This is a genomic window from Salinibacterium sp. NG253 (genome assembly GCF_015864945.1).
Lineage (GTDB): Bacteria > Actinomycetota > Actinomycetes > Actinomycetales > Microbacteriaceae > Rhodoglobus.
Genome location: NZ_JADYWF010000001.1, coordinates 1 through 226,962 on the forward strand (window position 1 = coordinate 1; position 226,962 = coordinate 226,962).

At 60.2% G+C, this 226,962-nt stretch carries 227 protein-coding genes, 2 tRNA genes, 1 rRNA gene and 1 riboswitch (1 of these 231 only partly in view); of the genes, 132 read left to right on the forward strand and 98 right to left on the reverse strand.

Translation table 11 applies throughout. The features are described 5' to 3' along the window. Positions 1-285: 285 nt before the first annotated feature. The 17 genes from rrf (at position 286) to der (ending at position 16,537) form a co-directional block, all read left to right on the forward strand. A 5S ribosomal RNA gene (gene rrf, locus I6E52_RS00005) occupies positions 286-404 on the forward strand. Between the two features lie 43 nt (positions 405-447). Next, positions 448-1,905: a primosomal protein gene (locus I6E52_RS14240; protein WP_231601702.1), complete on the forward strand. Its 1,458-nt coding sequence runs from the start codon at positions 448-450 to the stop codon at positions 1,903-1,905. Continuing rightward, positions 1,838-2,893 (forward strand): HAD-IIA family hydrolase, encoded by a 1,056-nt coding sequence (locus tag I6E52_RS00015; RefSeq protein WP_197156797.1) that lies wholly within the window; start codon positions 1,838-1,840, stop codon positions 2,891-2,893. The genes I6E52_RS14240 and I6E52_RS00015 overlap by 68 nt, the downstream gene beginning before the upstream one ends. Before the next feature lie 2 nt (positions 2,894-2,895). Next, positions 2,896-3,048 (forward strand): hypothetical protein, encoded by a 153-nt coding sequence (locus I6E52_RS00020; RefSeq protein WP_197125323.1) that lies wholly within the window; start codon positions 2,896-2,898, stop codon positions 3,046-3,048. Further along, complete coding sequence (locus tag I6E52_RS00025; protein WP_197154073.1) at positions 3,041-3,835, forward strand: TlyA family RNA methyltransferase; 795 nt, start codon at positions 3,041-3,043, stop codon at positions 3,833-3,835. The genes I6E52_RS00020 and I6E52_RS00025 overlap by 8 nt, the downstream gene beginning before the upstream one ends. Positions 3,836-3,890: 55 nt before the next feature. Beyond that, positions 3,891-4,835, forward strand: a complete 945-nt coding sequence (locus tag I6E52_RS00030; protein WP_197125102.1) for an NAD kinase — start codon at positions 3,891-3,893, stop codon at positions 4,833-4,835. Beyond that, positions 4,832-6,544 (forward strand): DNA repair protein RecN, encoded by a 1,713-nt coding sequence (gene recN, locus I6E52_RS00035; RefSeq protein ID WP_197154074.1) that lies wholly within the window; start codon positions 4,832-4,834, stop codon positions 6,542-6,544. Before I6E52_RS00030 ends, recN begins: the two co-directional genes overlap by 4 nt. A gap of 143 nt (positions 6,545-6,687) precedes the next feature. Next, positions 6,688-8,388: a CTP synthase gene (locus I6E52_RS00040; protein WP_197154075.1), complete on the forward strand. Its 1,701-nt coding sequence runs from the start codon at positions 6,688-6,690 to the stop codon at positions 8,386-8,388. Next, the gene (locus I6E52_RS00045) at positions 8,378-9,010 is read left to right on the forward strand and encodes an NUDIX hydrolase (RefSeq protein WP_231601704.1); all 633 of its coding nucleotides are present in this window, start codon (positions 8,378-8,380) and stop codon (positions 9,008-9,010) included. The genes I6E52_RS00040 and I6E52_RS00045 overlap by 11 nt, the downstream gene beginning before the upstream one ends. Before the next feature lie 23 nt (positions 9,011-9,033). After that, positions 9,034-9,969, forward strand: coding sequence for a site-specific tyrosine recombinase XerD (locus tag I6E52_RS00050; protein ID WP_197154076.1), 936 nt, complete (start codon positions 9,034-9,036; stop codon positions 9,967-9,969). Positions 9,970-10,129: 160 nt separating this feature from the next. Then, positions 10,130-11,017: a ParA family protein gene (locus tag I6E52_RS00055; protein WP_197135326.1), complete on the forward strand. Its 888-nt coding sequence runs from the start codon at positions 10,130-10,132 to the stop codon at positions 11,015-11,017. Further along, positions 11,001-11,843: a ScpA family protein gene (locus I6E52_RS00060; RefSeq protein ID WP_197154077.1), complete on the forward strand. Its 843-nt coding sequence runs from the start codon at positions 11,001-11,003 to the stop codon at positions 11,841-11,843. Before I6E52_RS00055 ends, I6E52_RS00060 begins: the two co-directional genes overlap by 17 nt. Then, on the forward strand, positions 11,833-12,492 hold the full coding sequence (locus I6E52_RS00065; protein ID WP_231601705.1) for an SMC-Scp complex subunit ScpB: 660 nt from the start codon (positions 11,833-11,835) through the stop codon (positions 12,490-12,492). The genes I6E52_RS00060 and I6E52_RS00065 overlap by 11 nt, the downstream gene beginning before the upstream one ends. Continuing rightward, entirely contained in the window at positions 12,479-13,252 is a 774-nt protein-coding gene (locus tag I6E52_RS00070; protein ID WP_197125089.1) for a pseudouridine synthase, read from the forward strand. The genes I6E52_RS00065 and I6E52_RS00070 overlap by 14 nt, the downstream gene beginning before the upstream one ends. After that, positions 13,249-14,331: a prephenate dehydrogenase gene (locus tag I6E52_RS00075; RefSeq protein WP_197154078.1), complete on the forward strand. Its 1,083-nt coding sequence runs from the start codon at positions 13,249-13,251 to the stop codon at positions 14,329-14,331. Before I6E52_RS00070 ends, I6E52_RS00075 begins: the two co-directional genes overlap by 4 nt. Further along, positions 14,328-15,002, forward strand: coding sequence for a (d)CMP kinase (cmk, locus tag I6E52_RS00080; RefSeq protein WP_197105409.1), 675 nt, complete (start codon positions 14,328-14,330; stop codon positions 15,000-15,002). The genes I6E52_RS00075 and cmk overlap by 4 nt, the downstream gene beginning before the upstream one ends. Positions 15,003-15,016: 14 nt before the next feature. Then, complete coding sequence (der, locus tag I6E52_RS00085) at positions 15,017-16,537, forward strand: ribosome biogenesis GTPase Der (RefSeq protein ID WP_197125087.1); 1,521 nt, start codon at positions 15,017-15,019, stop codon at positions 16,535-16,537. A 124-nt stretch (positions 16,538-16,661) separates the two neighbouring features. Here the strand turns inward: der and I6E52_RS00090 are convergent, their stop codons facing one another. Beyond that, positions 16,662-18,167 carry a DHA2 family efflux MFS transporter permease subunit gene (locus I6E52_RS00090; protein ID WP_197154080.1) on the reverse strand — a complete coding sequence of 502 codons (1,506 nt, stop codon included), beginning with the start codon at positions 18,165-18,167 and terminating at the stop codon, positions 16,662-16,664. A 232-nt stretch (positions 18,168-18,399) separates the two neighbouring features. Continuing rightward, a riboswitch (TPP riboswitch) is annotated at positions 18,400-18,491 on the forward strand. Between I6E52_RS00090 and thiM the strand changes: the two genes are divergently transcribed. From thiM to I6E52_RS00120, 6 genes are all read left to right on the forward strand, one after another. After that, positions 18,483-19,292 (forward strand): hydroxyethylthiazole kinase, encoded by an 810-nt coding sequence (gene thiM / locus I6E52_RS00095; protein WP_197154082.1) that lies wholly within the window; start codon positions 18,483-18,485, stop codon positions 19,290-19,292. (Overlaps the previous riboswitch by 9 nt.) 38 nt (positions 19,293-19,330) lie before the next feature. After that, a complete protein-coding gene (gene thiE, locus I6E52_RS00100) occupies positions 19,331-19,984 on the forward strand; it encodes a thiamine phosphate synthase (RefSeq protein WP_307842286.1) in 654 nt (217 codons plus the stop codon). Then, complete coding sequence (locus tag I6E52_RS00105) at positions 19,981-21,468, forward strand: bifunctional hydroxymethylpyrimidine kinase/phosphomethylpyrimidine kinase (protein WP_197154086.1); 1,488 nt, start codon at positions 19,981-19,983, stop codon at positions 21,466-21,468. Before thiE ends, I6E52_RS00105 begins: the two co-directional genes overlap by 4 nt. A 77-nt stretch (positions 21,469-21,545) precedes the next feature. Next, positions 21,546-21,619, forward strand: a tRNA-Pro gene (locus I6E52_RS00110). Positions 21,620-21,716: 97 nt separating this feature from the next. Further along, positions 21,717-22,325, forward strand: coding sequence for a hypothetical protein (locus tag I6E52_RS00115; RefSeq protein WP_197154088.1), 609 nt, complete (start codon positions 21,717-21,719; stop codon positions 22,323-22,325). 4 nt (positions 22,326-22,329) lie between these two features. Beyond that, on the forward strand, positions 22,330-22,761 hold the full coding sequence (locus tag I6E52_RS00120; protein ID WP_197154090.1) for a hypothetical protein: 432 nt from the start codon (positions 22,330-22,332) through the stop codon (positions 22,759-22,761). 244 nt (positions 22,762-23,005) lie between these two features. Here the strand turns inward: I6E52_RS00120 and I6E52_RS00125 are convergent, their stop codons facing one another. The 4 genes from I6E52_RS00125 to I6E52_RS00140 all read right to left on the reverse strand — a co-directional run bounded on the left by I6E52_RS00125 (position 23,006) and on the right by I6E52_RS00140 (position 28,524). Then, positions 23,006-23,971, reverse strand: a complete 966-nt coding sequence (locus I6E52_RS00125; protein WP_197156806.1) for an NAD(P)-dependent oxidoreductase — start codon at positions 23,969-23,971, stop codon at positions 23,006-23,008. Further along, positions 23,968-26,754, reverse strand: coding sequence for an alpha/beta fold hydrolase (locus I6E52_RS00130; protein WP_197154092.1), 2,787 nt, complete (start codon positions 26,752-26,754; stop codon positions 23,968-23,970). The genes I6E52_RS00125 and I6E52_RS00130 overlap by 4 nt, the downstream gene beginning before the upstream one ends. After that, on the reverse strand, positions 26,748-27,770 hold the full coding sequence (locus I6E52_RS00135) for a 3-oxoacyl-ACP synthase III (RefSeq protein ID WP_197154093.1): 1,023 nt from the start codon (positions 27,768-27,770) through the stop codon (positions 26,748-26,750). The genes I6E52_RS00130 and I6E52_RS00135 overlap by 7 nt, the downstream gene beginning before the upstream one ends. 136 nt (positions 27,771-27,906) lie before the next feature. Beyond that, positions 27,907-28,524 (reverse strand): hypothetical protein, encoded by a 618-nt coding sequence (locus I6E52_RS00140; RefSeq protein WP_197154094.1) that lies wholly within the window; start codon positions 28,522-28,524, stop codon positions 27,907-27,909. A 77-nt stretch (positions 28,525-28,601) separates the two neighbouring features. Between I6E52_RS00140 and I6E52_RS14245 the strand changes: the two genes are divergently transcribed. Beyond that, positions 28,602-29,657 carry a LuxR C-terminal-related transcriptional regulator gene (locus tag I6E52_RS14245; protein WP_231601707.1) on the forward strand — a complete coding sequence of 352 codons (1,056 nt, stop codon included), beginning with the start codon at positions 28,602-28,604 and terminating at the stop codon, positions 29,655-29,657. Positions 29,658-30,113: 456 nt separating this feature from the next. On the opposite strand, the gene I6E52_RS00150 is transcribed toward I6E52_RS14245, so the two are convergent. Together I6E52_RS00150 and I6E52_RS00155 are read right to left on the reverse strand one after the other, a co-directional pair. Continuing rightward, a complete protein-coding gene (locus I6E52_RS00150) occupies positions 30,114-33,539 on the reverse strand; it encodes a DEAD/DEAH box helicase (RefSeq protein ID WP_197154095.1) in 3,426 nt (1,141 codons plus the stop codon). Positions 33,540-33,610: 71 nt separating this feature from the next. Further along, positions 33,611-34,543, reverse strand: coding sequence for a hypothetical protein (locus I6E52_RS00155; protein ID WP_197154096.1), 933 nt, complete (start codon positions 34,541-34,543; stop codon positions 33,611-33,613). A gap of 208 nt (positions 34,544-34,751) precedes the next feature. Here I6E52_RS00155 and I6E52_RS00160 point away from each other — a divergent pair, with 208 nt between their 5' ends. Continuing rightward, the gene (locus I6E52_RS00160; protein ID WP_197154097.1) at positions 34,752-35,726 is read left to right on the forward strand and encodes a DUF2971 domain-containing protein; all 975 of its coding nucleotides are present in this window, start codon (positions 34,752-34,754) and stop codon (positions 35,724-35,726) included. 144 nt (positions 35,727-35,870) lie between these two features. Here the strand turns inward: I6E52_RS00160 and I6E52_RS00165 are convergent, their stop codons facing one another. Beyond that, the gene (locus I6E52_RS00165; RefSeq protein ID WP_197154098.1) at positions 35,871-36,815 is read right to left on the reverse strand and encodes a DUF368 domain-containing protein; all 945 of its coding nucleotides are present in this window, start codon (positions 36,813-36,815) and stop codon (positions 35,871-35,873) included. A 202-nt stretch (positions 36,816-37,017) separates the two neighbouring features. Between I6E52_RS00165 and I6E52_RS00170 the strand changes: the two genes are divergently transcribed. Continuing rightward, the gene (locus tag I6E52_RS00170; protein WP_307842288.1) at positions 37,018-38,463 is read left to right on the forward strand and encodes a threonine/serine exporter family protein; all 1,446 of its coding nucleotides are present in this window, start codon (positions 37,018-37,020) and stop codon (positions 38,461-38,463) included. A 221-nt stretch (positions 38,464-38,684) separates the two neighbouring features. Beyond that, positions 38,685-39,785, forward strand: coding sequence for a YcjF family protein (locus I6E52_RS00175; protein WP_197154100.1), 1,101 nt, complete (start codon positions 38,685-38,687; stop codon positions 39,783-39,785). Positions 39,786-39,789: 4 nt separating this feature from the next. Here I6E52_RS00175 and I6E52_RS00180 read toward each other — a convergent pair whose 3' ends face one another. Further along, entirely contained in the window at positions 39,790-40,644 is an 855-nt protein-coding gene (locus I6E52_RS00180) for a carbohydrate kinase family protein (RefSeq protein ID WP_197154102.1), read from the reverse strand. 27 nt (positions 40,645-40,671) lie between these two features. Next, entirely contained in the window at positions 40,672-40,887 is a 216-nt protein-coding gene (locus tag I6E52_RS00185; protein ID WP_197154104.1) for a hypothetical protein, read from the reverse strand. Positions 40,888-41,044: 157 nt separating this feature from the next. Between I6E52_RS00185 and I6E52_RS00190 the strand changes: the two genes are divergently transcribed. From I6E52_RS00190 to I6E52_RS00210, 5 genes are all read left to right on the forward strand, one after another. After that, positions 41,045-41,845: an SDR family oxidoreductase gene (locus tag I6E52_RS00190; RefSeq protein WP_197154106.1), complete on the forward strand. Its 801-nt coding sequence runs from the start codon at positions 41,045-41,047 to the stop codon at positions 41,843-41,845. 221 nt (positions 41,846-42,066) lie between these two features. Next, entirely contained in the window at positions 42,067-42,531 is a 465-nt protein-coding gene (locus I6E52_RS00195; RefSeq protein WP_307842290.1) for a thioredoxin domain-containing protein, read from the forward strand. A 69-nt stretch (positions 42,532-42,600) separates the two neighbouring features. Beyond that, positions 42,601-43,167: a DUF4395 domain-containing protein gene (locus tag I6E52_RS00200; protein ID WP_197154110.1), complete on the forward strand. Its 567-nt coding sequence runs from the start codon at positions 42,601-42,603 to the stop codon at positions 43,165-43,167. A gap of 67 nt (positions 43,168-43,234) precedes the next feature. Then, the gene (locus I6E52_RS00205; protein WP_197154111.1) at positions 43,235-43,696 is read left to right on the forward strand and encodes a hypothetical protein; all 462 of its coding nucleotides are present in this window, start codon (positions 43,235-43,237) and stop codon (positions 43,694-43,696) included. Positions 43,697-43,732: 36 nt separating this feature from the next. Then, complete coding sequence (locus I6E52_RS00210) at positions 43,733-44,248, forward strand: hypothetical protein (RefSeq protein ID WP_197154112.1); 516 nt, start codon at positions 43,733-43,735, stop codon at positions 44,246-44,248. 3 nt (positions 44,249-44,251) lie between these two features. Here I6E52_RS00210 and I6E52_RS00215 read toward each other — a convergent pair whose 3' ends face one another. Further along, complete coding sequence (locus I6E52_RS00215; RefSeq protein ID WP_197154113.1) at positions 44,252-44,650, reverse strand: type II toxin-antitoxin system VapC family toxin; 399 nt, start codon at positions 44,648-44,650, stop codon at positions 44,252-44,254. Positions 44,651-44,753: 103 nt separating this feature from the next. On the opposite strand from I6E52_RS00215, the gene I6E52_RS00220 reads away from it, so the two are divergent. From I6E52_RS00220 to I6E52_RS00235, 4 genes are all read left to right on the forward strand, one after another. Next, the gene (locus I6E52_RS00220) at positions 44,754-45,320 is read left to right on the forward strand and encodes a metalloregulator ArsR/SmtB family transcription factor (protein WP_197154114.1); all 567 of its coding nucleotides are present in this window, start codon (positions 44,754-44,756) and stop codon (positions 45,318-45,320) included. Between the two features lie 10 nt (positions 45,321-45,330). After that, positions 45,331-46,668, forward strand: a complete 1,338-nt coding sequence (locus I6E52_RS00225; protein WP_197154115.1) for an MFS transporter — start codon at positions 45,331-45,333, stop codon at positions 46,666-46,668. 126 nt (positions 46,669-46,794) lie between these two features. Further along, complete coding sequence (locus I6E52_RS00230; protein WP_197154116.1) at positions 46,795-47,058, forward strand: hypothetical protein; 264 nt, start codon at positions 46,795-46,797, stop codon at positions 47,056-47,058. Positions 47,059-47,060: 2 nt separating this feature from the next. After that, complete coding sequence (locus I6E52_RS00235; RefSeq protein ID WP_231601709.1) at positions 47,061-48,053, forward strand: FHA domain-containing protein; 993 nt, start codon at positions 47,061-47,063, stop codon at positions 48,051-48,053. A gap of 27 nt (positions 48,054-48,080) precedes the next feature. Here I6E52_RS00235 and I6E52_RS00240 read toward each other — a convergent pair whose 3' ends face one another. Further along, positions 48,081-48,806, reverse strand: coding sequence for a tyrosine-protein phosphatase (locus I6E52_RS00240; protein WP_197154117.1), 726 nt, complete (start codon positions 48,804-48,806; stop codon positions 48,081-48,083). Between the two features lie 164 nt (positions 48,807-48,970). Here I6E52_RS00240 and I6E52_RS00245 point away from each other — a divergent pair, with 164 nt between their 5' ends. The 3 genes from I6E52_RS00245 (at position 48,971) to I6E52_RS00255 (ending at position 51,318) form a co-directional block, all read left to right on the forward strand. Beyond that, positions 48,971-49,597 (forward strand): carbonic anhydrase, encoded by a 627-nt coding sequence (locus tag I6E52_RS00245; RefSeq protein WP_307842292.1) that lies wholly within the window; start codon positions 48,971-48,973, stop codon positions 49,595-49,597. Positions 49,598-49,652: 55 nt separating this feature from the next. Beyond that, positions 49,653-50,354, forward strand: coding sequence for a spermidine synthase (locus tag I6E52_RS00250; protein ID WP_197154119.1), 702 nt, complete (start codon positions 49,653-49,655; stop codon positions 50,352-50,354). Positions 50,355-50,517: 163 nt separating this feature from the next. Then, the gene (locus tag I6E52_RS00255; protein ID WP_197154121.1) at positions 50,518-51,318 is read left to right on the forward strand and encodes an SDR family oxidoreductase; all 801 of its coding nucleotides are present in this window, start codon (positions 50,518-50,520) and stop codon (positions 51,316-51,318) included. A 118-nt stretch (positions 51,319-51,436) separates the two neighbouring features. Here the strand turns inward: I6E52_RS00255 and I6E52_RS00260 are convergent, their stop codons facing one another. Both I6E52_RS00260 and I6E52_RS00265 read right to left on the reverse strand, forming a co-directional pair. After that, positions 51,437-51,598 (reverse strand): hypothetical protein, encoded by a 162-nt coding sequence (locus I6E52_RS00260; RefSeq protein WP_197125027.1) that lies wholly within the window; start codon positions 51,596-51,598, stop codon positions 51,437-51,439. Positions 51,599-51,670: 72 nt separating this feature from the next. Further along, a complete protein-coding gene (locus I6E52_RS00265) occupies positions 51,671-51,844 on the reverse strand; it encodes a CsbD family protein (RefSeq protein ID WP_197135381.1) in 174 nt (57 codons plus the stop codon). A 171-nt stretch (positions 51,845-52,015) separates the two neighbouring features. Here I6E52_RS00265 and I6E52_RS00270 point away from each other — a divergent pair, with 171 nt between their 5' ends. Further along, entirely contained in the window at positions 52,016-52,696 is a 681-nt protein-coding gene (locus tag I6E52_RS00270) for a response regulator transcription factor (RefSeq protein ID WP_197154123.1), read from the forward strand. Further along, positions 52,693-53,841, forward strand: a complete 1,149-nt coding sequence (locus I6E52_RS00275) for an aromatic acid exporter family protein (RefSeq protein ID WP_231601710.1) — start codon at positions 52,693-52,695, stop codon at positions 53,839-53,841. Before I6E52_RS00270 ends, I6E52_RS00275 begins: the two co-directional genes overlap by 4 nt. 29 nt (positions 53,842-53,870) lie before the next feature. Here I6E52_RS00275 and I6E52_RS00280 read toward each other — a convergent pair whose 3' ends face one another. Beyond that, a complete protein-coding gene (locus I6E52_RS00280) occupies positions 53,871-54,680 on the reverse strand; it encodes a DUF1206 domain-containing protein (RefSeq protein WP_197154125.1) in 810 nt (269 codons plus the stop codon). 79 nt (positions 54,681-54,759) lie between these two features. Between I6E52_RS00280 and I6E52_RS00285 the strand changes: the two genes are divergently transcribed. Beyond that, positions 54,760-55,284 (forward strand): DUF427 domain-containing protein, encoded by a 525-nt coding sequence (locus tag I6E52_RS00285; RefSeq protein WP_197154127.1) that lies wholly within the window; start codon positions 54,760-54,762, stop codon positions 55,282-55,284. Between the two features lie 35 nt (positions 55,285-55,319). Here I6E52_RS00285 and I6E52_RS00290 read toward each other — a convergent pair whose 3' ends face one another. Beyond that, positions 55,320-55,961, reverse strand: a complete 642-nt coding sequence (locus tag I6E52_RS00290; protein ID WP_197154130.1) for a TetR/AcrR family transcriptional regulator — start codon at positions 55,959-55,961, stop codon at positions 55,320-55,322. A gap of 106 nt (positions 55,962-56,067) precedes the next feature. On the opposite strand from I6E52_RS00290, the gene I6E52_RS00295 reads away from it, so the two are divergent. Further along, positions 56,068-56,853, forward strand: a complete 786-nt coding sequence (locus tag I6E52_RS00295; RefSeq protein WP_197154132.1) for an SDR family NAD(P)-dependent oxidoreductase — start codon at positions 56,068-56,070, stop codon at positions 56,851-56,853. 136 nt (positions 56,854-56,989) lie between these two features. Here I6E52_RS00295 and I6E52_RS00300 read toward each other — a convergent pair whose 3' ends face one another. Then, positions 56,990-58,123, reverse strand: coding sequence for a hypothetical protein (locus tag I6E52_RS00300; RefSeq protein WP_197154134.1), 1,134 nt, complete (start codon positions 58,121-58,123; stop codon positions 56,990-56,992). Between the two features lie 77 nt (positions 58,124-58,200). After that, positions 58,201-59,466 (reverse strand): cellulase family glycosylhydrolase, encoded by a 1,266-nt coding sequence (locus I6E52_RS00305; RefSeq protein ID WP_197154136.1) that lies wholly within the window; start codon positions 59,464-59,466, stop codon positions 58,201-58,203. Positions 59,467-59,706: 240 nt separating this feature from the next. Between I6E52_RS00305 and I6E52_RS00310 the strand changes: the two genes are divergently transcribed. The 3 genes from I6E52_RS00310 to I6E52_RS00320 are packed head-to-tail and all read left to right on the forward strand — an operon-like array spanning position 59,707 to position 62,477. Beyond that, a complete protein-coding gene (locus tag I6E52_RS00310; protein WP_197154139.1) occupies positions 59,707-60,918 on the forward strand; it encodes an SHOCT domain-containing protein in 1,212 nt (403 codons plus the stop codon). A 6-nt stretch (positions 60,919-60,924) separates the two neighbouring features. Then, entirely contained in the window at positions 60,925-62,148 is a 1,224-nt protein-coding gene (locus I6E52_RS00315) for a TFIIB-type zinc ribbon-containing protein (protein ID WP_231601712.1), read from the forward strand. Continuing rightward, on the forward strand, positions 62,148-62,477 hold the full coding sequence (locus I6E52_RS00320) for a hypothetical protein (RefSeq protein ID WP_197154141.1): 330 nt from the start codon (positions 62,148-62,150) through the stop codon (positions 62,475-62,477). The genes I6E52_RS00315 and I6E52_RS00320 overlap by 1 nt, the downstream gene beginning before the upstream one ends. A gap of 41 nt (positions 62,478-62,518) precedes the next feature. On the opposite strand, the gene I6E52_RS00325 is transcribed toward I6E52_RS00320, so the two are convergent. Continuing rightward, complete coding sequence (locus I6E52_RS00325) at positions 62,519-63,001, reverse strand: RimK/LysX family protein (protein WP_197154143.1); 483 nt, start codon at positions 62,999-63,001, stop codon at positions 62,519-62,521. 24 nt (positions 63,002-63,025) lie between these two features. Between I6E52_RS00325 and rimK the strand changes: the two genes are divergently transcribed. From rimK to I6E52_RS00340, 3 genes are read left to right on the forward strand one after another with little or no spacing between them, the layout of a single operon-like run. Further along, positions 63,026-64,216, forward strand: a complete 1,191-nt coding sequence (gene rimK, locus I6E52_RS00330; RefSeq protein ID WP_197154145.1) for a 30S ribosomal protein S6--L-glutamate ligase — start codon at positions 63,026-63,028, stop codon at positions 64,214-64,216. A 2-nt stretch (positions 64,217-64,218) separates the two neighbouring features. After that, the gene (locus I6E52_RS00335; protein WP_197154147.1) at positions 64,219-64,698 is read left to right on the forward strand and encodes an ASCH domain-containing protein; all 480 of its coding nucleotides are present in this window, start codon (positions 64,219-64,221) and stop codon (positions 64,696-64,698) included. Then, complete coding sequence (locus I6E52_RS00340) at positions 64,695-65,546, forward strand: M23 family metallopeptidase (protein WP_197154149.1); 852 nt, start codon at positions 64,695-64,697, stop codon at positions 65,544-65,546. The genes I6E52_RS00335 and I6E52_RS00340 overlap by 4 nt, the downstream gene beginning before the upstream one ends. Here the strand turns inward: I6E52_RS00340 and I6E52_RS00345 are convergent. Next, positions 65,543-66,649, reverse strand: coding sequence for an ABC transporter permease (locus I6E52_RS00345; protein ID WP_197154151.1), 1,107 nt, complete (start codon positions 66,647-66,649; stop codon positions 65,543-65,545). The two genes, I6E52_RS00340 and I6E52_RS00345, sit on opposite strands and share 4 nt — an antisense overlap. Next, a complete protein-coding gene (locus tag I6E52_RS00350; RefSeq protein ID WP_197154152.1) occupies positions 66,649-67,530 on the reverse strand; it encodes an ABC transporter ATP-binding protein in 882 nt (293 codons plus the stop codon). The genes I6E52_RS00345 and I6E52_RS00350 overlap by 1 nt, the downstream gene beginning before the upstream one ends. A 132-nt stretch (positions 67,531-67,662) precedes the next feature. Here I6E52_RS00350 and I6E52_RS00355 point away from each other — a divergent pair, with 132 nt between their 5' ends. Further along, positions 67,663-68,349, forward strand: a complete 687-nt coding sequence (locus I6E52_RS00355) for a bifunctional 2-polyprenyl-6-hydroxyphenol methylase/3-demethylubiquinol 3-O-methyltransferase UbiG (protein WP_197154153.1) — start codon at positions 67,663-67,665, stop codon at positions 68,347-68,349. A gap of 6 nt (positions 68,350-68,355) precedes the next feature. Here I6E52_RS00355 and I6E52_RS00360 read toward each other — a convergent pair whose 3' ends face one another. The 5 genes from I6E52_RS00360 to I6E52_RS00380 all read right to left on the reverse strand — a co-directional run bounded on the left by I6E52_RS00360 (position 68,356) and on the right by I6E52_RS00380 (position 72,521). Beyond that, positions 68,356-69,294 (reverse strand): alpha/beta fold hydrolase, encoded by a 939-nt coding sequence (locus I6E52_RS00360; protein ID WP_231601713.1) that lies wholly within the window; start codon positions 69,292-69,294, stop codon positions 68,356-68,358. 74 nt (positions 69,295-69,368) lie between these two features. Continuing rightward, on the reverse strand, positions 69,369-69,737 hold the full coding sequence (locus tag I6E52_RS00365; RefSeq protein WP_197154155.1) for a rhodanese-like domain-containing protein: 369 nt from the start codon (positions 69,735-69,737) through the stop codon (positions 69,369-69,371). A 24-nt stretch (positions 69,738-69,761) separates the two neighbouring features. Next, complete coding sequence (locus I6E52_RS00370; protein WP_231601714.1) at positions 69,762-70,310, reverse strand: DUF4395 domain-containing protein; 549 nt, start codon at positions 70,308-70,310, stop codon at positions 69,762-69,764. A gap of 3 nt (positions 70,311-70,313) precedes the next feature. Further along, a complete protein-coding gene (locus tag I6E52_RS00375; protein ID WP_197154156.1) occupies positions 70,314-71,102 on the reverse strand; it encodes a sulfite exporter TauE/SafE family protein in 789 nt (262 codons plus the stop codon). Between the two features lie 9 nt (positions 71,103-71,111). Further along, positions 71,112-72,521 carry a rhodanese-like domain-containing protein gene (locus I6E52_RS00380; protein ID WP_197154157.1) on the reverse strand — a complete coding sequence of 470 codons (1,410 nt, stop codon included), beginning with the start codon at positions 72,519-72,521 and terminating at the stop codon, positions 71,112-71,114. A gap of 514 nt (positions 72,522-73,035) precedes the next feature. Here I6E52_RS00380 and I6E52_RS00385 point away from each other — a divergent pair. Further along, the gene (locus tag I6E52_RS00385) at positions 73,036-73,326 is read left to right on the forward strand and encodes a metal-sensitive transcriptional regulator (protein WP_197154159.1); all 291 of its coding nucleotides are present in this window, start codon (positions 73,036-73,038) and stop codon (positions 73,324-73,326) included. A gap of 29 nt (positions 73,327-73,355) precedes the next feature. Here the strand turns inward: I6E52_RS00385 and I6E52_RS00390 are convergent, their stop codons facing one another. After that, positions 73,356-74,996 carry a serine hydrolase gene (locus I6E52_RS00390; RefSeq protein ID WP_197154161.1) on the reverse strand — a complete coding sequence of 547 codons (1,641 nt, stop codon included), beginning with the start codon at positions 74,994-74,996 and terminating at the stop codon, positions 73,356-73,358. A 38-nt stretch (positions 74,997-75,034) separates the two neighbouring features. Then, entirely contained in the window at positions 75,035-75,727 is a 693-nt protein-coding gene (locus I6E52_RS00395; protein WP_197154164.1) for a DUF1294 domain-containing protein, read from the reverse strand. Between the two features lie 235 nt (positions 75,728-75,962). On the opposite strand from I6E52_RS00395, the gene I6E52_RS00400 reads away from it, so the two are divergent. Together I6E52_RS00400 and I6E52_RS00405 are read left to right on the forward strand one after the other, a co-directional pair. Continuing rightward, a complete protein-coding gene (locus I6E52_RS00400; protein WP_197156821.1) occupies positions 75,963-78,329 on the forward strand; it encodes a phosphoketolase in 2,367 nt (788 codons plus the stop codon). 197 nt (positions 78,330-78,526) lie between these two features. Continuing rightward, complete coding sequence (locus I6E52_RS00405; protein ID WP_197154166.1) at positions 78,527-79,039, forward strand: hypothetical protein; 513 nt, start codon at positions 78,527-78,529, stop codon at positions 79,037-79,039. 86 nt (positions 79,040-79,125) lie between these two features. On the opposite strand, the gene I6E52_RS00410 is transcribed toward I6E52_RS00405, so the two are convergent. Then, entirely contained in the window at positions 79,126-80,385 is a 1,260-nt protein-coding gene (locus I6E52_RS00410; protein ID WP_231601716.1) for a cation:proton antiporter, read from the reverse strand. After that, positions 80,378-81,205: an alpha/beta hydrolase gene (locus I6E52_RS00415; RefSeq protein ID WP_197154168.1), complete on the reverse strand. Its 828-nt coding sequence runs from the start codon at positions 81,203-81,205 to the stop codon at positions 80,378-80,380. The genes I6E52_RS00410 and I6E52_RS00415 overlap by 8 nt, the downstream gene beginning before the upstream one ends. Before the next feature lie 133 nt (positions 81,206-81,338). Between I6E52_RS00415 and I6E52_RS00420 the strand changes: the two genes are divergently transcribed. Then, positions 81,339-82,388, forward strand: coding sequence for an LLM class flavin-dependent oxidoreductase (locus I6E52_RS00420; protein WP_197154170.1), 1,050 nt, complete (start codon positions 81,339-81,341; stop codon positions 82,386-82,388). Positions 82,389-82,401: 13 nt separating this feature from the next. Here the strand turns inward: I6E52_RS00420 and I6E52_RS00425 are convergent, their stop codons facing one another. Then, positions 82,402-83,460 (reverse strand): NYN domain-containing protein, encoded by a 1,059-nt coding sequence (locus I6E52_RS00425; protein ID WP_197154172.1) that lies wholly within the window; start codon positions 83,458-83,460, stop codon positions 82,402-82,404. Positions 83,461-83,605: 145 nt separating this feature from the next. On the opposite strand from I6E52_RS00425, the gene I6E52_RS00430 reads away from it, so the two are divergent. Then, positions 83,606-84,130 (forward strand): hypothetical protein, encoded by a 525-nt coding sequence (locus I6E52_RS00430; RefSeq protein ID WP_197154174.1) that lies wholly within the window; start codon positions 83,606-83,608, stop codon positions 84,128-84,130. A 7-nt stretch (positions 84,131-84,137) separates the two neighbouring features. Here I6E52_RS00430 and I6E52_RS00435 read toward each other — a convergent pair whose 3' ends face one another. Continuing rightward, positions 84,138-84,740: a flavin reductase family protein gene (locus tag I6E52_RS00435; RefSeq protein ID WP_197154176.1), complete on the reverse strand. Its 603-nt coding sequence runs from the start codon at positions 84,738-84,740 to the stop codon at positions 84,138-84,140. A 144-nt stretch (positions 84,741-84,884) separates the two neighbouring features. Here I6E52_RS00435 and I6E52_RS00440 point away from each other — a divergent pair, with 144 nt between their 5' ends. Further along, positions 84,885-86,249, forward strand: coding sequence for an LLM class flavin-dependent oxidoreductase (locus tag I6E52_RS00440; RefSeq protein WP_197154178.1), 1,365 nt, complete (start codon positions 84,885-84,887; stop codon positions 86,247-86,249). Positions 86,250-86,287: 38 nt separating this feature from the next. Here the strand turns inward: I6E52_RS00440 and I6E52_RS00445 are convergent, their stop codons facing one another. Further along, entirely contained in the window at positions 86,288-86,773 is a 486-nt protein-coding gene (locus I6E52_RS00445) for a GNAT family N-acetyltransferase (RefSeq protein ID WP_197137924.1), read from the reverse strand. A 246-nt stretch (positions 86,774-87,019) separates the two neighbouring features. Here I6E52_RS00445 and I6E52_RS00450 point away from each other — a divergent pair, with 246 nt between their 5' ends. After that, positions 87,020-87,490, forward strand: a complete 471-nt coding sequence (locus I6E52_RS00450) for a hypothetical protein (protein ID WP_231601717.1) — start codon at positions 87,020-87,022, stop codon at positions 87,488-87,490. Between the two features lie 76 nt (positions 87,491-87,566). Here the strand turns inward: I6E52_RS00450 and I6E52_RS00455 are convergent, their stop codons facing one another. Then, positions 87,567-87,923: a sulfur reduction protein DsrE gene (locus I6E52_RS00455; protein ID WP_197135410.1), complete on the reverse strand. Its 357-nt coding sequence runs from the start codon at positions 87,921-87,923 to the stop codon at positions 87,567-87,569. 82 nt (positions 87,924-88,005) lie between these two features. On the opposite strand from I6E52_RS00455, the gene I6E52_RS00460 reads away from it, so the two are divergent. From I6E52_RS00460 to I6E52_RS00500, 9 genes are all read left to right on the forward strand, one after another. Continuing rightward, the gene (locus I6E52_RS00460; protein WP_197154180.1) at positions 88,006-88,569 is read left to right on the forward strand and encodes a TetR/AcrR family transcriptional regulator; all 564 of its coding nucleotides are present in this window, start codon (positions 88,006-88,008) and stop codon (positions 88,567-88,569) included. Between the two features lie 51 nt (positions 88,570-88,620). Next, on the forward strand, positions 88,621-89,712 hold the full coding sequence (locus I6E52_RS00465; RefSeq protein ID WP_197154182.1) for an Rv2578c family radical SAM protein: 1,092 nt from the start codon (positions 88,621-88,623) through the stop codon (positions 89,710-89,712). 172 nt (positions 89,713-89,884) lie between these two features. Next, positions 89,885-90,151, forward strand: a complete 267-nt coding sequence (locus tag I6E52_RS00470) for a Rho termination factor N-terminal domain-containing protein (protein WP_197154184.1) — start codon at positions 89,885-89,887, stop codon at positions 90,149-90,151. Positions 90,152-90,225: 74 nt separating this feature from the next. Further along, positions 90,226-91,011, forward strand: a complete 786-nt coding sequence (locus tag I6E52_RS00475; protein ID WP_197154186.1) for a thioesterase family protein — start codon at positions 90,226-90,228, stop codon at positions 91,009-91,011. An 81-nt stretch (positions 91,012-91,092) separates the two neighbouring features. Beyond that, a complete protein-coding gene (locus tag I6E52_RS00480) occupies positions 91,093-91,488 on the forward strand; it encodes a metalloregulator ArsR/SmtB family transcription factor (protein WP_197154188.1) in 396 nt (131 codons plus the stop codon). Positions 91,489-91,503: 15 nt separating this feature from the next. Continuing rightward, the gene (locus I6E52_RS00485) at positions 91,504-91,989 is read left to right on the forward strand and encodes an SRPBCC domain-containing protein (protein WP_197154190.1); all 486 of its coding nucleotides are present in this window, start codon (positions 91,504-91,506) and stop codon (positions 91,987-91,989) included. A gap of 12 nt (positions 91,990-92,001) precedes the next feature. Continuing rightward, positions 92,002-92,292, forward strand: coding sequence for a DUF4287 domain-containing protein (locus I6E52_RS00490; protein WP_197154192.1), 291 nt, complete (start codon positions 92,002-92,004; stop codon positions 92,290-92,292). Between the two features lie 129 nt (positions 92,293-92,421). After that, on the forward strand, positions 92,422-93,183 hold the full coding sequence (locus I6E52_RS00495) for a thioredoxin domain-containing protein (protein WP_197154194.1): 762 nt from the start codon (positions 92,422-92,424) through the stop codon (positions 93,181-93,183). A 2-nt stretch (positions 93,184-93,185) separates the two neighbouring features. Continuing rightward, on the forward strand, positions 93,186-94,076 hold the full coding sequence (locus I6E52_RS00500; RefSeq protein WP_197154196.1) for a cytochrome c biogenesis CcdA family protein: 891 nt from the start codon (positions 93,186-93,188) through the stop codon (positions 94,074-94,076). On the opposite strand, the gene I6E52_RS00505 is transcribed toward I6E52_RS00500, so the two are convergent. Continuing rightward, positions 94,073-94,480: an RNA-binding S4 domain-containing protein gene (locus I6E52_RS00505; protein ID WP_197154198.1), complete on the reverse strand. Its 408-nt coding sequence runs from the start codon at positions 94,478-94,480 to the stop codon at positions 94,073-94,075. The genes I6E52_RS00500 and I6E52_RS00505 overlap by 4 nt on opposite strands. Further along, a complete protein-coding gene (locus I6E52_RS00510) occupies positions 94,480-94,923 on the reverse strand; it encodes a hypothetical protein (protein ID WP_197154199.1) in 444 nt (147 codons plus the stop codon). Before I6E52_RS00510 ends, I6E52_RS00505 begins: the two co-directional genes overlap by 1 nt. An 83-nt stretch (positions 94,924-95,006) precedes the next feature. On the opposite strand from I6E52_RS00510, the gene I6E52_RS00515 reads away from it, so the two are divergent. The 4 genes from I6E52_RS00515 to I6E52_RS00530 all read left to right on the forward strand — a co-directional run bounded on the left by I6E52_RS00515 (position 95,007) and on the right by I6E52_RS00530 (position 97,618). Next, positions 95,007-95,591 (forward strand): CDP-alcohol phosphatidyltransferase family protein, encoded by a 585-nt coding sequence (locus I6E52_RS00515; RefSeq protein ID WP_197154200.1) that lies wholly within the window; start codon positions 95,007-95,009, stop codon positions 95,589-95,591. A 44-nt stretch (positions 95,592-95,635) separates the two neighbouring features. Then, positions 95,636-96,145, forward strand: coding sequence for an FHA domain-containing protein (locus I6E52_RS00520; RefSeq protein WP_197124945.1), 510 nt, complete (start codon positions 95,636-95,638; stop codon positions 96,143-96,145). Further along, positions 96,145-96,843 (forward strand): MerR family transcriptional regulator, encoded by a 699-nt coding sequence (locus tag I6E52_RS00525; RefSeq protein ID WP_197124943.1) that lies wholly within the window; start codon positions 96,145-96,147, stop codon positions 96,841-96,843. The genes I6E52_RS00520 and I6E52_RS00525 overlap by 1 nt, the downstream gene beginning before the upstream one ends. Before the next feature lie 226 nt (positions 96,844-97,069). Next, entirely contained in the window at positions 97,070-97,618 is a 549-nt protein-coding gene (locus tag I6E52_RS00530; RefSeq protein WP_197124941.1) for a MerR family transcriptional regulator, read from the forward strand. 185 nt (positions 97,619-97,803) lie between these two features. Here the strand turns inward: I6E52_RS00530 and I6E52_RS00535 are convergent, their stop codons facing one another. Continuing rightward, positions 97,804-98,607 carry a ParA family protein gene (locus tag I6E52_RS00535; RefSeq protein ID WP_197124939.1) on the reverse strand — a complete coding sequence of 268 codons (804 nt, stop codon included), beginning with the start codon at positions 98,605-98,607 and terminating at the stop codon, positions 97,804-97,806. A 121-nt stretch (positions 98,608-98,728) separates the two neighbouring features. Here I6E52_RS00535 and I6E52_RS00540 point away from each other — a divergent pair, with 121 nt between their 5' ends. The 3 genes from I6E52_RS00540 (at position 98,729) to I6E52_RS00550 (ending at position 104,063) form a co-directional block, all read left to right on the forward strand. After that, positions 98,729-102,133: a pyruvate carboxylase gene (locus I6E52_RS00540; RefSeq protein WP_197154201.1), complete on the forward strand. Its 3,405-nt coding sequence runs from the start codon at positions 98,729-98,731 to the stop codon at positions 102,131-102,133. Between the two features lie 108 nt (positions 102,134-102,241). Continuing rightward, the gene (locus I6E52_RS00545; RefSeq protein ID WP_197154202.1) at positions 102,242-103,567 is read left to right on the forward strand and encodes a MinD/ParA family protein; all 1,326 of its coding nucleotides are present in this window, start codon (positions 102,242-102,244) and stop codon (positions 103,565-103,567) included. Positions 103,568-103,571: 4 nt separating this feature from the next. Then, on the forward strand, positions 103,572-104,063 hold the full coding sequence (locus tag I6E52_RS00550; RefSeq protein WP_197124932.1) for a peptide deformylase: 492 nt from the start codon (positions 103,572-103,574) through the stop codon (positions 104,061-104,063). A 138-nt stretch (positions 104,064-104,201) separates the two neighbouring features. Here I6E52_RS00550 and I6E52_RS00555 read toward each other — a convergent pair whose 3' ends face one another. After that, the gene (locus I6E52_RS00555) at positions 104,202-106,025 is read right to left on the reverse strand and encodes a long-chain fatty acid--CoA ligase (RefSeq protein WP_197154203.1); all 1,824 of its coding nucleotides are present in this window, start codon (positions 106,023-106,025) and stop codon (positions 104,202-104,204) included. A 161-nt stretch (positions 106,026-106,186) separates the two neighbouring features. Between I6E52_RS00555 and I6E52_RS00560 the strand changes: the two genes are divergently transcribed. Together I6E52_RS00560 and I6E52_RS00565 are read left to right on the forward strand one after the other, a co-directional pair. Continuing rightward, positions 106,187-106,870, forward strand: coding sequence for a 1-acyl-sn-glycerol-3-phosphate acyltransferase (locus I6E52_RS00560; protein WP_197105512.1), 684 nt, complete (start codon positions 106,187-106,189; stop codon positions 106,868-106,870). A 140-nt stretch (positions 106,871-107,010) separates the two neighbouring features. Next, the gene (locus I6E52_RS00565; RefSeq protein ID WP_307842297.1) at positions 107,011-108,381 is read left to right on the forward strand and encodes a class II 3-deoxy-7-phosphoheptulonate synthase; all 1,371 of its coding nucleotides are present in this window, start codon (positions 107,011-107,013) and stop codon (positions 108,379-108,381) included. 115 nt (positions 108,382-108,496) lie between these two features. Here the strand turns inward: I6E52_RS00565 and pknB are convergent, their stop codons facing one another. Together pknB and I6E52_RS00575 are read right to left on the reverse strand one after the other, a co-directional pair. Continuing rightward, complete coding sequence (pknB, locus tag I6E52_RS00570; protein ID WP_197154204.1) at positions 108,497-110,470, reverse strand: Stk1 family PASTA domain-containing Ser/Thr kinase; 1,974 nt, start codon at positions 110,468-110,470, stop codon at positions 108,497-108,499. A 58-nt stretch (positions 110,471-110,528) separates the two neighbouring features. Continuing rightward, the gene (locus I6E52_RS00575; RefSeq protein WP_231601718.1) at positions 110,529-111,998 is read right to left on the reverse strand and encodes a LysM peptidoglycan-binding domain-containing protein; all 1,470 of its coding nucleotides are present in this window, start codon (positions 111,996-111,998) and stop codon (positions 110,529-110,531) included. Between the two features lie 204 nt (positions 111,999-112,202). Here I6E52_RS00575 and I6E52_RS00580 point away from each other — a divergent pair, with 204 nt between their 5' ends. Continuing rightward, a complete protein-coding gene (locus tag I6E52_RS00580; RefSeq protein ID WP_197124927.1) occupies positions 112,203-112,544 on the forward strand; it encodes an Rv2175c family DNA-binding protein in 342 nt (113 codons plus the stop codon). An 86-nt stretch (positions 112,545-112,630) separates the two neighbouring features. Here the strand turns inward: I6E52_RS00580 and I6E52_RS00585 are convergent, their stop codons facing one another. After that, positions 112,631-113,749: a polyprenyl synthetase family protein gene (locus I6E52_RS00585; RefSeq protein WP_197154205.1), complete on the reverse strand. Its 1,119-nt coding sequence runs from the start codon at positions 113,747-113,749 to the stop codon at positions 112,631-112,633. Positions 113,750-113,822: 73 nt separating this feature from the next. Between I6E52_RS00585 and I6E52_RS00590 the strand changes: the two genes are divergently transcribed. From I6E52_RS00590 to dnaE, 19 genes are all read left to right on the forward strand, one after another. After that, a complete protein-coding gene (locus tag I6E52_RS00590) occupies positions 113,823-114,206 on the forward strand; it encodes a DUF3040 domain-containing protein (RefSeq protein ID WP_197154207.1) in 384 nt (127 codons plus the stop codon). 244 nt (positions 114,207-114,450) lie between these two features. Continuing rightward, a complete protein-coding gene (gene mraZ / locus I6E52_RS00595) occupies positions 114,451-114,882 on the forward strand; it encodes a division/cell wall cluster transcriptional repressor MraZ (protein ID WP_129071303.1) in 432 nt (143 codons plus the stop codon). 98 nt (positions 114,883-114,980) lie between these two features. Then, entirely contained in the window at positions 114,981-115,934 is a 954-nt protein-coding gene (gene rsmH, locus I6E52_RS00600; RefSeq protein ID WP_197154209.1) for a 16S rRNA (cytosine(1402)-N(4))-methyltransferase RsmH, read from the forward strand. Beyond that, positions 115,931-116,554 (forward strand): hypothetical protein, encoded by a 624-nt coding sequence (locus I6E52_RS00605; protein ID WP_197154211.1) that lies wholly within the window; start codon positions 115,931-115,933, stop codon positions 116,552-116,554. Before rsmH ends, I6E52_RS00605 begins: the two co-directional genes overlap by 4 nt. 28 nt (positions 116,555-116,582) lie before the next feature. Then, positions 116,583-118,316 carry a penicillin-binding protein 2 gene (locus tag I6E52_RS00610; protein WP_197154213.1) on the forward strand — a complete coding sequence of 578 codons (1,734 nt, stop codon included), beginning with the start codon at positions 116,583-116,585 and terminating at the stop codon, positions 118,314-118,316. A 38-nt stretch (positions 118,317-118,354) separates the two neighbouring features. After that, positions 118,355-119,758 carry a UDP-N-acetylmuramoyl-tripeptide--D-alanyl-D-alanine ligase gene (gene murF / locus I6E52_RS00615; protein ID WP_197154215.1) on the forward strand — a complete coding sequence of 468 codons (1,404 nt, stop codon included), beginning with the start codon at positions 118,355-118,357 and terminating at the stop codon, positions 119,756-119,758. Next, positions 119,755-120,852: a phospho-N-acetylmuramoyl-pentapeptide-transferase gene (gene mraY / locus I6E52_RS00620; RefSeq protein WP_197154217.1), complete on the forward strand. Its 1,098-nt coding sequence runs from the start codon at positions 119,755-119,757 to the stop codon at positions 120,850-120,852. The genes murF and mraY overlap by 4 nt, the downstream gene beginning before the upstream one ends. 2 nt (positions 120,853-120,854) lie before the next feature. After that, positions 120,855-122,381, forward strand: a complete 1,527-nt coding sequence (gene murD, locus I6E52_RS00625; RefSeq protein WP_197154218.1) for a UDP-N-acetylmuramoyl-L-alanine--D-glutamate ligase — start codon at positions 120,855-120,857, stop codon at positions 122,379-122,381. After that, positions 122,338-123,732 (forward strand): putative lipid II flippase FtsW, encoded by a 1,395-nt coding sequence (ftsW, locus tag I6E52_RS00630; RefSeq protein WP_197154219.1) that lies wholly within the window; start codon positions 122,338-122,340, stop codon positions 123,730-123,732. Before murD ends, ftsW begins: the two co-directional genes overlap by 44 nt. Beyond that, positions 123,729-124,823, forward strand: a complete 1,095-nt coding sequence (locus I6E52_RS00635) for a glycosyltransferase (protein ID WP_197154220.1) — start codon at positions 123,729-123,731, stop codon at positions 124,821-124,823. The genes ftsW and I6E52_RS00635 overlap by 4 nt, the downstream gene beginning before the upstream one ends. Continuing rightward, positions 124,820-126,265 carry a UDP-N-acetylmuramate--L-alanine ligase gene (murC, locus tag I6E52_RS00640; protein WP_197154221.1) on the forward strand — a complete coding sequence of 482 codons (1,446 nt, stop codon included), beginning with the start codon at positions 124,820-124,822 and terminating at the stop codon, positions 126,263-126,265. The genes I6E52_RS00635 and murC overlap by 4 nt, the downstream gene beginning before the upstream one ends. Continuing rightward, the gene (locus tag I6E52_RS00645) at positions 126,252-127,253 is read left to right on the forward strand and encodes an FtsQ-type POTRA domain-containing protein (RefSeq protein ID WP_307842300.1); all 1,002 of its coding nucleotides are present in this window, start codon (positions 126,252-126,254) and stop codon (positions 127,251-127,253) included. Before murC ends, I6E52_RS00645 begins: the two co-directional genes overlap by 14 nt. Before the next feature lie 177 nt (positions 127,254-127,430). Further along, the gene (gene ftsZ, locus I6E52_RS00650) at positions 127,431-128,588 is read left to right on the forward strand and encodes a cell division protein FtsZ (RefSeq protein WP_197124901.1); all 1,158 of its coding nucleotides are present in this window, start codon (positions 127,431-127,433) and stop codon (positions 128,586-128,588) included. A gap of 5 nt (positions 128,589-128,593) precedes the next feature. Next, entirely contained in the window at positions 128,594-129,280 is a 687-nt protein-coding gene (locus tag I6E52_RS00655) for a YggS family pyridoxal phosphate-dependent enzyme (RefSeq protein ID WP_197154223.1), read from the forward strand. Positions 129,281-129,316: 36 nt separating this feature from the next. Then, positions 129,317-129,778 carry a cell division protein SepF gene (locus tag I6E52_RS00660; protein WP_197124897.1) on the forward strand — a complete coding sequence of 154 codons (462 nt, stop codon included), beginning with the start codon at positions 129,317-129,319 and terminating at the stop codon, positions 129,776-129,778. Positions 129,779-129,822: 44 nt separating this feature from the next. Then, complete coding sequence (locus tag I6E52_RS00665; protein ID WP_197124895.1) at positions 129,823-130,116, forward strand: YggT family protein; 294 nt, start codon at positions 129,823-129,825, stop codon at positions 130,114-130,116. 126 nt (positions 130,117-130,242) lie between these two features. Beyond that, positions 130,243-131,058, forward strand: a complete 816-nt coding sequence (locus I6E52_RS00670; RefSeq protein WP_197154225.1) for a DivIVA domain-containing protein — start codon at positions 130,243-130,245, stop codon at positions 131,056-131,058. A 141-nt stretch (positions 131,059-131,199) separates the two neighbouring features. Then, entirely contained in the window at positions 131,200-132,120 is a 921-nt protein-coding gene (locus I6E52_RS00675; RefSeq protein WP_197154226.1) for an RluA family pseudouridine synthase, read from the forward strand. A 67-nt stretch (positions 132,121-132,187) separates the two neighbouring features. Next, a complete protein-coding gene (gene dnaE / locus I6E52_RS00680) occupies positions 132,188-135,706 on the forward strand; it encodes a DNA polymerase III subunit alpha (protein WP_197124891.1) in 3,519 nt (1,172 codons plus the stop codon). A 16-nt stretch (positions 135,707-135,722) separates the two neighbouring features. Here dnaE and I6E52_RS00685 read toward each other — a convergent pair whose 3' ends face one another. Continuing rightward, a complete protein-coding gene (locus I6E52_RS00685) occupies positions 135,723-136,235 on the reverse strand; it encodes a flavin reductase family protein (protein WP_197154227.1) in 513 nt (170 codons plus the stop codon). Between the two features lie 67 nt (positions 136,236-136,302). On the opposite strand from I6E52_RS00685, the gene hisD reads away from it, so the two are divergent. Genes hisD through I6E52_RS00700 form a run of 3 tightly spaced genes read left to right on the forward strand, consistent with a single transcriptional unit; the run spans position 136,303 to position 139,186 of the window. Continuing rightward, positions 136,303-137,616 (forward strand): histidinol dehydrogenase, encoded by a 1,314-nt coding sequence (hisD, locus tag I6E52_RS00690; protein ID WP_197154228.1) that lies wholly within the window; start codon positions 136,303-136,305, stop codon positions 137,614-137,616. Positions 137,617-137,636: 20 nt separating this feature from the next. Continuing rightward, positions 137,637-138,095 (forward strand): transcriptional regulator NrdR, encoded by a 459-nt coding sequence (nrdR, locus tag I6E52_RS00695; protein ID WP_197124677.1) that lies wholly within the window; start codon positions 137,637-137,639, stop codon positions 138,093-138,095. 56 nt (positions 138,096-138,151) lie between these two features. Continuing rightward, entirely contained in the window at positions 138,152-139,186 is a 1,035-nt protein-coding gene (locus I6E52_RS00700; protein WP_197154229.1) for a quinone-dependent dihydroorotate dehydrogenase, read from the forward strand. Between the two features lie 32 nt (positions 139,187-139,218). Here the strand turns inward: I6E52_RS00700 and I6E52_RS00705 are convergent, their stop codons facing one another. Beyond that, positions 139,219-139,800 carry a DUF3043 domain-containing protein gene (locus I6E52_RS00705; RefSeq protein ID WP_197124886.1) on the reverse strand — a complete coding sequence of 194 codons (582 nt, stop codon included), beginning with the start codon at positions 139,798-139,800 and terminating at the stop codon, positions 139,219-139,221. Positions 139,801-139,838: 38 nt separating this feature from the next. On the opposite strand from I6E52_RS00705, the gene I6E52_RS00710 reads away from it, so the two are divergent. The 6 genes from I6E52_RS00710 to I6E52_RS00735 all read left to right on the forward strand — a co-directional run bounded on the left by I6E52_RS00710 (position 139,839) and on the right by I6E52_RS00735 (position 145,159). Further along, the gene (locus I6E52_RS00710) at positions 139,839-141,257 is read left to right on the forward strand and encodes a dipeptidase (protein ID WP_197154230.1); all 1,419 of its coding nucleotides are present in this window, start codon (positions 139,839-139,841) and stop codon (positions 141,255-141,257) included. A gap of 9 nt (positions 141,258-141,266) precedes the next feature. Then, positions 141,267-141,623: an iron-sulfur cluster assembly accessory protein gene (locus I6E52_RS00715; protein WP_197135452.1), complete on the forward strand. Its 357-nt coding sequence runs from the start codon at positions 141,267-141,269 to the stop codon at positions 141,621-141,623. Positions 141,624-141,739: 116 nt separating this feature from the next. Next, complete coding sequence (gene coxB / locus I6E52_RS00720; protein WP_307842301.1) at positions 141,740-142,618, forward strand: cytochrome c oxidase subunit II; 879 nt, start codon at positions 141,740-141,742, stop codon at positions 142,616-142,618. A gap of 5 nt (positions 142,619-142,623) precedes the next feature. After that, positions 142,624-144,303, forward strand: a complete 1,680-nt coding sequence (ctaD, locus tag I6E52_RS00725) for a cytochrome c oxidase subunit I (protein WP_197124880.1) — start codon at positions 142,624-142,626, stop codon at positions 144,301-144,303. Positions 144,304-144,306: 3 nt separating this feature from the next. Then, on the forward strand, positions 144,307-144,729 hold the full coding sequence (locus I6E52_RS00730; protein ID WP_197154231.1) for a cytochrome c oxidase subunit 4: 423 nt from the start codon (positions 144,307-144,309) through the stop codon (positions 144,727-144,729). Then, positions 144,698-145,159, forward strand: a complete 462-nt coding sequence (locus tag I6E52_RS00735) for a GNAT family N-acetyltransferase (protein WP_231601721.1) — start codon at positions 144,698-144,700, stop codon at positions 145,157-145,159. The genes I6E52_RS00730 and I6E52_RS00735 overlap by 32 nt, the downstream gene beginning before the upstream one ends. Positions 145,160-145,219: 60 nt before the next feature. On the opposite strand, the gene I6E52_RS00740 is transcribed toward I6E52_RS00735, so the two are convergent. From I6E52_RS00740 to I6E52_RS00765, 6 genes are all read right to left on the reverse strand, one after another. Then, positions 145,220-145,924, reverse strand: coding sequence for a metal-dependent transcriptional regulator (locus I6E52_RS00740; RefSeq protein ID WP_197154232.1), 705 nt, complete (start codon positions 145,922-145,924; stop codon positions 145,220-145,222). Further along, positions 145,921-147,201, reverse strand: a complete 1,281-nt coding sequence (locus I6E52_RS00745; RefSeq protein ID WP_197154234.1) for an Nramp family divalent metal transporter — start codon at positions 147,199-147,201, stop codon at positions 145,921-145,923. The genes I6E52_RS00740 and I6E52_RS00745 overlap by 4 nt, the downstream gene beginning before the upstream one ends. A gap of 194 nt (positions 147,202-147,395) precedes the next feature. Further along, positions 147,396-149,012 carry a ubiquinol-cytochrome c reductase cytochrome b subunit gene (locus I6E52_RS00750; RefSeq protein ID WP_197154236.1) on the reverse strand — a complete coding sequence of 539 codons (1,617 nt, stop codon included), beginning with the start codon at positions 149,010-149,012 and terminating at the stop codon, positions 147,396-147,398. Beyond that, a complete protein-coding gene (locus I6E52_RS00755; protein ID WP_197124870.1) occupies positions 149,009-150,085 on the reverse strand; it encodes a ubiquinol-cytochrome c reductase iron-sulfur subunit in 1,077 nt (358 codons plus the stop codon). The genes I6E52_RS00750 and I6E52_RS00755 overlap by 4 nt, the downstream gene beginning before the upstream one ends. A 39-nt stretch (positions 150,086-150,124) precedes the next feature. Next, positions 150,125-150,937 (reverse strand): c-type cytochrome, encoded by an 813-nt coding sequence (locus tag I6E52_RS00760; protein ID WP_197124661.1) that lies wholly within the window; start codon positions 150,935-150,937, stop codon positions 150,125-150,127. 16 nt (positions 150,938-150,953) lie between these two features. Next, positions 150,954-151,589 (reverse strand): heme-copper oxidase subunit III, encoded by a 636-nt coding sequence (locus I6E52_RS00765; protein ID WP_197124659.1) that lies wholly within the window; start codon positions 151,587-151,589, stop codon positions 150,954-150,956. A 78-nt stretch (positions 151,590-151,667) separates the two neighbouring features. Here I6E52_RS00765 and trpD point away from each other — a divergent pair, with 78 nt between their 5' ends. After that, on the forward strand, positions 151,668-152,723 hold the full coding sequence (trpD, locus tag I6E52_RS00770) for an anthranilate phosphoribosyltransferase (RefSeq protein ID WP_197154237.1): 1,056 nt from the start codon (positions 151,668-151,670) through the stop codon (positions 152,721-152,723). Here the strand turns inward: trpD and glpK are convergent. The 12 genes from glpK to I6E52_RS00830 all read right to left on the reverse strand — a co-directional run bounded on the left by glpK (position 152,720) and on the right by I6E52_RS00830 (position 163,021). Beyond that, complete coding sequence (glpK, locus tag I6E52_RS00775; protein ID WP_197154238.1) at positions 152,720-154,228, reverse strand: glycerol kinase GlpK; 1,509 nt, start codon at positions 154,226-154,228, stop codon at positions 152,720-152,722. The two genes, trpD and glpK, sit on opposite strands and share 4 nt — an antisense overlap. A 92-nt stretch (positions 154,229-154,320) precedes the next feature. Next, the gene (locus I6E52_RS00780; RefSeq protein WP_197135460.1) at positions 154,321-154,692 is read right to left on the reverse strand and encodes a YchJ family protein; all 372 of its coding nucleotides are present in this window, start codon (positions 154,690-154,692) and stop codon (positions 154,321-154,323) included. A 130-nt stretch (positions 154,693-154,822) separates the two neighbouring features. Next, on the reverse strand, positions 154,823-155,269 hold the full coding sequence (locus tag I6E52_RS00785) for a pyridoxamine 5'-phosphate oxidase family protein (protein ID WP_197154239.1): 447 nt from the start codon (positions 155,267-155,269) through the stop codon (positions 154,823-154,825). After that, positions 155,259-156,332, reverse strand: a complete 1,074-nt coding sequence (locus tag I6E52_RS00790; protein WP_197154240.1) for a 2,3-butanediol dehydrogenase — start codon at positions 156,330-156,332, stop codon at positions 155,259-155,261. Before I6E52_RS00790 ends, I6E52_RS00785 begins: the two co-directional genes overlap by 11 nt. Before the next feature lie 66 nt (positions 156,333-156,398). Then, on the reverse strand, positions 156,399-157,820 hold the full coding sequence (locus I6E52_RS00795) for an NAD(P)(+) transhydrogenase (Re/Si-specific) subunit beta (protein WP_197154241.1): 1,422 nt from the start codon (positions 157,818-157,820) through the stop codon (positions 156,399-156,401). Next, positions 157,817-158,140: an NAD(P) transhydrogenase subunit alpha gene (locus I6E52_RS00800; protein ID WP_231595187.1), complete on the reverse strand. Its 324-nt coding sequence runs from the start codon at positions 158,138-158,140 to the stop codon at positions 157,817-157,819. Before I6E52_RS00800 ends, I6E52_RS00795 begins: the two co-directional genes overlap by 4 nt. Next, a complete protein-coding gene (locus I6E52_RS00805; RefSeq protein ID WP_197154242.1) occupies positions 158,140-159,336 on the reverse strand; it encodes an NAD(P)(+) transhydrogenase (Re/Si-specific) subunit alpha in 1,197 nt (398 codons plus the stop codon). The genes I6E52_RS00800 and I6E52_RS00805 overlap by 1 nt, the downstream gene beginning before the upstream one ends. Before the next feature lie 107 nt (positions 159,337-159,443). Beyond that, a complete protein-coding gene (locus I6E52_RS00810; protein ID WP_197154245.1) occupies positions 159,444-160,184 on the reverse strand; it encodes a GAF and ANTAR domain-containing protein in 741 nt (246 codons plus the stop codon). Between the two features lie 29 nt (positions 160,185-160,213). Then, entirely contained in the window at positions 160,214-160,921 is a 708-nt protein-coding gene (locus tag I6E52_RS00815; RefSeq protein ID WP_197154247.1) for a GAF and ANTAR domain-containing protein, read from the reverse strand. A gap of 89 nt (positions 160,922-161,010) precedes the next feature. Continuing rightward, entirely contained in the window at positions 161,011-161,646 is a 636-nt protein-coding gene (locus I6E52_RS00820; protein WP_197154249.1) for a DUF305 domain-containing protein, read from the reverse strand. Beyond that, positions 161,643-162,566: a YHYH protein gene (locus I6E52_RS00825; RefSeq protein WP_231601722.1), complete on the reverse strand. Its 924-nt coding sequence runs from the start codon at positions 162,564-162,566 to the stop codon at positions 161,643-161,645. Before I6E52_RS00825 ends, I6E52_RS00820 begins: the two co-directional genes overlap by 4 nt. 53 nt (positions 162,567-162,619) lie before the next feature. Then, entirely contained in the window at positions 162,620-163,021 is a 402-nt protein-coding gene (locus I6E52_RS00830) for a DUF805 domain-containing protein (protein WP_197154251.1), read from the reverse strand. Positions 163,022-163,245: 224 nt separating this feature from the next. Here I6E52_RS00830 and I6E52_RS00835 point away from each other — a divergent pair, with 224 nt between their 5' ends. Continuing rightward, the gene (locus I6E52_RS00835) at positions 163,246-163,650 is read left to right on the forward strand and encodes a VOC family protein (protein WP_197154253.1); all 405 of its coding nucleotides are present in this window, start codon (positions 163,246-163,248) and stop codon (positions 163,648-163,650) included. 36 nt (positions 163,651-163,686) lie between these two features. Here the strand turns inward: I6E52_RS00835 and I6E52_RS00840 are convergent, their stop codons facing one another. Then, entirely contained in the window at positions 163,687-166,077 is a 2,391-nt protein-coding gene (locus tag I6E52_RS00840; protein ID WP_197154255.1) for an excinuclease ABC subunit UvrA, read from the reverse strand. 547 nt (positions 166,078-166,624) lie between these two features. On the opposite strand from I6E52_RS00840, the gene I6E52_RS00845 reads away from it, so the two are divergent. Then, entirely contained in the window at positions 166,625-167,533 is a 909-nt protein-coding gene (locus tag I6E52_RS00845; RefSeq protein ID WP_197154257.1) for an ATP-binding cassette domain-containing protein, read from the forward strand. Beyond that, the gene (locus I6E52_RS00850) at positions 167,530-169,281 is read left to right on the forward strand and encodes a hypothetical protein (RefSeq protein WP_197154259.1); all 1,752 of its coding nucleotides are present in this window, start codon (positions 167,530-167,532) and stop codon (positions 169,279-169,281) included. Before I6E52_RS00845 ends, I6E52_RS00850 begins: the two co-directional genes overlap by 4 nt. A gap of 9 nt (positions 169,282-169,290) precedes the next feature. Here I6E52_RS00850 and I6E52_RS00855 read toward each other — a convergent pair whose 3' ends face one another. The 4 genes from I6E52_RS00855 to I6E52_RS00870 form a co-directional block, all read right to left on the reverse strand. After that, a complete protein-coding gene (locus I6E52_RS00855) occupies positions 169,291-169,944 on the reverse strand; it encodes a DUF305 domain-containing protein (protein WP_197154261.1) in 654 nt (217 codons plus the stop codon). Beyond that, entirely contained in the window at positions 169,941-170,528 is a 588-nt protein-coding gene (locus I6E52_RS00860; RefSeq protein ID WP_197154263.1) for a DUF3105 domain-containing protein, read from the reverse strand. The genes I6E52_RS00855 and I6E52_RS00860 overlap by 4 nt, the downstream gene beginning before the upstream one ends. A gap of 258 nt (positions 170,529-170,786) precedes the next feature. Continuing rightward, the gene (locus I6E52_RS00865) at positions 170,787-171,086 is read right to left on the reverse strand and encodes a transcriptional regulator (protein WP_197154265.1); all 300 of its coding nucleotides are present in this window, start codon (positions 171,084-171,086) and stop codon (positions 170,787-170,789) included. Continuing rightward, positions 171,086-171,886 carry a hypothetical protein gene (locus tag I6E52_RS00870; RefSeq protein WP_197154266.1) on the reverse strand — a complete coding sequence of 267 codons (801 nt, stop codon included), beginning with the start codon at positions 171,884-171,886 and terminating at the stop codon, positions 171,086-171,088. The genes I6E52_RS00865 and I6E52_RS00870 overlap by 1 nt, the downstream gene beginning before the upstream one ends. A 217-nt stretch (positions 171,887-172,103) precedes the next feature. Between I6E52_RS00870 and I6E52_RS00875 the strand changes: the two genes are divergently transcribed. Together I6E52_RS00875 and I6E52_RS00880 are read left to right on the forward strand one after the other, a co-directional pair. Then, complete coding sequence (locus I6E52_RS00875; RefSeq protein ID WP_197154267.1) at positions 172,104-173,087, forward strand: hypothetical protein; 984 nt, start codon at positions 172,104-172,106, stop codon at positions 173,085-173,087. Next, a complete protein-coding gene (locus I6E52_RS00880; protein WP_307842303.1) occupies positions 173,084-173,410 on the forward strand; it encodes a GntR family transcriptional regulator in 327 nt (108 codons plus the stop codon). Before I6E52_RS00875 ends, I6E52_RS00880 begins: the two co-directional genes overlap by 4 nt. A 29-nt stretch (positions 173,411-173,439) precedes the next feature. Here I6E52_RS00880 and I6E52_RS00885 read toward each other — a convergent pair whose 3' ends face one another. Beyond that, on the reverse strand, positions 173,440-174,429 hold the full coding sequence (locus tag I6E52_RS00885; protein WP_197154268.1) for a YHYH protein: 990 nt from the start codon (positions 174,427-174,429) through the stop codon (positions 173,440-173,442). Between the two features lie 225 nt (positions 174,430-174,654). Between I6E52_RS00885 and I6E52_RS00890 the strand changes: the two genes are divergently transcribed. From I6E52_RS00890 to I6E52_RS00920, 7 genes are all read left to right on the forward strand, one after another. Continuing rightward, positions 174,655-177,717: a lamin tail domain-containing protein gene (locus I6E52_RS00890; protein ID WP_197154269.1), complete on the forward strand. Its 3,063-nt coding sequence runs from the start codon at positions 174,655-174,657 to the stop codon at positions 177,715-177,717. A 186-nt stretch (positions 177,718-177,903) separates the two neighbouring features. Next, the gene (locus tag I6E52_RS00895; RefSeq protein ID WP_197154270.1) at positions 177,904-178,119 is read left to right on the forward strand and encodes a hypothetical protein; all 216 of its coding nucleotides are present in this window, start codon (positions 177,904-177,906) and stop codon (positions 178,117-178,119) included. A 229-nt stretch (positions 178,120-178,348) separates the two neighbouring features. Then, on the forward strand, positions 178,349-178,540 hold the full coding sequence (locus tag I6E52_RS00900; protein WP_197154271.1) for a hypothetical protein: 192 nt from the start codon (positions 178,349-178,351) through the stop codon (positions 178,538-178,540). Between the two features lie 52 nt (positions 178,541-178,592). Next, a complete protein-coding gene (locus tag I6E52_RS00905; protein ID WP_197154273.1) occupies positions 178,593-179,984 on the forward strand; it encodes an NAD-dependent succinate-semialdehyde dehydrogenase in 1,392 nt (463 codons plus the stop codon). Positions 179,985-180,092: 108 nt separating this feature from the next. Continuing rightward, positions 180,093-181,091, forward strand: coding sequence for a zinc-dependent alcohol dehydrogenase family protein (locus I6E52_RS00910; RefSeq protein WP_307842304.1), 999 nt, complete (start codon positions 180,093-180,095; stop codon positions 181,089-181,091). 114 nt (positions 181,092-181,205) lie between these two features. Next, on the forward strand, positions 181,206-181,988 hold the full coding sequence (locus I6E52_RS00915; protein WP_197154275.1) for an SDR family oxidoreductase: 783 nt from the start codon (positions 181,206-181,208) through the stop codon (positions 181,986-181,988). A gap of 142 nt (positions 181,989-182,130) precedes the next feature. Then, positions 182,131-182,790, forward strand: coding sequence for a hypothetical protein (locus tag I6E52_RS00920; RefSeq protein ID WP_197154277.1), 660 nt, complete (start codon positions 182,131-182,133; stop codon positions 182,788-182,790). A 138-nt stretch (positions 182,791-182,928) separates the two neighbouring features. On the opposite strand, the gene I6E52_RS00925 is transcribed toward I6E52_RS00920, so the two are convergent. Genes I6E52_RS00925 through I6E52_RS00940 form a run of 4 tightly spaced genes read right to left on the reverse strand, consistent with a single transcriptional unit; the run spans position 182,929 to position 185,171 of the window. Then, a complete protein-coding gene (locus I6E52_RS00925) occupies positions 182,929-183,411 on the reverse strand; it encodes a hypothetical protein (protein WP_197154279.1) in 483 nt (160 codons plus the stop codon). Positions 183,412-183,446: 35 nt separating this feature from the next. Next, positions 183,447-183,932, reverse strand: a complete 486-nt coding sequence (locus I6E52_RS00930; RefSeq protein WP_197154280.1) for a heme-binding protein — start codon at positions 183,930-183,932, stop codon at positions 183,447-183,449. After that, positions 183,932-184,384, reverse strand: coding sequence for an NUDIX hydrolase (locus I6E52_RS00935; protein ID WP_197154281.1), 453 nt, complete (start codon positions 184,382-184,384; stop codon positions 183,932-183,934). Before I6E52_RS00935 ends, I6E52_RS00930 begins: the two co-directional genes overlap by 1 nt. A 10-nt stretch (positions 184,385-184,394) precedes the next feature. Continuing rightward, the gene (locus I6E52_RS00940) at positions 184,395-185,171 is read right to left on the reverse strand and encodes an SDR family oxidoreductase (RefSeq protein ID WP_197124812.1); all 777 of its coding nucleotides are present in this window, start codon (positions 185,169-185,171) and stop codon (positions 184,395-184,397) included. A gap of 102 nt (positions 185,172-185,273) precedes the next feature. Here I6E52_RS00940 and I6E52_RS00945 point away from each other — a divergent pair, with 102 nt between their 5' ends. The 4 genes from I6E52_RS00945 to I6E52_RS00960 all read left to right on the forward strand — a co-directional run bounded on the left by I6E52_RS00945 (position 185,274) and on the right by I6E52_RS00960 (position 187,976). Continuing rightward, on the forward strand, positions 185,274-185,798 hold the full coding sequence (locus tag I6E52_RS00945) for an NfeD family protein (RefSeq protein WP_231601723.1): 525 nt from the start codon (positions 185,274-185,276) through the stop codon (positions 185,796-185,798). Beyond that, positions 185,795-186,709, forward strand: a complete 915-nt coding sequence (locus I6E52_RS00950) for an SPFH domain-containing protein (protein WP_197105581.1) — start codon at positions 185,795-185,797, stop codon at positions 186,707-186,709. Before I6E52_RS00945 ends, I6E52_RS00950 begins: the two co-directional genes overlap by 4 nt. Continuing rightward, complete coding sequence (locus tag I6E52_RS00955; protein WP_197154282.1) at positions 186,684-187,466, forward strand: glycerophosphodiester phosphodiesterase family protein; 783 nt, start codon at positions 186,684-186,686, stop codon at positions 187,464-187,466. The genes I6E52_RS00950 and I6E52_RS00955 overlap by 26 nt, the downstream gene beginning before the upstream one ends. Before the next feature lie 144 nt (positions 187,467-187,610). Further along, positions 187,611-187,976 carry an RNA polymerase-binding protein RbpA gene (locus tag I6E52_RS00960; protein ID WP_197105583.1) on the forward strand — a complete coding sequence of 122 codons (366 nt, stop codon included), beginning with the start codon at positions 187,611-187,613 and terminating at the stop codon, positions 187,974-187,976. Here the strand turns inward: I6E52_RS00960 and I6E52_RS00965 are convergent, their stop codons facing one another. The 11 genes from I6E52_RS00965 to I6E52_RS01015 all read right to left on the reverse strand — a co-directional run bounded on the left by I6E52_RS00965 (position 187,977) and on the right by I6E52_RS01015 (position 199,236). Further along, entirely contained in the window at positions 187,977-188,702 is a 726-nt protein-coding gene (locus tag I6E52_RS00965; protein WP_197154283.1) for a polyprenol monophosphomannose synthase, read from the reverse strand. It lies immediately after the preceding gene. Beyond that, positions 188,695-190,260 carry an apolipoprotein N-acyltransferase gene (gene lnt, locus I6E52_RS00970; protein ID WP_197154284.1) on the reverse strand — a complete coding sequence of 522 codons (1,566 nt, stop codon included), beginning with the start codon at positions 190,258-190,260 and terminating at the stop codon, positions 188,695-188,697. Before lnt ends, I6E52_RS00965 begins: the two co-directional genes overlap by 8 nt. A 13-nt stretch (positions 190,261-190,273) precedes the next feature. Continuing rightward, on the reverse strand, positions 190,274-192,706 hold the full coding sequence (locus tag I6E52_RS00975) for an RNA helicase (protein ID WP_197154285.1): 2,433 nt from the start codon (positions 192,704-192,706) through the stop codon (positions 190,274-190,276). Between the two features lie 25 nt (positions 192,707-192,731). Beyond that, positions 192,732-193,490 carry a twin-arginine translocase subunit TatC gene (gene tatC / locus I6E52_RS00980; RefSeq protein ID WP_197124803.1) on the reverse strand — a complete coding sequence of 253 codons (759 nt, stop codon included), beginning with the start codon at positions 193,488-193,490 and terminating at the stop codon, positions 192,732-192,734. Positions 193,491-193,540: 50 nt separating this feature from the next. Beyond that, complete coding sequence (gene tatA / locus I6E52_RS00985; protein ID WP_197124801.1) at positions 193,541-193,756, reverse strand: Sec-independent protein translocase subunit TatA; 216 nt, start codon at positions 193,754-193,756, stop codon at positions 193,541-193,543. 450 nt (positions 193,757-194,206) lie between these two features. Beyond that, positions 194,207-194,554, reverse strand: a complete 348-nt coding sequence (locus tag I6E52_RS00990; protein ID WP_197154286.1) for a hypothetical protein — start codon at positions 194,552-194,554, stop codon at positions 194,207-194,209. Next, positions 194,554-195,546 carry a YafY family protein gene (locus tag I6E52_RS00995; RefSeq protein ID WP_197154288.1) on the reverse strand — a complete coding sequence of 331 codons (993 nt, stop codon included), beginning with the start codon at positions 195,544-195,546 and terminating at the stop codon, positions 194,554-194,556. Before I6E52_RS00995 ends, I6E52_RS00990 begins: the two co-directional genes overlap by 1 nt. Next, the gene (locus I6E52_RS01000) at positions 195,539-196,522 is read right to left on the reverse strand and encodes a YafY family protein (RefSeq protein ID WP_197154290.1); all 984 of its coding nucleotides are present in this window, start codon (positions 196,520-196,522) and stop codon (positions 195,539-195,541) included. The genes I6E52_RS00995 and I6E52_RS01000 overlap by 8 nt, the downstream gene beginning before the upstream one ends. A gap of 47 nt (positions 196,523-196,569) precedes the next feature. After that, positions 196,570-197,559, reverse strand: coding sequence for an FKBP-type peptidyl-prolyl cis-trans isomerase (locus tag I6E52_RS01005; protein WP_231601832.1), 990 nt, complete (start codon positions 197,557-197,559; stop codon positions 196,570-196,572). Positions 197,560-197,581: 22 nt separating this feature from the next. Then, the gene (locus I6E52_RS01010) at positions 197,582-198,568 is read right to left on the reverse strand and encodes a tRNA (adenine-N1)-methyltransferase (RefSeq protein ID WP_197154291.1); all 987 of its coding nucleotides are present in this window, start codon (positions 198,566-198,568) and stop codon (positions 197,582-197,584) included. After that, the gene (locus I6E52_RS01015) at positions 198,565-199,236 is read right to left on the reverse strand and encodes an HAD family phosphatase (protein WP_307842306.1); all 672 of its coding nucleotides are present in this window, start codon (positions 199,234-199,236) and stop codon (positions 198,565-198,567) included. Before I6E52_RS01015 ends, I6E52_RS01010 begins: the two co-directional genes overlap by 4 nt. A 64-nt stretch (positions 199,237-199,300) precedes the next feature. On the opposite strand from I6E52_RS01015, the gene I6E52_RS01020 reads away from it, so the two are divergent. Next, a complete protein-coding gene (locus tag I6E52_RS01020; protein ID WP_197105594.1) occupies positions 199,301-200,236 on the forward strand; it encodes a proteasome assembly chaperone family protein in 936 nt (311 codons plus the stop codon). Positions 200,237-200,331: 95 nt separating this feature from the next. Here I6E52_RS01020 and I6E52_RS01025 read toward each other — a convergent pair whose 3' ends face one another. Both I6E52_RS01025 and I6E52_RS01030 read right to left on the reverse strand, forming a co-directional pair. Next, complete coding sequence (locus tag I6E52_RS01025; protein WP_197154292.1) at positions 200,332-201,183, reverse strand: undecaprenyl-diphosphate phosphatase; 852 nt, start codon at positions 201,181-201,183, stop codon at positions 200,332-200,334. Between the two features lie 24 nt (positions 201,184-201,207). After that, a complete protein-coding gene (locus I6E52_RS01030) occupies positions 201,208-202,539 on the reverse strand; it encodes a M20/M25/M40 family metallo-hydrolase (protein WP_197154293.1) in 1,332 nt (443 codons plus the stop codon). Positions 202,540-202,691: 152 nt separating this feature from the next. Here I6E52_RS01030 and I6E52_RS01035 point away from each other — a divergent pair. Beyond that, a tRNA-Leu gene (locus tag I6E52_RS01035) sits at positions 202,692-202,775 on the forward strand. A 145-nt stretch (positions 202,776-202,920) separates the two neighbouring features. Here I6E52_RS01035 and I6E52_RS01040 read toward each other — a convergent pair. After that, positions 202,921-204,681 (reverse strand): pyruvate dehydrogenase, encoded by a 1,761-nt coding sequence (locus I6E52_RS01040; protein WP_197154294.1) that lies wholly within the window; start codon positions 204,679-204,681, stop codon positions 202,921-202,923. Between the two features lie 175 nt (positions 204,682-204,856). Here I6E52_RS01040 and I6E52_RS01045 point away from each other — a divergent pair, with 175 nt between their 5' ends. The 3 genes from I6E52_RS01045 (at position 204,857) to I6E52_RS01055 (ending at position 208,908) form a co-directional block, all read left to right on the forward strand. After that, on the forward strand, positions 204,857-205,423 hold the full coding sequence (locus I6E52_RS01045; protein WP_197154295.1) for a PadR family transcriptional regulator: 567 nt from the start codon (positions 204,857-204,859) through the stop codon (positions 205,421-205,423). Between the two features lie 37 nt (positions 205,424-205,460). Then, on the forward strand, positions 205,461-207,161 hold the full coding sequence (locus I6E52_RS01050; protein WP_197154296.1) for an AarF/ABC1/UbiB kinase family protein: 1,701 nt from the start codon (positions 205,461-205,463) through the stop codon (positions 207,159-207,161). Positions 207,162-207,444: 283 nt separating this feature from the next. Beyond that, positions 207,445-208,908 carry a SulP family inorganic anion transporter gene (locus tag I6E52_RS01055; RefSeq protein WP_197154298.1) on the forward strand — a complete coding sequence of 488 codons (1,464 nt, stop codon included), beginning with the start codon at positions 207,445-207,447 and terminating at the stop codon, positions 208,906-208,908. An 80-nt stretch (positions 208,909-208,988) separates the two neighbouring features. Here I6E52_RS01055 and I6E52_RS01060 read toward each other — a convergent pair whose 3' ends face one another. The 3 genes from I6E52_RS01060 to I6E52_RS01070 form a co-directional block, all read right to left on the reverse strand. Further along, a complete protein-coding gene (locus I6E52_RS01060; protein WP_197156847.1) occupies positions 208,989-209,705 on the reverse strand; it encodes an endonuclease/exonuclease/phosphatase family protein in 717 nt (238 codons plus the stop codon). A 38-nt stretch (positions 209,706-209,743) separates the two neighbouring features. Further along, a complete protein-coding gene (locus I6E52_RS01065) occupies positions 209,744-211,012 on the reverse strand; it encodes an APC family permease (RefSeq protein ID WP_197154300.1) in 1,269 nt (422 codons plus the stop codon). Between the two features lie 101 nt (positions 211,013-211,113). Continuing rightward, positions 211,114-212,052: a DnaJ domain-containing protein gene (locus I6E52_RS01070; RefSeq protein WP_197154302.1), complete on the reverse strand. Its 939-nt coding sequence runs from the start codon at positions 212,050-212,052 to the stop codon at positions 211,114-211,116. A 122-nt stretch (positions 212,053-212,174) separates the two neighbouring features. Here I6E52_RS01070 and I6E52_RS01075 point away from each other — a divergent pair, with 122 nt between their 5' ends. Further along, the gene (locus tag I6E52_RS01075; RefSeq protein ID WP_197154305.1) at positions 212,175-212,660 is read left to right on the forward strand and encodes a glutathione peroxidase; all 486 of its coding nucleotides are present in this window, start codon (positions 212,175-212,177) and stop codon (positions 212,658-212,660) included. An 11-nt stretch (positions 212,661-212,671) separates the two neighbouring features. After that, a complete protein-coding gene (locus I6E52_RS01080; protein ID WP_197154307.1) occupies positions 212,672-212,956 on the forward strand; it encodes a GNAT family N-acetyltransferase in 285 nt (94 codons plus the stop codon). A gap of 116 nt (positions 212,957-213,072) precedes the next feature. On the opposite strand, the gene I6E52_RS01085 is transcribed toward I6E52_RS01080, so the two are convergent. Together I6E52_RS01085 and I6E52_RS01090 are read right to left on the reverse strand one after the other, a co-directional pair. Then, positions 213,073-214,644, reverse strand: a complete 1,572-nt coding sequence (locus I6E52_RS01085) for a transporter (protein WP_197154309.1) — start codon at positions 214,642-214,644, stop codon at positions 213,073-213,075. Continuing rightward, positions 214,626-215,399 carry an ABC transporter ATP-binding protein gene (locus tag I6E52_RS01090; protein ID WP_197154311.1) on the reverse strand — a complete coding sequence of 258 codons (774 nt, stop codon included), beginning with the start codon at positions 215,397-215,399 and terminating at the stop codon, positions 214,626-214,628. Before I6E52_RS01090 ends, I6E52_RS01085 begins: the two co-directional genes overlap by 19 nt. 126 nt (positions 215,400-215,525) lie before the next feature. On the opposite strand from I6E52_RS01090, the gene I6E52_RS01095 reads away from it, so the two are divergent. Beyond that, positions 215,526-216,047 (forward strand): RNase H family protein, encoded by a 522-nt coding sequence (locus tag I6E52_RS01095; RefSeq protein ID WP_197154313.1) that lies wholly within the window; start codon positions 215,526-215,528, stop codon positions 216,045-216,047. 101 nt (positions 216,048-216,148) lie between these two features. Here the strand turns inward: I6E52_RS01095 and I6E52_RS01100 are convergent, their stop codons facing one another. From I6E52_RS01100 to I6E52_RS01120, 5 genes are all read right to left on the reverse strand, one after another. After that, positions 216,149-217,447: a M18 family aminopeptidase gene (locus tag I6E52_RS01100; protein ID WP_197154315.1), complete on the reverse strand. Its 1,299-nt coding sequence runs from the start codon at positions 217,445-217,447 to the stop codon at positions 216,149-216,151. A 57-nt stretch (positions 217,448-217,504) separates the two neighbouring features. Continuing rightward, positions 217,505-218,824 carry a GNAT family N-acetyltransferase gene (locus I6E52_RS01105; protein WP_197154317.1) on the reverse strand — a complete coding sequence of 440 codons (1,320 nt, stop codon included), beginning with the start codon at positions 218,822-218,824 and terminating at the stop codon, positions 217,505-217,507. Between the two features lie 21 nt (positions 218,825-218,845). Further along, positions 218,846-219,595 (reverse strand): DarT ssDNA thymidine ADP-ribosyltransferase family protein, encoded by a 750-nt coding sequence (locus tag I6E52_RS01110; RefSeq protein WP_197124759.1) that lies wholly within the window; start codon positions 219,593-219,595, stop codon positions 218,846-218,848. A gap of 51 nt (positions 219,596-219,646) precedes the next feature. Beyond that, positions 219,647-220,810, reverse strand: a complete 1,164-nt coding sequence (locus I6E52_RS01115; protein ID WP_231601725.1) for a GAF domain-containing protein — start codon at positions 220,808-220,810, stop codon at positions 219,647-219,649. A 123-nt stretch (positions 220,811-220,933) separates the two neighbouring features. Next, the gene (locus I6E52_RS01120; RefSeq protein ID WP_197125257.1) at positions 220,934-221,296 is read right to left on the reverse strand and encodes a DUF5997 family protein; all 363 of its coding nucleotides are present in this window, start codon (positions 221,294-221,296) and stop codon (positions 220,934-220,936) included. 37 nt (positions 221,297-221,333) lie between these two features. Here I6E52_RS01120 and I6E52_RS01125 point away from each other — a divergent pair, with 37 nt between their 5' ends. Further along, entirely contained in the window at positions 221,334-222,059 is a 726-nt protein-coding gene (locus I6E52_RS01125; RefSeq protein WP_197154319.1) for a LysR substrate-binding domain-containing protein, read from the forward strand. Between the two features lie 17 nt (positions 222,060-222,076). Here the strand turns inward: I6E52_RS01125 and I6E52_RS01130 are convergent, their stop codons facing one another. From I6E52_RS01130 to I6E52_RS01140, 3 genes are all read right to left on the reverse strand, one after another. Next, the gene (locus I6E52_RS01130) at positions 222,077-222,763 is read right to left on the reverse strand and encodes a GDSL-type esterase/lipase family protein (RefSeq protein ID WP_231601837.1); all 687 of its coding nucleotides are present in this window, start codon (positions 222,761-222,763) and stop codon (positions 222,077-222,079) included. A gap of 177 nt (positions 222,764-222,940) precedes the next feature. Further along, positions 222,941-223,786: an ABC transporter permease gene (locus tag I6E52_RS01135; RefSeq protein WP_197154324.1), complete on the reverse strand. Its 846-nt coding sequence runs from the start codon at positions 223,784-223,786 to the stop codon at positions 222,941-222,943. After that, positions 223,783-224,793: an ATP-binding cassette domain-containing protein gene (locus I6E52_RS01140; RefSeq protein WP_197154326.1), complete on the reverse strand. Its 1,011-nt coding sequence runs from the start codon at positions 224,791-224,793 to the stop codon at positions 223,783-223,785. Before I6E52_RS01140 ends, I6E52_RS01135 begins: the two co-directional genes overlap by 4 nt. Positions 224,794-224,871: 78 nt before the next feature. Between I6E52_RS01140 and I6E52_RS01145 the strand changes: the two genes are divergently transcribed. Further along, complete coding sequence (locus I6E52_RS01145) at positions 224,872-225,657, forward strand: hypothetical protein (RefSeq protein ID WP_231601726.1); 786 nt, start codon at positions 224,872-224,874, stop codon at positions 225,655-225,657. Then, positions 225,654-226,962: the 5' portion of a DNA polymerase Y family protein gene (locus I6E52_RS01150; RefSeq protein WP_197154329.1), read on the forward strand. 305 nt of this gene lie beyond the right edge of the window; 1,309 of the gene's 1,614 nt are visible here — the first part of the coding sequence; it begins with the start codon at positions 225,654-225,656; the stop codon falls past the right edge of the window. The genes I6E52_RS01145 and I6E52_RS01150 overlap by 4 nt, the downstream gene beginning before the upstream one ends.

Consider the following 226,962-nt stretch of genomic DNA (forward strand, 5'->3'; position numbering starts at 1 on the left):
GAGAGACTCGCAGCTAGACTACTGCGTTGATAGGCTGGATGTGGAAGCAGGGACTAAAGACCTGTGGAGCTGACCAGTACTAATAAGTCGATAAATTGATAACACCCCACCTCACTGGGCAACCCTCGGGTTGTCGAATGGTGACTGAGAAGAATTCTCGCGTCCACTTTGTGGTTCCCGATTTACGGTCGGGAACTGCGCCCAGCTAACACAGCTAGGCACATGTCCTTCGGGGCAGTGTCAGAGCATGTTTCTGGCCCAGACTGATACATAAATCAATAGTGTTTCGGCGGCCATAGCGAGAGGGAAACGCCCGGTTACATTCCGAACCCGGAAGCTAAGACTCTCTGCGCCGATGGTACTGCAAGGGGGACCTNCACTGTGTTTGATAGACACAGCTGGTGGCTATTTTGCGTTAAGTCCCCACCCCAAAATCAGGAGCAACGAATGAGCGATTCCTCAGAAAATGACGGCCGGCACGACAGCCGACCCCACGGAAACCGCTCTGGCGCGCCCCGATCTGGTGGACGTCCCACTGGTGGGCGTCCAGGTGAGGGACGACCAAGCGATGGAAGGCCACGCCGCGACAACGCCGCAGGTGGACCAGCCCGCGGTAAGCCGGCATCCGGCTCGGACCGTCCGTGGCGCAACAAACCCGAAGGCGATGACCGCCGTCCACGCCGCGATGGCGATAGTGCCGGTGCTGACCGTCGTCCGCGACGCGACGCTGATGGCAGCGATCGTGCGCCGCGTCGAGATTCCTCCGCTGGCGACGACCGTCGCCCCCGCCGTGATGCCGCTGGAGACCGTGATGGTCGCCCGCAGCGCTCCGGTGACCGCGACTCACGACCTCCTCGTTCAGGCGACCGCGATAGTCGCCCCCCACGCTCCGGCGATCGTCCCGATAGGGGAGAGCGGCCGGCACGCCCGTTCCGTTCCGATGGCTCAGGGCGCCCCGAGCGCGGCGGCCGTCCGGACCGTGGATCCGATCGCCGCGGTGGCCCCGACGAGAAACGGCTGTGGACCAAGGGCGGTGCGCCAGCGCGCGGAGACCGCGACGCTAGCGAACGTGAGCCTGAAGAGGATCGCGATCCTTTCGGCATCCGCTCGGTTCGTGCGTACCACCAGGCTCCCGAGATTCCGGAGGGCGTAACGCCCAAAATGCTTGACCGGGTTGCCTCAAACGAGTTGAAGACTCTCAGCAAGGAGAATGCAGAAGGCGTTGCCCTGCACTTGGTGATGGTGTCGCGCCTCATCGAGGAAGATCCTGAACTTGCCCACCAGCACGCCATTTCGGCTGCTCGTCGTGCAGGCCGCATTGGAGTCGTTCGCGAAACTCTCGCCATTACGGCGTATGCGACCGCTGACTACGCTTTGGCGTTGCGCGAATTGCGCACCTACCGTCGTATCACTGGTCGTGACGATCAGCTGCCCATGATGGTCGACAGCGAACGTGGACTCGAGCGCCCTGAGCGGGCCCTCGAACTCGGGCGTTCAGTGAAGCGCAGCACGCTGTCTTCAGCCGTTCAAGTTGAGTTGGCTATTGCGATGTCTGGCGCGCGCCTCGACCTCGGTCACGCGGAAGAAGCGCTCGTGGAGTTGCAGATTCCGCAGCTCGACCCCGACAAGGCGTTCTCGTACAGCCCGGCGTTGTTCGGTGCCTACGGAACCGTGCTCGAAGAGCTCGGTCGCGACGATGAGGCGGCCATCTGGTTCTCTCGCGCCGATGTTGCAGAAGCAGCACTCGGCGATGACGAAGACGACATGATCGAAGTCGTTGAAGAAGAGCTTGAATTCGACGCGTCAGATGACGGTGTAGTAGAAATTGAGGATGCCGATGGGCCTCTGGAAGTCGCTGACGAAGCGGACAGAAACGACGACGAGCCGGGCGAGCGTGTCAGCTAAGACACCCCTCACGGGCGTCGCACTCGTGCTCGCGGACCTCGATGGAGTGATCTATCGCGGACCGGATGCGATTCCGTATGCCGTCGAGAGCATGAACGCGATTGATGGCCCTCAAGTTGCTTACATTACGAACAATGCGTCGCGCACCGATGCATCCGTTGCTGAGCACTTGAGCGAACTCGGGCTGACGGTGGAACCGCGTGACGTGGTGACCTCGCCGCAAGCGGCCATGGGGTTGTTGCGCGATATCGTTCCTGCCGGTTCGACCATCATGGTTGTTGGCGGCGACGGCCTGACGAACGAGCTTGAAAAGTCAGGTTTCGTGGTCACCCGCTCGGCTGATGATTCGCCAGCGGCCGTCGTGCAGGGCTTCGCTCCGCACGTGGGCTGGAAGGATCTCGCAGAAGCCTCGTTCGCGCTCAAGGGCGGAGACTCCGGAATCCCTTGGATCGCCACTAACACTGACTGGACCATTCCCCAGGCTCGCGGCACAGCTCCCGGCAACGGCACTCTCGTGTCAGCTGTACATTCCGCCGTTGGGCGTTTGCCGATCGTCGCTGGCAAGCCAGAAGTGGCCATCTTCGAGGAGGCCTTTGCTCGTTACGAGTCACGCGAAGCGTTGATGATTGGCGACCGCCTCGACACTGACATTCTCGGGGCTAACCGGGCCGGCATCCCGTCGCTTCTCGTTCTGACAGGCATTGACCAAGCAAAGCAAGTGCTGGCGTGTATCCCGGATGAGCGACCGACGATGATCGTTGATGATCTGCGTGGGCTGCATGAGCCCTATCCGGAAACGGAAGTTACCCAAGAAGGCGCCGCCGTCGTGACGACGGTGGGAACGGCGACAGTGCGCCTCGAAGGGCAGCGACTGACCGTGACTGCGGCCGGAACATCCATCGACCGATTGCGCGCTGGCGCCGCAGCAATTTGGAGCTCGGGGAGCGCCATTTACGCCCTCGAAGTGCCAGCGGAGCTATATTCATGAGCATGAGCGATGAATCACCCGTCGACGGACTGATGTCACGATTGAGCCTGATCGAAGACCAGCCGCTCGAAACTCGTGCCGCTGCCTTCACCCAGATTCACGACGAACTGCAGCAGCAGCTCGAGGGCAAGGACGCGTTTTCGCGCAATGGCTAACGTGCGGCTCGACGCAGCTCTCGCTGCTCGCGGTCTGGCGCGTTCTCGCACCCACGCCGCCAAACTGATTGCCGACGGTCTCGTCACGGTGTCAGGAATCGCGATTCCGAAAGCATCGACTCCGGTGAATGACGACCACGTCATCGAGGTCGCTGAGACCGACCATTACGTAAGTCGGGCCGCCCACAAACTTGTGGCGGGTCTCGACGCCTTCGGCATCGACGCGACTGACAAGCTCGCGCTCGATGTTGGCGCGTCGACCGGCGGCTTCACCCAAGTCTTGCTCGAACGAGGTGCTCGTGAAGTTATCGCGCTCGACGTCGGCCACGGGCAACTCGTCGACCTGATCCGGTCGGATACCCGAGTGCGCGTGATCGAGCGAGAGAATGCCCGCTATCTCACCGCTGAATCTCTGGCGGAGTTGAGCGGGACATCCGAGACTCCCACTCTTGTGGTCTCTGATCTGTCGTTCATTTCGCTTCGCACCGTGCTGCCTGCTTTTTACGCGGCGGTGGGGGAGAGCGCTGACTACGTGCTGCTGGTAAAGCCACAGTTCGAGGTTGGTCGCACGAACATTCGCGAAGGAATCGTGCACGGCGCGGCCCTGCGCGACGAAGCTATCACGGGCGTGTTGTGGGCAGCGTGGGATCTAGGACTCGGCACGGCCGGTGTCATCTCCTCACCAATAGCCGGTAACGCAGGAAACCGTGAGTATCTTGTCTGGTTGAGCGCACGGTCAGGCAGCAATCCGACAGAATGGTTAACGCAGGTTTCTGCGATCGCCTAGAGCCATCCGCTTGGTGGCGTCGAATCACACAATCACTACGAATGAGAGGGGCACGGTGCAGTCCGAGAACTCTCATGCTTCTAATCGCCACATCCTAGTTATCGCTCACACCGGCCGCGCGGAGTCCCTTACTGCCGCCATCTCGGTGTGCCGTCAACTCATCAGCGCGGGAATCGTTCCGGTGTTGGCTCCCGATAGCTACGAAACGATTTTGCAGGCTGAACCTGATCTCGCGCCAGTCTCGCGACTCGGCAACGAGGTTGAAACCGGAGAGCTCGAGCTGGTGATCGTCCTGGGTGGCGATGGAACCATTCTCCGCGCCGCGGAACTCACGCGAGGCTGCAGCGCGCCACTACTGGGCGTCAACTTGGGTCACGTCGGTTTCTTGGCCGAAAGCGAACGCGAAGAACTCACATCCACTGTCGAACGCGCGCTTGCCCGCGACTACCTCGTCGAAGAGCGCATGACGCTGTCGGTGCGGGTGAAGGTTGATTCCGAGGTCGTCTACGAAACTTGGGCGTTGAACGAAGCGACCGTCGAAAAGGCGAGTCGCGAGCGCATGCTTGAAGTGGTCATCGAAGTCGACGGCCGACCGCTGTCATCCTTCGGTTGCGACGGCGTTGTCATGTCCACGCCGACCGGATCCACCGCCTATGCGTTCTCCGCCGGTGGCCCGGTGGTCTGGCCGAGCCTCGACGCTCTCTTGCTCGTTCCGCTGAGCGCTCACGCGCTGTTTGCGCGCCCCATCGTTGTCGGGCCAGACTCGGCCCTCGCCGTTGAGGTACTCGATCGCAATATGGGTATTGGTGTGTTGTGGTGCGACGGCCGACGCGCTTTCGATCTTCCGCGCGGTGCCCGTGTGATCGTGCGACGTTCACCGGTGCCGGTGCGACTAGCCAGACTGTCGCAAGGACCGTTCACCGATCGCCTTGTCAAGAAATTCAATTTGCCGGTCAACGGATGGCGTGGGCCAGCATCGGAGGGGGGAACCGACTCGTGATCGAAGAGATCTCCATTCGCGACCTCGGCGTTATTGCTTCAGCACGACTTCCGCTGAGCCCCGGGTTTACCGCGCTCACGGGCGAGACGGGCGCCGGAAAGACGATGGTCGTTACCGCCCTGGGGCTGCTGCTCGGCGAGCGGGCCGATGCCGCTGCGATCCGTGCCGATAGCGATCAAGCCTCCGTGGAGGGACGTTGGGTCATTGACCCCATGTCTGCGGTCGCTGAGCGCGTGCGCGACGCCGGCGGCGACCTCGACGACGGAGAGCTTCTTCTGGTGCGCACTGTTGCGCGTGAAGGGCGCAGTCGTGCTGTGGTTGGCGGTCGCAGTGCTCCGGTCGGTGTGCTCACCGAGCTAGGCGACCAGCTCGTGGTTGTGCACGGCCAGTCTGAACAGATCCGCCTCAAGTCATCGACGGCCCAACGCAACGCGCTCGATCGCTATGCGGGAGCCGAACTTGCGACCGTGCTCGGGCAGTATCAAACTGTGTTCCGTCGCTGGCAAGCGGCCCAGGGTGAGCTCGATGTACTCGTTGCGGAAAGCGATCTTCGCAGTCGCGAGGCCGACGAACTCCGCGTCGCGATCGATGAGATTGAAGCCGCTGACGTACGCCGTGGCGAAGACGTCGAACTGACAGAACGAGCCGATCGTCTGGCGAACCTCGAAGGCCTGAGACTTGCCGCTGAGGGCGCCCACGCGGTGCTGTCGGCGGATGCCGTGGAGGAAGGCTCCGATGTGGTGGCCTTGCTCGCCAGCGCCCAGCGAGGGCTTGAGCGGGTCGCCGAGCATGACGCGCAACTTGCCGCAATCGCTGAGGCGTTAGCGGCAGCATCCATCACGCTGGGAGAAATTTCCACTGATCTTTCTGGCTACCTCGCCGGGCTGGATTCCGATGGCAGCCGCGAACTCGAACAGGTCGAAGAACGTCGCGGCCAGCTTGCCGCTCTCGTGCGCAAGCATGGCGTGAGCCTCGACGATGTCGTCGATGTGCTCGACACCGGCAGCCAACGCTTGCTGGAACTCGATAACGACTCCACGCGCATTGATGAGCTACGGGCTCAAGTCGAAGCAGATCAGTCAGAACTGATCGAGCTCGCAGCTAAGGTCAGCGACGTGCGGTCTCGCAGTGCTGCGAGACTTGCTGCCGCTGTCACCGACGAGCTCACCCACCTCGCTATGGCCAACGCTGAAATCGTTGTCACGGTCGAAGACCGCAGCGACTATTCGTTGAGTGGCAAAGACGAAGTCGCGATCCTGTTGCAGCCGCACCCCGGCGCTCCGCCGCGTCCGCTTGGCAAGGGTGCCTCTGGAGGAGAGCTCTCGCGGGTGATGCTCGCGATCGAAGTCGTCATTGCGGGCAACGACCCGGTTCCGACCTTTATTTTTGATGAAGTGGATGCCGGTGTCGGCGGTGCCGCTGCGATCGAAATCGGCAAGCGGCTTGCTCTTCTGAGCCGCACCGCCCAAGTGATTGTTGTCACGCACCTGGCGCAAGTGGCCGCGTTTGCCGACAACCACCTCAGCGTCATCAAGGGCGACGACGGATCGGTCACGGCCTCCAGTGTTCACAAGTTGGAGGGGGAGGCGCGCATCGCAGAAATGGCGCGACTGCTCTCGGGATTGCCCGACTCCGAGTCTGGCCTTGCTCACGCCCGCGAACTGATTCAGACCGCGCACGACCTCGAAAACGCTGCTCTCGGGCGCTGACGTTCGGACACACGTTCGGACACAGTTTCGCGCACACTTTCAGCCTCACTTCCGGCCTCGCTGCCGGCCTTAGCTGTTAAGCCGATAACGAAACACCGCTGCGCGGCGACAAAACTGCTCAACGAGGCATAGGATGGAACCCCGTGGTGGACAATAAAAACGCGGTCGTAACAAAGCACATCTTCGTCACCGGAGGAGTCGTCTCTTCTCTCGGTAAAGGCCTCACGGCGGCGAGTCTCGGAAACCTGCTGACAGCACGCGGGCTCCGGGTCGTCATGCAGAAGCTGGATCCCTATCTGAACGTGGATCCCGGCACCATGAACCCCTTCCAGCATGGTGAAGTTTTTGTCACCGATGACGGTGCCGAAACTGACCTCGACATCGGGCACTACGAGCGTTTTCTCGACATCAAGCTCAATCAGGCAGCCAATGTCACTACCGGACAGATCTACTCCGAAGTGATTGCCAAAGAGCGTCGCGGCGAATACCTCGGCGACACCGTGCAGGTCATCCCGCACATCACCGACGAAATCAAGCGCCGCATGCGACTTCAAGCCGCCGGCCCCTTCGACGGCGAGAACCCCCAGCCCGATGTCATCATCACCGAAATCGGTGGAACCGTTGGCGACATCGAGAGCCTGCCGTTCATCGAGTCGGCTCGCCAGGTTCGCCACGAACTCGGCCGCAAGAACGTCTTCTTCGTTCACGTCTCGCTCGTGCCGTTCATGGCTGCCTCGGGCGAACAGAAAACCAAGCCCACCCAGCACTCCGTTGCTGCACTGCGCTCGATCGGCATCCAGCCCGATGCTCTCGTGCTGCGAAGCGACCGCCCCGTCTCCGAGTCCAACAAGCGCAAGATCGCGCTCATGTGTGACGTTGAAGAGGACGCCGTCGTCAACGCTACCGACGCTTCCAGCATCTACGACATCCCCGAAATGCTGCACAGCCAGGGCCTCGACGCCTACATCATCAACCAGCTCGGGCTCGAAGCGAAGTCAGTGAACTGGGATGGCTGGAGCGAACTGCTCGAAGCCGTGCACAACCCCAAAAACGAGGTCTCGATCGGCCTCGTGGGCAAGTACATCGACCTGCCCGATGCGTACCTCTCGGTCACCGAGGCACTGCGCGCCGGTGGGTTCGCCAACAGCGCCAAGGTAAACATCCGTTGGGTTCCCTCTGACGAGTGCGAAACTCCCGAAGGTGCGGCCAAACAGCTTTCCGATCTCGACGGAATCATCGTTCCCGGTGGGTTCGGTGTTCGCGGTATCGAAGGCAAGCTCGGCGCGCTGAAGTTCGTTCGTGAGAACGGCATCCCCGCCCTCGGCATTTGCCTTGGCCTGCAGTGCATGGTCATCGAATACGCTCGCGATATGGCGGGCCTCGAGGGTGCATCCTCAACGGAATTCGATGCCGACAGCAAGTATCCGGTCATCGCAACAATGGCCGAGCAAGTCGACATCATTGCGGGCGGAGACATGGGCGGCACGATGCGTCTCGGTCTCTACAACGCCAACCTCGAGCCCGGCTCCATCGTTGAAGAAATCTACGGAGCGCCGACGGCCGCCGAGCGTCACCGTCACCGCTACGAAGTCAACAACGAATACCGCCAGCAGATCGCGGATGCCGGACTCAAGTTCTCCGGAATCTCGCCCGACCGCACCCTCGTCGAATTCGTCGAGTTGCCGCGCGAAGTTCACCCCTACTACGTGGGAACGCAGGCTCACCCCGAGCTGCTCTCGCGCCCCAATCGTGCTCACCCGCTGTTCCGCGGACTGGTCGCTGCTGCAATTGAGCGCCAAAAGTCCAGCCGCCTCTTTGAGGTGACTGAGCAGGATGATGCATAACGAACTCAGCGACGACCGCGTCGCACCGGAGCTGCTGAGCACCGAAACGGTGTTCGCTGGCCACGTGTGGAACGTCGACCGCGAGCGATTTCAGCTCGACGGCTCTGCGATCACCCGCGAATTTGTGAACCACACCGGCGCCGTTGCGGTGCTGGCGATGGATGAGCGCGACCGAGTGCTCCTGATCAAGCAGTACCGGCATCCGGTGCGGTTGCGTGATTGGGAGCTACCGGCTGGCTTGCTCGATGTCGTGAATGAGTCGCCGCTGTTGGCGGCTCAGCGCGAATTGGCCGAAGAAACTGACCTGCAAGCCGAGTCGTGGCATGTGCTCAGCGAAATGCTGACTTCGCCCGGCGGAAGCAACGAAGCCGTGCGCATTTACTTGGCCCGTGGCGTGAGCGCGACCGGGGAAGTATTTGACCGCTATGCGGAAGAAGCCGGTATTGAGCTGCGCTGGGTTCCGCTGGAGGATGCCGTTGAGGCGGTTCTCGAGCGGCGCGTGCAGAACTCGATCCTGTGCATCGGACTCTTGGCGGCGCAGCTCGGACGCGACCGTGGCTGGAATACGCTCGGCGAACCCGACGCACCGTGGCCACGGCATCCGCGAAACTACGCTGAATAGCCTCTCGCGGTAGGTTGAGCGACATGACCGAGCCGGCGCGTCCCGTTGCGAAGAGCGCGATTGCGATCGCCGCAGAGCGCTATCTGCGGCACCTGGCAATTGAGCGCGGTCTTTCGGCGAATACTCTCGCCGCGTATCGCCGCGATCTTGACGGCTACTTGTCATTTCTTGGCACGTGCGGTCTCAGCACACCCGCCGCAGTGACAGCGGATGACGTGACCGCATTTGCGCACAGCTTGCGAGTGAATGCCGAGCGTCCGCTCGCGGCCTCCTCGGTCGCGCGGATGCTCTCGACAGTGCGCGGGCTGCACACGTTTTTCGTCGACGAATCGCTCGCGGTGGAGGACGTCGCGCATACCGTCGCGATTCCGAAGCAAGCGATGCGATTGCCGAAGGCGATCACGATCGACCAGATGGCTGCCGTTCTGGCATCTTTCCCGGGCGATGAGGTCATTTCGCTTCGCAACACTGCGCTGCTTGAGCTCCTCTATGCCACCGGTGCCCGCGTTTCTGAGGTGACGGCACTCAACGTCGACGACATGATCGACGGCGACATTGTGCGCCTGCTCGGCAAGGGCAACAAACAACGCATCGTTCCCGTCGGCAGTTTTGCGCAGTCGGCTATCGAGAAGTACCTCGTGCGCGCTCGTCCCGTGCTCTCGGCGAAAGGCGCGGCGACCCCGGCACTGTTTCTAGGGGCGCGTGGGGCTCGGCTGTCTCGTCAAAACGTGTGGCTGATCATCCAAGCCGCTGCCGAGCGTGCAGAACTCGGGATCGATATCTCGCCGCACACCTTTCGGCACTCCTTTGCGACGCACCTTCTTTCGGGCGGTGCCGACGTTCGCGTGGTGCAGGAACTGCTGGGACACTCATCGGTGGCGACGACCCAGATTTACACCTTGGTCACCGCGGACACGCTGCGCGATATGTACACGACGGCGCATCCGCGCGCTCGCTAAGGCGCAGTGGGGGAGCACTGGAGTGCTGCTGCTCGCTGATCTAGGGGCCTGCTGACCCGCGTGTCGCGCTGCCAAACCTTCAACCTTTGGTAGAGGCGACCCTGCCGTGTCCGCGCGTGGGAGCGCAGGCTGCGAGGTAAGCGCGACGTAAACTTTTGTCATGACGACACAGCGCGAGAACGATTCGACGCTGGCGGGGTTGGATGTTCAGGCAATGGGCCCAACCGGCCGGCCGCTTACGGTTTTTCCAGAACCCCCACCCCTCACGGGCCACGGCCCGGCACGCATCATTTCGCTGTGCAACCAAAAGGGTGGCGTCGGCAAAACGACCACCACGATCAACCTCGGTGCATCGTTTGCTGAATATGGCCGCCGCGTGTTGGCCATCGACTTCGACCCGCAGGGTGCGCTCTCGGCGGGCCTTGGCGTTCCCACGCACGATGTGCCCACGATCTACGACCTGCTGCTCGGCACGATCAAGAACCCGGCAGAAGCGATTGTGCACACCAACGTTCCCGGCCTTGACGTCATCCCAGCCAACATCGACCTCTCGGCCGCTGAAGTGCACCTCGTCAACGAGGTCGCTCGCGAAACTATTCTGGCGCGCGTACTGCGCAAGGTCAGCGACCAGTACGACGTGATCCTCATCGACTGCCAGCCCTCGCTCGGCCTGCTCACTGTGAACGCGTTGACGGCGGCCCACGGCGTGCTCATTCCGCTCGAGTGCGAATTCTTCGCACTGCGCGGTGTTGCCCTGCTCGTGGAGACAATCGAGAAGGTTCAGGATCGCCTGAACCCCGCGATCAAACTCGACGGCATCCTCGCGACAATGTTTGACGCGCGCACGCTGCACTCGCGTGAAGTACTCGAACGCGTTGTTGAGAACTTTGGAGACGACGTTCTCGAGACCGTTATCGGTCGGACCGTGAAGTTCCCGGATGCCAGCGTGGCCGGTGCCCCGATCACCACCTTCGCCCCCGACCACTCTGCGGCGCACTCCTACCGCCAGGTGGCGCGAGAGCTGATCGCCCGTGGCGCCGTCGCCTAGCGACGTGGACGAGACCGAGGCATCCGCACCAGGATTCTCGGTCTCTCTCAGCAACTTCAACGGGCCATTCGACCTGCTGCTGTCGCTCATTACCAAGCATGAGCTCGATATCACCGAGGTGTCGCTGTCGCGCATCACGGATGAGTTCATTGCCTACTTGCGCGACTTCGAGTCCGCAAATGGATCAGATGACATCGACGAACTCGATCAGGCCAGCGAATTTTTAGTCGTTGCTGCCACGCTGCTCGACCTCAAGGTAGCCGGGCTCCTTCCGCAGGGTGAGCTCGTGGATGCCGAAGATGTCGCGCTGCTCGAAGCACGCGACCTGCTCTTTGCGCGTCTGCTGCAATACCGCGCGTTCAAACAGGCCAGCGATTGGTTTGGGTCGCACTTCGAGGCGGAAGCGACGCGCACCGTGCGATCGGTGCGCTTGGAAGAGAAATACCGCACTCAAACTCCCGAACTCGTGTGGACGCTCAGCCTCGACGATTTCGCTGCACTCGCGACCCTCGCGTTCACACCGCGAGAGATTCCGAGCGTAGGGCTCGACCATTTGCACGCACCGCTCATCAGCATCCGCGAACAAGCTGCGCATGTAGTCGCGCTGTTGCGGGCAGGGGAGCCGAAGACGTTCCGCCAATTGATCGCCGGCGCCGAGTTGAAGGGCGTTGTTGTGGCGCGCTTCTTGGCTGTGCTTGAGCTGTATCGCGGCGGCAATGTCGCCTTTGAACAGATCGAACCCTTAGGCGAACTGACCGTGCGCTGGACCGCAGAACACTGGTCAGACGATAGCCTCGCTAATCTGGGAGCAGATTATGGAAACTGATACCGAGCAAATCGCGACCGCGCAAGCTGAAATCGCGCAAGCCGACACCGAGCAGCCGCAGACCGAGCCGACCGCAGAAGAACTCGCGGCCGGCCCCGTTGTCGACCTCGCCCGCGGGCTTGAGGCGATCTTCATGGTTGCCGACCAGCCGCAGAGCCTCGTGAGCCTCGCAACGGCCCTGAACGCACCCGTGGCGGCGATCCGTAAGACGATCACTGCGCTGTGCGCCGATTTCGACGGTGAAGGCGAAGGCCCGCGACGCGGTTTTGAACTCCGCGAAGTCGGTGGCGGTTGGCGAATTTATGTGCGCGAAGACTACGACTCTGCCGTGCGCGACTTCGTTTATACGCAAAACCCATCGCGGTTGAGCCAGGCCGCGCTGGAGACGCTTGCGGTGATTGCGTACAAGCAACCGATCAGTCGGGGAGCCATTGCTGCCGTGCGTGCGGTGAATGTTGACTCAGTAGTGCGTACGCTACTGAGTCGAGGACTTATTACGGAAGCGTTTACCGACAACGAGACGGGCGCCATCCACTACGAAACAACGGAGCTCATGCTCGTGCAGTTGGGGATCAACTCCATTGCCGAGCTGCCTCCCATCTCGCCACTTTTATCTGATGGTACGGACGGTTTTGATGAACAACGCTAATGGCTCAGGCCCCAGCAATCCCGAGGGCGAACGCCTTCAAAAAGTAATGGCCGCCGCCGGTGTGGCATCGCGTCGTGTTTCGGAAGACCTGATCTACCAAGGCCGCGTCGCGGTCAATGGCAAGGTTGTTGAAGAAGCTGGCCGTCGCGTGAAGCCGACGGACCGCGTCACGGTGGATGGAAGCGCGATTCAGCTCGACACCACCAAGCGCTATGTCATGCTCAACAAGCCCGTCGGCGTGGTGAGCTCGATGTCCGACGAAAGCGGTCGCCCCGACCTGCTGCAGTACACCGGCAACTACGACGAACGACTCTTCAACGTCGGCCGTCTCGACGTGCAGACCTCTGGTTTGCTCGTGCTCACTAACGATGGCGAACTCGCCCACGTGCTTGCCCACCCGTCCTTCGGCGTGATGAAGACCTACATCGCCAAGGTCGAAGGCACCGTGACCGCTCAAACAATCTCGCAGCTCATGAAGGGCATCGAGCTGGAGGACGGCCCGATTGCCGTCGACAAGGCGCGATCGCTCGGCCGAGCATCCAACGACCAAACAATGGTGGAGCTCACCCTGCACTCGGGCCGCAACCGCATTGTGCGCCGGATGATGGAAGAAGTTGGCCACCCGGTGATCGAACTCGTTCGTCGCCAGTTTGGCCCGCTGAACCTCGGAAGCCTTGGGCTGGGAAAGACTCGCAACCTCACGAAGGTGGAGTTGGGTGCAGTACTGACGATTGCCCGCGAGGCCGAGGAACAGTCGTGAACCTAGGCCGCATCACCGGGCAAGTACGCATCGTGGGTGCGGGGTTGCTCGGTGCCAGCATTGGTCACGGACTGCGGGCCAAGGGCGTCGATGTGATTTTGCACGATGCGTCGCGCTCGAACGCAACTCTCGCGATCGACTATGGCGCTGGCCGTGCGCCGCACGCTGACGATAAGCCGACGCTTGTGATTGTGGCGGTTCCGCCGGATGTCACGGCCGAGGTTGTCGCTCGCGAACTCATCGCCTGGCCGCGTGCCACGGTGACGGATGTCGCGAGCGTGAAGGTGGGCGTGCTCGAGGAACTCATTGCGCTGGGTGCCGATCTTGATCGCTACGTTGGCTCGCATCCTCTCGCCGGACGCGAACGCGGCGGCGCCATTGCGGCCCGCGCGGACCTGTTCATCGGTCGACCGTGGGTCATCGGCAGGGGAGAACCCTTCCGTCGTCGCGCGGTCGAAGATGTTGTCATCGAGCTGGGTGCTATTCCCGTCGCGATGTCAGCCTCCGATCACGACAACGCGGTGGCCCTGATTTCGCACGTTCCCCAGGTGGTGGCGAGTTTGCTCGCGCACCGGTTGGAGGGAGCATCCGACGCTGCTGTGGCTCTTGCTGGCCAAGGATTGCGCGACACGACCCGCGTTGCCTCGAGTGCCCCTGAGCTGTGGGTGCAGATTTTGGGTGCTAACTCGGGCCCCGTTGCGGAGATTTTGCGCGAGATGCAGACCGAACTCGGTGTGGCGATTGAGGCGCTCGAGACTCCGGATGCTCCGGGCGCCCGCCGTGCTCTCGCCGAAGTTCTGGCCGGCGGCAACGCGGGAGTCGCGCGTATTCCCGGCAAGCACGGAACGAGCAAGCACTTCAGTCAACTCGTCGTCATGGTCGATGACAAGCCAGGTGAGCTCGCCCGACTGCTCACCGAAATCGGCGAGGCCGACGTGAACATGGAAGACTTGCGCCTTGAGCATTCACCGGGTGCCCAATTCGGTTTGGCCGAAATCTCGGTGCTGCCCGAAAAGGAAGCCGTATTGATAAGCGAGCTCGAAGCTCGTGGTTGGAAGATTGCAGAGACTTTCGCGTGAATAAGAACCCGTCGTTTGTTGTGGTGGCCGTTGATGGCCCGGCCGGCAGTGGAAAGTCGAGTGTGTCGAAAGCGACCGCTCGCGAACTCGGCTTCGACTACCTCGACACCGGAGCTGCCTACCGCGGTTTTGCGTTGCACTGCCTCGAGCGTGGCGTCGACACCCTGGGGCCCGGCGACGTCATCGAGACGCTCCCACGTTTCGAGTACTCCATCGGGATTGACCCTGACAACTACTTTGTGAAGGTCGACTCGGAGATCGTGACCGACGACATCCGCGAACCCCGCATCACGGGCGTTGTCTCGAACATCGCGCGCGTGCCCGAAGTGCGGCAGTACATGGTCGATCTGTTCCGCAGCATCATCGCGGGGAGCGAAAAACCCGGAATTGTGGTCGAAGGACGCGACATCACAACCGTGGTTGCACCGGACGCTCAGGCTCGAATTCTGCTCACAGCCAGTGAAGAAGCTAGGATGGGAAGACGTGCGGCCGAACTCTCCGGAGAATCGAGCACGACAACCGCGCAACAACTCAGTTATCGAGATGCGCAGGACTCCAAAGTCGTGGACTTCATGAACGCCGCCGATGGAGTCATCACCATTGATTCCACCAATCTTGACTTCGATCAAACCGTGACGGCCGTCGCGAGTTTTGTTCGCTCCAGCATGTAAACAAAGGACTACCCATGGCCGATCATTCGCCCGCCGAAGACGACTTTCCCGAACTGAACCCAGATCTGGTTGAGCGTCTTTCGGGAATGAACGAAGAAGAGGCTGCTCAGCGCACGTCTGCGCTCCGCGCCGGCCTGAGCGACTACGACCTCGAAGACGACGACCTCGCGGTCCTCGACTCCGCATCCGATGACCCGGATGCCATCTACTACCTGCCTGCCCTGCCGGTTCTCGCGATCGTTGGTCGCCCGAACGTCGGCAAGTCAGCTCTCGTGAACCGCATCATCGGTCGTCGTGAAGCTGTTGTGGAGGACACCCCCGGTGTTACCCGCGACCGCGTCAACTACAAGGCCGAGTGGAACAACCGTCACTTCACCATCGTCGACACCGGCGGCTGGGAGCCCGACGCTAAGGGCATCGACGCCTCTGTTGCTGCTCAGGCTGAGATCGCAATCGACCTCGCCGACGCTGTGCTCTTTGTGGTGGATGCCACGGTTGGCCCCACCTCCACCGACGAGCACGTCGTGCGCATGCTTCGCGCCACCAAGAAGCCCGTGATTTTGGTCGCCAACAAGGTTGACGACATCCACCAGGAATCGGATGCCGCAGCCCTCTGGAGCCTCGGCCTCGGTCAGCCGTGGCCGTCCTCCGCCGTTCACGGCCGTGGTGTTGCTGACCTGCTCGACCACGTGCTCACGGTTCTGCCGGAAATTTCGACGGTCGCCAAGGAAGAAGTGGGTGGCCCGCGCCGCGTTGCTATCCTCGGTCGCCCGAACGTTGGCAAGTCGAGCTTGCTCAATAAGACTGCTGGCGAAGAGCGCGTTGTTGTCAACGACCTCGCCGGCACGACTCGCGACCCGGTTGACGAGCAGATTGAGCTCGGCGGCAAGTTCTGGCGCTTCGTTGACACGGCCGGCATCCGTCGTCGTGTTGCTTTGGCGCAAGGCGCTGACTTCTATGCAACGCTGCGCACCAGCGCTGCACTGGAAAAGGCTGAAGTTGCCGTTGTCATCTTCGATGTCAGCCAGCCGCTCAGCGTTCAAGACCTCAAGATTGTTGACCTCGTGCTCGAATCGGGCCGTGCGCTCGTTCTGGCCTTCAACAAGTGGGACCTTCTCGACGACGAACGTCGCGACCTGCTGGAGCGAGAAATCGACAAGGACCTCGCGCACGTCGCTTGGGCTCCTCGCGTGAACATCTCGGCTAAGACCGGTCGTCACATGGAGAAGCTGGTTCCGGCTCTCGAGCTGGCGTTGGCGTCGTGGGATACCCGCATTCCGACCGGTAAGTTCAACGCGCTACTGGCCGAACTTACGCAGGAGCACCCTCACCCGCTTCGTGGTGGCAAGCAGCCGCGCATCCTCTTTGGTACGCAGGCATCGAGCCGCCCGCCAACGTTCGTGCTCTTCACGACCGGATTCTTGGACCCGCAGTACCGTCGATTCATTACGCGTCGACTGCGCGAGATCTTCGGCTTCGATGGCAGCCCCATCCAGGTCAACATGCGGGTGCGTGAGAAGCGCAAGCGCAAGTAGGTTCGGTTTAACGACTAAACGGCGAGTCATTCTCTTAGGAGGGTGACTCGCCGTTTGGCGTGGTGCGTTTGCCGAATGGCGCGGTGTGAACGGATGCCGGTGGGCGCCCGTTCACACTCCAGCGTTAGTGAGCGACCGGTGCGGCGTCGGCGTCAACGTCGGCATCGTTGCGCTTCACGAAGAACGTGGCGACGACCGCGAAGAGTGAGATGACGCCACCGGCCATAAACGCGAGGCGCACGCCCCCGGCGAGAGCTTCGGTGTCGGGTGCTCCTTCGGCAGCAAGAGCCACGGACTGCACCGTGAGCAGCGCGATGAACAGCGCCGTACCCGCGGCGCCAGCGAGTTGCTGCACGGTGCCGATGGTGGCGCTGCCGTGCGAGTACAGGTGCGGCTTGAGGGTTCCGAGTGCTGAGGTGAACAGCGGAGTGAACATGAAGGCCAGACCGATGCTCATGGGCACGTGGATGGCAACAACCATCAGGGCTGAACTGTTCTCGGAGAGCATCGTGAAGCTCCACAGTGACGCGCTCACGACGATTGCGCCGGGGATCATGAGGGGGCGCGGTCCGACCTTGTCGTAGAGACGACCCACAATCGGCCCGAGAAGGCCCATGATGAGGCTGCCGGGCAGCACGAGGAGTCCGCTCTGGATGGGTTCGAGGCCGAGGACATCCTGCGTGAACATGGGCAGCAGGATGATGGTGCCGAAGAGGGCCGCCATCATGACCATCATGAGGCCGATCGAAATCGCGAAGCCGGATGCTGCGAAGGTGCGGAGGTCGAGTAGTGCGCTGTCTGTCTTCTGCAGCTTCAGCTGGCGCAGGATGAACAGCGCGAGGCTGACGGCTCCCGCAATGATCGGGATGGCGGGGGCGACGAGTACTTCACCGCTGGCCGATTCACCCAGGCTCGAGAGGCCGTAGATCAGGCCGGCGAAGGCGACGGCCGAGAGGATGACCGAGAGCACGTCAATCGAGACCTTGCGGGGCTCGGTGACGTTGCGCACTTTGGTGATGCCGAGCATGAGCGCAGTGACCGAGATGGGGATCATGACGATGAACACCCAGCGCCAGTCGAAGACCGCGAGGACAAGGCCAGCGACGGTCGGGCCAACGGCCGGAGCCATCGACATGACGATTGAGACATTACCCATCGTCTTACCGCGGGTAGCCGGGGGTACGAGAGTCATGACGGTGGTCATGAGCAGCGGCAGCATAATCGCGGTACCGGAGGCTTGGATGACGCGTCCCAGGATGAGGATGAAGAACGTCGGCGCAATAGCTCCCAATAGAGTGCCGGCAGTGAAGAGGGACATCGCGGCGATGAAGATGCTGCGGGTCGTGAAGCGTTGGATGAGGAATCCGGTAATTGGAATCACTACCGCCATCGTGAGCATGAAGGACGTTGACAACCACTGAGCGGTGCTCGGCTCAATGTTGAGGTCTTCCATGATGCGGGGGATAGCTACGACGAGGGATGTTTCGTTGAGGAAGACTACGAATGTTGCCGCGAGCATGAGCGCAATGACGAGACGGTTGCGGCCGCTGTTGTCGACCTCGCCCGCTGACAGGCTCGCCCCGGGGGGAGCGAGGGGAATGCTGCCGGTAATCGGCGCGGTGCTAGTCATGAAAATCCTGTCGTGTGTGAAGCGGTAGGACGAAGCAGCAGCCGGGATAACTATGGGCGCACAAATCAGTCGTCGTCTTTATTGTTGCTCAGTGCAACGACATCCGACAGCAAAATAATCCCAATTGGTCTGCGCCCGCGGTAAACAGTGCTGAATGGGGCAGAAGTGGGCCACTTGGTGGGCGCAGTACCACCGCCCGAGCATCCGTGTGACCCGCTATCGTGGAGGCACAACTTGTGACACGGGGTGCCCTGCGGGGCTGAGAACACACCCGTCGAACCTGATCTAGTTAGAACTAGCGAAGGGATGTCGTGCATGTCGCGTACGCCACCAAACTTTTTGACCGCCACTCAAGATGCGCTCGAGGCGGTGAGATCGACGTCGCCTCTCGTGCAGTGCATCACCAATAGCGTGGTGGTGGGCTTCACTGCCAATGCGTTGCTTGCTGTGGGAGCTGCGCCGGCCATGGTGGATATTCCGGAAGAAGCCGGCATGTTCGCCGGGGTGGCATCCGGGGTATTGATCAACCTCGGTACCTGTCGCGAAGAGCAGCGCGCTGCGGCGCTCGAAGCGGCACCGGCCGCCAATGCTGCCGGAACGCCCTGGGTGCTCGACCCGGTCGCCATAGGGGCTCTGCCGGTGCGCACACCACTCGCGTATCGCCTGCGTGACCTCGGGCCCTCCATCGTGCGGGGCAACGCCTCAGAGATTCTGGCGCTCGCCGAATTGGGTACGGGAGGTCGAGGCGTCGACAGCACGAGCAGTGTGGATGCCGCGCTCACCGCCTCCCAGATGCTTGCGCGGGTGACCGGCGGCGCTGTCGCGGTATCGGGAGCGACGGACGTGGTGACCGATGGCGTGAGTGTCGTGAGGCTCACGAACGGGCATCCGGTGCTGACCAAGGTGACGGGCGGTGGTTGTGCTCTCGGCGCGATCATGGCGGCGTTTGCAGCAGTGACTCCGGATGCGCTGACCGCGGCTGTTGCGGCGACGAGCGTGTACACGGTCGCGGCCGATCTCGCGGCGGAGCGTTCGACACTGCCGGGAAGCTTTGCGGTCGCCCTGTTGGATGCCCTGAGCGAAGTCACCGTCGACGATATTGCAGGGCGGGCGGTCATCGCATGAGCGGCTTCCGAGAGAGTTTCGACCTTTCCACTTACTTAGTGACGGATTCGGCTCAAGCGAAAGCTGCCGGGCACGACCTCGTAGACCTCGTGTACGAGGCTGTGGCCGGGGGAGTGACGATCGTGCAGCTGCGCGAGAAGGACATGCCCGCGCGGGAGTTCCTCGATCTTGTGCTGCGCGTATCCACGGCGGTTGCCCGCAAGGTGCCCGTGCTCGTCAATGACCGCGTCGATGTCTATCTCGCTGCGCGCGAGATGGGTGCTCGGGTTGCTGGGGTGCATGTGGGGCAGGGCGACCTGCCCGTAGCGTCGGTGCGCGCGCTCGTTGGCGCTGAGGCGATTGTGGGTCTGAGCGCGTCGACCGACGACCAACTGTACGAAGCCAGTGTGAGGTCGGCGGGTGTCGACTATGTCGGCATCGGGGCCCTGCACCCCACAACGACAAAGAAGGATGCTCCGGATGCTCTCGGGCACGATCGCATGGCCGACCTCATAGCGGCGAGTAAGCGACCGACCGTGGCAATCGGTGGGGTGGGAGTGAATGACCTCGCGCTGCTGCGTGCCGGTGGCGCTGATGGTGCGGCCGTGGTGTCTGCGATCTGTGGTGCTGCTGATCCGCGAGAGGCGGCTCGGGCGCTCGCCGCAGCGTGGGCTGGCGTAGTAGCTGCTGACGAAGAGGGAGAAGACGCATGAGCGGGGTGCCTCGCGTTCTGAGTATTGCTGGCAGCGATCCTTCGGGTGGTGCGGGTATCCAGGCCGACCTGAAGTCGATCGCAGCCAATGGTGGCTACGGGATGGCGGCGATCACCGCCCTGACCGCTCAGAACACGCAGGGGGTGCGCGGAGTGCACGTGCCGCCTGCTTCGTTCTTGCGGGAGCAACTGGATGCGGTGAGCGACGATGTGGCAATCAATGCCGTGAAGATTGGCATGCTCGGCACCGTCGAGGTCGTCGGTGTCGTGCGGGCGTGGCTTGAGGCTGTGCGGCCTCCGTTGGTCGTGCTCGACCCGGTGATGGTCGCTACGAGTGGAGACCGACTGCTGGATGCCGAAGCCGAGCAAGCGCTGCGCGACCTGGTGCGGCTGTGTGACCTTGTTACGCCCAATATCCCCGAGCTCGCGATCATCGCCGCAGAACCCGCCGCTGAGTCGTGGCCTGAGGTGCTGGAGCAGGCGGCGCGAGTCTCTGCCTCCTACGGGGTGCGCGTACTGGCCAAGGGCGGGCACTTGAGCGGAGCCGAGGCTCCGGATGCGCTGGTGGATGCTCGTTCCGGGAACGCTGGCGTCGTGACTGAGTTTGACGGCATCCGTATAGAGACCAGCAACACCCACGGAACGGGCTGTTCGCTATCGAGTGCGCTCGCGACCCGGATTGCGGCCGGCGGTGAGTGGGCTGCCGCTGTGGGGGAGTCGAAGCGGTGGTTGAGCGAGAGCATCCGTGCCGGTGCGTCGTTGCAGGTGGGCGGCGGGCGTGGTCCGATTAGTCACTTTGCCGGGCTCTGGGAGCGTGGAGGCGTAGAGCCGGCGCTGACTGCCGCTGAGGTGCGCGAGCAGTGGTGGGCGCAGATCGCCTCGGTGCGGGCTGAGATCGACGGAGGTGACTTCGTGCGGGCACTGGGGGACGGTTCTCTCGACCGGGGCGACTTCGTCTGGTACCTGGCTCAGGATGCGCTCTACCTGCGCGATTATGCGCGGGCGCTCGCCGAAGCTGCCCGGCTGGCACCCACGGCGGCGGAGCAAGCGTTCTGGGCATCAAGTGCCGAGGGGTGCATCGTGACGGAGCTGCAGCTGCACGAGTCGTGGTCGGTGGCCGGTGAGTTGTTCGCGGCTTCGCCCAGTGCGATAACGACGGAGTACCTGAATCATCTGCTGGCGACGGCAGCCCGCGGTGACTACGCGGTCCTTGCCGCAGCCCTGTTGCCGTGCTTCTGGGTTTACCACGACGTCGGGTCGCGACTGCACCCACTGGCGCACGCTGAGCATCCCTACGCCGACTGGCTGACCACGTATGCCGATGACGCATTCACGGATGCCACAGAGCAGGCCATCACGATAGTGACGGCGCTCGCCGCAGACGCGACCCCTCCGGTTCGGGATGCAATGCTCACCGCTTTCGTGGCCTCCACGGAGCATGAACGCGAGTTCTTCGCCGCCGCGCACGGGGTTAGCTCGAGTTGATTTTGCGGTCGTCCCGCATTTGACCCCCAATGTGAACACGAGCCCTCAAATTCCGCGTTAGGATAGTGGAGTTGTCGCGGGCTGTAGCGCAGCTTGGTAGCGCACCTGACTGGGGGTCAGGGGGTCGCAGGTTCAAATCCTGTCAGCCCGACAATATGGAAAAAGGATCGCCCTTCGGGACGGTCCTTTTTTCGCATTCACAAGGTGAAGAGGTGAGTTCTTCTCCACATCACCGCTACGATTCCCTCATGTCAACTAACACGCCCGAGTGGTTCGGTTCAGCAGCGCGCAACACCGCGTATCAGCCGATCGTGCAAGTGTTCTTCATGCTCGTGTATTTGATCTGGTGGATCTTCGCTGCTCCCGTTGTCGGGACGCTCATTTTCGTCGTGGGGGTCGCCTATGCCGCGGTCGTCGTGTTTCTCTCAGTCCGCAACATCCGGCACGCCGCCAACTTTCCCAATGTGCCCACCTCTGAAGGTGCGCTTATCGGAAAGCGCATGGGAATCCTTTCGGGAATCTCTTATGGCACGCTGTGGATCGTAGCGATCGTGCTCGCGTTGCTCGGTGAGTGGCGTCTAGTGTTTCCCGCTGTGGCGCTCATCATCGGAGCCCATTTCTTCCCGTTAGCGTTCATCTTCCGACGTCGCATCGATTTTCTTCTCGCGCCAATCGCGGTCGTGTTCGCAGTGATCGGGTTTCTGGTTGCTGCGCGCCCAGAGATTTCGTGGGGCTTTGTATATGCGATCTCCGGAATCGGCGGCGCGGTCGCCACGGCGGCATACGCCGTGTACTTGCTCTTCACTTACCGCAACCTCTGTCGCGAAGCAGGCGTCACGCGAGAGAAACTAAGTTGAAGTTTTGCGACTAAGCACTGTTGCTCCAGACCTCACGGCGGAGATCTCCACGCTTGGCGACGTTTCGCTCCGTGATGTATCTCGTGCCGCCGCTACTTGGGTTCTGAGCCAAGTCGATATTGACGATGTTCGTCTCGCCGAAGCGACTACCGCACTCGGGGAGCGGCACGTGAACGATCACATCCGAGAGCAACTGTGGGAACTTGTTCAAGAGCTAGATGAGCTCGTCTGGAATCTTGAAGAAGCAGAATCGGGGGAGGAAGCGACTCAGGGCTACATAAGGGCGTTTGCGCGAGCCCGAGCAGCTAACGCTCTCTGGTACGCCCTCGCAAGCCCTGTGTCGTCCGAAACGGTCGCTGAGTGCTTGTACGAAGCTCAGGCAGTCACTGGCGACGTGGACGGTTTGCGAGCGGTCATCCTTCAGCCCAAGGGATGATCGCGGCACCGTTACCGGTGCCCGACCGCCCATCAGCGGTTCGGGCGCTTCCGTTTGCAGAAGCACCCGCGCCGCTGAGCGAGTTTCAGTCCTTGCGCTTGCCGGCGGCCTTGTCTTTTTTGTCAGCGCGCTTCTCTTTGAGAGACTTGCTGGCTACAGTCTTGCCGGATGATTTCTTGGGTGATTTATCGGCCATGACGTTGTCCTCCTGTGAGCCGAGTGGCTCGTGCCCCGAGCGTACCCGCTAACGCTCGTGACGGGCGAGTCGGCGTAGGCCTTCGTCAATACTCACGGCGGGCGACCAGTCCAGAGCCTCGCGGATGTCGCGCTGATCGAACCAGTGCGCTGTCGAAAGCTGTTCGGCAAGAAAGCGCGTCATGGGCGGCTCGTCCGCACCGGGGCGCACTGCCCACACTCGTTCGACGAGAGAGCCAGCGGTGCGTCCAACGGCGGCCGGGATACTCCAGCGCGGCGGCTGAACTCCCGAAGCGAGGCAGATGCCCGCCAAGATGTCAGCAACCGGGCGAGGTTCACCATTAGTCAGAACGTAGGCCTTGCCGTGGGCGATGTCGGCGCGGTGCAGGGCGGCCACGATTCCGGATGCGGCGTTGTCGACGTAGGTCGTGTCGATGAGGGCGGTGCCGCCATTGAGTAGCGGCAAGCGTCCACGGCGAGCTCGGTCGACGATGCGGCCAACGAGCTGGGTGTCACCAGGACCCCAGACGAGGTGCGGGCGAATGGCGACCACGTGCATCCGGTCGGAATCGCTGGCGAGAGCGAGCAGTTCCGCTTGCGCTTTGGTGCGTGCGTATTCACTGCGCGCATGTTCGGGTGACGCGGGTTCGGCGCCGACGCCGGCCAACGCGGAGCCGGAGTGCGCTACCGAGGGCGATGACACCTGCACGAAGCGAGAAACGCCTGCTGCTTCGGCCGCGGCGAGCACGAGCTGGGTTCCCTCGACGTTGACCGCGTGAAAGGCGTGCGGGTCGCCGGCGAGCGATACCTTCGCGGCGAGGTGGATGACGCCTTCGACGCCTTCCATCGCAGTCGCGACGTCATCCGCATCGGTAATCGAGCCGAGGAAGTCGGTAACCCCGTCGACGCCAGACGGACGACGTTGCAGCGTGCGCACGTCGTGCCCCGCGGCGACTGCCTCTGCGGCAACCGCGCGTCCGAGAAATCCGGATGCCCCTGTGATGAGCACGATCATGGTGCGGTCGGCTTTCCGCCAGCCAGCAGTCGCTCGGCCCACTCGGACAACCGTGTGCGGTCGATTTTGGAGTTGTGGCGGATGTCGGTCGGAAGCTGAGGCACAGCAAGCACAGCTACGAGCGGAAGGGTCGTGCTCGCGCGAATGGCCGCCGTCAGTTCGGGATCCGCGAGGCCAGGCTTGCGGGTCGGCGAGATCGTTTCCACCACCGCGACGGCTTGGCGCAGCTTGTGCGGGCCGACGCCCACAACAGCAGCACGGCGCACGGCGGCCACGCCCTCGACATCCTGCTCGGCACCGACCGGTGCGATCGGGCCCGTAGCCGTCACGATCACGTGAGGAAGGCGGCCTTCGACCCAGAGGCGGCCGAGCTCATCGAGGTGACCAACGTCGCCCGTGCGGTGCCAGCGAGCGGAGGGCGCATCGGGCGCGGTCGTCGCGTCCGCAGGGTCCGCAGCGTTCGCGGCATCCGTGTCGATAGCAGTCTCGCGCGCAGCGGCGCGATCGGTGAGCCACAGTCGATCGTAGTGATCCTTGAGGTGCGGCGCCGAGACGATGATCTCGCCAAGAATTCCGGGCTCAGTGCTCGGTGTTCCAGTCGCGGCGCCGTCGGAATCGAGTGCGCTGATGCGAATGAGGTTCTCGCCGATTGGCTTGCCCACGCACACGCCGGTATGAGTGCCACCGGCGGCAGCGCGGATGCCGTCGAGCGTGATGTCCGTCACCAAGAGGCATTCGGTCATGCCGTACGGAGAGTGCGGTGTTGCGTTCGGCATGATGGTTGCTGCCGAGGCGAGCAGTTCTGCGCCGATCGGTGCCCCAGTAGAGAGGAAGGTATGCACGCGCTCGAGTTCGCTGCGGTCGTGCGCGGTGAGATCTCCCGAGGTTGCCACGACATTGAGGATCGAGGCGGGGGAGAGGAACACCATGCTGCCCCCGGATGCTTCCACCGCGGCCGCGACTGCGCGGGCGGTGAGGGTGCGGGGAGACGAGACATCCATCGCAGGCGTCACTGATCGCGTGCCGAGTGCCGGACCCAGCAGGGCAAACGGCGCGAACCCGGTTACGAGTCCGGTGTCGGCGGTGACTTCGAAGTGGCGCGCAAGCACGTCCCGCAGAGCAGATAGCTGGCCGTGGCGGTAGACGACGCCCTTGGCTGGGCCGGTTGAGCCCGAGGTGAAGAGGATCGCTGCGTCATCCTCAGCCCGCGGTTCGGCGGGGAGGGAAGTGTTGGCGCCGAGCGTGATCAGGTCGCGCAGGCTGTACGAGACGCCGAGTGCTGCGGCGGAAACCTTGGGCAGTTGCGCGGTGGAGATGCGCACTCCGGGCCAGCCGAGCGTGCGGGCGGCGGTGAGGCCGGGCGCTTCGCCGATGATGAAGTCGGGCCACGATCCGCGCACGGCACGGGTGAGTCCCTTGACGCCGAGGCCGGCATCCGCGACGACGATGATGGCGCCGATCCGCAGGCAGGCGTAGACCACGGCGGTGAGTGTCGGCCCGGGCGGGACGAGCAACGAGACTCGCTGACCCTTCTTCACACCGATTGCGGTGAGGCCGGCGGCGATCTGACTCACGCGGTCCGAGAGCTGTCGCCAGCTGACCTGCTGAGGACCGCGTTGCCCACGCGTCGACATGTCGATCACGGCGGTGGTGGTGTCATCGGCGCGTTCATCGAGGTTGCGCCAGAGCGGGACGAAGCTCGAGTCGTCTGAATCGGTGGATGCGGATGCTGCAGCGATCGCTTCCCGCGGCGACGGCGAGGCCGACCCGGGGTCCGCGAGACTCGCAGCGTTGTCGCCGAGCCAGGTCAGCACCGAGTCGGCGTAGGGAACGTCTTCGGCAACGAGGTGGCCGGCACCCTCAAAACGGTGGACGTTCGCGTGCGGAAGTCGCCCGATGAGGTCGTCGAGGTAGTAGTCGCTGAAGATCGGATCGCGCGGACCCCACAGCATGAGCGCCGGCAGGTCGAGCTCGGCAACGGCGGTCGCGATGCGGTCGAGCTCGCTGTAGCTTTCGTGATCAGCATCCACGGGGATGTCGGCAACGAAGCCGCCGATCCCGCCGCGACGTGCTGACGTGCGGTACGGCGCGCGGTAGGCATCCTTCACCGCCGGGTCGAGCGGCTCAGACGTGAGCGCGAGCGTGGTCTCTAAGAACGCGGTGGTGCGCACGGTGGATGCCGCCAGCATTCCGCGGGCGCGCGCCAGCCGCAGCGGTGCGGGGATTGGCTTGCCGGTCTCGTGATGCACCGCCGTGTTCAACAGCATGACTCCCGAGAGCTGCGCCGGATGATCGACAGCCCAGCCGAGCGAGACGACGCCGCCCCAGTCGTGACCAAGCGAGATCACAGGCCCGTCAAGAGAGAGTGCATCGGTGAACGCGGTCAGATCAGCGACCCGCTGAGCGAGTGGACGATGGATGCCGGTGCGTTCCGAGAAGCCCATGTCGAGTTGGTCGACGGCGATGATCCGCCACGCGGGCGCCGCAGCCCCAGACGCGTCACCAGCCGCAGCCGCAGCGGCGGCGCCAGCCTCGGCAGCCTGCACCGATTGCGTCAGCAGTTCGCGCCAGTAGTACGACCAGGTCGGGTTGCCGTGGACGGCCAAGATAGTGCCGGCAATGGGCAAGCCGAGGCGAGCCAACTCGTCGCCGTTGTCGAGGTAGTGCCATTCGCGGGTGAGTCCCGCATCCAGACCACTTCCGGGCACAGAAGCGATGCGGCTGAAGCGCGGGTCGAGCCCGGGCAGGTTGTGCGGCGGGCGGGAAGCGGCTTCAGTCACCATGCGAGCTCCATCATTGCGGTATTGAGGCCAGAGCCGACGCCCATCAGGAGTACGCGGTCGCCTTTCTTGAGCGATCCTTGCGCTTCATCAAGCGTGATGGGAATCGACGCGGGGCCGACGTTGCCGTACTGCGGGAAAGTAGTGGGCACGCGATCGCGGTCGAGCTTTGCGGCCTTGACGATGGCGTTGGTGTGCACCGACGACACCTGGTGGGTGACGTAGAGATCCATTGCGGACCAATCCCATTCGGTGGATGCTTCCTTCCACGCCGAAACGACGAGGTCGAGGCCACCTTTAAGGAGTGCTTTCGCGTCGGTGAACATACCGTCGACGCTGCCGACACAGAGTTCGTGGAACTGGGTTGCCGCGCGGGTGACTCCACCGAGAATCGGATGACCGGCCGGGTGCTCGTCGGTGCGTCCGAGTACGGCAGCAGCAGCGCCGGAACCGAGGGTGAGCGACGCGAATTCGCTCATGAAGCCGTCACGATCGGAATCCTGTTTCAGCAGGCGGTCGATGGTGTTGGTTTGGATGTCGTCGGCGTCTTCGCCATTGACGATGATCGCGTAGCGAATCTGGCCCGACTCGATCATGTTCGCGGCAAGGTTCATCCCGCTGACAAAACCGAGACACGCGTTCGCGACGTCGAAGTTGATGGCCGAGCTGGGCAGGCCGAGGCCGTGGTGCAACCGCACCGCCACCGAGGGTTCAAGGTGCTTTCGGCTGACCGACGTATTAATGAGGAGGCCGACTTCAGAGGCATCCACACCGGCTTCGGCTAGCGCGCGTTGGCCTGCCGCGACAGTGGCGTCGTCGGATGTTTCACCGGCAGCCCAGTTGCGACGCTCGAGCACGCCGGCCACCCGTTGCAGGAGTCTGCTGGGCAGCGCGAGGCGCGAGAACGCCGGGGCGAGGCGCGCCTCAAGGTCTTCTGATGTGGTTACCCGGCTGGGTAGTGTGCTCGCGACCGACAACAGGGAAACATTGTTGAAGCGCGTGTTGGCATTTCCGGCCACGGAACCTCCGTCGAGCGAGCCCCGCGGGCTCAGTAAGCAAGAGGCCTAGTTTACGCCAGTTGGCTGAGCCTTGCCTTCCCGCAGTGCGAGTGGCGCGGGCCCATGTCGCGAGACAGTGGGCGGATGAGGGCGCGAACTAGAACTTGTTCTGCAGTTCGCAGACGACATCTGCTTCGATGGGGGTGCCGTCTTCGAAGGCGCCGGCAAAGCGAACTTCGACGATGTCGCGGCTTCCATCGGGCGTTCGCTCGCTGATCTCTGTCAGCGTCGAGATGGTGCCGTTGGCGTTGTTGCCGACTCCGGCGGCAGCCTCTTGGTCACGGAAGCGGAAGCTCTCCTCGTTGAGCGCGATGTAGTTCATCAGCATGTCTTCGTGGGCGTCGACGTTGTCGATGCCGATGATGGTGACAATGTCGCCGTCATTGAGGTCTCCGACGTCTTCGGTGCCGAACCCGCGGCTGATCTCGCAGTCGCCAGTGAAGTCCGGAAACTCGACGCCGTTGATGCGCAGCGTGGCGTTGCCGACATCGTCGGTGCTGAAGCCGGCGGTAGCGGGCTCGTCTGTCGTTCCCTCGTCACCTGTGGTCTCATCCGTAGTCGTAGCTTCTTCTGTCGTCGCAGAGTCTGCGAGCTCGTCAGCGGCGGGGGAGCAGGCCGCGAGCGTGGCGCTGACAGCGAGAACGATCGCGGCGACCCGTGCAGTGCGCGCCCAGAGAACGGATGAGGGCATGGGGGCTGAGTGCGCAGTGTTCATGGGGTCAAGGTTCCTCGCCGTCAGAGTGGTTGTGCAATACGTCTTTCGGCGTAGCCGCGCGGGTAGGGTGTTGGAGCATGGGACTCAGCGATTCTGACGCGCAAGCGGTCTTGCGAGTTGCCAGCCGGCTCACACAGCATCCGCCCCTCGAATTTGCGGATGTGCTGGACGCTGTGCGCGAGGTCATCGACTGCGACAGCGCATCCTTCAATGACATGGTGCTCGCCACCCGCGACTTTCGGTACGTCATGTCGCCCGCCAGCGAGGTTGCGACAGCCACCCGGCTGAAGCCGCAGTACGACAAGTACTTTCACCAGCATCCGCTGAACGCCGCCGCAAATTCTGCGCTCGGGCTCGGTGCTATCCGTTTCTGTGATGTTGAGGGCGGCGCGGATGTCACCGACACCGACCTGTACCGCCATTTCTACGGCCCGTTCGGTGTGCGCTTTCAGTTGGTGACGCAACTGCCGTCGCCGCCGGATGTCGTGGTCGCTTATGCCCTGAACCGTAGCGAGCGTATGGGGGAGTTCAGCGATCGCGACGTTGCCGTCATGAACGCCCTGAGCGGTCATCTCGCTATGCACCACCGTTCGTCGCTTGACGCTGAGCGTTCCCGCCTCGTGGATGCGGAGATGGATCGCTACGCCTGGGCGGTCGTTTCGGTGCGCTCGGATGGCGTGGTGGAGGCGTCGTCGTCGACGGTGTTGGATGCCGGAGCCCGGGTCCCGGACAGCCTCGCGTCAATCATCGCCGACACCGCGCAAGCGCCCGGCAACGATTCTCGTCACGATGTGCTCATCGGCACGCACCGGTGGCACTGCATTGTGCATCCGGTGCGGCTCGGCCCCACGGTGCTGCTGTTGCGCCGGCAACAGGATGTCGCAGCGGACACGAACGCGCTCTTGGTGGCAGGCCTCACCCCTCGTCAGGCCGAAGTGCTGCTCACCCTCGCGCGCACCGGAGGTTCGAACAACGAGCTCGCGCGCGAACTCGGCATGTCGGAGTCGACCGTGAAGAAGCACCTCGAAGGGGTCTTTCGCGTGCTGCAGGTGACGAGTCGTGCTGCGGCGGTGCTGCGGTTGCGCGAGCTGGCGGAGCCAGGCCCCGCTATCGGTCGTGATGCAAGGCGCTAACGACAGGGTTACGTTCGCTTTCGTCAGGTGCCTGCCGAAGGGCTTGTTTGAGGCACCTGCTCACGATTCTTTGGAATAGAGGTGCGCTCAACCTACTCTCGAGGTTTCCGCGGTTAAATCTTCCTTCAGTACACCGCGACCGCCAAGGAAGCTCGAATTTCAATTGCTCGCTCGCCGTCATTCCAAAAATTTGCGCAACAGGCCGCCTTCCTGTGATCGCCGCATAGCGTTCAAGGGGATAGAAGGTGAGTCCACCGCGTGGGCGTACTGGCGCATCACTCTCACGGAGCCCGCATCGTAGTTATCCGACTCTCTGGGAGCGAGGCGAGTTGCACGGAATACGGCGAATTGAGGAGCGTGCGCCTTTTCACGGCAGATTCGTTGCTGTGTCTTTCTGCCTGTGTGGATGCGGCGCGAAATTAGCTCAAGATCTCACAGTTTTTAGCTCGATACAGTCTAGAACAGGCTAGGGTTTTCTACCGATTCGTCGGAGGACAAGGTCACGAACAATATAGATTCGTCATCCGGTCTGAACGACACATCGATGTTGAGCCCCGTGTCGAGAATCGACTGAATGTCAGCGTGATCACTAGGTGCGATTGTCGCAATTAGGTCATCCCCTAGATAGACGCCTAGCGGGGCTGGATCTGTATCGTCGTCTATGGGACGAAGCGCAAACGTTGGGTCGCCTTCGTATGCTGTGTGAGAGGTTCTAGAAGTGCTCGCTGTGGTAACGCCAGTTTCGAGCAAGGCCCGCAGGAGACTTCGCCCACGAGTACGAGTGAATTCAACGAGGTCGAGCAGTTCTGATGAAGAGGCTCGGAACCGGTCGCGCCACGTACTTATGGTCATCTGAGAAAGCCAAGTTCGCATGTCGTCGGTTGAATTGACGTCTTCCGGCATCATGGTCTCCATAAGGTGACATAGCCGTCGTGACCTGATGCCCGACGTCATGAGCTGCAGCGAACGTGAGTTTCTGACGCCGTACCGGATGAATCCAGAGAGCTCGGAGCAGAGCCTTTGCTCGTATCCGATATTGTCCAGATGCCAGTTCACTAGGTCGGTCACCGCGCCTACAGTCCAAGCGAGGTAGTGCTCGAACTGCTGGGTGACTGCAGCAACCATTTGCTCGATGCGCCAAGCCGCCGGAGAAGCAGCGCTTAGGTGGGCCTCGGCTAGATCCGACAACGATGCTCCCGACATCCAGTCTTGAAGCAATCTATCGGGCTCGACACGAATGTTGGCACCTTGAGACGTCGCCCGAAATTCCCATTTTGGTGCTTCGCGCAGCCCTAATAGCTCTTCAAGAACGGGGCCTAGCAATTGAAGCGCAAAATCAGGCGAATCGATATATTGAAGGTCGTCCTCGACAATTTTATTAGCGATCTCTTCCGCAACGGAATCAATGAATCGACTTGAGCCGATGGAGGTTCCTGTCCGCGGCCACCTAAGCCGTGCTTCTTGAGAGACAGACAAGTATGTGCTTCGTGTCGCCGCAGCGATAGCTAGATAGTCGGTGCGTGCCTCTGCGGACTGCGATGCGAGCAATGTCGTGTCAACAATTTTGGACACATCCAATTCAGCCTCGTCTCCCGAGCCCTCCTCATCGATTGCCAACATTAGCCACACGAAACTTACAAAATCTGCCGCTGCGCCCTGAGCATGGAAGAGAGCATCTGCATTCTCTCGGAGCTTTCGTTCGAGCTCGGCAACCGACATGAGCGCGTCTGCTGTAAGAAGCGATGACATGACCGCTAGGTCATCCGAATCCGGGTTCAGATCGGCAAAGTCCTGTTCCGATGCTTCGGCTGCTCTAACGAGAACAATCCAACCTTCGGTCTCTCTGCCAGCACGTCCAGCACGTCCCATCGCGTTGACCAAGCGAGCACCCTGCAGTCGCGTGTCTTCCGGCTGGCCGGGGTAGCCTTGGTCGTATAAGACCACAGTCCGAACCGGGAGGTTGACGCCATCCGTGAGCGTAGAAGTGCAAGTGAGATAAGGCAGCAAATCGTCTCGGGCAGCCTTTTCGATCGCTTCAAGCACTTCTATTGGTAAGCCGGCGTGATGGAAACCAACGCCGTGCCTGAGGTTGTCTACAAGGGGATGCTCAGAGCCGAGTTGTTGCCTTACGAAGTCCACAAGCGGTATTAGCTTGGAACTCTCACCACGCGGCTCAGCCAATGCCGTTGCGAGCGACTGAGCCTGAGCCTTCGTTGATGCGACCACAAGAACGGACCCCGCATGACCCAGCTCGGCAATCATTTCAGCGGCAATCTTGTACTGCTTGGTCGACCGAGTAGAGTCCAAGTTCATTTCCGAAGAACGGGCTGTTTCGTTTTTCGACTTTCGAACGAGACGCCACCCCGTATCTCCCTGTGTTGTGAGCGAACTGGTTCTACCGTTGGCGGTGCGAACTCGCACGACCCCACGAAGCTCAGTTGTGTGTCGGTATCTCCAAACCGGACCCGCGCCCGACTCAACAATGGTTGAATTCCAATTCGCCCTCGTGTTGAATACAGCGTGTAGGCGGCGCGGACCGCGCCAATCGGACTCATGGATTAGTGCATCGCCACCAGGACTTAGCCACTGCGCAATCGCTCCGGAATTACCCATCGCTGCTGAGATCAAAACGATCCGGTGATCGCTCTCTCGGGTAAGCGAGTCCAACGTAGCAATCACAGATTCGAGCGCGAATCCGCGACCTTTCTCTTTGAGAAGCTGCGCCTCGTCAAAAATAAACATCCCGAATTTTTCGACCACAGAGATCGAATCGTGACGCAACATATGGCTTAGTCGCTCCGGAGTCATTACTTCTACGTCCGCTGGTTCGGACTCTGCATCGAATACGAGGTGGAAGTCAGACATAACGGGGTAGTCAGGCTGTTCGGCACCCGCTTCCTTTTGAAGAACCCTGATTCGACTGGCCATCGCTTGCCGAACTTCGCGCCCCAGACTTCTAGTGGGGGCAACATAACAGATGCTTCGTTCTGATCGTTCTAAATACTCAACTGCCAATAATTGCGCGATGAGGGTTTTACCTCCGCTAGTCGGAACCGAGAGGATCATTCGTCTGACGTCGCGATCGAACGGAGATAAGGTCCCGGTAAGCAGTTCTCGTTGTGGCTCCCACAGCGTGGTAACCGCTGGTTTGCCGGTGGTGAACGCTTCGCGAACCAACGAACTAACGGTCGCAGGTATTACTTCCGCATTCCACAAGGAACCAGCAAACGCTGCATCGGAGAAGCTCAGCAGGTGAGCCGCAACCCACCTAGAGTTCAGGTCTTCGGGGCCGACTTCATCTTGAACGACAGAAAGAAAGCGCGCATTCGCGCGATTGCGGCGGACTTCGCTGCCTCGCACGAGAAACATCAAGAGATCCTCCGCGCCCAACACAAGCAAATGGTTCGGGCCGAAAGCTGTCGAGGAGAGATTGTCCAGTCCTGATTCTTTCGCAAGGGAGCTAAACGAACGCCGCCATTTCGCGAGTAGACGGAAAAGAACCCTTGTGTTCAGGCCGAGGAAAGCGACACCTATTTCCATGCTGAAAGTACTCAGACGCTCGGCGAGTGGCGCGTCTGAATCGATAGCGTTTTGCATGCGGCCTGCAATTGCAGCTGCGTTCGGGTCTCGCCCACCTCGCCGATAGCCGATTGCCGCTGCGAACGCGAAGGATAAACGCTCGTCTTGAGTTCGTGAAGTGTCCACTAAAGCGAGATCGAAAATGTGTGCACTCACCAAAAACGCTTGACGTTGCCGGGCTAGAGAGTACCGCTCTCTCGCCCCGTTGACCGAGGCAATTCCATGCAAATACCACGCCGTTTGGATTAGGTCTGAAGGAAGTTCCGTGCGGTGCAGAAGAAGGCCGAGTTCTGCATCTGCCATTAAGTCTTGAAGTTCGCCCGGCGTGGGCAGCCCAGATCTGCCGCCAAGCGCGCCTCTCAGAAGGGCTAAGTCTAGAGACCGCTCCACACGATCTCCTTCACGCGATTCACAAAACCCGGGAAATCAGGCACCGCGACAACGATCGACTCAGTTTGAGAAGCCTCGGTAAATTCTGGGAATGACCGGTTTATCGAACCAAAAGTGCGCTTACTCGTCGGCGCGTGATGATCAGAGGTGCCAATAGCCACGCCGACGCCTGCGCGTTCGCTCCGGTCAAACCAGAGGTCCACGATGCTCCCATAAAGATCGCCCATTGCGCCACTTTGAGCTGTTGTTTCGGGGCCTGCGAGCTTGGCGAGATACTCGCTCCCGCGACTTGCGAGTTGCTTGCTTGCGCGTCTTATCGTCTTCGAAACCTTGTTCGCCGCGTCGTGTTTTTTGATCTCCCAGAGTCGAAACACGAGGACGCCACTGGGGTTCTGATACACGACGAGTCCGTCGCCGCCAGGTTCAAGCGCATCTGCCTTTACGCTGTGAGCACGTACTAAGCTCCGACCGTCTCTCGTCGTAAGTCTTTCGGCCACGACGAGATTCCAGATTATTTCGGCAACATGACCCTGCAGATGATCAACGTTGGGAGGCTTACTGGGATGCCCGAACGCTATTGCGGCGTAGGTTTCGACGGTTTCGAGCGAGGTGCCTGTTTCGGGGGCACCTCCATCCCGTCGCCGACGCCAGCGATCAAGCACCGTGGAGTTGCCGCAAGCAATGATCATTGCTTTATCAGCCAGCAGCTGGGCCGCAGATTCGCGATCTGTGCCCGAAAGGTTGAGACCGCCGACGACGTAATCAACTGTCGATGCGCCCGGACTGTTCACGAGCGCAAGCAGCGGACTCAGGCTCGTCGGAATGCTCACCGTTGCATCATCTCTCTTTTTGTTCATTACAGCAGGCTCTTTGACAACCGTACCGAAATTATTCAGGCTGATTCCTTGTTTTCTCACCCTCACACGGATGTGGATTGGCAGTCGTTTGGTCGGGAGGAGTGGGTCTGAGGCGCTCTCCGAGACCTGTCGGGAATGGGTGGAAGGGTTGTTAAATTTCAATCAGCGCCGCAGATGGTATGTCGATCGCGTGGGAACTTGGGCGGAGGCTGTGACTCGGAAAGTGTTCTGAGGCGGCCGGATCGACTGGCACGTTAAAGTTATGCTCATGACGAGTTCGAGCAACGATGCGTTCGCCAGTGTGGGTGGTTTTCAGCCCTATATCAAGATCGGGGGCAACTGGATTGAGTATCCGGACCATAACTGGCACGCGGGTGCGGCGTGGCACTACACCTCGGTAGCGGGGTGCTACGGGATACTGGCAAACCACGAGTTGTGGGCATCGTCAGCATCGATGATGAACGACCCCGAGGAGATCAATTATGGTGTCCAGAAGGTCGCGGAGGTTTATGTTTCGTGGCGCTTGAAGAATCCGAGCGACACGCCTGCACACGAATTTTTGCAAAGCGCCATCGACGGGCTTGGCCGATCGATGAAGCGGGCCTTTCCGTTTATCCTTAGTGCCTCTACGTCGCCCCACCTGCTGAACCAATGGGCCAACTACGGCGACGGATCAGGGTGTTGTATTGGACTCGACGGCAAGACCATGTTGCACGTGGTCGGCAGAGATGGCCCCGCGGATAAAGGAGAGCACCTGCCTGCTTGGCTAACCGTTATCTACGACTACTCAGCGCAGGAAGCACACATCACCAGATTGTTCGATCAGCTCGTCGAATCGCAAGGCCAGATTGCGAGCGCCTTACAAGCTGACCAATTCGCGCAGGAACTCTTATTTCAGAACTTGGCGATGCTCGTAGCTTCGCTTAAGCACCCGGCCTACGCTGCGGAGAAGGAGGTCCGGTTTGTCGTAACTAGAAAGCCTGATGACACTCTCGCGTTCAGGCCGAGCCAGCGCGGAATTGTCCCATATCAAAGGCTCGGTGGGACGATCAATTTATCCAATGGAAAGATTGGTCTGCCGGACGACCCTTCGAAGCCACTTCGATTACCGATTCAGGCTATCTATGTTGGCCCGCCGCAAGGGGAATCTGAGATTCGCCGCATTCGGTCAATGAGCGATTTTGCGGCCGCCCAAGGCTACGAGGTCGATGTCCTCGGCGCTGGTATTCCGTATCTTCCCTGAAAGTGATTATCTGGAGCCCGCAGTTGGATGCGCATTATGGGGCATACAGAATCTCGCGGTGAGGTATTGAATCTACGGACGACCAAAATCTGAACGGACATCACCTGTCCCAGAAAGTTGCACGGACTAGGAGTCAACCTTGGATCAGCGCGGCTCGGGATCAGCGACGATCTCGGGCGAGAGCATCCGCCGCTTCGTGAGGGCAGCTTCTGCAGCGATGATGCCCAGCACGACCGCGGCACCGATGGCGATGAGTAGCACTACGAATCCGAAGTCGGATTCGGGTGCCAGTACTTCGCCCGACTCGGTTTGCCAGGGCCAGAGGGCGCGCAGCGAGCCGAGCATGAGGCCGGTCATGATGACGAGGGTGACGCGGCGGCGGTTCTTGAGTAGCCACTGCAGGCCCGAGACGAAGAGGCCCAGGCCGACGATGGCACCGATGGCGAAGGCTCCGAGGTAGCCAAAGTTGCGGTCGTTGACCGCAGCGAGAGTCGGCGCATACATGCCGAGGATCAGCAGAAGGTAGGAGCCCGAAACTCCGGGCAGCACGAGGGCGCACACCGCGAGGGCCGCAGCGAGCGAGACGATGATGAGCGTGGGGTCCGCATCCCCGCCACGCGGCAAGCCCGTGAGCGCAACAGCGATACCAGCGGCCAGGAGGCCGATCAGAACCTCGGGGAACGTCCAGCGCCCACCAACCATGCGGGCGGGCACAATGAGGGACGCGGCAATGAGTCCGGCAGAGACTGCGCGGGTGCCGGTGGGGTATTGCTCGATCAGGGGAGCGAGCAGCGCAGCGCCGATCACGATGGCGGCGAGCATCCCGATACCAATGGGCAATACGACGTTCCAGCGCACCGAACGGAAGTGGGCGCCAGCGCGAGAGAAGCCGCGACCACGGATGCCGTCGGCGATCGTGAGCGCCACTCCCCGGGCGAGGTGCCCGGCGCCATCGATGAGCGTGTCGTAGACGCCGACGAGGAGGCCGATGGTGCCGCCGCTGACGCCGGGAACGATCTCAGCGAAGCCGATCAGCATGCCGCGGAAGGCATCGCCGACAGTGCGGATGACGGGGTGAACTCGGGTCATCGCTTACTCGTTTTCTTCTCAGCGGCTAGTGGTTCGTGCCGTAGTTGTTGGGGGAGCCCGCCCTGAGCTGAAACGCAGGGTGCGGCATCCGGAGTGGTGGATTTTTTCACCATCGTGCAGAGTAGTCGATTTAGTTGAGGTGGCGGTGGATATTGGTCCCGTCGCGGACCGATTCCCATGTTGCAGCCCGTAGCCTAGAGGGGTGACTACGGGCAACAATCGACTTCGCGCATTCCAGCAACGGATCAGTCGATCCCTCATCACTATGGCCGGGGGAGCCCTGCGCTCCAACAATGCGCCCACGCAACTCTTGTCGTTGCCGGGGAGCGAACATCAGCTGTCTCAGCGTCACGCGCGCTCGGTCATCGACCTGTGTTTGCGCGCGGGCGAAGCGATGCTCGCGACCGGAGCATCCGCCGCTGACGTTGTGGCGACCGTGCTGCGCATCAGCACCGCCTATGGCGTTACCGGGATGCACGTCGACATCACCTTCACGTCGCTCACCGTTTCGATACACCGCGGGATGAACGAAGACCCCATGTCGATCATGCGCATCGTCAAAGTGCGCACCATTGACTACACGCGGCTACAGAACGTGTACTGGCTCATCGATGTGATCACTGGGCCCGACGGCCCTGGGGATGTGGATGAGACCCGCGAGGAACTGGGCGCAATCCTCACCACACCGCATCCCTACCGACGCTGGGTCGTCACCGCCGGCAAGGGCATACTCGCGGCAGGTGTTGTTGTGATCTTCGGTGCCAGCTTCGTGCTGGTTCTTGTGGCTGCAATATCCGCCGCCCTCTCGGATGTACTAACGCGTCGTCTTGAACGTTTGTCGGTCCCCGCTTTCTTCGCCCAGATGGCCGCTGCCGGCGTCATCAGCGTCATTGCGGTGTTCATGTTTTGGCTGCGGTCAATCGGGATCGATATTCCCGGATCGAACAGCCCGACCGTGATTGTGATCTCCGGAATCATCATGCTGCTTTCCGGTGTCGGCCTCACATCGGCGGCGAGTGACGCGATCGGCGGCTATTACGTCACGGCGACGGCTCGCGGCATGGAAGTCATCATGATGACGCTCGGCCTTGCTGTCGGTATCTCGATCGTGCTCAGCATCTCGTTGCGCCTAGGAATCCCTGTGGCGATCGGTGACACGCTGGGGGACAGCCGCAGTGTTGTCTCGGGAATGGTCGGCTCGGCCATCATCGCCGTCGGCTTCGCCCTTGCCTCTTATGTGCGGATGCGGTTGCTCCCGATCATGGCGATGGGTGCCGCCCTCGTGTACGCCGTCTACTGGTTCGTGCTGCCCTTGGCGTCGTCGCCCGGGCTTGCTCCTGCTATTGCCGGAACAGCGGCCGGCGTCGTGAGCTACCTTCTCTACCGCTGGCTCAAAGTGCCAGAAGGCGCCACCAACATGGTGGGCATCATCGCGCTGTTGCCTGGTCTTGCTTTGTACCGCGGTATTTACGCGCTCATGGACTCCGAATTCGGCGTCACCGAAGCGCTTCCCTCGATGGTGATGGCACTCGCGACCGGCCTCGGCTTGGCGGCCGGAACAACCATCGGCGGATTCGTTGCTCGCCGTACCTTCGGGTTCGACCGCGCGGCAATGGCGGCGCTGAAGCGCTCGCGTACGCCTCGCTAGTTCTTGGCATTCTGGGCGAGCGCCTCGCGTCGCGAGCTTTGGCCTCGCGATCACTCTTGACGCGAGGCGATAACGATTGGTGTGCGCCCAATCGACGTTTTCGGGACCGCCTCAGGGGTGCCTCGTCAACGTTTTCGCCGCGCCTCGCTATTCGCGACTGGCCGACACCGGTACAGTTTGAGCGTTGCTAGAGTTCGGATTCGGAGCGAGGAATGGGTGCTATGCGAGATCAAGATGACCTTCAGGCTGCTATCGAGGGTGAAGTGCCCGTAGAGCGCGCGAATATTGCGCTTTTTGGCGCAACTGGCGCCGGCAAATCAACACTGTTGAATGCAATTTTCGGGGCAGAAATTGCACAAACAGGAATCGGAGCGCCAGTCACTAACGAAACCGAGATGTTCGTCAACGATGCTGGCACTCTCGCAATTTTCGACGGCGCGGGTGTTGAGCTGGGAGGCAGAAACCCGGTCCGCGACATAACCCAGCGACTGTTCCGGAACAGGCAAGGTGAGTCGGATGCTGTAATCCATGTCGCCTGGTATTGCGTGAACAGTCAGACTGGTCGACTCGAAAAAGGCCAACGCGATGTCATCACCAAAGTGGCTGCGCTCGGCATCCCGGTAGTCCTAGTCCTGACCAAAGCTAACGTGCGCAACGGAGTTGTAGAACCTAAGACTGCTTCCCTCGCGGATGAGATTAGCAAGATGACGCTTCCGATCGTCGGCGGCCGCCCGGTAATTACTTCATCCGTGGACGACGAATTCAACGGAGTCGGGCGGTTCGGACTCGAGACCCTCCTGGACGAGACCTATCGTGTAGTTCCTGAGGCGCAGAAGATTTCTGTCGCCGGGGCACAGAAAATCGATCTGACGATTAAAGCTCGCTATGCAAGATCTTGGATCGCGGGTGCTGTTGCATTCGCGGGTGGCGTCGGAGCAACCCCCATCCCGCTCGCAGATGCTGCACTGCTCGTCCCGGCTCAAGCCGCGCTCATGGCGCGAATCGCTGCGATCTACGACATCCCACAAGCGAAAGCAGCGAAATTGGTGGGTTCTACGACAGTTCTCGCTGCGGGCGCTGGAAAAATGGCGGCCGCAAGTCTGCTCAAACTTATTCCCGGAGTCGGCTCAGTAATCTCCGCGGGTGTCGCCGCCACTCTTACCGGTGTACTCGGCGAGAGTTGGCGGGTCACGACAGAGCGGGTCTTCACGGGAAAGTTCGATTTGGACGACGCGGACCAGCTGACGAAGATTGCTGAAATGTTTGCAAGCAACATGAAAAGCGGTGCCAAAGCGGAGGCAGCGCCAGCTGCCACTGACTGAGGGACTACCCAAGCGCGTTCTCAACGCACGGATGAAGGTGCTTCGACTCGAGCGCGACTACCGCCTGCGAGGCTGCCGTAGCGAGTGCCCCATCCGTGTCGGAGCCCGACAGCGTTGCGTGCAGAAAGCCTGCGAAGAATGCGTCACCGGCACCGTTTGTGTCGCGGATTTCGGCAGGTACGGCATCCACTCGGTGGAGTCCATCGGCGTCGAGCGCCATAGCTCCCTCGGCACCTAGTGTGCACACGACCACCGTCGCTCCCGCGTTCACCCGATCGCGCATGAAAGGCAGCGGGTCCGGCATCCCATCGGCGTTCATGAATAGGTGCGACGCTGCCTGAACGAACGGTTCGTGAAAATCTGACCGGCCGTCGTAATCGTGGAGATCGGTCCAGATAGGGATACCCGATGCCACAGCCTCAGGGAGAAGCGCTCGAGAGGTCTCCGATAGGTCCATAACAAGCGCCTCCGCACCTTCGGCCAGCGCGCGAAACTGCGCGACATCTGGCTCGACGAAGGCGGGGGTCGACAGGTAGAGCGACACTCGCTCACCGGCCCGCGTCATCAGATTCAGATGGCGTTCACTGGCGCCCGGAACGGGGACGCACTGCAGCTCAATCCCCGCCGATTCCAACACCGCGCGTAGCCGGATAGACGCCGCATCATCACCCGCCGCAGTAAGGCAGCTGACCCTTCGGCCCAACCCGGCTAGGTGCAGAGCCTTACCGGCGGAGGTGCCGCCGACAGTCTCGAAATCTTCTAACGCGAACTGCATGTGCGGGCGAGGTTCGGGCAAGTGATCGAGATAGACGATGCTGTTCCACGACACGGGGCCAGAAATGAGGATGCGGTTCGGCATGGTCACACAGTACTGGCGCGAGCAGTGTTAGGTCGTGTGGCAGGTGATCGCGCACCAGTAGCAGCCGTTGACTTTCGGGTACTGGCTCTTCGCGGCAGTCACGGCCTCACTGCACGAGGCGAACTCGCCGAGATCGGTGCGATTCTCGACGCTAGGCAGGCAGCCCCGAGTCGAAGCTAAATCATGAACTTCGTGGTCGCCGGAGTTGGGCTGGGCGTTTTTATTTACGGTGAAGTAAGGCATGAGCTCCTCTTTTGCGTTGCACGTCATTGTGTGAGGAACAGAATACTGAGCTATTCGGAGAGTGGCCAGATGTTTATGGTACCGTTCGGTACAGAACGAGAGTTTGTTTCCGGGTCGCCCTCGCGACCCCGTCCCCACAATAGGAAGGATCCCCACAATGGATCTCAACAACCGTCGCGGAATCATCACCGGAGCTGGCCAAGGAATTGGTCAGGCTATCGCCCTCGAATTTGCTGCCAAGGGTGCACACCTGCTGCTCGTTGGCCGCAAGGAAGCCACCCTGCAGGAGACTGCCGACCTCGTAAAGAACGCCGGTGGAACATCCGAAATTCTGGTTCAGGACCTCGGGCAAGCGGATGGCGCGCGGAACGTCGCTGACGCCGTGAAGTCGTGGGACACCATTGACCTTCTCGTGAACAACGCCGGCAACGTGCGTGCTGGACGACTCGAAGAGTCCACCGCAGCAGAAGCCACCGCGATGATCGACCTCAACCTCACCGCACCCGTGCTGCTCACGCAGGCACTGTTGCCGCAGCTTCGCGCCAGTGGGGCAGTCAGCGGCAGCCTCATTCTGAATATCTCGAGCGAGATCGCCCTCGTCGCGATGCCGTTCTACGCCGTCTATGCGGCCACCAAGTCTGGTCTGGCCGCGTTCGGTGAAGCGATGCGTCGCGAACTCCACGGCACTGGCGTGCACGTTGCCACGGTTTACCCCGGTGCCACGGACACCGACATGATGAGCAGCCAGAACGCTGATTGGGAGCGCCGCCCCGTTTCTGACGTCGTCGCTCAGGTCATGACCGGACTTGCATCAGACGAGCACGAGATCAACGCATCGGCACCCGATGGCCGCGGAATGCAGGAGCTCAACGCATCCAACCCCCTCGCCGTCGACGCCGCTATGGCGCCCGGGCTTGCCGACATGGAAGCCGCTGTGAAGGACCACAACAGCATCTAGTGCTGCTCGACTGATCAGGCTCGCAAGACTCCCAGAGACCGCAAGACACGCCTGATCAGCGCAGCTCGTTCCCAAGGCCGCCAGATTTCTGGCGGCCTTTGGAATATCCGGAGCTTGCTTCGACTTGTTCTCTGGGTAACCAACCGCCTCCGTGAGACGTCGTGTCAGTAACTTCGCGTCACACAACGGTGACGGTCCAAAACTCGCAATAACCTCGAAAGGTGAACGCCTTGGAAACCTTGACTGTGCTTATGGGCCTCGTGGCACTCGCCACTGTGCTGGGCTTGGTCTGGCGTGCCCGAACCGGACGCATCAAGCACACTCGAACTGACGTCTCGACCGCCACATCCGAAGATAATCGCATCACGATTCCCGGTGCCGCACCGTTCGGCAGCCGCGTGACTCTGGTCCAGTTCTCCACCGAAGCCTGCGCGATCTGCCCCACCGTTCGCACACAGTTGAGCGCCCTCGCCGACGAATTCGATGATGGAACCGGCTCTGTCGTTCACGTCGACGTGGATGTCACCTCGCGCCCCGAAATCGCCAACCAGTTCAATCTGTTGCAGTCTCCGACCACGTTCATCCTCGATGGCAACGGTGTGCTGCAGGCCCGCATCGGCGGAGCCCCCAAAATCAACGACGTCCGTGCCGAACTGCACCGGATGCTCAGCCCCGCGCTGGTCTAAAAACCAGTCACCGCACCCGTCCACCCCGAGACAGCGCTCCCACGCGGAGCACCACAGATAGCGACTCCCATGATTTCGAATGACACCCGCGCCACCGAGCAGGCCCGGCTCTCCGGCTCCAAAGCAGCTCTCGCAGCAAAGCCCGGCCAGGCCGGAATCGACCCGCGTGGTCCTCGCTTCGGCGCCGGCATCACCGCCGTACTTCTCCTCACCGTCATCGGGCTTGGATTGGATGCCGCGGCAGCCGTACCCGCCACACTCGCCGAACGCGCGACCCAGCCAGCCTTCCTTCTCCTCACCGCCATTGCAGTGCTCTTCGCGTGGGGCGCGTTCGCTGGCATCCAGCGTCACCCCTACGGACTGTTCTTCAAGGCCGTGATTCGCCCGCGTCTCAGCGCGCCGAGTCACCTCGAAGACCCCCGCCCGCCCACGTTCTCGCAGGGCGTCGGCCTCGCGGTGACCGTCCTTGGCATCGTTCTGCACCTGCTCGCGGTGCCCTACGCCCTCGTCATCTTTGCGGCCTTCGCGTTCATCGCCGCGTTCCTGAACTCGGTCTTTGACTACTGCCTCGGATGCCAGCTCTACGTGCTGCTCGTGCGTGCCGGGCTGGTTGGCCGCGCTCGCTCCGCTGCCTAAGTTCTTGGGCGGCGGCGCGCAACTGCGAGCCCGGGAAACGTCAGGCAGTTCGGGATACGTTGGATGCATGCAACGCACGAGCCTGACCCTCCGCCTAGTCATCCCCGCAATCTGGCTGGGGCTGATCACCGCCATCTCCTTCGTGGAGACGCCGCTGAAATTTCAGGCACCGGGAATCACGCTTGAGCTCGGCCTCGGCATCGGTCGCCTCGTCTTCTTCGCCATGAACACCACGGCGCTGGTGTTGGTCGCGATCCTGACGCTCGCGATGATTCGACCGCGCGCATCACGACTGCAGTGGGGGCTACTCGTTGGCCTGTGGGTAGTGCTGCTCACTCAGATCCTGATCATCCGTCCGCCGCTCAATGCGCGAACGGATGCCGTCATCGCTGGCGTAGACACCGGCGGCTCGCTCTGGCACTACTTCTACATCGCAGCCGACGGCACGATCTTCGTGCTCCTCATCGTCTTCGTGGTCGTGACGGCTCGAAAGCTGATTCCGGCGATCGCGTCCCAAAAAATCGGATAGCTAACTCGCCGAAAGTGAGCGATATACACTCAGCGCATGAAGCTTCGTTCGGGTGCTGTGTGTGTCCTCGTTTTCAGCACCGCAGTCGCAGTCGCTGGCTGCGCTGGACCGTCCGATGATGGCCCTCTGCGGTTTGGTGCTGATGAGGATCGCGTGTGTGCGCCGGTCGACCAGTACCCGCACATCGCGCTCGGGACACAATTCGACCTAGACGGTGACGATCCGATCACCATCACTTCGGTCGACGCCATTGACCCTCTCGCTGTAACGCTCGTCAGTGTGAGCGTCATGCCCGTGGATTCCCCGTCACTCCGCTTGCTGCTGGACCACTACCCGCCAGTTGAGCAATTTCCCGATAACTGGCCGGATGCGGTGCCCGCCATCGGCTATACCGTCACGCCAGGAGACATTGTTGATCTTGTTGCCGAAGTGAAATCGACAAACCAGTCGGCTGGTTCGCTCGAGGGGCTGATGTTTCATTACACCGTGCTGGGCCGAGAGTATATGGCCCGAACGCATCTCGGTCTCGATCTGACAGCGGGCTTGTGCTGACCTTTACGTGGCGATGTCTTCCCACGACGCGAGCGTGACGACGCCGTCGATGCGCTGACGGAAGTCGGCATCCACCGTGACAAAGGCATCAGCTTGAAGTTGCGCGACCGCGACGTACTCGGCATCGTTTGTGTCGGGCCAATCGAGACTCGCGGCAATCTTCCACGCCGTCGCGCGGGATACGCGGTCGCCGAGAAGACGGATGCGCATGGTGGTGATGCGATTCAGTATTTCTAGGGCATCATCCTGACTCAGTTCTCCCGCGCGCGTTTGGGAGTAGAGAATCGACAGCGCCTGCGATCGCAAGACATTCGGTGCGACGAGCTGATGCTCTGCGGAGACAATGATCTTCTCGCGCGCGAGCCGGATCGCGGTGGGAGCGTCGATTGCATAGCGGGTCATGTGAATATTGTGCTGTCGACCGCTAGCAAAGTACAGGGGCGAAGGCGTGAATCGTATCGTGGAGGTCTTGACAGAAGTGTAAAGATTCGTTGATACTAATAGCGTGACCAACACCGGAGCCGAAACGGATGACACCGACGCAATCATCGCTGCGGTGAATCCTGCCAAGCAGAATCCCGCTCAAGGGAATCGCGAAGGCACCGCCGACCTCCGAGCGCTCGCCAATCCGGTGCGTCTCACCATGCTCACGCTGCTGCGCGATCGTGAGTGGACAATGGCAGAACTCGCCACCGAGTTGGGCCTTCGCAAGGGAAGCATCAGCTACCACTTGCGTGTGCTGGAGCGCGCCGGAATCGTGCGCCAATCTGGTGAGCGAAACGTTCGCGGTGGGCACCAGCAACTCTGGGCGCTGAGCGCCGCATCAATGGCGGGCAGCCCAGAGTCAACAACTCCCCGCTCGCGGTCCGCAGTGCTTCGTGCGTTAGCGTCGCAGATGGAAGCAAGTGCATCCCAGCGATTGCTCGTGTGCCCGGCGCGACTGGATGCTGCAGGAAAAGAGAAAGCGATCGTTCTTTTGGAAGCTGCGCTGGCATCCATCCGCGAACTCGAGACCGAGGCGGGAGACGTCGTCACTCTTGGTGCCTTCACCTTCGGTTCAGCCGCCGAATGACAATCTGATCGTGGCCACCGAATCTCAGCTTGGGCGACCATTCTGGGTTTTCTGGAGTGCACTCACTGCGACGAACATTGGCGACGGTATCCGGCTCGTTGCCTTGCCGTTGTTGGCGACACAGCTCACTCAGAACCCCACGCTCATTGCGTTGGTGACTGTCTTCACCTATTTGCCGGCGTTGATGTTTGGGCAGATTGCCGGTGTTGTCGTTGACCGGGTGCGCAAGCGTCGGCTGATCGCCGGTTCGCAGATTGTTCGCGCGGCGGTGTTGACGTGGGTGGCGTTCGCAATTGCCCTCGGGAATCTCGACATCAGTATGTTGTGTGCGGCGGCGTTTCTTTATGGCGTGGCAGAGGCCGTCTCTGATCCCGCCGCCCACGCAATGCTTCCGGGACTCGTTCCTGCCGCAGGGCTGAGCCGCGCGAACTCTGACCTGCAGTCGGGGCAAATTATCGGTGAAATGTTCGTCGGGCGAGCGCTCGGCGGTATCCTCTTCGCGGTGGCGCAACCACTACCTGTCGTGGCTAACGTGCTGCTGCTCGCAGTCGCGGCAGTCGGGATGATGTCGCTCCGAGATCGAGAGAGCGAGACCCACAGCGATCAGGCGGCGCACGCAGGGGAGCACCCGTTGCATCGCGCAGCGGAGCGGACCGATTACCGCGGCGGCGACCGCGCGGCAGGCAGCATCCGTAAGTTCGTTCATGAACTAGCTGACGGCATCCGCGTCGTGACTCACTCCCGACTGCTTGGTGCCATGTCACTGCTGCTGGCGGTGTGGGCGGGCGTATCCGGCGCATTCTGGGGCGTCGCCGCCATTTACGCCCTTCGAGATCTCGATTCTGGCGAAGTCGGATTCGGGATCATGCTGGCATTGTCAGCGGTCGGATCTTTGGCGGGCGCTCGACTCGCGGTCCAGGTGATCCGAATACTGGGGGCACCGAGTGCGGCGCTCACCGCAGTGCTCGTGAGCAGTGCCTCGATCATCGCCCTCACCTGGACGCGCGAACTCTGGCTCGCCTCTGTGCTGCTCGCATTCAACGGTGCCGCCGTAACGCTCTGGAACGTAATGACCATCACCATAAGACAAGCCACCGTGGAGCCGCGCCTACTCGGTCGTGTCAGCAGTACCTACCTCGTACTTGCACGTCTCGCCTTGCCCATCGGTGCCGGACTCGCAGGACTCATTGCTGCTGCGGCCGGTGCGCCCGCAGTCTTCCTTGTCTTCGGCGGCTTTCTTTTAGCAGTCTCTGCCGTGCTCCTTCCGATGTTGTGGACGGTGTTTGGCCAGGTGTGGCCGCGTGGCCAAGCGTCTGCGATGCACTCGGTACGCTGGCCTTCCCAGTGAGAATGCCGTGACCTGGGCCGCAGCTCTTCCGCCGTCTGAGGCACGCGATTATCGTGGCATTACAGTGGGCGGCTACCGAACACGATGGTTGCCCGATTCCTCAACGCGAGCGAAAAGGACGAAACCATGTCTGATCTCAACAGCCCAGCAGCCGCCGAAAACGGTTCAGGCCCCGACGCCCACAACATCCAAGACTGGACAGATCTTGGCAAAGAAATGTGGTCGTATCTCACCGGTCGCAGTGCTGTCATTGACTACAACTTCATCGACATGACGGTCGAAGTTCCCCGCGATGTTGGTCAGGATGCGCCGCGCGCCACCTGGAAACTCAACGGCACCTTGCGAGTGACCACCAGCGAGGGATCCGGCTCCGAACCGACCACCCCGTAACGATGAGTACCTCAACGACGAGTACGCCAACGAGGCTCGACATCGATCTAGCGTTCTCCCTCATCGAACCGATACTTGACGATGCGGATGACGCGTCATTAGGCAGCGGTGAGTCTGGAGCCACGCCGCTCGAGACCGAGAAGATGACGGGCACTATCAGTGCCAGCGGCATGGACATCGAAGTATTTTCGAGCAAGCCAGAGCTGTTCCTTCAGGCGCGAACGGTGAAGCTCAAAGACGTGCGTAGCGTGGCCAAAGTCTTGGCGGACCGCGGGCTAACCGTCGCGCTCTCAGGGCCGCTCGGTCTCATCGCTCGTGTCGGGGCGATCAAGCCTTCCGTCGCGCAACGAGTGCTCACTGGCTCTCCGCACATTTCGCTGGGGAGTCGCGCTGCGATTGCTCCGCTGCTGCGGCGCCGTGATGCGGGCGCGGCGACGGCATCCGAAATGCAGTTTCCGCCAAGCACGCTGCTGCCGCTGGTGCCGACGTTCGATCGGTTTGTTCGCAAACAGATCACCACAACGCACTACACGGCGGGTGCGGGGCGACCTCGACTGTTCTTCGTTGTGGGCTCCGAAAACTGGAACGGCCAGATGCCGCGAGAGTTCGAGCTGCGATCAGAAGTCACCACTATTGGATCGTCTTCTGCCGCGGACCTGCAGCTTCCCGGCCTCGAGCCAATCCACGCCGAAATCCGCCACGATGATGACGATGAGTACGTGCTCCACGCCATCGGTGCCGTCGGTGGCGGTTCGCGCCCGCTCACAGGGCAGGATCCCGGCGCACGCACGCTCAGAACGGGCGCGCGAATGGAAATGGGCGAGTGGCGCCTCGGGTTCTTCCGCGAAGAATACGCCGACCACGGTCGGCCGTTTGGCGGCCGCATCGGAGGCGAAATGGGGCACCAGAAACCGCAACCCGGTCGGCATCGAAATGCGCCGGCATCCGCACCGGCCACACAGCCCGAGGGGCCGGAAGTTCCGGAGACGCCCTAAAGGCCGACAGTTCGCTTCTTGCGTGGGCTACTGCTCGATGAGCAGTCTGCGTAGGGTTGAGCGCGTCGCAATTGAGACGTCGAGGAGGTCGAAGACCTCATGAGCACGCGTGGCGGTGTCATGCACGAGTGGCAGTTTGTCGAACATCCATTCGTCGACTTCTTCGGGCGTCTGCACGACTTGGGGATCTTCGTCGGGAGTCACCTGCGCAACGACAGCCATCGCGTGTACGGAGGCGGCGTAATCGGCGACGACCGCGTCGGGTTCAACCCCAGCGTTGCCGAGGAGTAGAGCGCTGATCATGCCGGTGCGATCGCGACCGGCGCTGCAATGCACGAGCGTTCCGGGGGTGGCAGCGGCGATTGCCTCGAGCGCGCCCCGCACTAGTTGGGGTTGCAACCGCCAGTTGTGCTGCCAGTATTCGGGGGAGTCAAGAATGGCGGCGCAGGTCTCCCAGAACTCGGGATCATCTTGATCCTCGGTCGGGGCGTTGACGATGGAGATGCCAGTGAGCACGTCATCCGCAATGTCGTGATCGCCCTGGCCTGCACCTACTTCATGCTCGCAGCGGAGATCGACGACGGATGCCAAACCCCACAAGCGAGCATCGTTCCACCCGGCCGCGGTTAGACGTTCCCGGCGCGGCCCTCGCGCGATTCGGCCTGAAATAGTCGCCCCGGTGCTCGACAGCGCTGTCGGAAACCCTCCCAAGTCTCGGGCATTGATATAGCCATCCCATTCAAGTGTTGTCATTTCCTCAGCATAGGGATGAGCCGCAGCGCAGGCCAGAGTGGCGCCACGGATCACGGCGAATTCAGATGTTCGCGCGCCTCCGCAGAGAGCTGGCAGTGAGGCGTGGCTCTGCCGTTCAGCGAAACAATCGGCCGTTACCCGGGATCGGTGATTATGCTCGCGACGTGTCAACGACATCCGTCACACGCCCCGAACCCACGAAGGAGCGCACCATGTCAGTGCTCGACGAAGTCCTCTCCGCCAACGCTACCTATGCCGAAAACTTTGGCGACAAATCCGAACTCGCTTTGCCGCCGGCTCGTGGCTTCGCGATCCTTACCTGCATGGATGCGCGCCTCGACCCCGCACAATACGCCGGCTTGAGTGAGGGCGACGCGCACGTCATCCGCAATGCGGGAGGACGCGCATCCGACGACGCCATCCGGTCGCTCGTGATTTCGTACAAACTCCTTGGCACGAAAGAGTGGTTTGTGATTCACCACACCAACTGTGGGATGCAGTTCTTTACCGATGACGTCATGCGGGGGCTCCTAGCCAACAGCCTTGAGACCGCTGCTCTGGGCGATGCCGGATTTGAAGACGTGGGCACCGGTCCAGGCTCGGCTGAAGCCAAATATATTGACTGGCTCACCATCGCTGACCAGGCCGAGAGCGTGCTCGAAGACGTCACTCGAATCAAGGCTCACCCGCTGGTTCCGAGCCGCATTCCCGTCTACGGCTACATCTACGATGTCGCTACCGGGCAGCTCATCGAAGTGCCAGAGGCAACCGCGGCAGGTGCTGCAGCCTAGAGCTACCCGCACCCGCGCGGTGTCAGCGACGGTTGTCGACACGTAGGCTCAACCCATGGCTATCTCCCGCTTCGAAGAGCTCGACTTTCAAGAGACCCCGATGGGGGAGCTCAACCTGCGACGCCGACGCGAGCCAACGCTCGATGTTGACGTATACGAGGTAAAGCTGGGCGATGAGTACCTCATGTCAAGCCTCTTCACTGTTGCCGAAATCGCGCTTTCCGATCTCGGGCTTGCGGCGGCTAGCGGGAATGCACTGCGCGTCGTCAACGGCGGGCTCGGCCTTGGCTACACGGCCGTTGCCGCTCTCGCCGACCCGCGCGTGGCTTCGCTCGAAGTGATCGATGCTCTGCCCGCCGTGATTGATTGGCACAATCGTGGCTTGCTGCCGGTATCTGCCGAACTCACGGGTGATAGCCGCACCACTCTCACCCACGCCGACTTCTTCGCCGTCATGCGCGCCGAGCCGACGGTGCCCTACGACGTGATTCTTCTGGATGTCGACCACTCACCCCGGCACCAGCTCGACCCCAGCCACGCCGACCTCTACACCGTCGAAGGTCTTCGTCGTGTGCGAGCCCATCTCACCGTCGGTGGCGTCTTCGCATTGTGGTCGGATGACCCTTCCGATGCCGAATTCATGGAGCGCCTCGGTCTGGTCTTCGAGAGCCCGATCGCGCACGCGGTCGACTTCGATAATGCGCTCACCGGTGGGGTGTCATCCAACACGGTGTATGTCGCGATTCGTGGCGAGTAGAGCCCTCCCCACACATCGCGCAACTGCGCTTTGCTGTGTGAAACCTCGATATAGAACCGTTCGGTAGCAAAGCGCAGTTTGCCGTGCTAGCGTCCCGTACAGAACGAGAGATTGTTCCCGGGGCTCTACTGGGCTCCGTCCCCAGAACAGGAAGGATCCCCACATGGACCTCACGAACCGCCACGGAATCATCACCGGAGCAGGCCAAGGAATCGGGCAAGCCCTCGCCCTCGATTTCGCCGCTAAGGGCGCACACCTGCTGCTCGTCGGCCGCACAGAAGAGACGCTGCAGAAGACCGCAGAACTTGTCAAAGAAGTCGGCGGAACATCCGAAATCCTCGTCCAAGATCTGGGCCAAGCGGATGCCGCAGCCAACGTAGCCGAGGCCGTGAAGTCGTGGGACACCCTCGACCTTCTCGTCAACAACGCCGGTAACGTGCGCGCTGGGCGACTCGAGGATGCCACCGCAGCCGAGGCCACCGCGATGATCGACCTCAACCTGACCGCACCAGTGCTACTCACGCAAGCACTCTTGCCGCGCCTGCGCACCAGCGGCGCCGCACGCGGAAGCCTCATCGTCAACATCTCCAGCGAGATCGCTCTTGTTGCGATGCCGTTCTACGCCGTCTACGCCGCAACCAAGTCGGGCCTCGCAGCATTCGGAGAAGCGATGCGCCGCGAGCTTCACGGTACGGGAGTGCACGTCTCGACCGTCTACCCGGGCGCCACAGACACCGAAATGATGAGCAGCCAGAACGCTGACTGGAAGCGCGGACCCGTCTCTGGTGTTGTCGATCGCGTGATCTCGGGTCTCAGCAATAACGAGTACGAAATCAACGCAACGCACGAGCGTGCTCGCAGCATGCAGGAACTCAACCACTCCGATCCGCTCGCTGTCGATGCCGCTATGGCCGATGGCCTCGCGGACATGGAAGCGGCCGTCAAAGACCACAACAGCATCTAGCGGATCGCGCCTCGGTAGCGCCCTGAACGCAGGCGCGCCAGACGTCGCCTAGACAACACGAAAGCCCACGACTGCATCCTTGGAGTCGTGGGCTTTCGCGTGCGGAACGCGAGGCTGTTTAGGCCTTGCGTCCAGAAATGGTGCGGAACAGGAACGCGATCACTGCAAGCACAGCCAGAACGACTCCCACCCAGAGGAGGAAGTTGAGCGACTGCACGAGGCCACCCGTGAGCAGCAGGGCGATGGCGATAACGGCGACGATGATGAGGAGAGTGTTCATAAGGGGATACCTTTCGAAAGGAGTTGAGGGGGAGTAAGCGAGTTGCAGCGGGTAAGCGAGTAGCGGCGAGTGTTACTCGGAGACAGCATCCTTCACGTTCTCGCCAGCCTTCTTGAGGCTGGCCTTCGCCTGATCGGCGTTGCCCTCAGCTTCGAGTTTTTCATTGTTGGTTGCCTTGCCCGCAGCTTCTTTAGCCTTGCCGGTGAGGTCTTCTGCAGCGTTTTCGATCTTGTCTGAAGCGCTCATTGTGGAGCTCCTATTTTCTCGGGGGAGTGGGTTGGCGTGGGGTGCCTGTCTGCACTGGCGGAGGGCGACGGGCACCCCACAAGCTGACAATAATCTGGGCACTCGGTGTGAGGCTTCACCCCTAGGGGTGAACTTTCCCCATTTGTTTTCGCGACAACCTATCGTTGAGCCATGAACGCCGTACGAATTGCTTTAGTCAACGATTATGAGGTCGTCGCGCGAGGCGTCGTCGGGATGCTGCGCTCCTACCAGAATCGAATTCAGGTGGTCGAGCTTGACCTCAACAAACAAGTCGACGAATCGGTTGACATCGCGCTGTACGACACGTTCGCTGGAACACAAGGAGATCGTGTAGCCGTGAAGGCTCTCGCGGCCAACCCTGCCGTCAGCGCCGTCGTGGTGTATTCGTGGAACCTTGATCCGACCCACATCGCAGCGGTGCTCACCAACGGGGCCGCTGGCTACATCTCCAAAGGCTTGCCGGCATCCATGTTCGTCGCTGCTCTTGAGGCGATTAATCGGGGCGGCGACCGGATTCATATCGGGGGTAAGAGCACTCCAACCGTGATGGCAGGTGACTGGCCCGGGCGCGAAGAAGGGCTCACCGAGCGTGAAGCCGAGGTCTTGGCGCTCATCACCCAAGGGCTGAGTAACGCCGAAATCGCTGAACGAACGCATCTTTCGATCAACTCCATCAAGACCTACATTCGCAGTTGCTACCGAAGCATCGGCGCCACAAGCCGCACCAACGCGGTGCTGTGGGGAATCGAACACGGGTTTCGCCCCGATCGAGTTCGAGTCGACCATCCGGAACCTGCCCCTGGTGGCAGCGAACTCGCGCCGCAAGCATGAAACGACCCGTCGTACCCGCGCCCTCGCTAGAGCCCGTCAAGAAAACTGCTGGCCGGATGCGGTCAGATCTCACCCGGTCGCGCATGCTGCAGGCCGCAAAAACTGCGGTCGCGGTCGCCATCGCCTGGAAACTTGCGCCCTATCTTCCGGGCGTCGCCGATAACTATCCGTATTACGCTCCCCTCGGCGCTATCGTCGCGATGTATCCCACGCTCATGGGCTCGATGAAGAATGCGGCGCAAACGATCGGCAGTCTTGCGGTGGCCATCGTGCTGGCGGGCGCCGTGATTATCTTCAGCTCACCGAGCGTCATCACGACGTCTCTTGCTGTCGGCGTCGGTGCTCTCATCGCGGCGACAGGCTGGTTTGGCGCCAACCGGGAGTACATCCCCGTGACAGTGCTTTTCGTGCTCATTATTGGCGGGCCGGATGCCGATTCCTACTCAATTGGCTACCTCGAGCAAGCCACCCTCGGAATCGTCGTCGGGCTCCTGGTCAACCTGCTGATCTTTCCGGCACTCACCCACAACGCCGTCGATCAACAGCTGGCAAACTTTCGCGCAGTGCTTTCTAGCCACCTCGCAGAGATCGCAGAAGCTCTCGCTGAAAGCTGGCCGCCCGAAAAAGACGGCTGGGCTTCGGGCAAAGACTCGCTTATGGCCGTATCTGGCCAGGTGCGTGAGGCGGTGCTGCTCGCCGACGAAAGCCGGAAAGCCAACCCACGAGCACGTCGCTATCGTCGCGACCTGAAAGCAGATTACGACGATCTTGCGGCTCTCGAAAATGTGACTTTTCATGTGCGGGACATCACGGATGTGCTCACCGGGGCCGTGTGGGGTATCCCCATCAAGGTGCAGTTGAGGCCCGAGTTACGGCCTGCCCTCAGCGCTGCACTCGCTGCTGTCGCCACCGCCCTCAGCAGTTGGGACTCCGTGGAGGAACGTCACGAGGCGCACGACCGCGCTACGGAGGCTCTTGCAGCGCTAACCGCGGAACTGGACGCTAATAAAGACACCGCAAATGCGACGACAATGGGTGCATCAGCCGCGATCTCCATGGATATCGCGCGCATCCTCGCGGCTCTGAATACCCGTCTGGAGCAGGCTGAACAGCTGGATGAGGCAGCGTCGAACGAAGCGAGCTAGCGCCGCCAGCTTTCAGCCTCAGCCTCGCGCTACAACCGGGCGAAGCGAGCCCGGATGAAGCAATACGCGCCATAGGCAATGAGCCCGATGGCGATCACGATCAGCACCACCACTCCGAAAGGCAGCTCGGTGAGGCTCGTGAGCGCAGCATCCAATCCTGACGACTTTTCGGGGTCGTGAGTGAACGCAGCAGCGATGACAAGGATGCCCACAACCCCAATCGCAATACCCTTAGCGATATAGCCAGCAAAGCCGAGTCCGAGAACTGCGGTGCGCAGAGTGCCTCCGGGCACAGAGATGTCCTCCGTAAACTTTTGGGTCGCGCCCTTGTAGATGAAGAAGCCGCCAACGCCCATGACCGCGAGGCCCGCAACGACGAGTACCGCGATGCCGATGGGGTTCCCCATGAGCTCGCCCGTCAGACTGCTCGTGCTGCTCGATGAGTCTGATGAGCCCCCGAGGGCGAACGTCAAAGCCGTAGAGCCCAGCGCAAAGTATGTGATGCCCTTGGCTGCTTCCGCGCCGCGACGAGCCCATTTGCGTTTCGAATCCTGAGGCTGCATGAGGAATGCCGAGATCAGCAACCACAGACCGAGGGCGAACATACCGATGACGACGGCCCAGAGCAGAAATACACCGCCCGGAGTCGAGGCCAACTGCCGGAATGCTCCGGACTGGTCAGCATCGGTTTGGCCGCCACCCGTCGCGATGCCGATCGCGAGTGCTCCAATGAGGAGGTGCACGAGTCCGTTAACGGCAAAACCAAGGCGGGCGAGAACTTGCAGTGCGGTGCTGTTTTTCGCGCTGCGCGCGGCATCTGAAGCTGAGGCATCATTCATGACGGCCAGTGTAAATGAAAGACGTGACGAGTTTTGAACCTCGCAGCCTCATCCCAGCAGGCGAATGCAGGATAGGTTCATGACCCCCGTACCTGCACCTCGCCGCCTTTCGCGCCCGACTCCCATCACGCCGAAAGCGGGCCAAGAGTCAGTGTGGGATTACCCGCGACCTCCGCGAGTGGAGCACATGCCTCAGCGCGTTGTCGTGCGGCTCGACGGGCACGTGATTGTGGACACGACGGATGCCGTACGAGTACTGGAGACGAGTCATCCGCCCGTCTACTACGTACCGATCGCGGCCTTTCCGGAAGGTGTGCTTGTGCCCGTTCGTGGCACTAGCTTCTGCGAGTTCAAGGGCGAAGCGCACTACTTTGACGTGGTTGCCGGGGGAGTTGTGGCCGAACGTGCGGGGTGGGTTTACCCAGAGCCCACGCACGGGTTCGAGCAGCTTGCTACGCGTGTCGCGCTCTACCCTGGCCAGATGGACTCGTGCGAGATCGACGGCGAGCTAGTGACCTCTCAGGAGGGAGATTTCTACGGCGGCTGGATCACCAAGAACCTCGTTGGGCCGTTCAAAGGCGCGCCGGGCACGATGGGCTGGTAGCTGCAGAATCTGTTGCTGGGGCGAGAGCGGCGTGGCTAACTAGCTCTCGGGGCCGGTGCGAGATCTAGCCCGCTGGTCAGTTGCCTGAACGCGTCCAACGCGTGCGAAGCGAGCACGCTGGGATCCTTCAGGGTGCGATCGGTTTCAGCGCTGGCTTCGAGCGCTATGCGCAGAGCGCTCGTGGCCGCTGCGGCGAGCAAGCGCAGAGTCAACGGGGTTGTCTCCGTCGGCATTGCGGGGGCAAGGACCGACCGGAGTTGCACCTCTGAATCGGAGTTCACGCGGTGCCACACGTGTTGCAAAGCGGCGTCGCTGGTGGCGGCGTGAAGCAGACCAAGTGTCCAGCGAAGCCCCTCGATTTCCTCGGCATTGCGAGGGGTGAGTACGGCGGAGATCGTGTGTTCGAGGGCGGCGAGCACATTTTCGTCAGGGGCGGCTGCGGCGACGAGCGCGTGCCATTGGTCCGCGCCGATCGTCAGAAGAGGAGCTACGGCATCTTCCTTGCTGCTGAAATACCGGTAAAAAGTGCGAACGGCAACACCGGATTGCTGGGCGATTTCTTCGGCGGTCACTGCGGCCGCGCCGCGGTCGGAGAAGAGTCGCGCGGCTGTGCGAGCTATCTCAAGCTGAGTGTCGCGCTTGCGACGCTCCGTAAGGCTGAGAGGTTCTGCATTCATATAGAGGAGCGTACGCGCTGAATGGTGAACTGCATCAACTGTCACTATGGCACATTGTGCCACTTTGCCGTACCGTGGGGCCAACACCCACCTAGAAAGGCACCCAATGAACAGGTTCTCCGGACGTCGCGCCATTGTCACCGGCGCAGGCTCAGGCATCGGCCAAGCCACCGTGCTTCGACTCCTCGCCGAGGGCGGCGACGTCGTTGCCGCCGACGTGAGCGAAGCAGGATTGGCAGACACGGTCAGCAAAGCGGGCGAAGCTGGAGCGCGCCTTTCCACGGTCGTGGTCAACATCGCCGACGAGGACTCCGTGAAATCCGCTGTCGCAACTGCTCTAGGCACGCTGGGCGGACTTGATGTTCTCGTCAACGCTGCTGGCATCCTGCGCTCGTCGCACACCCACTCGACGTCCCTTGAACTCTTTCAGCAGGTACTCAACGTCAACTTGGTCGGTACGTTCCTCATGATTCGCGAGGCCATTCCCGCGCTGCTCGAGGGCAACGGATCCGCGGTCGTAAACTTCAGCTCGACCTCGGCAGCTTTTGGGCACCCCTACATGTCCGCGTACGCCGCGAGCAAGGGCGGAGTTCAGTCGATGACGCACGCGCTTGCCGCTGAGTACGCGAAGCAGGGAATCCGGTTCACTGCCGTTCAGCCCGGCTCGATCTCATCAGGAATGACCGAAGGTGTCGGCGAGAGCAAGCAGAGCATGGGGCCTGGTATTCCTGAAGACGCCGACTACTCGCTGTTCATGAAGATGAGCCCAGCGATCAAGGAAGGGTACGCGGGGCCCGAAGCAGTTGCGGGAGTCGTCGCCATGCTCGCTAGTGAAGATGGCGCATTTGTGACCGGCACCGAGATTCGTATCGACGGCGGCGCCCACCAGTAACTATCGAAGGGGCGTGCACCGGCGCATCCGCTGGGATGGACTGGTGAGCCTAACGCGCTCACTGCGCGCCACACACGCCAAAGGGCGCTGCAGCCGAGGGTAAACCTCCGCTGCAGCGCCCTTCAACTTTCGAGACTTAGAGCGGCCCGCGGAATGTTGCGGCGACGGGCGAGTCGTCGGGGAGGTCATCGCTTCGAACTGCTTTGACCGTGCCACCTGTACGCAAGACGCGCGCGGCGATTTCGTCAACGAGGCCGTACGTGCTCGGGCCAGGCTCGCTGGCGAATACAATTTGGCCGTATTCGTCGATGCTGCCCTCGTCGGTCGAAGCCAAATCGAACAAAAGCGTGTCGACGAGTCCTGCGGCGGCGGCGTGAGAAACATCGCTCAATTGCGAACTAGCGAGTCCATTGCTCTGTTTGTTGCCGAACGTCGTACACCACGACGCGAGCTCGTCGGTGTGTCTTTCGGCCAGAAGTGCACGACCGCGATCCTCGAGATCGTCGATCGACAGCGAACTGGGATTCGCATCGATGGCGGATGAGAGAAGTCCGCGATAGGTGGAAATTTCACGATACGCGGGCTGTAAGTCTGATGATGCGGCGAGTACCAAAGGCAACCCCGAGTTGCCAATGACGGAGAGCACCGCCTCCTGAATCAGCGAGCAGTAGCGACGAAGTTCTACCTTCGACCCCAAGGCGCCATCCGCTCGAGGAGTGTCTGCCTTGCCGTGATTGTCGGCGGTTTCCAACGTTCTACCGAGGTCTTCAGGGAGGTCAGGCAACGCGATTTCGTCGCTCGAATCATCGGCGTTGAGGGAAAGAAGCCTCACACTGCCCAGCGTTACGGCCAGCACATAGCCAGAGTGACCGAACGTGGTGGCGCGCAGCAGCGGGCCAAGATCGAATCGATCACCAACGGCAACGAGCGTGGGCAGTTCATTGCGCAGGCGGAACGACTGAGTGATCTCTGGCGAGACAAAAACTGCGACTGAACGCGCAGAAGACGCCCAAAATTCGGTGTCGTGATCCAGCGCTCCCAGCGACTGGCCGATCGCGTCCAACTCAGCTTTCTCTACGCCAAGCACGCCGAGCTCTGCCAGCGCTTCTGTGGCTGCCGAGCGGAGAGCGAGTCGCGCCGCCTCCGTGTCGCGGCCGATAGGTGGCCCGCCATCGGTCGATCCTGGCGAGACATACAGCGAAACGCTGGCGATGTTTCGCTGCTGCGAAAGTGCTACTAGGTCTTCATGAGAGGGGATGTCGATGCTCATGAGGTCACGATACTCAGAACGACTGGGAGCGCAATCAGGTCAGTGCGGTTAACTAACAGAGAGCGTGCGCGAAACGGTTACTCTTCACCCGGAATCAGCGCGGCATGATCAGTGGCAACCGAGCATGCATCACTCGGACAGTAGACAGTGAAGCCGTCGAAGTCCGGGTACGGGGTCCCGTCTTCTTGATCGGATGCCAGCATCCAAAACAGTGCCCCGTCGACGCCCGTATCGCGTACGGTCGCCAACCACGATGCGTAGGTGTCGGCGCGCGATGACTCGTCCATCACGCCGAACTCGCCAAGAAACACCGGCTTGCCGATGTCTGCGGCCGCTTCTGCGTGTTTCTCGATCCACCCGGTGCCCCACGCCGTCGAGGTCTGCCAATGGTCGGGGTAGAGGTGCATTGACATGATGTCAATACTGCGCAGCGACGCCAGCGCCACAGTGTCGACGCCGTTGGAGCAGTTCTCGCCGAAGCCCGCCCCATATCCGGAAGCGCCGAACTCTTGCGTGAGCGTCCAGGTGTCTTCATCTCCACAGAAAAAGCCTTCATCACCGACGCCGAGCAGATGAATGCGGTCGATTGATTTCACGTGACGGCTCATCTCATCCACCCACTCGGTGATGGTCGTGGTGTCACACTCACCATCGGCAAAAGTGCCCGAGCCGGTGCAGCTGGGCTCGTTCGCAAGCTCCCAAGCGAGGATCGTGGGGTCGTCTTTGTACTGGATGCCCGTAATCGTGTTCGTGCGGTTCAAGAGCGTTGATACCCAATCCTTGTACCAGTCGCGAATGCGCTCGTCCGTATAGAAATCAGCGTGCTCGTCGAGGCCAGCCCACTGAACGTACTGATCCATGCCGCCGTAGGCATTCCAGTTGTTCGTGAACGGAATCACGAGTTTGATGTCGCGCGCGGCTGCTTCGGCGACTACAAAATCGAGTTTCTCCAGACCAGTCGCGCCGGTGTTCACGACGGGGGCGCCGGTCGCGTCATCCCACACTTGGTACCAGACGCCTTCAAAGTCGTCCGGTGCGACTCCCGAGCCGTTGGTGTCTCCGTAGTCTTGAAAACCCCACGTGCGGATGACGGTGAGACCGGCTTCCTCGGCATCGTCAAGCAACGCGACCACGGTGCTCTCTGACTTGTGCCCGAGATAGTAATTGTTGGCACCGGCGAACTCGAACGGTTCGCCTTGGAGCACCAGCTCAGTGCCGTTTGCACGCACAAAGGTGGCTGCGAACGCGGAGTACTGAACCGCGGCAATGATGCCGAAGACGGCCGCGATCACTAGCGCGGCCGCGAGCACTGCGGCGATCACTCGCGTGCGGAGTCGAATCACCGGCACGCGACCGCGACCGTGTGCGCTAAAACAGAAGCGAAAGAGAGCATGGGGAGATGGTAGTCGCCATTGACGGTGGCAGAACCAATTGCGAGAACACAAGACAGCGGATGCCCACACCCGCTACCATGCTGAGAGATTGTCGCTCGCCGATGTTTTTCGTCCTCGCGCAACACACTGCTCCGACGAACAGTTCGCAATCGGCGGTCGATCCGCACTACGAGTCGACGGGATACACGGATGGGTTTCATAAAAGCTTTCGCAGGGGCTATCGGCGGAACATTCGCTGACCAGTGGAAAGATTTCCTCACTCCGCCTGCTCACTTGGCTCCGACCGCAGCAATCTTTCCCGCGGTGGCACAGGGCACGAATGCTGGTCGTGGTTCGAACACCAAGGGCTCCGAGCACATCATCACGAATGGCAGCCGAATAGTCGTGCCTGAGGGCTATGGACTGGTTACCTTCCAAGACGGACAACTCACCGGCTTCGTGGGTGAGCCTGGCGGATTCATTTTCACGTCAGAGGATCAGAACGCTGAGTCGTTCTTTGCCGGCGACGGCATCATCAGCTCCACTGTCAAGACCTCCTGGGAGCGCTTTAAATTCGGCGGTCAGCCGGGGTCGCAGCAGCTTGCCTTCTATGTCAACCTCAAGGAGATCCCGAACAATAAGTTCGGCACGCAGTCGGAGATCTATTGGGATGACGCCTATCTCAATGCCCAGGTTGGCGCGATCACCCGCGGCAGTTACACCATCAAGATCGTCGATCCCATTCTTCTGGTGAAAAACTTTGTTCCGCTCACCTACCTTGGTCAGTCGCCGAAGGTATTCGACTTCTCGGACCTCGACAATGATGCTGCCAGCCAACTCTTTAACGAAGTTGTGGGATCGCTCGCTGCAGCTTTCTCGTATTACACGAACGATCCCAGCAAGGGAAACCGCATGGCGCGCATTCAGGGCGACGCGATCGGATTCGCGCAGTCGTTAAGCGCAGCCGTCGACGACGCTTACCAGTGGACGAGCGATCGCGGCCTCACCATTGAGAAGGTCGCGCTCCAATCGATCGAATACGACGAAGACACCCGCGCTCTGCTTAGTGACGTCAAGAAGGCGGATGCTCTCAGCGGCGCCCGCGGAAACTCGTTCATGCAACAGGCAGCAGCCCGAGGCTTCGAAGCGGCAGGGTCGAACGAGGGAAGTGGTGGGGGAGGCGCAGGGATGGCCTTCCTCGGTATGGGGATGAACGCAACCGGCGGCGCTGCCGCTGGCTTCCAGCAACCCAACGCCGCTCCACCTCAGCAAGCAGCTCCCGCAGCCGCGCCGGCAGCTCCGGCAGCTCCGGCAGCGGAGGATCCCATGGCCAAGCTTCAGCAGTTCAAGACCATGCTCGACCAGGGACTCATTACTGAAGCCGATTACGAAGCCGCTAAAGCTAAAGTTCTCGGGCTGTAGTCCGCCATGCCGATGGATGCTGTCGAACCCGATACTCCGCCGCCGGCCGCCACCGACGACGCACCTCGCGTCATCAACACCGACGATGGTGCAAAGGATGGACTCGCAAAGTGTGCTCGGTGTGGTGCCACCGAGATCTCGCTCAACGTAGCCACGGGCAACTTGCGGTGTGGATTTTGCCGTTTCGAATGGTCTACTGACAATGCCATCGAGGCATTCAACCTCAACGGTGACATCTCCGCGCTAGCCGGACTCCTCGTCGGTTCGGGTTCGAGTGACATTGTGCCCTCCACCGAAGAGATTCTGACCTTCAAGTGCAGCGCGTGCGGTGCAGAAGTGGTGATCGATACCAACACGAGCACGCAAGCTCGCTGCCACTGGTGCCGCAACACTCTCTCCATGAACCAACAGGTGCCCAACGGCGCCGTTCCGGACATGATTCTGCCCTTCAAGGTCGAGAAGTCGACGGCTGTAGAGAAGATCGCCCACTTCGTAGGTAAGCGGAAGTTCTTCGCGCATCCGACCTTTAGAGCGGAGTTCAACGCCGAGAACGTGATGGGCGTCTATTTGCCGTACATGGTCGTGGATATCAATGCTCACGCCAAGTTGAGCGGGCAAGGCGAACATCAAACACGTTCGTACACCGTCAAGGTGGGAGATTCAACGCAGCAACGCTATGACGCAGATCTCTACAATGTGGCGCGTGAATTCGACATTCACGTAAACGATTTGACCGTGGAGTCTTCCAGCGATCGTCTCGACCAAAACACGGCCGTGAACTCAAACAACATCATCAATACGATTATGCCGTTCGATGTCGAGAACTCTGTTCGGTACGACTCCAACTATCTTGCTGGATTCACCTCAGAACGTCGCGACAGCAATCTCGATCAGCTCGCGCCCCTCGCGCACACGCAGGCGGAGGACATCACTCGGCATCGGGTCAACGACACGTTGAAGTTTTACGACCGGGGCGTTCGCTGGGCTGCTGAGGAAGTGGATGTGCGTGGCCAGCGCTGGGTTTCGGCCTACTTGCCCGTATGGCTTTATAGCTATCAGCAGCGCAAGTCGAACGGTAAGACATTTCTGCACTACGTCGCGGTGAACGCACGCACGGGAGAGACCATGGGAAGCATTCCGTTGCACCAGAGTAAGTTGTTGCTTGTCTCGGGCATCGTGCAACTCGTCGGTACCGTAATTGGCCTCGTACTTGTGGCGGTGGGAATCTGATGCTGAACCTCACACTGTTGGCTGTTGAAAGCGGTCAGATACTCGCTGCAGGATCCTCGGATGATGACTCAGGAGGGCTTGGTCTTGTTTTCTTGCTCTCGGGGTTCGTCTTCTACTCCGCAATCTATTTTCGCTACCGCAACACAGATAAGCGACACGGCCACGAGTCTGAGACGGAGGCGACGATGGTAAATATGCAGGAACATGACGAGTTCGTGAAAGCTCGAAAGGGCCTGAGCAACCGTCGGATGTCCGGTGCAAATAACACGGCCGTGCGTGGCGCGAGCAACAAATTCTCTGCCGGGATTATGAGCAAGTTCAAGCTGTAACGCTCGTGCCAGGGCTGAGGAGCCAGCGGGCAGTGGAGCTTTTAGCCCTGCCCCTGGTTGCGACGCCGAGTGACCCGGGGCGGGCGACCGCCGAGAAATGACTTACCCGAGTCAACGAGAAACTCTTGGCTGAGTGCTTCGCGGCCCACGAGCATCCGGAAGCCCATTTCGTCACGATTGGTGAGCGTTGTTTCGGCGGTGACGGTGTGCCCGCACAGCACGACGTCGATCAACACGACAATGCGATCCTCGCGGTGGCCCGATGAACTGCGCACGGTGCGGCGGTCATGAATGGCGCATTCGACAACAGCATCATCTTTATTGGACCGCTGCCAGGGGCGCACCCGAAAGCGCACCCACTCGCTGCCATCGGGGCGCACGAATTCTTCGATATCGTCGGCATGAAGCGCAGAACTCTGCGCGCCAGTATCGAGTTTGGCTTTTATCCACGGCACGCCGAGATCGGGCAAGGAAACCCACTCACGCCAGCCTGCGATCGTGTTTGAATGGGTGGGCTCTATCACCCCCTTATCTTGACAGGTCGTCCGATGAAACTCGCCATCCTCTCCCGTGCGCCGCAGGCTTATTCCACAGTGCGACTTCGTGCGGCCGCTGAGCAACGTGGCCACACGGTGAAGGTTCTCAACACTTTGCGCTTCGCGATCGACCTCACGGGTAACGAACCTGACCTGCAATACCGCGGCAAGTTGCTGTCGGACTACGACGCCATCCTGCCTCGCATCGGCAACTCCATCACCTACTTCGGCACCGCTGTGGTTCGCCAGTTCGAGCAGATGGATGTCTACACGCCGAACACCTCGAGCGGCATCACGAACTCGCGCGACAAGCTGCGTGCTACCCAGATTCTTTCTCGCCACGACATCGCAATGCCGGCTACCACCTTTGTGCACAACCGGGCGGATGTAGAGATGGCCATCGAGCGGGTCGGCGGTGCGCCCGTCGTCATCAAGCTGCTCGAAGGCACGCAGGGTATTGGCGTGATCCTGGCTCCGGACACTCAGGTTGCCAAGGCGATCATCGAGACCCTGCACTCGACGAAGCAGAACGTGCTGATTCAGAGCTTCATCTCTGAAAGTAAGGGCCGCGACATCCGCGCTCTCGTTGTCGGTGATCGCGTTGTTGCCGCTATGCGCCGGGTGGCGGTGGGCGATGAGTTCCGGTCGAACGTGCACCGCGGCGGCAACGTCGAAGCTGTTGAGCTCACTCCCGAGTACCACCGGGCCGCCGTCAAAGCCGCGCAAATCATGGGCTTGCGGGTTGCCGGCGTCGACATGCTCGAGGGCAAAGATGGCCCGCTCGTGATGGAGGTCAATTCGTCGCCCGGGCTCGAAGGCATTGAACGCGCAACTGGGTTGGATGTCGCGGGCGCGATCATTGACTACATCGCCAACCAGGTGGCATTCCCCGAGATCGATGTTCGCCAGCGTCTCAGCGTGTCAACCGGGTATGGCGTCGCTGAAATCGTTGTGGGCAGCGACGCGGATTTTGTGGGCAAGCAGCTCGGCGAATCGGGTCTCGGTGAGAAAGACATCACCGTGCTCACCCTGCACCGTGGTTCTAACGTGGTGCCGAACCCCCGCCGCAGCACTGTGCTTGAGGCGAATGATCGCCTGCTCTGCTTTGGCAAGCTCGAAGAGATGCGCGCGATGATCCCGGCACGTCGCCGCCGTCGCGCGAAGGTGCGCAAGCTTCCGCCGCAGCCTGTCACCGAAGACTAGACGTGGGCGAGATCGACAACCTGCCCGTTTCTGAGTTCGGCTTTCCCGGCCCGCTGCGCGATACCTTGGTTGCCGCCATCCTTGCGGGTAAGAAAACCTCGACGTCATCGACTCTTGTGGAGTACGGCATTGAGGGCGATCCTCTGCCGGTGGCTGGTGAGCGCTACGTGGTCGTCGACTCTCGGGACGCTCCGGTTGCCATTGTCAAAATTGTTACCGTCGAACAGTCTCGGCTCGTTGACGTGAGTTGGGAGCACGCTCGCAACGAGGGCGAAGGCTATTCGTCGCTTGCGGAGTGGCGTGCTGGCCACGAACGTTACTGGCACGGTGATGACATGCGCGCGTTCCTCGGCGATCCCGAGTTCAAGGTAAATGACGACACGATTGTGGTGCTCGAACGATTCGAAGTTATTCGACGTCTTGCCACCGAGGGTTCAGGCCTGTCCCCTCAAGCAACCGCCCCGATGAAAGCAGAGCTATGAAACGCGTGATCAGCGCTCTTTACCGTGCGCGGGGAGTGCTGCTTTTTGTGTCAGTTATTGCGATCTTTGCGGGCACAATTGGTGCCCAGGTGATCCCGTTTGTCCCGGTAAAAACGGTGCTTTCGGTGGTGCCGTTGGTGGGGATTCTAGGGATGTTGCTGGTTCTCGCCGTGGTCATTCCCGGGGTGAAGCTCTTGCCCACGTGGGAGCCACGGACAGTGACGTCACCGGTGACCGGCCGGTGGATGGCGTTGAACAGTCCCGCAACACGCGTGCCAAGTCATGGGGTTCGCGCGTACGGCCAGACGCACGCTGTCGATCTTGTCTTTGACCCCGCAGATCGAGTGAGGCCCGAGTTCGGCACCGGGATCGTCTTGCGGTATCCGACGGAATATCCCGCATTTGGCGAGCCGGTACGCGCCATGATCGACGGCGTCGTGGTGCGTGTTGCCGACTCGCAGCGAGACCACCGCGCTCGTGCATCTCTGCTCGGTTTCGGCTACATGATGGTTGAAGGCACCCTCAGGGAGCTGGGCGGCCCGCGTTTCATCGTGGGAAACACCATCATCATTCGTGGTGACGACGGGGTGTTCGCCCTTGTTGCCCACCTGAAGCAGCGATCAGCGATCGTGCGAGTTGGCGACAGAGTCACCGCGGGGCAGCCCATCGGCGCCTGCGGCAATTCAGGCAACTCCAGCGAGCCCCACGTGCATGCTCAGTTGATGGATCGCGCCTCTGTCTGGACCGGGCACGGAATGCCGATGGTTTTCGGTTCCGTAATCATCGGTGACGAAATCGAAGAACGCGACGCGATGCCGGCAGACAACGAGCACATCACCGTTCGTTAGCCCTTGATGGCCTGAGACCAGCTCACCCGGCTGCCCACCTTCAACAGTGAGTTGTTGTAGATGCGCGAGCCGAGAAGCACAGCAAGTGCCGCAGTGACGATGAGCAATGCGAGGGAAATGAGGGGCTCCCACCAGGCAGCGGTTCCGAGGAAGAGGCGCATCGGCATCCCGACCGGGGCAGAGAACGGCACGTACGACATGATCGTCAGGGCGACGGGGTTGTCGTGCAGGAAGATGATTGCGAAGTAGGGCAGCATGATCAGCATCGTTACGGGGGTCATCGTTGTTCCCAAGTCTTCTTGACGAGACACCATCGCTCCGACGGCGGCGAAGAGGGCTGCAAGCAGGATGAAACCGATGATGAAGAACCCGACAAACCAGAGCAGCGGAGCGCTGAGGACAGTCAAGAGTTCAGCTTGGCCGGTGACCGAAAGGCCCACTACGGCCAACACCGCGATCGCGACGATTTGAGCGAAGGCCAGCAGCGAGTTGCCGATCACTTTGCCCGCCATGAGCGCCGAAACGGGCACCGCTGACATCAGAATCTCCACGATGCGTGTTTGCTTTTCTTCCACGACGCTCTGCGCGATCATCGGGCCGAACGTCATGCCCGAGGCGAAGAATACGATTCCGAAAGCAAAAGCAGCGAGATAGCTCAGAAGATAGCTGGTATCGCTGGGGTCGAGCAAAATCAGCTCGGGGCTCAGGCTGAGTCCCTGCATCAACGACGAGGGTGCTTCGCTCTCGGCGATGACGGTGACGGGAACGGCGGCGCCCTCTTCTGACGGCACCACCGCGGCATCTACTGTTCCGTCGGTGACGAGGGCTTCAGCATCTGCACGGGTGTCGACGACCGTCAGTTCGAGCCCGGGCACATTCGAGAGTTCTGACGACACCGAGCTAACGACCGCCACTGGTGTAGTGGAAACATTTTTTGACATGATGCCGCCGGCGATGACCCCGCCCAGCACGAGCAACAAAAGGATGCCGGTGGTGATGAGAAAGCTCTTAGAGCGCAGCCGTGTAGTAATTTCTCGTTCAGCGACGAGCACGACTGACTGGGTGAAGCTGGGGGCGCGGCGAGCAGCGGTAGTGGTGTTCATTAGATGACCTCTCGAAAAATTTGGGCGAGGGAGGCGCGCTGGGGCGAAAACGACGTGACATCACCGTCAGCCATCGCTCGTCGCAGCACTCGCTGCGCTGCGGCGGGCTCAGCGGCATCGAAAGTAGCGTGGCCACCGCCAAACTCGACCACGGTGATGTCGGGTTCGCCGCGGAGCCAGCCGAGGTCGCTGCTACACACGATGGAGTAGCGCGGTGCCGAGTGTTGGGTGCGCAGTTCTTCGCGCTCACCGGAGGCACGAATGCGGCCATCCGCAATGATGACGAGGTCATCGCACAGCCGTTCAACAATTTCGAGCTGGTGAGAGGAGAACAACACCGATGCTCCGGATGCGGCCCGCTGCTTGAGCGCCTCGACCACGGTATCGACGGCGAGGGGATCCAACCCCGAGAACGGTTCGTCGAGAACGAGCACTTCGGGATCATGCACGAGAGACGCGGCGATCTGAGCGCGTTGCTGATTGCCGAGCGAGAGGCTCTCCAACGTGGAATCGCGACGCTCACCCAAACCGAGTTCCTCGAGCAGGCTGTCAGCGTTGCGGCCAGCCGCGGCCTGCGTGAAGCCATGGAGCCGAGCGAAGTAGACGAGTTGCTCGCGCACTTTCATTTTTGGGTAGAGCCCACGTTCCTCGGGCATGTAGCCGAAACGACGCCGTTGTTCGGCGTCGAGAGGGGCGCCGTCGAGTTGAATTTCGCCGGCATCCGAACTGAGAACGCCCAAAAGAATGCGCATCGTTGTTGTCTTTCCGGCACCATTGCCGCCGACGAAACCGGTCATGCGGCTGTCACGCACCGAAAAGGTCACCCCGTCAAGCGCTGTGCGCGCCCCAAAGCTTTTGGTGATGTTGTCGAGTTGGAGCACGAATACCGCCTTTATCCACAGAAAAACTATCTACCGACAACGCTAGCCACTCGCAGGGCTGAGAGGCGCTCCCTCGCGGCGCTTTATCGCACCGAGTTGCCTGATCTCAGCGACACCGCGCAGACTGATGTCATGGGACACTCTCAGCATGATGCTCAGCCTGCCAACGACAAGAGCAGGGTCGCTCCGCGCGAGTTCTGGGAGGATCGCTATGGAGACAGCGACCACATTTGGTCGGGGCGCGTGAACAGCGTTCTCGCCTCGATAGCGCCCACCCTTGGGGCGGCGAGCTCGTCCACTTCTCGTCGCTCACTTGATCTTGGGTGTGGTGAGGGAGGAGACGTCCTGTGGCTTGCTCAGAACGGGTGGAGCGCAACGGGAATCGATATCTCCACGCGCGCAATCGAGCGAGCTCGTGAAGCAGCCCTAAAATTATCCATCCCCTCGGACGCAGCGACATTTATTGCCGCGGACCTTTCCGAGCTGGAGACTGCTGAGCTCTATGACCTCGTGACCGCGAGCTTTCTCCACTCACCGGTCGAGCTCGCGCGTGGTCCTATCTTGCAGGCTGCGGCGTCGCGTGTGGCACCCGGTGGTCATCTCTTGATCACTTCGCACGCGTCGCCGCCGCGCGGTGACGATCATGGTCATCCGGTACACCTCGATTTTCCGACTCCCGAAGCGGAAGTCGAGATGCTTGCGCTGGACCCCGACGAATGGGACATACTTCTGTGCGAAGAGCGGCCCCGAGAGGTGACCAATCACGCGGGCGAGCCAGCGACTACCAGTGACGCTGTCGTTCTGGTGCGGCGCCATTAGCCTGCGCTAGGCAGCCAGTTGTCGTGACTGAGGAGTCGACGTTCGCACTCCTACAGTTTCTATGTGCGCAAAGTGGCCGACATTCGCCAGCGCCTGCTGGGTGGCATGAGGGAGGACTTTCGCAAACCAGGCATCGTCAGTGGCGCTTACGAACGCGTCTTTTTTGCCACGAACTAGCGTGACGCGGCACTCGATGCTCGCCCAGTCTCGCTCGTCGTAACGGGCCGCTGCCTCAGCACCCTGAACAAACGAGCGCGCACGGAGCTCTGCGGCGAGTGAATCGAATACTGAACTGTCGAGCTCGCGTCGGTTCGCAAAAAGGGGAGCGCTGAGCGGTGCCAGGAGTCTCATTCGGTGCAACGCACGCACCACCACTCGACCGACAGGACCGAGCGCGGAAAGTAACCGCATCGCACCGAGCATCCCTGCCAACAGCGGCAGAACGCTGAAACGTCGAACCGGATGCCGCAGCACCGCCAGCGCACCAGGTCCGGTTGCCGAGATGGCGGTCACGCTCGACGTGCGCTCCGGATACCGAGCTGCCAGCGTGAGCGCAAGGTGCCCTCCCAGAGAGTGGCCGAAGACGTTCCACCTCGCAAAGCCGAGGGTTCTCGTGACGTGGGCCACTGCATCCACCATGTCTTCGACCGTGGTTCCAGGGCGGACGCTGCCGCTCTCACCCCAGCCGGGAAGATCGATCGCAACCACATTCTGCAACGGTTTATGCGCGCTGTGAGCGTCGCGGATCAGGGGTAGCCAGGTTGTCCACGAACCTGCGGCACCGTGCAAAAGCACTGTGGCCGTATCCGAGCTCGCGGCAGCGTTCGGGTCAACGTGCACCACGACATCGCCCAGACCGGTGGGCACAACGACGCGGGAAAACCCCGCAGTGGCGCGGTCAAACCGGTTGTCGGCGCTGTAGTGCGTGCTGGAGGCGGGTGTCATATTCACCTCAGTGGTTCGGAGCCGCAGCATCCGTCGATTGCCCGAATGTGCGGCCGCGAACGAACGGTGGTGGGTTACTGCACAACCTCGATCTGGGTGGAGGCTTCTGCCTCACCGATGGAGCCGAGGTCGATGATGTTCTCGAAGCCAGCTTCTTCCATCAGGGCGACAGCTTGACCGGAACGGTTGCCCGACTTGCAGTAGACGGCGTACTCAGCGTTGGGGTCAAGTGTGGGAAGAGCCGCAGCAAACTCGCCACCATTGAGGTCGAGCAGTGTGGCGCCCTCAAGGTGCCCAGCGTCGTATTCCGCGGGGGTGCGAACGTCGATGAGAATGGTGTCGGCGGTGAGCTCGATCTCCGGAGAGGCGTCGCCGGTCGAGCATCCAGCGATCGATGCGAGTACGACGAGAGAACCAGCGAGAGCGGCGAGGGGACGGAACATTTTTTCTCCTTGTGAAACGGGTGGTTATTCGGAAACCCGGCATGAGTCGCCTGGGCAGTATTGGGGTGGGGTTTTTGTGAGCAAGCGCTGAAGTGAGCATCCAACGCAGATGCCGAAGGCGGCTTCTAAGAAAAGCATGGTGAGGCACAGTCCGCACAACAGCAGTGTGGCTTCGAGCGGCGCACCAAGCACGCCCATTCCGGCGCACGAGAGTAGGGCGAGGCCGTAGCCAAGCCACCAGGCGAACTCCTTCTGGCGGGCACCGACCCAATTGGGCTGGTGTCGTCGAACGAGCAGACGGCCTAGAGCCAGTGTCGGTGACCAACGATCACCGATCGTGACACGCACGAGCATATCCATCATAAAAAAGACGCCGAACGGGCGAAGCGGAACGGCTGAATGCTGGATGACAGCAAGAGTGATCGAGACTGCTCCGGCAAGAAAGAGAATGCTTGCAGCGACGCGCACGGCGCGCTCGTTCACCACCGGAATGTCATAGCCCTCGACGAGGGAACCCACGGTGGGAGCGTGTGCCGGGGTCGACGTTGTCGTTGCTGGTGTGATCGTCGGCAACGGTCACGCTCCTGTCACGAGGGGTAGCAATTGCGGGATTTCTTGCACAAGCACGAAGGCGCCGATAGCGAGAACGAAGATTCCGAATCCTTTGCGCAGGGCGGTTTCGGGAATTCGACCAGCGAGAGCGGCGCCCACAAACGAGCCCGCAACGGCGATCCCGGTGAATGCGAGGATGGTTGGCCACGGAAGGTCAACGGTAAAGAGGTGGGCGACAAGCCCTGCCGACGACTGCATCGCAATAATCAGTAGCGAGGTGCCCACGGCGACCGCCACCGGAAGCCCGCCGAGAAGCGTGAGCGCGGGAACAATGAGGAAGCCGCCCCCAGCGCCCACGAGCCCGGCGGCAATTCCGACGAAGAAGCCGTCCCGAACAATGCGGAGGACGGGAAGCTTTGCTGGCTCGTGAACTGATCCCGCCGGCACCTTCTTGCGCCCGCGGATCATGGCAGTTGCGGTGGCGACCATCATGGCGGCGAAGAGCACCATCAGGACTGTTCCGGGGATGTAGCCGCCGACAATACCTCCGGCGAAAGCGCCAGCCATTCCCGCGGCACCGAAAATCAATCCGGTTCGCCAGCGAACGCGCCCTTCTCGGGCATGATGGAAAACGCTGACGGCGCTCGTGACGCCCACGATAAATAGCGAAGCCGAGATCCCCTGCTGTGGCTCAAAGCCGGCAACGTAGGTGAGGATCGGCACGGTGAGGATCGAGCCGCCCCCGCCGAGCATGCCGAGGGAAACTCCCACGAGCACGGCAAGGGCCAGCGCGATAATCAGGTTTGGTTCCATGAGGGCGCGTTAGACCGCGGGAACGGCACCGGGAGTTGCGAGCCAGCCAAGGTACGAGCCATCCAGTTCGGCTACGTCGTAGCCAGCGCGGCGCAGGGCACTCGCGGCCACGCTGTTGCGCACTCCGCTTTGGCAATACGTCACGATGGTTCCTTCGCGGGGGAGCTGGTCGAGCGACCACATGACGCGGCCACCGCTCAGTTGTTCTGACCCGGGGATGTGGCCCTCAGCGAACTCGGTTTTGTTGCGTACGTCGAGCAGAAGCACGCGCTCAACGTCATCGAGCGTGGCGGGATCGACAAGCTCGGGCACAACAAGATTGAGCCCATCGAGGGTCGTCACGAAGCCTGACACGGTGTCGATGCCCACGCGCACGAGGTGATCGCGCAGTTCTTGTGCGTGTTCAAGGTCGTCGGCAAGCAGGATGACGGGCCGCGACTCAGTGTCGGGGTTGTAGACCCAAGCGCCGTAGCTTGCTGCTTTCTCGGGCCCAGGGACGTTGAGGGATCGCGGCACAGTGCCACGGTGAACTTCGCTGTTGTTGCGAGTGTCGATAAGGATGGCGCTGTCGGCATCGAGCGCTGTCGCAACTTCCTCGGTCGTGTACTCGCGCAGCGGGGTAACGGTGCCCATGACGTTCGGGCCCTGTCGGTTCTGCACCTTCATGCGGCCAAAGTAGGCGTGAGCATCCGGTTGACCGTTGAGCAGCTCGTCGATGAAACCTTGCTCGTCGTTGTTCTCCACATAGTGGCTCCACCACGCGAACGCGCGTTCGTACCCGACAGTGGTTGTCGGAATGGCGCCGAGAGCTTTGCCGCAGGCGCTGCCGGCACCGTGGGCAGGCAAAACCTGCACATAGTCGGGAAGGGTGAGGAAGCGGTCTCGCAGGCTCGCGAAGATGTCTTTCGCTCCGCCGAAACGGGTGTCAACGCCGCCGGCAGCTTCATCGAGAAGGTCGGGGCGGCCGAGGTCTCCGACGAAGACAAAGTCTCCGCTGAGCATGAAACCGGGAGCGTCAGCTTGCGCACCATCGGTGACCAAGAAGGAAAGGTGTTCAGGCGTGTGCCCGGGAGTGTGAACAGCCTTCAGCGTGATGTTGCCGAGGGTAATGATGTGGCCATCTTTCATACGTACAGCACCGTCGAAGGCGCTTCCGTAGGTCCAGTCGGGGCCACCCTCGTCAGACACCAGAATCTCCGCACCGGTGCGAGCGGCAAGCTCGCGGGTGCCGGAAAGGTAGTCGGCGTGAATGTGGGTTTCGGTGACGGCCGTGATGGTCATCCCGTTCTTGGCGGCGATCTCAAGATAAACGTCGAGGTCGCGGCGGGGGTCAACAACGATCGCTTCGCCTTTGGCTTGGCAACCGATGAAGTAGCTAGCCTGAGCGAGGTCGGTGTCATAGATGCGTTCGAGAAGCATGTTTACTCCAGTGAGTGTTCGCTATGTCCGGGGGAGGGGAGACGCTAACGACGGTGCGTGGTTAGCGGTGGCTGCGGGTGAGCAGTAGTTGCTCGTTAGCAGTGGCAACGGTCGCGTTCAGCGACGTTGGCGAGGGCATCCTCGATATGTTCTCCGCAGCCAGCCCAGGTGGGCTTACCGCAGTTCTGGCAAGTGACTTGTGCACACATGTGATCTCCTAACGACCGAAGAGGCGGGCAAAAAAGCCGCCCTGATTTGATTTCGCGGCGTCAATCTCCGACTGCGAGTGCTTGCCGTTGCACCAGTTGGATGCGGGCACGCTGCGCTTGACGGTCTGGATGTGTTCTCCGCATCCGGCCCACGTAGTTTTGCCGCATACGCGACACGTGACTGCTCTGCACATAACTCTGCTTTCGTTGATTGGCTTTTCGTAAAATACCCTAGGGGGTATGCTGACAACTATACCCCACGGGGTATCTCAACTGTCAACTCACTCGAGAGAAACGAGACGAACATGGTTTTGCCTGCATCAGAACCCGTGTCAGCCGCAGACGCTGACGCTCAAAAGAAGATTGTTAACCGCCTACGACGCGCTCAAGGACAATTGGGCGCCTTGATTGCCACGGTGGAAACAGGGGCCGGCTGCCGCGACGTCGTGCACCAGCTGGCTGCAGTCTCGAAAGCTCTCGACCGCGCAGGGTTCCTCGTGATCTCCGAAGCGATGAAGGAATGCCTCATTAACCCGGATGCCGAAGGCTCGCCTCAGTCAGACGAGATCGAGAAGCTCTTTCTTTCGCTCGCGTAGCGGATGCGCACGTACGAGGCCACTGAGGGCTAGCGGCGCCACTCTCCGAGTCCGTGAGCGTTAAAGAACTCCAGCGTCACCCCGGTGACGGCCCCGCCTGACCGCGCGAAGGTCGCCGAAGAGAGGGAGCCGTGGGGCGCGTTTTCGCCCGTGGGGACGAAGGCAAAGGTGTCAGAGTCCCAAGTTTCGAGCGTAAGAATGTAGTTTTCGCGCGGGCCGAGGGCAGCCTGTAACGAACCATCGACTTCAGTCACGACGAGGTCGCCAAAGTAGTCATTGCGGTAGGTGCCTTCATAATCGCTGAGGTAAAGGGAAGCCCCAGCGGTGTCGGGCTTGGTCTCTGCGACAAGATCTCCTGCCGGGGCGTTGAGTCCAGAAAGTGCACCGTAGTAGTCGCCGAGCCAATCGCGCTGAATCTCGCCGTACTGAACTAGATCGAGAAACTGCGCGTTGAGGGCTTCCGCGGTGCCGATGGGGCCCGCATTGGTCAGAGTCACGATCCCCAGATCGAGACTGGGCACGAGTTGGTAGTTCGTGCCAGCGCCGAGAACGAAGCCGCCAGAATGACTCAGTGTTGTACGGCCACCGGCCTGGCTGCCCACGTTGAACCCGAAGCCGTAGCTTGCGGTGCGCTGATCGGGGGCGGAGGCTTGCGCGCTGATGCTCTGCGCCGTGATCGCTGGCACGAGCGATTCGGGCATGACGAACGGCTGGCCGTCATGTTCACCACCGGCCAGGATCATCGTCATCCACTGGGACAGGTCGCCGACGGTCGATGAGACGCCTCCCGCGGGGGACTGCGGGTCGGGATTACGTTCGAAGAGCGGCTGAAATTCGCCATCGACAAGGGTGTGGAGTGTTGCCCGATTGGGCTGCGCCACAAAATCCGCATAGCTCGAGCTTGTGGCAGTCATTCCCAACGGTTCGTAAACGAGTTCACGGATGGCGTCGTTCCAGTCCATGCCAAGCGCTGCAGCGGTCGCTTCCGCTCCTACCGTGATGCCGTAGTTCGAATAGTGGTAGCTACTGCGGAAATCGTCGAGGGGCTGATACCGAAGGTGGTCGAGGATGTAGTCGCGCTCGTAGCCGACATCTTCCAGGTCATCGCCAGCCCCGGTCGCGAGCCCGGTGCGGTGGCTGAAGTAGTCGCCAATCGTTGCGTTCTGCGTGACGTACGAGTCCGCAAGAGAGAAATCAGACAGCAGCGTGCGCACGGGAGTGTCCCACTCCACTGCGTCTTGGGTAATGGCGCGGGCGACGACCGTGGCAGAGAGGGATTTCGAAACTGACGCTATTTGGAACACCGTGTCGGCCTCCACCCGGTCAGTGGTTCCTGCTTCGCGCACTCCAAAACCGTCGGCATAGATCATCTCGCCGTTGTGTACGACAGCGATCGCGAGACCGGGGGTTCCGGTCTCATTCATCGCGATTGCGGCCAACTCAGGAAGCTGTTCGACCGCAGCGTCGACCGTTCGCACCACGGCCACGTCGCTGCTGCCCGCACTCAGCGCGATGACATCAGAGGCTGGGGAGTCGCCCTCAATGACCTCAAGACGACCGGATGCCGCTGCCGTGCATCCAGAAACGGCAACAGAGACAGCAAGCAGCGCCACCATCGCGGGCGCTGTGCGGGAGCGACGGACAGTGCGGAACGTGGCGGAAGATTCCATGGCTCCAGCCTAGAACGCGGGCGATGAACTCGGCAGGTCTAGGTAGAAGTGACGTCGAGAATGAGACGCACAAGGTTGAGCATCGGTTCCCGGAGCGCTGTTGTCAGAATCGCAAACACCAGAATGTTGAGCACAACAGTGCCCCAGAATGCTTGGCGGAAGAGCGGTTTGTGGGTTTTGTGGCGCAGTCGCTGTTGCGCAAGAATCGCGCCCGGCCAGCCGCCGAACAACCCGAGACCGAGAAGGGCACTTTCGGTCACTCGCCACTGTTTTGTTTGCGCAGCCTTCTTGTCGCTGGCATAGAGGGCATACGTGATGATGCTCATCACGAGATATAACGCTGCAAATAGCCACGGGAGGGCACCGATGGTGGTGAGAATACCGATCGCGACGATGAAGGTAGCCAGCACGACATAGCTCATGGTGCCGGGCTTGCGTCGTTTCGTGCGCAGCGGTCGACCTGAGGCGGAGAGGTAACGAATTGTGCGAGCCCGAACCTTACCTTCGTTCGTGTGCTCGACCACGAAACTCACCCGTTCACCGGGAGTCGGGCGGGTGTCACGGCGTGGGAAGGCAGAGATGTGGGCAAAGACGCTTTCGCCGTTGCGGTTGCCGTTGCTGTTGCCAGCGCCGTTAGTGCCGCGTGGGTCGTCAACGGTGATGAACCCGAAGCCACGTTCGTCGTTCCATGACGCCAACGCACCCTGCTGTCGTGCGCTTCGCGAACCCATGTATCGAGGGTAACTGCCCGAGCCGCTGTGCGCGGTATCGGCGTACCCTCAGGCTCGCTGTATTTGGCCCACAGAGCTGTGCTCTGCTCCTAAACTGGCGGGGCGCCCTCAGCGAGAATGGGGTCGCGATCGAACGGATGACCTCAACCACATCATCGTGAAGAGAAGAGAGAATCTCGTGCCTGTTCAAGAGCCCGTCGCCCGCCAGCCATGGTGTGGCCCTCGTACCGCCGAAGTGCAACCCCACACGCTCGATCAGCTCGACGCGTGGTGGCGCGCAGCCAACTACCTCGCTGTCGGCCAGATCTATCTCCTCGACAATCCGCTGCTGCGTGAACCTCTCCGCCGCGAGCACACCAAGCCTCGACTCTTGGGGCACTGGGGCACGACGCCCGGCCTGAACTTTGTGTGGGCCCATCTGAATCGCATCATTCAGGAACGCGACACCGACACCATTTTCGTGGCTGGGCCGGGTCACGGAGGTCCTGCCGTTGTCGCGAGTGCGTACCTCGATGGCACTTACAGCGAGACGTACGGCGATATAGATAAGAGTGCGGATGGCATCCGCAAGTTGTTCAGACAGTTTTCGTTCCCGGGTGGCATTCCAAGCCACGCGGCTCCTGAAACTCCGGGCTCCATCCACGAGGGTGGCGAGCTGGGCTATGCCCTGTCGCACGCCTACGGCGCCGTCTTCGACAACCCCAACCTGCTTGTTGCCGCGGTCGTCGGCGATGGTGAAGCTGAAACGGGGCCGCTCGCGACGAGCTGGCATTCGAACAAGTTCATTGACCCGGAGCGGGATGGCGTGGTCTTGCCAATCCTGCACCTCAATGGCTACAAAATTGCGAACCCGACAGTGCTGGCCCGCATTCCCGAAGACGAACTGTGTGATCTGATGCGCGGGTACGGGCACACGCCCTACGTCGTCTCTGGTGGGTTCGACGGCGAAGATCCTCGTGCTGTGCATGAGCGCATGGCGGCGACGCTTGACGACATCGTCGATCACATCGCACGGATCAAGGCGGATGCCGCAGCAGGAACGCTCGAGGGGCGCCCGGCCTGGCCGATGCTCATTCTGCGCACGCCCAAGGGCTGGACGGGTCCGAAAGTGGTCGACGGCCACCCGGTTGAAAACAACTGGCGTTCGCACCAGGTGCCGCTCGCGAGCGTGCGCGACACCGAGGAACATCTGCAGCAGCTTGAGGAATGGATGGCCTCATACCGCCCAGAGGAACTCTTCGACGAGAGCGGGGCACCACGCGAATTAACGATCGCACTTGCTCCTTCGGGAGATCGCCGTATGAGCGCCAACCCCGTTGCTAACGGTGGACTGCTCCGTGCACCGCTGCGCCTCCCTGACTTTCGGGAGTACGCCGTCGACGTACCGAATCCGGGCGAAACCACGAGCTCGGCGACGGGCGCTCTGGGGGAGTGGCTGCGCGATGTGATTCGCGACAACCCCGAGAACTTCCGTATCTTTGGGGCCGATGTCACGGCATCCAATCGTCTGAGTGCTGTCTTCGACACCACCGATAAACAGTGGGATGCCGAATACCTCCCCATCGATTCCGACAACCACCTCGCGCGGGCGGGGCGCGTCATGGAGATGCTCAGCGAGCACCAGTGTCAGGGCTGGCTCGAGGGCTACCTACTCACGGGTCGGCACGGCATGTTTAACTCCTACGAGGCGTTCATCCATATCGTCGATTCGATGTTCAATCAGCACGCCAAGTGGCTCGAGGGTGCAAACGCGATTCCGTGGCGTCGCCCGGTGGCGTCGCTCAACTATCTGCTGAGCTCGCATGTCTGGCGTCAAGATCACAACGGCGCTTCGCATCAGGACCCCGGCTTTCTTGACCTGGTCATGAACAAGAAGCCTGATGTCGTGCGGGCCTACCTCCCGTGCGACGCCAACACGTTGATCGCCACCTACGACCACTGCTTGCGATCCGTCAACAAGATCAACGTCGTCATCGCTGGCAAGCACCCCGAGAACAACTGGCTCGACATGCCCGCGGCGATTGAACACTGCACGCGGGGAATCGGGCTGTTCGAGTGGGCTGGCACCGAAGTTGTCGGCCAAGAACCGGATGTCGTCCTCGCCTGTGCCGGCGACGTTCCGACCCTAGAAACGTTGGCGGCCGCGCAAATCTTGCGTGAGCGGATCCCCGAGCTGCGCGTGCGGGTCGTCAACGTCATCGACTTGATGCGCCTGCACAGCGAATCGGAGCATCCGCACGGTCTCAGCGATGCCGAGTATGACGCAATTTTCACGACAGACAAGCCCGTGATTTTTGCCCACCACGGTTATCCGTGGCTGATTCACCGCCTCACCTATAAGCGCACGGGGCACGCAAACCTGCATGTGCGCGGGTACAAAGACGAGGGCACGACGACGACACCGTTCGACATGGTGATGCTCAACGACCTCGACCGCTATCACTTGGTCATCGACGTGCTTGAGCGGGTTCCGGGCCTCACCTCGCGGCATGCGGCCTTCTGGCAGGAACTGCATGACACCCGACTGCACGCGCGTCAATACACGCGAGAACACGGCGAGGATATGCCCGAAGTGGCCGACTGGAAGTGGAACCGGTCGTGACGCGCTCAGCGCAGTGCTGACAGTCGTATTTGGACGCGATTGTTGACGCTGACGGCCAGCAAAAAAGTACCTCCCCTGGGGTGATGGTGCACGACGTATTTTGTGCTTAGAATGAGCGTGACATCGCGTTGATGCCCGGCAATCGTGCCCCTTCGGGAGTTCTTCCCTAGGCCGTCAGAAAGATCAGATCAACCGGTATGAACATCACCGAAATCGCTATTAACGCACTCGGATTCGCGGGCACCGTTTTCTCCTTCCTGATGTGGGTTCCTCAGGCCCGTATCACCTGGCAGAGCCGCAACGACGCCGTGCGTCTTGCCGGTATTTCGGAGACCACGCAGTGGCTGTTGGTCTTTGGCTACACCGTCTGGGGCGCTTACGGTCTGATGAGTTCGTCGTTCTGGGTTGCCGCTCCCAGCGCTGTCGCGATCCCACTTGCCGCCGCCACGATCGTGGTCATTCGCCGTGGTCGCCGCTTGCCCGATGAGGGGCGTTCATTCCCGATTTTCTCGAGCACGGATGCCGATCCGCTCGTTACCATCAGCGACGGCCTAGTGGCGCTCACCGAGTCCATTCCGATCATTCACGCCCACGCCGAGCCTCCCGTCGAAGCGGCCGTTGTCGCGCACGACACGTCGGATGTTCTGGGCGAGCCATTGCCACACTCTGCGGGCTACACGGCGACAGGCACGATCCCGATTCTCGCTTAGCGAGGCGGCGCTCATTTAACAGGGTGGCGCTCACCTAGAGCGTTGGCGATGTCGCGTCGGCTTCAGCGAGTCGGCCGTCGCGACGCTTAGGCCTCTTCGGCGATGTGTGGTTCGCCAGGTAGGTCTTGGGCATCATCCCCGGTGCTGCTCGCGTGCAGCTGGGCGGCGTCTCCGCGCAACGCCATCGCGATAACCGGGAAGATCAGCACGGATAGTAGACCGGCTCCGACGAGAGCAGCGGCGATACCAGAGTCGATGTATTCGCTATCGACGCCGATTGCGGTGACGGCGACGATGATGGGCAACCCTGTGGCGCCGAGAAGGCCTAGCGCGGCGCGTTCGCGGGTGCTCGCGCCTTTCCGTGCGGCGAACATCGAGGGCACGCCGCGCACGACAAGCAGAAGCACGAGGAACACGGGCACGAGAGCCGCCACGCTCAAGTCGGAGGTGAGGGCGCTGAGTTCGAACGACACTCCCGTGTTGATGTAAAAGATCGGAACAAGGAATCCGAAGGCGATGGCATCCAACTTGGAGTCGACCATCGCGCGGTCGCGTTCGGGAGCTTGGCGCATCATGACCTGCCAGAGCAAACCGGCGACGAATGCACCGAGGAGCATATCTAGGTCGAGAACGATGCTCAGCACGACCAGTGCCGCAACGATGAAGATAACCAGTCGGATCGCGAACTGACCTGAGGTGTGCAGGGTTGCTGTCACGAGGCGGTGGAGCGAGTTGTGTTCGATGCGAGCCGCGAGGAACAGCAGCGTCATCGCAATCAGGATGAATATACCCAACACGATCGTGGAGACTCCGAGTGAGCTGGCTCCGAGAAAAATGGAGATGGCAATCAGCGGCCCAAATTCGCCGACGGCACCGAGTGCGACCGCGGAATTGCCGAACCGGGTGGGCAGTTCCCCGGCGTCACGCAGGATGGGCATGATTGCGCCGAGTGCCGTCGAACAAAGCGCGATCCCGATGACGACGGCGCCAAATCCCGGCTCGATGAGATAACCGATCGCCACTCCGGCGACCAGCCCAACGAGCCACCCGAGTGATGCGCGTCGACCATTCCGGCCGCGAATAGCGCTCAGTCGGATTTCGTTTCCGGCCATAAAGAACAGCATTGCCAAGCCGAAGTCGGAGAGCTGCTCGACGAACTCGGATTCCCCAACCCAGCCAAGAACACTTGGCCCGATCAGGATGCCGAGAAGAAGCTCGAAAACGACGATCGAGATGCGCACCAGGGGAGAGAGTGCGCGTGCTAGCAACGGTGCCATGACAGCCAGAATCGGGATGAGCACGAGACCCCAGTTGGCAGCTTCCATGGCTTCTTCGGTGCTATCCATTGTTCACAAAACTATTCACTTCGGCGGCGATCACGTCTCGTACTACTGAGGTGTCGAGAGTCGCGATACCGTCTCCGGCTTGCACTCCGTAGTCTCCGAAGCTGGCGTGATTGGCGCCATCGATGGGAAAGAAGGTGGTGGATGTCGGCAACAGGTCGGCCGCATCCATGATCTTCTCGGGCGTGCTCAAGAGGTCATTGCTTCCGCTGAGGCTCAGGACGCGAATGTCGACTTCGGAAAGATCGTTGGCGCAGTAGCTGCCGAAAAGCACGAGGCCGCTGACGTCGGGTTGCTCGGCGTATTGGCACGCGCGCACTCCACCCAGGGAATGTCCGCCGACTATCCAGTCATCAATGTCGGGCACCGCATCCGTGAAGGTATCAAGCGATCGTTGGTCGAAAAATGCCAGATTCAGGATGGGCTTCGTCACGACAACGGTGAGCCCTGATTCGGCTACCGCTCCGGAGAGCTTATAGAGGTAGGCATCCGCGCTGACTTTTGCTCCCGGAATGAACACGAGACCTTCGCCTGAAGCGTCGCCGGTAGGAGTGAGAACGAAGGAGTTTTGGTTTTCGGTGATGTGCACGGCTGGGTTTGTTCGCACGCTCTCCAGTGCATCCGGCTCTGCCTGCATCACCCCCACATTCGCCCACACGAGCATTCCGGCCACGAGCAGAACAACGATTGCGGCGAGTGAGATGAAAATCGTGCGCGCGACGCGTCGAGTTCGCCGAGGGCCTGGAGTTGAGTTCGGTGATGTTGGCTCCGCTGGCGCAATCGGCTCGGTCGGATCGGCGGGAGACGAATCAGCAGCGTGCATTGCCCCAGTCTAGGGAGTGGCAGGTCGCGCGCGCACTGAAGGTCTACCTGAGAATCTGGGTCGCTTCGTGTCGTAGGGCCGCCAACTTGCGCGTTCAGGAATATTCACGCTGGTAAGGAGTTGAATAGTAGTGATGACTACACCACTTCGCCTTTCTGTTCTTGATCTCATTCCTGTCCGCAGCAACCAGACTTCGGCCGACGCCCTGGCGGCGACAATCGCGCTCGCGCAGCGCGCCGACGACCTTGGTTTCTCGCGGTACTGGGTCGCCGAGCATCACAATATGAAGGCCGTGGCGTCCACGAACCCTGCAGTATTGATTGGCATTCTTGCCGCCCAAACGAAGCGCATTCGTGTCGGTTCTGGCGGAGTCATGCTTCCCAACCACGCGCCCCTCGTCGTCGCGGAGCAGTTCGCGATTCTTGAAGCGGCATTCCCTGGTCGTATCGACCTCGGCATCGGTCGCGCTCCCGGCAGCGACCCTGTGATCACTTCGTATTTGCGGATGACCGGCACCACTAGCGATGTCGACGCGTTCCCGCGCAACGTGGCCGACATCCGCAGCCTCATGAATCCCGAGGGTGCCACGTTGCAGCTGCAGCAGGGCCGCAGCTACGAACTCACGGCAACGCCGAACGCGGCATCCGTTGCGGATCTCTGGCTTCTTGGCTCAAGTGACTACTCGGCCCGTCTAGCCGCAGCTCAGGGCATGCCGTACGTTTTTGCCCACCACTTCTCGGGCGAAGGAACCGCGCGCATTCTGGGGCTCTACCGCGACAACTTTGTGCCGTCAGACTTGCTGAAGGCCCCCAAGACATTCCTGACTTTGAACGTGGCCGTTGCTGAAACGGCGGCGGATGCGCGTGCCGCAGCCTTGCCCCAACTCCAGCAAATGGCGCGCCTCCTCAGCGGCATGCCGCTCGGCCCGCTCTCGACCATCGAAGAAGCTGCCGCGACAGAACTCGCCGCGCCGCAACAACAAATGGTGGATGACATGGCCCAGCGTTGGGTAATCGACGAGCCTGTCGCGGCAGCTCAGCGCATCCGGTCGCTCGCCACTCGCTTCGGCGTCGACGAGGTCATGGTCGTGCCTGGGCTGTCGGCTCACAATGCGGACGCGGCGAACACCTCGCCTGTGCGTGTGCGCGCTCTCGAACTGCTTGCGGAGCAGCTGCTCGGCTAGTTTCGCGTCGAACTCATTTTGGTAGCGTTGCGTTAGCGCGGAGCCGAATTTGCCGAACTCCTTCACGTTCCTGCATTTCCACGCTTGATTGGTGCGAGGTGACGAAATCGCTGAATTTTTCAAACTTCAGCGCAGCCTCGTCGAATGAGGGGTCGATTCTGAGCATCTGATTCTTGACGGCTGAACTGTTGAGCCAGTCTGAATCTTCCTTCTGCTGCACCAGTCGCATTGCGCGAACAAGGAGTTTGAAAGGGCGCATCGCATTTGTAGGGGATTCGACGGCCGTACTTTTAGTTTTCTTGGCTGCGGCAGAGGTTTTTGTTTGGGGCGATGACTTCGCGGGTGTGGATGGCGGCGACTTCTTCGTCGCCGGAGTCGCTGAGGGCGAGCTGGCTGCTGATGCCGCGGCCGTGGTGACTTGTAAGGCGGTGGCTTTGGCGGCTTTCTTCGGAGGAATAACCGCGGCAACGATCCCGGAAGTCTGCAGCGGCGGCGGGTCTATTGCGACACCTAGCAAGGAGTCGTAGTCGGCGAACTTGTCGCAGGATGCGGTGAGTGCTTTGCTCGTGCCGCCAGCGACCCCGATACCCACAACAAATCGTCCTAGCGTCTTCGCGCGCTGAGCGAGAGCCACATAATCTGAATCGCCTGCGACGATTACGACGTGGGTGATGTCGGGAAGTCGAAACATGTCCTCCATTGCATCGACAGACAGCCGAATATCGGCGCCATTCTTCAGCTGCGCCGTTAGCGGGAACAATTGCACTAAATCGACAGCGCGATTCACCAATTGTTCTTGGTAAGCAGCGTTAACTGGTGCGGACCAGTCGGCATAGGCGCGGCTGAAAGCTACTGTTCCGAAGGAGGAGGCGTAGTCGAGAATGGCTTCTACGTCCACCTCAGCCTCTTTGAGTTTTGCCCCAACGGCTGTAGGTGTCGACGGATCCCATGAATGATTACGGGCTTTGTCTTTCGAGAACTGCCCCTTGCCATGTATTTGGTTGTATCGAGAGATCACGATGTTGTCGAAATCGATGTACACGGCCACGCGGCCTTCGGTGGCGGTTGCCATGTGGTCTCCTCGGGAAAAGTTACTCTCAGTCTCATCGTGAGCCTCGCTCATGACAATCCCCTTTTCCGGGGTGATCGGTGGAAAACCTCGAGCACTTTCGCTCGGTAGCATTAGAGGAAAACACAGCAAGAGTAGGGAACCTCACGTGACGTATAGCGCTATTCGAGTTCGCGCGACTCCGGGCACACCTGGTTCTGGTCGAGCGGGAGTTGCCGCGATCGTGTGTGGTGTTGCGGTGGCGGGTTGGGTTTCGTTCGGACGCCACCTTTTTGGTATCGGCGGCGATCTCACCATCATCTACGCGACGACATTAGGTGTCCTTTTCGGCGTGCTGCTGGTCCTCATCGGGCTAGCGATGCGGCGCACTGAACTCCGCGGTTTTGAGACGCGGCCTCTCACTCACACGATGCTCATCGCATCCGGCGTGTGTGCCTTTCTGCTCGGGTTGACGATTCCCGATTCCACGCCGATCGGTCTGCAGACCATCATCAGCGGCCCCAATGAGCCCGCTCTCGGTATCGCGATTGGGATCGCAAACCCGCTCGGGGTTGTTGGTCTAGCGACGGCCATTATCGCGTTGGTGCTTGCGGTGAAGGATTCACGCGGCCGGGTCACTCTCGTGGAGAGTTGGGGCGACGACGAAGCTGTGGCCGAGTCACACGCCGGCTAGCGACGCCTCAATCGAGGTGCGAATGCTCTCCTAAGTGGTGCCACGCGCGATTGTGGTGAACCAGCGGGGGAGCGAGATCGGCCTCCGGGGTGATGTGGGCTTCCTTCGCGAGCACGAGAATGAGTGATGCGGATTCGGTATCGAGCTGGTCGATGCGCGTGCCCACAAGTCGTGCCGGAGCACTCGGGAAATAGGGCTCTCCCGTGGGAAGGCGTGCCCACAGTCCGCGGTCGGCGAATCGGTCAACCCCGCTCGTCGCGCACAGTTGCGCAAGAGCGAGTTGTTCGCTTCCGAGGAAGTGGATGACGTACGAGGTCGCCGCGCGAATACCGGGCGCTGTGGATGCTCGGTGTCCGATCGAGAACGCCAGCAGCGGCGGCTCAGCACTCACCGAAACGACCGACGTTACCGTTAGCGCGACTGGCCCGAGCGGTGACTGCGCCGTGACAACAGCGACTCCACCGGGGTAGTGGCGGAATGCGCTGGAAAATTCCGCGACGCTGATTCCTGACATCGTCTCCTCGACGTCGACGTCGATCTCGTCCTCGACCTCGTGGTGGGCAAGGCCCTGGCTAGCGGTGGCCAGTGGTTTTTCCGTGATTGTCTGCATTCGTCCATCCAATGTTTCGGGGATGCGGACAAGCGTGCACCCGAGCACGCGACGAAGCGAGAATATGTCGATATGTGTCCTTCTGTTTCGCCGATTGTTTCGCCATGACGTGCGGAGGTGACGGCTGCGGCGCACCATAAGGGCATGCCTAGACAAATTCGCTTCAACGCCTTCGACATGAACTGCGTCGCTCACCAGTCCTCCGGAATGTGGCGCCATCCCGACGACCAATCGTGGCGCTACAAAGACCTCAATTACTGGACCGAACTCGCGCAGCTACTCGAAAAGGGAACCTTTGACGGCATCTTCATTGCGGATGTCCTCGGCACCTACGACGTCTACGCCGGCTCGAACGAGGCCGCGATCCGCCACGGCGCTCAGGTCCCGGTGAACGATCCGCTGTTGCTCGTCTCGGCCATGGCGCATGTCACCGAGAACCTCGGATTCGGCATCACGGCGGGAACCGCCTACGAACATCCGTACCCATTCGCTCGGCGGATGTCGACGCTTGATCACCTCACAAAGGGCAGGGTCGGCTGGAACGTTGTCACGGGCTATCTCCCCTCGGCTGCTCGCAACATGGGCAACGACGATCAGCTCGAACACGACGATCGTTACGACCACGCTGACGAATACCTTGAGGTGCTCTACAAACTGTGGGAGGGGTCGTGGGAAGACGATGCGGTTATCCGTGACCGAGAGTCCGGTGTGTTCACTGACCCGAGCAAGGTGCACGACATCGAGCACAAGGGCAAACACTTCACGGTTCCCGGCATCCACTTGTCAGAACCGTCGGTGCAGCGAACACCGGTCATTTACCAAGCCGGTGCTTCGCCACGAGGAATCCAGTTCGCCGCAGGCAACGCGGAAGCGATCTTTGTTGCGGCATCGACCAAGGCGGGGCTCAAGGCAACGGTTGCTCGCATCCGGGATGCTCTCGAAGAGGCCGGGCGCGATCGCTACTCAGCGCGCATCTACACGCTTCTGACGATTATCACGGATGAGACAACGGAGAAAGCTCACGCGAAGTATGCCGACTACTTGAGCTACGCCAGCGAAGAAGGTGCGTTGGTGTTCATGTCGGGATGGATGGGCATCGACCTCTCGCAGTACGACCTCGATGAGCCCATCGGCAATGTCAAGAGCAATGCAATCCAGTCGACGGTGGCGAACTTTCAGCAGGCCAATGACGACGGCAGCGAATGGAAGGTTCGGGACATCGCTCGGCTCGGTGCGATTGGTGGCCTGGGGCCGTTCATTATCGGCTCTGGCGAAGAGATCGCCGATGAGCTCGAGGCGTGGGTGGCAGAGACAGATGTCGACGGGTTCAACCTGGCCTACGCCATCACGCCCGGCACATTCGAGGATGTAGTCGAGCACGTCATTCCTGTGCTTAGGGCGCGCGGAACCTATCCCGAGGAATACGTGGAAGGCACGCTGCGACACAAGCTGCACGGGCGCGGCAACAGGCTCCCGGCGGAGCATGCGGGCGCACGCTATCGGCGTTAGGAATCATCTGCCGTGACTAGTGCACCGCGAACCCGCGTCTACTGTGCGGGGGTCTCGCGGTGCAGGTCGACGGCGTACTTGAAACCGATGTGCGACGCTTCGAAGCCAAGCTTCGTGTAGAACCGGTGGGCGTCAGTGCGTGCTTCATCAGAAGTGAGCTGGATGAGGGAGGCGCCAAGCGTGGGCGCTGCGGTGTCGATAACCCAGCGCATCATGGCGCCGCCGATTCCGCTCGAACGCTGGCTCGCGGCTACGCGCACGGCTTCAACTTGGAGGCGGTGCGAGCCACGGCGGGCCATGCCGGGAATCGCAGTCAATTGCATGGTGGCGACGACATCGCCCGAGGGCGCTTCGACAACGAGGAGGGCATTCGCGGGCGTCGTGGCGATGGCGTGGAACGCCTTTTCGTAGGCGGGGCGGTCTTCTGGGCGGGCAGTATCGCCTCGCAGCGCGCTAATCGCGTCGTCTGCGAGCAGTTGCAGAATGGTGTCGATGTCGCCAAGAGCGGAGTAGCGAAGAATCATTTCGCCGTCTCGCGTCTGGAGAGTTGTGGGAACAGTCACTTTAGAAAACACTCCCACGACGATAGCAGCGCTAGCACTGCTCGCGAGCCAGCGGTGCTCAATTGTGCGGCGAATTATCGCCATTCTTCGGCGTTGACGGCGTCGGTCTCGGCCTCGATCGTCGCTGTGTATTCGAGGTTGCTGAACTCGTCTCAACCCTTCCGTAGTGTCGCCAATTACACGCAACACCTATTGGAAGGTAGTTCAATGACTGCAACAAATAACTCCACCACCGCGAAGAAAACTTCCACCTCTCACACGTCCGCCTCGGTCGGTCGCCGCGCTCTGGCGGGTGTCATCGGCGGCGTTGCCGGCGGTGTCGTCTTCGGGATGATGATGGCAATGATGGGCATGCTGCCCACTCTCGCCATGATGGTTGGCTCTGAATCGGCCGTCGTGGGATTTCTCGTTCACCTGATGATCTCGATCATGATCGGAATCGGTCTTACGGTCCTCTTCGGCAACCTGCTTCTGACGAGCTACGCTCGCGGCGCCGTCGTGGGCTTCGTCTACGGCGCGATCTGGTGGGTCCTTGGGCCTCTCATGATGATGCCGCTCATGCTCGGCGGTGCGCTCTTCGCTATCGATACCGCGGCGCTCTTGTCTTTGATGGGCCACTTGATTTTCGGCGTCATCCTCGGATTGGTTGCAGTGCGCGTTCTCGCTTCACGACGATGAGCAACTGTGCACGGCCCGGGTGCCCACCGTTGTGGTGGCTCACGCCGGGCCGTTGCGCTGCTCGGAGGAGTTGGCGCTAGTAGTTCATGATCTGGTAGCCGTCGACAACGAGCTTGCGAACGCTGGCTTCGCCGCCGTTGTCGGAAAGCAGCGGGAAGCCGCCATCGCGAATGGGCTCGAACACATTGTGCGACTTGGAGCAGAACTCGCAGGCGCCGATGATCGTGTCGCCAAGAGCGGTAACAAGGCCGTGCATGGGGTGGCTAGCGTCAGCGATCTTCGCGAGGGTCTCAACGCCTGAACCGTCGAACATGACGATCACATCGTCGCCAGCAGCCTTGAATTCGAGAGCGGTTTTGAGGCCGCGGTAGACGCGAGCGTTGTTGTTCTCGAGCGTTTCGAGGATGACGACGGCGATCTTGAGGTCTGACATTGAAAACTCCTTGTGTTGGCCATCCAGCGTTTCTAGACGGATCCGTCTAGAAAATATAGACGGGTTCGTCTAGAATTGCAACATGGCCTCAGAAACTCCTCAGATCCGCGTGACTTCGCGAATGAAACTCCTCGCTACTGCGGCGGATCTCTTCTATACGCACGGCATCAATGCCACGGGAATCGATACGGTGATCGCCAAAGCGGGGGTGGCGAAAGGCAGCATGTATCACCACTTCCCGAGCAAAGAAGCTCTCATTGCGGCCTACCTCGATGAAGAGGCGGATGCCTGGCTAGATCGGGTAACGGAGTTCGACGACGAGCATGCCTCGACCGCCGAACGCGTCGCGCGTCTCTTCACTGCAGTCGCCGATCAAGTCGATGAGGGCACTTTTTACGGCTGCCCCTTCACTAATGCGGCCATCGAGTGCCCCGATATGGCTGACGTGCAGTCATCAATTGCCCGCTACCGCCGGGTGCTTCGCAGTCATGTGTCCCACATCATTGGTCCGGATGCGGCCGAGGGTGTGATCACGCGGCTCATTGTTCTCTACGACGGTGCGCTCACGACGGCCAAGCTCACGAGAGATTCGGCTCAGGTTCGCGATATTGCACAGTTCGCGCGGGAGCTGGTGTCCGCGGCCTAGCTGCGGGCGCGTCGGCTTGCGCGTTATTCGAACATATGTTCGAATGGCTCAATGCGATGGAGTGGGCAACAAATTGGCAGTGAGGCTCCCGACGCGCTGCCCGGTCTCGCCAAGCTCAACAACCTGGTGCGCACAGTGCGAACCCCTGAATTCGACGGCGTCACGTTTTACGAAGTCGCCGCCAAGAGCGCGCTCAACAAGGTGCCCACCGCCAGTGATATGCCGTTCGGCTGGACCATCAACCCCATGCGTGGATGTCTCCACCAGTGCACGTACTGCTTCGCCCGTCCCACCCACGAGTTCCTCGATCTCGACGCGGGCAAAGACTTCGACACGCAGATCATCGTCAAGGTGAATGTGGCTGAGGTGTTGGCTAGGGAGCTGAGTAAACCCAGTTGGGGGCGGCATCCGGTCGCGCTCGGCACGAACACGGATCCGTACCAGCGCGCTGAGGGTCGTTATCGGCTGATGCCCGGCATCATCGCCGCCCTCGCGGGGTCCGGAACGCCCTTGTCAATCTTGACGAAGGGCACGCTGTTGCGGCGTGATCTTGCCCTCTTGTCAGAGGCAAGCGAGCATGTCCCGGTTGATGTGGGCATGTCGATCGCGATTTACGACGACGAGCTTCAGCAGTCGGTCGAGCCGGGCACGCCCACCGCGAAGGCTCGCTTGGCCACGGTGAGCGCTGTGCGTGATGCCGGACTCGATTGCGCTATCTTCTTGATGCCGATTCTGCCCTTCTTGACCGACACGCGAGACCATCTTGAGCGTGCCGTTTCTCAGGCGAAAGAGGCAGGGGCAACCTCGATTACGTACTCGGCGTTGCACTTGAAGCAGGGAACGAAGGAGTGGTACCTCGGGTGGCTTGAGCAGGCGCATCCGGAATTGCTGGGCAAATATCGTTCGATGTATTCGCGAGGCAACTATGCCCCCAAGGAATATCGACAGTGGCTGGCAGCCAAACTGAAGCCGATCATCCGGCGTCATGGCTTAGAGAGAACGCTGCTCGATCCGGCGACAGGCATTGTCGGTTCCCGAGCTCGCACTCCGGTTCATTCTGGTCTCATTGGCCGATCGTTAATCGCGGAAGAAATGCCACCCGAGCTGGCGGCGCGCGCAATGCCGCAACCGACCCTCTTCTAGCGCGGTCTTCGTCGGACTCACTGTCGCTCCCGCTGTCGCCGCTGGGTTGCTGGGTGTTTGGTTCGCGCTCACTGAGCGTTTTCGCACAATCGCCAAGAACGTCGGCTGCTGTGCGTACTGTTTCGCTGAACGAGCACAGCCGTGCTCGACGACGTCAGAAAGGTGAAGGCAGATGCCTAAGAACAAGAATTCACGCCTTAAGGATCCCGAACTGTATGAGTCGTTGAGAGATGATGGCGCCTCCGCAGAGAAAGCGGCCCGTATTTCTAACGCCGCCGCACGAGATGGGCGTTCTGAGGTCGGCCATCGCGGGGGAGAAGCCGGTTCGTATGAGGACTGGACCGTGGCAGACCTCAAGAAGCGGGCTAGAGAGCTGGGCCTCCACGGCTATTCGTCGCTCACGAAATCCGAAGTGATCAAGTTGCTTCGCTCGCACTAACAACCCTGCAGGGCGTTGAAGGCTGCAGGCGTTGAAACGATGACGGCGAGCGACGAGCTAACTAGTCTGGGGGAGTGACCACACCAGCAGAGTCTTACTATCTCCGACACGATGCCACCCATTTTGAGTCGACCATTCATGCACAGGGCGCGTGGAATCCCCACGAGCAACACATGGCTCCGGTCGCCGGTATTCTCGCGCACGTCCTTGAAGCATTTGAGGCACGCGAAGGCCTCCGCATCGCTCGCATTAGTTACGAGATCTTGGGTCTCATCCCCGCGGGCGAATTCGACATTGTGACGTCAGTCGTTCGTCCTGGCCGCACGATTGAACTCGTGCAAGCGGAGCTCACCGCGGGTGGCCGCGTTGCCGTGCGCGCGACGGCGTGGCGTCTCCAGATTTCGGATACCTCAGAGGTTGAGGGGATCGTCGATCAACGGATGCCCGGCCGCGAGCTCGCGGGGGAGCCAGTGAACCTTTCCGAGTGGCCCGGCGGCTACATCCAATCGATTGAGGCGCGGGCGCTTCCCGAGCACGCGTCGGGCAGTGGCCGGGTGTGGTTGCGCACGCCGTATCCCTTGCTCGCTAATGAGCCGGTGAGTGACTTCGCTCGGCTGACTGGCCTTGTGGACACCAGCAACGGCATCGCGACTCGCGTCAAGCCGGGAGTGGGCGGGTACGCCTTTCCCAATGTCGACCTGCAGGTGCACTTATATCGACTGCCGGCCGGAGAGTGGCTCGGTCTCGAGAATGCGGTGAACTTTGGCTCCGATGGCATTGGCCTGACCTCCACGGTGCTCCACGACGAGCGGGGGCCGTTCGGTCGCGCCGAGCAAATCTTGACGCTGCGCAAGGTCTAGCTTTCCCCGGCGCGAGACTGCGGAGATAGTTTTCTCACTACCTCTTGCGCTGATTTTCTCGCTGCCATAATATACAACCAAATGGTTGTATATGAATTGACAGACTCCGAAGTTGACGCGATGTTCGGCGCCCTCGCCGATGCCACCCGACGTGACATCGTCGATCGCGTGCTGCACGAAAATGCTTCAGTGTCGCGTCTCGCCGAGCGCTACGACATGAGTTTCGCCGCAGTGCAAAAGCACGTGGCCGTCCTGCAGGCAGCAGGGTTGGTGACAAAGTCCCGCCAGGGTCGCGAGCAGATTGTCAGCGGCAATCTCGTGTCCATTCATCACATCCAAAAGCTTCTTTCTCACTTCGAAGCGGTGTGGAAGCAGCGTGCACTGCAAATGGCTGACGTGTTGCGGGATGACGCAACCACTGAGGCACCACCGAGCCCCACGAGTTCAGGGACTCGGGCCGATATCCCTCACGACTAAAGAAATGGTGAAGCAATGAACGTCACAACTCACACTGATCCTGAAGCACTCACCCTGACGACCACCACCGAACTTGCTGCGTCTCTTGAACGCGCTTGGCAGCTGGTGAGCGATCCGCGTCAGCTCGAGCGCTGGTGGGGGCCGCCCGAGTGGCCGGCAACTTTCGTGCGCTACGAGTTTGTGCCGGGTGGGCGCGCGCATTACTTCATGCAAGGTCCTGATGGTGAGCGAATGCACGGTATGTGGCGCATCTTGTCGATTACCGAGCCGCGCGAAGTTTCCATCGAAGATGAGTTTGCGGATGACCAAGGCGAACCCTCGGGGGATATCGGTGTTACGACCGCTCTTCTGACGTTCGAGCCCATCGACGGCGGCACCCGGCTGACGATCCTGTCGGGTTTCGCGTCTGCAGAGCAGCTCGAAGAAATGGTGAAGATGGGCATGGAAGAAGGCATGCGAGAGGCTATCGGCCAAATCGACGCACTGCTCTCCGAAGACTAGGAGGGGCTGCTCATGTCATTTCAGGCATATCTCGATGCGGTCGAGAAAAAGACAGGGCTCACGCCGCGGCAATTGATAGCGAAGGCGGCAGAGAAGGGTTTCGTCGATGACTCGGCGAAAGCGGGAGAGATCCTTGAGTGGCTCGCGAGCGATTACCAGCTGGGCCGTGGACATGGCATGGCAATTGTTCACGTCATCAAGAAGGGTGCGCGTATCGACTCCACACATGTCGGCACGTCGGGCACGCATCGCGATGAGTCAGACACGCTGTGGCTCGACGGTGCCGCGAGCAAACCACACTAACAGCGCGAGGTGAGCGTGGTGGCGGGCAGCGCTCTGGCGCTCGGGTGTGCTGTCACTGGGTAGGGTGGAGAGTGGCTCTTCTTGGGGTCGAGGAGCAGGGTAGTTGAGTACCCCGAGAGGATCTGTAGCGTGAAAAACAGCGGCAAGCCACAGTCGAACCGAGCTCGACAGGGCGGCCGCAAGTATTCCCGCAAACAGCTCGTCATGCTACTCGGCGGGCTAGGCGCGCTCGCGCTTCTCGCCGTCGCGTTCGTAGCCGGTGCCCAGGCAAACTCCGGTTCGTCAACGCCTCAGGCATTGCCGTCGGTCTCTGCCGAGGAGGGCAGCCAGCCCACGATTGACTTGGCTCGTCGAATCGATGGAGACCCTACGGCGATGGGAGCGATTGATGCTCCCGTCGTCCTCGTCGAATATGCGGACTATCGCTGTCCTTTCTGCGGGGTGTTGTCGCGCGAGACCCTTCCTGAACTGATCAGCGAATACGTCGACTCCGGGCAGCTGCGCATCGAATGGCGCGACTACCCCATTTTTGGTGAAACCTCGGTGTTGGCGGCTGTTGCAGCCCACGCGGCGGGCGAGCAAGGCCTCTTTTGGGAATACAACACAGCAGTGTATGAATCGGCGCCCGAAACGGGACATCTCGAGATCGACAAAGAAAAACTTCTTGCGTACGCTCGCGACATTGGGGTGCCCGATCTTGCCCAGTTTGAGGCAGATCTCAGTAGTCCGGCTCTGATCGCACGGGTTCAGGCGAACGTGTCCGAAGCGCAGCAAATTGGCGTCACGAGCGTGCCGTCCATTGTGATCGACGATGTGCCGATCGCGGGTGCTCAGCCTCTTCAGGTCTTCCGCGACGTAATCGATGAGCAGCTCCGATTGGCCGGCCAGTAACGGTGGACATCGGTTACGCCGGGGCATTCATCGGCGGATTGTTCGCGCTATTGAGCCCGTGCTCAGTCATGCTGTTGCCGGCGTTTTTCGCCTATGCGTTTGGTTCAGCGGCGAAGCTTTTTGCGCGAACGGGATTGTTTTTCGGTGGTTTGGTGACCACGTTGGTTCCGCTGGGAGTGTTTTCGGCCACGCTGGGGTCACTCGTCAATGAGCATCGCGGTGCTCTCGTGGTTGGCGCAGCAATCGTGGTGATCGTCGCCGGAGCGATTCAGCTGTTCGGCATCCCGATTCCCGGTTTCAGCCGAACCGAAAACGCGGATGCCGCGACAGATCGAACCTCGGCAGTTTCCGTCTTCGCCCTCGGCATGGTTTACGCGGTCGCCGGTGTCTGCGCTGGCCCTATCCTTGGATCGGTGCTCGCGGTTGCGGCACTGAGCGGAAACGCTGCCTACGGCGCCATCATGCTTACGCTCTATGCGCTCGGGCTCACGGTCCCTCTACTCGTGCTTGCTGCGGTGTGGAAGCGTGTGGGGGCGCGTGGTCGGTCATGGCTGCGTCCGCGCACGCTCACGATCCGGAGCTGGTCAAATTCGTGGACCATGATCATTTCTGGCGCGCTCACGATCGGGATTGGCGTCCTTCTGTTGGTCAGCGACGGAACCGCGTCGCTGGGCGGTTTCGTCCCGATCACCGCTCAGTACCGTGCAGAGTCATGGGCCGCCACAACGGGCGCGAGCATCAACAACGTTGTGTTCTTGCTCGGGGTAGTCGCGGCCTCTGCTTCTGTCGGCGTCGTTGTGTGGCTGGTGTCGCGTCAGCCCCGGGCCAAAGCACTCCTGCAAGCGCCTGAACACACCGAAGCACCCGAACAAACTGAAGCGCCCGAACGCTAAAGCTCGGTCATCCATTCGTCGCCGGTGTCGACACTGTCTCTGCCGCGCAGCTTCTCAAGGTCGCGTCGCTCACGTTTGGTGGGTCGCCCGGCGCCGCGGTCACGCATCGGCGCGAAGGCACGCTCTTCGCGAGTGGGCGCTGGGGGAGTCTCGTCCACGTAGCTTTCGGCGGCCGTCACTGCTGAAACGCGTTTCACAATCGTCTGCTTGACGACCAGGATGCGGTCGAATCCGGCAATTCGAACCCGCACTTGGTCGCCGATTTTCACTGCTTGCGCTGCTTTGACACTCGCGCCACCAATTTTTACGTGGCCCGCACGGCACGCAGTAGTCGCTTGAGAGCGGGTCTTGTAGACGCGCACCGCCCATAGCCAACTGTCAACGCGAACTGCTCCGGCAGCCATCAGGCGGAGGCGAGTTCAGTTTTCCACTGCACGAGTCGCTGCACAGTGGCGCTGGTGTCCGCGGCGAGTGTGAGCATGGTGTCTTCGGGAACAAAGAAGTTGATCGCCAGGAAACCGCGCACGGTCTCCGAGGGGTCGTCGGCGAGCATCCGGAGTACGTCGCAGGGAGCGTATTCGTTGCGAGCCACACAAGCGCGCACTCCGTCGTCAGTATCGCGGGCGAGCGTTTCGAACACGTCGATGGGCGTGTTGTGGTTACTTGCGGCACTTTCGCGAATTTTCGGATTGGGGTCGGCCGCCAGGATTCGGATCCTCGCGATTTTGCTCGCGGTTACTTCGGGGGCCGGGTGGAGTTCTGCCGCTTCCTCGGCGGTGAGCATCGAGGGGGCCATTGCTCGCATTTGTTCCCGCTGGGCTGGAGTGTTGAAGCGGATGCATGACATGCATTCAAGGGTACGCCTGCGTCCAGAGAAGATTGAGTTGCTTTCACGGCATTTTGCGCGCGGATGATCGCTAGACTTGGAGGGTGGCCACACGCAGTTCACCCGAGATCAGCGATCGTGTGTGGACTGTGCCCAATGTCTTGAGCTTCATCCGGCTCGCGTTGGTTCCGGTCTTCTTGTATTTGATCATCTCGGCCCAAGATGCGCTGGCTCTGATCGTGCTCGTGTTCTCCAGCCTGAGCGACTATCTCGATGGCGTGATTGCTCGTCGTTTCAACCAGATCACGAGGCTCGGCCAGTTACTTGATCCGGCGGCTGACCGACTGTTTATTTTTGCCGCCCTGATTGGTCTCGCCGCGCGCGACGTCATCCCCTGGTGGTTGTTCTTGGTCATCGTCGGGCGCGACATCATGCTGGTCATTTTGGGAATCATCTCGGCGAACTACGGTTTTGGCCCGCTACCGGTGCACCATTTGGGCAAAGTTGCCACGGCTGCACTGTTCTATGCGTTGCCCATTTTGATGCTGGGCCAAGCATTCCCGGCAATTGCCGGGGTTGCTGATCCAGTCGGGTGGGCGTTCGCGCTCTGGGGTGCGTTCTTGTATTGGTGGGCTGGCTTCATCTATGTTGCGCAATCCGTCCGTATTTCTCGCCTCCCGAGGGTCTGAGTTGTGCTCCGATCCGATACGCTGTTCAGTCAGGGAGGTTTGCGATGGTTGAGTCAATGAATAATGGTCACGGCGCCGACGTAGAGTCGGCAAATGAGACGTCCGCGCAGCCTATTGTCGAGCGGATCGACACCACTGCCACGTACAGTCACGAGTTTGCGGCTCAGGTCGCCGCTATGGGGGTCGACGTTTCCGTCGATGAGCAGGAAGCGATCGCCGCATTGCCTTCGGGGTCTGCGTTGTTGATCGTTCGCCGCGGCCCAAACGTGGGGGCGCGTTTTCTTTTGGATGCTGACATCACTACGGTGGGGCGTCATCCTGAGGCTGATATTTTTCTCGATGACGTCACGGTGTCTCGCCGTCATGTCGAGTTCTTGCGTTCAGGCACAGCATTTGACGTCAAAGATTTGGGGTCGCTCAATGGCACCTATCTTGGCGGCGATCGCATTGAGTCCACTGCTGTCCTTCGCGATCGTGCTGAGGTTCAAATCGGCAAGTACAAGCTCACGTTCTACCCGTCGCGTCGCGATCTTGCGTCGGCGGTTGGTAATTAGTGGCTGGGGTAGCGCGTCAGACGCGTTCGACTCCGGCACCAGCGCTTCTGAGCATTGGGCAGGTTCTTGCCAAGCTCAGCCCAGAGTTTCCTGATCTAACTCCATCGAAGCTGCGCTTCCTCGAGGAGCGCAAACTGGTGTCGCCGGCGCGCACAGCCTCGGGCTACCGCAAGTTTTCGTCGGCAGACATGGAGCGCTTGCGCTTCGTTCTCACGATGCAGCGTGACCACTACCTTCCGCTGAAGGTCATTCGTGGCTATTTGGAAGAGATGGATGCCGGGCGCACGCCTGAGCTTCCTGGTGGCGCCGTTGCTGCAGCATCCATGCTGTCGGCCGAGCGCAAGCTCACTCGCGACGAGTTGATCCGCGAGGCCGGTGCCAGCCCGATGCTGTTGGGCGATGCTATTTCGTCGTCCCTCATTGTTGCCTCCGATGTTTTTGGTGAAGACGCGCTTGCGGTTCTCAAATCGCTTGTGGAGCTTCAGCGCAGCGGTATTGAACCACGACACCTTCGCGGCTTCCGCGCGGCGGCTGAGCGGGAACTGGGGCTCATTGAGAGCGCCCTAATGCCGGTTGCCCGTCGCAAGGACGCGTCAAGTCGAGCACGTGCTGCGGAGATGGCGCGCGAAATTGCGGGCCAGCTGGAGATTGTTCGCAGCAGTCTTATCCGATCCGCCCTCAGCCGGATGGATTCGTAGTACGGTCGATCTGTTGACCGTTTTTTCGGCTCGCGCCGAACGCGGTTCCGCGAGGTTGGCCCAGTTTTATCCGACTGATTCCGACACGCCGCCGACTTTTTGCGAATGTCGTTGATAGAGGCGGTGGGCGTGACTACCGTGGGGTAACACGAAACACTAAGCGTCAACTTCAACATGAAGGTTCGTTGTTTTCGTGCTGGTCAATCAGAACTAAAGGGGCAAAGCCATGAGTGAAGTTAACCGTAGCGAAGAGTCACGCTACGACCTCGGCCTCCTCTTTACCGACGGAATGCCAGACCTCGATCACACCTCCGGCTACCGTGGTGCCGTCGCCGCGCGCGCAGCCGGCATTAGCTATCGTCAGCTCGACTACTGGGCTCGCACTCAGCTTGTTGAACCCACTGTTCGCAGCGCGGCAGGGTCAGGTTCGCAGCGACTCTATGGCTTTCGCGACATCTTGGTGCTCAAGCTTGTCAAGCGCCTTCTCGACACGGGCATCTCGCTTCAGCAGATCCGTATCGCTGTCAACCAACTTCGTGAGTCCGGCATTCACGACCTCGCTCAGACCACTCTGATGAGTGATGGTGCCGGTGTCTATTTGTGCACTTCCAACGACGAAGTTATTGACCTCGTTAGCCGCGGCCAGGGAGTCTTTGGCATCGCCGTAGGCAAGGTTCTTCGTGAGGTCGAAACAAGCCTCATCGACCTCGACACGGTCAAGGGCGAAGATCCCATGGATGAGCTGGCGAAGCGCCGCGCATCCCGCGCCTCCTAAGCAACCCCTGCTGGGCGCCGCTTCCGGCATTTCTTTTCTCTGGCGCACAGTCGCTGCGCTGAATTTTTTGGCGCGCTCACGTCCGATACTTGCTGTGCTCGGGCGCGACAACACCGCTTAGCCAGACAGCGCTCGCCCTAACAACGACGTGCTTCAGCGCCCCAGCGCAGGCCGGAGGTTCGTTACTAGCCGTTGCTGTATTCGCCCATGCGTGCCGCACGCATGACGCGGTCGAGTAGTTGGTCGAAGTAGCGCGCCATTTCTTGCGCGCTCTCACCCGGCCATACGTGCAGGGGCTTCGCGGCACCTTGAGCTTGCTGGAGCGACGTGCGCTCGGGAAGCTGTGGCGAAAGCACCAGCGGTCCAAACATGTCCCGCAGTTCTTTGATGCGGAATTGGTGCTCAAGCGATTGTGACCGCAGGCGGTTCACGATGAGGCCGAGCGGCTGAAGACGAGGGGAGAGGCCGCGACGGATCTCTTCGATCGCGCGCAGAGCGCGGTCAGCGGCGGCGACCGAGAAAAGGCCAGGTTCGGTAACAATAGCTACGCGGTCGCTGGCTGCCCACGCGGTGCGCGTGAGGGCATTGAGCGATGGTGCGCAGTCAATGAGCACGAGATCATAGTCAGCTTCGACATTCGCGAGGGCTTCTTCAAGCTTCCAGATATCGCGGATGCTCGGGTGTGGTCCATCGAAATTGATAGCCGAAGGCGAACCAATCAGGACGTCCACTTTGCCGGGGCGGCCCTTTGTCCAGCCACTCGGCGCGATCGCGGCACGCACGATCTTCTCTTTGGGAGAGGCGAGTACGTCAGCCACGTTCAGGTGGCCGGCGACATCGATGTCCATTCCGGTCGACACATCGGACTGGGGATCAAGGTCGACGACGAGAGTTCGAAGACCGCGAGCGAAAGCCGCCGAAGCGAGCCCAAGCGTGACAGTCGTCTTTCCGACGCCCCCCTTGAGGGAACTAACGCTAAGTACGTGCACGAGTAACGACGATACCTTCACTACTGTTAAGAAACCTAAAACACCGCCAACTTTTGCGCACCCTTGAGGAAACTGCCAGAGTTCAATCACTCTAGGCTTGGTTTTTGTCAGGAAGGACCGAATGTTTAAGAAGATTCTCGTTGCCAACCGAGGTGAGATTGCTATCCGCGCAATGCGTGCGGCTGTCGAACTCGGGGCAAGAACTGTGGCCGTTTTCCCCTACGAAGACCGAAATTCGGTGCATCGTCTGAAAGCTGATGAGGCTTACCAGATTGGTGAAGAGGGGCATCCTGTCCGCGCCTATCTCGATGTTTCCGAGATTATTCGCGTCGCCAAAGAGTCTGGCGCTGACGCGATCTACCCGGGCTATGGCTTCCTTTCTGAGAACCCTGAGCTCGCGCATGCTGCAGCGGATGCCGGTATCGCTTTCATCGGCCCACCCACCAAGGTGCTCGAAATGGCTGGAAACAAGGTCACGGCAAAGGAGCACGCGATTGCAGCGGGAGTTCCCGTTCTCAAGTCGACTCCTGCCAGCACGGATCTTGAAGAACTCATTGCGGGTGCCGACGAGATCGGTTTCCCGGTCTTCGCCAAGGCTGTTGCCGGTGGTGGTGGGCGCGGTATGCGTCGTGTCGAGAAAAAAGAAGATTTGCGCGGTGCTCTAGAAGAGGCAATGCGTGAAGCCGACAGCGCGTTCGGTGATCCCACGATGTTTGTTGAGCAGGCCGTCGTTCGTCCTCGCCACATCGAAGTCCAAATCTTGGCCGACGCCCATGGCGGCGTCATCCACTTGTTCGAGCGTGACTGCTCGGTGCAGCGACGTCACCAGAAGGTTGTCGAGATCGCACCGGCCCCGAACCTCGACGAAGACACGCGTCAAGCGATGTACCGCGACGCGATCGCTTTTGCGAAGTCGATTGACTACGTCAACGCCGGCACGGTGGAGTTCCTGCTCGACACGGCAGGGGAGCGTAAGGGCGAACACGTCTTCATCGAGATGAACCCGCGTATCCAGGTTGAGCACACGGTGACTGAAGAAGTCACCGACGTTGACCTCGTGCAGTCTCAAATGCGAATTGCCTTCGGGGAGTCGTTAGAAGATTTGGGCCTGCGTCAAGACGAACTGAAGCTGCGTGGAGCGGCTCTGCAGTGCCGCATCACGACCGAAGATCCCGCTAGCGGTTTCCGCCCAGACACGGGCAAGATCACGACGTACCGCTCACCTGGTGGCGCCGGCATCCGTCTGGATGGTGGAACGGTCTCTGCTGGTTCGCAGATTTCCCCGCACTTCGACTCCATGCTCGTGAAGATGACGTGCCGTGGCCGCGACTTCGCGTCCGCTGTGCGTCGCGCCCGTCGTGGACTCGCTGAGTTCCGTCTTCGCGGTGTTACGACGAACATCCCGTTCCTTCAGGGAGTGCTCGATGACCCCGAGTTCATTGCGGGAGATTTGAGCACCGCGTTCATTGATGAGCGCCCGTGGCTCGTCAACTCGCATCGTTCCAAGGATCGCGGAACAAAGATCCTTACGTGGCTGGCCGACGTCACCGTCAACCAACCCAATGGCGACGGTGCTGGCATCATCAGCCCGCAATTGAAGTTGCCTGCAATCGATCTTTCGGTCGAAGCTCCGGCCGGGTCGCGTCAGCGTTTGTTGGAGCTCGGCCCGGCCGGGTTCGCCTCGGCTCTGCGCGAGCAGAAGTCCCTTGCCGTGACCGAAACAACTTTCCGCGATGCCCATCAGTCGTTGCTTGCCACTCGAGTGCGCACTCGCGACCTTGTCGCGGTAATGCCGCACGTGGCACGCATGACGCCAGAGTTGCTTTCGGTCGAGGCCTGGGGTGGGGCAACGTACGACGTTGCGCTGCGGTTCCTGGCCGAAGACCCGTGGGAGCGTCTCGCGTCCATGCGCGAAGCCCTGCCGAACATCGCGATTCAAATGCTCTTGCGCGGTCGTAACACGGTTGGCTACACGCCGTATCCGACCGAGGTTACGGATGCCTTCGTGCGTGAAGCCGCTGATACCGGTGTCGATATCTTCCGCATCTTTGACGCGCTCAACGATGTTTCGCAGATGCGACCGGCGATCGATGCTGTGCTGAACACGGGCACTGCCGTTGCTGAAGTTGCCCTCTGCTACACGGGTGACTTGCTTGACCCGAATGAGGATCTCTACACGCTCGACTACTACCTCAAGCTTGCTGATCAGATCATGGAAAGCGGCGCCCATGTGCTCGCGATCAAAGACATGGCTGGTCTCTTGCGTGCGGAAGCCGCTGAGAAGCTCGTAACGGCTTTGCGTGAACGTTTTGATGCTCCGGTGCACGTTCACACTCACGACACGGCAGGCGGCCAGCTGGCTACTCTGCTGGCGGCATCCCGTGCCGGTGCAGACGCAGTGGATGTTGCGAGCGCTCCCATGGCAGGAACAACGAGTCAGCCATCCATGTCGGCTTTGGTCGCGGCTCTCGCCCACACCGAACGCGATACGGGCATCTCGCTCGACGCGGTCTCCGATCTCGAGCCGTACTGGGAGGCTGTGCGTCACGCCTACGCGCCATTCGAATCGGGGCTGCCCGGTCCCACGGGGCGGGTCTACCACCACGAAATTCCTGGTGGACAGTTGTCGAACCTGCGTCAGCAGGCGATTGCGCTGGGTCTCGCTGACCAGTTCGAGACGATTGAGAACCTCTACGCTGCGGCAAACAAGATGCTCGGCCGTCCGCCGAAGGTCACCCCGTCCTCGAAGGTCGTTGGCGACCTGGCGCTAGCTCTTGCTGCAGCGCACGCCGACCCTGCCGACTTCGAAGCGAACCCGGACAAGTACGACATCCCTGATTCGGTGATTGGCTTCATGGCTGGTGAGTTGGGCGAACTGCCCGGTGGCTGGCCTGAGCCCTTCCGTTCGAAGGTGCTGAAAGGGCGCAACGTCAAGATCGGCATTGAGGAAATCAGCGCTGAAGATCAGGCTGCTCTCGACGGTGAGCCGCAGGAGCGCCGTTCAGCGCTCAACCGGTTGCTGTTCGCTGGCCCCACCCAGATCTTTGAGACGGCTCGCGAAACCTATGGAGACTTGTCGGCCCTCGATAGCAAGGATTACCTCTACGGCATCCAGCAGGGTCACGAGCACGTCGTTGAGATCGAGAAGGGCGTGCAATTGTTCGTCGGTCTCGAAGCGATCGGCGAGGCTGACGAGAAGGGAATGCGCACCGTCATGGCGACCCTGAATGGCCAGTTGCGGCCGGTGTTCATTCGCGATCAGAGCATCAAGGTCGACTCGACTGCGGCTGAGAAGGCAGATCCGTCTAAGCCTGGCCACGTAGCGGCGCCGTTCTCCGGTGTTGTCACGCTGCAGGTAGAAGAGGGCACAACTGTTGCAGTCGGCGACGCTGTGGCTTCGATCGAAGCGATGAAGATGGAAGCCGCAATCACGGCATCCGTTGCCGGAACGGTCAAGCGATTGGCCATTCCGAAGACGCAGCAGGTAGACGGCGGCGACTTGCTTGTGGAAATAGAACCCAGCTAAACCGCAGAAGTTTGTAGGGTAGGGACGTGATCGTTGTAACCACATCGGTCACGTCTCGCTCGTTAACGCGGTAAAGTGGTGTGTTTGCTTTCTGGAGGGGATCGATACGTGACTACGAAGCGCAATGAACCTGATGTGCAGCCGTCCGTCGACGCGCACGATACGTCGACCGATCACGATGCGAAGGAGTCGACGGTTGAGCAGGCCCCGAACACCGACAACGTGACGTTCACGCTCTCGCTGCCGGTCGCTGTTCGCGAGACCCCTGAGCATGAAGCTGCCGTGGCGATTGACGATGTTGCTGTCAACGCTCATCATGTCGATGTCGCCTCCATGGCAACCACCACAATCACGTTCGCGCCGGAGTCGGTTGTGACTATCCCGCCCGAGTCCGTGCCTGAAGCGGCTGTTATTCCGGAGCTGCCACCAACAGACCGTCCGACGACTCGTCGCGGTCGCCAGCGCACCGAGGTGCGCACCACGACGCCAGAGACGGCGACGATGCTGACGGCTGAGCGCCTTATCAACCCTGGCAAGAAGAACCGCACCGCGGCGCCCGAGGGATTTTTCCAAGAACTCGTTTACGCTGCGACGTTCCATCTCGTGAACCTCGGCGATTCGTACCGCGTGAAAGAGCGCAAGGCTCTTGAGGCTCGTGTTACCAAGACTTTTGTCGGTGGAACGCGTTTCGTTCCTGTTCTCACGCGCAAGGGTGGGGTGGGCAAGACCACGATCACAGCTCTTCTGGGGATGGCCTTGGCCGATACCCGCGAGGACCGCATTATTGCGATCGATGCCAACCCCGACCGCGGAACGCTTGCCGAGCGAATCGACAAGCAAACTCGTGCGACGGTTCGCGATGTCGTGATGCGTGCGGAGTCGCTCCACACGTTTAGCGAATTCCAAACCGTGGTATCTCGTGACGAGACTCGCCTCGACGTTTTGGCATCCGACACTGACCCGCATGTGTCAGAAGCATTCGACGAAAACGACTACAACGTTGTCGCCGACATGGCCGAGCGTTTCTATTCGGTCGCTATCACTGACTGTGGCACGGGAATTGTTCACTCGGTTATGCGGGCAACGCTGCAGCGAGCTGACTCGATTGTCATCGTTTCCGGTGGCAGCGTAGACGAAGCGCGTCTCGCGTCAGAGACTCTGACGTGGCTCGAATCCAATGGGCACGAAGATCTCGTCAAGAACGCTGTCGTGGCTATCAACACCGCCACTCAGGGCACCAACTTGGTGAAGCTTGAGGAGATCGAGGCTCATTTCAAGTCGCGCGTGCGTGAGATCGTTCGCGTGCCCTACGACCCCAGCTTGGCTACAGGGTCCGTTGTGCATTACCGCGACCTCAACAGGTTGACCAAGGCTGCTGCTCGCGAACTCGCGGCGGTTGTCATGGATGGTCTTCCCGCAGTTCGGGCTAACTGACACTATGGCTGTTCGTGAGATTCGCCTTTTTGGCGATCCCGTCCTTCGCTCAGCATGCGATCCCATTGTCATCGGCGATCCCCGTGCTGCTGCCCTCATCGACGACCTTATTGAGACGGTCAAGCTGCCTGGCCGCGCCGGCCTCGCCGCTAACCAAATCGGTGTCGGCTTGCGCGCATTCAGCTACAACATTGACGGCGATATCGGCTACATCATCAACCCGGTGCTTGAGGAAGTGTCGGGGGAGTCGGAACTGGTGGATGAGGGCTGCTTGTCTGTGCCCGGCTTCTATTTTTTACGCCGTCGCTATCCTTTCGCCCGCGTCACGGGAGTAGACCTCGCGGGCGAGCCCGTCGAACTCAGCGGCGAAGGGCTCATGGCTCAGGCGTTGCAGCACGAGACCGATCATCTCGATGGCCATTTGTATATCGAGGGCCTCGAGCCTGAGGCTAAGCGCGAAGCGATGCGCGCAATCCGTCAGGCGCCCTGGTACTAAACCTCAGCCACATCACGCCCCTCTCGTTTCAAGAGATCGCGTGTAATTGAGTGCGCCCGTTAGCGAACGTTTGCGGGGGATCACACGCTGAAGGCCCCGCCATACTTGCGTATGACGGGGCCTTCAGCGTGTGTAGTGCTACTTCAGCGAGATTCCTTCTGTCGCCGGTGAGTTTGAGTACAGTGAGTCGATTACATCGGCAAAGTCAGCCAGAATCACATTGCGCTTGATGCTCATCTTGGGCGTCAGGTGACCGCTCTCTTCGGTGAGGTCCGCATCGAGGATGTGGAACTTACGGATTGACTCGGCACGGGAGACTCGAGAGTTTCCCACGTCAATCGCGCGCTGGACTTCGGCGAGTACTGCAGGATTTTTCGCCGCCTGCTCTAGTGTCCAGGTTGCGTCGAGCCCGTTGTTGGCGAGCCACACGGGCAGCATTTCTTCATCGAGGGTGACGAGGGCCGAAATAAACGGACGCTGTTCACCAACGACGATGACTTGGCCGATGATCGGGTTAGCGCGGATGGGGTCTTCGAGTGCCGCGGGAGCAACATTCTTGCCGCCGGCGGTCACAATGATTTCCTTCTTGCGACCGGTGATCTCGAGGTAGCCATCGTCGTCGAACTGACCGATATCTCCGGTCTTGAACCAACCGTCTTCAAAGACGTCGTCGGTGGCAGCCTGGTTGTTCCAGTACCCGTCGAAGACGCACACGCCCTTGGCCTGAATCTCACCGTCGTCGGCAATCCGCACCGAAACGCCGGGGAGCGGCGGGCCGACCTTGCCGATCTTGAAGTTAGACGGCTTGTTGACCGATATGGGGGCGGTGGTCTCGGTGAGTCCGTAGCCCTCGAGGATCGTGAGGCCGAGGCTGCGGTAGAAGTGACCGAGGCGCAATCCGAGAGGTGCAGATCCGGAGACCGCATACTTGACGCGCCCGCCGAGTGCTGCGCGAATCTTGGAGAGCACGAGACGGTCGAAGACAGCGAACTGGATCTTGAGCCCCAGCGGTACGTGTCCCTCGTCGAGCGCCTTCGAGTGCGCGATCGCGACATCGGCAGCCTTGCGGAAGATCTTGCCTTTGCCGCCCGCTTCGGCCTTCTGCTCTGAGGAGTTGTAGACCTTCTCGAATACCCGCGGCACAGCCAAAAGGAACGTCGGCTTGAACGACGCCATCGAGGGCAGCAGAAGCTTGGTGTCAGGCTGGTGGCCGACCTTGACGCCTCCGTGGACACAGAGGATCGAGATGAAGCGAGCAAAGATGTGCGCTGTCGTAATGAAGAGCAGCGTGCTCGAATCGGGGTTGACGACTTCGGGGATCGCCTTTTGCGAGTTGCGGCACAGCTCAACAAAGTTGGAGTGCGTGATGATGCAGCCCTTGGGCTTTCCGGTGGTTCCCGAGGTGTAGATCAGCGTCGCGAGATCGGAGCCCTTGGCCAGATTACGGCGACGTTCGATTTCTTCATCGGTGACGTCGGTGCCCGACTTGGCGAGTTTGTCGAGGTCTCCCAAATCGATCTGCCACAGATTGGCGATGCCGGGCACGTCGGCGCGAATCTCGTCGAAGCGCGCGAAGTGATCGGGTGTTTCTGTGATCATCCCGGTCGCGCCGGAGTCCGTGATGTTCCACAGAATCTGGCTGGGCGAGCTGGTCTCGTAAATTGGCACGAGCACTGCGCCCGCAAACCAAGTCGCGAAGTCAATGAGCGTCCACTCATAGCGGGTCTTGCACATGAGGCCAATTTTGTCGCCGGGCTCAATGCCAGCAGCGACTAGTCCCTTGGCGAGGGCTTTCACTTGGGTAAGAAACTCTGACGAAGTCACATCGCTCCAGCCACCATTGGCGGTGGGGAGCGAGAACAACGCGTTATTGGGTGTGGCCGCAACGCGATCCATCAATAGATCGGTAGCGTTTGCTTCCGGGTCAGCCTCAACTAGGGCTGGTACATCAAACTGTTTCACGGCAACTCCTTTGGCACCGGTAGGTGGTCTACTCCACTCTAGCGAGGTCAGGCTCGCCTAACCACGTGCGCATTGGCGCGTGAGAAAATTTGCACCCGTTTGTGGGGTACGTTCCGGCAAACGGTAGAGTGGGGAGTCCCGCGACGAGGAATTGAGGTGCCATGTTCTATTGGTTTATGAAGAATCTGGTTGCCGGTCCCATCTTGAAGACCGTCTTCCGTCCGTGGGTTTCCGGTCTTGAGAACGTTCCTCGCAAGGGCGGCGTCATCTTGGCGAGCAATCACTTGTCGTTCATCGACTCGGTGTTCCTGCCGCTCATCATGGACCGACGCATCTTCTTTCTCGCCAAGAGTGACTATTTCACTGGGCGTGGCATTAAGGGCTGGCTCTCGCGTGCGTTCTTTAACGGCACGGGGATGCTGCCGATTGACCGTTCCGGCGGCAAAGCTTCAGAGGCATCGCTCAACACCGGCCTAGCGGTTTTGGCTCGTGGAGAGGTACTCGGCATCTATCCCGAGGGAACGCGCAGCCCCGACGGCAAGATGTATCGCGGCCGTACTGGAGTCGCACGCATGATTCTTGAAGGCCATGTGCCGGTTGTTCCTGTCGCGATGATCGACACTGAAAAGGTCATGCCCATCGGCACGAAGATCCCTCGCATGGGCCGCATCGGAATTGTCTTCGGTGAGCCGCTCGACTTCAGCCGTTTCGAGGGCATGGAGGGTGACCGGTTCATCCTTCGCTCGATCACTGACGAGATCATGTATGAACTCAACCGCATTAGCGGTCAGGAGTATGTGGATGTCTATGCCACCTCGGTGAAGGACCGCGCCGCACGTCGTTAGTAACGGCGGGCTATTCACCGAAGCGTCTCGCCGTGCAGCAGTGCTGTAACGGTGACACTCAGCACCCACTTGTGCCGGTAGGCTCATAGTGGGTCACAAACCCGTTCATTTTCGCTGTAATTGTATGAAGGAAACTCCTCGTGGTCGACCCGTCAGAACCAGTCGTGCTTGCTGATCCCGCCGTGATTGCGGGTCTAGACAACTGGCGCACGCTCCCCATCAAACAGCAGCCACAGTGGCCCGATGCCGACGCCGTTGGCGAAGCATCCAGCAAGATTGCGTCGCTGCCGCCCCTGGTTTTCGCGGGCGAAGTAGATCGTCTGCGCACGCGTCTCGCGCGTGCGGCTCAGGGCGAAGCGTTCCTCTTGCAGGGCGGTGACTGTGCCGAGACTTTTGCGGGCGCGACTGCGCAGCAGATCAGCGATCGTGTCAAGACGATCCTGCAGATGGCTGTTGTGCTGACGTATGGTGCCTCGAAGCCCATCGTAAAGATGGGCCGCATGGCCGGCCAGTTCGCTAAGCCTCGGTCGAGCGACACTGAGACACGCGGCGACGTCACGTTGCCGGCCTACCGCGGCGACATCGTCAACGGTTACGACTTCACGCCGGAGTCCCGCACTGCTGATCCTGCTCGTCTGGTTGAGGGTTACCACACGGCAGCCTCGACCCTGAACCTCATCCGTGCGTTCACGCAGGGTGGCTTTGCTGACCTTCGTCAGGTTCATTCGTGGAACAAGGGCTTCGCTGCCAACCCGGCGAATCGCCAGTACGAGAGCCTTGCTAAAGAGATCGACAAGGCAGTGCGCTTCATGGAAGCAGCGGGAGCCGACTTCGACGAACTCAAGCGCACCGAGTTCTACTCGAGCCACGAGGGTCTCCTCATGGACTACGAGCGTCCGATGACGCGCATTGATTCGCGCACCGGCACGCCGTACAACACGAGCGCCCACTTCTTGTGGATCGGGGAGCGCACGCGCGACCTCGATGGTGCTCACATCGACTACTTCTCGCGACTGCGTAACCCGATCGGCGTCAAGCTCGGTCCGACTACGACGCCCGAGACCATGAAGCAGCTCATCGACAAGCTTGACCCTGAGCGCGAGCCTGGCCGTCTGACCTTCATCACCCGCATGGGCGCTGGCAAGGTTCGCGACGCGCTCCCGCCTCTGCTTGAGGCCATCAAGGAGATGGACGCGACGCCGCTGTGGATCACCGACCCGATGCACGGCAACGGGCTCACCACACCCACTGGCTACAAGACCCGTCGTTTCGACGATGTTGTTGATGAGGTCAAGGGCTTCTTCGAGTCGCACCGCGCTGCGGGAACCTACCCCGGTGGTATCCACATTGAACTCACTGGCGACGATGTCACGGAGTGCCTGGGCGGTTCAGAGCAGATCGATGAGGCTACTCTTGCGACTCGCTACGAGTCGCTGTGTGACCCGCGACTCAACCACATGCAGTCACTTGAACTCGCTTTCTTGGTAGCCGAGGAGCTTCGCGCTTTCTAGCACCACTGAAAACGCCCGCCATCCCCGCACTCTCTCAGGAGAGTGTCACGGGTGCCGGGCGTTTTTCGCGGTGTAGCGAGCCACAGCCCACTTGACGCTGTGGCGGGAACCGAAGCTAGATCTGCGGACCGTAAACGGTGACTTCAGAGCCGCGCTTGATCGCCTCGCCCGCTGACGGGTCGGTGCCGGAAACTATGGCGAGGCCGGAACCCCAGAACCCCTGCGGCAGGTCGGTCTCGACGTTGACGATGAAGTCGAGTTCCTCGAGCTCCGCGATGGCCCCATTGATTGTCTCTCCGGAAACGTCGGGCACCTGCACGAGGTCCGGGCCCTTCGAGATGATCAGGGTCGCAGTATCGCCTTCGCGGAATGTGCGGGCAACCCCATCCGCATTCTTTTCGGAGTCGATGGCAACCACGGTACCTTCTTGGCAGTCGCTGAATACTTGGATGCCGGTATCGGCGTTCAGCCCGACTCCGGCAAGGGTTTGCGTTGCTTCGTCGACGGTAGAGCACGTGACATCGGGCAGCGCGCCTGCGGAGATAACGAGGGTTACGTCTTGAAGCTCGCCGTAATTTTCGGCTCCGAGAATTGATGCGGAGTCTGCACCAAGCACATCAACGACGAGACCCGCCGCGATATCGCTGTCGAACTGTTTGATGATGGGCTCGACAAGGGTGAAGGGGGCTGCTTCGATAGCAGCGCGCGCTTCTTCTTCTGTCATTCCAGAGAAGTCAGGCACAGCGAGTGGGCGCGGCCCCTGCGAGATCAGTAGCTGCACGGGAGAGCCGTTCGGCACGCTCGCACCCACTTCTGGAGCGGAGTTCGCCACAAGGTCGACCGCGACCACTGGGTCGAAGGTTTCGCCGAGTTCATCGCTGACGACGAGCCCAAGGTCTTCCAAGATTGCTTGGGCTTCTTCGGGCGTTGCATTGCGGATGCTGTCAGGAATCGTCACTTGTGAGCCGGGGCCAGCCCCGAAGTACCAGCCAGCACCGGCTGCACCACCGACGAGCAGAACGATGAGGACGAGCAGCCACCAGCCGCGTGACTTTCGTTTCGTCGCGCGGGTCGACAGCGTGGTGGTGTTCTCGGACACTTGGGTCGGAGCCGGAGCGGCAACCTGCTGAAGCTCTGCGCCGAATACCTGGGTGTCTGCCGTCGAGTTCTGTGGTTCTTCCGCCGGAGCGCTCGGGAGCACCATCGTTCGCTGAACTGCAGTGGATGCCGTGGGCGGCAGCGCGGTCATGAGCGAACTGTGCGTTTGGTACAGCTGGTCGAGCAGCACTCGTGCGTCTTTGGGGCGGTCATCCGGCTCGCGCGCGGTCGCCCAGAGCACGAGATCGTCGAGTTCTGCGGGAACGAGGTGGTTGCGTGAGCTGGGGCTCGGCACGGCGTCATTGGCGTGCTGATAAGCAATCTGCATGGGTTGCTCACCCTTGAAGGGTTGCTCGCCCACGAGCATTTCGTACATCATGATGCCGACGGCGTAGATGTCGCTGCGGGTGTCAGCGAGTCCACGAGTCACAAGTTCGGGGGAGAGATACGCGATTGTCCCGAGCAGTGAGGCGCCGGTAGCGGTGTTGGCGCTAGCGGCACGGGCGAGTCCGAAGTCGGCGATCTTGATGCGGCCGTCGTCGGCGAGTAACACGTTCTCTGGTTTGAGGTCGCGGTGAACGATGCCAGCTTTGTGGGCGGCGGCGAGGCCGGCGAGCACGGCTTCCATAATGTCGAGCGTCTGCTCGGTTGTGAGGATGCGGTGTTCGAGCAGCAGATCGCGCAGAGTGATGCCGGGCAGGTATTCCATTACCAAGTAGGCCATGTCGCTGTCTTGCCCTTGGTCGAAGACGTTGACGACGTTGGGGTGGGCCAACCGTGCTGAGGATCGAGCCTCTTGAACGAAGCGTTCCTTGAACTTGCTGTCGTCGGCAAGGTGGCCGTGCATTACCTTGATGGCGACTTTGCGTTCGAGCCGTTGGTCGGTGGCAAGGTACACGGTTGCCATGCCGCCACGCGCGATGCGCGAACGAATCTGATACCGACCGTCGAGCAGACGGCCGATCATCGGATCAGTAGAGTTCGCATTCACCTTCAGAGTCTAAAGTTCTGAGCTTCGAGAGTGCCGCTAGACACGGCTATTCTGGCGCTTAGCCGAGCTGTTCTAGCCAAGATCGGGCGGATGTCTCCCATTTTGCGTATGCATCAGGGTGCGCTGAGATTTGAACGGCCTGTGCTGCTTGGGTCAGGCTCATGTTCTGCCAGCCCGAGATTTCCAACAATCCGCGCGTGATTCCCTTGTTGGGGTTGCTCGATCCGCCGTAGAACAGCCGCGCCGCATAAGACGGTGTGGTGAGTTGGCTGACAGTTCCCCAGCCTGAGCTTGGGCGCTGTTGGAAGAGGCCGACAGAGTCGCGGTCACCCCAGGTGAGGTTGCGCAAGCTCGACTCTTGCATGGCGGTGGCGAGCGCAATTGTGATGCCGTAGTCGGAGACGCCAAGATCGCGGCCGACTTGAATGATCACTTGGGCGTTCGCACGCATTTCAGAGTTGAGGTAGGTGACACTTCCGCCGGTGCTGGCGAGTACAGAGCTTGACGAGGGGATCGTCAGTTTGTCCCCGATGTAAATCACGGTTGACGAGGTTAGGCCGTTTGCGTCGAGTAGCGCTTGAGTGGAGATTCCGGCGCGCGATGCGATGGAGGAGGCGGTGTCACCAGAAACGACTAGGTAGGTGCTTCCCTCGACAGGAGCCGGGGCCGTTTCAGCGATAGGCGCTGGTTCGGACTCTGGTTCCACGACGGGGGCTGGGGCTTCGACCTCAACCTCGACTTCGGTGGGAGTCTCGACGACATCCGCTGCGGCATCCTCGGTGACGATTGATGACGCGTTCTCGCTAGGGGCGTCGTCGTCGGCGGTGAAATCGTACTCTTCGGTTTCCTGGCTGGGGGAACTCAAGTTGCCGGGAACTATCAGCAGCTGTCCCGGGTAGATGATGCTCGACCAGCCGAGACCGTTTGCTGACATCACTGAAATCGTTGAGACGCCAAATTTGTGGGCGATGCCGCTGATCGTGTCACCAGCGACGATCGTGTACTGACCGTTGGTGGTTTTGACGTGGTTCACGCTGGGGACGGTATTGACGACGTCCTTCGTCAGCTTGAGCTCTTGTCCGGGGAAGATCATTGATGACCAGCTCAGCCCGTTCAATGCCAAGACGGATGCTGTGGAGAGTCCATAGCGCGAGGCGATGTCGCTGACAGTATCGCCTTCAGCAACGCGGTAGCTCGCCGGAGCGGGCCCGATGATTGTGGTTGAAGCTTCGCTGATCGTCGTAGTTGCTACCCGAGTCGGCTTGGCGGCGCGTTCCGTCGAAAGTCGGGGATCGTCAGGCGTTTTAGCGTTGACGGGTTCTACTGGCCCGGTGAGGTTGAACGTCGCAGCGGCGAGTGACCCGACCAAGAGAACGGGAACGGTATTCATGACGCCACGGTTGACGCGGGCGCGCTGTTGAGCGATGCGTCGAGCTCGATCAGGTGATCCGACGGATGCTGCGGGCACTAGCCCCGCAAAAACGGTCGAAGCAATGTTGTCTGTGTCGTCAATTGTGAAATGTGTCATGGCGTTCTTCCTGCTCCCGGCCCCGAGAAGGTACATGTGATCACTGAGATCACCGGCTCAACGCTGTCACAGAAGCTTATTAGTGTCAACCATTGTGGCTAGTGTGACTGATGTGACTGGTGTTACCTAAGTTCACTAATGAATATTCTGGGTATGCCGTGCGAACTGTCAGGTTTAACTCCTGGGTCGTGGCAGTCTTAACGTGTGACTGAATCACCCACCATCAACTGGCTTACTGTTCCAGACCTCACCGAGCTCCTCGGACTCAAGGTGAGCCAAGTGCGTCGCCTCATTGAGGAAGGCGCCCTCCTCGCGAGCAAAATCGATGGAGTGTGGCAGGTTCCCGACGTATTCATCGTCGACGGATCGCCGCTGCGCGAACTGAGGGGCACCGTAATCGTTCTTTCGGACGCCGGATTCTCGTCCGATGAATCAATGAACTGGTTGCTCACTAGCGAGCCGAGTTTGGGCGTCGCGCCCGTTGAGGCTCTCCGAGCTGGTCGCAAGGCTGAAGTTCGCCGTGTCGCTCAGGCCCTCGGTTTCTAAGCACGCTCAGCGCGGCAGCGCACTAGTGCACGGGCGGCCACACTCTGTGGCGCCCAGCGCTCTAATCGCTCGAGCTCACTAGCGCCCTAGAACGATCGCGTTGTAGCGGCTTCGGCCAATTCGAGGAGGCGGGCACGCGCCGTCGGCGCGAGGTTTGCTGTCTCGATTGCCTCACACGCGCGTTCGAGGTTGCGGGCGATAACCTTCTCTACCTTTGCGACAGCACCAGATTCTTCGAGCGTTGAACGAATCATGTTCACTTGCTCATCGCTGAGATCGGGGTCGCCGAGCAGCTCGTCCAGGATGGCGTTGGCGCTGGTCGAGAGTTTTTCGCGAGCGATCGCAATGATTGCTGTGCGCTTGCCTTCGCGCAGGTCGTCGCCGGCGGGCTTGCCCGTCACTTCGGGATCTCCGAAAATGCCGAGCACGTCATCGCGCAGTTGGAACGCAACGCCAAGGGGAAGCCCGAAGCTGCGGAGCGCAGCCATTTGCTCGTCGGTGCCGGCACCCAGACTGGCGCCGAGCGCGAGCGGGGCCTCAACGCTGTACTTCGCAGACTTGTAGATTAAGACACGCTGCGCACGGTCGAGGGCTTCTGACTCGGGGTAGCTTGCCCACGCGCTCTCATCGTGGATGTCTAAAAACTGCCCAGCCATGACCTCTGTGCGCATCGTCATGAATTCCTTGCGCGCCGCCAGAGCTGAGGGGCGGGGGAGCGTAGCGATACCGCGCCCTAAGAGCTCGTCGCTCCAGCCCAAGAGCAAATCTCCGAGCAGGAGTGCGGATGATTCTCCGTATGCTTCGGCACTGCCACTCCATCCGCCGTCGATGTGCATTTTTTCGAAGCGGCGATGAGCGGAAGGCGCACCGCGGCGGGTGTCGGAGCGATCCATGATGTCGTCGTGCACGAGTGCTGCCGCGTGGAAGAGTTCGAGGGCGGATGCCGAAAGCAACACACCCGTGAGGTCTTTACTCGCGGAGTTCTCAGCGAAGGGGTCGTCAGACGAGGAGAGACCGGCGACTGATTGCCATCCCCAGTAACAGAACAGCGCCCGAAAACGCTTGCCGCCCGCGAGAAGCCCACCACCGACGTCGGTGAGGGCTGTCAACTCGGGGGCGATCGCATTAAGTTCATCGCGCTTCTCGGTGAGAAACTCGTCGATTTTCAGCTGGACAAGGTCAACTAACTGGTTACTCTCAGGCACCCGTCTAGCCTACCTAGTGAATGGAGGCGTACTATAGAGATCTAGCCGTGAATCCCAGAGAGAGGGGAACGGAATGCCGCTTTCAGAGCAAGAGCAGCGGGCCCTCGACGAGATGGAGCGCAGCCTCTATCAAAACGATGCCGATTTCGTCAGCGCAGTCAGCCCCCGCAAAGGTAAGCCCAACTATCGAATGATGGTTGTTGGCGTGCTTGTCGGGGTCGCCGGAATCATTGCGTTACTGACGGGTGTCATCATCCAGCAGCCTCTTGTCGGCGTGCTTGGGTTCGTCGTCATGTTTGTTGGTGTGTTGCTTTTCGTAGCGCCACCGCGTGCCGGAGACGCCGACGAAATGCCTGAACCGTCATCTGCCTCGTCTGGCCGCTCGGCTAAGCGCGGCACCTCGTTTATGGACACGATCAACCAGCGTTGGGATCGCCGCCAGGACGGCAATAGCTAGCTCCCACTCCCTCCACTTTCAAGGACCAGCCTTCGGGCTGGTCCTTTTTTTGTGCCCTGATTGGGGTTGACGACCCACAATCGGTCATTTTCGCTCCATTTTCCTCCACCCCAAAATTCCTTGTAATTGCTGGGCTCTGTGGATAACTTTCACGCAGTTTGCCGAAAAACCTTAGATATGTGGTTGAAAGTGGAGTAAAGTGGAGGCAACCAGAATCCGGGCCGGAGATTGAGGGGAGGGCGCCGTGTTTCTAGGCACCTACGCCCCCAAGCTCGACGACAAGGGCCGTATCATCCTGCCGGCGAAGTTTCGTGAGGAACTCGCATCGGGCGTTGTGGTCACTCGTGGCCAAGAGCGCTGCCTCTACGTGTTCAGTCAGCGCGAGTTTGAAGTAATGCACGAAGCGATTCGCAAGGCGCCGGTCACGAGCAAGCAGGGTCGCGATTTTTTGCGTCTCTTTCTTTCTGGCGCTAACCAAGAGACGCCTGACAAGCAGCACCGGGTAACGATCCCCGCTGGGCTACGCGAGTATGCCGGGCTGGGGCGCGACCTGACTGTGATTGGCGCGGGTAACCGCGCTGAAATCTGGGACACCGAGGCCTGGAACAACTACTACGAGGCCACCGAGGCCGATTTCGTCAATACCACCGAGGAGGTGATTCCGGGACTCTTCTAGCTCTTCGACGCTGACTCCCAGCCGAACGCCCTGATTTTCTTCCCCGATATCAGGTCGAGTCGGATGGGGATCAGCATCTGAGAACTAGCCCTAACACCATGGCTGACAACACCATTCACACCCCAGTACTCCTTGAGCGCTCGATTGAGTTGCTCGCTCCAGCGCTGAACGCACCGGGAGCAGTTCTGGTCGACGGAACTCTCGGGATGGCCGGACATGCGGAGGCATTCCTCCAGCGGTTCCCCGACCTCACACTCGTGGGCATTGACAGAGACGAGGACGCTCTTGCTATCGCTCGACGTCGGCTTGAGCCTTTCGCTAGCCGCACGCACTTTGTTCATGCTGTCTACGACGAAATTCCGCAGGCACTCGATTCGTTGGGAATCTCGTCAGTCGAAGGCATCTTTTTCGACCTCGGAGTCTCATCCCTTCAACTCGACCGTGTTGAGCGCGGGTTCTCCTATTCTCAAGACGCTCCGCTAGATATGCGCATGGATGCCTCGACGCCGGTCACGGCCGAGCACATCCTCGCCACCTACAGCGAGCTCGAACTCCGTCGCATCTTCTACGCCTACGGCGACGAAAAACTTGCACCGCGATTTGCTAGCCGCATCGTGCAGTTCCGCGAACAGCAGCCGCTGACGACATCCGCTCAATTGGTGGAGCTCGTCATTGCCGCCACTCCCGCGGCGGCCCAGCGTGCGGGACATCCTGCCAAGCGTGTGTTTCAGGCGTTGCGCATCGAAGTGAACCAAGAACTGTCGGTTCTCGAACGGGCGATTCCCGCCGCGGTCGATTCCCTCGCCCTCGGCGGACGGATGGTCGTGTTGGCGTACCAGTCGCTGGAGGACCGCATCGTCAAGCGCGAGCTACAACGACGCGCCAAGTCCACCGCTCCAGCCGGACTTCCCGTTGAGCTTCCCGAGCACAAGCCGGAACTCAAGCTACTTGTTCGTGGATCAGAGCAAGCCAGCGAAGCAGAACAAGCCCTTAACCCCCGAGCAAAGCCCGTTCGACTGCGAGCGATAGAACGAATGCGAGTCATCTCATGAGCACTAACCTCGCTCACGCTCAGCCACTGCCGCTTCACCAGCCAACCGCACGTCCGTCTCACATTGAGATTGTTACGACGAAGGCACAGCGCAAAGCTCGACCGCGCATGCTGTACGCGGTAGTTACTGTCGCAAGTTTTTTCGTGATCCTTGCTGCGCAACTCCTGCTCAGCATTGTGGTGACTCAGGGTGCTTACCAAATTGACTCTTTGCAGTACGAGCAGAAGGTGCTTATCCGCACGGAGCAGAGCTTGCTCGAGTCCCTTTCTTTGCAGTCGTCATCTCAAAATCTTGCTGCTCAGGCGGCTGGGTTTGGCATGGTGCCCAACGCGACACCGTATTCGTTGAATATTTCTGATGGTTCTGTCTTCCGACTTCCTGGAAGCGCGGATCCGACCGGATGCGGTGGCAGTTGTGGCCTTGTCGGCAACACTCTTCTTACCGACGTTCCGCTCGTGAGCGCGGAGACGGCGGCTGCCGCTGCGGCGGCGGCAAAGACTGCTGCGGCGTCCGCCGCGACGACGGTTACTGCTGCTGCCTCGGGAACTGCTGCGACGGAGTCGGCTATCGCCGCGCCAGAGCCTGCGAATAACGCGATTCCTGCTCCTGTCACGCGATGATTGAGATGAACCTTCTGGGGGAGACTCGATGAAACCACGCTCAACTCGCGCGCGAGTGGCCTTTGTCATCCTCACAATCGTCGTCTTGACGGGCATTTTTGTTGTTCGTCTTGTTGACCTGCAGATCGTCCAGGCCGAAACGCTCAATGCGGAGGCGGACACCAAGCGAACGCTGACCCGGGTGACCTACGGAACCCGCGGCGACATCGTCGATACGAATGGTGCAGTGCTCGCTGACAGCGTCGAGCGTTTCGATATCGTCATCTCACCACGGGTGACTCTGCTGCGTGAGAATGCTTCCGTGGTGGTGCTCGAGGACTTGACGAAGATCACGGACATCATTGGGGGAGATCCCGATGAACTGCTCGCCATGATTCTGGACAACCCGGAATCCGACTTCGAGTATTTGGCGAAGGGCATCACTCTCGAGCAGTATCAGGCCGTTGGCGAGCTAGACATCACGTGGCTTTACTACGAGCTGAGCCCAGAACGCAGCTATCCGAACGGCGAAATCGCCGGTAACCTCGTGGGATTCATCGGCACAGACGGCCCTCAGGCTGGCGTCGAGCTGACGGGCGATGAGTGCCTCGCAGGCCAAGACGTTGAAGCGAGTTACGCGCGCGGTGAAGACGGCGTCGCGTTGCCCGGAAGCGCGGTCGAATCGATCGAACCGCAGGACGGTGGCACGCTCACGCTGACGATCGACCGAGATCTTCAGTTCTACGTTCAGCAGCGGATGGCGCAGACCGCGGAGTCCCTCGGCGCTACGTGGGCAACGGGTGTCGTGATGCGTGTCAGCGATGCTCACCTTCTTGCGGTTAGCGACTGGCCGACCGTGGACCCCAACAACGTCGACCTCGCTGATCGTGGCGCTTTGGGTTCGCGAGCATTTAGCACGCCGTATGAGCCTGGGTCGACGGTGAAGGCGTTGACTGCTGCCTCGTTGATCGACGCTGGAGTTGCCAACCAGCAAACGCAAGTTGTCTCGCCGTATGCGCTTGAACTGACAAACGGTGGCGGAACGATTAGCGATTCCTTCTATCACGAAGACCAGCGGCTGACCCTTGCGGGCGCTCTCGTTGAGTCATCGAACACGGCGATCGCGCAATATACGGACCTACTTGACGCGGCGTCTCGCCACGATTACCTGCAGGCCTTCGGGCTTGGCGAAGAGACCGGGATCGGTTTCAACGGTGAATCGAGCGGCACGCTCTATGAAGCCAAAGATTGGGACGCGCGCACCAACTACGCCGTTCAATTCGGGCAAGGACTGAGCACGACATCCATTCAGATGGCGAGCGCCTACCAAGCTCTCGGTAACGATGGCGTTCGCCTTCCCCCCGTGCTCGTGGAGGGATGCGAATGGCCTGATGGCACAGTCACCGATACTCCGTCCGCCGAAGGCACTCAGGTTATTTCCGAGACGGCTGCTGATCAGACTCTCCAAATGATGGAGATGGTGTACAGCTCTAGTGGTTCGGCTCCGAATCTTCAGATTCCCGGTTACCGGGTCGCGGTGAAGAGTGGAACGGCCCAGGTCGCCGAAAACGGTGCCTACGGCGGCGACGTAGTAATTTCCTACGCCGGCCTCGCCCCAGCAGACGACCCTGAGTACATTGTGATCGCGACAGCCGGGATCCCGGATAGCATATATTCCGGCGCCATTGCCTCGACGTTCCGCGACATTATGGCCCAAACGCTCACCACTTACCGTGTAACCCCGTCAAACACTTCGGGACCGGATCTGCCGTTGCGTTGGTGAGCTTCCCCCCCGCGTCAACTACCCCTGGAGCACATCACGTGATCGAACTGAGCATTGCCGAGATTGCCACCGCCGTCAACGGAGAACTCCGTGATGGCAGTGACGGTCAGCAACGCCTCCCTGCGAGCAGCGTGCAGACTGATTCGCGTCTCAATACTCCGGGCTCCATTTTCTTTGCTCTGCGGGGCGAAAGCACTGATGGTCATCTCTTTGCTGCCAAGGCAGTGGAAAATGGCGCAGCGCTCGTGATCGCCGAACGACCACTCGAGCTCGATGTTCCGCAGATCATTGTTGCGGATGGGGTAGCGGCTCTCCAAGCTCTCGCACGCACTGTCGTTGCTTCTGTGCGAAGCAAGGGTGATCTCCAAGTTGTCGCGGTAACCGGTTCCAACGGCAAAACGACGACGAAGAACATGTTGCGCGCGATTTTGGAGCGCCAAGGCGAAACGGTTGCCCCCGAGGGCTCGTTCAATAATGACGTCGGTGCGCCCATTACGATGCTCAACGTCACTGATTCCACGAAGTTTCTTGTTGTCGAGATGGGGGCAGACGGTCTCGGCGACATCACGCGCCTTCAGTCGATCGTCGTGCCCGATGTCGGTATTGTCCTGATGGTCGGCTTGGCTCACATTGGCAAATTTGGGGATGCCGCAGTCACGGCCCAAGCAAAGTCTGAGATGGTTTCCCATTTGCCGTCGACCGCGACTGCGGTTTTGAACGGTGATGACGGTCGCGTGAGGGCTATGGCGCAGCAGACGGAGGCTAAGGTTGTCCTCTTCGGCCTCGATTCGAGTGCTGCAGTATGGGCTGACGATATTCAGGCGACTTCTCACGGCACCGCTTTTGAGCTGCACATCGGCGGCGAGACGATTCCGGTGCAGCTACGTATTCTCGGCGAACACCACGTCACCAACGCGTTGGCCGCGATTTCGGCAGCGCGCGCTATGGGGATCGACCCTGCTCGCGCGGTTGAGGCGTTGGAGTCCATCGAACGCGCGGAACGTTGGCGAATGGAACTGTTGAAGGCGCCCGGTGGCATCACAGTCATCAATGACGCGTACAACGCGAGCCCTGACTCGATGGCGGCCGCGCTGAAGACGCTCGTTCAGATCGTTGGCCCCGAAAATCGCTCCGTTGCGGTGCTGGGGGAGCTTGCTGAACTCGGAGACTATGCGAACGACGAGCATGACCGCATCGGTCGGCTGATCGTGCGATTAAACGTGCAGAAGCTCATCGTGGTCGGTCACGCAGCTCGTCATATCCATAATGCTGCGGGCCTCGAAGGTTCGTGGGATGGAGAGTCGGTCCTCGTGGATAGCGTCGAAGAGGCATACGCTGTGCTGCGTGAAGAACTGCGAGAGGGCGACGTCGTGTTGGTGAAATCGTCGAACTCTGCTGGCTTGCGACACTTGGGCGACCGGATCGCCGGGGTGACCGCATGATCGCGCTCCTCGTCGCTGCTGGCTTCTCGCTCTTCTTTACGCTGCTGCTTACCCCGCTGTTCATCAAGCTCTTTGTGCGCTTGAAATGGGGCCAGTTCATTCGTGACGATGGTCCCGAGAGCCATCACACCAAGCGTGGCACTCCCACGATGGGTGGAATCGTCTTCATTTTGGGCTCGACGATCGGTTATTTCGTCGGACACTGGGTTGCTAGTGAGCCCGTAACTCTTTCCGGGCTTCTCGTGATCTACCTTATGGTGGGTCTCGGCGTCATCGGCTTCATCGATGACTTCATGAAGACTCGCAAACAGCGAAGCCTCGGCCTTGGCGGTTGGTCAAAGGTTGCCGGTCAGGTGATCGTCGCCGCGGGTTTCGCGGCCCTCGCCCTCAACTTCCCTGATCCTGGCGGACTCACGCCAGCATCCTCAAAGATTTCGGGATTGCGGGACATCGATTGGCTCGACCTCGCCACTTTCGGCGTAGTTATCGGTGCTATTTTGTTCGCCATCTGGGTGACTTTAATCATCGTCAGCACGTCGAACGGTGTGAACGTTGCCGACGGTCTTGACGGCCTCGCGACCGGGTCAGCGATCTTCGCGATCGCGTCCTACATCGTCATCGGGTTTTGGCAAGCTAATCAGTCGTGCAGCAACCCCAGCATCGATCGTGAAGTGCTCTACAAGTGCTACGAGGTCCGCGACCCGCTTGACCTCGCCATCATCGCCGCAGCGATCGTCGGCGCGCTTATCGGCTTCCTCTGGTGGAATACCTCGCCGGCACAGGTCTTCATGGGCGACACAGGTTCGCTTAGTCTCGGAGGCGCCCTCGCTGCTCTCGCGATCATGAGCCGCACCGAGCTGTTGCTTATCCTGATCGGTGGACTCTTCCTTATCGTTACGGGTTCCGTGATTCTGCAACGTGCTTACTTCAAGATCACCGGCGGTAAACGTATTTTCCTCATGAGTCCGCTGCATCATCACTTCGAGCTCAAAGGTTGGGCAGAAGTGACTGTTGTGGTGCGTTTCTGGCTTATTGCTGCGCTCTTCGTCGCGGCCGGCGTCGGAACCTTCTATCTGGAATGGATTAATCAGTAGTCGTGCGCGATTTCAACTCATTCACCAGCTGGAACTCGGCCTGGAGCGAACTGAGCGTCGCGGTCCTCGGGCTGGGGGCGACTGGCTTCTCAGCGGCCGACACCCTCACCGAACTTAAGGCTCGGGTTCTCGTGATCGCGGACGCGGCTTCCGATAACCGTGTTGAAATGGCGCAGGTCATCGGTGCCGAGCTGGCACTCGGCGGCAGCGCTGACGACCAGCTCGCTGCGATCACCGCGCATGCCCCAGACGTCGTCATCGTGTCGCCTGGCTATCCGCTCGATCACGTTCTCGTGGAGTGGTGCCGCACGAACGCTGTGCCGATGTGGACCGAGATTGAACTCGCCTGGCGTCTGCGCGACAAAACGGGTACCCCTGCCGAATGGATCGCCATCACCGGCACCAACGGTAAAACGACCACGGCGCAGCTGACCGCCCACATTCTGACAACGGCTGGTTTCCGGGCTGGGGCCGTCGGCAACATCGGCATTCCGGTGCTCGATGCGATTCGATACCCCGATGGCTTTGACTTTCTCGTCGTCGAGCTCTCGAGTTTTCAACTTCACGGGATGCCGCGCGAGGGCGCTGGTGCGATCTCACCGCTCGCGAGCGTCTGTCTCAATTTTGCCGACGACCATCTCGATTGGCACGGTTCTCGTGAGGCATACGCGCACGCAAAAGCGACCGTGTACGCCAACACGAAAATTGCCGCGGTTTACAATCGCGCGGTGCCCGAGACGCTGGCCATGGTCGAAAATGCTGAAGTGGTCGACGGATGCCGTGCAATCGGGTTCGGACTCGATACGCCTGGTCCCAGCGACTTCGGTATTGTCAGCGACCTGCTCGCTGACCGCGCGTTCGGCGATGACCGCCACAACGCTGCCCTCGAACTATTCACGCTCGACGAGCTGCGCCAGCGCAACCTCGCTGCGCCGCACATGGTCGCCAACATTCTCGCGGCGAGTGCACTCACTCGAGCCGCCGGCGTAAGCATCGAAGCGGTGCGTGAGGGAGTAGCTAGTTTCGAAATCGATGGCCACCGTAATCAAGTCGTGCTCGTCAGCGGGGGAGTGACGTGGATCAACGATTCCAAGGCCACTAATTCGCACGCCGCGAGTGCATCGCTTTCCGCGGCCGACCCTGTGGTGTGGATTCTGGGCGGCCTGCTCAAGGGCATTGATGTTGCGCCCTTGATTGAGAAACACGCTCGGAGACTTAAAGCTGCAATCGTCATTGGTAACGACAGGCTGGCAATACAGGCCGCATTCCAGCGACACGCGCCGCAGATTCCGGTGTTCGAGGTTGACCCGACTGACACTGATCACGTGATGCCCCGTGCCGTCGAGATGGCGCACGGAATCGCTACCGAAGGCGACACCGTCTTGTTGGCGCCTGCGGCAGCATCCATGGATCAATTCACGAGTTACGCAGATCGCGGAGACAAGTTCGCAGCAGCAGTGCTCGAACGAGTAGGAGGGAACGACGATGACGCCTCCTCAGCGACCACACCGACCCCAGCGGCCGAGTAGCGGGCCGACCAACGGGCCGAAAGCCTCGCAACCTGCCGCCGCATCCGCGGACGCATCTCCGAAGCAGCAGGAGCCTGTTGCCGCTCGCGTCCCGGTCAAACGCATTTTTTCAGGGGAATCGAGCAACTTTTTCCTGCTCTTGGGAACCACTCTCTTCCTCGTAATTTTCGGTCTTGTGATGGTGCTGTCCTCGTCATCGGTGGAGTCCTACGCCGCCGATCAAGGCTTCTTTGGCAGCTTCTTGCGTCAGGGGTTGTTCGCCCTCCTCGGCATCCCGCTGATGCTTGTTGCGTCACGCGCGCCGACGAAATTCTGGAAGCGGTGGGCTTTCCCCGGACTGGTGCTTGGCGCGATCTTGCAGCTTCTCGTTTTCGTCCCCGGTATCGGTTGGGGTTACGGCGGTAACCAAAACTGGATTCAAATCGGATCGTTCAGCGCACAACCGTCTGAGTTCGTGAAGGTCGCCATCATCATCTGGGTGGCCTGGGTGCTGTCGACCAAACAGGACATGTTGGATGATTGGCGTCAGGTTGTGCTCCCGGTCGTGCCGGTTGCCGGTGCCGCTATCGGGTTCGTGCTTATCGGCAATGACTTGGGAACAGCATCCATCATGCTTCTCATCGTCTTCGCATGCCTTTTCTTCGCCGGTGTACGGCTGAAGTTCCTGTCGATCGGTCTCCTCGCCGTTGTCGTCGGAGCGCTGCTGTTTGCCACCACAAGTAGTTCTCGTACCTCGCGAATTGATATCTGGTTGAACGGATGCACCGAGCTCGACTATCAGGACTCGTGCTGGCAAATCGATCACGCGTATTGGGCTCTTGCGGGCGGCGGTCTCTTTGGTCGCGGTCTTGGCAACTCGGTCGCCAAGCGCGGATGGTTGCCCCACGCCGATAACGACTACATTTTCGCGATCATCGGTGAAGAACTGGGCCTGATCGGCGCGATCGTCGTCTTGCTGTTGTTTGTTGTTTTGGCGATCGCTTTTATCCGCATCATCCGCACCACTAACGACAGCTTCGTTCGCATCGCTACCGCTGGCGTGATGGTGTGGACGGTCGGTCAGGCCTTCGTGAATTTTGCGGTGGTGCTGGGAGTTCTTCCCGTGCTTGGTGTGCCGTTACCGCTGATATCAACGGGTGGATCTGCGCTCATCGCGACCCTGTTGGCTATCGGGATCGTGTTGTCGTTCGCGAGATCGGACCACAAGGCCGCACAATCGAAGCCCCGACCCTCTGGGCCCGCAGCTCAACCAACATCCGCGCCGACGGCGGTGCCGACAGCGGCACCCGTTCAGACTGCAGCAGATCGCTCCCGCATGCTGGCGGCTAATCGAGCACGAGGACGCCGATGACTACTTACCTTCTTGCCGGTGGAGGAACCGCTGGCCACGTGAATCCGCTACTCGCCGTAGCCGAACGTATTCGCTGGAGTGAACCCGAAGCAGAGGTGCTGATTTTGGGCACCGAGGAAGGGCTAGAGGCTCGTTTGGTGCCTGCCCGCGGCTTTGAATTGCTCACGATTGCGAAGCTTCCATTTCCGCGTCGCCCGAACCGGGCGGCGTTGAAGTTTCCGGCGCGACTGCGCTCCACTATTGACGAGGTTGTCGCGATCATTGCCGAGCGCGGCGTGGATGTTGTCGTCGGCTTTGGTGGCTACGTTGCGGCTCCGGCATATTTGGGTGCGCGCAAGGCGGGAGTTCCCCTTGTCATCCATGAGGCCAATAGCCGCCCGGGAATCGCGAACCGTCTTGGTTCCTTTTTCACGAAGTTTGTCGGCACCGCTTTCGATCGCACGCCAATTCGTGGCGGTGTTGTCGTGGGGATGCCGCTGCGGGCCGAAATCGAGAAGCTCGATCGGTTTGCGGCACGCACCGAGGCCGACAGCTTTTTCGGTCTTGATCCTAAAAAGCCGACGCTTCTCGTGACCGGTGGTTCTTCGGGAGCCAAGCGCATCAACGACACCATTTCTGCTTCGATCACGCGCATTTTGGGCGCGGGCTGGCAAGTGCTGCACATCACGGGGGAGTATCGGGACGCTGTGGATGATCAGCAGCTCTCTGGCTATGTGGTCGTCAAGTACTGTGACCGCATGGAGCTCGCCCTCGCGGCGGCCGACCTCGCGATTGCGCGGGCGGGCACATCGACTGTCGCCGAACTAACGGGGCTCGGCGTTCCCGCTATTTATGTTCCGTACCCTGTTGGCAATGGTGAGCAGAAGTTCAACGCTCGAACGGCTGTAGAGGCTGGCGCCGCAATTCTTGTCATGGATTCCAACTTTGTACCTGAATGGGTCAGTTCCAACCTCGTTCCGATGTTGCGCAAGCGGGCCTTGATCGCAGACATGGCCGCTCGCGCCTCCAGCGTTGGTTCACTGGATGGTACTGACCGGATGCTCGCACTTGTTCATCTTGCTCTCGACCGCGATCTACCATTGACATCATGATCTTTCCTGATTTGTCTATGCCGTTGCCCGGACCACTGCGCTCGGCGCACTTTGTTGGTGTCGGTGGCGCAGGCATGAGCGGAATCGCCCGCATGTTTTTGGATGCCGGAATCACGGTTACCGGCTCCGACAAGGCGGCGAACGCAAACACCGCATCGCTGAACGCAGCGGGTGCCACGATCTCGATCGGCCATGACGCCGCTCACCTCGGAGATGCGGAAGCGCTGGTGTACACGGGCGCGCTCTGGCCCGATAATCCCGAGTACCTCGCTGCGGTTGAGCGTGGCATCCCTGTCTTGCACCGTTCTCAAGCCCTTGCTTGGTTAGTGGGATCGACCCGCTTAGTTGCCGTTGCGGGTGCTCATGGCAAGACAACGTCGACCGGGATGATTATCACTGCGCTGCGCGAGCTTGGCACGTCGCCGAGCTTTGTGAATGGCGGAGTGATTCAGGGTCTTGGCACCAGTTCGGGCTCAGGAACCGATGATTTATTTGTGGTCGAAGCAGACGAGTCTGATGGCTCATTCTTGCTGTACTCCACCGCTGTTGCCCTGATCACCAATGTTGATGCGGATCACCTCGACCACTACGGCTCCCACGACGCCTTCGATGACGCGTTCGTTGAGTTTGCGTCGCGTGCTACTGAGGCCGTCGTCGTGTCCAGCGATGATGCTGGCGCGATTCGGGTGACCAAGCGACTCACGCACGACAATGTGGTGACGTTTGGTGAAGCGGATGACGCGACTGTGCGCATCCATTCCGTCACGTCTCTCGGGCCCGTGGCATTCACGGTCGTTGTCGATGGTCGCGAAGAGCGGGTGCAACTCGCTGTTCCTGGGCACCACAACGCTCTTAACGCTGCAGGCGCGATTGCGGTACTGATCGGGCTTGGTCACGAACTGGGAGCCGCCATTGATGCGGTTTCCACTTTTGCGGGCACGCAGCGCCGTTTCGAGCTGCACGCTGTCGTCGATGGAGTGAGCGTGTACGACGACTACGCTCATCACCCCACCGAAGTCGAAGCAGCCCTCAGCGGCGCCCGCAGTGTGTTGGGCAACGGCCGGCTGATCGCTGTGCACCAACCTCACCTCTTCAGCCGCACCCGTGACATGGCGCCTGAATTTGCCGAGGTTTACGAACGCTTGGCAGACCACACCGTTGTTCTCGGAGTGTTCGGTGCGCGTGAGGACCCAATTCCTGGTGTCACCGGAGAACTCGTCTCGTCTGGTTTTGTCGATCCTTCGCGGGTTGACTACCAGCCCGACTGGGAGCTGGCGGCGCAACGCGTCGCTGAGATCGCTCAGGAGGGCGACATTGTCATGACTCTGAGCTGTGGTGATGTGTATCGCATCATCCCGCAGCTTGTCGCAGCGATCGATCGTTATCCCGTTGTCGAGGCATCCGAGACGGTCGCAGATCAGGTGCCGAGTGAAGAGGCCTGAAGGGTTCGATAAGTCTGCTGCCCAGCCGGATCCGCCTCCGGCGAAGTCTCGCCGAAAGCGTTCGTCGCAGCCGGAGAAAGATGCCACATCCTCCCGCGCGCCGAAGTCCGGGCCCTCCGTAGCGAAGCCGGAAGCGAAGCCCACAGCGGCGCCGAAGCCTGCGGCTGAGCCGCGTCAGCGCCTCACGAAGCAGCGCAAAGAACCCAATCCTGAAGCTCACGCGAAGCGCCAGCTTCGTCGTGCTGCGCTAGCTCGCAAGCGTGCAGAGAAAGCGGAGCTTCGCCGGTTCACTCGTCGCGCACGCACGCGTAAGTTTGTGTGGCTCTCGGTTTCTGGGCTCGTCGCCGTGCTGCTCGCTCTGATTGCGGTCGCTGTGTTCTCGCCGATTCTGGCGTTGCGCACGGTAGTGGTTGACGGAACGAACCGCATCGATCCCGCTGAGGTTCAAGCTGCCGTGGAGACCCAACAGGGAACGCCGCTTGCGCTTCTCGACTTTGACGCCATCAACGAAGAGCTGTCGGTCTTTCCGTTGATCCGCAGTTATGTCACCGAAATTGTGCCGCCCGATACTTTGCTCGTTCACATCGTTGAACGTGAACCGATCGGGTCAGTGAAGATCGACGGAGTGTTCACGTTGGTCGATCCCGCTGGCATCACCATTCAGGAATCAGCAGAAAGGATTCCCGGAGTACCGCTGATCGATATCGGGGGAGCGGATGTCTCGAGTTCTGCCTTCACCGCGGCGACAGAGGTGTTGTTATCTCTGCCAACGGAGCTTCGAGCGCGGGTCGAAAGCGTTTCTGCGACGACCAAGGATGATGTGTCCTTTGTGTTGACCGGAGTCGGTCAGCGTGTGGTGTGGGGCAGCGCTAGCGATTCGGACGAAAAGGCAGCTTTGCTCGAAGCACTTATCTCGACTCGATCGTCGGACGAAGCGGGCGAGTTCGACGTGTCAGCTCCCAGTAATGGCATTTTCCGTCCCAGCTAGCCCTTCGCGAGCACTGAGTGTGCGGCAAGGCCGCTAATTGCCAGAACACTTTCCGACACGCGGCCTGTTGTGCATCCGTGTGGGGTGCTCTCCGCATACTCTCAACAAAAGAAATACATACTGAGCATAACTTTAAACCTCAAGTCGAGGTTGATAGTTTCCAGTGGAGGCCGAAAAGTGACATCAAACCAGAACTACCTCGCAGTCATCAAGGTAGTCGGCATCGGTGGCGGTGGCGTGAACGCTGTCAACCGGATGATCGAGCTCGGCCTGCGAGGCGTCGAGTTTATTGCGATCAATACCGACGCCCAGGCGCTGCTCATGAGCGATGCAGACGTCAAGCTTGACGTCGGTCGCGAACTCACGCGCGGACTTGGAGCCGGCGCCGATCCTGAGGTTGGCCGTCGTGCTGCCGAAGATCACGCCGAAGAGATCGAAGAGGCGCTTGCGGGCGCCGACATGGTCTTTGTTACCGCTGGTGAGGGTGGTGGAACGGGCACCGGTGGTGCTCCCGTCGTCGCCCGCATCGCTAAGTCGATTGGCGCACTCACGATTGGTGTTGTCACGAAGCCGTTCGGCTTCGAGGGCAAGCGCCGTTCGTCTCAGGCGGAGATCGGAGTGGAGACTCTCAAAAATGAGGTTGACACCCTCATCGTCGTTCCCAACGACCGCCTTCTCGAGATCAGCGATCGCGGCATCAGCATGCTCGAAGCGTTCTCAACCGCCGACCAGGTTCTTCTTGCCGGCGTTCAAGGCATCACAGACCTCATTACGACCCCTGGTCTGATCAACCTCGACTTCGCCGACGTCAAGTCGGTCATGCAGGGTGCCGGTTCCGCACTGATGGGTATTGGCTCATCACGCGGGGCCGACCGGGCCATAAAAGCGGCAGAACTTGCTGTGGCATCACCGCTGCTTGAAGCCAGCATCGATGGCGCGCATGGAGTGCTGCTGTCGATCCAGGGTGGATCAAACCTCGGTATCTTCGAGATCAACGACGCCGCTCGCCTCGTTCAAGAAGCTGTTCACCGCGAGGCCAACATCATCTTCGGTGCCGTCATTGACGACACTCTGGGTGACGAGGTTCGTGTCACAGTGATCGCTGCTGGCTTCGACGGTGGGGAACCTTCCGCCAAGCCTGTTGAGGGTCGCCGCACCAACTACGTTGTTCCTGAGCCCCCGGCTGAGCACATCGCAGCAGAGGAAAAGACGCCGAGCAAAGACACCGATTGGAAGTCGCAGCCGAGCGCAGTTCCCGCAACACCGATCGACCGCAGTTTCGATGACGACGACGAGAACGACAACGATCTCGACGTTCCTGACTTCCTGAAATAGGCGCGATGGTCGACCTGACCCCGTTAGGCGAACGACTCGCAGAGGTCGACGACAGGATCGCGGATGCCGCACGCTCGGCATCCCGCGACCTGTCGTCGATTACGCGTATCGTGATCACCAAATTCCATCCGGCGAGCCTCGTTCGAGAGCTGCACGGATTGGGCGTTCGCGACGTCGGTGAGAATCGTCACCAAGAAGCGCAACCCAAAGCGGCCGAGTTGGCTGACCTTGATTTGCACTGGAACTTTGTCGGTCAGTTGCAGAGCAAGAAAGCACGTCAAGTGCGCGCGTACTGCCAAGCGGTGCATTCTGTGGATCGCGATTCCTTGATCACCGCGCTCGCCAGCGACGACGCCGAAAGCGCGCTTGATGTTTTCGTCCAGGTCAACCTCACGGACGATTCCGGTCGCGGTGGGGTAGTGCCAGCCGAACTTGAAGGCTTTGCTGACCGAGTAGCGGCGGCGCCTGGGCTGCGGCTCCGTGGCCTCATGGGTGTCGCGCCACTAGACGGCGACCCGAAGCCTGCCTTCGCCGCTCTGCGGGGTCTGTCCGAGCGCGTCCAGCTGAACCATCCAGAGGCCGCAGCGCTGTCTATGGGCATGTCAGGAGACTTCGCCGAGGCTATTGCTGAAGGCGCGACACACCTACGAATTGGCACGGCAATCACGGGAAAACGACCCGACCATGGTTAATCTCGAAGCAGAAGCTTCACCATTCGGAGGATTATCATGGCCAACCCACTGCGCAAGACAATGGTCTACCTCGGCCTCGCCGATGAGGACTACGAGTACGAGCAGGGACCAGCCGCGCCGGTTGCCCCTGTTGCAGCAGCACCCGCACCAGCGAGTTCTAACCGTGCCCCGGTTACGCCGTTGCGTCGCGCTGCACCCAGCACTGCGGAGGCAGAGATGAATGAGATTTTGACGGTGCACCCGCGCCAGTACAAGGATGCCCAGCTCATCGCTGAGAACTTCCGCGAGGGTATCCCCGTAATCATCAACCTGTCACAGATGAGCGAGCCGGATGCTCGCCGTCTCGTGGACTTCGCCAGTGGACTCTCGCAGGGTCTCTACGGCAAGATCGAGCGCGTCACCAGCAAGGTCTTCTTGCTCTCTCCGGCACACGTTGCTGTGAGCGGCGAACAGGCCGAAGTTGAGTCTGACGTTGACGCTTCCTTCTTCGCTCAGTAGCCGCACTGCACGGCGGGCAATGTGAAGCCCGCTAATCTAGAGGGGTGAATCCCGTTTCTGTTATCGCCCTGGTGGCTTATTACGCCATCACTTTGTTCATGTTCGCGATGTGGGCTCGGTTCATTCTCGACCTCGTTGTCGTCTTCGCTCGAGGATGGCGCCCGAGCGGCGTTGGGCTGGTTCTTTCTGAGCTTGTGTACACCATTACTGATCCTCCGATCAAAGCGGTCCGCAAAGTTGTCCCGATGATTCGAATCGGCAACGGAGCGCTCGATTTATCGTGGATGCTGGTCATGCTCGTATGCATCATCCTTACCTCCATTTTGCGGGGCTTTTAGAACTGGCCGCTGCAGATGTAGTCTTATCGGAGAGCATGCGGCAACTAATCAGGTTTCGTTACTACGATGTGATGCGAACGTTGAACGTTGTGTATACGTTGAAAGAAAGTGTTAGAGGTGGCGGAAATGGCTTTGACTCCAGAAGACGTGGTCAACAAGCGGTTTGAATCAACAAAATTCCGCGAGGGATACGACCAAGATGATGTCGATGACTTCCTCGATGAGGTTGTTGTTGAGTTGCGCCGTCTTAACCAAGAGAACGACGAGCTTCGTCAGCGTTTGAGCGCTGCAGAGGCTCGTGCAACTGAACTTCAGCAGAATGCGAGCAGCGCTCCTGCTGCTGCTGCTCCTGCAGCGATTGCCGCTCCGGCACCCGCCGCCATCGAAAGCGCGCCAGCTCCTGCTGCACCCGCTGCGATAGAGCCGGCCTCGTCGGTCCTAGACGACGCGAGCAGCACCAATAATCTTCTTCAGCTTGCACGGCGCCTGCACGAAGAGCACGTCCGTGAGGGCGTTCAGAAGCGTGACGCTCTTATTGCTGAGGGTCAGGCATCCGCTGCTGAAATCCTCGCTGAGGGCAAGGCATCTGCCGCCGAGGTCGTCGCTGCCAGCAAGGCCACAGCCGCAGAACTCGTTGCTGAGGCTGAAGCGCAGCAGCGCGAGCAGATCGGCACTCTCGAACGCGAACGTGAAGCTCTTGAGGGTCGCATCGAGTCGCTCCGCAGCTTCGAGCGTGAGTACCGTGAGAAGCTCAAGAGCTACATTGAGGGCCAGCTTCACGAACTCGATTCTTCGAGTCTCGTCACCGCTGGTGGTTCCTCAGCTCAGCAGGGCCACGCTCCGGCGTCGCAGCCTTCTGGTCACTTGACTCCGGAAGACTTCTCTGCGCCCCAGTCGGCACAGCAGCCTCCCGCCAGCTTCTCGGGATTCTCCGGTAGCTAGTTTTTCTGCAATGGCCGTCAGTCGGTCGGTGAGAGCTTCGGCTCCGCCGCCGCTGGCGGCTTTTGCCGTGTTCGCACCTAACCCAGCCAGGCTGGGGGAGTGCGACACGTCCGTTTAAGCGCATCACTATCAAGGAGCATCATGGAAACCCGAAGCTTGCCGGTTCCTGAGGGCCTTGCGGGGCAGCGCGTCGACGCAGCTCTCGCCAAACTACTGGGTTTCTCTCGCACCTTCGCCGCTGAGGTAGCCGCAGGCGGCGGGGTGACGATGGATGGTGTTGCCGTCGGTAAGTCTGACCGCCTTGTTGATGGTTCCTGGCTCGAAGTATCGTGGGTTTCCAAGACCGAGCCTCAGATCGTTCCCGTAGTTCTTGACTCTCTTGGCATCATCTACGACGACGAGCACATTGTTGTGGTCGATAAGCCAGCGGGAGTGGCCGCCCACCCTTCAATTGGCTGGGATGGCGTTACGGTGCTTGGCGCACTAGCCGGTGCGGGCTACCGCATTTCGACCTCGGGCGCTGCGGAGCGTGCCGGAGTCGTTCACCGTCTGGATGCTGGAACAAGTGGTCTGATGGTCGTCGCGAAGTCTGAGCTTGCCTACACCGAACTCAAGCGTGCATTCCATGACCGTGAGGTCAGCAAGATCTATCACTCTGTCGTGCAGGGGCACCCTGACCCGCTCGCCGGCACCATCGATGCGCCGATCGGGCGTCATCCGGGCTCCAGTTGGAAGTTCGCAGTGGTCTCGGGCGGCAAAGACTCGATTACCCACTACGAAACCTTAGAAGCGTTCCCGTCTGCTGCTCTGGTTGAGGTGCACCTTGAGACAGGGCGCACGCATCAGATCCGTGTTCATATGGCCGCGCAACGGCATCCCTGTGTCGGGGACACCATGTACGGCGCAGACCCGACGATTTCGGCGCGGCTGGGGCTAACCCGCCAGTGGCTGCATGCCCACAAGCTCGGTTTCGCGCATCCCGCAACGGGCGAACAAGTCTCGTTCGAGTCGCCGTATCCGGCTGACCTTCACTCAGCACTTGAGGTGCTTCGAGCCGACTAGGGCGCGTCAGTTATAGTCTCATCGGCTCGCTGGCTTAGGCTAGATTTCGAAAGAATTCGGAGTGTCTTTGGCTGCCAATAACGACTCGTTTGTGCATTTGCACGTTCATAGTGAGTACTCGATGCTCGACGGAGCGGCTCGCGTCGGTCCGCTCTTGGATGCCGCTGTTGAGCAGGGCATGCCCGCGATCGCCATCACTGACCATGGCAACATGTTCGGCGCTTACGACTTCTGGAAACAGGCGACAGCCCGCGGTATCAAGCCCATTATCGGCACAGAGGCATACGTCACCCCCGGCACGTCGCGAAGAGATAAGACGCGGGTGCGTTGGGGCGGTAGCCACCAGACTCGTGATGACGTCGGTGGTAGTGGTGCATACACCCACATGACGTTGCTTGCCCAGAACAACGAAGGCATGCACAACCTCTTTCGGCTGTCGTCACGAGCATCTATTGAAGGTTTTTATTTCAAGCCTCGAATGGACCGCGAGCTTCTGAGCGAGTACTCCAAAGGCATAACCGCCACAACAGGCTGTGTCGGTGGCGAGGTCCAGACGAAGCTCCGCTTGGGACTATACGACGAGGCGAAAATCGCCGCGGCTGAGTTCCAAGACATTTTCGGCAAAGAAAACTTTTTCGCCGAAATCATGGATCACGGCATCGATATCGAGCGCCGCACAATGCTCGATCTCCTGAAGCTCGCTAAAGAGCTCGATATGCCTCTGCTAGCGACGAACGACTTGCATTACACGCACGCTCACGATGCCACGGCGCACGCCGCGCTCCTGTGCGTGCAATCAGCATCGACGCTCGACGACCCCAACCGGTTCAAGTTCGACTCGAATGAGTTCTATCTCAAAACTGCTGCGGAGATGCGGTCACTGTTCCGCGAGCATCCTGAAGCCTGCGACAACACACTGCTCATCGCCGAGCGCAGTGAAATCAGCTTCGAGGGCCGCGACCTCATGCCTCGCTTCCCCGTTCCCGAGGGGGAGACCGAAGCGACCTGGTTCGAAAAAGAAGTCGCCCGTGGCATGAACAAACGGTTCAATAACGCACCGTCTGACGCGCACCTTGCGCAAGCCAAGTACGAGGTCGATGTCATTCAGCAGATGGGGTTCCCCGGCTACTTCTTGGTGGTCGCAGACTTCATTGAATGGGCTAAGTCGCAGGGCATTCGCGTAGGACCGGGGCGCGGATCTGCTGCTGGGTCGATGGCATCCTATGCCGTGGGAATCACGGAGCTAGACCCTCTTGCCCACGGACTAATTTTCGAGCGCTTCCTCAACCCTGAGCGCGTATCGATGCCCGACGTCGACGTCGACTTTGACGACCGGCGCCGTGGTGAAGTCATCCGTTATGTCACCGACAAGTACGGCGACGACCGCGTGGCCCAAATCGTCACCTACGGAACGATCAAAGCTAAACAAGCTCTCAAAGACTCGGCTCGCGTGCTCGGAATGCCGTACTCGGTCGGCGAGAAGCTGACGAAGGCGATGCCCCCAGCCATCATGGGAAAAGACATTTCCCTCGGAGATGTGCGCAACAAAGATGCGGCACGCTACAAAGAAGCCGCCGACATCCGCGGCATCTTGGACACCGATCACGAAGCTGCGAAAGTCTTTGAAACCGCGGTTGGTCTTGAAGGACTGAAACGGCAGTGGGGCGTTCACGCTGCCGGCGTCGTGCTGTCCGCCGAACCCTTGCTCGATGTGTTGCCCATCATGCGCCGCGAAGATGACGGCGCAATCATTACCCAGTTCGATCAGCCGCCGTTGGAGAGTCTGGGCCTGATCAAGATGGACTTCTTGGGTCTTCGAAACCTCACGGTGATCGAAGACGCGCTCAAAATGATCGAAGCCAATACTGGCTCACCCCTGATCATTGAAGACCTCGATCTCGATGCCGACCAGAAGACGTACGATCTGCTGGCGCGAGGTGACACTCTTGGGGTATTCCAGCTCGACGGTGGCCCCATGCGTGCGCTGCTCAAGCAACTGAAACCCACCAACTTCGAAGATATTTCGGCCGTGATTGCCCTGTACCGCCCGGGCCCCATGGGAATGAACTCGCATACCAAGTACGCGCTGCGCAAGAACGGCTTGGAAGAGATCGACGCGATCCACGCCGAACTTGAAGAGCCGCTGAAGGATATTCTCGGCACGACCTTCGGCCTCATCGTGTACCAAGAGCAAGTGATGTCGGTGGCTCAGAAGGTCGCAGGCTTCACCCTCGGACAAGCCGACGTTTTGCGTCGAGCGATGGGTAAGAAGAAGAAGGAAGAACTCGACAAGCAGTTCCTCGGCTTCGAGACCGGAATGCTCGACAACGGCTTCAGCAAAGAGGCCGTAAAGGTCCTCTGGGAAACCCTGATGCCCTTTGCTGATTACGCCTTCAACAAGGCGCACAGCGCCGGATATGGCGTGCTCAGCTACTGGACGGCGTATCTCAAAGCAAACTATCCGGCCGAATACATGGCAGCGCTGCTGACCAGCGTCGGTGACTCCAAAGACAAGCTCGGAATGTATCTGAGCGAGTGCCGTCGCATGGGCATCAAGGTTCTCGCCCCCGACGTTAACGAGTCGACCGTCAACTTCACCGCTGTGGCCGGCGACATTCGTTTCGGCCTTGGCGCCGTGCGCAACGTCGGTGCTGCCGTCGTGGAGCAAATCGTTCGCGCGCGCACCGACAAAGGACGTTTCGAGTCGTTCCACGACTTCCTGCGGAAGGTGTCGATCCAAGTCGCGAATAAGCGAACCGTCGAGTCACTGATCAAATCTGGGGCCTTTGACTCGCTCGGAGCGACGCGTCGCGGTCTATTGGAGATCCACGAAGACGCGTGTGATTCCGCCGTTAGTCTCAAACGCAACGAAGCCAACGGTCAGGTGGACCTCTTTGGCGGCATTTTCGACTTCAACGAAGACGAAGATGGCGTTCCGGAACGGCCCGAGTGGTCAAAGCGCGACAAGCTCGCCTTCGAGCGCGAAATGTTGGGTCTCTACGTTTCTGACCATCCGCTGTCGGGCCTTGAGATCCAGCTGGCAAAACATCAAGACTTTACGATCACCGAAGTGCTTTCGGGCGATGTGGTGTCGGATGGCGAGCATGTCTCGATCGCTGGGCTAGTGACGAGTGTGCAACACCGGGTCGCTCGCAATAGTGGCAACCAGTACGGAATTGTCACCGTCGAAGACTTTGCCGGCGAGATCGATGTCATGTTCCTGGGCAAGACGTACCAAGAGTTTGCGCCGGGGCTAGTCAATGACTCAATTGTGGTGGTTCGTGGTCGAGCTAGTGCTCGAGACGACGGAATGAACTTGCATGCTGTGAGCATGTTCTCGCCCGACCTTGGGGCGAGTTTGGGATCAGGTCCGATCGTTCTGACGCTGAAGGAACAGCGAGCCACGACCGACGTAGTCTCGGGACTCGGTGAGGTTCTCATCCGTCATTCCGGCACTATCGAGGTACGACTACGACTAGTGCGTGATGATGTCGCTCGGGTCTTTGAATTGCCGTACCGGGTGAAGGTCTCAGCGGATCTTTACGGAGAGCTGAAGTCGTTGCTCGGACCAGGCTGCCTCGGTTAGAGGCGTGCGTGACGAGTTAGTTCTCGTCGTCCGTTAGCTCAACCGGGCGCATATAGGTGCGCTCGTGGTAGAGCAGCGCTTCGTCTTCCGCTCCAAGCGTGCCGTGGTCAATTTCGACGACGACGACAGCGTTGTTGTGCACGGGATGAACGTCAACGATGTGTCCGATCGCGATGGCGGTCGCTTCCTCAAGCAACGGCAGGCCCTTCTCGCCGGCGTGCCAGTGATCGCCCACGAATCGCAGCTCGTGATCGGCTGCCATCTTCTCGGCAAGGTGACGGCTACGTGGGCCGAGCATATGGATGGCGACCTTGTTGCCAACGGTGATGGCTGGCCACGAGCTGGAGACTTGCGCCATGTTGAACGTAGCAAGCGGTGGCACCGCAGCGAGTGAGGCGAGAGACGTGGCGGTAAAGCCAACTGGATGCCCGTCGGGTGCCAGCGATGTGATCACGGCAACGCCGGCCGCGTGTCGTCTGAAGGCACCTTTGAAGGCGTCGATTCCGTCTGCTGCTTCTGAATTTTCCATGTGCTTACTACAACCCTAATTGGCTTGGGCGAATTCCTTGCAGATAACGAACTAGCATGGTTGAGCCATGTCACTGAATACTATTGATCTTCGGTCCACCGCTCTAAGCCGTGCGGAACTTTCTCGTGTCATCCCGCGCGCCGAGATGGACGTGTCTATCGCGTCCGCTACAGCCATCCAACTCATTGAGGATGTGCGGGAGCATGGCGAGCAAGCACTGCTCGACCAGGCCGAGCGTCTCGATGGCGTTCTTCCTGAGCGTGTGCGCATTCATGCGGATGAGATCACGCGCGCCACGCGGGCGCTCGAACCTGCCGTGCGTGAGGCTCTCGAACTTGCCATCGATCGCGTGCGCACCGCGAGCAAAGCGCAAGTACCTCCGGCGATGATGACTCAGCTGGGCGACGGTGCTGAAATTATTCAGCGCTGGCAGCCTGTCAACCGTGTAGGTCTGTATGTTCCCGGCGGTAAAGCTGTGTACCCGTCGAGCGTGATCATGAATGTCGTTCCGGCCCAAGTAGCCGGTGTCTCGTCGGTGGCGCTTGCTTCTCCGCCGCAACGCGCGTTCGGTGGAGCAGTCCACCCGACGATCCTCGGTGCAGCCGGTCTGCTTGGCGTTGATGAGGTTTATGCGATGGGCGGTGCCGGTGCGATCGGCGCGTTTGCCTATGGTGTTCAAGAATTGGGGCTGGACCCTGTCGACATCATCACCGGTCCGGGAAACGTCTACGTTGCCGCGGCCAAGCGTGCCGTGCGTGGCGTGGTGGGTATCGATTCCGAAGCTGGTCCCACCGAGATCCTGATCATTGCCGATGCTTCGGCTGATCCTCGGCTCGTTGCTGCCGACTTGCTCAGTCAGGCCGAGCACGATGAACTTGCAGCTGCCGTGCTCGTCACAGATTCCGAAGAACTTGCGGATGCTGTGCGCACGCACTTGGCCGAGCAACTGGCCGTGACGCCACACTCTCAGCGCGCGAGCGTTGCTCTCGCCGGTCAGCAGTCTGCAATCGTCTTGGTGAGCGATATGGCGGCCGCTGCCGCGCTCAGCAATGCGTATGGCCCGGAGCACCTCGAGATTCAGACGGAAGAGTTTGGCGCTGTGCTCGACATGGTCGATAACGCCGGAGCAATTTTCTTGGGTGACCAGTCACCCGTGAGCTTGGGCGACTACCTCGCTGGCTCGAATCACGTGCTCCCCACCGGCGGTCAGTCACGCTTCTCTTCAGGGCTGGGGGCATACACCTTCCTTCGCCCGCAGCAGATCATTCGCTACAGTCACGATGCTCTTCGCGAGCTCGAACCGCACATTGTGGCGTTGAGCTCTGCTGAAGATCTTCCTGCCCACGGTTCGGCTGTGAGTGAACGGTTCCGCGACCGCTAACCGGGTACTCTTGAGGCACTATGTATTGCCCTTTTTGTAGGCATCCTGACAGCAGGGTTGTTGATTCGCGCACCAGCGATGATGGTCTTTCGATCCGTCGCCGCCGGCAGTGCCCCGAGTGTGGCCGTCGTTTCTCGACCACCGAAACCGCGTCGTTGAATGTCATCAAGCGCAACGGTGTTGTGGAATCTTTCAGCCGCGAGAAAATTGTGAGTGGCGTGCGCAAAGCGTGCCAGGGACGACCTGTCACAGACACCGACCTCGCTGTGCTCGCACAGAAGGTTGAAGAAGCCATTCGTGCGACCGGCGCCGCTCAGATCGACGCCAACGAGATCGGCCTAGCGATTCTTTCGCCGCTACGCGATCTCGACGAGGTCGCCTATTTGCGCTTCGCCAGCGTGTATCAGGCGTTTGATTCGCTCGACGATTTCGATGCCGCGATTAGCCAATTGCGGTTGGATCACGGCACCGCCTCCTAACTGAACCATCCGGTTTCGCTGTATCCCGCCTTCTATCGTTGAGAGCACCGTTCGCTATGTACGACTTCTTTTTCCGCACTGTTCTTAAGCGGCTTGATCCCGAGTTTGCGCATTCGCTCGCCTTTTCGGTGATCAAGGCACTTCCGGTCATCGGTGTGGGAAAGCTGGTGCAAGGTCCGGCTGATCCCGCGCTCGAGGTGAAGACTCTGGGACTCACGTTTAGTTCACCGTTCGGCGTGGCTGCAGGCTTTGACAAGTCGGGCGCTGGCATCCAGGGTCTCGGGCAACTGGGCTTCAGCCATGTTGAGGTAGGCACGATTACGGCCCTTCCTCAGCCGGGCAATCCCAAGCCGCGGTTATTCCGGCTTGTCGCCGATCGTGGCGTCATCAACCGTATGGGCTTCAATAACGCGGGAGCGTCCAAGGCTTCGATGGTGATTGAGCGAGCACGCAGGCGTGCCGGGCGTCCCATCATTGGTATCAACATTGGCAAGTCGCGCGTTGTCGCCGTCGAGGATGCCGTCGCGGACTATCTCACGAGCACTCGCGCCCTCGCGCCGCTTGCGGACTACTTGGTAGTTAACGTGAGTTCGCCCAACACCCCGGGGCTGCGCGGTCTCCAAGAGATTGACAAGCTCAAGCCGTTGTTGGTCGCGGTGAAGTCGGCTGCCGGCCACACGCCCGTGCTGGTCAAGATTGCCCCTGATGTTGCCGATGACGAGGCTCGGGCCATCGCTCAGCTTGCGGTCGACGAACTCGACGGCATCATCGCCACCAACACAACACTGTCGCGGGAAGGCCTTGCGACCCCTGCCGACGTCGTTGAGGCAGCCGGAGCCGGGGGAGTGTCTGGCAAGCCTGTCGCTGCTCGCTCGCTCGAACTATTGCGAGTCATCCGCAGTGTTGTGCCCGCCGATTTCTGCGTAATTTCAGTGGGTGGAGTCGAAACGGCTGCGGATGTCGCTGAGCGTCTCCGCGAGGGGGCGACACTCGTTCAGGGCTACACAGGCTTCATCTATCGCGGCCCGTTCTGGGCGCGCTCAATCAATCGCGGTCTATCGAAACTGTTTCGCGCAGAGAACGCCGCATAGCCGATTCCCTAAGGAACCGGCCGGCCTTGCGACTAGCTCGGGAACTGGCCGCGCTTAACCTGAGGCTTCGGCAAACGCATGATGCGCAGCTGAAGCGAACGCATCGCGGCGTACCAGCGCACGCGCTCGGCGCGAGACTCACCAAATTTGGCGTTGATCAGTTTGCGCAAGCGCAATCCGAGTAGAACGGCGTCGATTGCGGCGATGATGAAGAAGCCCCACAGGAAGAGCAAGCCGAGGGCTTGAATCGTGGGGTCGTTGATGAACGTGAGGATAATCACGGCGAACATCACGGGGACAAGCAACTCGCCCACGTTGAAACGTGCGTCAACGTAGTCGCGCACGAAACGCTTCTGCGGACCGCGGTCGCGGATCGGCAGGTATTTTTCTTCACCGTTCGCCATACCCACGCGAGCTCGTTCACGTTCGACCTGCATTTGAGCCCGCGCTGTGCGCTTAGCTTCTTTGCGGTCGTTGGAGACGAGCGGGCGCAGGTTTGCCGCTTCTCGCTCTTTGCGTGTGGGGGTGGGGCGACCCTTGCCTGAACTGGCGCTGTCGTTCGCGTCGGAGTTCTCAGGATTGGGGGTGTTTTCGGTAGAAGATGCTTTTGCCACGGGGTTCCTTGCGTTGGTGTCGATCTAAGATTACTCGTATGACTCACACGCCGCAGCCGACGTCAGCGTCGACGACTCCCGATCCTTTACTCGTTGCTCTTACTGAGGCTGTTGACGGCGCTTTGCCTGCCACGATTGCGGAGTTGTCAACGTTGGTTCGCATCCCGTCAGTGTCGTGGGACGGCTTCGATTCAGATCAGGTCGCTCGTAGTGCTGAAGCTGCGCGAGCGTTGATCGACGGCATTGGAGTTTTCGACACCGTTGAGCTGGCTCAGGCGCCGATTGATGGCGACACGCTCGGGCATCCGGCTGTGCTTGCCACGCGCAAGGCGAAGAACGGAAAGCCCACCATTCTCTTGTATGCGCACCATGATGTGCAGCCTCCTGGTCAGGATGCCGATTGGGATTCGCCTCCCTTCGAGCCGACAGTGCGCGGTGATCGTCTCTACGGTCGCGGCGCGGCTGATGACAAGGCGGGGATCATGGCGCATGTTGCGGCCATCCGCGCTTTCGTTGACACCGTCGGGCCCGATTTTGATCTCGGCCTTGTTGCTTTCTTCGAGGGCGAAGAGGAGTTTGGTTCGCGATCGTTTGCTAACTTCATCGTTCAGAACCGCGACAAGCTCGCGGCTGATGTGATCGTGGTTGCGGACTCCGACAATTGGGATGTGAACACGCCGTCGCTCACGGTTGGCCTCCGCGGCAACGTGACCTTCAAGCTCAAGGTGTCCACGTTGGCGCATGCCTCTCACTCGGGAATGTTCGGGGGAGCGGTTCCGGATGCGATGCTCGCTGCTATCAAGTTGCTCGCGACGCTCCATGACGAGAACGGTGCTGTGGCCGTTGACGGGCTCACGAGTCGCGAATCCGAGACGCCGGAGTTCAGCGAAGAGAAACTCCGCCACGAAGCGGGGCTGCTGGAGGGAGTCACGTCGGTGGGCACCGGCAGCGTGCTGAGCAGGCTGTGGGACAAGCCGGCCATCACTGTTACCGGCATCGACGCACCCAGCGTCCAGAACGCCTCAAACACTCTGGCACCCACCGTCACGGTCAAGGTGAGTGCTCGTATCGCGCCAGGGCAAGATGCGGAGGTGGCGTACGAGGCTCTTCGCAGCCACCTAGTCGCCCATGCGCCGTTCGGTGCGCATCTCGAGCTCTCCGATATCGACACGGGCAGCCCGTTCCTCGTCGACACCAGCGGTTGGGCGGTCGACGTCGTCAAGTCCGCCATGCGTGAGGCGTGGGGAAATGAACCGTTGGAGACAGGAATCGGCGGCTCCATCCCGTTCATTTCAGATCTTGTCGAAGTTTTCCCGGAAGCCCAGATTTTGGTGACCGGTGTTGAAGACCCAGAGTCGCGAGCACACAGCCCCAATGAGTCCCTTCATCTCGGCGTTTTCAAGCGGGCTATCCTCACCGAGGCGCTGCTGCTCGCAAAGTTGGAACGTCGGGCGTAGAATTACGTCATGACTGAATCCGCTGTTGAAACTGCCACCCACGGGGTCGCGCTCACGGAGGCTGCCTCGAACAAGGTTCGTAGCCTCATGTCGCAAGAGGGTCGTGACGACCTACGTCTGCGATTGGCTGTGCAGCCGGGCGGATGCTCGGGACTCATCTATCAGCTCTACTTCGACGAGCGCATCCTGGACGGCGACGTTAGCCGTGATTTCGGCGACGGTGTCGAGGTTGTTGTTGACAAGATGAGTGTTCCGTACCTCGAGGGTGCGAGCATCGACTTCGAAGACACGATCGAGAAGCAGGGGTTCACTATTGACAACCCCAACGCCGAAGGCAGCTGTGCCTGTGGCGACAGTTTTCACTAATTTCATAGCAATTTTTTGAGAAGGTGCGCCGATTCGGTGCACCTTTTCGCTTGTGCGGGGCGAGCCGGTAATCACTACCCCCTCTCGCTGCATATACACTGGAAAGGTATTAGTCCGTGTTCTTCGAGAGGTCACAGGTGCGCTCTAACCGCCGAATTCGATTGGCAGCGATTCCACTCGCTCTGGTTACGATGTTGGTCCTGACCGGCTGTACTCAGGACCAGTTGCAGGGATATCTGCCAGGAAGTCCAGACACTACCAACCACACGAGTAGCGTGATTGGCCTCTGGGTCACATCATGGATCGTTCTTCTGGTCGTTGGTGTCATCACGTGGGGCCTCATCATCTGGGCCGCAGTTGTTTACCGTCGTCGCCGCGGACAGACCGGCCTTCCGGTCCAGCTGCGCTACAACATGCCGATCGAGATTTTCTACACGGTTGTGCCGCTGATCTTGGTTCTTGGCTTCTTTGCCTTCACCGCGCGTGACCAGGCGGCTATTGAAGCTGTTGAAGTCAACCCGGATGTCCAGATTGAGGTCATCGGCAAGCGCTGGGCGTGGGACTTCAACTACGTTGACGAAAACGTCTACAGCCCCGGTGTTCAAGCAGACTTCAACCCCGATGGCACCATCAACGTTGACTCGCTGCCGCAACTCGTTCTGCCTGTCGATAAGAAGGTCGAGATCAAGGTTGAGGCGCGCGACGTTGCTCACTCTTTCTGGGTCGTGGACTTCTTGTACAAGAAGGACATGCTGCCTGGCAAGACCAACTACATGTACTTCATCCCGACCAAGGAAGGCACCTACCAGGGCAAGTGCGCTGAGCTGTGTGGTGAATACCACTCGCTCATGCTCTTCACCGTGAAGGTCGTCTCCGAGGCCGAATACGAGGACTACATCGACGCCCAGCGTGCTGCTGGCTTCGAGGGTCAACTCGGTCTTGATTACAACGTGAACCAGAACTTGCCCGGCAACGGCAGCAGCGACGAGGAATAGGGCTCATGAGCGTCGAACGTAAGGGCAACGTCTTGGTGAACTGGATCACCTCGACCGACCACAAAACCATCGGGTACATGTACCTGATCACTTCTTTCTTCTACTTCTTGCTCGGCGGTGTGATGGCGCTTGTCATCCGTGCCCAGCTCTTCGAACCGGGTCTGTCGATCGTGGCAACGGGTGAGCAGTACAACCAGTTGTTCACGATGCACGGCACGATCATGCTGCTGATGTTCGCTACTCCGTTGTTTGCTGGGTTCGCGAACGTTCTCATGCCGCTTCAAATCGGTGCTCCTGACGTGGCGTTCCCGCGACTGAACGCGTTCGCTTACTGGCTCTACAGCTTTGGTTCGCTGATTGCAGTCGCCGGATTCCTCACCCCTCAAGGTGCGGCATCCTTCGGTTGGTTTGCTTACGCGCCGCTGTCGAGCACCACGTTCTCTCCGGGAATCGGCGGAAACCTCTGGGTGTTCGGTCTCGCAATGAGTGGTTTCGGCACCATCTTGGGCGCTGTCAACTTCATCACCACGATCATCACGATGCGCGCTCCTGGCATGACGATGTTCCGCATGCCTATCTTCACGTGGAACACGCTCGTTACCTCGCTGCTCATCCTGATGGCGTTCCCGGTTCTGGCCGCTGCAATGTTTGGTCTCGGTGCTGACCGTGTATTCGACGCCCATATTTATGACCCCGCCAATGGTGGAGTTCTGTTGTGGCAGCACCTCTTCTGGTTCTTCGGCCACCCTGAGGTCTACATCATTGCGCTTCCGTTCTTCGGAATCGTCTCTGAGGTGTTCCCGGTCTTCAGCCGCAAGCCGATCTTCGGTTACACCACTCTGGTGTACGCAACAATCTCGATTGCTGCCCTGTCAGTAACGGTGTGGGCTCACCACATGTACGTGACCGGTTCAGTCTTGCTTCCGTTCTTCTCGCTCATGACGATGCTCATCGCGGTGCCAACAGGTGTGAAGATCTTCAACTGGGTCGGCACAATGTGGCGAGGCTCAATCACGTTTGAGACCCCCATGCTCTGGGCTATCGGCTTCCTCGTGACCTTCACCTTCGGCGGACTGACCGGCGTTATCCTCGCTAGCCCGCCGCTCGACTTCCACGTTTCTGACACCTACTTCGTTGTGGCTCACTTCCACTACGTCGTATTCGGAACCGTTGTGTTCGCCATGTTCAGTGGTTTCTACTTCTGGTGGCCCAAGTGGACCGGCAAGATGCTCAACGAGCGTCTCGGCAAGATTCACTTCTGGTTGCTGTTCGTCGGTTTCCACATGACGTTCCTCATTCAGCACTGGGCTGGCGTCGTGGCGCTCCCGCGTCGTTACCGCACTTACCTTGCTGAAGATGGGGTCACGTGGATGAACCAGGTCTCGACCATCGGTGCATTCATCCTCGCGGTGTCGATGATCCCGTTCCTCTTCAACGTGTACATGACCACGCGCAAGGCTCCCAAGGTCACGGTAAACGACCCGTGGGGCTACGGACGCTCGCTCGAGTGGGCAACAAGCTGCCCGCCCCCGCGTCACAACTTCACCTCGATCCCGCGGATTCGTTCCGAATCTCCTGCCTTCGATCTGAACCACCCTGAAGCAGGCATCCCTGTTGGTATTGGTCCGGGCAAGGATGCGCCTGACGCTCCTGTCTACGACCTTGCAGATGAGAAGGTGAAGTAACCGATGAACGCGAACGTCAAGCTGTACTGGATCCTCACGGTTTTCTTCCTCTTTCTCTCGGGTCTTTACACGACCTGGTCGCTCCTCGACGCGAATCACCAGCGCGTGGAGTGGGTCGGCACGATCACTCTGCTGCTGAGCGGTCTGTTGTTCCTTCTCATCGGTTTCTACTTGAGCAAGGTGCACTCGGCTCAGGGCGGCGAACTCGCTGAGGATCGTCTCGATGCAAATATCGAAGACGGTGAAGCCGAGCAGGGGCACTACAGCCCCTGGAGCTGGTGGCCAATCGTGCTTGCCGGCGCTGCCTCGCTCGTTTTCTTGGGTGTTGCTATTGGACCGTGGATCGCATTCATCGGCGGAGGTATTCTCGTCGTTAGCCTCGTAGGGTGGACGTATGAGTACTACCGCGGATACTTCGCCCGCTAAATCTGTGCAGATTCGTTCTGCGACCGCGAACGATGCGGCCTCCGTATTCGAGTTGCTGAAACAACTGGGAACTGAGTACGCACCCGACCGGGCTGCATTCGACTCTGCCTTCGTGCACGCCGTCGACGATCGCGCGACAACGCTCCTGTTGGTCGCCGAACAGACGGACGGCATTGTTGTCGGCTACGCGTTCGCGACGATCGCACATCTGCTGCACACCAACGGCAGTTCCGCACAGCTTCAGGAACTCGTTGTTGATGGCACCGTTCAGAGCACCGGTATTGGCACACGGTTAGTAGAAGCCGTCGAGGCTGTATGCCTCGAGCGCGGCGTACGCCAGCTCACTGTGCCCAGTCGTGGCTCCGCTGACTTCTTTGAGCGTATCGGGTACATGTCGACTGCTGACTTCCTCAAGCGCGTTTTCGACTAAAGCCACGATTCGTGTGTCGGTCGACAACGTTGACTGTGTCGAATGTTGGTTCGCTGAAGGTTATGGCGCGGACGGATCGATCCGCGTGACCCACACTGCACCTGCGAAGGTCGCAGGGACCGCCTGCGAACCCTCGGCTGTCGTGAGGTAGCATTCGCCATCGACGCTGTGCGTGTCGACGACTCTTCCCGGTGCAACCTGAAGTGTGACGGCAATTTCGAGGTTGGCGGCCTCCGCATCGGAAATTCTCTGCACCCGGTAACGTCCCGGTGCAGCGCCAGCGAGACGGATGGCGCCCTGTGCAGTATTCGTGTGGCCTTCTGCGGTGGGTATGGGGTCACCGTGCGGGTCGCTCGTGGGAAACCCGAGCAAGGCATCCATCCGGTCTATCAGCGTGTCTGTCGCGGCGTGCTCGAGTCGTTCCGCTTCGTCGTGGACTTCACCCCACCCGTAGTCGAGAGTCGTGACTAGGAACGTTTCGATGATGCGGTGACGTCGCACCATGGCTATCGCAAGACGCGCGCCCGTCTTCGTAAGCTGGACAGGTTTATAGGGCCGATAGTCGACGAGCTGCTGCGCTGCGAGGCGGCGCAGAGTGTCGGTGACATTGGCGGGGCTGGTTCCGAAGCGGGCAGCGAGTGCTTTCGTGGTGATCGGAGGATCGCCCCATTCAGTGGCGCTCCAGATCGCCTTCAGGTAGTCCTGGGCTACAAAACTTATGGAGTCGACATCGGTGGGCTGCTCGTTCGGGATCGTCCCACTCATGATTCACCCACGATAATCAGCGCAATCAGAATCACGTTGAGCAGCACGATGAGCGCGGTCACGATCCACGCGAGCCACGTGACAACACGGGGGTTCGTAAACTCGCCCATGATCTTTCTGTTCTGGGTGTACGCGACGAGTGGAATCAAGGCGAAAGGGATTCCAATGCTCAAGAAAACCTGACTGAGCACCAGAGCGCTAGTGGGGTCGAAGCCGATCGCAAGCACGATGAGCGCGGGAATCAGAGTGACGACGCGTCGTAGTAGCAGTGGAACCCTGAGGTGGAGGAGGCCGGCCATGATCTGTGACCCTGCGTAGGAGCCTACTGACGTCGAGGCTAGCCCGGAAGCAAGCAGTCCGATGCCGAAAACGATGCCGACAACGGGCCCGAGCGCCGCCACAATCGCAGCGTGAGCTCCCTCGATGCTGTCGGTCCCCTCGACGCAGCGAAGGCTCGAAGCTGCCAGAAGCAGCATAGCGATGTTGACCGAGCCAGCGATGACGAGCGCGATCAGTACATCCCAGCGAGTTGCCCGAAGAAGATGAGTAATGCGCGCCGGGTCGATGCTCGCGCCGTGTCTGTCACGCGCAAGTCCGGAGTGAAGATAGATCGCGTGTGGCATCACCGTTGCACCCAGCATGCTCGCAGCTAGGAGAACAGTCTCAGTTCCTTGGAATCGAGGTACGAGGCCGCTAACCAGTTCGCTGAGGGAGAGTGGGCTGACGAAGAGGCCTGCAACGAACCCCACGGTGACAACGGCAAGAAGGCCGATGATCACGAATTCGAACGGTCGCTGCCCGCGTCGTGATTGCACCGAGAGCAACGCTGTGGAGACCACGCCCATAATCAGTCCGCCGAGTGGCAGGGGGAGCCCGAAGAGAATGTGAAGGGCAATCGCTCCACCAATTACCTCGGCGAGATCGGTGGCAGCGGCAATAGCTTCCGCTTGCACCCAAAAAAGTAAGCGTCCGCTCCGAGGTAACCGCTCGCCGAGCAGTTCGGGCAGGCTTTTGCCTGTGACGAGGCCCAGTTTTGCGGAGAGGTATTGGATCAGGACCGCCATCACGTTGGCGACGACAAGCACCCAGACGAGCAGGTAGCCGTATTTGGCGCCCGCGGTCAGGTTGGCTGCAACATTGCCGGGGTCGACATAGGCAATTGCGGCGACAAACGCGGGGCCGAGGAGAAAGAGAAGTCGTTTTTCTGGCCGAGGACTGTGGGCCGATGGCTGGGGGAGCGACGGCTCAGGAACCCGCTCAGAACGCACATCACTCATAAAGTTAACCTAGCTTAACTTATGAGTTCCCTTCGCCGGCTAGCACCTGCGCCGTGCCCTTGAGTGCGATCGATGAAGAAGACTTGGTGCGCGACCAGCCCTCGGCATCGAGCATGCGCGCGCCGTTAAACGAGTGTGGGCCTTACCGAAACTAGTTCGGCAAGGCCCACAACAGTCATTCAAGGAGAGCAGCTTTAGTGGTGCTCGTCCTTGGACTGTTCGATTTCTTTCTGCGACACCGGCGCGATGCGGTCTTCGAAGAACCAACGCGAGACGGATGCCCGGAGGCGTTGTCCGATGGTGATGCGGCCCTGAGCATCCGGACGCACCATGAGCGGCTTGTAGTCCTCGTAGCTGACGAGCTTCCACAGTTCGTAGTCGTCGAGCTGCTCGTGAACCTCGATGTACTCACCGTGTGGCAAGCGCACGATGCGACCTGATTCGTAGCCGTGAAGAGCGATCTCGCGATCCTTCTTCTGCAGACCCAAGCACACGCGCTTCGTAATGAAGTAGGCAATGATCGGTCCGAAAATGAGCAGCGCCTGACAGGAGTGGATCACTCCTTCGATGGATAACTTGAAGTGAGTTGCTATGAGGTCAGAGCTCGCCGCGGCCCAGAGGACTGCGTAGAACGTGACCCCGGCTGCACCGATAGCGGTACGGGTCGGAGCATTACGGGGACGGTCGGCGATGTGGTGCTCGCGCTTGTCGCCGGTAACCCACGCCTCAATGAAGGGGTAGAAGGCCACGATCGCAATGAACAGCCCCAGAATCACCAGCGGAGCGATGATGTTGAACGACCACGTGAAGCCGAACCACTCTGTTTCCCACCCTGGTGGGACGAGTCGGAGGGCGCCGTCGGCGAATCCGATGTACCAGTCAGGCTGGGTACCCGCCGAAACGGGGGAGGGGTCGTAGGGGCCGTAGACCCACACCGGGTTGATCGAGAACGTCGACGCGATCAGCGTGATGACACCGAAGATGATGAAGAAGAATCCACCAGCCTTCGCAGCGAAGCCAGGCATGACGGGCGAGCCGACGACGTTGTCGTTGGTGCGACCGGGGCCAGCGAACTGGGTGTGCTTGTTGATCACGAGCAGCAGCATGTGAATACCGATTGCAGCGATGATGATCGCCGGCAGCAGCATGATGTGCAAGATGTATAGGCGGCTGACGATGTCGACGCCGGGGAACTCTCCACCAAATAGCAGGTAAGAGATCCACGTACCGATGACCGGAATTCCCTTGACCATTCCATCGATGATGCGCAGACCGTTACCGGAAAGCAGGTCATCGGGGAGCGAGTAGCCGGTGAAGCCCTCGGCCATCGCGAGTACGAAGAGTACGAAGCCGATGAACCAGTTGATCTCACGGGGCTTGCGGAATGCTCCGGTGAAGTACACGCGGAGCATGTGCAGACCGATGGAAGCCACGAACAGCAGGGCTGCCCAGTGGTGGATCTGGCGCATCAGGAGTCCGCCGCGGATGTCGAAGGAGATGTCGAGTGTCGACGCCATAGCGGCCGACATCTCAATTCCCTTGAGCGGCGCGTAGGAGCCTTCGTAGTGGACTTCAACCATCGAGGCTTCGAAGAAGAACGTGAGGAACGTTCCCGACAGAAGGATGACGATGAAGCTGTAGAGAGCAACCTCTCCGAGCATGAACGACCAGTGGTCGGGGAAGATCTTGCGACCTACCTCTTTGACGAGTCCAGAGATGCTGGTGCGCTCGTCAATGTAGTTGGCTGCAGCTCCCGTGAAACGCTGTCCGCGTGTCTTGGGCTGTGCGTCCTGGGTGGGGGTGGTTGTCATAGCTTGCGCTCCCAGAAGCTTGGTCCGATGGGCTCAGTGAAGTCGCTCTTAGCGATGAGGTAGCCCTCTGAGTCGACCGTGATCGGCAATTGCGGAAGTGGACGCTTCGCTGGGCCGAAGATAACGGCTGCTTCGCGCTTGATGTCGAACTGTGATTGGTGGCACGGGCACAGCAAGTGGTGCGTTTGCTGTTCGTAAAGTGCAACCGGGCATCCAACGTGAGTGCAAATCTTGGAGTAAGCGACGATGCCGTCGTAGTTCCAGTCTTCGCGACCCTCCGATACCTCAAGATCTTCTGGCTTGAGGCGAACGAGGAGAACTGAGGCTTTCGCCTTCTCCTCGATGCGGTGCTCAGAGTCGTTAAGGCCTTCAGGGATGACTTGGAAGGCTGAGCCAATGGTGAGGTCCGATGCCTTGATGGGGGTTCCGCTCGGGTCGCGTGTCAACCGCATGCCTTCTTCCCAGAAGGTGTGCTTGAGAAGCGTGACCGGGTTGTCGGCCGGAGCGAGATCACGGAACAACACGATTGCGGGAAGCGGGGTGACAACGAGGGCACCGATGAGCGAGCGACGCAACAGTGTGCGACGGCCAAACCCGGAGTCTTTGTTGCCGAGAGTGAATACCTCGACGGCCTTGGCGCGAGTTTCTTCGCTGCCTCGAGTTCCGTGGCGCTGCTCCACAAGGTCGTGACCCTGCATGAGTGCCTTGGACCAGTGAACGGCGCCGATGCCGATGCCGAGTAGACCCAGCGTGATGCCGAGACCCAAGAACAGGGTGTTGTTACGCACCGACTGCATGTTGCCGGGCTCAATCGGGAACACGAAGTAAGCGACAACAGCAAGCACACTTCCCACAATGGAGAGGAGGAACATCGTCGAAACGCGGCGTTCCTGTTGCTTGTCAACCTTGGGGTCGAGATCCGTTACGCGTGGGCGATGCGGGGGAAACCCAGGGTTGGGTACCTCGTCGGTTGCGACGACGGCGGTACCTGCGCTGTGCGCAGGAGCCCCGTGCTGCTCGACGTCCTTACCCGCAGCGGTGCTGCCGGCGGTATCGCCGTGGTCGTCTGCCATTCTTATCCCTTCAACCGTCCGCTGTACAGCGGTCGCTAACTAGTTTGATTTAGCCGTGAGCCAGACCGTGATTGCCACGATCGCGCCAAGGCCGAAGATCCAGATGAACAGACCCTCAGAAACGGGGCCAAGTGATCCAAGCGTGAATCCACCAACAGAGGGCGTCTCATCGAGGTACTTGAGGTACGTGATGATGTCGGCCTTTTCTTCAGGCGTGAGATTCGTGTCGTTGAACACGGGCATGTTCTGCGGGCCCGTCAGCATTGCCTCGTAGGCGTGCTTGGCAGTCACGTCAGCGAGCGCTGGTGCGAACTTGCCCTCGGTCAGCGCGCCACCAGCACCGGCAACGTTGTGGCACATTGCGCAGTTGATGCGGAACAGTTCGGCACCGTTGGAGACGTCATAGCCTTCCCCGGTGAGGTACATGTCAGCGGGAATCGCTGGGCCGGGGCCCTGGGACGCAACATAGACCGCGAGGGCCTGAATCTGCTCTTCAGTGAACTGAACTGGCTTCTGTTCTGCTTGCGGGCCCGAAATGGCTAGTGGCATGCGCCCAGTACCCACTTGGAAGTCGGTCGCTGCAGCGCCAACGCCGATCAGTGTAGGGGCTTGGGTGGTGCCCTCAAGGTCTAAACCGTGACACGTTGCACAGTTAGCGGCGAAAAGCTTTCCGCCTTCTTCAACAAGTGCTTCGGCGGATGCGCTGGTCTCTGCCGTTGCACTCGAGGTGAACAGCGCGTATGCGCCGCCCGTTCCCAGTAAACCAACGAGCAGGAGGGCTACAGTCGCAAGAGGATGGCGTCGACCGACAGGTTGTGACCTGCGTGACGCGCGAGCTGCCTTGGTGGCCATTACGTCTATTCCGTTCTTATTTGAGCACGTAGATGATGAGGAAGAGGCCGATCCACACTACGTCGACAAAGTGCCAGTAGTAGGAAACAACGATTGCGCTTGTTGCCTCTTTGTGTCCGAAGTTCTTGACTGCGAATCCGCGACCGAGAACCAGCAAGAAGGCGATGAGGCCACCGGCGACGTGAAGTCCGTGGAACCCGGTGGTGATGTAGAACGCCGAGCCGTAGGAGTCGCTCGAGAGGCTCACGTGTTCAGAAACCAGCGTGGCGTACTCGAAGACCTGACCGGTGACGAAGACCGCGCCCATGGAGTAGGTAAGGAAGAACCATTCCGTCATGCCCCACTTACGCATGTCGAAGAGCTTGCCTGTGCGGCGCACTTGCATGCGCTCAGCGGCGAAGACGCCAAACTGGCACGTGACCGATGAGAGCACGAGGATGATCGTGATCAAGGTCGCAAATGGCACATTGAGCTTGGCAGTCTGCTCCGCCCACAATTCGGGGGACGTCGACTTCAGAGTGAAGTAGATGGCGAACAGGCCGGCGAAGAACATCACCTCGCTACCAAGCCAAACGATGGTACCGACCGCAACAGTGTTCGGTCGCTGGACAGACTGGGCTCCAAGAGAGCGGTTGAGGGCAGCTGTGGTCACGTATCTATTATGGCTGATAACTGGGCGTAAGTTTTTCAATCTCCGGCCTGTCGGCTCAGGATCGGTAGGATTTCACTCATGTCTGCATCCCCAACTTGGCCAGAAATCCTTACAACCCTTGTTTCCGGCACTGATTTGTCAATCAGCCAAGCTGAGTGGGCAATGAAATCCGTGATGAACGGAGAAGCAACATCCGCTCAATTAGCAGCGATGTTGGTCGCTTTGAGGATCAAGGGTGAGACAGTCGACGAGATTGTTGGTTTTCGGGATGCTGCGTTGGCGAGTGCCGTGCCGCTGCCCGTCGATCCCATGGCTTTAGACATCGTCGGCACCGGTGGAGACCCCTACGGTGCCGTGCTGAATATCTCTTCCGTCGCCTCGATTATTGCGGCAGCGGGGGACGTGCCCGTGATTAAGCATGGCAATCGTGCCGCGAGCAGCAAGAGCGGTGCATCCGACGTGCTGAGTGCTCTGGGGCTCAATCTCGACCTCACCCCGCAGCGGGTAGCCGAAGTGCTCAACGAAGTCGGCATCACCTTCGTCTACGCCGCGCTATTTCACCCGGGTTTCGCGCACGCTGGGCCGACGCGGCGCGAACTCGGAATTCCCACACTGTTCAACATTCTTGGACCGCTCTGTAACCCCGCCCGCCCTCAGGCCTCGGCCGTTGGTGTCGGTAGTCGCGAACGCGTGAGTCTTCTCGTGGGTGTGTTCCAAACACGCGGTGCAACGGCGTTGGTGTACCGCGGCGACGACGGAATCGACAAACTAACGACCACAGGCCACAGTCACGTCTGGGAAGTGTCGCGGGGATTCGTGACCGAACACGACCTTGATCCTCTGGAATTGGGCATCCCGCGGGCGCCGATCGAAGCGTTGTTGGGCAAGGATCCTGCGTACAACGCCCAAGTTATTCGCTCAATTTTGGCGGGGGAGAAGTCGCCAGCTCGCGATGTCGTCTTGTTGAACGCTGCCGCTGGATTCGCCTCGTTCGAACTGGCGAAAGATCCCGAACAAAGTCAGCGCCCATTGCTCGCACGATTGAAAGAGCAGCTTGAGCGCGCCGAGCACGTCGTCGATTCAGGCTTAGCCGCCACGAAACTCGATGAGTGGGTCGCGGCCACGAACCGCTAGTCAGTATCTTCGTCGACCCAGTCAAGGGTCTTGGAGATGGCCTTTTTCCAATTGCGAATCAGGCGCTCTCGCTCGGCGTCATCCATCTGGGGTTCCCAACGCTCGCCCTCGCTCCAGCGATCGCGCAGTTCGTCGAGGCCGCTCCAGTAGTCAACCGCGAGTCCCGCAGCATAGGCCGCACCCAAGGCTGTTGTCTCCGCGACCTGGGGGCGGATGACCGGCATATTGAGGATGTCAGCCTGAAATTGCATGAGCGCGGAATTGGCAACCATTCCGCCGTCCACTCGCAGTTCCGTCATCGCAACATCAGCATCCGCGTTGGCGGCCTCGATGACGTCACTAGTTTGGAACGCGGTGGCCTCGAGTGCGGCACGCGCAATGTGGCCCTTGTTTGCAAAACGAGTGAGTCCGAGAATCGCTCCCCGGGCATCCGGACGCCAATGGGGTGCAAAAAGTCCTGAAAACGCGGGCACAAAGTAGACGCCGCCGTTGTCGTCAACGGACGCGGCAAGCGTTTCAACCTCTTCGGAACGTGAAATGATGCCGAGGTTGTCGCGCAGCCACTGGATCAGTGAGCCCGTCACCGCGATCGATCCTTCAATCGCATAGCGAGGAGCGTCGTCGCCCAGTTGATAGGCAAGAGTCGTGATGAGACCGTTCTGCGAACGCACGATCTCGGTGCCTGTGTTGGTCAGTAAGAAATTGCCGGTGCCGTAAGTGTTTTTGGACTCGCCCGCGTCAAAAGCGGCCTGGCCGAAGGTGGCTGCTTGCTGGTCGCCCAGAATGCCGGCAACAGGCACTTCGCGCAGCAGGCTTGCGCTGGAAACAGTGCCGAAAACCCCGGAAGAGCTGCGGATCTCGGGCATGAGCGACGCCGGAATGCCTAGTTCAGCGAGAATCTCGTCGCTCCAGGTCAGCGTTTCAAGATCCATCAACAGCGTGCGGCTCGCGTTAGTGACATCGGTGGCGTGGACTCCGCCATCGGGGCCGCCGGTGAGATTCCACAGCACCCACGAGTCGGGGGTTCCGAAGGCGAGTTCGCCCGCCTCGGCACGCTCGCGAACTCCGTCGACGTTGTCGAGCATCCACACAATTTTGGATGCCGAAAAGTAGGTGGCGAGGGGAAGGCCGGTGATTTTCTTGAACTTGTCGGTGTCACCCTCGGCGATGCGGTCGATGATGGCTTGCGTGCGGGTGTCTTGCCAGACGATCGCGTTGTAGACGGGTTCGCCGGTTGCGCGGTCCCAGATGATGGCGGTTTCACGCTGGTTGGTGATGCCGACAGCGGCGATGCTGTGGCGAGTCACGTTTGCTTTCGAGAGAGCTTGGCCGATGACTTCACGGGTATTGAGCCAGATTTGGGCCGGATCGTGTTCGACCCAGCCCGCCTTGGGGAAGATCTGGTCGTGCTCGAGCTGACCTGAAGTGACCGGCTTGCCGTCGTGATCAAAAATGATCGCGCGGGTGCTGGTGGTGCCCTGATCGATTGAGAGTATGTAGTTCACCGGTTCTCCTTAGTTATCCTTCGAGCTTTGCGGCGCCAAAACCGCGTTGCCTAAGCCGCGTTGCCTGAGCCGTGTTGCCAAAACCACGTCGCCTAGACAGCGTCGACGTAGAGCCACGCACCATTTTCGCGCACGAAACTGCTGTTTTCGTGTTGCTGGTCGGCGCTGCCGTCGTTGCGATAGTGAGCACGAAATTCGACAGTGCCCTGCGAATCAAACATGCTGCCGCCGGTGCGCGCGACGATGTCGAGGCGAAACCAGCGCACATCCGCATCGAGTTCGAGCGTTGCCGGACGAGTAGACGGATGCCACGTCTGCAGCAAATAGTCGGTCTCGCCACGGACGTAGGCGCTGTAGCGCGACCGCATCAGTCGTTCAGCGGTGGGAGCAAGTGCCTCGCCGCGGTGAAATCGGCCGCAGCAATCGTCGTAGGTTTCCAACGACTGGCAGGGGCAAGCTTTCATCCCCCCAGAGTAACTAGTTGTGGAGTACCGTGCGTTTAGTCGTTCTCGTCGGTCTCGCCGTCGCTGGACGTGGGAGTGGTGAGCTCACACGTGCCGTTGTGGTCGACGCAAAAGAGCATTTCTGTTGCCATTAGCTATGTCCTATCGCTAGGCGGCGCTCAAACAAGCGGCCGCGGATGGATTCTGGTTCAATCAGGATGTAGACGAAAGACTCGACGGGAACCCAATCGGGCAACGTCTTGAGCGCTTGAGCCGATACCTGCGAGGCGTCATCGAGTACTGTTGCCAGGCCTCGAACTACGACGCTCCACACGTCATCCGGAGTCTTCACATCAACTTCGAACGCAACATGCATGTTCTCGGTGAGTTCGTGAAGTTTTGAGCCCGATGCGGTGCGAAACAGAATTGTTTTCTTGTCGCAGTAGTAGTTGACCGGGAAGATGTCTGGGCGCCCCTCATTGCTGAGAGCGAGATGACCAAAGTTCTTGCTAGCAAGCAGATCTAGGCTTGCCTGATCGGAGAGCTCAATGACGGGACCCTGCGGGGACCAGCCGGCTTCACTCATGTCATGAGACATTGCTGACCTCCGGACGAACAATGATCTTGACGGCTGTTTCTTTGTGATCAATCAACGTCATGAAGCCCTCGTCGATGAGTTTGTCGAGGTGGATCCGACCCGTGATGAACGGCGCCAGATTGACCTTGCCTTCCTGAACGAGCTTGATAGTTGCAGGGTGGTCGTGGGCGTAGGCAATGGTTCCGCGCAGATCGATTTCCTTGAGCACCAGTTTTTGCATATCGAGCTGTGCCGGGTGGCCCCAGATAGAAACGTTGACGATCACGCCAGTCGGCTTCACCGCATCAAAAAGCTGGTCGAGTACGGCGTTGATGCTCGAGCACTCGAATGCGACGTCGGCGCCGACTCCGTTGGTCAATTCCCTGACCTTGGCTACGGCATCCTCAACACTGGGATCGATCACGTGATCGGCGACCCCCGTCGAGAGCGCCATTTCGCGCCGCGCCGTGCCTGGCTCAGACATAATGACGGTGATGCCTTCGGCAGAGAGCACAGCAGCGAGGAGGAGACCGATCGGGCCTCCGCCACCGATGAACGCGACATCTCCGGCTTTCGCGCCACTGCGAACGAACGCGTGATGGCCGACAGCAAGGGGTTCAATGAGAGCGGCCTGATCGAGGGGGATGTCACCGATGGGGTGGACCCAGCGACGTTCGACGACTATCTTTTCGCTCAAACCGCCACCTCCACCAGCTAGCCCGATGAAGCCCATTTTTGTGCAGAGGTTGTAGTTGCCGGCGCGACACGGGGCGCACTCGCCGCACACAAAGTACGGCTCCACGACTACGTTCTCGCCGACCGTGAGATCGGTGACTCCTTCACCAAGTGCAGTGATCGTTCCTGAGAATTCGTGACCCATAGTCACGGGAACTTCTTCGTGAGTCAGCGGGTGCGGATGCCCCGCTGCGGGGATGAAGATTGGGCCTTCGAGATATTCGTGAAGGTCTGTGCCGCAGATGCCGCACCACGCGACATCGATAGCGACTGCGCCGGGGCGAAGCTCTGGTTCCGGAATGTCATCGATACGGATGTCTTTGCGTCCGTGGAAACGTGCTGCCTTCATGGTTTTCTTCTTTCTGTACGGAGAGCGGATGGAGACAAAACGAAGCCTGAGCGGCTCCTGCTCGGTTTAGGCCGAGACATATTCTTTGACAGCAACGGTGATGTCCTTGAGCGCTTTCTTGGCGTCCGCAAAGAGCATCCCCGTCTTGGGATCGGTGAACAGCGGGTTCGTGATGCCCGCATAGCCAGGCCGCATCGACCGCTTGATGACGACAACGGCTTTGGCATGGTCGGCGTCGAGAATGGGCATCCCGGAGACGGCATTGCCCGGCTTTCGAGCATCCGGGTTGCAGACGTCGTTGGCGCCGATTACGAGAGCAACATCGCAATTGTCGAACGCTGCATTTGCCTCGTCGAGCTGGAGCATTTGTTCGTAGGGGACGTTGGCTTCGGCCAGCAGGACATTCATGTGGCCTGGCATACGGCCGGCAACCGGGTGAATCGCGTACTTGACGTCGATGTTGTGCGCCATGAGCAAGGCAGCAAGCTCCGCGACTTCGTGTTGGGCTTGGGCTGCGGCGAGTCCGTAGCCAGGCACGATCAGCACGTGTTGCGCATAGGCGAGTTGAATGGCGACATCATCGGAGGTGAGGCTCCGCACATTGGTGAGATCCTCATCCGCGGGTCCTGCCGTCGCCGTAGTCTCGCCGGTGCCGAAGCCTCCGACGATGATCGAGAGCACGGAGCGATTCATCGCTTGCGCCATTTGCAACGTCAGGATGGTGCCCGCTGCGCCGACCAAAGCACCCGCGATGATGAGTGCCTGATTGTCGATCGCAAAGCCAGCCATGGCCACGGCGAGGCCAGTCAGGGCGTTGAGGAGTGACACGACGACGGGAGCATCAGCGCCACCAATCGCCAGCACCATAAGAATGCCGAGGATGAGTGCGGTCACGAGTACCACCAAGAGCAACAGTGTGTTGTGGGGAAGCATCACTGCCGCAACACTCGCACCGAGCGCGATCGCTGCAACCAGCGCATTGAGCAGACGGGAACCGGGGAACGTGACGGGATTGCCGGGGATGATGCCCTGGAGCTTTCCAGCCGCGATCAGCGAACCGGAGAAAGTAATTGAGCCAATGAGGACATCGAGCACGACGGGGATAGAGACCGTCAATTCAAGGGGATCAGCACTCGTCGCAAGAATGAACGCGGCAAAGGCAATTGCGGCAGCCGCGCTGCCTCCGACGGCGTTGAACACGCTCACGAGTTGAGGGACATCGGTCATCTTTACGGTGCGAGCGCGATAAACCCCGAACGCTGCACCGACGAGCACGCCTGCGGTGAGGGCAACCCACGCAATCCATTCGCCGCCATCGACAACGAGGGCAAGCACAATCGTTGCGAGGACCGCAATGACCATGCCAACAGCGGAGATACGGTTACCGTTTCGGGCAGTCGCGGGTGCCCGCATCATGTGGAGCCCCACGACGAAGAGCGATGCCGACAGTAAATAGAGAATTCCGACGAGGAACTGGAAACCGGTCATGATGCGTCCTCCGTTGTGGTGGTGTCGACTGTTTTAGGAGGTGTGGGCCGCGTGAACATTTTCAGAATCCGGTCAGTGACGACATAGCCTCCGAATACGTTCGCGGCAGCAAAGGCACCCGCAATGAAGGTCAGGATGTAGCCGGTAGGGGAGTCAGCGAGTGATGCCGTGACAACGGCACCAGCGATTACGACCCCGTGGATGGCGTTAGATCCCGACATCATCGGGGTGTGCAGCGTCGAGGGAATCTTGCCGATCACTTCGACGCCCACGAGAAGCGCGAGAACGAAGATCGCGAGGTTGCTGTACAAGGTTTCCATCAGTTGGCCTGAGCTTTCACAGTTTCGGTGGAGTCGAGGGGATCGAGGGTGAGGGCTGTGCGTACCGCCGCATTTGTCACATCTCCCGAATGACAAACGACGATGGCTTTGTGTACCTCGTCGGCCGGATCGATCACGATGGCGCCAGCGGGAGCGAGTGCTTTGACGACCGCGGTGATGTTGCGGCCGTACATTAGCGAGGACGAGGCAGGAAGATCAGCGGCGAGATTGCCACCGCCGACCACGACGACACCGTTCGCCGTCGTGAAAGTCTCGCCATCGATTGAGCCGAATACATTTCCACCCTTGTCGCTCGCGCCGAGGTCGACGCAGACGGTGCCGGGCTTCAACTCGGCGAGAGTGTCTTGCGAGACCAGCAGCGGTGGAGTGCGGCCCGGCACTTTCGCGGTCGTGATGATGATGTCGAAGGCGACGAGAGCATCGGCAAGTTCTTTCTGTTGGATCGCTTGCTCTTCGGCGGTCATTGCGCGGGCGTACCCGCCCTCACCAGCACCGGCCGCAACGGACGACGTGAGGAACTTGGCGCCGAGCGACTCGACTTCGGTGTGGGAGGCTGCGCGAACGTCGTAGCCGGTGACCACGGCACCGAGGCGCTTGGTCGTGGCAATGGCCTGGAGCCCAGCAACACCGGTGCCAATCACGATCGCCTTCGCGGGAGTCGCGGTTCCGGATGCCGTAATCATCATGGGCAAGTAGCGACCGAATTTTTCGGCGGCCACGATGCCCGCGCGGTATCCTGCCGCGCTCGACTGAGAGCTGAGCGCATCCATCGACTGGGCACGACTCAGAGTTCGGGGAAGCAATTCGAGCGCCACGAGCGTGAGCCCTTGAGCCGCCAACGTAGAGACTCGGTCGAGGTTATTGAGAGGGTCAAGAAGGCCAATGACAGCGCTGCCCGACGAGAGAGCGTCAGTGACGTCTGACGCGGGGAGGGATAGGGCGGCGAGTGCGTGGCACGACGCGATGATTTCAGATCGCGCGGCGAGAGTGGCCCCGGCGGAGAGGTAGCTCTCGTCGGTAAAGCTCGCGTCTGAACCGCACCCGGCTTCGATAAGCACCGAGAACCCTGCCTGAACGAGCTGCTTGGTTGCGCTCGGATCGAGAGCGACGCGGTGCTCACGAGAGGTTTTTTCGGAGAGAACCCCGATAGTGAGGCTTAAGTCTGAGTTGGCCATTGCCATCCTTGGTCGAAACGGAACAAATTCCGTTGCCAAGGTCTGGAGCAACTGCTTAAAGCGTACACCCGGGTTCGCCGCCCGAATCTGAATAGATGCTGAGAGGGTTAGCCTCTGGTCGCCGCGGCGACAATGTGCTGTACGGTGATCTCGCGTCGGCTCACCATCTCTGACGCCGCCCGTAGCGTGAGATTGCAGTCGCGGGAGTATTTGCGGAGAAGAACGAACGCGTCATCCATGTTGAGCGATAGCCCATTCGCGATTACTCCCTTGGCCTGCTCAATGGCAATTCGACTGTTCAAAGCGTTCTGCAATTGCTCTTCGACGACCTGCGCTTGGTGAAGGGCTCGCTCGTGAGTGATTCCGATTGTCGCAACGTCGGCGAGGGCCTGAGCCACAGCCGCATCGCGTGAACTGACCGCTTCACTCGCCGCGCGAAAGAGGTTCATCGTGCCGATAACCCTGCCGTGAACTTTCATTGGGATCGATAACAGCGAATTGAACCCCTGATCAACGGCAGTAGAACAAAATTCGGGCCACGCCGCTGACGTAGAAATATCGTTGATGGCGACCGCTTCTCCAGTGCGAAAACACTCGATGCATGGGCCTGCTGCGTCAGCGAGCTGCACACTCTCCAGCATCACCGCCGCTTCGCTTGTCGACGTCATGAGTTGAAGATCACCAGCATCATCGACCAGCACTAGGCCGCCAGCATCCATGCGCACAATCTCTGCGCACCGTTCCACAAAGGTGTGGAGAACATCCACCATGTCGTGTTCGGCGGTAAGCGTTTCTGCAACAGTAACGAACGCTGCACTGATCTGGGCCTCGCGGGTTGTGCCGTCCATCTGATCCTTCTTTCCTGCGGGGGAGGTGGTTATTCGGTGACGGGATCGAACTCAAGCACGCGCGTAACTATGTCACGTGCTACATCATCGATGGGGCGCCCAGTAGAGAATGCATGGGCTTGCAGCCGGGCAAAGGCATCCGGAGCGGAGAGACCCAACTGCGAAATTATGATGCCCGTGGCCTGATGGACTTCGCGCCGAAGGGCTGGCGATTGTTCAGACTCTGGCGAGCTGTGTCCTTGAGCAGCGCGAAGTGCCCATTCAACGGCAGCGAGCGCTACATCGTTCGCCATGCTTTGAGCATTCGAAACGAAATCGGCGTCGGCCACGTGAGGCGTGGTTGTGCTCAAGTTGACTGCTCCGACGACGGCGTTGCCGAGCACGAGCGGAAAACTGAAAACTCCGCGGACACCGAGCTCGCGCGCGGCGTTCTGAAAAACGGGCCATCCTGTCTCGGAGGCCTGATCGAGATCAGGCCACAACACGGGGGAGCGGCTAGAGAGTGCTTGCCGCGCTGGTCCCTCACCAAGCTCAAATTGAAGAGCATCCAATCGCGCGGCAAGGCGGCCGTTGACACAGACGGTCGATTGGTTTCCGTATTCATCGATTACTGAAATTGCTACGCCGGTGACGTTGAGCGTCGTTGCGAAAGGCGAGCAGAGGCAATCGTCAGCTGGCGCCGGTGTTGCTGAAACTTCTGGATTCGAAAGCATGATGGCCTTCAGCGAGATGGTCACTCAATCAAGAACTCAGGCAGGGTGTGGAAGAGTTCGGAAAGTTCTTACCTTCTGGGTGAGAGTTTATCACCGTGAAAGTGAACACCCGGCTAAAGATAAGTGGTCGAGAGCAGCTGATCGATGATGCCAATTTCATACGTTTGGATGACATCCATGCGTTCAGCGGTTGCGCGCACAGTGCTCACGGCGGCGTGTTCGTTCGCATAAGCGGCCATGTGGACACCGCCGACGTGGTGGGCGCGCATGAGGTTCAGAAACAGTCGGCCCTGCGCCATTCCGGTGGTGGTAGAAAGCGAGGTCATTTGTTCGTCGGTGGCGAGCCCTGTCATATCGGCGGCCGGCATTTCCATTCCCATCCATGCCATCACTGTCTCGGGAGGAGCAGTGCTCTCGCCCCACACCGTAAGCCACGTGTGCATTACTCCTCGCTCGAACGATTGATTTTGCAGGATGTCGGCGGCCAGTGCTTGAACAGAGTCGCCATTGTCGCGGCCGATCACGCGCTGGCACATGGCGAGGGCCTGCTCATGGTGCAAAGCCATGTCTTTGAAAAAGCCGATATCAGTATCGTTGGGCGTTTCTTCGGCGGCGGTTGCGTCCTCAGCGGTGGTCGAGGTCGTGCAGGCGGCGAGAGCTGAGCCGGCTGCGGCGAGTATTCCGAACGCGAGAAAGCTGCGGCGGGCGGGATTCGTCGCACTTGCCGTGCGCTCTGTCGCCGGGATCATGCCGGGCCGCGACCGGGAGCGGCGGCGTTGTTGCCGCCCAGAGCGTCATCCGCAACTTCACCGTGGTAGCAGCCAAGGAAATAGGGGAATGTAGTAGTGGCGTAGTAACGGTACTGTCCGTCGCTGTCGACACGTCCGTTGCATTCGTCGAGGTCGCCAGAGCCTTCTACATAGCTGTGGGCGGCCCAGGTATCGGTGGCGAATTGTGATTCGTCGGTGAGTTCCCAACTGCTCGTGAGCTGAACCGTTTCGTTGCACTCGTCATCTGAGCACACGACTCCGGACATGATGGGGTAGCCGTCAGCGGCCCAGCCCACAACGAGTGATTCACCGGTTTCTACCTCGTCGGCGTCATAGAGACAATCGACACCATCCGCGTAGCCAAACCAGTGGATGTGGAAGTCGGTCGGGCCGCTGTGGCTGCCGCAGACCGAAAGGGCACCCTCGAGGGATTGCACATCTCCGCCGGTGCCTTCTGTTGGCCCGTAGATCGGCACTCCGTCGACCGCAACGCCGAGGGCGCCGAGATACGGCACAGCGCTTGGTTCATCCGCTTCGGTGGGGGTGACCGGAATCGTCATGGTCAGTTCGGAGACCTTCGGTGATCCTGGTGTGGTCGCAATGTAGAGATAGTCGGGGATGCTGTTGCTGCTGATCGTGAGGGTGTCACCATCGCAGACTGCCGTGAGCTCGGGATCCACGAGGTCAGCGTTCGCGCTTTCGACGTCTCGGAAGGTCGCGGCCATGGCGTCGCAATCGCCCGTGGATGCCGCAAAGGTCGCAGTGGAGGCGGTATCCGTGGCGGTCACTTCGGGGGTCGCTTCGGCTGTTTCGGTCGTAGTGCTCGAGGCTGTCGTGCAGCCGGCGAGCGCCATAACCAGCACGCTAGCTGTGGCCATGGTTTTAGCAAGTCGATTCATGGTCTCTCCTGATCGTGAGGAAAGCCATGCTGACGCACAAGCCTATGGATTCGTTATGAAGTCTCTGCGACCTGCGGGGGAACTTGCCCGGGAGCGCTCTGCTGCGTCGCGCTCGGCTGAGTCAGGAACACGATCAGAACGATGGCACCCGCAATCGGCACGAGGAGCCAGAAAATATTGGTCCAATTGCGGCCAGTGTCGCGGAGGCGGCGCACAGTGACCGCAAGCTGAGGAATAAGGAGCGCGAGCGACCATGCGGTGCTGAGCCCCATCGAATACCCGAAGTTGGATCCCATGTGGCCAAAATCGTTGCCGGTGCTCGGGTCGAGCGACGCAGCGATTCCGGACGTAATAAAGGAGAACAGCGCGAACCACCAATATTCGGGGCGACTAGCAACCCCGGTGAAATCCGCGTATTTGCGGAATACGGTGGCGATGGACTCAAAGAATGTCACGATCTCTCCCCGGTTAGGTGGCGTGACTCAAGGTTACGGCTTCGCTGGTCATCGTGCGGTTAAACGGTGCAGAATCTGAGCGCTACCTGAGCAAAAGGTGAAGAATCAGCTCGCTCGAGCATTGTGAGCGTACCGTGAACATCGAACGAGTTATTGGCGCTAACCAACCGCCAGAGCGAATCCGTCAACCGGCGAAGCTCACGATCGTTTAGCAAGGAGCTAGCGTGCATCTCACCTCCGCTGTCACATTCGTTTCTGACCTTGATCGATCAGTCGCGTTCTATTGCGATCTATTCGGGCTCACATGCGCGATTCTTGATGAGTCGGCAGCGCTGCTGGTCGGCCCAGAAAATTGTGAGCTCTACCTTCGTGGAAAGCACGCCCAACCGAGTCGCGTTCTCGGCTCTGTTGGCATCCAGTACCTCATGTGGAGCGCAGAAAGCGCGGAAGAATTTCAGCGCTGTGAAGAAGCCCTGCGCCGCGAGTCAATTCATGTGCGTCGGGAACGTCTCGATGACTTCGAGATCCTCGAAGGCCGTGACCCTGACAACCTACCCATCATGATCGTGTTCCCTGGTCCCGACGAGTCTGAACGGCACGCCATCATGCCGAGAATCTATAGCTGGTAACGCCTCGCTCCTTTCGACCAACAATAAGAGTCTTCGCTAACTGCGGTCGCCCACATATGCGGCGAGGTGTTCGCCCGTGAGCGTCGATTTCGCGGCGATGAGATCTGCCGGCGTGCCTTCGAACACAATGTTTCCGCCGTCGTGGCCGGCACCGGGACCGAGATCGATGATCCAGTCTGCATGGGCCATTACTGCCTGATGGTGTTCGACGACGATCACGGACTTTCCCGAATCGACGAGGCGGTCGAGCAGCCCGAGGAGCCGCTCAACGTCAGCCAAGTGCAGCCCTGTGGTCGGTTCATCCAGAACATAAACATCGCCCTTGTCGGCCATCTGGGTCGCGAGCTTGAGGCGCTGCCGTTCGCCGCCGGAGAGAGTGGGGAGCGGCTGGCCGAGGCGCAGGTAGCCCAGCCCGACGTCGACGAGTCGATCGAGGATGGCGTGAGCCGCGGTGGTGCGCGCGTCGCCTTCGCCGAAGAAGGCTTCGGCCTCGGCAACGGACATCCCGAGCACTTCACTGATGTCACGCCCGCCGAGCTTGTATTCCAGCACGGAGGCCATGAAGCGTTTTCCTTCGCATACCTCGCACGGGGTCGAGACGGTGGCCATGACGCCGAGGTCGGTGTAAATCACGCCGGCACCGTTGCAGTTCGGGCAGGCACCTTCGGAATTTGCGCTGAACAACGCAGGCTTGACGCCATTCGCCTTCGCGAACGCTTTACGGATCGGGTCGAGCAGTCCGGTGTACGTGGCCGGGTTGCTGCGGCGGGAGCCCTTGATGGCGGACTGGTCCACCGACACGACGCCCTCACGCGGTACGACCGAGCCGTGGATGAGGGAGCTCTTGCCGGAACCAGCGACCCCCGTCACCACCACGAGAGTGCCCAGCGGGATGTCGAGATCCACGTTCTTGAGGTTGTGGCTGTCGGCCCCGCGAATCTCTAGGACGCCGGTGGGGGAGCGAACCTCGTCTTTGACCGACACTCGATCATCGATGTGGTGGCCGGTGACGGTGTCGCTCTCGCGCAGCTCCTCGAAGCTGCCCTCGAAGCAGATTTGGCCGCCCTCGGTTCCGGCCCCTGGCCCGAGGTCGACGATGTGGTCGGCAACCGAAATCGTTTCGGGCTTGTGCTCAACCACGAGCACGGTGTTGCCCTTGTCGCGCAGGCGGAACAGGAGCTCGTTCATCCGCTGAATATCGTGGGGGTGGAGGCCGATGGTCGGCTCGTCGAAGACGTAGGTGATGTCAGTGAGCGACGAACTGAGGTGACGGATCATTTTGGTGCGCTGCGCTTCACCGCCGGAGAGCGTGCCGGCCGGGCGATCGAGGGAGAGATAGCCGAGGCCGATCTCCACGAACGAGTCGAGGGTTTGCTGAAGTGCTTCGAGCAGCGGGGCGACGGATGGCTCGTTGAGGCCGCGCACCCACTCGGCGAGGTCACTGATCTGCATGGCGCAGGCATCCGCAATATTGATTCCTGCGATTTTGGATGCTCGGGCACCCTCATTGAGCCGAGTGCCGCCGCAATCGGCGCAGGCCGTGAACGTGACGGCCCGATCGACAAACGCCCGAATGTGGGGCTGCATCGCCTCGCGGTCTTTCGACAGCATCGACTTCTGAATCTTGGGGATCAATCCCTCGTAGGTCATGTTGATCGACTGCATCTTGACCTTGACCGGTTCTTTGTAGAGAAAGTCGTGCAGCTCAGTCTTGGTGTACTTCTTGATCGGCTTATTGGGATCGAGGAAGCCTGACTCGGTGAAGATGCGCACCATCCACCCATCGGCGGTGTAGTTGGGGATGGTCAGCGCGCCCTCGGCGAGCGACTTGCTGTCGTCGTAGAGCTGCGTGAGATCAATGTCGTTGACGGTGCCACGACCTTCGCAGGTGGGGCACATGCCGCCGGTGATGCTGAACTCGCGACGCTCTTTCGTCGTGACGCCAGCCTTCTCAAAGGTGACGGCGCCTGCCCCGGAAATGGATGCCACGTTGAACGAGAATGCTTGCGGTGATCCCACATGGGGATCACCGAGGCGGCTGAAGACGATGCGCAGCATGGCGTTGGCATCGGTGGCGGTACCGACCGTCGAGCGGGCGTTGGAACCCATGCGTTCTTGGTCGACGATGATCGCCGTCGTGAGGCCCTCAAGCACATCGACGTCGGGGCGTGCGAGCGAGGGCATGAACCCCTGCAGGAATGCACTGTACGTCTCGTTGATCATCCGCTGCGACTCTGCCGCGATCGTGCCAAAGACAAGCGAACTCTTGCCTGAGCCCGAGACTCCTGTGAAGACGGTCAGGCGACGCTTGGGGATGTCGAGGCTCACGTCAGCGAGGTTGTTCTCGCGGGCGCCTCGCACCCGGATGATGTCGTGGCTATCCGCCATGTGGGCGCTGGGGGAGTCGGGGTTGCTCGTGCTGGCCATGGTCGGTGCCTCCCTGGTGGTGCGGATGTCGCAACTCTGCGAGATCGCGGATGCTAGTGACCATTATTGCGAGAGTCCCGAAAAGTTTGTGAAAGTCGGGGTAGACAACTCGTTCTAAAAGTGTGAGTATTCTTCCAATAACGGAAATGAGAGGAATTATTATGAAATCTTCACAACTACGTTCCAAGGGACTCATCGCTGCGGTCGGCCTCGCTCTTCTGAGTCCACTTCTTATCGCCGCGCCCGCAAATGCGGCAGCCAGCTGTTGGAATGCTGGGTCGCTCAACAACGTTGCCACAGCGTCGTGCAGCGGCGTCGGGCAGGCGCGCCTCAATGTCACGTGTAAGGCAGTCTGGCCATTCCCGGCGTGGACCGATTTTGGACCTTGGGTTTACGTAAATGGTGGTGCGAATATCGTGAACACCCACGCTAGCTGCGCTGCAAAATTGGGCTTCGGTCTGCAGTATCGTTAATTGAGCCAGTCTCACTCTGATTCTCAATGTGTGGAGATAGACGTTAGCGGCGCTAGTCCACCAACGGAGGAACCTTGATCGAGTTTCGTCACCTCTCGAAACGTTTCGGCGACAAGCTCGCAGTCGATGACCTCGGTTTTACGGCTGCGCCTGGTCGTGTGACAGGATTTCTGGGGCCCAACGGCTCCGGCAAGACCACGACGATGCGCATACTGCTCGGCCTCGAAGCGGCGGATTCAGGGGAAGCTCTCGTCAGTGGCGAACCCTATCGGAACATAAAGAATCCGCTGTTTCAGGTGGGCGCACTGTTGGATGCTCGCAACGCGCATCCGGGGCGCTCCGGCTTCGATCACCTGCGGGCGCTTGCCCTCACTCATGGGATATCTAACGAGCGAGTCGAATTCGTGCTCGAAGAAGTTGGGCTCAGCGGTGTGGCCTCTCGTCGCATTGGAGGGTATTCGCTGGGGATGCGCCAGCGGCTCGGCATTGCAGCTTCAATGCTCGGCGATCCCGAGGTCTTCGTATTTGACGAGCCCGTAAACGGCTTAGATCCCGATGGTGTGATGTGGTTTCGGGAGCTAGTGCGCGACTTTGCGGCGGAGGGGCGCACAGTGTTGCTTTCCTCGCATTTGATTAGTGAGGTCGCGCTGACCGCCGACCATGTCGTGATCGTCGGGCGTGGGAAGGTGCTCGCGGATTCTGCGCTCTCAGACCTTGCGCGCCTGCAGGGCGCAGAGCGCGTAGTTGTGCGGAGCCCTCAGGCGCGCGAATTGATCGTGCCGCTCGCCGCGTCCGGGGCGCGGGTGGTTGAGGAGCGCGACGCACTGGTCATTCAGGGGTCGACCGCCGAAGAAGTCGGCTTACTGGCGGCTCGATTGAGTATTCCGCTGATTGAGCTTCGCACTCAGGTGGAATCCCTCGAAGAAACGTATCGTCAGCTCACCGATTCGAGTGTCGAATACCGGCAGGGATCGGAGAAGTGAGTTCCGCGGTTGCACGCGGAGGCGAGACTAAGGGGCTCACTCAGGCCTGGGGTGTTGTTCACTCGGAGTCACTCAAGCTCTGGTCTCTTCGTCCACCGCGGCTCATCGCGGTGCTGATGTTTCTCCTGCCAGTTGTGCTGGCAACCGTGCGCGTGCTGTTTGTGCCGCTGATTGTCGGAACTGATCTGAACACCGATGGCACCTCGGTACTTTTCGAATCGATCTCAGTGGGTGCGCTGCCGCTGGCAGTTCTGTCGGCGACGCTCGGTCTCATCGCCATAACTTCGGAGTACACGGACGACTCGTTGGCAGCATCATTGGCTGCAGTGCCATCCCGAGTGATGCTGATCGTCGCGAAGACTATTCCGAGCATTGGCCTCTCCGCTATTTCCGCAGCTGGGGGGACGGCTGTCGCCGGCTGGATCGCATCTATAACGCTGACATCGCGTGGTTATACAGTGCCCGGCCTCGATCGCTCGGCGGAGTTGTTGATCAGCGTCGTCGCGGGCGCTGGGTGTTTCGCGGTTCTCGGCGTTGCATTCGGTGCGCTTGCGCGATCAGCAGTGTCCGCCGCAATTCTCTTCGTGGGGATCATCTTGTTGATGCCGAGCACGCTCTTCTATCTTGCGGGAACCTGGGTGCCTCGGTTCGCGGAACTCCTCCCGGCCAGCGCACTTCAAGCGCTCACTACGCGAGCACCGGCAGAGCCGTTCGTATTAGAGGGGACGCTCGCTTCGGAGCTGGAGCCGTTCACGGGCTTCGTAGTACTTGTGTCTGGAGCAGCGCTTCTGCTCGTCGTTGCAATCGCCCTATTCGCCCGACGCTCGGTGCACCTCGAAGTCTCGCGAAAAGTCCGCTCGTCGCGCGGATCGCGGTCAACGGTAGGCGCTGCGGGCGCCGCCCGCGGATTGAGCTTTGCCGGAGTCGTCCGATCAGAAGCGCTGAAGGCACTTACCTTGCCCTCCTCGCGATGGTTGTTGGCGTTGAGTGCGGGCGCAATTGTGTTTATGGCGTGGCGCTGGGCTCTTGCGAGAACCCCAGCTGACAGCCTTGTGGCGCCAATTACTCCCTGGGATTTAGCTTCGCAGACCTTTCTCGAGCAGGTGACAGCGATATCCGGTGGGCTGGCCCTGAGCCAGTTCTTGATCGCAGCCTTTGGCGCCACTATTGCAACCTCAGATTTTGCTACCGGCAACATCCGCCCCGCTCTATCAGCGGTCCCGTTGCGCGGATGGGTGCTCGCGGCGAAAACAGGGGTTGCCGTCGCCTCGGCGGTGACAGCAGGCGCAATCGGGTTACTGCTGGCCGCGATAGTGGCGACGCCCATTCAGCAGGATCAAGGTTTTCCCGCCACCTTGTCAGCGAGCATCGTGTGGATCTCTATCGGAAAAGGAACGATCGCGCTCGGGTTAGTCGCGGCACTCGGGTGCGGCGTCGGCATGATCGCTCGTTCACCGTCTGGTTCACTTTTCGCCTTGGCCGCGATCTTCGTTGTCGTGCCGACCCTGACGGGCCAAATGGAACGCGTCACCGTCGACACCCCGCTTGTGTGGCTCACCAACATTGGCCGAATATTTCCGTCGGGGCGCGAAGCCGCTGAAACCCTCGATCCAAATACAGAGTGGCCGTGGTTTCAATTCGGAAATATTTTGCAGCCTCCACCCGGCGCGCAGATGGCAGTGCTGTTTCTGTGGGCGGCCGGCAGCCTAGCGATCGCGTGGGTGCTGTTTCGTCGCCGTGGAGTCTGAGGTCTATTCCTAGAGACCTGCGAGCAACTCGTTCATGTAGTTGATCTCACTCATTTGCACGGCAACCATTCCCTCGGCCAGCGACGTCACGACATCGTTCGTGGAGCGCTCCAGAAGACCCTCGGCCATGTCGACACCGCCCGCGTGGTGGGCAATCATGAGCTCAAGAAACATCGCGTCAGCGTCAGTGGTGCTCGCCCTGAGCGCTTCCATCTGATCGTAGGTCGCAAGGCCGGGCATCGTCATCGCGGTCGCGGAGTCAGAATCCGAGGTGCCGTGCGAGTCATGCTCGCCGTCATCCATCATCCATGTCATCGCAGGTTCGCTAGAGGCCTGTGGCAGATTCCACATGATGAGCCACGCGAACATTTGTCCCGCTTGCTGGCCCTGCGCCGTCGCAATGTCATACGCCAAAGTGCGGATGGCCTGGTTGTCACTCTTTTCCAGAATGATCATCGACATATCTACAGCCTGCAAGTGGTGAGTTTGCATATCGCGCGCGAAACCGGCTTCCGCGCTTGTCGTCACTGGATCCGAGGATTCAGCCGGGAGCAATCTCTGGCCAGCGAGAACACCGACCCCAACCAGCAGCAACGCTGCGACTGCCACGGCACTTACGCGGAGCCAGGGGTGACGTGGCGAAACGCCGTCGCCGTCGGTCATGCGATGCGTCCGCCGCCGTCGATTCCGCCGGAGCACGAAGCGCCGATCTCCGGTGCGTCGCCACCCTGCCAGAACTTGTCAATGAAGTCCTGCATTCGCGGGTCGTCCACTCCGTCGAGCTCAACCTGGTTAGCCCAGGCCGAGATAACGACGGGCGACTGAAGGCCTTCGTACGGCGACAGTACCGAATAGGTCGACGGAACAGCAGCCTGCAACGCTTCCAGTTCGTCTCCCGACACTTGCGCCGGATCGTAGGTCACCCACACCGCACCGTGTTCAAGAGCATGCACGGCGTTTTCGTTCGGCACTGGCTCGGTGTACACACCGCAATTCAGCCACACAGAGGCGTGCTCGCCGCCCGCTGGTGGGCTTTGCTCATAGTCGACGGTGCCCTCAACATGACCAGCGACCAGATTCGGATAATTTTGTACGCCATCAATCTCGATAGCTTCGGGGCTGGTTCGGGGAGTTCCATTCGCTACGACCATCACGATGATCAATGCGAGGACGCCGACCGCGGCGATGCTGCTGATGACAATACCGATCGTTCGGTGGCGCTTCTCCGCAGCGTGCTTCTTCTTCATCGCGGTGACTTTTTCCGCTCGGCGCGCATCCCGCTGCTGTTTTACGGTGAGGTCTTTCCCCGAGGGGCCGTTTGGGGAGGATTGCGAGTCTCGGGATGGCATTCAGGTGGTCCTGTCGTCAGGTTCGTGGGCAGGGAACAGATGTGCGATCTGAGCCTATTCGCTCCAATTTGTGAAAGCCCTCCTAGGGAGCGCACTCGCGAGTAGCGACAGCCGAGTCTCTAATTCTTGGCGAAGCTCCGGCTCACTTTTGCACGGTTAGTCCTGCTCTGTGATTGTCCGGAGCGCCAGCAGGTGCCGCTGATACGCGCGATACCCGGATGCCGTCGAAGTCACCCACGTGCGTGCACGATTACCGACCGTTCCCTTGATCACTTTTGCGTAGCCGGCATCCGCAAGATAGCTGATCGCTTTGCTGAGAGCCGAGTCCTCGACTTCGAGCAAGGCTTTCAGAGTCGCGAAGTCGATCTCGTTCCTAGGGCCGAGCGCGGCCATGAGCGAGAGCCGTATCGGAGTGAGAAACGCATCATCGAGCTGGTGACGTGGATGCTGTTTCATCAACGTGCGTCTCTGGGTGCTGGAAGCGCTGAAGCCGCGAGCATGATGAGAAAGACAGCAATCCCGGCGGCTATCGCGACCGCGAAAGACGGCGATTCTACGAGCGGAGCGGACACAGCGAAAGCGAAGAGCGTGCTCGTGGTGACGCCGAACGCAGTCCACTGCATCCAGCCCCATTCGAAACCAACTCGGGGCAGAATCCACTCGGATTCGTTCAGCACGTATGTGAGCATGATGCCCGCGAGCGCCGCGATCATCAGCAGCGACGAGACGATCGGAATAGTGCCGAAGGAGATGAGTAGGCCAGCTACTGCTCCCATGATCACCGTGTTCCACCGCACGGGTGTACTGAGCGGTGCGGAACTGCGGCGCGCCGGATTGCGTGAACGCGGCACTCGGATCAGTTGAGCTATGGCGGGTGCGGCCAGAGGAACGAAGACGGCGAGTGCGACGAGTGCGATGAGCCACCGGGAGTAGGACACGTCGAACACCGACAGACCCGACAGGAAGGTCATCGCGATGAACGCGAGAGCCAAGGGAATCCATACTGCCCGCGGTAGTGCTCTTCTGATGCCGAACCTTTCACGGGTGCCAGTGGTCAGCGTCGTGAACGCCAGTATCGGCACGATGAGTAGCGATGTCTGCGAGAACTTGTCGGGGTTGCTGTCGCCGGCGGTACCGATGCCCGCGGAAAATGAGAACAGAAACACGGCGATATAGCTCGCTCCCATGAGCGCGCTCCAGAGGCTGAACCACGCAAAGCCGCGGGACGGCCCGCGCTGATTCACCGAATCGCGCATTTCCTGATGTTGCTGGAGCTGGCGAGAGGCTTCAACCCGCGTGGTGTGTGGGGCGGAATCTGGAGCGGTGGGGGAGTCTGCGGAATTACTTTCCATCTGGAAAGCATAACGTATCTGAGTTTTTCGCAAGTATTACGGAGGATCTTTCGTTGAAGTGTTGACTATCGATCACTTCAGTCTTGTATCATTCAGATGACACAAGTTAAAGGAGCCGTCAATGTCGTACCTACTGCTCGTCTTACAATCTCCACTCATCCTGGCGACAATCGCTATCGTCATCTTCCTTTTCGCGAGGCGAGGGCGAACCGCCGAAACTGTCGTGCCCGGACGCAGTGCGTTCATGCGTTCAGTCGCAGTCACAGGTTCAGTCGCGGTATTGATCGTGCATCTCGCAGTCCAGTTCTTTCCGGTGCTCGACTTGGCGCAGCGTTACTTGTTGCCGAACTTGAATGTCGATTTCACCCCCGAGCCGTGGGCGTATGCGTGGTGGCGCTATCCGCTGCCGTTGATCGTCGCGGTCGTGGTGCTGACCATAGTCACGGTGCGTGTTACACGCGAGCCCGTGGTGGTGGAGGCGCCGGTGTTGTCAATGAAGCCGCGTGGGTGGACGAGTTTCGCCAGTCGCAAAGAGCTCGCAAGCGCAGCCAGCGTTCTCGGTGCGCTCGTGAGCGTCTCGCTATTTGCCGGAGTGCACTCGATCACCGACAGATTCGGGCTGCATACTTTGGTCAGCGGGCCGCGACCGATCGGCGTCACCGATGCTTCCTGGGATGAGTACGGAGCCAGCACATTTTACGGCTGGGCTTACTCCGTCCCAGTGATGATTCTCGCTGTGGTGCTCGCTGCTCAGGTGTGGTGGGTCTTGCGCACCATTTCGGTTCGCCCATTCGCCAGCCCCGAATCCGTCACTGCGGAAACTCGCGAGCGTACGCGCTCCGCCTCTATCGTTCTTCGACTTTTTATCGCGACGGTCTTACTTCCGCTGGGCGGCGCCCTCCTTCTCATCGGTCAAACTGCGATGTATCCCAGCGTGATCTCGGTGGATTCCGCCGATTACTTTGTACCGTTGGGCTATGCATCTTTCGCCGGGCCGATCGCTGTCGCTGGCGCAGTGCTGCAGGGGGCCGCATTGCTCATGCTTGTGGCAGGGATTCAGGGCAAGCGGTCGCGTGTGTCTTCTCCGGAGTTGGTGCGCTCGTGACCGACGCCAACGAAATCTACGAGCAGTTCCGCGGGATGATCGTGTCGGGTCAGGTCGGCAGCGGCGAGCGACTCCCCACGGTGAGGCAGGTCGCGAGTGATCTTGGGGTCGCCAACGGAACTGCTGCGAAGGCGTACAAGATGCTTGAAGCTGATGGGCTCGTCTACTCGCGCACGGGTGCTGGCACCCGCGTCTCGGAAGGCGCATCCGTGTTGCCCGGGTCGATCGTGTCTCGAATTCGTGAACTGGTCTTCGAGGCGAAGGGGCATGAGGTTCGCGAGGAGGATGTGGTCACCGCGATCCGTCGAGCCTGGAATTCCTGACGCTTGTGGACTGCTGGTGCGGCCGACGCTCAGTGCTCGTGCGACGGCACGGGCGCAGGGTCGCCGACGTAGCATCCGACCGTGAACGGAAACTCAATCGTGGCGCTGTAGTGATACATCTCCTGCTCAACACCGTCGAAGAGCACAGTGCTGGTGCGCCCGTGGCATTCGTCGAGGTCGGCGTTGGTGGGCAGGTTTCCCGCGGAGTCGCGCTCAACATAAATCCCGAAGCCATCGAGGGCGTACCCGACTAGGGTCGAGCCCGTGTCAGGGGCAGCGTCCAAGAGGCATGACGGCACACCGTGGTAGTGGTAATAATCGCCGCCATCCGGATGCCCGTCACAGAGGTCTTGCGTCTCGTGCGCTACCGCGTCGCCTCCCGAAGCATCCACTGCGTTGTAGAGGTAGACGCCGTTCTTCAGCACGCCGACGGCACCCATCGCAACACAGCTCGGCTCGTCCGCGACAGCCGGAGCGGCGGTGAGGGTGAGCTCGACAAGCTTCTCCTCAATCTCATTGGGGTTGCGGTCAAATTCCTTCGCCGGATCGGTGTCCGCGATGGGGAAGGTGCCCGTCATTTGCTCGGTCGGCAAGTTCGCGGTGAGGATAGTACGAGTGTCATGAACGATCTCTTCGTCATAGTAGGCCTGGGGCCACGAAACTTCGCCTTCGACGATCGCCTTGGTCGTGGAATCCCACGTGCCAGTGTCGTAATCGATCCACGGTCCGCCGTTTATTGGCCCGCGACCGCTGAAGTCTGTTTTGCAGGAGTACAGATAGTCGACTGCGGGGGAGGTGGAGGTTTGGTCATCGCCGAGCGGAATCGCGGTGACATCGATGACGCCCGACCACGCATCCGGAATATCGATCGCGGACGCTGCGGTAGTTGGCTCGGCGCTGGGCGTGGCACTCACCGTTGCGGTGGACTCTGAGGCACCGGTCGCACACGCCGTGAGAAGGAGAACCCCGCCCAGTGACGCGGCAAGTGCTGTGCGTGTGATTGTCAACGAAGTGATCATGACTGATGCTCCCAGAAGATCTAGACCGCGCGGATGATGACCGCGAGCGTCGCCGATACTAGCGGATAGGTCTATGACAGCTTCATAGAAAAGGTCTTCGCATTGCGCGGCGCGACCACAATCCCGTCTACTCCCGTTCACCTAGGGTTCACGCCACTGCCCGAGACTGCGCACGTCCGTTCTCCCGGCCGGGCACTTTCATTCCAGCCTCGAAAGGGCACTCCCATGCGCAGACGGCCCCTTGCCGCCCTCCTCACTTCTTTGGCTCTCGCAGCGCCGCTAGTGATAACGTCCGCTGGCCTCGCGACCACCGTGGCCAACGCTGCTGAACTGCCGAGCATCCTCATCAACGAAGTCGAGTCGAACGGTGATGAATTCGACTGGGTCGAGCTTCTTAACACTGGAGCAGCCGCGGTGGATGTCTCTGGCTGGATCATGAAAGACGACAACGACTCCCGCACGCTGACCCTTCCTGCGGGCTCGACGATAGCTCCGGGGGAGTACTTCGTCGTCGACGTTAACGACGACGCCATCGACGGCAACTTCGGACTCGGCGGCACGGACATGGCCCGTGTCTATCTGGCTGACGGTGCGACCCTCGTCGCGTCCTACGAGTGGGATGGCCACGCTTCCGTCACCTACGGTCGCTGCGCGAACGGGCTGGGGGAGTTCCGCGACACCGTGGCTTCGACGAAGGGCGCGGCCAACGCCTGCGAGGTTACCGCCGAGGCAGCAGTCCGCATCAATGAAGTCGAGTCAAGCGCTGCAGAAGACGACTGGATCGAACTCACCAACATCTCTGACTTTACTGTCGACGTCTCAGGGCTGGTGCTCAAGGATGACAACGACAGCCGCACCGACGCAATCCCGAGCGGGACGACGATCGAACCAGGCGCCTTCTTTGCCTTCGAGCCATCGTTCGGCTTGGGCGGTGCAGATGTCGCGCGTGTCTTCGAAGTCGACGGTACGACCGTGATCGACAGCTACGGCTGGTCGGCACATGCGAGCACGAGTTACGGCCGCTGCCCTGATGGGATTGGCGAGTTCGCAACAACGAACACCACGACCAAGGGCGCCGCCAACGATTGTGTTGCCGCTGAGCTCCCGAATGTTCGCATCAACGAAATTGAGTCAAACGGCGACGCGACAGATTGGGTCGAGCTCTTCAATAGTGGCAGCAGTGCTGTCGACATCTCCGGCTGGATCGTGCAAGACAACGACGATAGTCATGTCGCAGCTATTCCGCTTGGCACTTCGATCGCGGCTGGCGACTACTACGTCTTTGACCAGCCCGCTTTGAGCTTCGGGCTTGGCTCAGACGACTCCGTGCGCGTGTTCGCTGCGGACGGCTTCACGCTTATTGATTCACGCAGCTGGAGCGGTCACTCGGCGACGACGCTCGGCGTCTGCGGGTCCGGCTTTGGCGATACGACTAGCTCGACTAAGGGCTCTGCGAACGATTGTAGTGCGCCGATCCGCATCAACGAGGTCGAATCGAACGGGGACACGAGCGACTGGGTCGAACTGAAAAACAACGGCTCCGATGCAGTGGATGTCTCGGGCTTCGTTCTCAAGGACGACAACGACTCGCACGCCCTCACGATCGATGCCGGCTCAACAATTGCCGCTGGCAACTACCTCGTTGTTGAGACGGATGCTGAGTTTGGACTCGGCGGAGCAGACTCCGCGCGGCTCTTCAGCGCTGACGGCGTGACGCTGGTTGACGGCTACGAATGGACTGCGCACGCGGCAACAACCTACGCACGGTGCCCCGATGGAACCGGTGACTTCGAGACCTCGAAGGCCTCGACTAGGGGCGCAGCAAACAGCTGTGTCGGCGAACTCGAAACCTCGCCGTGGCCCGGTGGGTCTGCGATCTCCACAGTCAACGAGATGGACGAATTTAGCGACAACATGAGTGGCCTCGCGTTTGAGTCCGCCACCACGGGTGATGTGCTGTGGGCGGCCAAGAATGGGCCCGGAGCACTCTACAAGCTCGTCTTTGACGGAACCAACTGGGTGCCCGAGACGTCGAACTCCTGGAACGACGGAAAGCTGCTGCACTATGCCAGTGGCACCGGTGACGTGGATGCCGAAGGTGTGGCGTTGACATCGGCAGGAGCATCCGGGGGAGTCTTCATCGCGAGCGAGCGGGATAACTCCAACAGTGGTGTCAGTCGTCCGACGATTCTTCGCTACGACGTGTCGGGCGCCGCATCCGAATTGACGGCAAGCCAGGAGTGGAATCTCACCGCTGACCTCCCGGTCATCGCTGCGAACTCGGGACTCGAGGGCATTGCTTGGATTCCCGACAGCTACCTCGTGGCCGAAGGCTTCGTCGATGAGAACACAGGAACCCTCTACGACCCGAGCACTTATGCGGGCCACGGCGACGGACTGTTCTTCGTCGGCCTCGAGGCTAACGGAACGATTTACGCCTATGCGCTCGATCAGAGTTCAGGTTCGTTTGACCGTGTAGCGACAATCGAGAGTGGCTTCGTCAGTGTCATGGAGCTCGAGTTCGATCCCACGCTCGGTGCACTCTGGGCCATCTGCGACGACACCTGCGAAGGTCGAAGCGCGCTTCTCGAGATTGCCCAGACCGGTGCAACCAACGGCTCATTCGACGTCGCCACCGTCTTCGAACGCCCCACCGGGATGCCCAATCTCAACAACGAGGGCTTCGCTATCGTGCCGCAGTCAGAGTGTGTCTCTGGCTCGAAAGCGGTGTACTGGTCGGATGACTCGAACACCGACGGCATCGCGCTGCGGGCGGGCACCATCGACTGCACGGTGACGACGGACCCCACGGACCCCACGGATCCGACAGACCCAACAGACCCGACCGATCCAGCCACGCCGACTGCACCGGTGGCTGTACCGGAGGCAAGCCTGATCGACGGAAATCGCGGTTCGGTCTCGGCCCCGCCGAGCGCTAGCCCGGGGGAAACCATCACGATCAACGTGGGCACGTCGCATGCGGGCAGTGTCGTGAACATCTGGATCTATTCCACGCCGACTCTGTTGGGATCGCCAACTGTCAGCGCCGCCGGAACTGTCTCAGCAACCATTCCTTCGACTCTCACACCGGGCCTCCACCGCTTGGTGGTGACCGCAGCGGATGGCTCAGTGATCGGTTGGGCGAACATCACGATCACCGCACTCGAGTCTGGTTCGCTCGCGTTTACTGGTTCAGGATCAGCGTTGCCGATTCAGCTGTCGTTGATGCTGCTCGTCGCTGGCCTCTCGATGGTTATGATTCGTCGCCGCGAGAAGCTACTTAGCTAGCCCCATCACGCAGGAAGGAGGTGTCGCACACAGCGGCACCTCCTTCGTCATAGTGGGGAGTTAACGCGAGATCGTCGCACGGCCCAGCACGAAATCGCGCTTGTCTCCGGCGCCAGCGAGGCGTTCAATAGACACAGACGCGTGAGGTCGCTCATGCGCAATCGCTCAACCTAGGAAGGCTGCACCATGAAGTCAGATTCCACCACATCCGGATTTGAGTATCCGGATGACGCAATTGATGCCGATGAGCTCGTTACGAACGATGCGGTCGCGGGCGAGCCAGTAGTTCCTTTTGCCGAGAGCGGTGCGCCCGAAGGATCCGAGCTCCACGAGGTGTCTCCGGTTTATGACGAACACGAACTCAATTCGGAGGATGGTCCCGAGAACTTGGACGAAGAATAGTTCGACACAATCTGACGACGGGTGGCGCAGCACCCAACGAATACGAGACTCGCCGTGATCCGCAACTCAGAAAGTTGAGGCGGCACGGCGGGTTTTTCGCACAAGCAGCACAATTGTGAGTCTGATAAAAGCCCGAGACTTGCACAACTCTCAGGCATAAGGAGTAACGTTTATGTTGTTGCTCTAGTCCTCGGCAGCGAATATCTTTCGCTCTCGTCTGAGGATTATCATGACCGCAACATTCACCCTTAAAGCCACACCACTTCGCATCGTTACTCTCACCGAGTCTGCGAAAGCATCGCACGGAGTTCTTCCCGTCGCGGCAGCGGCCACAGTCCTGCTGCCAACACCAATCGGCCTTGACGTGCTGAGTGACTCTTCCTCGCGCGCCCGGCCCGCCTTAGTTTCCGCGGCGTCGTAAACCGCAGATTCCCCTGCCCGAAAAATATCAACCAACGAAAGGATCCCCCAGAATGGCCTACCAAACGATCAACCCGTATACGAATGAAGTGGTCGCAACGTTCCCCGATGCGACCGTGCAAGAGGTCGACGAGGCAATCGCTGCAGCCCACGAAACGTTTTTGTCCTGGCGTGAAACGGCGTACTCGACTCGGATGGAGGTGCTCGCCAAAGCAGCGAAACTGCTGCGCGCGGATAAGCGTCGTTACGCAGAACTGCTCACCCTGGAGATGGGAAAGGTGATCGCCGAGGCCGAAGCTGAGGTAGATCTGTCGGCGGACATCCTCGAGTACTACGCCGAGCGCGGGGGAGCGCTGCTCGAGACCGAAAAGGTTCCCGTGGAATACGCCGCCGAGGGCGAAGTTGAGATCGTCAACCAACCGCTCGGCGTTCTGCTCACGATCGAACCGTGGAACTTCCCTTACTACCAAGTCGTGCGGGTTGCGGCTCCCCAGCTCGTCGCAGGCAACACCATCCTGTTGAAGCACGCGAGCAACGTGCCGCAGTCGGCGGCCGTGTTCGACGACCTGTTTGCACGCGCCGGCCTTCCCGCCGGCGGGTTCAAGAACCTGTACCTTCCCCACAACCTCACTCAGCACGTCATTGACGATCCCCGCGTGCGTGGCGTAGCCCTTACCGGTAGTGAGGAAGCGGGCTCCATCATTGCTGCCTACGCAGCCAAAGCGGTAAAGAAGAGCACGCTCGAGCTTGGCGGCTCTGACGCATTCGTCGTTCTCAAGGACGCCGATATGGATAAGACAGTGGAATGGGCGGTCTTTGGTCGCCACTGGAACGCTGGCCAGGTCTGCGTCTCGGCGAAGCGAATGATCGTCGTTGATGACGTGTACGACGAGTTCCTCGAGAAGTTCCGTGCCGGCGTCTCTGCGTTGAAGGCTGGCGACCCGATGGATCCCACGACGGCCCTTGCGCCGCTTTCGTCCCAGGCCGCCGCAGACAAGCTTGCGGGTCAAGTCAAGGACGCGATCGCTGGGGGAGCTAAGGCTGAAACTCTCGGCGACCCCGTGCCGTCGACTGGAGCTTTCTACCAGCCGACGATTCTGACCGAGATCGACTCGAAGAATCCTTCGTACTACCAAGAGTTCTTCGGCCCGGTTTCGATTGTCATCCGCGTCAAGGACGAAGCCGAAGCGATCGCGGTCGCCAACGACTCGCCGTTCGGCCTTGGTGGTTCTGTGTTCACGCGAGACACCGTGAATGGTGAAAAGGTGGCCAGGAAGATCGACACGGGGATGGTCTATGTGAATCACCCGACGATGGTGAAGGCTGACATTCCGTTTGGCGGTGTCAAGCACTCTGGTTACGGCCACGAACTGACCAACCTCGGTATTCAAGAATTCGTCAACAAAAAGGTCATCGACGTCGTGGATATCAACGCGGCGTTCTAATCCTTACCTTGGATGGCCAGCCCCCGGCCCCGGGGGCTGGCCATCCGGTCAAGCGAGTGGGACACGTGTGCACGTGTCCCACTCTGAGTCGCGAAGTGGGAGCATCCAATGGAACAGATGAAGGCGTGGATCACAGGAGAGTCACCAGGCTCAATCAGCCTTGGCACTAAGCCAAAGCCCACGCCCAGCGCCGATGAAGTTGTCGTGCAAGTACTTGTGTGCGGACTCTGCCGCACTGACCTTCATGTGGTCGATCATGAACTCGAGACGCATACACCTCACGTCACGCCGGGCCACCAGATCGTGGGAACGGTTGTCGCCCTTGGTGATCAGGTGAAGCAATTGAGCATCGGGGACTCCGTGGGAGTCGCCTGGCTTCGACGTACGTGCGGCGTCTGCCAGTGGTGCCGGAGTGGGCGCGAGAACCTCTGCCCGAACTCCGAATACACCGGGTGGGATGCTGATGGTGGTTTCGCCGAATACGCCACTGTTCCCGAAGCGTTCGCCTATCTCCTCCCTGCCGATGTCAACGCGGTAGAGGTCGCACCCCTGCTCTGTGCGGGAATCATTGGTTACCGGGCGCTTTCCCGGGCGGCATTGCCGGATGGCGGAAAGCTCGGAATCTATGGCTATGGCTCAAGCGGCCACATCACTGCTCAGATCGCCCAGGCGGCCGGAGCGACGATCTACGCGATGACCCGTGGCGGCGCAAACCAAGACTTGGCGCGAAGTATCGGCTCGGCGTTTGTGGGCGACGAGACCGAAGAACCGCCAGAGAAACTGGATGCGGCAATTGTGTTTGCCCCGGTGGGGGAGTTCGTGCCGGTTGCGCTAGCCGCGACGAAACGCGGTGGAACGGTGGTGCTGGCGGGCATCCATATGACGGATATTCCTGCCATGAACTACCAAGCTGACCTCTTCAATGAACGAGATCTGCGCACTGTTACCGCCAACACTCGTGCCGACGGCGCAACCTTCCTTACGCTCGCGCACAACTTAGCGATTCGTCCGACGGTGACGACGTATCCCTTTGACGAAGTCGACGTCGCGATCTCAGATCTCCGCAGCGGCAATGCTTCGGGCTCCATCGTCATCACGATGGCTTAAGCGCGGGTCTTCTTCGTTCGAAGCAGTAGCAGATCTGTCGGTTGAGCCCTCGTTCAGCTTTGAATCCTATAGTCAAACTTGTTCAATGTTTCCAATCTATTCGAAAGGTTTCTCATGAATCGTTTCTCAGAACGCGTTGTCCTCATTACCGGTGGAGGGTCCGGCCTAGGCCGAGCTGCAGCCGTACGGCTAGCAACAGAAGGTGCCAAGCTGTCGCTGGTTGATGTATCCGAGGCAGGGCTAGCTGACTCTGTGAGCGCTATCGCCGAAGCGGCACCGGAGGCTGAAGTTCTCACCGTTGTGGCAGACGTGTCTAAGGAAGAAGACGTCGACCGGTACGTTGCCGAGACGATCGCCCGTTTTGCACGAATCGATGGGTTTTTCAACAATGCTGGCATCGAAGGAAAGCAAAATCTCACGGAAAACTTCAGTGCCGCTGAGTTCGACAAAGTAGTTGCGATCAACTTGCGTGGCGTGTTCCTGGGGCTTGAGAAGGTTCTCAAGGTAATGCGAGAGCAAGGTTCCGGCATGGTGGTCAACACTGCGAGCGTTGGCGGAATTCGGGGTGTCGGTAACCAGTCCGGGTACGCAGCGGCCAAACACGGTGTTGTCGGCCTCACGCGCAACTCGGGCATTGAATACGCGGAATACGGTATTCGAATTAATGCCATTGCACCTGGCGCTATCTGGACCCCGATGGTCGAGAATTCGATGAAGCAGGTCGATGCTGCGGACCCTCGAGGTGCGGCGGAGCAATTCATTCAGGGCAACCCGACCAAACGCTTCGGCGAGGCTCCGGAGATCGCCGCGGTGGTGGCATTCTTGCTGAGCGACGACGCGAGCTACGTGAACGCAGCTGTGCTGCCCATCGATGGCGGACAGTCGTATAAATACTAAATGAGCAGGGGAGTGGGTGGCGTGTACCGCCACTCGCTCCGCTTTTTTCGCTGACAATAATACCCTAGGGGGTATATTGTATGGAGAGCGTCGGCAGTGAAGTGTGTCGACGCAATGTCGGACGAGGAAAGAAGGCCAAAGGATGGGTGAGGGCAGGCATCACTCGCAAGCCGGTGACGTGCAGGGAGAGGCGCGGCCTTTTGACGTGTGGTCAATGCGCGCGAATCGACGGTTCTCTCTGCGTGATATCTACCAGATCACTCACGATGCCACTCTGACGTCTCGGTGCTTCCGCAAATTTCGAAAGACTGTGGGGGAGAAGCGCACCTCCCGAATTATGCTCGCGGTAACCGAAGTCAACGGCTGCGCCATTTGTGCTTACGGACACGCAAAGTTTGCACTGGATGCCGGAATCGATTCGAACGAGGTTCGCAATCTTCTCGGTGGCGTCACGCAAGGAGCGCCTGACCGGGAGCTCGCGGGGATCGGGTTCGCTCAACACTATGCGGATACCGAGGGGCATCCCGATGAGGATGCCTGGGATCAGCTGGTGCAACTCTATGGCCGCGAGGAGGCGCTCGGCGTTCTCGGCGCTACCCGAATGATGATGTGGGGGAATGCCGTCGGAATCCCTCTGAGTTCCTTGCGTGCGCGCCTGAAAGGCAGTCCACATCCTGGAAGTAGCGTGGCGTACGAGATGGGGACCATTCTCGGAGCGTGGGTCGTCGTGCCCGTTGCGGTCATTCGTGCGCTGTTCTCGCTAGCGAGACATCAGCCGCCGATAACCTTTCACCGCGGCTAGAGGTCTGGCTGGGGCGACGCCGGCGGGGCGTCGTGGTGAGAGGGAGCCGCTCAAGCGTGCTGGTGCTCCGAATTCAGGTAAGCTGACATAATGTGCATTATCGGATACTAAACACGTCCCCGAGAGGGGCGGCAGAGGTCAGGACTGCAACGGCGGCAACGCAACGACCGTCACGGTCCAAGGCTGTTGGTTGTCGGTCGTCACTGCAATTGAGTAGCTGCCGTTGGCATCGATGTCCATCTCGTCCAGGTGGACTGCGTCATCTGAGTTCTCGCGACAGTCGTGAGAAGACTGTGCCACATCGCCGATCGACACTGTCATGCGGCCAGAGCCGACACAATCTGAATACACTGCGATTCGTCCCGTTGTGGGCACGAATGGCGACACATCGATAGAGCTGCCGGCATTGGTGCTCGTCGCCAAGACAGCTTCGCCCTCGGCGTCGAACGCCAGCAATTCTGGAGTTTCTGACATAACGAAATCTGTAGCCGTGTTTGTGGGGTTCGGCGAGTGAACTGCGACTTCGACGCCTGACTCTGGGGCGCCAGTGCACCCGGTCAACATCGCCACAACGGCGGCCGCAGCAGAAATAACGTAAAGCCAGCTGCGTACAGCGCTCATGACGCTCCCCCACCTGTACTCACGTCGTCACGACCCTAGAAACTCGGATTGCGGCTGCTCACGAACCTCGCCAGCGCCTCAGCAGCGGCTTCGTGATCGATAGCGTCAGGCTCCCCCGACATGGTCATTGTGCCGACAATGGCGCCGTCTACCCATAACGGAATCGAGCCACCGTGAGCCTTGTACATGTCGTGGTCGACATCTGTTCGTTCCTCAAACGGCGCACCGGCAGCGAGGTGGCGCAGCTTGACCAAGAGCGAAGGTTCGCCGAAATGGTTTACAACGGCAGCTTTTCCCGCCAGCCAAGGGTCGTTATCTGCATTTGTCGACTTCAGCTTCGCCTTGAAGACAACATCACCGCGGAGAACAATTTCTACCGCGAGGTTGAGATCCCATTCCTGAATGACCTGCACGGCAATCAGCCCCAGCGCCACGGCATCATCATTGGTGATGTTGTCGAACTCAATCTCGTTCAAGTACTCAACATCAGGCACCGAGTAGTGCGGCAGCGGACGGCTCATCAATTCATCTCCTGGAGTTGCGTTCGAATGACCCCGACAAGCTCAGCGGGTTCATAGCGATCGGGGGTGGCGGCCAACTCATCAATGGTCCACCACCGGTGCGCCAACACGTCGACGCGTTCTTCGGCCGTCCATTGTTCTTGCGACGGCTCGAAGGAATCTGTGTGAGCGAGGTAGAACTCGGCGTGGCCGGTGTCGTGATCAGCGTCATCCCACTCCACCGTGAAGTCATGCGACCACACGGGCGCACCGAGATCTTCGACAACAAGCCCGGTTTCTTCTTCGAGCTCGCGAACCGCGGCCTCATGATGAGACTCCCCCGGGTCCACGCCGCCACCCGGCGTCAGCCAGCGCGCGACACCGCTTGTATCCGGTGCTTTCGTCAGAAAGAGCAAGAAGCGCTGCTCCCGATCGAACAGCAGCACTCGACTGGTGGCCCGGTTGAGCGGCATCCGCAGCTCGTTACTTGGTGAGAAAGTCTGAGACGTCGCCGACGTAACGAGTGTTGTTCTCCGGCACAGGCTCAACGGCGGCTGCGGCAACCTCGGCGGCGAACTCGCTCACGTTGTACAGGCGGCCAGCAGCCTCCTTGCGAGCCTCGATCGCTCCAGGGTTGGCGCGCTGTAGCAGCGTCGCCGTGATGGTTCCCTCGATCATGTCGCCCGAGACAACGACGAAGCCAATGCCCTTAGCCTCAAGCTCGGGAATAAGTTCGCGGAGCGCGTCTTCGCCAGCACGCTTACTGAGAGCAACCGGAACGTACTCGGGCATCGTCTCAACGGTGCGGATGAAGTGCGCCTGGTGGCTTGTCACGAAAACGACGCGTGATCCTTCGTGCAACAGCGGCATCATGGTCTTCAAGAAATTGACTTGAGCGTCGCGGTTGAGCTGCATGGCGTAGTCCTCAGCCATGCCACCCTCCATGCCGCCGGAGGCATTGAGTACCAGAATCTCGAGCCCGCCGAACTCAGTCTTCACCGTCTCGAACAGGGCAGAAACAGTCTCGGGGTCAGTGAGGTCGGCGCCAATGGCAATCGCCGAACCGTCAGTCTCGTTGAGCTGAGCGACAAGCTTGAGGGCGCGAGCCTCTTTGTTGCGGTAGTTCACGGCAACGCGGGCGCCCGCTTCGGCGAAGTAGGCGGCCGTATCGGCGCCAATCCCCCGCGAAGAACCAGTGATGAGCGCGCGAGCGCCATCGAGCGAGTGGGCTGCCAGAGGATTCGAATTATCGCTGTTCACCCTTCGACTTTAGCGGTCAATGCCGTGCTGTGCAGTGAGGTAAGTGCTAGCGTCGAGACTGAAGATTTGTCGAACTGCGCAACGATGAAGGGCGCCGGAACAATGCTTATTGATCTGACCCAGTACCTCTGGATTCTCTGGCTTGCCCTCGTCGTGTTGTTCATCGTGATCGAAGTCATGACTCTCGAATTCACGTTCCTCATGATCTCCGCAGGCACCCTCATCGGTGGGCTCGGCTCCAATCTTCTCGGCTGGCCGTGGTACATCCAGATTGCTCTCGCAGCAGCGATCTCTGGCCTTCTGATCTTCACTATCAGGCCGGTGTTGCTGATGAATCTTGAAAAGGGAGCCGACCCCGCAAAGAGCAACCTCGACGCTCTCCTTGAGCTCGGCGGTCGCGTTACCGGCCCCTTCGCTAATGGCATTGGCGAAGTGAAACTCGACAACGGCGAAACCTGGACTGCCCGCATTGGAGACAGCTCGCCACCGTCAGCGGTTCCCGTCGGCAAACGTGTTTCGGTCACCGATATCGAAGGTGCCATCGCCGTCGTAGTCCTTGAATCTGCCAAACCCGGCTCCACTCAACCTCGTGCGACCAAAAAATCGCCGAGAAAGGAAAAAAAGTGACTGATCCCGCTGGCTTCATAGGCCAGATATTTGTGATTATTCTGCTCGTCGTTCTGGCGATCTTCGTGATCGTCACGTTGTTCCGTGCAATCCGCATTGTTCCGCAGGCGCGTGCCGGAGTTGTCGAACGCCTCGGTAAGTACCGCAAGACTTTGCTGCCTGGCCTCAACATCCTTGTTCCTTTTATCGACCGGATGCTGCCCCTCATCGATCTGCGTGAACAGGTCGTCTCGTTCCCACCACAGCCTGTTATCACCGAAGACAACCTCGTCGTCTCCATTGACACCGTCGTCTTCTTCCAAGTAACGGATGCCCGTGCCGCCACCTACGAGATCGGCAACTATCTCGGGGCTGTCGAACAGTTGACGACCACGACGCTGCGAAACGTCGTCGGTGGCCTCAACCTTGAACAGGCACTCACGAGCCGCGACAACATCAACTCGCAACTGCGCGTTGTTCTCGACGAAGCGACAGGCAAGTGGGGCATTCGCGTGGGCCGCGTCGAGCTCAAGGCCATTGACCCGCCCCTCTCGATTCAAGACTCGATGGAAAAGCAGATGCGTGCCGAGCGTGACCGCCGTGCGCAGATACTGACCGCCGAGGGCACAAAGCAGGCCGCAATTCTCGAAGCGGAAGGTTCGCGCCAAGCAGCGATCCTTGAGGCTGAGGGTGAAGCTAAGGCTGCTGTTCTCCGTGCTGATGGTGAAGCTGCTGCGATCAAGACTGTCTTCGCTGCGATTCATGAGGGCGACCCAGACCCGAAGTTGCTGGCGTACGAGTACCTCCAGACGCTGCCTAAGATTGCAGAAGGTGATTCCAACAAGATGTGGATTATCCCGTCTGAACTGACGGAAGCGCTCAAGGGCATTGGTGAAGGATTCTTTAGTGGCAAAGGACCAGTCGCGCGTTAGCGCCAACTCGTCATTCCTCTCCCCCGCACGTCCCCGTGTGCTTGCGCACCGGGGGCTTGCGGTGGAAGCACCCGAGAACACGCTCCTCGCGTTCGCGAAAGCTGTCGCGGCGGGTGCGCAATACATCGAGACGGATGTTCACGTCAGTCTCGACGGTGTAGCGGTGGTCGCTCACGACCCGAGTCTCACTCGCGTCGCCGGCCGGAACATCATGGTCGATCAGCTCACGATGACAGAGTTGCGGCGAATTGATCTGGGCGAGGGCCAAGGCTTCTGCTCGTTGGGAGAGGCTCTTGATGCCTTTCCCGAGACTCGCTTCAATATCGACGTCAAAAACAAAGGTGCGGTGCTGCCGACCGCGCGCGCGATCCGCGACATTCACGCAATTGATCGGGTGCTCGTGACCTCATTCGATGAAGCCCGCCGTGCCGCCACAGTCGAACAATTGCCAGGAGTGGCGAGTTCGGCATCCGCTCGACGTTTCATTCTGGCGCTACTCAGCGCCAAGACCGGAATTTCGCCTGCCGTTCGCCGTGCCCTCAGCGGACTGGTTGCCATCCAAGTACCCGAGAAGGCACTAGGGTTGCGTGTGACCACTCAGCGGATGATCGACCGCGTGCACACTCTCGGACTCGAGATGCACGTCTGGACGATCAATGAACCGCAGCGAATGCGTCACCTGCTTGACCTCGGTATCGATGGAATCGTCACCGATCGAGCAGACCTCGCCCTCGAAGTTGTGAAATCGCGCGCCTGATCAAGGCAGCGCACACTCCACTTCTGGGCAGCGAAAATGTTGGCAAATGCTGACAAGTCGCTGTGAACAGTGCGCCCTTGGAAGCATACGTTCAGCAAGAGGGTTTATTACTTGTAGAAACCGCGAATTGAAGGAGGCCACACGATGGCAGATCGCAGCTTGCGCGGCATGAGACTTGGTACCCAGAGCTTACAGAGCGAAGAGGGTGTCGAGTTTTCCCCGCGGAAAAAGAGCGTATACAAGGCGGCCGACGGCACCACATTTGAAGTGATGTTTTCGTCTGACGCCGAAGTTCCCCAGCAGTGGCTCGACGCCAAGACGGGTCACGAAGGAACACTCCTCGATGACAACGGCGAGCTGGTAGAACTCGATGAGGTCGACGTGAAGGTTCCCCGTAGCCACTGGGACATGCTTCTCGAACGTCGCACCCGCCCCGAATTAGAAGAACTTCTCCAAGAGCGTCTCGACTTCTTGCGTGCCCGTCGCGGCCAGCAGAAGATCGGCGCCTAACTAACGACGTACTGTCTTCAGGGTCGCCGCTATTCCCCAGCCGGTGACCCTGAGCAGTGCCTCTGCAACAATTCCTGCATGCATTTTTGATCGGCCTGTTGAGCGCTCAACGAATGTGATCGGATGCTCCGCCACTCGGTAGCCCGCACGTTCCAAGTTCCACGCCATTTCTACTTGAAAGCAGTAGCCCTGCGACGAGACGCCGTCGAGGCCTAGCTCTCGCAGCGCGCTCGCGCGAAACACTCTGAACCCTGCCGTGATGTCCCGGATGTCGGAGTGCAGCACCGTGCGGGCGTAGGCGTTTCCCATTTGCGAGATGGTGTGCCGAAACCATGGCCAGTTCTTGACGGAACCGCCGGGTACCCAGCGGGAACCGATGACAAGATCGTTGCCTGCTTTGGCGAGAGCAATCATTGCCGGAAGATCAGACGGGTCATGGGAACCATCGGCGTCTATCTCCGCGATGTAGTCATAACCGCGCTCAAGGGCCAGCGCAAAGCCGGCGAGGTAGGCCTTGCCGAGTCCCTCTTTCTTGGCACGGTGCAGCACAGTGATGCCCGGATCGGCGGCGGCGAGTTCTTCAGCCCGCTCCCCCGTGCCATCGGGGCTGGAATCATCGACCACGAGCACGTGGGCTCGTGGCACTGCTTGCCGGAGCCGACCAACGATCGAGGAGATGTTCTCGATCTCGTTATAGGTCGGGACGACCACGACGACGTTAGGCATTTTTTCTCCGACCGGCAACTGCTGCGACGATGAGTGCGCCGAGTCCAATTCCTGACACGAGCCACTCAAGCTCGCGACCCCAGACAACCGCCGGAGTGATGCTGGTGGAGAGCGGCACGTCTTCAACCATGGTGGCCGCCGTGTACCACGGCACTTCAGCAATTGTGGTTCCATCGGGGGCGATGATGGCGCTCAACCCGACGGTCGAAATGTTCACGACACTACGGCCGAGTTCGAGTGCGCGGATGCGGGCCATCGCCAGCTGTTGGGCGCTCTCATCGGTGTGCCCAAAATCCGCGTTGTTGGAGGACGCGATGATGAGCTGAGCGCCCTCTTCGACGGACTCCGTAAGAATCTGGTCGTCGACGATGTCGAAACATATGTTGACGCCGAGAGTGACACCATTCACATCGAAGACCATATCGGTACTGCCGATCGAATAGTCGCGCCCAATGAGTCCGATGAGGTCGGGCGCAAACTGTTCCCAGATTTCGCGGTTGGGGACATATTCGCCAAAGGGAACGGGATGGCGCTTGTCGTAAATATCGACGACGCCCTCCCCCGGCATCCACAACAACTGACTGTTGTAGATGTTTCCGTCACGCTCGGTGATGTCGCCGGAAATCAGCGGTGCGTTGGCGTTATCGACGACGTAGTCGAAGGCTGCTGCCGCGTAACTATTGCTCAGCGGCGAGAGATCGGTGCCGCCCTCGGGCCACACCACGAGATCGAGGTCTTGGCCGTAGAGCGGCTCGGTGGCGGTGAGTTGCGCCTGAAGCAGATCACCGCGGTCGCGCTCGTCGAAATAGGCCGCTTTTCCGTTGCCTTGGACGGCCCCGACGCGGAGTGTGCCATCGAGGGTCGCGTGCCATGTGGGCACGTTCACGAGGATCGCGAAAACAGCGACCGGCACGAAAGCAGTGCGCAGCGCCCGTGAGACGTGTTGAGCACGTGCATCCAAGGGAAGTTCGCGGTAGTGACGCCAGGTGTATTCGGCAGCGGCAAGCGAAAGCGCGACAACAAGAACCATCACAAAACTGACGCCGGAGACGCCGAGCCACGGGAAGAGGGCTGCCAGTGGGCTCTCCGATTGAGAAAGAGCCACGCGGCCCCAGGAGAAGCCGCCATAGGGCCACACGCTCATCCACGCTTCGCGCGCCGTCCAGAGGCCCGAAACGACGACGGCGAGGCCCAGTGTTGCTCCCCATCCGGCTCCAAACGCGCGCGGCAACCAGCGATAGGCCAACGTGATTGCGAGCCCGCCGAGCGCGACGAACAGCGACTCTAGAAATGAGAGTGCCAGCATCGGCACAGGGCCCAAAAAGAGAGATGCCCAAGAAATGTGCGTCAGATAGAACGCGAAACCGCCGAGGAAGCCGACGAGAAACGCCCCACGGGAGCTCCGGCCGCGAAGGGCGATGAGCACGAGCGCTATGCCGACAAAGGTCATCGGCCAGACGCTCTTGTCTGGGAACCCTGCATCCAAAATAGGACCGGATGCCAGTGCAACCACAATTGCAGCCCAGAAGGGCAGCACAGCAACGGGTTTATCGGGCATCACGCGTTCGAGCCTAAGCGACAGAACTGTAGGCGACGATTCCGCGACGGATGCCGTCGAGCGCCTTGCGCGCGGTCGGACCGACATTGCCGTCAGCGACGACCGAGAGCTGGTCAAGAAGGTCGATAGTCTGCTTGGTGACGCGCACAAAGTCACCCGCAGCCATATCCGCTAGATCGAGCACGGAGTCAAGGTTGGCTCCATTCGCCCAGCGGTACATAGCGAGCGCGAGCCCAGCCGCGAGCGGTTGGCTGCCAGGGAGACGGTTGTCACGCTCAAGATCGTCGAGCTCTGCCCACAGCGTTGTCGTCTTGTCGAACGCTTCACGGAAGGCACCGCGCGGAAGGTAACGATCGCTGAGGTCACCTTCGTCGCGGCGGGGCTCATATACCAGCGTCGTGGCCATGGCGGCCAAGGAGGGGGCGTCGAGGTCGTTCCAGAACCCGTGTCGCAGTGATTCGGCGACGAGGAGATCGCGTTCTCCATAGATGCGTCGCAGCGTGCGGCCGTAGGAGTTGATCGTCATCTCGCCGTTGGCTCCCGGCTCGATATAGCCGAGCTTGGTCAACACATCAGTGACGCGGTCGAAGATCTTGGCTACCGCTCCCGTGCGGTTCTGAATCTGGCGAGTGAGCTGATCCGTTTCGCGCTTCAAGCGCCACCAGCGTTCGGCCCAGCGTGCATGAGATTCGCGCTCCGGACACGCATGACACTCGTGTTTGCGCATCTGGCGACGCAAGTCCGCGAGCTTGCGCTGACGACGTTCGCGCTCGGCGCGGTGGGCGGCATCGTTCTTGGGCTGCGACTTCTTTTCAAGATCATTGAGTTCGCGCCGGATGCGGGAGTACTCGCCAAAGTCGCCCAAGTGGCATTCCATTGACTTGGCGTAGCCGTCGAGCGAGTTCTTCTGCGAGCGAACCTTGCGAGCCAAATCAACGACAGCGCGGTCGGCTTGGAATTGCGCGAAGCTCGATTCCAGAATCTCGCGAGTGTGTTCGCGACCGAACAGCTCGATGAGGTTCACCGCCATGTTGTAGGTCGGCTTGAAGCTCGAGTTCAACGGGTAGGTGCGGCGTGACGCGAGGGATGCCACAGCCTGCGGGTCTAGCCCGTCCACCCACTGAATAACCGAGTGACCCTCGATGTCGATACCGCGGCGGCCGGCACGACCAGTGAGCTGGGTGTACTCCCCCGGGGTAATCGGAACGCGAGCCTCACCATTGAACTTTTCAAGCTTTTCGAGCACAACGGTGCGGGCCGGCATATTGATACCGAGCGCGAGCGTCTCTGTCGCAAAAACAGCCTTGACAAGCTTCTTCTGGAAAAGTTCTTCGACAACCTCTTTGAAGGCGGGAAGAAGGCCAGCGTGATGGGCAGCAACGCCACGCTCGAGACCGCTGAGCCAATCCCAATAGCCGAGAACAGCCAGATCTTCATCAAGAAGCGTGCGGCAGCGAGCCTCCACGATCTCTCGAATCTCGTCGCGCTCCTCGGACGTCGTCAGGCGAACGCCAGCGCGCAAAACTTGATTCACCGCCTGATCACAGCCCATGCGACTGAAAATGAAGAAAATGGCTGGCACAAGATTCTTTGACGACAGCATTGCGACGACATCCGCGCGATCCATGCGGGATCGTGCCGGGCGACCGCCACGAGAGTCGTAGCGACTGCTCTTTCTACGATTGCCGACACTCTGGCTTCGACCGCCGAAGCGCGCCATCTGCGCGAGCTCTGGATTCACACGGTTTGTTGCGGCCAAGCCGGACGAATCGAAGAGGTCGATGAGCTTCGTGCCCACGAGCACATGCTGCTCCAGGGGCACTGGGCGGTCTTCTGAGACGATTACTTCCGTATCGCCCCGAACGGCCTGTAGCCAGTCACCAAACTCCTCAGCGTTCGACACAGTCGCGCTCAGCGAGACCATGTGAACATCCTCAGGCAAATGGATGATCACTTCTTCCCACACAGCGCCGCGGAAGCGATCGCCGAGGAAATGCACTTCATCCATCACGACCGTGCTGAGATTTTTGAGCAAGTCAGACTTGGCATACAGCATGTTGCGCAGCACTTCGGTGGTCATGACCACAATGCGCGCGCTCGCATTGACGTTCGTATCACCGGTGAGCAGCCCTACGTTCTCGGGACCGTACTCGGCGACGAGCTCTTGAAATTTCTGATTGCTGAGCGCCTTCATGGGCGCGGTATAAAACACCTTCGGCCCATCGAGTTGCATGGCCCGGTAGATAGCGAACTCAGCGATGATCGTCTTGCCAGCACCGGTCGGTGCCGCGACGAGGACGCTCTTATCGTCTTCGACAACCTGGCAGGCGGAGATCTGGAAATCGTCGAGATCAAAACGCTGGCCGGCGCGAAAAGCTTCGAGCACCGGGTAGCCCCGACGCTTCTTTGCCGCGGCGTACCGTTCGGCGGGAGACAGTTCAGTCATTGACTACAGCCTAAACGGTGATTGCTTAGCCCTCTGCTCGCAACTCGGCGTCAACGGCGGCAGCTTTCTTGGCCGCACGTCGATCATGGAGCCACGCGATCAACGCGGCGATGAAGTAGAGAATGATCATCGGAATGGCAAGCAGGAACATTGAGATGACATCTGCTGCAGGAGTTGCGATGGCCGTGAAGATGCAGATCGTCAAAATGGCGACGCGCCAACCCTTAAGAATTGCACTCGCTGACAGCACCCCGACCAGATTAAGGAGCACTACGAAAACGGGAAGCACGAAAGCGATGCCTACCGAAAGCAGCAGCTTCACGATGAAGTCGTAGTAGTACTTCGCGTTCAGATTAGAGAGATCTTGATCGCCTGCGAAGCCCAACATGAGAGTGATGATGTTGGGCATGACGTACCAGCCGGCGGCACAACCTGCGAGAAACAGCGGAATCGCGGTCGCTAAGAAGCCAATTGCATATTGCTTTTCTTTGCGCACAAGGCCGGGAACCAAAAATGCCCAGACTTGGTACAGCCACACCGGGCTTGCAGCAACGATCGCCACCGTAAACGCGATCTGCATACGGATATCGAATGCTTGAGTGACCGCGTCGTAGTTCAGAGCAGCACCGCGGCCGGTTGAATCGGCGATGTTTGTGATCGGCGCGCGCAAGGCGTCAATAAAGAAATTCGCAAAGATGAATCCGGCAATAGCGGTCACGAGGATCGCGATCGCGGAAATGAATAACCGCTTCTTGAGCTCTATGAGGTGCGCGCCGAGTGACATCCGTTCTTCACTCTTGGAACGCCACCTCTCGGCGCGAACTGCCATAGGGGTTAGGGCTTAGGAGGAGTGTCGCTGTTCGAATCCGCCGAAGTGTCGGCTGGAGAGTCGGAACTGTTCTCGTCCTTCATCGTCTTGACCTCGCTGCGGAAGATACGCATTGACTGGCCGAGACTGCGCGCAAGCCCAGGAAGTTTCGGTGCACCGAAGAGCAAGAGGATGACGACCAAGAGAATAACGAGGTGCCAACCGCTGAGATTGCCGAGCATGGAGAACTTCCTTAAGAATCGAAGGCTGCGTGGGCTAATCATACCTAGATTCGCCTAGATACGCTGAACAAGGAACAGTTAGTGGGCTGAGAAATCGCGGGGGGCAAACTCAACCGGAAACCACCGCTGAGGCTGCTTTCCAAAGCCCACGAGCACATACTCTGAGCGACTGCGATGCTGAGGGTGGTAGAGCACAACCGCCGGTTTTGCGAGTAGTTGGGCATCGCCTGCGCTCACCAAGGACTTCACGGCAACGCGTTCGGTTCCCGCGTTGTCGGTGTAACGCACGGCAATGCGGGGAGCTCGCCGCCCGCGTCGATACTCGCTACTGATACCCGCTGTCTGCGCGCCGGCCGTAAGCAAATACGCCCGGATAGTTCGGCGTCTCAACCAAGTGGCGAACCAGAGCAGTGCGACCAGAATGAAGCCGACAGCGAAAACCCACCCCACCTACGACCACTCCTGAGGCCACTGCATTGCAGAAGCGTCGCGTGTGGTGATCGTCTTGCCCCGCGCGATTCGGCGTTCGTGCCGAGCGAGTTTCAGCTCAGCGCGATGGCGTTTCTGCGCTTCGTGGCGATCGCGAATCTCTGCCATCTCGGTGAGGATCGCGATCTGGGGCTTAGTGAGTTCTGCCGCTTCGACATCGAGCATCGACGTCTTGTCGACGACGTCCGAAAGATCCTTCATGAGCACCATTGACTTGCGGAACAGAACCCAGGCAATAACGCCAAGCATGACGATCAGGATGAGTACAAGACCCACCCAGATGAGCACCCAACCCCACCATGCAATCATCACAACGCCTGTCGCGGTTCTGCGTAGAGATCGGCGCCGGCTTGTGCCCAGCAGGCCACTGCGTGGCGTGCTTCGTCGGGAGCCACGACAGTCACGACTCCGGGAAGCCCGGCGATCAGTCGCTTGAGTCCGTGAAAATGAGGAACACGGACCACGGTGCGAACGCGATCATCCGCGGGAACAAGAATCGCGTCTTCGGGCACATAGTCGCCCAGCAGGCCGATGGCGCTCCGAGCCACCTCAACGGTGACCTCGATGTCTTCGGCGGAGGTGTCGAACAGTGTTTCTGGCAGGTTCACGTCACCAGCGGTGTGGGTGATGGCCTCTGTCGTCATGGCCGGGTGGGAAATGCGGTCCATGCGGAACGTGCGCACATCCTCGCGTGAATGGCACCAGCCGCGCACGTACCAGTCTGCATCCACCGACTCAACCCGGAGCGGGTCAATCCGGCGACGTTCAGACTCGCCTCGTGAGTTGCGATAGTCAAACTCGATTTGGGTTCCCGCCGCAACTGACTCGCGGATGAGGGCAAGCGTCTCATCGAGAGCGTTCGACTCCACCGCGACAGCCGTTGGCTGCGCAGACGCGCCCCGTGACAGCTTCGAGGTAAGAGTCGCGATAGCTGCACGGTCAGCATGCTCAGGCAGGCTCGAGAGGTATTGCAAACCCGCGATAAGGGCAGAAGCTTCGCGCGCAGAAAAACGCGGTGTGTCATCGATGGCGACGAGGTGAGTCAACACGATTTGATCGTTGTCTTCGAAGTCATCCCACGCAATATCGAAAAGATCGCCAGCCTGATAGGTGGCGGTATCGCCGGGGATTCCGGAAACGGCGATGAGCCGCACAGCATCGCGAATCTGCTGCTCGGGCACGCCAAAGTGAAGAGCCGTTTCGGCGACACTGACGCGGTCACGGTCCATGAGGTACGGCACGAGAGCGAGCAAAAAGACCAGCTTGTCTTGAGCGCGCAGCGGTGGGATTTTCTTAGCCATGGTCTGCCACCGTTCTTGTGAGTCGCTCGATCACTGCGGACCGCAGATGGGGCGGAGACACCGCCACGACCTCGGGGCCAAAACTCGCGAGTTCGTCAGCCATGATGTTGACGTCAGTGAAGTTGACCTCGAGCATGCAATCCGGATGCATTACTGCTCCGCGTCGCTTACCCAGACGCGTTGCAGCGTCGGTGCCGGGTTCCACCCGCAACATCGCGACGTTGGATTGCCAGACCTTCTCAAGCCCTGACAAGGCTTGAGCGGCAGCATCATCCGTGACGTAGTCAAAAGTTTTTTTACTGCGCTGGATGTCGCTCACAATGCGTCGCAACAGGAAAGTCTTGAACTGTTCCGTGTGCGGGTCTTTGGCGTACAGGTGCCAGCGGCCCTGATGTTGCACGAGCGCAAGCGGTGCCACCAGTCGAGTGGTGGAGGACTGCTCCCCCGGCTTCAAGTATTCGAAGCTGACCAGCACGCGACGATCCATTGCTTCGCGCAGCGGCTCAAATGATTCGTCGCGCACCCGCAACTGTGGCGCGTAGCTGAGAACAGGTTCCGCCGTTTCGATGCCCAAGGACCGGAGTTTGACCATGGCGCGACGCGAGCCCTCAGAGAGGGAACCCTCTCGCCACACCATTGCGGCGAGACCGAGCAGAGTTGACTCCTCCGCCGAAAACTTGATGTCTTCGGGAAGTTCGTAATCGACTCGAGGGATGCGGTAGCGAAGATTCTGATTATTACCCGCTTGCTCGGGAGGCTCGATGGTTTCGAGCGGAACCCCAAGCTCGCGAATGTCGTCCTTATCGCGCTCGAACTGGCGCTCAAGGTTCGCGTTATCCCCCGAGTGTACGAAGCGTTGGCGATAGCCCTGCACCGTCGACAGGATCTCACTCTTTGTGAGCCCATTTTCAGTGGAGAGCAACGCCAAAACGAGGCTAAAGAGCCGTTCTTCGTTGGGAACTTTCGGTGTTGGCACGAGTCAAATCCTATGTCTCTGACACCCGGCCGTGTCGTGGGTTGCGGTTACTGCTCTTGAATTCCGAGGATGTCGAACACGAAGACGAGGGTGGCACCGCTCGTGACGTCAGTCGGCAGTGCATCAGCGGCGAAGCCGACATCCGCGGGCAACACGATGAGCACCTGCGAGCCGACAGTCTGGCCGATGAGAGCTTCGGTGAGTCCGGGAGGGAGGCCCGAATCGGAGGTCTCGGTGCTCTCCATGAGGAAGGTTCCGGGAACGCCAGATTCTGCCCAGCTATTGGTGAATGTGCTCTCGGCGCCCCACTCAATTCCGCTCACGTGCATAACGGCTGCATCACCCTCTTCGAGAGTCTCGCCGGAGCCTACCTTGAGCGCAGTGAACATGAGCTCACTCGGTGCATCGCCGGACGGGAAGGTGAAACCAGGCTGGCCATTCGGGGCCAGCACCACGGACGGGAATCCGGCAGGAGCGAGCTTGTCCGCTCCATCAGCCTTGCCAAGGTAACGGTTTTCGACGTCGCTCACCATCACGATGGTGTCCTCTTCGGCCAGCGGAAGCTGATTCTGAGCAATGTTCTCTGTGCCCAGAATGTCGCCTGCCGTGCCGGTAGTGATGATGCGGGAACCGACGGTTGCACACTGTGCAATGTCGCCGAAGTGCGGTGCACCCTCGGTGACAGCCACGCGCAACCCCGCAGTGTCATGGCCCGTGGAGATGAGTTGTTCACCAGTCTCGCCGCTGTAAATCGTGATTTGGAGCGTCGTGATGTCGCCAGCACCCACCTGATCGCCGTCGCCCTCAATAGCGAGCTCATTCTCGACATCCGTTGAAATAAGCGGAGTGGGGAACTCGGCCTCGGGGTCGGTGCTGAGAGCGCCAGAAGCACTCACGAGTGCGGAATTGGAGCCAGAAGAATAAACCGGAATGCAGTCCGCCAAGCTCAACGGACCATTGGCACAACCGGCCAACGAGACAACAACTCCGGCACTGAGGGCCACCACTGCAAGCTTGCGCACAAACACTCTTTTCATCGTCACAGACATCGCCAACACTCTACCGGTCAGAAGCCCCGGCCTCAGCCGCGGCCTTCGCTTCGCGTGCCGTTTTGCGCAGGCGTTTAGCGCTGGCACTACGTTCGCCGAGCGCTCCGGGAGTCCATACTTCGACATCCTCGTCCTTGAAGTCAGTTTTCGAGGCACGGCGCTTGAGCTCGGGCAGCACGGATCCTGGCGCAAGGCGGCGGGCCGTCATGAGGAAGCCGGTGTGGGCGACCATGCGGTGATCAGGACGAACGGCGAGCCCCTCAACGTGCCAGCCGCGCACCATAGTCTCGCTGGAATCGGGCTCTGTGAAGAGGCCAGTAGCGCGGATCGCCTCGGCGACACGCGACAGCTGGGTGACCGTTGCGATGTAGCAGAGCAACACTCCGCCGGGAGTGAGGGCGTCGGCACACTCTTCGATGCACTCCCAGGGAGCGAGCATGTCCAGCACAATGCGGTCTACCGCACCTGGTTCAACTGTTGCGGGCAACTGCTCCTGCAGGTCACCAACCGTGACAGTCCAGTTCGTGGGTTTCGCGCCCAAGAACGTCTCAACGTTGGATTGAGCGATCTCGGAAAACTCTTCACGACGCTCGAAGGAGTTCAACTGCCCACTCGCGCCGATAGCGCGCAGCAGCCACAAGGAGAGCGCACCGGAGCCGACACCGGCTTCTACAACATGAGCGCCAGGGAAGATATCGGCTTGACCGATGATCTGGGCGGCATCCTTCGGGTAAATAATTGCGGCGCCGCGCGGCATCGACATGACGAAATCCGTGAGCAGCGGGCGCATCGCCAAATATTCGATGTCGTTGGTGCTCGTAACAACGCTGGCATCCGGCTGATCGATGATGACGTCGTGGCTGAGGACGCCACGGTGAGTGTGGAACGCTCCCCCCGCTTCAAGAGTCACCGTGTTAAGGCGTCCTTTTGGCCCGGTGAGTTGAACACGATCCCCTTCACGAAAGGGGCCGCTCTGTCGTCGGAATACGTCGCTCATCGCGTGGTCACCTTTGCGTGCAGTTCGGAGAGATGGTTCAGGGTGCGGCCGTCGAGTGTCGGCCACAGGGCGTGGGTCTTGTTTTCGGGAATGTCCACCATGAAGGGAACACCGATGACAGTGGCACCCGAGGCGAACGCCGAGGTGGCACCGGGAGGGGAATCTTCGATAGCAACGCAGTCGGTGATTTCGACACCGAGTGCCGCCGCGCCCGCGAGGTAGGCCTCAGGATGGGGCTTAGCGTTCTCGACATCGTCACCAGAGATGACGGCGTCAAAACCATGGAAGCCGAGATTGTCGACGACATGATGAGCCATCCGCCCGATCGACATTGTCACGACGGCGGTGGGAACACCGGTGCTGCGGAGCTCTTGGAGAAGCTCGCGGGCACCCGGGCGCCAGGGAATCCCAAACTCCTTGAGCTGGGCCATCACGCTGTCTGTCAGGCGATCCACGATCGTGACCGCGTCAAGGGTGACGCCCTTCGTTTGCATCACGCGGGCGGACTCTAGCAATCCCTTGCCCACGCACTCCATCGCGTCGTCATGCGTCCAAGCACCGCCAAACGATTCGATAAGCGTGGTTTCCGCAGAAATCCAGTACGGTTCGGAGTTGATGAGGGTGCCGTCCATGTCCCACAAGACGGCCGCCGGAGTGGAGTGAGTCACAACGCACCATCGTAGTTCTATCCTTGGGTGAAGAACATTCCTGCCACGCACCACAAGGAGACCAGTGACTAACACCCCATTTGCGAACGGACGACTCCTCGTCGTCGCCTTCGAGGGGTGGAACGACGCCGGTGAAGCAGCGAGCGGCGCAGTGCGATCGCTCAAAGAGCAGCTCGACGTGTATCCCATCTCAGAAGTCGATCCCGAAGAATACTTCGATTACCAGTTCAACCGTCCAGTTCTCTCACACGACGACGACGGCAACCGCGTCATGACGTGGCCATCGGTCACGATGTACGGCCCGTCTCGCCCCAACGCCGAACGCCCCGAAAGCATCGCCGCCGATGCCGAGTTGCAGTTGAGCGCCAACAATCAGTCGAACATTTATCTCCTGCTCGGCACAGAACCCTCGCGCTCCTGGAAAGCATTCACGCGCGACATTCTCGAGACCGTGGTCGACAACGGCATCTCCTCGATCGTGTTCCTCGGAGCGATGTTGGCCGATGTGCCCCACACTCGCCCCATTTCAGTCTTCACGTCGAGCGAAAATTCCGCCGTTCGCACCGCATTGGACATCGAGCGCAGCAGCTACGAAGGCCCGGTGGGCATCCTGTCGGTACTCGGTCAGGCAGCAGAAGCTAGCGGCATTACGACAATGTCGATCTGGGCATCCGTTCCGCACTATGTGCACAACGCCCCATCACCGAAAGCGACCCTCGCTCTCATCGACAAGCTCGAAGAAATTGTGGATGTCGTGATCCCCCGCGGCGATCTCGTGACTGAGGCAACCGACTGGGAAACCGGTATCGACGCTCTCGCCGGCGAAGACGACGACATGTCGTCGTACATTGAGCAACTTGAGCGTGCTCGCGACACGGTCGACTCTCCATCGGCCAGCGGTGAAGCAATCGCTCAAGAGTTCGAAAAGTACTTGCGGAGCGGCGATGACAAGCCCGATCCGGGTGCCGCTGGCGACGAGCCGTGGCGCGGCAAGGACTAAGCACAGCACTGCGGGTGTGATCGCGATGTCGCTTTAGCCAGCGCGAACGCTTCAGCCGCTGTGAACGCCTGAAACGGCTAGAACGCCAGAACCGACTAAACCGGCTGAATCACGTTGAGCGACAGCAGCACGTACAGCGTCACGCCCAAGACCACGCGGTAGATGACAAACGGCAGGAACGAACGCTTTTCGATGTAGCGCATGAGCGCTGCGATCACGACGTAGCCGACGAAAAACGCAATCACTGTGGCGATGGCCGTTTCCGCATAGGTAAATACTTGGTTGGGCTCGCCAAAGCTGTGCACGAGCTCATAGAGTCCGCTGCCGAAGACGGCAGGGATTGCCAGCAGAAAGCCGAAGCGTGCCGCAGCAGGGCGCGTGTACCCCAGCGCAAGGCCGGCTGTCATTGTCGACCCCGACCGTGAGACGCCGGGTACCAAAGCGAGCATTTGGGCGAGACCGATCGTGATGCCGTGGCCGTAGCTCATGTCTTCGAGAGCGCGCGTGCGCTTGCCGAGGTAGTCCGCGATTCCCAAGATGATGCCGAACACGATCAGCACGGTTGCAACTAACCAGAGCGAACGGAACGTCGAACGGATGTACTCCTGCGCGAAATAGCCCACGAGCACGATGGGGATCGTGCCGATGATGACGAGCCACCCGAGCCGTACATCCGGATGATTCCGATCAATCTTTTCGCCGTGGGAGCCATGAGGCTTACGGAATTGCTGAAACCAGCGGCTCAGAATGCGAGCGATATCTTTGCGGAAAAAGAGGATGACGGCGAGCTCAGTGCCCAACTGGGTGATTGCCGTGAATGTGGCGCCGGGGTCGCTCGCAGAGGGTAAAAACTCACCCATAATGCGCAAATGGGCACTCGAAGAGATCGGAAGAAATTCCGTGAGGCCCTGAACAAGCCCGAGAATTATGGCCTCGATGAACCCCATGGAACGCTCCCGTTTAGGTAAGAACTAGTACTTGAGAAGCAGGTCTCCCAAGACCTGCCTGCCAAAGACTAATGCGTCCAACGGCACACGTTCGTCAACACCGTGGAACATCCCCGGGAAGTCGATCTCGGGCGGCAATTGCAGCGGGGCGAAACCGTAGCCGGTGATATCGAGAAGCTTGAGCGCTTTGTTGTCGGTGCCGCCCGACATCAGGTACGGCAGAACAGGCGCGCCGGGGTCGAAGACTCCGAGGCTTTCGACCATCGCATCGACCAGGGGCCCATCGAAACTTGTTTCGAGGCCGATGTCGCGGTGCATCATCTCGATCTCGATCTCATCGGGCAAGAGTGCACGCACTTGCGCGAGCACCGCATCCTCTTCGCCGGGAAGAGTGCGGATGTCGACGAGCGCTTCTGCGACGTCCGGAATCACGTTGTGCTTGTAGCCGGCCTTCAGCAGCGTGGGGTTGCTTGTGGTGCGCAACGTCGCCTGCAGGAACCCGGATGCGGTACCGGTAGCCAGAATCAACTGATCGGGACCGACCTCTTCTGGATCAATGTCAAGAATGCGAGAGAGCTCAGAGATGAGCAGCTTTGTGGTGTCGGTGAGATGCACTGGCCATTCTTGGCGGCCAAGGATCGCGATAGCTTCCGCGAGCTTCGTAACGGCGTTGTCGCTGATAACGCGCGAGCCGTGAGCGGCCATGCCGCGCGCGGTGAGCTTGATCCACATAAGAGCCTTTTCGCCCGTCTGCAGAAGGTAAGCGCGTTGGCCTTGGAGATCCACCGAGTAGCCACCGACCTCACTGATGGCTTCGGTTGCTCCCGCAAAAATTTCGGGGTGCTTCTTGACCATGAAGTGCGAACCGTATTCGCCGCCATTTTCTTCGTCAGCGAAGAAGGCGATCGTGAGGTCGCGAGCGGGACGCTTGCCGGCTCCCAGAATGTCGCCGAGTGCCGTGATGATCATGGCATCCATGTTCTTCATGTCGACGGCTCCGCGGCCCCACAGCAGGCCGTCGCGGATGATGCCTCCGAACGGATCTACCGACCAGTTCTTGGGATCAGCAGGCACGACATCCGTGTGGCCATGCAAAATCAGCGCGGGGCGCTCTTTCGCGTGCGGCGCAGAAGACGGGGTGTCGTAGCTGCCTTCCACCTTGGCAATGACGGTCGTGCGGCCGGTGGCAGCATCAAAGTATTGAGTGGTGAGGCCCATCTCTTCAAGCAACGCACCCAAATATTCGGCTGCGTCAGTCTCGCCGTTCGATCGACCCTCCCCGTAGTTGGAAGTGTCGAAACGGATGAGATCTTGCGCAATGCGGGCTGTGCGCTCGAGTTCTGGCTCAGAAGTCATAACTCCACGCTAGCCGTCTCCCCAGTAAATATCTGCACGCCACGGCATACCCGAAACCGGACTCACGAAGCCCGTTGTTTGATGCGTCATGTGGTGCTCAAAAAGGATGCTATTCTCTTATCTCGGCGGTGCTCTTGTAGCGCCGCAGATGCGCGCGGATGGCGGAATTGGTAGACGCGCTAGCTTGAGGTGCTAGTGCCCGAAAGGGCGTGGGGGTTCAAGTCCCCCTTCGCGCACAGCGAGGTGTCGTAAGACATCGAAATAGCTCGGATCCATGTTTATGGGTCCGAGCTATTTTTTTGCCCTCGGCCGATTGAGCGGTGAGAACGCTCGCCTGCAGGAGTCCCTGTGAACTCCGGCAGGCGTCGTCTGGGTTGCGCGCTACAGGGCGCCCGGGAGTAACCGAATGTTGCTTTTTGCGAGCTTTACCGCCTCGCCTGCTCCCCCGTTCATGACCACTTTCGACATTGCGAGTGCGAAACCGCGGGCCATTTCTCCGGTGATGGTTGGCGGTAGTGACAGCGCAAGCGGATCAGTGACGAGGTCGACAAGTGCTGGCCCATCGTGGGCGAGCGCCGCTTCAAGTGCCGAGTGGATGTCGGTGGGTTTTTCTACCCGCTGCCCAAAGATTCCGAGCGCGTTCGCTACCGCCGCGAAGTCAACCGAGGGAACGTCCACCCCGAAGTCGGGAAATCCGTCAACAAGCATCTCGACCTTGACCATGCCCAGGGTTGAGTTGTTGAAGACGACGATTTTTACGGGGAGCTTGTTCGCGGCGACGGTAATCAATTCGCCCATCAACATTGACAGTCCACCGTCACCGCACATGGCGATCACCTGCCGGTCAGGATGACTCGTTTGGGCGCCAATGGCCTGTGGGAGTGCGTTAGCCATTGAGCCATGAAGAAACGAGCCAATGAGGCGGCGCTGGCCATTGGGGTTGATGTAGCGGGCCTGCCACACGTTGCACATACCCGTGTCAGCCGTGAAGATCGCGTTTTCACTAGCGAGATCGTCAAGCAGCGATGCGGCGAATTCAGGATGAATCGGAATCTTCTTCTCGACGTTCTTGGCATAGGCGTCAACCACGCTATTCAGCAGGCGGTGATGACGTTTGAGAGTCTTCTCCAGAAAGCTCCTGTTGGTGCGGTTCGTGATCAACGGTGTCACTGCGGCGATAGTGGCTGCCACGTCGCCGTGAACAGGGATCTCAACGTTGGTGCGCCGCCCTAAGTGCTCTGCCTTCGTGTCGATTTGGGCAATTCGTTCGTGTGAGCCGTCTGGCAAGAATTGTTCGTAGGGGAAGTCGGTGCCGAGCAAGATGAGGAGATCGGCATCGTGGATGCCGTCGTGTGCGGCGCCGTAGCCCAACATCCCCGTCATCCCGACGTCGAACGGGTTGTCGTACTGAATCCACTCTTTGCCGCGGAGGCTGTGGCCGATCGGAGCGGCAAGCAGATCGGCGAACGCAACAACCTCATCGTGGGCGCCTTCCACTCCTGCCCCGGCGAAGATAGCGACTCGCTCGGAGGAGTTGATGGCCTCAGCGAGGGCTGCCACATCGGTAGCAGCAGGAGCCAAGACCGGAATGCCCGGGCGAGCCAACTGTGGTGCGCTGCCCACAGAGTCGAGCCCGGCGATGTCTCCGGGAAGCGTGATGACGGAGACTCCGCCCAAGCTAATCGAGTGGCGAAGCGCGGAGTTCACTACCCTTGGCGCTTGTGCTGCGGTGGAAATGAGTTCGCGATAATTCGAACACTCAACGAAGAGGCGATCGGGGTGGGTTTCTTGGAAATATTCGCTGCCGATTTCCGTCGAGGGAATCTGGCTTGCGATGGCGAGCACCGGGGCGCCGCTGCGGTGCGCATCAAAAAGCCCATTAATGAGGTGGAGGTTGCCGGGTCCACAGCTGCCAGCGCAGACTGCAACTTCGCCGGTCAATTGTGCTTCGGCGCTGGCGGCGAATGCGGCGGCCTCTTCGTTGCGCACGTGAATCCAGTCGATGCCGCCTTTGGCGGATCCTCCGGTGCGTCTCACGGCGTCAACGATGGGGTTGAGGCTGTCGCCCGCAATCCCGTAAATGCGCCTGACGCCTGCTTGTTGTAGTTGGCCGATGAATTGATCTGAGACGGTAGCTGCCATGACCCCAGTTAACTCCCCCAGTCTGCACGAATACAGCGAACTGGTTCCTTCGTCGTTGCGCGGTGATGTGGTTGCTGCGGGTTAGCTGAAATTCCTGGCGACAAGATTTTAACGATGTATCGTTGAGTATCGGCGAGGCCGCTCGTGCCCCGCATCCACCGACTGGAGGATCAGCATGAATAACTCATTCGGAACAAGTGGCCGAGATTCTCGCCGCCCGTTCGCAGACGCGTTCGACCACGCAGGAAAAGGGCTATGGGATGCGCTCGACAACGTGCGCTCAGAATTCGAACGTCGCGTAGTTCCCCGTATGGGACGCGGAGACGTTCGCGTCGCCATCCTTTCCCTTCTCGCTGAGGAATCGATGCACGGCTACCAAATCATTCGAGAAATCGACAAGCGCAGTAACGGCGCGTGGAAGCCCAGCCCCGGTTCCGTTTACCCCACGCTTCAATTGCTCGCTGACGAAGGGCTCATCGAAGCTCACGAGGCCGACGGCAAGAAGACCTACACGCTCACCCAAAAGGGTCACGACGAAGCCAAAGCTGGTCGCCCGGCACCGTGGGAGAATTCCGAAGCAAAAGACTCGTCACGCCCGACCGCGCTCCCCCACGCTGCCGCAAAACTGGCGGAAGCAGTCGTGCCGCTGATGCGTACCGGAAACCCAGAACAGGTAGAGGAAGCCATCAGCATCATCGATGACGCGCGTCGTAAGCTTTACGCCATCCTCGCCCAAGACTGAGCGGACAAGCCGGCCACGTCGGCACTAGGGAGATTTGATGACCGACACTCGACAGCTGCGCGCCCGCTACCGTCGGATCCTGCGTTTTGCTGCCCGGTACATGGTCCTCGAATGGTGGTTCGAACTTGTTCTGCCCCGCTTCGGGCTCGAACGGGTTGCTGCTCGACGTCGGCTCGTGCGAGCAGCCCGCATCGCTCGTAGTTTTCACGGTCTAGCCGTTGATCTTGGCGGGCTCATGATCAAGGTCGGACAATTTATGTCGTCCCGCCTCGATGTGCTGCCGAGCGAAATCACTCGGGAACTTGAAGGACTGCAGGATGAGGTTCCCGCAGTCGACTTCACGCTCATTCGCGAAAGCGTCGAGAGAGAACTCGGCATGCCCCTTGAGCGTGCGTATGAGTACTTCGACCCAACTCCCGTTGCCGCGGCATCCTTCGGTCAAGTGCATCGAGCGCGGCTGATAGCCAACGATGCGGTGGATGTTGGGTTCTCCGCTGTTGTTGTGAAGGTTCAGCGGCCAGGCATCGCCGACATCATCACCGTCGACCTCGCAGCTCTGCGTCGTGTCGCGAGTTGGCTTAACCGGGTTCGCTTCATCTCACGACGCGTCGACTTGCCGGCACTTCTCGAAGAATTCGCGATCATTAGCCTGCGCGAGATCGACTACCTCAACGAGGGAAGCAACGCGGAACGCTTCGCTGAAAACTTCGTTGATGACCCCCGCATAGACGCTCCCGAGGTCGTCTGGGAGCGCTCGACGCGCCGCATTCTGACTCTTGCCGACGCGACCGCTATCAAGATCAACGACCACGCGAAGCTGGTCGCGGCCGGAATCGACCCCGCAGAAGTCGCCGACGAGTTGTCGCGCGCGATGTTTGAGCAGCTCTTTATGCACCGGTTCTTCCACGCCGACCCGCATCCGGGAAACATCTTCGTGACGCCGGCGGATCCTGACCGCGCCGACCAATCCACGCCCGAGTGGACACTGACCTTTATTGACTTCGGCATGATGGGCGACGTTCCCGAAAATCTCAGCCGCGGTCTTCAGCGCCTCATCATTGCCGCAGCGGCGAGGGATGCTCCGGGCCTTGTCGCGAGCGTGCGGGATATGGGCATCCTGCTCCGTAGCGCTGAAAGCGCGCCGCTCGAGCGCGCCTTGGGGGAACTGTTCGATCGCTTCGGCGGTATGGGCTTCAGCGAACTCCAACAGGTAGACCCCCAGGAGTTCCGCGCCTTTGGCAATGAGTTCAGTGAAGTCGTCCGCACGATGCCGTTTCAATTGCCCGAAAACTTTTTGCTGATTATCCGCGCCATCTCGGTCACCTCCGGAGTCGCCAGCGACTTGAATTCCAGCTACAACGTCTGGACTGCCATCGAGCCCTTTGCCGCGAGACTAGCCCGCGACGAAGGCGGCGGAACCGTGAAAGAGCTCGCGAAACAAGCTCTGTCATCCGCCGGCTTGATTCTGCGGCTTCCGCAGCAACTCGAAAGCGTTGCAACTCTCATGCAACGCGGTCAGCTCGCTGTCGAAACGCCAGGGGCAGATAAGCGCCTTCGCATGATTGAACTTCTGGTCCGCCGCCTGATCTCCGCGGTGCTCTTCACGGCCCTGCTTATCGGGGGAATTCTGGTGCGGGACACGGATCCGACTATCGGCCTCGTGCTTATCATCGGATCGGCACTCCCCTTGGCGCACGTGTTGTTTGCGGGCGTAGTGAACCGCAACCGACTGTTCTAACGGAGCCGCGACGGAGCCGCGCAGGCTGAGAGTCGCCCATGAATCTGCATGATCGGCTATCGTGGACGAGGACTCAGACACACCTACTGTCGTCCGTTCCCGTTTGACCAGATCATCTTTGGTCTATTGCCAGCACTGTCGCAGGCAATGAGCCGTGCACACATGCACTCAGGCTCCTCACTCTTTTCACCGCCACGCGGCCGCGTGGCACAGTCCGCAGGAGAATCTCATCGCCATTGCCCAAGCCCCCAAATCAAACCGGTATCGCGCCGAACCGTCAGTAATGACGGCGTTGCGCACGCCGCGCATCCTCACCAGAGAGGTTTTGGCCGGCTTGGTCGTCGCTCTCGCATTGATCCCCGAGGCAATCTCGTTCTCGATCATTGCCGGAGTCGATCCGCGAGTCGGACTCTTCTCATCGTTTGTGATGGCAGTCTCAATCGCCTTCCTCGGCGGGCGCCCCGCGATGATCACGGCGGCTACCGGAGCGATTGCACTCGTCATCGCCCCCGTTGCCCGCGAATACGGCATGGACTACCTCATTGCGACCGTCATCCTTGGCGGGCTACTGCAAGTGTTCCTTGGCGTGATTGGCGTGGCCAAGCTCATGCGCTTCATTCCGCGCAGCGTCATGCTCGGCTTCGTGAACTCGCTGGCGATCTTGATTTTCATGGCGCAACTTGAGCACCTCTTCGACGTGCCGTGGATGGTGTACCCGCTGGTAGGCGCCGGGCTAATCATCATGGTGCTGATGCCGCGGTTCACTAAGGTGATCCCCGCTCCTCTCGTAGCTATCGTGCTGCTGACCGTCATCACCGTCACGATGGCGATTTCAGTGCCCACGGTTGGCGACCAGGGCGAACTCCCCCGCAGCCTTCCTGAGCTCTTCATCCCGAACGTTCCACTGACTCTGGAGACTCTCCAGATTATTGGCCCGTTCGCGATTGCCATGGCTCTCGTCGGACTCCTTGAGTCGCTGCTCACTGCGAAACTTGTCGACGACATCACTGACACCCACTCGCGCAAGACACGCGAAGCCTGGGGTCAGGGCGTTGCCAATGTGCTCTCCGGCCTGTTTGGCGGAATGGGTGGCTGCGCAATGATCGGCCAGACCATGATCAACGTGAAGGCTTCGGGAGCTCGCACTCGAATCTCGACCTTCCTCGCGGGAATCTTCCTGCTCATCCTCGTCGTGGTTTTGGGCGACGTTGTCGCGATCATCCCGATGGCCGCGCTCGTGGCCGTCATGATCATCGTCGCGATCTCGACCTTCAACTGGCACAGCATCCGCTGGTCGACGCTCAAGCGCATGCCCAAGAGCGAGACCACCGTCATGGTGGCCACCGTTGCGGTTGTTGTCGGAACCGAGAACCTCGCGATTGGTGTGCTCGTCGGCGTGATCGTCGCGATGGTCGCCTTCGCGCGTCGAGTCGCGCACTTCGCAACGGTGGAGCGCACACTGCCCGAAGATGAGGCAGTGCCCACCGCTTACTACCGTGTCAACGGAGAGCTTTTCTTCGCGTCGAGCAACGACCTGACCACGCAGTTTGAGTACACGGATGACCCCGACCGCATCATCATCGACATGTCAAACTCCCACATTTGGGATGCGTCGACGGTAGCGGCCCTGGATGCCATTACGACGAAGTACGAGCGTCTTGACAAGCGGGTCGTTCTTGTTGGTATGAACGAGGCCAGCCAGTACATGCACGAGCGTCTCGCCGGGAATTTCGGCGAAGAAGGCTAGCGAAAACGCGCTGAGTGCGATGAGGGCCCGTTACGCCATGGCGTAACGGGCCCTCATCGTATCTCCGCTTGTGTAGCGGGTTAGCTCGCGAGCGGCTCAGCCGACATCGTTGACCGGTGTTTGCTCTCGGTGCCGTATGACGCGGTGACCAAGATGGGCAAGTGATCGGAAACTCCCCGTCGCAGGGTCTCAACGCCCTCGATCGTGAATCCCTGCGACGTGACGAAGTCGAAGTGTCCGCGGAAAAACTTATAGTTCGTGTACGTGGTGCGGTCGCTCAACGACAGGTCGTACCCTGTCTGCTTCACGCGCTGTGTGAGACCGTCTTTGAACATCGGGTAGTTGTAGTCACCGACCATGAGGATGGGCGAGCCTGACCCGAGGGTGTGAAGCATTTCGTGCGCAGCCTTGATCTGGTTGCGGCGAAGTGAGTTGAGCGCGGTCAACGGAGCCGCGTGAAACGAAGCCACGATCATGTCTTCGTTGGTCTTGCGATCGACAAGGTGAGTACCGACCAGTCGTTCGGGGGTCGGAGTAAAGAGGCGATCGTGCAGCGACTTCTTGAGCTCGAATGACTGGCTGGCGCGGTGCTCGTAGCGATCACGGCGGTAGTAGACAGCAAGGCCGAGCCGATTGTTCTTGGTGGAGTCTGCTAGATGCAGTTCCCCAATTTCGGTGGGCAGCTGAGAAGAGATGACCTCTTGAAGGCAAAGCACATCAAGATCAGGGGTTTGAGCGAGCGCATCAAGTTCGATGGCGGCCTTGTGCTTGCGAAGGTTGTAGCTAATTACGCGAATCACGAACCTATTTACCTCTTTCTTAAGAGAGAACCAGCCTATGCGTCATGGTCAGAAAGTATGCGAGATTGGCGATTGGAGAGCAAACGTACAGGAATCCCCATAATAAGGACTATTACTCCAACCACGAGACCAGCAACGGGAACCGTGACGACCAAAGCGAGGCACGCGAGTGCCCCGAGAACATTGATAACCCGCGGAATGCGACGCTGTATCGCAGGCTGTGAAAATGCGGCAAGGTTGGCCACAAAGTAGTAGAGCAGAACGCCGAAGGACGAAAAGGCGATCGTTCCGCGAAGATCCGCGACGAGCACAACAGCGATCACCACACCCGAGAGAGCTAACTCCGCCCGGTGAGGCACCCTGAAGCGTGGATGCACGGCGTTGAGCCACCGCGGAAGATCAGAGTTGCGCGCCATCGCGAGGGTAGTGCGGCCGATCCCAGCCATCAACGCGAGCAGCGCTCCTAGCGCGGCCACACCCGCCGTGAGCGAGATGAGGCCGGTGGTCCGCCCCCATCCGGAGGCGATAAGAAGATCAGCGATTGGCGCTTGAGAAGCCGCCAAAGAATCGGGACCGAGCACTGACAGCATCGTGATCGCCAACATCAGGTAAAGCCCTGCTGTGATTGCCAAGGCGATCATGATGGCCTGCGGAATGGCGCGACTCGGATTGGAGACTTCTTCGCCGAGCGTGGCAATTCGGGCGTAGCCAGCGAAGGCAAAGAAGAGGATGCCGGCTGACTGAAGAATGCCGTACGCATCCATGCTGTGAGCAAACGAGATTTGCACCGGCTGCACCACGGGTGAGGCGGCGACAGCGACCAGTACTCCCACAAGTACCACGAGCACGAAGGTCACGATTAGCTTGGTCGCCGCTGCGGTGCGGGTGACGCCGAGTAGGTTCACCACAGTGAGGGCGACGACGCCGAGAACCGCGACGGGCTTCTCCCAGCCAGCCGGGGCAACGTAGGCGGCGAAAACGAGAGCCATAGCGGCACAGCTGGCCGTCTTTCCCACAAGAAATGACCAGCCCGCCAGGTAACCCCACCACGGTCCAAGGCGCTCACGACCGTACACGTAGGTGCCGCCAGCCACGGGATAAACGGCAGCGAGCTGCGCGCTTGCTGCCGCATTGAACCAAGCGACTATTGCTGCGATACCCAGACCGATCAGAAGCCCGGCACCGGCTGCCTGAGCTGCGGGAACGAACGCAGCAAATACACCGGCGCCGATCATCGAGCCCAGACCGATGACCGTCGCATCGGTTGTGGTCAATCGCCGAGCAAGCGTGGCGTTTGTGTTCACAACTTCACCCTACTCCCGTGGTGAATGCTGTCAGCGGCGTGCAACTCCTGCCGTGGGTGAACGCTCGGTGTCGGCCAGTGAAACACTGACCTAGTAGTTCGCTATTCGACGAAGCGGATGCCGTTCGACAGTCGAGTACGAACGTCAAAGAGTTCGTTGCCGCCAATTTGGCGCCCGCGGGTGGACTCAGGGCCGGTGCGAAGCAGGTGCGCGAGCACACTCTGACGCACGACAACAGCGGGTTGCCCCTTGACGGTGCCGAGTGACTCTTGGGGCTGAGCGAGTGCGTCATCGGGCACCACGATCACGAAGCACGTGAAATTTACTTTCAGCTGCCGACTGAGGGTTTTCGCGCGCGAGGCAAGTTCGTGCATTGGTTTCTCGGGCTGAACGGCTGGCCCGATGAGTTCACCGCGCCGCACTTTCACCGGCCCACCGAAGTCTTCGGAGAGGATCGCGTAGAGACCGGTCGGGCCAAGCACAACGTGATCAATCTTGCGCTCGGGCGGGCCGGTCGAGACATCGTGCCAAATGGTGAAGCCAATTCCGAGAGCACTCACCGTTCGCGCGGTGGCTTCTTCGGCAAGGGCATCGGCAAGAGTTCGGCGAATCTCTCGCGGAGCGCTGCGTACGAGTGCGGGATCGTACGGGTCATCAAGTGAGACGCCCCGGCCTGCCCATTCACGCATGCCGGCGAGGAAGCGTTCTCGGCGCCAGCCTCCTGGGTGACCGTGAGTGCGGGCGCGTGGGCGAGAGTCCTCTCGCGATGGTGCTGAGCCGCGCGACGAGAACGAGGAGGAATTCCCTGAGGCAGAGCGCGAGTGCGAAGCGGAACCGGCATCGTAGCTTCGCCGCTTCTCTGGCGTTCCGACACGCTCCCAGGCATCCTGAACGGCAGCAAAACGCGTAGGGTCTCCCCCGGTGTCGGGATGTGTCTCCCGTAGTGCCCGCCGAAATGCTTTCTTCAGCTCAGACTCCGATGCCGACGCCTCAACACCAAGCACCTCGTACGCGCTTGCTGACAGGGGGCTATCCGGCATGAACTCACTTTCGGTGAACCGCACGAATGCGGAAGTGGGGAAACTCCCATGCTACCGATCCTCGCTGGCAACATTCGGAATGTCGTCGGCGCGCGTTCAGACTGCAGGCGTAGTTTTGAGTAGTGACCGAACTTAGAGACATCCCCCTCACCACGATTGATGGCAGCCAGACAACGCTGGCGGAATATCAAGACAAAGTGGTGCTCATCGTTAACGTTGCATCGCGCTGTGGTTTGTCGCCGCAGTACGCGCAGTTGGAGCAACTGCAGAAGACATATGGCGATCGTGGTTTCACTGTCTTGGGCTTTCCCAGCAACCAGTTCTTGCAGGAGCTGAGCTCTGAAGAAGCGATTGCGGAGTACTGCTCTACAACGTGGGGTGTCACGTTCCCCATGTTCGAGAAGGTCAAGCTCAACGGCAAGTCAGCCCACCCCTTGTACGCCGAACTCAAGAAGACCGCGGATGGTTCGGGTAAAGCCGGCCGCGTCGCGTGGAACTTCGAAAAGTTTCTCGTCACGCCCGGCAACGATGTCACTCGTTTTCGCCCGACGGTGGTTCCGGATGACCCGGCCATCGTTGGTGCCATCGAAGCGGCACTTCCGGCCTAGGGTAGAGAGTTATGGCTACAGAGTTTCTGCATGAGAAGGATGCTGCGCGTTACGTCATGAAAGTTGATGACGCACTCGTCGCGGTTGCGGACTATCGCACCAACGGATCTTCTATCTCTTTCAATCACACGTATACCCAGCCCGCCCACCGCGGCAAGGGCTACGCCGCCCAACTCGTGAAGTTCGCGGTCGATGATGTCGAAGTGAATTCAGTGCTGCGCGTGCTGCCCATGTGCTGGTACGTTTCCGATTGGTTCGAAGCGAACCCCCAGCGGGCCGAGCTGCTGACGCGTTAGCCTGCCCGGCAATTCTCGCGAGGTGCCGACTCTCGTGAGGTGCCGACTCTCGCGAGGTGGCGACTCTCGCGAGGCGCCGAATCTCGTGAGGCGCCGACGATCCGAGCGATGGTCTGCTACTTCTGACGTTGAAGTTGTACGAGCATCTCTGGCCCGTTGTCATCGAGCAGCTTTCCGCCCCAGCGCACCCCGATGATCAGCAGCGTGCCTCCCAGCACGAGTGCGACGGCGAGAGAGATCCAGCCGAGTGACTGGTTGAACGTTGCGAAGCCGATGATGGCGAGCACCATTTCGGGAAGAGCCAAGAGCGCCAGTGCGGTCCACGATGCGAACATCGAGAGCATGAGGGTGAAGCCCCCGCCGGGGCGGGACTTGAATGGATTGTCTCCGGGGGCGGGCACAGCAAACGCGAATCGTCCGGAAACAAGTGACGACAGTGCCAGGCCGGTGATGAAGAGGCCGAGGGAGATGCCGAGCATCCCGACCAATCGTTCCCAACTATCACTGACCCAGACACTCGCAACCGTCAGGATGATGGTTGTGGGCAGAGCGAAAACGCTCACGGCAATGACTCTCCCCCACCGATCGGCGCGGCCGCTGACACCAGATTGTAAGTGGAGGCTGAATGCCGTGTTGTCGTAAGAGACATCGGTGTAAATGGACATCCCGAGCAGCACCGCGACGATAGGGCCAACGAAGAGCAAACCGCTGAGATCACCGCTCGCGCCGCTATAGAAGAAGACAATTGCGGGAACGAGCGGCACGCTAATGAGCGATTGTGCGTAGCGCGGGTCGCGCGCCCAATAGGTGAGGGCGCGAGCGGCCACCGCGCCCGTTGGCGTGCCGGAGAAGATGGCGAACCAGCCGAGTCCGCGTTGGGTGCGACTGAAGGACGTCGAAGTGGCGGGGCGCTCGAGGGCGCGATCCAGCGCCCAGCGCCACACCACGGTCGCTGCGATGAGCGTGCCGATGCCGATGAGGGCGTGCAGCACTGCTGTGCCCGGCCGCCCGATAGCCAGATCGCCAGGAACAGCCCAAATCGCCCCGAACGGCGTCCATGCCACCACGTCGGCGATGATGGGAAGCACCGTTCGAAGCTCACGAAAAAGTGTGGACAGCGCGAGAATTGCCGGGCCGAGCAGCAAGAGCGGGATCAACACAAGCACTGTCTTTGCTTCGCGAGCTCGACGCCCCGAGGAGATTCGCACCGTGAGGGCGGCAAGCATCCGTGATCCTACGACGCACGTGAGGGCGCCGATGGCGGCACAGAGCAGCGCGACGATCGCGATGAGGGGCGTTTGCCACCACACCAGACTCGTTGCAAGAGCGGCCAGGGTGGTGATGATTCCGGGGACCCCAAGAACACCGCTGACGGCGAGAGCCAGCAGCAACGTAGTGATGGGGATAGGGAAAGTCGCAAGCCGTGCCGGGTCTACCGTTTCGTCGATGCCCGAACTCAGCAGCGGAAGGAATGTCCATCCCAATACCAGGATGGCGCCGCCAACGACGCTGACGGTGCGGCCAAGACTGTCGGGAGCAGAACTGAGAAAGAGGAGGCCGACGACCACGAGGAACAGCATGAACATGCCGTAGACCGTGCCGAGCACCACAGCAACCGCCTGCCAAGGACTACGCGTGAGGGCGTTGGCAAGCAGCCTGAATCGCAGTCTTACGAGATGCGCAACCACTCGGGGCCCTTTCCATGACGACGTCCGCCGACGAGCTCCACAAAGCGGTCTTCGAGCGTCGAGGAGCCCCGTACTTCATCCGTTGTTCCGGATGCCAGTACCCGGCCATCGGCGATTACGGCGACATGGTCGCACATGCGCTGGACCAAATCCATGGCATGGCTGGAGACGATGACGGTTCCACCAGACTCGACGAAGCCGTGCAAGATGTCTCGGATGTTGGCGCCGGATACGGGGTCAACAGATTCGAAAGGTTCATCGAGTACGAGCAACTGCGGAGCGTGGATCAGCGCGCAGGCGAGAGCGATCTTCTTGGTCATCCCTGCGGAGTAATCGACGACGAGAGTGCCGCTCACGGCATCGAGGTCGAACAGTTCGAGAAGATCAGCGGCGCGTTCGGCGACCACGGCACGGTCCATGCCACTCAAGAGGCCCGCGTAGGTGACCAGTTGAAGGCCCGTTAGCCGGTCAAAGAGGCGAACACCATCGCTCAAGACGCCGATGCGTTTCTTCGCCTCGACGAGGTTGCTCCACACATCAAGTCCGTGCACCGAAACCGTGCCAGCATCGGGCCGGAGAAGGCCCGTGGCCATCGAGAGCGTCGTAGTCTTGCCAGCACCGTTGGGGCCAACAAGGCCGAAAAAAGACCCACGAGGAACAGTGAGATCGACAGCATTGACGGCGAGTTTCTCACCAAAACGCTTGGTAAGTCCGCTTATTTCAAGCGCAGGAACGAGAGTGGGGTTTTCGGGCACGGTACTACCCTAAAACCGATTCGTCCTCAGAGAGGTGTGTGCCGCAGAATCTGTGGTGATAACCAGCTACTAGAGTCGATAGGACGCGGCAGTTCTCTCACTCCGCGAGTTCTTCGAAAGGTTGTTATGACGATTACTGCTGCTGCTGACGGATCGGCGCTCGGCAACCCCGGGCCAGCCGGATGGGCGTGGTACGTCGACGACAACACCTGGGCAGCTGGCGGCTGGGATCACGCCACCAACAACCAGGGCGAGCTCATGGCGGTGCTGCAGTTGTTCCGCGCGACGGCCCATGTCGACGACGATCTTTTGATTTTGTGCGACAGCCAATACGTCATTAACTCCATCACCAAATGGATGCCCGGGTGGAAGAAAAAGGGCTGGCGCAAAGGTGACGGCAAGCCCGTCATGAACGTCGACCTCATCAAGCAGATCGATGATGCCATCGCTGGCCGCCGCTACCGCTTCGAATGGGTTCGAGGTCACGTGGGGCATCCGCTGAATGAGGCCGCGGATGTCCGAGCTCGTGGCGCCGCCGAGGCGTTCCAGCGTGGCTCGGTCTGCCCCGCGGGCCCGGGTTATCCCGGAGCCACCGCGAGTGACGCCAGCCTGCCGGGCGCAAGCGACGAGATCGCTCCCCTGTTCTAATCTGTCGCGGCTTTGACAGCGTGGCGATCAGCGGCGATCAGCGGTGGTACCGCATGAGTGCGCCGCCGGTGCAGCCGAGCTTGGGGCTCCGGGCGCCCGACTTACTCGGGTGAGAAGAAAGCGGCGATTGCTGAGCTCAACGCGAGCGGGTCAGCGACGCCGCACAATTCGCGAGCGGAGTGCATCGAGAGCAATGGGAGTCCAACATCAATCGTCCGGATGCCCAACCGGGTGGCCGTAATGGGCCCGATGGTGGAGCCACACGGCATGTCGTTGTTCGACACGAACTCTTGGTACTCAACGCCAGCCTGACGGCACGCGCGAGCCCACTCCGCAGCGCCGAGCGCATCGGTGGCATAGCGCTGGTTCGCGTTGATCTTGAGTAGTGGTCCCCCACCGAGACGCGGACGGTTGGCGGGATCGTGACGCTCGGGGTAGTTCGGGTGCGCGGCGTGGCCGGCATCCGACGACAGGCACCAGGATTCAGCGACGGCACGCATCCGATCCGTTTCGGAACCGCCCAAACCAGCACTGATGCGGGAAATGAGGTCGGCGAGGAACGGCCCGCCAGCACCTGAGCGTGATGCCGAACCAATTTCTTCATGGTCGAACGCGACGAACAGCGGAATGTGATCGAGCTTGGTGTCGAGAGCGAGCAGAGCGACGAGACCGGCGTGCACTGACGACAGATTGTCGAGACGACCGGAGGCGAAGAGCGCATCATCGAGGCCAAAGACTGCGGGAGCCGCGGTGTCCGCAACCACAATGTCGTAGCCGTCGATGTCCTCGGCAGAGCGATTCTTTGCCTTCGACGACAGAATTGAGGCGAGATGACCGAGAACATCGGCATCATCGCGCTCGCCCAAACCAAACATCGGGTTCATGTGCGCTTGGCGCTTGAGAGTGAGCTTGTCATTGACGCCACGATCAAGGTGGATGGCGAGCTGCGGAAAACGCAGCAACGGACCGGTGCGCACAAGCTCAGTGCTGCCATCACGGAACGTAACCCGGCCGGCAAACTCAAGCTCACGGTCAAGCCACGAGTTGAGCAGCGGGCCGCCATAGACCTCAACACCGGCTTGAAGAACACCTTCGGAGCCGGTGGTCGGCTTCGGCTTGAGCTTGAAGCTTGGCGAATCAGTGTGGGCCCCAAGGATGCGGAACGGCGTCGTGCCGGTAGCCTTCGTTGGCTGAATCCATGCCGCAATCGCACCGTCGCGGATCACGAAGTACTTCGCTGCCTTGCGAGTGCGCGCCCCATTCCAGTCATCAGCCTCGTGCAATTCGCTGAAACCGGCGTCACGTAAGCGGCGCGCAGCCTCCGCTACGGCGTGAAAAGACGACGGTGATGCGGAAACAAAAGAGGCAAGATCGTGGACATGATTCAGGGCAGCAGTCATGGGAATCATTCTCGCACTGTTCGCCGTGAGCAGCGCCCAGCAGCGCACGAGTGATGGCTAGAACCAGATGCTCAACCACGGTGTCGTCGGCGCGTGGAATACACGCTCCACCACCGCCGCAGCGCCTTCGGTCAATTCCGTAATGCGGCCGGCAGCAACCAGCGCTGACACGGTGACTCCACCGAGATACAGCGAGCTGAGTTCATTGACCGAGAGCGCAACTGAAGCAATCGTGGCGGGAAACTCTTCTACCGGACGCACCTGCGGCATCCCACCCTCATCTGTCGAGAGCACAAAGCGGCCGTGGGCGAAGCCGAGGTCATCGCTGACATCAAAACCGAGCTCGGCGGCCCCCGAATACGTACGGGCGGTGAGAGACGCGGGCACATCAAGGATGCGCAACCACAAGTGATCGATCGGGGAAACCTGAGCGGCACGCATGTCGGACAGCAGCCACAGCAGCGGTTCGTCAATAGAGCGCAATTCGGCTTTCACCTCACGCACGAGGTCGACCTCAAGCACAAAACGCCACAAGGCCTCGTAGGCCTCGGGGGTCTCAGCCAGCAGGTAGTCGACCGTGAGCTTGTGGTGGGTGAAGTCGGCTCCGCCGCCCTTCACGCGATACACCACGAATCCGCGCGGTGTTCCGCTCTCGTCATCGAATCGCACCACGCGGGTGTTCTTGGTGTACTCCTCATCGCCGGGCGCAGTGCCGGCCATCTGCTCCCAGCGCAGCGGCCACACCTTAATTTGTCCTGGCGTGGCGAGACGGATGCGCTCAAAGACTGGCGGGGCTTCACTGACGAACACGGTTGGCGAGACGTGCTGCAGAGTGCCACGGCGCTCATGAGCCACGAGCGAAGCCCGAGTCGTATCGATCGTAAGATCAGCAGCGAACACGGCTTGACCGAATCCGAAACGGCCGTAGATCGTCGACTCCGACACGGTGAGCATCGCCATGGGCAGCCCCATCGCAGCCGCCGAGCGCAATTCCCCTTCGAGAAGCGAACGCGCGATGCCACGGCGACGATGCGTCGGCGAGACAGTGACGGAGCTGATAGCCCACGCATCAATACTCTGCCCGCCCGGAACGGTGAGTTGCTCGGTCCAGGAGCTTGTTGTCGCGACAGGAACTTCAGGGGCGACCAAGCGGTCATCCCACACACCGATCGTGCGGCGATACGTCACGCCGGCAAAATTGGAATCAACCTGTTCTTTTGACATGGACGGACCGTGAAAACCACGGGAATCCGCTTGAAACCAGGCTTCGAATGCGGCACGGTTCGACGTATCGACTAAGTCGTAGCGCAATCCGCTTGCGGCAATGGCCGCAGCCGACGTGAGATCAACAGGGTGAAGCGAAAAGTCGTTGGTCATGCACCAACGGTACCGCGAACTTTACTGAATGAACCATGGTGGATACACAGCCACCTTCGTCTTAAACGAGGCGCCATCGAGGAGTGACTTCACACGCTCGCGAGCTTTATCGCTCGCGACTCCGACGAGTTGCACATCATCGAAAGCGAAGGAGCCGTGAATAAGAACCTCAGCGTCGTCGGTGAGCTCATCGGCGCGCAGGTTGCCGAGCATCCGAGTGATGGCTTTTTCGTCTGTGGCAAAGCGAGTCAGGCTTGCTGCGGCATCGCCATCGGCCAGAACGGCATCCTCGCCGAGAGCGCGAACGGTGCTGACGAGGAACACGAAATCTGTGGGGGTTGCAGTGCGGGCCGCATCTGACCAGCGCGGTTCCGATGCTCCGGCACGCAGTTCACGCCAGGCTGCGGACTCTGGCACCAAGCTGAACGGAACGTAGCGGTCAACGGGCTCGCCGGTGCTGAGCGATGCTGCGCCGCGAAGCTCGCGGGTCAAGGGCGAACTGATGTCGAGAATCGCATCCTCAATTGACGCAGCAGCGACAAGCTGACCCTCGCGGAGGATGCTCTCCAAGTTGCTGATGTGCGTGACGTGATAGACACGTTGGTCCGACAACGACGGGACCTTCGCGCTCGACGCGCGCGGAGTGCCGGGAACTCGCTTAGTGCGAGAAGAGGTAGTGGCACGCGTTACCGGCTTGACAGGGACAGCCTTGGGAAAGCAGGAATCGCAGAGACCGTTTTCGAAGCCGTGGATGCACTCAGTGCCAGACATTGGAGCCTTTCTCGGAGTTCAGAAATGACCTCCGTATCCAAGGTACGGCAATTATCGGCTGCGTATCGCCGTCTCTGCACGATGAGCGAGTTCGCGAAGCAGTGTTTCGTAGCTGGGATCGAAGCGGCGCGGTCCGGTATCGAAGATACACACGGCGCCGACGATGTCGCCGTTGGGGGCTGCGACCGGGTAGCCAGCGTAAAACCTGATGCGTGGACCTTCAACAACCCATGGATGGTCGGCAAATCGTTCGTCGTTCAGGGTGTCTTCCAAAACGACAAGACCACGATCAGTGAAAGCTGCACTGCAGAATGCTCCCGCTTCATCGCGTTGCATAGAGCCAACGCCTGATATCGACGTGAACCAGTGGGCGTCTTGATCATGGAAGGTGATGGCGGCGCCGGCGGTTCCAAAGAGAACTCGCGCAGAATGCATGATTGTCGCTAACGATGTCGACACCGTCTTGCGGGTGAGTGTTGAACTCTCAAATGCTGCCGGAGCGACGATCGAACCGGGGCGTTCAGCGGGAGGCACAGCCACGGCAGTGAGAGAACGCGCAACGGCGGGGGCAAGCGTGCGTGCCCAGTGCTCGTAGGTGGGGCTATCGAGCAACACCCGAGTGTTTCCCGCGGATGCCGTGGCAGGCACGAAGGTTGCTCCTGGGCGAGTAGAGCACAACTGCTGACTAATCGCGTTGAGATTGGCGACATTGTGGTTGACGATGCGGAGTAACGGAGCGGGAAGCGACACGAATTCGTCGAGCGGCGCTACGCCAACAATGAACGTGTGCATGGCGCCGCCACCGCACTCTTCGATCGTGTTCATCAGGTCAGTGATATCCCTCCGCCAAGCGAAAAGGGACCGGAAACGCAGGGCATCTCCCCCGCCGAGCGTGAGCACAAGGGCGTCATATCGTTCAAGGTTTGCCCAACGGATGACGACTCCGGTATCAGCGGCAGACATCGAAGGGTCAGAAACAATGTCGACGCTGCAGCCGCGCTGGGTCAGGGCTGACAGTTCTCGAGCGAGATGACCGCCGAGTCCGAGCTCATGCGTATGCACGCCATAGCCCGACGATTTGCCGGGACCGAGAAGGAGTACGCGATCAGGATCAGGCCCAATCGCTTCGACGCGGGGGTCATCAACGGGCAGAGTGAGCGCACGCCAGCGTTGTGGCTTCACCGCAAGCCACAGTGTGATTATTGGCCACGCCAATAGCGCAGCATAGCTACGTAGCAATCAATTCCCCACCCGAACGCCCAGACACGGGCACCCTCAAGTTTCCGAGTATAGATCTGAAAACTATTCAATACCAGCGGGAATGAGGAAAACTAGAAATTATTTGCGAGCTGCCTTGGCCGCGCGTTCCGTCTTGATCCGCGCGTTCTCGTTGTTGACAGCGGCGTGAACCGCACGTTCCTCAACGAGCCACGCAGGCATTTCGACAAGAAGCGCCTTGATCTCTTCCGAGGTCATCACGTCGGGCGCGCCAGCGCGGGCAAGTCCCGAGGTCGAAACGCCGAGCTTTTGCGCTACTACTTGGCGAGGGTGCGGTCCTTCTGCACGCAACTGCGTGAGCCACTCCGGCGGAGTGGCGAGCAATTCTGCGAACTGTTCGCGGCTGATCTCGGAATCGCGGAACTCTTCCGGGGCGGCGGGGAGGTAAATCCCCAGCTTTTTGGCGACGGTTGCGGGCTTCATGGTCTGGACTGGCACCCCCCAAGACTAACCTGAAGACATGTCTTCACCATTCACAGTCGCTTTTGTGCTCGGAGCGACTCCCGGTAAGTGGGCTCGCGTCTGGAACGAACGCCTGCCCGAGACGACTCTCGACCTTGTTGCGGCCGAGCAGGACGCCGCCCTCGACATGCTGCGGGCGGGCACTGCTGATGTCGCCTTGCTGCGCCTTCCTGTCGATCGCGCTGAAAACAGTGACCGCCCACTCGCCGCTATTCCGCTCTACACAGAGCGCGCCGTCGTTGTTGTTCCCAAGGGGCATGCCATCGAAGCGCTTGATTCGCTTGCTCTCTCAGGGCTAGAAGCCGAGAACGTTATTCGCGGAGACTGGCGCGATGCGGTCGAGCTCGTCGCTGCCAATGTGGGAGTTGCTGTATTGCCTCAAGCGGTGGCTCGAGCGCTCACCCGCAAAGACGTTGTTGCTCGGATGCTCGACGACGGCCCAGAATGGCGCGTTGCGGTGGTCTGGCGCGATGGTTCTGTCGACCCTCTCGTGGAAGAGTTCATCGGAATTGTGCGAGGACGCACCGCCCGCAGCTCACGCGGAACCGCCGCCGCCAACGATGCTGCCGAGGACGCTCCCCCGAGCCGGGCAACCCAAAAATCGGGAAGCGGAAACAAGAAGGGTTCCGGTGCTCGTTCATCGGGGCGCACGCATAACGGCAAAAGTGCGGCGAAACGCCCCGCGCGCGCGAAGAGCTTCCGCCCCCAACCTCGCAAGGGTTAACGACGTAAGGTCTGCGACTATTCGCTGACCGAGTCGCTCAGAATGAATTCCGCGATGTCCGGGGCCATAGAGTCGGCCCAGGCCCGATAGCTCTGACGACCGTCGATTGCCTCGGGGTCTTCGATGGGTGGCGAGAAGTGCACATAGTGGGCTTGCTCGCGGTGTGCCACCAACCGCTCAATTTCCGTGTTGTAGCGCTCGGTCATCGTTTGGATGCGGCGTTGATAGCTAGCGGGAAAGCGAGACATTTTGGGCGGCACGCATCCCAAAATGAACACTCCGACATCGGGTGCGGAGTTCTCAAGTAGAAAATCGGCGAGCCGTGCCAGGTCGCGTCCCCACGTGCGAGCCGGTGTGAAAGTAAGTGCCTCGAAGACACCGAAGGACAACACGACCGCTTTAACGTCGGCGAGGTCGCTCACTGCGATCTTTGCTTGCGCCTCGCGTGTTGTCAGCCGAGCACCCGTGACCGTAGCAACTTCGATACCCTGACCTGTCAGAGCGGCGAGCGAGCGAGCTAGCGATCCCCCAAGGGCAAGTTCGTGAGACGCAACCCCGTATCCCACGACGATTCCGGAGCCGCACAGCATAACCTTCTGGACGTGGGGTCCGTCTGCAAGCACGGGTGGGCCAGCCTCCGGTTTCGGCAGTCCGCGCCACGAATGAGGAGAGGTATAGACCCACGTGAGCATGAAAAATTTCATCACGACATGTCCAAGGCTGGCGAACATCTCGAACTCCGTTTCGGGCGATGTCGGAGTGCGCCCCGGAGGTTAATCGTGGCGCAAATACCCCGGCGGTGGGGCGTCTCTAGGTATCGGAACCTTAGCACCGTTGAAGCGCACTTCCTAGGTTATTCGCGAGTGGTCGCGCTCTCACGCTCAGCGCGTGCTGATGCTCGCGAACTTGCGTATCGCGAGCGGAACGAAGATGGCGAGCATCACCACTATGCCGATCAGCACCGTAAGAACGGGGTGCTGTTGGGACCACACATCGGACTGCACGGCCCCAGCGGGGGTGTTGCCGAACAACTCGCGGGCGGCCTGCACGAGGGCTGACACGGGATTCAACTCAGCGAAGGTGCGCAGTGGTCCGGGAAGGGTTTCGGCAGGGACGAAGGCGTTGGAGATGAATGTCAGCGGAAAGAGCACCAAGAACGAGACGTTGTTAATGACCTCTGGGCTGCGCACGCTCATTCCAATAAACGCCATCACCCAAGAGAGTGCGTAAGCAAAGAGCAAAAGCAGAGCGATCGCAGCGATCGCTTCGAATGGACTTGACTTGATGCGCCATCCGACGATCAGGCCTGTTGCCATCATGACGATCATCGAAAGCGAGTTGATGAGTAGATCACCGTTGGTGCGACCGACCAAGACCGCGGAGGGACTCATCGGCAAAGTGCGGAAGCGATCGATGATGCCGTCTTTGAGATCTTGAGCCATTGCCGAGCCCGAATAGGTTGACCCGAACACCACCGTCTGAGCAAAGATGCCGGCCATGATGAACTCTTTGTACGTGCTGCCGGGAATATCGATCACGCCGGCATAGACATAGGTGAAGAGCAGTACGAACATGATCGGCTGCAATGTCGTGAAGACCAAGATGTCGGGCACACGTTTGATCTTGATGAGGTTGCGACGGGTGGTGATCCAACCGTCATTCAGCCAGTTCATGATCGATGACGTGGTGGTCGGGGTTGGTGCTGTCGTGGGTGTTGTGGCGGTCATTTCTGTGCCTTCTGTGCTGGTGCTGCATCCGTCGTATCAGTGTCGGTTTCGTCGGCGCTTGCCGTGTGGCCGGTGAGCTTCAAGAACACATCGTCGAGAGTGGGGCGACGCATTCCGGCGTCGTAGAGCTGGATGCCGCGGCTCGCGAACTCCGTGAGAATCAGCTGCAGCGCGGCGGGAGCATCTTCCGCGTTTACGGTTAGGCCGCGGCCGTCGAGACTCACGGCAGGTTCGGTGCTGCCGAAACGAGTGAGAATCTCGTGGGCGGCGGCCGCGTCATCCAGTGACACCAAGCTCACTTCGACGCGCTGGCCGCCGATGGATGCTTTGAGCTCATCGGAGGTGCCCTGGGCAATGACTTTGCCGTCGTCGATGACCGAAATGCTGTCGGCAAGCTGGTCGGCCTCTTCGAGGTACTGGGTGGTGAGCAGCACAGTGGTGCCCTCCCCCACGAGCGTTGTAATGACATCCCACATGCCAATTCGGCTGCGCGGGTCGAGACCGGTGGTTGGCTCGTCGAGAAAGAGCACCGGTGGGCGCATAACAAGGGCACCGGCAAGGTCAATGCGGCGACGCATGCCGCCGGAGAACCCTTTGACGGGACGATTTTGGGCTTCGGTGAGATCGAAGAGGGTGATGAGTTCGCGTGCCCGCTCGCGAGATTGCTTGGCACCGAGGTGATAGAGCCGACCGACCATGTCGAGATTCTCAAAACCAGTGAGGTTCTCATCGACAGCGGCATACTGCCCGGAGACACCAATCATGGGGCGGATGCGCTCGGGGGAAGCGATGACATCGACACCGTTGATAGTCGCTGAACCTGAATCGGGGCGGATGAGGGTAGTCAGCACCTTGACGGTGGTCGTCTTGCCAGCACCATTCGGGCCAAGCAGAGCCGTTACTGTGCCCTGGGGAACCTCCAAATTGAGACCGTCGAGGGCATGCACCGGGGCTGCGCCCTTAGGCGTATACGTTTTCTTGAGATCTACTGCTTCGATATAACTCACGGGGTAACGCTAGAACATGGCAACGACATCGCAAAGACACGCCGATGGATGTCGTACGCAATTGACACACTCGAACATATGTTCGAATATGAACAGGTGTCCCCTGTATCTGCCTCTGCCGCTTCAGCGACCGCTGAAGAGTTTTTGGCTGGGCGTGAGGCCTCTAGCGGTGCAACGCTGACGGCTGCAGAACGCGTCGCTGAACTGCAGTCCCGCATCAGCCAAATGCAGTCCCGCACACTGAGTTCTACGCTCATCCCCACACATCCCGCCATTGCCTCATTGCTCCCGGGCGGCGGTTTGCAGCAGGGCAGCGTTTATTCGGTTGACAGCTCGGCGATGCTCCTCATGATGCTCCTCGCTGCTCCCTCCGCGGCAGGATCGTGGTGCGCTGTCGTAGGAGTGCCCGAGTTCGGGATTGAAGCCGCCCAACGGTTTGGGGTCGATCTCGAACGACTCGTGCTTGTGCCGCATCCGGGCGATCAATGGCTCGCGGTGACGGCAGCGATTGCTGATGTCGTGGATGTCGTCGTCGCCCGCCCACCGACGCGGGCATCCGATTCTGCGGTGGCCAGATTGGCGTCGCGGCTCCGGCAACGCAAATCGACGCTTCTCATGGTGGGGTCGTGGCCGCAGAGCGAAGCGATGGTGTCACTGGGCGAGAGCCAGTGGCACGGTATTGGCAACGGTCACGGGCATTTGGCTGCGCGTGAAGTGACCGTCACGGTGACGAGCAAGAGTGCGGGGCGACCACGCAGTGCACGCATCTGGCTGCCCGATTCTTCTGAACAAATACGTGCTCATGGTGCGGCGGAGATGGCTCCTGCGCCGCTGAGGGCTTTGCCTCACAAGGTCTCGGCATGAAAGCCGAGTCGTCGCAGGGGTCACGGGTAGATGCAGGAGCGCTTCCCGAGTCACTCCCCCGAGTTCTGGTCCTTTGGGCCCCAGATTGGCCCGTGGTTGCTGCGCGACAACACGAAAAGCTTCCAGCGGATGCCCCGCTTGTCCTCGTGGAGAAAGGGCTTGTCTTTGCGGCAGCAGCGTCCGCTCGCGCTGAGGGCGTCACTCGCGGGTTGCGACTACGAGAGGCACAGTCACGGTTTCCTGGGATTATCGACCGTCCTTACGATCCCGCCCTCGACAGCCGAGCGTTCGAACCGGTGCTCGCAGGGGTCGAAGAGTTGATTCCCGGAGTGCAAGTGTTGCGGCCGGGCATGTGTGCCGTTCGCGTGCGAGGTGCTGCCCTGTATTACGGCGGAGAAAAAGCGGCAGCGTTGACTGTTATTGATCGCGTCAACGAGATTGCGGCATCCGATGCTCGAGTAGGTATTGCTGATGCTCTTTTCACTGCGGTTCATGCTGCACGCAGCACTAGTGCCGCAGACCCTCGTTCGCGAGGGGGAAGAGTGCGGATGGTGCCCGCTGGCAGCTCTGCCGAATTTCTGTCACCACTGCCGATTGCGGTGTTAGAGGAACCACCTATTGTGAATCTGCTGGTGAAGCTCGGCATCTCCACTCTTGGCGAGTTTGCCCACCTCGACCGCCTCGATGTCCGCACTCGTTTTGGGGAACTCGGCGCTCGACTGCATGCTCTCGCCAGCGGCCGGGATCCGCAGGCTTTCGTCGCGCGCACTCCCCCGCTCGACCTTGACGTCGTGATCGACTTTGAGCCCGCCCTTGATCGAGTGGATCAGGTTGCTTTCGGTATCCGCAGCCGGGCCGACGAATTTGTGGCCGGTCTTGTGCAGGCACAACTGGTTGCGACCGCGATTCGAATCGAACTTGATTCGGAATCGGGTGAGGTCGCCGAACGGGTGTGGCTGCATCCCCGGTCGTTTAGTGCCAGTGATGTTGTCGATCGTGTGCGCTGGCAAGTGCAAGGCTCTGCTCTCATCGAGGCTGGGCTCAGCTCGGGCATCTCTCGGGTGCGCATTGTGCCCGAAACAGTTGACGAGATCGGCAATCACGAAACCGGGCTGTGGGGGTCGGGGCTAGAGCCGCGCATCCATCACGGGCTTTCTCGAGTGCAAAGCATGCTTGGCCACGGTGGTGTTCTTGTGCCCACGATCGAGGGCGGGCGCACCCTGCAGGCTCGTCAACGACTCACCGCGTGGGGTGACCGCAGCGTCACCGAGCGATCGCCACAACGACCCTGGCCCGGCGTTCTCC

What these genes read in the sequence shown, in the direction of transcription:
- I6E52_RS14240 (WP_231601702.1), top strand. Translation starts at nt 448, where the DNA reads ATGAGCGATTCCTCAGAAAATGACGGCCGGCACGACAGCCGACCCCAC.
- I6E52_RS00015 (WP_197156797.1), top strand. Translation starts at nt 1,838, where the DNA reads ATGGGCCTCTGGAAGTCGCTGACGAAGCGGACAGAAACGACGACGAGC.
- I6E52_RS00020 (WP_197125323.1), top strand. Translation starts at nt 2,896, where the DNA reads ATGAGCGATGAATCACCCGTCGACGGACTGATGTCACGATTGAGCCTG.
- I6E52_RS00025 (WP_197154073.1), top strand. Translation starts at nt 3,041, where the DNA reads ATGGCTAACGTGCGGCTCGACGCAGCTCTCGCTGCTCGCGGTCTGGCG.
- I6E52_RS00045 (WP_231601704.1), top strand. Translation starts at nt 8,378, where the DNA reads ATGATGCATAACGAACTCAGCGACGACCGCGTCGCACCGGAGCTGCTG.
- I6E52_RS00050 (WP_197154076.1), top strand. Translation starts at nt 9,034, where the DNA reads ATGACCGAGCCGGCGCGTCCCGTTGCGAAGAGCGCGATTGCGATCGCC.
- I6E52_RS00055 (WP_197135326.1), top strand. Translation starts at nt 10,130, where the DNA reads ATGACGACACAGCGCGAGAACGATTCGACGCTGGCGGGGTTGGATGTT.
- I6E52_RS00065 (WP_231601705.1), top strand. Translation starts at nt 11,833, where the DNA reads ATGGAAACTGATACCGAGCAAATCGCGACCGCGCAAGCTGAAATCGCG.
- I6E52_RS00070 (WP_197125089.1), top strand. Translation starts at nt 12,479, where the DNA reads ATGAACAACGCTAATGGCTCAGGCCCCAGCAATCCCGAGGGCGAACGC.
- der (WP_197125087.1), top strand. Translation starts at nt 15,017, where the DNA reads ATGGCCGATCATTCGCCCGCCGAAGACGACTTTCCCGAACTGAACCCA.
- I6E52_RS00090 (WP_197154080.1), bottom strand. Translation starts at nt 18,167, where the DNA reads ATGACTAGCACCGCGCCGATTACCGGCAGCATTCCCCTCGCTCCCCCC.
- thiM (WP_197154082.1), top strand. Translation starts at nt 18,483, where the DNA reads ATGTCGCGTACGCCACCAAACTTTTTGACCGCCACTCAAGATGCGCTC.
- I6E52_RS00105 (WP_197154086.1), top strand. Translation starts at nt 19,981, where the DNA reads ATGAGCGGGGTGCCTCGCGTTCTGAGTATTGCTGGCAGCGATCCTTCG.
- I6E52_RS00115 (WP_197154088.1), top strand. Translation starts at nt 21,717, where the DNA reads ATGTCAACTAACACGCCCGAGTGGTTCGGTTCAGCAGCGCGCAACACC.
- I6E52_RS00125 (WP_197156806.1), bottom strand. Translation starts at nt 23,971, where the DNA reads ATGATCGTGCTCATCACAGGGGCATCCGGATTTCTCGGACGCGCGGTT.
- I6E52_RS00130 (WP_197154092.1), bottom strand. Translation starts at nt 26,754, where the DNA reads ATGGTGACTGAAGCCGCTTCCCGCCCGCCGCACAACCTGCCCGGGCTC.
- I6E52_RS00140 (WP_197154094.1), bottom strand. Translation starts at nt 28,524, where the DNA reads ATGAACACTGCGCACTCAGCCCCCATGCCCTCATCCGTTCTCTGGGCG.
- I6E52_RS14245 (WP_231601707.1), top strand. Translation starts at nt 28,602, where the DNA reads ATGGGACTCAGCGATTCTGACGCGCAAGCGGTCTTGCGAGTTGCCAGC.
- I6E52_RS00150 (WP_197154095.1), bottom strand. Translation starts at nt 33,539, where the DNA reads ATGGCAGATGCAGAACTCGGCCTTCTTCTGCACCGCACGGAACTTCCT.
- I6E52_RS00160 (WP_197154097.1), top strand. Translation starts at nt 34,752, where the DNA reads ATGACGAGTTCGAGCAACGATGCGTTCGCCAGTGTGGGTGGTTTTCAG.
- I6E52_RS00165 (WP_197154098.1), bottom strand. Translation starts at nt 36,815, where the DNA reads ATGACCCGAGTTCACCCCGTCATCCGCACTGTCGGCGATGCCTTCCGC.
- I6E52_RS00175 (WP_197154100.1), top strand. Translation starts at nt 38,685, where the DNA reads ATGCGAGATCAAGATGACCTTCAGGCTGCTATCGAGGGTGAAGTGCCC.
- I6E52_RS00180 (WP_197154102.1), bottom strand. Translation starts at nt 40,644, where the DNA reads ATGCCGAACCGCATCCTCATTTCTGGCCCCGTGTCGTGGAACAGCATC.
- I6E52_RS00185 (WP_197154104.1), bottom strand. Translation starts at nt 40,887, where the DNA reads ATGCCTTACTTCACCGTAAATAAAAACGCCCAGCCCAACTCCGGCGAC.
- I6E52_RS00190 (WP_197154106.1), top strand. Translation starts at nt 41,045, where the DNA reads ATGGATCTCAACAACCGTCGCGGAATCATCACCGGAGCTGGCCAAGGA.
- I6E52_RS00200 (WP_197154110.1), top strand. Translation starts at nt 42,601, where the DNA reads ATGATTTCGAATGACACCCGCGCCACCGAGCAGGCCCGGCTCTCCGGC.
- I6E52_RS00205 (WP_197154111.1), top strand. Translation starts at nt 43,235, where the DNA reads ATGCAACGCACGAGCCTGACCCTCCGCCTAGTCATCCCCGCAATCTGG.
- I6E52_RS00210 (WP_197154112.1), top strand. Translation starts at nt 43,733, where the DNA reads ATGAAGCTTCGTTCGGGTGCTGTGTGTGTCCTCGTTTTCAGCACCGCA.
- I6E52_RS00215 (WP_197154113.1), bottom strand. Translation starts at nt 44,650, where the DNA reads ATGACCCGCTATGCAATCGACGCTCCCACCGCGATCCGGCTCGCGCGC.
- I6E52_RS00230 (WP_197154116.1), top strand. Translation starts at nt 46,795, where the DNA reads ATGTCTGATCTCAACAGCCCAGCAGCCGCCGAAAACGGTTCAGGCCCC.
- I6E52_RS00235 (WP_231601709.1), top strand. Translation starts at nt 47,061, where the DNA reads ATGAGTACCTCAACGACGAGTACGCCAACGAGGCTCGACATCGATCTA.
- I6E52_RS00240 (WP_197154117.1), bottom strand. Translation starts at nt 48,806, where the DNA reads ATGACAACACTTGAATGGGATGGCTATATCAATGCCCGAGACTTGGGA.
- I6E52_RS00250 (WP_197154119.1), top strand. Translation starts at nt 49,653, where the DNA reads ATGGCTATCTCCCGCTTCGAAGAGCTCGACTTTCAAGAGACCCCGATG.
- I6E52_RS00255 (WP_197154121.1), top strand. Translation starts at nt 50,518, where the DNA reads ATGGACCTCACGAACCGCCACGGAATCATCACCGGAGCAGGCCAAGGA.
- I6E52_RS00260 (WP_197125027.1), bottom strand. Translation starts at nt 51,598, where the DNA reads ATGAACACTCTCCTCATCATCGTCGCCGTTATCGCCATCGCCCTGCTG.
- I6E52_RS00265 (WP_197135381.1), bottom strand. Translation starts at nt 51,844, where the DNA reads ATGAGCGCTTCAGACAAGATCGAAAACGCTGCAGAAGACCTCACCGGC.
- I6E52_RS00270 (WP_197154123.1), top strand. Translation starts at nt 52,016, where the DNA reads ATGAACGCCGTACGAATTGCTTTAGTCAACGATTATGAGGTCGTCGCG.
- I6E52_RS00275 (WP_231601710.1), top strand. Translation starts at nt 52,693, where the DNA reads ATGAAACGACCCGTCGTACCCGCGCCCTCGCTAGAGCCCGTCAAGAAA.
- I6E52_RS00280 (WP_197154125.1), bottom strand. Translation starts at nt 54,680, where the DNA reads ATGAATGATGCCTCAGCTTCAGATGCCGCGCGCAGCGCGAAAAACAGC.
- I6E52_RS00285 (WP_197154127.1), top strand. Translation starts at nt 54,760, where the DNA reads ATGACCCCCGTACCTGCACCTCGCCGCCTTTCGCGCCCGACTCCCATC.
- I6E52_RS00290 (WP_197154130.1), bottom strand. Translation starts at nt 55,961, where the DNA reads ATGAATGCAGAACCTCTCAGCCTTACGGAGCGTCGCAAGCGCGACACT.
- I6E52_RS00295 (WP_197154132.1), top strand. Translation starts at nt 56,068, where the DNA reads ATGAACAGGTTCTCCGGACGTCGCGCCATTGTCACCGGCGCAGGCTCA.
- I6E52_RS00300 (WP_197154134.1), bottom strand. Translation starts at nt 58,123, where the DNA reads ATGAGCATCGACATCCCCTCTCATGAAGACCTAGTAGCACTTTCGCAG.
- I6E52_RS00310 (WP_197154139.1), top strand. Translation starts at nt 59,707, where the DNA reads ATGGGTTTCATAAAAGCTTTCGCAGGGGCTATCGGCGGAACATTCGCT.
- I6E52_RS00315 (WP_231601712.1), top strand. Translation starts at nt 60,925, where the DNA reads ATGCCGATGGATGCTGTCGAACCCGATACTCCGCCGCCGGCCGCCACC.
- I6E52_RS00320 (WP_197154141.1), top strand. Translation starts at nt 62,148, where the DNA reads ATGCTGAACCTCACACTGTTGGCTGTTGAAAGCGGTCAGATACTCGCT.
- rimK (WP_197154145.1), top strand. Translation starts at nt 63,026, where the DNA reads ATGAAACTCGCCATCCTCTCCCGTGCGCCGCAGGCTTATTCCACAGTG.
- I6E52_RS00340 (WP_197154149.1), top strand. Translation starts at nt 64,695, where the DNA reads ATGAAACGCGTGATCAGCGCTCTTTACCGTGCGCGGGGAGTGCTGCTT.
- I6E52_RS00345 (WP_197154151.1), bottom strand. Translation starts at nt 66,649, where the DNA reads ATGAACACCACTACCGCTGCTCGCCGCGCCCCCAGCTTCACCCAGTCA.
- I6E52_RS00355 (WP_197154153.1), top strand. Translation starts at nt 67,663, where the DNA reads ATGGGACACTCTCAGCATGATGCTCAGCCTGCCAACGACAAGAGCAGG.
- I6E52_RS00360 (WP_231601713.1), bottom strand. Translation starts at nt 69,294, where the DNA reads ATGACACCCGCCTCCAGCACGCACTACAGCGCCGACAACCGGTTTGAC.
- I6E52_RS00365 (WP_197154155.1), bottom strand. Translation starts at nt 69,737, where the DNA reads ATGTTCCGTCCCCTCGCCGCTCTCGCTGGTTCTCTCGTCGTACTCGCA.
- I6E52_RS00375 (WP_197154156.1), bottom strand. Translation starts at nt 71,102, where the DNA reads ATGGAACCAAACCTGATTATCGCGCTGGCCCTTGCCGTGCTCGTGGGA.
- I6E52_RS00380 (WP_197154157.1), bottom strand. Translation starts at nt 72,521, where the DNA reads ATGCTTCTCGAACGCATCTATGACACCGACCTCGCTCAGGCTAGCTAC.
- I6E52_RS00385 (WP_197154159.1), top strand. Translation starts at nt 73,036, where the DNA reads ATGGTTTTGCCTGCATCAGAACCCGTGTCAGCCGCAGACGCTGACGCT.
- I6E52_RS00390 (WP_197154161.1), bottom strand. Translation starts at nt 74,996, where the DNA reads ATGGAATCTTCCGCCACGTTCCGCACTGTCCGTCGCTCCCGCACAGCG.
- I6E52_RS00395 (WP_197154164.1), bottom strand. Translation starts at nt 75,727, where the DNA reads ATGGGTTCGCGAAGCGCACGACAGCAGGGTGCGTTGGCGTCATGGAAC.
- I6E52_RS00405 (WP_197154166.1), top strand. Translation starts at nt 78,527, where the DNA reads ATGAACATCACCGAAATCGCTATTAACGCACTCGGATTCGCGGGCACC.
- I6E52_RS00410 (WP_231601716.1), bottom strand. Translation starts at nt 80,385, where the DNA reads ATGGATAGCACCGAAGAAGCCATGGAAGCTGCCAACTGGGGTCTCGTG.
- I6E52_RS00415 (WP_197154168.1), bottom strand. Translation starts at nt 81,205, where the DNA reads ATGCACGCTGCTGATTCGTCTCCCGCCGATCCGACCGAGCCGATTGCG.
- I6E52_RS00420 (WP_197154170.1), top strand. Translation starts at nt 81,339, where the DNA reads ATGACTACACCACTTCGCCTTTCTGTTCTTGATCTCATTCCTGTCCGC.
- I6E52_RS00425 (WP_197154172.1), bottom strand. Translation starts at nt 83,460, where the DNA reads ATGGCAACCGCCACCGAAGGCCGCGTGGCCGTGTACATCGATTTCGAC.
- I6E52_RS00435 (WP_197154176.1), bottom strand. Translation starts at nt 84,740, where the DNA reads ATGCAGACAATCACGGAAAAACCACTGGCCACCGCTAGCCAGGGCCTT.
- I6E52_RS00440 (WP_197154178.1), top strand. Translation starts at nt 84,885, where the DNA reads ATGCCTAGACAAATTCGCTTCAACGCCTTCGACATGAACTGCGTCGCT.
- I6E52_RS00445 (WP_197137924.1), bottom strand. Translation starts at nt 86,773, where the DNA reads ATGATTCTTCGCTACTCCGCTCTTGGCGACATCGACACCATTCTGCAA.
- I6E52_RS00450 (WP_231601717.1), top strand. Translation starts at nt 87,020, where the DNA reads ATGACTGCAACAAATAACTCCACCACCGCGAAGAAAACTTCCACCTCT.
- I6E52_RS00455 (WP_197135410.1), bottom strand. Translation starts at nt 87,923, where the DNA reads ATGTCAGACCTCAAGATCGCCGTCGTCATCCTCGAAACGCTCGAGAAC.
- I6E52_RS00460 (WP_197154180.1), top strand. Translation starts at nt 88,006, where the DNA reads ATGGCCTCAGAAACTCCTCAGATCCGCGTGACTTCGCGAATGAAACTC.
- I6E52_RS00465 (WP_197154182.1), top strand. Translation starts at nt 88,621, where the DNA reads ATGCGATGGAGTGGGCAACAAATTGGCAGTGAGGCTCCCGACGCGCTG.
- I6E52_RS00470 (WP_197154184.1), top strand. Translation starts at nt 89,885, where the DNA reads ATGCCTAAGAACAAGAATTCACGCCTTAAGGATCCCGAACTGTATGAG.
- I6E52_RS00480 (WP_197154188.1), top strand. Translation starts at nt 91,093, where the DNA reads ATGGTTGTATATGAATTGACAGACTCCGAAGTTGACGCGATGTTCGGC.
- I6E52_RS00485 (WP_197154190.1), top strand. Translation starts at nt 91,504, where the DNA reads ATGAACGTCACAACTCACACTGATCCTGAAGCACTCACCCTGACGACC.
- I6E52_RS00490 (WP_197154192.1), top strand. Translation starts at nt 92,002, where the DNA reads ATGTCATTTCAGGCATATCTCGATGCGGTCGAGAAAAAGACAGGGCTC.
- I6E52_RS00505 (WP_197154198.1), bottom strand. Translation starts at nt 94,480, where the DNA reads ATGGCTGCCGGAGCAGTTCGCGTTGACAGTTGGCTATGGGCGGTGCGC.
- I6E52_RS00510 (WP_197154199.1), bottom strand. Translation starts at nt 94,923, where the DNA reads ATGTCATGCATCCGCTTCAACACTCCAGCCCAGCGGGAACAAATGCGA.
- I6E52_RS00520 (WP_197124945.1), top strand. Translation starts at nt 95,636, where the DNA reads ATGGTTGAGTCAATGAATAATGGTCACGGCGCCGACGTAGAGTCGGCA.
- I6E52_RS00530 (WP_197124941.1), top strand. Translation starts at nt 97,070, where the DNA reads ATGAGTGAAGTTAACCGTAGCGAAGAGTCACGCTACGACCTCGGCCTC.
- I6E52_RS00540 (WP_197154201.1), top strand. Translation starts at nt 98,729, where the DNA reads ATGTTTAAGAAGATTCTCGTTGCCAACCGAGGTGAGATTGCTATCCGC.
- I6E52_RS00550 (WP_197124932.1), top strand. Translation starts at nt 103,572, where the DNA reads ATGGCTGTTCGTGAGATTCGCCTTTTTGGCGATCCCGTCCTTCGCTCA.
- I6E52_RS00560 (WP_197105512.1), top strand. Translation starts at nt 106,187, where the DNA reads ATGTTCTATTGGTTTATGAAGAATCTGGTTGCCGGTCCCATCTTGAAG.
- I6E52_RS00575 (WP_231601718.1), bottom strand. Translation starts at nt 111,998, where the DNA reads ATGACACATTTCACAATTGACGACACAGACAACATTGCTTCGACCGTT.
- I6E52_RS00590 (WP_197154207.1), top strand. Translation starts at nt 113,823, where the DNA reads ATGCCGCTTTCAGAGCAAGAGCAGCGGGCCCTCGACGAGATGGAGCGC.
- rsmH (WP_197154209.1), top strand. Translation starts at nt 114,981, where the DNA reads ATGGCTGACAACACCATTCACACCCCAGTACTCCTTGAGCGCTCGATT.
- I6E52_RS00605 (WP_197154211.1), top strand. Translation starts at nt 115,931, where the DNA reads ATGAGCACTAACCTCGCTCACGCTCAGCCACTGCCGCTTCACCAGCCA.
- I6E52_RS00610 (WP_197154213.1), top strand. Translation starts at nt 116,583, where the DNA reads ATGAAACCACGCTCAACTCGCGCGCGAGTGGCCTTTGTCATCCTCACA.
- mraY (WP_197154217.1), top strand. Translation starts at nt 119,755, where the DNA reads ATGATCGCGCTCCTCGTCGCTGCTGGCTTCTCGCTCTTCTTTACGCTG.
- ftsW (WP_197154219.1), top strand. Translation starts at nt 122,338, where the DNA reads ATGACGCCTCCTCAGCGACCACACCGACCCCAGCGGCCGAGTAGCGGG.
- I6E52_RS00635 (WP_197154220.1), top strand. Translation starts at nt 123,729, where the DNA reads ATGACTACTTACCTTCTTGCCGGTGGAGGAACCGCTGGCCACGTGAAT.
- murC (WP_197154221.1), top strand. Translation starts at nt 124,820, where the DNA reads ATGATCTTTCCTGATTTGTCTATGCCGTTGCCCGGACCACTGCGCTCG.
- I6E52_RS00655 (WP_197154223.1), top strand. Translation starts at nt 128,594, where the DNA reads ATGGTCGACCTGACCCCGTTAGGCGAACGACTCGCAGAGGTCGACGAC.
- I6E52_RS00660 (WP_197124897.1), top strand. Translation starts at nt 129,317, where the DNA reads ATGGCCAACCCACTGCGCAAGACAATGGTCTACCTCGGCCTCGCCGAT.
- I6E52_RS00670 (WP_197154225.1), top strand. Translation starts at nt 130,243, where the DNA reads ATGGCTTTGACTCCAGAAGACGTGGTCAACAAGCGGTTTGAATCAACA.
- I6E52_RS00675 (WP_197154226.1), top strand. Translation starts at nt 131,200, where the DNA reads ATGGAAACCCGAAGCTTGCCGGTTCCTGAGGGCCTTGCGGGGCAGCGC.
- I6E52_RS00685 (WP_197154227.1), bottom strand. Translation starts at nt 136,235, where the DNA reads ATGGAAAATTCAGAAGCAGCAGACGGAATCGACGCCTTCAAAGGTGCC.
- hisD (WP_197154228.1), top strand. Translation starts at nt 136,303, where the DNA reads ATGTCACTGAATACTATTGATCTTCGGTCCACCGCTCTAAGCCGTGCG.
- nrdR (WP_197124677.1), top strand. Translation starts at nt 137,637, where the DNA reads ATGTATTGCCCTTTTTGTAGGCATCCTGACAGCAGGGTTGTTGATTCG.
- I6E52_RS00700 (WP_197154229.1), top strand. Translation starts at nt 138,152, where the DNA reads ATGTACGACTTCTTTTTCCGCACTGTTCTTAAGCGGCTTGATCCCGAG.
- I6E52_RS00710 (WP_197154230.1), top strand. Translation starts at nt 139,839, where the DNA reads ATGACTCACACGCCGCAGCCGACGTCAGCGTCGACGACTCCCGATCCT.
- I6E52_RS00715 (WP_197135452.1), top strand. Translation starts at nt 141,267, where the DNA reads ATGACTGAATCCGCTGTTGAAACTGCCACCCACGGGGTCGCGCTCACG.
- ctaD (WP_197124880.1), top strand. Translation starts at nt 142,624, where the DNA reads ATGAGCGTCGAACGTAAGGGCAACGTCTTGGTGAACTGGATCACCTCG.
- I6E52_RS00730 (WP_197154231.1), top strand. Translation starts at nt 144,307, where the DNA reads ATGAACGCGAACGTCAAGCTGTACTGGATCCTCACGGTTTTCTTCCTC.
- I6E52_RS00735 (WP_231601721.1), top strand. Translation starts at nt 144,698, where the DNA reads ATGAGTACTACCGCGGATACTTCGCCCGCTAAATCTGTGCAGATTCGT.
- I6E52_RS00740 (WP_197154232.1), bottom strand. Translation starts at nt 145,924, where the DNA reads ATGAGTGGGACGATCCCGAACGAGCAGCCCACCGATGTCGACTCCATA.
- I6E52_RS00745 (WP_197154234.1), bottom strand. Translation starts at nt 147,201, where the DNA reads ATGAGTGATGTGCGTTCTGAGCGGGTTCCTGAGCCGTCGCTCCCCCAG.
- I6E52_RS00750 (WP_197154236.1), bottom strand. Translation starts at nt 149,012, where the DNA reads ATGACAACCACCCCCACCCAGGACGCACAGCCCAAGACACGCGGACAG.
- I6E52_RS00755 (WP_197124870.1), bottom strand. Translation starts at nt 150,085, where the DNA reads ATGGCAGACGACCACGGCGATACCGCCGGCAGCACCGCTGCGGGTAAG.
- I6E52_RS00760 (WP_197124661.1), bottom strand. Translation starts at nt 150,937, where the DNA reads ATGGCCACCAAGGCAGCTCGCGCGTCACGCAGGTCACAACCTGTCGGT.
- trpD (WP_197154237.1), top strand. Translation starts at nt 151,668, where the DNA reads ATGTCTGCATCCCCAACTTGGCCAGAAATCCTTACAACCCTTGTTTCC.
- I6E52_RS00780 (WP_197135460.1), bottom strand. Translation starts at nt 154,692, where the DNA reads ATGAAAGCTTGCCCCTGCCAGTCGTTGGAAACCTACGACGATTGCTGC.
- I6E52_RS00785 (WP_197154239.1), bottom strand. Translation starts at nt 155,269, where the DNA reads ATGTCTCATGACATGAGTGAAGCCGGCTGGTCCCCGCAGGGTCCCGTC.
- I6E52_RS00790 (WP_197154240.1), bottom strand. Translation starts at nt 156,332, where the DNA reads ATGAAGGCAGCACGTTTCCACGGACGCAAAGACATCCGTATCGATGAC.
- I6E52_RS00795 (WP_197154241.1), bottom strand. Translation starts at nt 157,820, where the DNA reads ATGACCGGTTTCCAGTTCCTCGTCGGAATTCTCTATTTACTGTCGGCA.
- I6E52_RS00800 (WP_231595187.1), bottom strand. Translation starts at nt 158,140, where the DNA reads ATGGAAACCTTGTACAGCAACCTCGCGATCTTCGTTCTCGCGCTTCTC.
- I6E52_RS00805 (WP_197154242.1), bottom strand. Translation starts at nt 159,336, where the DNA reads ATGGCCAACTCAGACTTAAGCCTCACTATCGGGGTTCTCTCCGAAAAA.
- I6E52_RS00810 (WP_197154245.1), bottom strand. Translation starts at nt 160,184, where the DNA reads ATGGACGGCACAACCCGCGAGGCCCAGATCAGTGCAGCGTTCGTTACT.
- I6E52_RS00820 (WP_197154249.1), bottom strand. Translation starts at nt 161,646, where the DNA reads ATGATCCCGGCGACAGAGCGCACGGCAAGTGCGACGAATCCCGCCCGC.
- I6E52_RS00825 (WP_231601722.1), bottom strand. Translation starts at nt 162,566, where the DNA reads ATGAATCGACTTGCTAAAACCATGGCCACAGCTAGCGTGCTGGTTATG.
- I6E52_RS00840 (WP_197154255.1), bottom strand. Translation starts at nt 166,077, where the DNA reads ATGGCCAGCACGAGCAACCCCGACTCCCCCAGCGCCCACATGGCGGAT.
- I6E52_RS00855 (WP_197154261.1), bottom strand. Translation starts at nt 169,944, where the DNA reads ATGACCGACGGCGACGGCGTTTCGCCACGTCACCCCTGGCTCCGCGTA.
- I6E52_RS00860 (WP_197154263.1), bottom strand. Translation starts at nt 170,528, where the DNA reads ATGAAGAAGAAGCACGCTGCGGAGAAGCGCCACCGAACGATCGGTATT.
- I6E52_RS00865 (WP_197154265.1), bottom strand. Translation starts at nt 171,086, where the DNA reads ATGAAACAGCATCCACGTCACCAGCTCGATGATGCGTTTCTCACTCCG.
- I6E52_RS00870 (WP_197154266.1), bottom strand. Translation starts at nt 171,886, where the DNA reads ATGCGCGATTCGGTGAATCAGCGCGGGCCGTCCCGCGGCTTTGCGTGG.
- I6E52_RS00875 (WP_197154267.1), top strand. Translation starts at nt 172,104, where the DNA reads ATGTCGTACCTACTGCTCGTCTTACAATCTCCACTCATCCTGGCGACA.
- I6E52_RS00885 (WP_197154268.1), bottom strand. Translation starts at nt 174,429, where the DNA reads ATGATCACTTCGTTGACAATCACACGCACAGCACTTGCCGCGTCACTG.
- I6E52_RS00890 (WP_197154269.1), top strand. Translation starts at nt 174,655, where the DNA reads ATGCGCAGACGGCCCCTTGCCGCCCTCCTCACTTCTTTGGCTCTCGCA.
- I6E52_RS00895 (WP_197154270.1), top strand. Translation starts at nt 177,904, where the DNA reads ATGAAGTCAGATTCCACCACATCCGGATTTGAGTATCCGGATGACGCA.
- I6E52_RS00900 (WP_197154271.1), top strand. Translation starts at nt 178,349, where the DNA reads ATGACCGCAACATTCACCCTTAAAGCCACACCACTTCGCATCGTTACT.
- I6E52_RS00905 (WP_197154273.1), top strand. Translation starts at nt 178,593, where the DNA reads ATGGCCTACCAAACGATCAACCCGTATACGAATGAAGTGGTCGCAACG.
- I6E52_RS00910 (WP_307842304.1), top strand. Translation starts at nt 180,093, where the DNA reads ATGGAACAGATGAAGGCGTGGATCACAGGAGAGTCACCAGGCTCAATC.
- I6E52_RS00915 (WP_197154275.1), top strand. Translation starts at nt 181,206, where the DNA reads ATGAATCGTTTCTCAGAACGCGTTGTCCTCATTACCGGTGGAGGGTCC.
- I6E52_RS00920 (WP_197154277.1), top strand. Translation starts at nt 182,131, where the DNA reads ATGGGTGAGGGCAGGCATCACTCGCAAGCCGGTGACGTGCAGGGAGAG.
- I6E52_RS00925 (WP_197154279.1), bottom strand. Translation starts at nt 183,411, where the DNA reads ATGAGCGCTGTACGCAGCTGGCTTTACGTTATTTCTGCTGCGGCCGCC.
- I6E52_RS00930 (WP_197154280.1), bottom strand. Translation starts at nt 183,932, where the DNA reads ATGAGCCGTCCGCTGCCGCACTACTCGGTGCCTGATGTTGAGTACTTG.
- I6E52_RS00935 (WP_197154281.1), bottom strand. Translation starts at nt 184,384, where the DNA reads ATGCCGCTCAACCGGGCCACCAGTCGAGTGCTGCTGTTCGATCGGGAG.
- I6E52_RS00945 (WP_231601723.1), top strand. Translation starts at nt 185,274, where the DNA reads ATGCTTATTGATCTGACCCAGTACCTCTGGATTCTCTGGCTTGCCCTC.
- I6E52_RS00960 (WP_197105583.1), top strand. Translation starts at nt 187,611, where the DNA reads ATGGCAGATCGCAGCTTGCGCGGCATGAGACTTGGTACCCAGAGCTTA.
- I6E52_RS00965 (WP_197154283.1), bottom strand. Translation starts at nt 188,702, where the DNA reads ATGCCTAACGTCGTCGTGGTCGTCCCGACCTATAACGAGATCGAGAAC.
- lnt (WP_197154284.1), bottom strand. Translation starts at nt 190,260, where the DNA reads ATGCCCGATAAACCCGTTGCTGTGCTGCCCTTCTGGGCTGCAATTGTG.
- I6E52_RS00975 (WP_197154285.1), bottom strand. Translation starts at nt 192,706, where the DNA reads ATGACTGAACTGTCTCCCGCCGAACGGTACGCCGCGGCAAAGAAGCGT.
- tatC (WP_197124803.1), bottom strand. Translation starts at nt 193,490, where the DNA reads ATGTCACTCGGCGCGCACCTCATAGAGCTCAAGAAGCGGTTATTCATT.
- tatA (WP_197124801.1), bottom strand. Translation starts at nt 193,756, where the DNA reads ATGCTCGGCAATCTCAGCGGTTGGCACCTCGTTATTCTCTTGGTCGTC.
- I6E52_RS00990 (WP_197154286.1), bottom strand. Translation starts at nt 194,554, where the DNA reads ATGATTGCATGGTGGGGTTGGGTGCTCATCTGGGTGGGTCTTGTACTC.
- I6E52_RS00995 (WP_197154288.1), bottom strand. Translation starts at nt 195,546, where the DNA reads ATGGCTAAGAAAATCCCACCGCTGCGCGCTCAAGACAAGCTGGTCTTT.
- I6E52_RS01005 (WP_231601832.1), bottom strand. Translation starts at nt 197,559, where the DNA reads ATGAAAAGAGTGTTTGTGCGCAAGCTTGCAGTGGTGGCCCTCAGTGCC.
- I6E52_RS01010 (WP_197154291.1), bottom strand. Translation starts at nt 198,568, where the DNA reads ATGAGCGACGTATTCCGACGACAGAGCGGCCCCTTTCGTGAAGGGGAT.
- I6E52_RS01025 (WP_197154292.1), bottom strand. Translation starts at nt 201,183, where the DNA reads ATGGGGTTCATCGAGGCCATAATTCTCGGGCTTGTTCAGGGCCTCACG.
- I6E52_RS01030 (WP_197154293.1), bottom strand. Translation starts at nt 202,539, where the DNA reads ATGACTTCTGAGCCAGAACTCGAGCGCACAGCCCGCATTGCGCAAGAT.
- I6E52_RS01040 (WP_197154294.1), bottom strand. Translation starts at nt 204,681, where the DNA reads ATGGCAGCTACCGTCTCAGATCAATTCATCGGCCAACTACAACAAGCA.
- I6E52_RS01045 (WP_197154295.1), top strand. Translation starts at nt 204,857, where the DNA reads ATGAATAACTCATTCGGAACAAGTGGCCGAGATTCTCGCCGCCCGTTC.
- I6E52_RS01050 (WP_197154296.1), top strand. Translation starts at nt 205,461, where the DNA reads ATGACCGACACTCGACAGCTGCGCGCCCGCTACCGTCGGATCCTGCGT.
- I6E52_RS01055 (WP_197154298.1), top strand. Translation starts at nt 207,445, where the DNA reads ATGACGGCGTTGCGCACGCCGCGCATCCTCACCAGAGAGGTTTTGGCC.
- I6E52_RS01070 (WP_197154302.1), bottom strand. Translation starts at nt 212,052, where the DNA reads ATGCCGGATAGCCCCCTGTCAGCAAGCGCGTACGAGGTGCTTGGTGTT.
- I6E52_RS01080 (WP_197154307.1), top strand. Translation starts at nt 212,672, where the DNA reads ATGGCTACAGAGTTTCTGCATGAGAAGGATGCTGCGCGTTACGTCATG.
- I6E52_RS01095 (WP_197154313.1), top strand. Translation starts at nt 215,526, where the DNA reads ATGACGATTACTGCTGCTGCTGACGGATCGGCGCTCGGCAACCCCGGG.
- I6E52_RS01100 (WP_197154315.1), bottom strand. Translation starts at nt 217,447, where the DNA reads ATGACTGCTGCCCTGAATCATGTCCACGATCTTGCCTCTTTTGTTTCC.
- I6E52_RS01105 (WP_197154317.1), bottom strand. Translation starts at nt 218,824, where the DNA reads ATGACCAACGACTTTTCGCTTCACCCTGTTGATCTCACGTCGGCTGCG.
- I6E52_RS01110 (WP_197124759.1), bottom strand. Translation starts at nt 219,595, where the DNA reads ATGTCTGGCACTGAGTGCATCCACGGCTTCGAAAACGGTCTCTGCGAT.
- I6E52_RS01120 (WP_197125257.1), bottom strand. Translation starts at nt 221,296, where the DNA reads ATGAAGCCCGCAACCGTCGCCAAAAAGCTGGGGATTTACCTCCCCGCC.
- I6E52_RS01125 (WP_197154319.1), top strand. Translation starts at nt 221,334, where the DNA reads ATGTCTTCACCATTCACAGTCGCTTTTGTGCTCGGAGCGACTCCCGGT.
- I6E52_RS01130 (WP_231601837.1), bottom strand. Translation starts at nt 222,763, where the DNA reads ATGAAATTTTTCATGCTCACGTGGGTCTATACCTCTCCTCATTCGTGG.
- I6E52_RS01135 (WP_197154324.1), bottom strand. Translation starts at nt 223,786, where the DNA reads ATGACCGCCACAACACCCACGACAGCACCAACCCCGACCACCACGTCA.
- I6E52_RS01145 (WP_231601726.1), top strand. Translation starts at nt 224,872, where the DNA reads ATGTTCGAATATGAACAGGTGTCCCCTGTATCTGCCTCTGCCGCTTCA.